The following is a 230,686-nucleotide window of genomic DNA, read 5'->3' as shown; positions in this document are numbered from 1 at the left end:
CCCAGGAGTCGCCGGCGGCGTAATTCTCCTTGACCCAAGCCGCGACGTCGTCGCCCAGCGGGGTCAGCACGCCCTTGGAAGCAAGGTCCTGGATGAGGCCCGGCTGCGGCAGCACGGCGATGTTGGGCGGGCTGCCGGCCTGGGTGTCGATGACGATCTGCTGCTCGTAATTCTCGGACGAGGAATATTTGACCTCCGCGCCGGTGGCTTCGGAGAAATAATCGAGTACCGACCGCACAAGCGTCTCGTCCTCGCCACGCCACGGTCCGAAGATCGACAGAGTCTCGCCCTTGAGGTCGACTTTCTTGAGATCTTCGTAATTCGCCCAGTTGAAGCGCTTGTCCTCGCCCGGCTTGAACTTCAGTTCGGCATGCGCGGGCGCGCTCAGGGCGAATGCGGCAGACGCAACACCCAGCAAAAGCATTTTCTTCATCGGTATTCCTCCCAGTGGGTCACACACTCACCGGACGGAACCTCCATTCCGCCCGCCGACGCCGCAGGACTGTGACTCAGTCGCAAGGGAACCGCAACCTTTCGAAGAGTCTTCCAAAGCGCTTTGGCTTCGCCGATCTCGCCATTGAATCGATCAGGAGTCAAGAGGGCCTGCGGACTAATCGATTTAATTGCCTGCAGCCAGGGCTCGAAAAAGTGCGTCGCAACATACTTTTTTGGCAATGCGACAGCAATTCTTGTTTCAAACCCAGCCCCGGCACGCTTATGGTCTCTGCGATATGGCCGCGTCGCGGACGGTAGTTGGGTCGATTCAATCTAAAAGCGCTTTGAGGCGGGGAGGCCTCTCGTGAACCTCAAGCAACTTGCGCATATGCTGGCGCTTTCGCAGACCACGGTTAGCCGGGCGCTGAACGGCTACCCCGAAGTCAACGAGGAAACCCGCAGGCGCGTCATGGACGCCGCCAAGCGCCACGGCTATCGCCCCAATCCGAGCGCGCGCCGGCTGGCCACGGGCAAGTCCGGAATGATCGGCTATGTCCTGCCGACGGGTGCGGCCGTCGACATCGACCCGCACTTCGTCGAATTTCTGTCCGGCCTGGGCGACTATGCCCGCTCGCACGAACTCGACCTCGTGTTGTCGCCGGCTGATGCCGACGATCAGGAGACGACCTACCGGCGTATCGTCGCCAACCGGCAGGTCGACGCCGTCTACATCTCTTCGCCCAGGCCCGCCGACCGGCGCGTGGCGCTGGTCAACACGCTCGGCATTCCTTTCATCGTCCATGGCCGCAGCGAGGGTTTCGATTTCGACTATCCCTATCTCGACATCGACAATGAAGGCGCTTTCCACGAGGCGGCCCGGCTGCTCGTCCAGCTCGGCCATCGGCGGCTGGCGCTGATCAACGGCGATGACAGGGAAACCTTCGCCATTCACCGCGAGCGCGGCCTGCGCCGGGCGCTGGCCGCGAGCGGCCTGACATTGGGCGATCGCCATGTCTGCTCCGTCGTCATGACCGAGGAGAATGGCTATCGCGCTGCCCGGCGCCTGCTCGAACAGGACGGCGCGCCGACGGCAATCGCCTGCTCCAGCCTGATCATGGCGCTCGGCGTCGTGCGCGCGGTGCGTGATCTCGGGCTCAGCATTCCCGGCGACGTCTCGCTGATTGCCCATGACGACGTCTTTCCCTGGCTGAAGCCGGAGAATTTTTCCGTGCCGCTGTCCACGACGCGCTCGTCGATCCGGCTGGCCGGCGCACGCATTGCCGAGCGGCTGGCGGCACGCATATCGGGGCTGGAGGAGGGCGCCCGCGGCGAGGTCTGGCCGGTCGACCTGGTGGTGCGGGCGTCCGTGGCTGGCGCGCCTGCCTAGCTCGCGGATTTGAGATGATCGATGAAGGCGCGCAGCTTCGGCAGGACCTGGCGCTTGCCGGGATGATAGAGGAAGACACCCGGCGTCGTCGCCGAGAGGCCCTCTAGAACGGGCTTTAGTTTTCCCTGGGCAATCGGACCCTCGGCAATGGGTCGAGGCGTTTGCGCCAATCCAACGCCTTGCATCGCGGCCCCCAGCAACGTCGGATAGTCATGCGCGATCAGCGGGCCCGAGACGATCGCCTCGATCGTTTCGTTGCCGTCGACGAAGGACCAGGGCGCGATGGCGCCGTTCGAGCGGCGCAAGCGCAAGCAGGCGTGGTGGCGGAGATCCTCGACATGCGCGGGATAGCCATGGTGCTCAAAATAGTCCGCGCTGCCGACGACGACGAAGCTGAACGGCGGCGTCAGCCGCACCGCGACCATGTCCGGCGCGACGAATTGGCCGAGGCGGATGCCGGCGTCGAACCCGCCGTTCGCGAGATCGACCATCTCGTCGCTCGCGGCGATCTCCAGCTCGATCTCGGGATAGGCTCGGCAGAACGACGCGATCATCGGCTCCAGGATCAGCGGCACGACGGCCCGGGGCACGGACAGGCGTAGCAGTCCGGTTGGCCGCTGGCCGACATCTCGGGCGGCTTCGCCGGCCGAGACGAGTTCTTCGAAGGCAGGGCCGGCGCGGTCAAGAAACCGCTGACCGGGCTCGGTCAAGCCGACGCTGCGCGTCGTGCGGACGAACAGCGCGGTGCCCAAGCGCGCTTCCAGCGCGCGCACCGCCTGGCTCACGGCGGACGGCGTCACGCCGAGATCCGCGGCGGCGCGGCGGAAGTTGCGGTGCCTGGCGACAGCCAGGAACGCCTCGACGCCCTCCAGCGCACCATGACGGACTGTGTAGTTCTGCTTCATAGGTCGTTGTGATTACAGGGGATAGTCGAATTATGGAAGCGGGCTTAGGTAGTAGGTCGAAGCACGGAGACATCTTGCAATGACCAATGAACTCGATGGGGTGCGCGACCATTATCGCGCGACCGGCCTGACTGAGCGGCTGAAGACCGTACTGGCCGCCCTTGGTCCAGCGGACCAGCTTCTCACGCCACAGCAATTGGGTACCCTCGACCAGTTTCACACGCGTGGGCTTGCTGCCACCGCCGAGCTTGCCCAATTGGCGGGGGTCGCCGCCGATATGTCGGTCCTGGACGTCGGCTCGGGCATCGGCGGGCCGGCGCGCTTTCTGGCTGCGACCTATGGCTGCCGGGTTACTGGCGTGGACCTCAGCGCGCCTTTCGTGGAAGCCGCACGCTATCTGACCGAACGCACGGGACAGAGCGGGCAGCTGTCGTTCCAGGCCGCCAATGCCCTGGAGCTTCCGTTCGACGACGGCCGTTTCGACATCGTGTTGCTGCAGCATGTGGCGATGAACATCTCCAACCGGGCGCGGCTCTATCACGAGACCAGGCGCGTGTTGAAGTCAGGCGGCCGGTTTGCCACGTTCGACGTCGCATTGGGCAAGGGTGAACCGCACTATCCGCTCCCCTGGGCACGAATGCCGGCGACGAGCTTCCTCCTGACAGCCGACGCGACGCGCGCGGCGATCGAAGCGGCCGGCTTCCGCGTGCTCGCATGGCAAGACGACACTGAGGCCGCCAGAGCCTGGTTCGCGCAACTGCGCGCATCGGGGCCGCCGCCTTCGCCAAATCTCGGCGTGGTGATGGGGCCGGACTTCGCCGAGCTTACGACCAACCTGGGTCGAAATCTCATGCAGGGCCGGCTCGGCATCCTGACCGCGGTGTTCGAAGCAGTGTGAACCGGCTGTCGGGAAGACCTCAGATGTCCACGGAAGTCCTATTTCAAACCCATCTCGTTCTGGGCTATGTCGCATGGCTGCTTTGCTTCGGCGCGTATATCTGGCCCTGGCTCCGGCAAATGGACCCGGTCGCAGCACAACGCGCCATCGCCACCCTGCACAGCTTCCGCTTCTTCGAGCTCGTCTTCATCCTCCCGGGCGTCGTGGGTTCCAACTTGCCTGCCGGCTTCGCCGCATTCGCCGCCTACGGCGACTTCGCAACAGGGGTGCTGGCCATGCTGGCATTGCTCACGGTGCGGATACCTCGGCTCTTCTGGCCGTTCGTCGTCGCCTTCAACCTTTTCGGGATGGTCGATCTGCTAGTCGACTATTATCATGCCACGCAGCTCGGCCTTCCCGCACACGCGGAACAATTCGGCGCCACCTATGCGATCCCGATCATCTATGTGCCGCTGCTTATGATCACGCACATCGCCGCGTCTTGGTTCCTGCTCCGGCCCCGGCAACGCGCGGCCTGAGCCGTCACGGGCTACTCCTTCGCCGTCTGTGCGGCCTTGATGTCCAGCAGCCCATAGCCGAAATCATTGTCGCGGCCCTTCGGGCCAAGATCCCTGGCGGTGGCGGCCAGTGCCTTCTCGATGTCGTCGGCCGAGCGCTCGGGGGCGGCGTGGATGAGGTTGGCGATGGCGCCGCTGACGATTGCCGCGGCAAACGAGGTGCCCGTGACGACGTCCGAGCCGGCGCCGCTCGGCGCCACCATCTTGACCCCCGGCGCCGAGATGAAGACATAGGCGCCGCGATTGGCCTGCGGCATCAATCCGTCCTTGGCGTCGGTGGCCGTTACCGCAATGACGCCGTCAAAGGCGGCCGGGTAGCCATAGGGCGCCTTCGGCCCGTTGTTGCCGGCCGCCGCGACCAGCACCATGCCGAGCGCGCGGGCATTGCGGCAGGCAGTACCGAGCAGGTCGTTCTTCGGGCCGACGAAGCTCATATTGATGATGCTGACATTCTGGTCCGCCGCCCAGTCGAGCGCCGACAGGATGACGTCCATGGTCGACTTGCCGCCCTCGAAGGCGCGTGCGTGGTAGATCCTGGCGCCCGGCGCCATGCCTTCCAGCGCGCCGACGCCGGCAATCAGCCCGTCGACCGAGGTGCCGTGATCGCGCTTTTCGATCGGCACGCCGGGCATCGCATCGAACTGCACGGCGATGACGCCGGCCAGAGCCGGATTGGTGTCGTCGATGCCGGTATCGATGACGGCGACACGGACGTTTTCGCCACTGGCCTGTTTGGCGTCGAGCGCGATGCGGTCGAAGGCATAGTTGACGATGCCGGCCGCTTGCTGCAGCGAATAGATATGGTTGGGCTCGCGGCGCTGCGTGCGGCCGTCGGCGGCAAGCTGCGCCAGCACGACGCCGACCGGGCGGCCGTCGGGAATGCCGAAGCGCACCACAATGGTGCCAAGCAGCCGGGACTGGCGCTGCGAGCGCACTTCGAGGCCGAAGGAGGCGGCGATCTGCTGCACCGCGCCGGCATCGCCATCGACGGTCACCAGCACCTCGTCGGGCACGAATTCGCCGGTCACGGCGCGCGGCGGCTGAACGGCGATGAGATCGGTCGGCGAGACGATCGCTCCGCCCGACGGCGGGCCGGCCTGGTTGCCTGCAACTGGTGCCGCGGGCTCCGGCCGTGGTGTCGGCACCGGTGCCGGGGGAGCGGCCGGGTTGGGGAAGAGGTCGACGATCAGGGCGGGCAGAAAAACGGCGCCGGCCTCTGCCGCACCCGACCCGCCCTTGGCGCCGCCGTCCTTGACGCAGTCGGCTGCCGTCGCATTGGCCTCGTCGCTACAATCGATTTTCGCCCGGTCCGGATTGGTGGCGTTGGTCTGCGCCGACGCAGGCACGGTGACGATTGCCATCGCCGCCAAAGCAATTCCAAGAAAAGTGCGTAGCGGTTTTCTCGGGAAAAGCGCAAAGCGCTTTCCCTTGGGAATTGCATCAAAACAAAAAGATAGAGCAGTCCATCGTTTTCGCGAAACGGTGAACCGCTCTCGCATTGCCGCAAATCGAATGACCGCCTTAGCCGCCATCAACGGGCTTCCTTCCCTCGATCACGGTCTCCGCGAAAGGCTGGGCTGCAATAAGGCCGCGCGCCTTCTCGTAGTCGGCGGCGGTCGTCGCCGGAATGGCGAGCCTGAAGACGCCGTCGGCGGTCGGACCACCGATGATCTTGAGCTTGTTGGTGTCGAGGAAGACGGCAATATCGGCCATCCTGGCGTCCGGTTTGAACTTGACCAGGGCGAACGGCATCTTCGCCAGATCGTCTTCAGTGCCGGCGATCTCGAAATTGCCGCCCTTGCCGCCTGGCTGCACCAGCGATTGCACCGCGATCAAGGCCAGCAGGACCGCGGCCGTCGCCCAGGCGACGCCAACCGGCACCGCCATGAAGCGGTCCCAGGCCCGCGCCAGCCAGGACGCGCTTGCCCGCGCCCGAGCCGGCCCTGCCTCCGCGTCCAGCGCCTTGGCGAAGCGGCTGAGCGCATCGGCCGGTGGACGGATCGCCTCGTTGGCCGCCGCCGTGCCGGAGAACTCGGCTTCCGCCTCGCCAAGCGCGGCAAGTGCCGCGGGATCGTTGGCCAGCCATTCTTCGATGGCTTCCAGATCCGAACCTTCGAGCGAACCGTTCAGGTAGAACGGCAGCAACGTTTCCATTTCGTCGCGGCGCGACATCTTTTCAGCGGCGCTCATGGCCACCCCCTGTCGTAACCGGCGGCCTTCAGGGCTTCGCCGAGTTTCTTGCGGGCATAGAACATCCGGGTCTTGACGGTCGCGACCGGGATGTCGAGCACCTGCGCGATCTCGGTCACCGATTGCCCTTGATAATAGGCGAGGTCGATCACCGTGCGGTGCTCCTCGGGCAGGGCGTCGATGAGGCGGCGCAAGGCGGCCGCCTTGTCCTCCTTCATGGTGACGACCTCGGGCGTATCGGCGCTGTCGGGCACCGCGGCGGCGGCCTCGTCGTCGATCCAGTCTTCCTTCTTCTTGCGCAGCAGCGAGAGCGCCTTGAAGCGGGCGATGCCGAGCAGCCATGTCGAGACTTCGGAGCGCCCTTCGAAGCCCGGCGCCTGGCGCCACAGTTCGAGGAACACCTCGTTCGCGATATCGTCAGCCATCATTTCCGATCCCGTCTGGCGCGCCACGAAGCGGTAAATCCGCGCGTGGTGACGCATGAACAGGAGCCGCACGGCAGCCCGGTCGCCCTTCGCGACCCGGTCGACAAGCGCGCGATCGGTCTCCGCCGCCGCCGTCATGGCCGGTTGAGCCGCCTGGCCCCTGTCTGCTCTGTCGCCGATCGGTCCAAAAAGGTTCATCCTCCGCCAAGGAATTTTCGGAGGCTATCCGAAGAAAGTTTGTCTTGCCAGAGCCGCGCATTTTTCCTTCTCCCCTTGTGGGAGAAGGTGTCGCCGAAGGCGACGGATGAGGGGTGTTCCAGCGGAGTGAGGCGTTGGTGTTTCCTGGAACACCCCTCATCCGTCTCGGCGCTCCGCGCCGATCCACCTTCTCCCACAAGGGGAGAAGGGAAGATCGCCGCACTAATCCAAAAACGGCTTGGCCTTCATCGTCTCGGGTATTGCCACGCCCAGCCGCTTCAGCACGGTCGGTGCAAGCTGCAGCTGGTCGAGCAGCGTGTCGGCCTGCGGTCCCTTGCCGGCGCCGAAATAATAGTGCGCGAAATCCTGCATCTCGTCGTCATGGCCGCCATGGTGGCCACGGTCGGTCTGGCCGTGGTCGGCGGTGACCATGACCTCGTAGCCGGCCTCGATCCAGCCCGGCAGGAAGGCCGCCAGCATGCCGTCCATGGCGTAGCAGGCATAGTCCATCTCGTGGCAGTCATGGCCGAAACGGTGGCCCATCGAGTCCAGCGTGCAGGTGTGCAGGATGCCGTAGTCGATGCCATGGCGCCGGGTGAGCATGGTAAGCGTCGCGAACAGGTCGACATCGCTCGGCGTCATCTGGTTCTTGAGATTGTAGCCGGTCATGGTGTGGAAGCGGCCATGCGTGATCGGCCCACCAGGCTCATCATACTCCATGTCCTCGACGAGGTCGAACGGGTAGGAGCGGAAGAATTCGGACCAGTAGGAATGGGTGACCGCACCTGTCTTGCCGCCGGCCTTGCTGACTTCCGAGAAGATGTCGGGCTGCCCGACGCGAAACCGTTTCTCGTTGGACAGGATGCCGTGCACCTGCGGCGACACGCCGGTGTGGATCGAGGCATAGCAGCAGGCCGAGGTCGACGGCAGCACCGAGCGCATCTTCCACACCCGCGCCTCGCCCGACTGCACCCAGCCTTCGAGATTGCCCATCAGCCGGCGCCAGTTCCGGTAGGGAACGCCGTCGAGGATGATCAGCAGAAGCTTGGATCGGATCGCCACGGGCTGCTCCATGCGATTGTTTGTTGAAACGAGTGCGCCGCGTGTCGTCAGGACACGCGGCGCTTTTCACTATGAGAGGGATGTCAGGCGTTCAGCCAGCACTCGGCGAGCGCGTAACCATCCATCATTTCGCCGATCGGGCTCTTGGCGAAGCCGCCGATCTTGTTGGTGGCGGCGGCGTCGATGAACTGGTTGAAGAACGGCACGATCAGGCCGCCTTCGTCGCGCATCAGCACCGCCATGTCGTGGTAGATCGCCTTGCGCTTGTCCTGGTCGAGCTCGCCGCGCGCCGCAAACAGCATCTTGTCGAACTCCGGCCGCTTGAAGCGTGTGTCGTTCCAGTCGGCGGTCGAGACATAGCCGGTGGAGTACATCTGGTCCTGCGTGGCGCGTCCGCCCCAATAGGAGAGCGAGAAGGGCTGCTTGTTCCAGACTTCCGACCAGTAGCCGTCGCCCGGCTCGCGCTTGATCTCAATCTTGATGCCGGCCTTGGCGGCGCTCTGCTGGTAGAGCTGGGCTGCATCGACGGCACCAGGGAAGGCGACATCGGAGGTACGCAGCAGGATCGAACCGCTGTGGCCGGACTTCTTGTAGAGCGCAGCCGCCTTTTCCGGGTCGAACTTGCGCTGTTCGATGGCGGTAAACAGGGGATAGGCCTCATTGATCGGGAAGTCGTTGCCGACCGAACCATAGCCGCGGAGGATCTTCTCCAGCATCTCGTCACGATCCATGGCGAGCTTCAGCGCCATCCGGAGATCGTTGCTGTCGAAGGGCGCCGTGTCACAGAACATGTTGAACGGATAATAGCCCTTGCCGGACGCATTCTCGATGCTGACGCCGGGAATGCGCTTGACCAGGTCGACGACCTTTGGCTCAACGCGGTTGATCATGTGGACCTGGCCGCCCTGCAGCGCGGCCAGACGGGCCGTCGCGTCATTGATGACGACGATCTCGACCTGGTCGGCATGGCCGGCCTTGTCGCCCTGCCAGTAATTGGCGAAGCGCTCGCCGCCATGGCGAACGCCCGGCTGGTTGACGGTCACCTTGTAAGGCCCGGCGCTGATGCCGGCATTCGGGTTGTCCTTGCCGCCATTCGGCTGGATGACGAGGTGGTAGTCGGCCATCAGATATGGGAAGTCGGCATCGGCGTCGCCGAGCGTGAAGATAACTTCCTTGCCGCTCGCCTTGACGCCCTTGATGTTCTTGAGAATGCCGAGCGCGCCCGACTTCGATTTCTCGTCGGCATGGCGCTCGATGGTGGCGGCGACGTCCTCGGCGCCAACCGTCTTGCCGTTATGGAATTCGATGCCGTCGCGAATCTTGATCGTCCATGTCTTGGCATCCTTGGAGGCGCCGATATCCTCGGCGATCAGGTTCACCAGTTTGTTGTCGGGGGTGAGACGGACAAGATACTCGCCCCACTGCTTGCCGAAGCTGAAAGTGACCTGGCTGAGGTTCAGCGCCGGGTCGAGGCTGTTGGTCGATTCACCGCCTTGCAGGCCGGCCTTGAGGATGCCGCCCTTGACCGGGCTCTGCGCGAAGGCTTTCCCGGCCAGCGTCGTTGCCAGCGCGGCGGACACGCCAAGTGCCGCTGTGCGGCCAAGAAAGTCGCGACGCGATATCCGGCCCTGGCCAGCGAGTTCAGCGAGATGGTCGAGTTCAGTCTTCATGTCCTGCCCCTTGTTGAAAATAACGTCACACCAGTGGCGCCCGTCCGGAGGACGTGTGGCGCCCTAGTGCTGCATGCGGATGACGGCCGCCATCTCCCCGGCTGGCGGCAGCTGGCTGATTAGTTCCCCGCGCTGGCCATGCGCCGCCCCTTGATCGCCTTTTCCAACCAGCCGATCTCCATCTCCGGAACAGACGACAACAACAGGTCGGTATAGGCGTCGAAGGGCGGTGTGAGCACCTTGCTCTTGGAGCCGTAGCGCACCACTTCGCCGCGATACATCACCGCGATCGAATCGGCGATCGACTTCACCGTCGCCAGATCGTGGGTGATGAACAGGTAGGCGACCTTTTCGTGCTGCTGCAGGTTGAGCAGCAGCTTGAGGATGCCGTTGGCCACCAACGGGTCGAGAGCCGATGTCACCTCGTCGCAGATGATCAGCTTCGGCTTGGCGGCGAGCGAGCGGGCGATGCAGACGCGCTGCTTCTGGCCCCCCGAAAGCTCGGCCGGATAGCGGTCGACGAAGCCCTTGCCCATCTCGATCTCGTCGAGCAGCTCGGCCACACGCCGGTCGCGTTCCCTGCCGCGGATGCCGAAATAGAATTCGAGCGGCCGGCCGATGATGGTGCCGACGGTCTGGCGCGGGTTCATCGCCACGTCGGCCATCTGGTAGATCATCTGCAACTGGCGCAGATCCTCCTTCGGCCGGTCGGCAAGCCGGTTGGCCAGCGGGCGCCCGTCGAAGGTCACATTGCCCTGCTCGGGCGGCAACAGGCCGGTGATGGCGCGCGCCAGCGTCGATTTACCGGAACCGGATTCGCCAACCACGGCCAGCGTCTGGCCCGGATAGATGTCGACCGAAACGTTCTTGAGCACTTTGACCTGGCCGCCGCCATAGGCGGCGGTGACGTTCTTGACCGACAGGAACGGTGTCGCGCCCGGATTCTGTTCGGCATGCTCTATCTCGTGCACCGAGACCAGCGCGTTGGTGTATTCCTGGCGAGGCTCCTTGATGATCTGGCGGGTGCCTCCCCATTCGACCAGCCGGCCGTGGCGCAGCACCATGATCTCGTCGGAGACCTGGGCGACGACGGCAAGGTCATGGGTGATGTAGAGCGCCGCCACATGGGTGTCGCGGATGGCGTCCTTGATCGCCGACAGCACGTCGATCTGCGTCGTCACGTCGAGCGCTGTGGTCGGCTCGTCGAAGACGATCAGGTCGGGTTCGGAGCACAGCGCCATCGCCGTCATGACGCGCTGCAGCTGGCCGCCCGACACCTGGTGCGGAAAGCGTTCGCCAATGGTTTCCGGATTGGGCAGGCTGAGCTTCTTGAACAGCGCGACGGCCCGCTTCTCGGCGTCCGCGCGCGTTGCCGTGCCATGCAGCAGCGTGGCTTCCACAACCTGGTCCATCAGCCTGTGCGCCGGATTGAAGGCGGCTGCCGCCGATTGCGCGACATAGCAGACCTCGCGGCCGCGCAGCTTGCGGAATTCGTCCTTGCCGCCCTTCAGGATGTCACGGCCGTTGAGAATGACTTCGCCGCCGGTGATGCGCACGCCGCCGCGGCCATAGCCCATCGACGACAGGCCGATCGTCGACTTGCCGGCGCCGGATTCGCCGATCAGGCCCAGCACCTTGCCCTTCTCCAGCGTCAGCGACACGTCGTGGACCAGCGTGATGGTCTTCGGCGCCTCACCAGGCGGATAGACCGTCGCCTCGATGCGCAAATTGCGGATGTCGAGCAGGGGAGTGGACTTTGCCTTGCCGTCAGCCATCAGCCGCGTCCTCCCTTCAGGCTTGTCGTGCGGTTCAGTACCCAGTCGGCCACTAGGTTGACCGAGATCGCCAGGGCCGCGATCGCGGCCGCGGGAATGAGCGCGGCGGCGATGCCGAAGACGATGCCGTCCTTGTTCTCCTTGACCATGCCGCCCCAGTCGGCGTCTGGCGGTTGCACGCCGAGACCGAGAAAGGACAGCGTCGACAGGAACAGCACCGCGTAGATAAAGCGCAGGCCGAGCTCGGAGACCAGCGGCGACAGCGCGTTGGGCAGGATCTCGCGGAAGATGATCCAGGCGCTGCCTTCGCCGCGCAGCTTGGCCGCTTCGACATAGTCCATGACGTTGATGTCGACGGCGACTGCGCGCGCCAGGCGATAGACGCGCGTCGAATCGAGAATGCCCATCACCAGGATCAGCGTCACCAGGTTGGTCGGCAGCACGGAGAGCACGACCAGGGCCATGATCAGTGTCGGGATCGACATCAGGAGATCGACGAGGCGGGACAGGATCGTGTCGAACCAGCCGCCGAACACAGCCGCCGAAAAACCCAGTATGGCGCCGAGCGAGAACGACAGCGCGGTGGCCAGCACGGCGATGAACAGGGTGATCCGGGCGCCGTAGATCATGCGCGACAAGAGATCGCGGCCGAGATTGTCGGTGCCAAGCCAATGCGCCGCCGACATCGGTTCCCAGACGTCGCCGACGATCTCGGCATTGTCGTGGGGCGAAATCCACGGCGCGAGGATCGCCGCGAGCACGAACAGGGCTGTCAGCACCAGGCCGATCAGAGCGGGGATGGGGATGCGTTTTATATCGAGCATGCCCGCCCCCTCACTTTGGATGTCTGAGACGCGGATTGGCGACGATCGCCGAAATGTCCGCGATGATGTTGAGGCTGATGTAGACGGCGGCGAAGATCAGGCCGACCGCCTGCACCACCGGCACGTCGCGCTTGGTGACGTGGTCGACCAGATACTGTCCCATGCCGGGATAGACGAAGATCACCTCGACCACGACAACGCCGACGATGAGATAGGCGAGGTTCAGCATGACGACATTGATGATCGGCGCGATGGCATTCGGGAAGGCGTGCCTGCGGATGACGGAGAAGGCTGAAAGCCCTTTGAGTTCCGCCGTTTCGACATAAGCCGACTGCATGACGTTGAGGATCGCCGCACGCGTCATGCGCATCATGTGCGCGAGCACTACCAGCGTCAGCGCCGTGGCCGGCAGCGCGATGGCCTGCATGCGTTCGCCGAAAGGCATGCCGTCATAGACAGTCGAGATGGCGGGAAAGATCTGCCATTTCACCGCGAGAAAATAGACCAGGAGATAGCCGATGAAGAATTCCGGGAACGAGGTCGAGGCAAGCGCCAGTCCGGAGATCAGCTTGTCGACCCAGCCATTGCGATAGCGCACCGCGATCAGCCCAAGGATGATTGCCAGCGGCACGGCCACGATCGCCGCCCAGAAGGCGAGGAACAGCGTGTTCCACAGCCGGCCCTTGATTGAGGTTGCGATATCCTGCCCGCTCGACATCGCCGTGCCGAGGTCCCCGGTCAAGACGCCGCCGAGCCAATGGAAGTACCTGATATAGGCGGGGTCGTTCAGTCCAAGCTGCTCGCGCAGATTGGCGAGCGACTCCGGTGTCGCCGATTGTCCCAGAATGGCTTGCGCGACGTCGCCGGGCAGGATTTGCGTGCCGGCAAAGATCAGGACCGAAATGGCCAACAAAAGGAGGATGCCCAGCGCGATGCGCTGGGCGATTAGTTTCAGGATGGGTGAAGACATATCCGCAAAGCCGGACTCAGGCCTGCAGCCAGCACTTCGCCAGGGCGTAGCCGTTCATCAGCTCCTGATGCGGGTCGTCCACCCAGCCATCGACCTTGGCGCCGGTGGCGTCGATGAACTGGTTGAACATCGGCAGGATCAGACCGCCTTCGTCGCGCACCATGACCGCCATATCGTGGTACATCTGCTTGCGCTTGGCCTCGTCGAGTTCGGCGCGCGCCGCCAGCACCATCTTGTCGAAATCCGGGCGCTTGAAACGCGTGTCGTTCCAGTCGGCGGTCGACAGGTAGGCGGTCGAGTACATCTGGTCCTGCGTCGAGCGGCCGCCCCAATAGGAAGCGCAGAAGGGCTGCTTGTTCCAGACCTCGTTCCAGTAGCCGTCGCCGGGCTCGCGCTTGAGCTCGATCTTGATGCCGGCCTTGGCCGCGCTCTGCTGGAAGAGCTGGGACGCATCGACAGCGCCCGGGAAGGCGACGTCCGAGGTCCTGAGCAGCACGGCGCCGTCATGACCGGACTTCTTGTAGTGGAATTTGGCCTTGTCGGGATCGTATTTGCGCTGCTCGATCTCGGTGAAAAGCGGATAGGACGCGTTGATCGGGAAGTCGTTGCCGAGCGAGCCATAGCCGCGCAGCACCTTGTTCAGCATCTCCTCGCGGTCGATCGCCAGCTTCAGCGCCATCCTGAGGTCGTTGTTGTCGAACGGCGCCGTGTTGCAATGCATGATGAACACGTAATGGCCCGGACCCGCATGGTTGCGGATGGTTACACCAGGCACGCGCTTGATCAGGTCGACGATCTTCGGCTCGACGCGGTTGATCATGTTGACCTGGCCACCCTGCAGGGCCGCCGTGCGCGCAGTCGCATCGTTGATGACGATGATCTCGATCTGGTCGGCATGACCCATCTTGTCGCTCTGCCAGTAATTGGCGAAGCGCTCGCCGCCATGGCGCACGCCGGGCTCGTTGGTGGTGACCTTATAGGGTCCGGCCGAGATGCCGGCGTCGGCCTTGTCCTTGCCGCCGTTCGGCTGGACGATCAGGTGATAGTCGCTGAGCAGGTAGGGAAGGTCGGCATTGGCCTCCTTCAGCGTCAGCACCACTTCCTTGCCGCTGGCCTTGATGGTATCGATGCCCTTCATGTAGCCGAGCGCGCCGGATTTCGATTTCTCGTCCGAATGGCGCTCGAGCGTCGCGGCGACGTCCTCGGCGGTCACTTTCTTGCCGTTGTGGAATTCGACGCCGTCGCGGATCTTCAGCGTCCAGGTCTTGGCGTCCTTGGACGAGCCGATCTCCTCGGCGATGCGGTTCTCGAGCTTGCCGTCGGGCGACAGCTCGACGATCATTTCGCCCCAGCACTTGCCGAAGGCGAACGGCACCTGGGTCATGAACAGGGCCGGATCGAGACTGTTGGTGGATTCACCGCCGACCAGGCCGGCCTTCAGCGTGCCGCCCTTGACCGGACCGGCCGCCCGCGCCGCGCTTGAAAGCAGCGAGTTGGCGAAGGGTGCGGCGATGCCGAGCGCTGCCGCCCGGCCGAGAAAATCACGACGGCTCAGCTTGCCTGCTGCAACGCGCCGGCTAAGGAATTCGAGTTCATTCGACATTTTGAGTTCCTCACTCTGTTGGTTCGACTCTCTGGTCGATTTTCTTGCTTCTTGTGAGGGGAATAATGACCGCAAGGGAAAGCGGTAAGCAAGACCGAATGCGACATGCCGTGGCGTAAATCGCACGTCGCATTTGGACCAACGGTTTCAGCACTCAGACCAGCGCGCGCGGGACCCTTTCGTCGAAATCGCGCTCGAAGACGAGGTTTTCGCCTTCGTAGGCCTCGATTCTGGCGCTGACGATGAAGTTTTGCGCATCCGACCGCATCTGCGCCCATGTCTCGGTACGGACCGACCATCCATTTCGCGACAGGGTCTGCGTCCAATGTGTTTTCCCGGAGGCTGACAGAGGATCGTCAGGATGGATGGTCCAGGTTTCGCGGGCGATGCTGCCGTTGACAAGGCCGTGGTCGAGATCACGCACCTCGCCGAAATCATCCGCAATGGAAAGCGTGACGATTCCCGTCTTTTCGTCGCGGTCGACATGGCGTTCGGACTTGGCGGGTCGAACCGTCTCGGTCGCCCAGGGCGTGGCGCCTTCCGGTTCGCCGAAGACGACTTCGTCGCCTGTTGCGAGCAGGCGCAGCGGCACTGATAGCGAGGCCGCCGACAAGGTCAGCCGTACCGGCTCCGGCGAGGGCCAGATGGCAGGCCAGTAGGCGGTCGAAACGGCGACGCGCAAACGATGCCCGGCCGGCACGCGGTAGGCACATTGATCGAGCACGACACGCGCCGAAACCGTCTCCCCTGGGACCAGCGCCTCGGGGAATTCATGCGACTTGCGGTGCGTCAGATTGAGCACGCCATAGGAGATAAGTTCCGAGGCGCCGTCGGGATGCACGTCGCAAAGCCGGACCGCGATGTTGGCCTGGGGCCGATCGGAGGCAAACTGGATCTCAAGCTCCGGCGCGCCGACGATCTCGATCGGCTTGGTGAGCTCAGGCTGGTCGAAACACGCCGACAGCCCGTCGTCAGGGCGCTGGTCACCAGGCAATTCCGGGCCGAAGGTGAAGGGAAAGTATTCGCCGCCGGCAAGCCCGCAGGTCTGCGGCGAAGCGACGATGGAAGGTCCTGCATCAGCGGAAACGAGTTCGATCGTTTCAATCGTTATGTTGGACGACGGCCATTCCTGCTCGGCTATCCAGCGGCCGGGCCGCTCCGGATGCCAGCGAGCGGGGCGCACGCTGTCCATCACATAGGCGCGATAGTCGGGATCGGCCTCGACGCCGGTCTCGGCGCCCTTCAGCCAGTGGTCCCACCAGCGCAGCGCTTCCTGCAGGAAGCCGATGGCCGGCTTGGGGCCCGCATAGTGCGGGTATTTGTGTATCCACGGTCCAACGATGCCCTTGACCGGTGCCTCGATGTTGGTGACGAGGTGCGAGATCGTGTTGCGGTAGCCGTCATGCCAGCCGCCGATCGACAGCACTGCGGCTTTGATTGCGGAAAAATCCTCGCAGATCGAACCGCGTTTCCAGTAGGCGTCGCGATGCTGGTGGCTGAGCCAGAGCGGCAAAAGGAAGGACTGGTTCTCCAGCCGTCTCAGCCACAGATCGCGCCAGCGGTTGTCGCCGGCAATCAGCGGATCCGGTGGCCGCGACGAATAGGACAGCATGGTCGAGGCCCAGCCGAAATTCTCGTTCAAAAGGCAGCCGCCCTTGTAGTGGATGTCGTCGGCATAGCGGTCGACGGTCGAGCACAGGCTGATAACCGCCTTGAGCGCCGGCGGCTGTTTGGCCGCCACCTGCAGGCAGTTGAAGCCGCCCCAAGAGATGCCCATCATGCCGACATTGCCGTTGCACCAGGGCTGCGCCGCCGCCCAGGCGATGACATCGCAGGCGTCCTGCAGTTCCTGCTCGGAATATTCGTCGTCCATCAGCCCTTCGGAATCGCCATTGCCGCGCATGTCGACGCGGATCGAGGCGTAGCCGTGGCCGGCGAAATAGGGATGGGTAAGCTGATCACGAAAGATCGTTCCGTCGCGCTTGCGGTAGGGCAGATGCTCAAGGATGACAGGTACCGGATCGTCGCCCGCATCCTCCGGCATCCACACCCGCGCCGACAACCGGCAGCCATCGGGCATGACGATACCCATGTCGGGAAATTCGACGACCTTACGGGGAAATTCGGTGATGGTTTTCATGGCAGGCATAACGCTCCGCGGCACGAAAACTTTCAATCGCCATTCGCGACTGGAGCAGCGAAATATGCGACTTGTCTCATACCATCAACTCAGCGGAATGTCGTTTGCGGCCTTGTTCGCCTGATAGGCGTCGGACAGTTCGTCATAGCGTGCGGAAATCCTGCCGATCCGCGTCTCCAGCCTCGCGCGCTCGGCCTCGGGGAGGGCCCGCACCAGCCGACGGATCGAAAAGCTTTTCCAATAGGCGTTCTCGGCATTGTAGCCGCCAGGGTCGAGAGTGAAGACCTCTTTCAGAATTTTGAGATCATGCGGGATGGCAAAACTGTCGCGCGAGTCCTCGTGGCTGAACAAATAGTAGAAATTGTCGAAACCGGTCCAGGTGATCGCCGACAGGCAGAGCGAGCACGGCTCATGCGTGGCAATGAAGATGGCCTCTTTCGTGTCGACGCGTTCGGCTCTGGGCATCTCGTAAAAACGCTTCAGGCAATGCACCTCGCCATGCCAGAGCGGGTTTTCCATCTCGTTGTTGGTCTCGGCCAGCACCAGCGACCGGTCGTCCTTGCGCAGGATCGCCGCGCCGAACAGCTTGTTGCCATGGGCGACGCCTTCTGCCGTCTTCGGCACGATGTCGTGCTCGATCACGTCGAGCAGGCGGTCGATCAGCGAAATGTCGGTCATGATGAAATCTCGGGCTTTCTGGGAAGGTGGATTTCGTAAGGGTGCGAGAAGTGAAACTCTTCGAGGTTGGAGCCATCGCCGCCGCGATCGACGATGAGGAAATCCTGTTCCTCGCCGATCGGCGTCAGCACACCGTGCCAGAGATTGCGCTTGTAGTTGATGCCCTGTCCGGGCGCGGCGATGAAGCCATGCGGTTCGCCCGGCCCGTCCTTGGTATCGTGGCAGACGACGACCAGAAACGGCCGTGGCGACAGCGGGATGAAAGCCTGGCTGCCGAGCGGATGGCGCTCGACCATGGTCAGCTTCAGCGGCATTTCATAGGGTGTGCCGCGCACCATCGAGATCAGCACGCGCGCATTCGGCCCAGCGGCCTCGGCGGTGGCGAGATCATGATAGCGGATCGCCTTGCCGCCATTGATTGGGTAGCGGTTGTCGCCGCCCATATCGATGACGTCGCCGAAGGGCGCGAAGTTTTCGCGGCTCAGCGGCTGCGCGACGATGCGGCTCACCGCGCGCGGCCCCCGAGATAGCCGCCGAGCTTGGCGTGCCGGTTGACGTCCTTGTAGAGCAGATAGCGGAATTTTCCGGGGCCGCCGGCATAGCAGGCCTGCGGGCAGAAGGCGCGCAGCCACATGAAGTCGCCGGCCTCGACCTCGACCCAGTCCTGGTTCAGCCGGTAGACCGCCTTGCCTTCGAGCACGTAGAGCCCATGTTCCATGACATGGGTTTCGGCGAAGGGAATGACCGCGCCCGCCTCGAGCGTGACGATGGTGACGTGCATGTCGTGGCGCATGTCGTCCGGATCGACGAAACGCGTCGTCGCCCAGCGGCCCTCGGTGCCGGCCATCGGCGTCGGCGCCACCTGCTGGTCGCTGCTGAAGAAGGCTTCCGGCGCGTCCAGGCCGTCGACCACCTCATAGGCCTTGCGGATCCAGTGGAAGCGCACGGCAGCGCTGCTCTCGTTGCGCACCGTCCAGCCGCTTGCCGGCGGCAGGAAGGCAAAGCCACCGGCGGCAAGCACATGCTTTTTGCCGGCGAGCGATACGGTGAGTTCCCCCTCGACCACGAACAGCACGCCTTCGGCGCCGGAGTCAGGTTCCGGCCGGTCGCTGCCGCCGCCCGGCAGAACCTCGACGATGTACTGAGAAAACGTCTCGGCAAAGCCCGACAGCGGCCTTGCGATGATCCAAGCCCTGGTCTTGTCCCAGAACGGCAGCGGGCTGGTCACGATGTCCTGCATCACGCCTTTGGGGATGACCGCATAGGCCTCGGTGAAGACGGCGCGCCCGGTCAAAAGCTCGTTCTGGCCGGGATGGCCCCCCTGTGGGGCATAATAGGTTCGCTCGGGCATCCTGATCGTATCCATGGGTTTAAACCTATTGTGGAAGCATGTCCTTGAGGCGCAGCAGCGCAATGCGCTCGACCTGTTTGCAGGCGGTTTCGAATTCGACGCCGCGGCCGTTGCCGATACGGGCTTCGAATTCGGCGAGGATTTCCTCCTTTGTCTTGCCTTTCACCGCGATGATGAAGGGGAAGCCGAAGGTGGTGACGTAGGCGGCGTTGAGCTTGGAGAACAGTTCGCGTTCCTTGTCGGTCAGCGCGTCGAGGCCGGCGGAAGCCTGTTCCCGGGTGGATTCCGCCGTCAGCCGCCTGGCCTTGGCCAGTTTGCCGGCGAGGTCGGGATGGGCGTTGAGCACGCCGAGCCGTTCGGTTTCGCTGGCGGCGCGGAAGATGCGGCAGAGCGCATTGTGCAGGCCCCCCGCCGTGTCGTGTGCCGGACCGAGCTCCAACTCGTGGGCCCGTTCGGCAATCCAGGGCGAATGTTCGAACACGGCGCCGAAGGTGTGAACGAACGTCTCGAATTCCATCTTCGACGGGCGCAGGGCGGCCGGTTTGTAGGGATGGTTCTCCTGCCAGTGCTTGGCGATGTCGATGCGCCGCGCCAGCCAGACCTTGTCATGCGATTTGACATAATCGACGAAGCGCTTCAGCGCCGCCACCCGGCCCGGCCGCCCGACAAGGCGGCAATGCAGGCCGATATTCATCATGCGCGGCCTGCCTGCCTTGCCTTCGGCATAGAGCGTGTCGAAACTATCCTTGAGATAGGCAAAGAACTGGTCGCCCGAATTGAAGCCTTGCGGCGTGGCGAAGCGCATGTCGTTGGCATCGAGCGTGTAGGGGATGATGAGCTGCGTGCCGCCGCTATGCTCGAACCAGTAGGGCAGTTCGTCGTCATAGGTGTCCGAGACGTAGTCGAAGCCGCCTTCTTCCGCCACCAGGCGCACCGTGTTGACCGATGTGCGGCCGGTATACCAGCCGGTCGGGCGCTGGCCGGTCACCTCGTAATGCAGCTTGATCGCCGCCTCGAGGTCGCGGCGCTCGTCCTCGGCGTCGTGGTCGCGGTAGTCGATCCATCTCAACCCGTGCGAGGCGATTTCCCAGCCGGCTTCCTGCATCGCCGTGACCTGGTCGGGGGAGCGTGCGAGCGCCGTGGCGACGCCATAGCAGGTCACGGGCACTTGCGCCTCGCCGAACAGGCGCAGCAGCCGCCAGAAGCCGGCTCGCGCCCCATACTCGTAGATCGATTCCATGTTCCAGTGGCGCTGGCCCACCCAGGGCGCCGCGCCGACGATTTCCGAGAGGAAGGCTTCCGAAGCCTTGTCGCCGTGGAGCACGCAGTTCTCGCCGCCCTCCTCGTAATTGACGACGAACTGCACGGCGACATGCGCGCCGCCAGGCCATTTCGGATCTGGCGGATTGGCCCCGTAGCCACGCATGTCCCTGGTGTAACGCATCGTCCCTCCGCGCCCGGCATCACCGGAAGTATGATCAGAATATCGAAAGGGTGCTTCTCGCATTCCCCTCAAAATTTTTGAAAGTGTTTTTGTCGCACTCCGCTCGACCGGGACTTATGCATCGCCTTTAATTGGCGCACAATTCATCAGCAGTGCTCGATTATATCGGCCAATTTGTTCGTACTGGAAATGGGAGGCGGCCAATGGCAGAAACGTCGAAAGCCGATGGCGGGCGTCTGACGACCCATGTCCTGGATACCGCGACCGGCAGGCCGGCGGCGGGATTGTCGATCGCGCTCTACCGTCTCGACGGTGCTGCTCGCACGCTTCTGAAGACGGTCGTCACCAATGCAGACGGCCGCTGCGACGCGCCGCTGCTGGCAGGCGCCGACTTCCGCACCGGCGAATACGAACTGGTGTTCGCGGCCGGCGACTATCTGCGCGGTCAGGGAACGAAGCTGCCGGAGCCTGCCTTCCTCGACAGCGTGCCGATCCGCTTCGGCATGGCGGAGGCGGTGCACTATCATGTACCATTGCTGATCTCGCCCTACGGCTATTCCACCTACAGGGGGAGCTGAGGCATGGCCAAGGTCAATATCCGCAACGAAATCCGCTTCATTCTGAATGGCAGGGATGTCGCGCTGTCATCCGTGGCGCCCGACGCGACCTTGCTCGACTGGCTGCGGCTCGATCGTTCGCTGCGCGGCACCAAGGAAGGCTGCGCCGAGGGCGATTGCGGCGCCTGCACCGTGCTGGTCGGCAGGCTATCGGCCGCCGGATTGGTCTATGAAAGCGTCAATTCCTGCATCCGCTTCCTCGGCTCGCTCGACGGCGCCCATGTCGTGACGGTCGAACATCTGCGCGGTGTGTCAGGCCGGTTGCATCCTGTGCAGCAGGCGATGGTCGATTTCCATGGCTCGCAATGCGGCTTCTGCACGCCGGGTTTCGTCATGTCGCTCTACGGCCTGTGGATGAAGTCGCCGGACCCGTCGGACGCGGCCATCGAAAAAGCCTTGCAAGGCAATCTCTGCCGCTGCACCGGCTACGAAGCGATCATGCGCGCCGCGCACGCCATATCGAGCTATGGCAAGGCGGCGAAGGACCCGCTGGCGGCGGAGCGCCGGGACATCACGACACGGCTGCAGTCGTTGCGCGATGGCGCCAGGGTCGAGATTGGCTCCGGCAGGACGCGGCTGGTCGTGCCGGCCGACGCCGACGATTTCGCTTCTGTCTTCGAGAAGGAACCCACCGCGACGGTCGTCGCCGGTTCGACCGATGTTGGCCTGTGGGTGACCAAGCACATGCGCGATATCTCGCCGGCGATCTTCATCGGCAATCTGCCGGGGCTTTGCGCCGTCACGGAAGAAAACGGCGTCATATCGATTGGCGCCGGCGTGACCTACACCGAAGCCTTTTCGACGCTGTCGAAACGCATCCCTGCGTTGGGGCCGTTGTTCGACCGCATCGGCGGCGAACAGGTCCGCAACATGGGCACGATCGGCGGCAATGTCGCCAACGGCTCGCCGATCGGCGACACGCCGCCGCCCTTGATCGTGCTCGGCGCACGGCTGACATTGCGCAAGGGCAAGAAGCGGCGCACGATCCCGTTGCAGGACTTCTTCATTGCCTATGGCAAGCAGGATCGCCAGCCGGGCGAGTTCGTCGAGGCCGTGCACGTGCCCGTGCCGGCAAAGGACGTGAAATTCGCCGTCTACAAGGTCACCAAGCGCCGCGACGAGGACATCACCGCGACCTTGGGTGCCTTCTGTCTGGCTCTGGCCAAGGACGGCACGGTGGCCGATATCCGCATCGCCTATGGCGGCATGGCGGCAACGCCGAAGCGGGCGTCGGCGGTTGAACGGGCTTTGATAGGCAAGATTTGGAGTGAAGCGACGGTGGCGGCAGCGATGGCCGAATACGCCAAGGATTTCACGCCGCTCACGGATATGCGCGCGACCGCCGAATATCGAGCGCTGGCGGCAAAGAACCTCTTGCTGCGTTTTTACGTCGAGACGACCGGAACGAAAGCGCCGTTCCAGGTATCACGCAGCGAGGCGGCCTGATGAACAAGCACGCACCATCAAACCTCAAGGCCGAGAAGATCGTCGGCGGCGTCGCTACCGACCAGCGGCATGATTCCGCCCACAAGCATGTCAGCGGCGGCGCCGTCTATATCGACGACATGCCGGAGCCGGCCGGCACCCTGCATGCCGGCCTTGGCCTGTCCAAGGTGGCGCATGGCGTTCTGAAAAGCGTCGACCTCTCGGCGGTGCGCGCGGCCCCTGGTGTCGTCGACGTGCTGACTTATGCCGACGTGCCGGGTGAGAACGATGTCTCGCCCAGCAACATGCATGACGATCCGGTTCTGGCGGAAGGCAAGGTGCAGTTCTTCGGCCAGCCGATCTTCGCGGTGATTGCCGAGACGCGCGAGGCAGCCCGGCGCGCCGCGCGCCTGGCCAGGATCGAATATGACGAGCTTCCCGCCGTGATCGACATCTGGGACCTTGATCCGGCGAAGGACAAGCAGGTGACCACGCCGCTGATCTTGCGGCGCGGCGATGCGGCTGCGGCAATCAAGGCAGCGCCCCGCCGCATCAAGAACCGGATGTGGCTTGGCGGCCAGGACCATTTCTACCTCGAAGGCCAGGTGTCTCTCGCCATCCCCGGCGAGGACGACGAGGTCACCGTCTATTGTTCGACCCAGGGGCCGAGCGAGACGCAGCATCTGGTCGCCCACACGCTTGGCGTGCCGAGTAACGCGGTGACGGTGGAAGTGCGCCGCATGGGCGGCGGCTTCGGCGGCAAGGAAACGCAGGCCAACCAGTGCGCCGCGATCGCCGCGATCGCCGCCAAGAGGCTGAAGCGGGCGGTCAAGATCCGGCTCGACCGCGACGAGGACATGACCGCCACCGGCAAGCGGCACGATTTCGCCATCGACTACGAGGTCGGCTTCGACGACGAGGGCAATATTCTCGGCGTCGATTTCACTTACGCCTTGCGCTGCGGCTTCTCCGCCGACCTGTCCGGCCCGGTCGGCGACCGTGCGCTGTTCCACTGCGACAACGCCTATTTCTATCCCGCGGTGCTGGCCAAGTCCGCGCCGCTCTACACCAACACCGTCTCCAACACCGCGTTCCGCGGCTTCGGCGGCCCGCAAGGCATGGTCGGCGCCGAGCGTGTCATCGACGAGGTCGCCTTCGCGGTCGGCAAGGATTCGCTCGAAATCCGCAAGCTGAATTTCTACGATCCGATGGAAGCGATCGGCGGCCGCAACGTCACCCCTTATCACCAGAAGGTCGAGGACTGCATCATCCAGCGCATCGTGGCGGAACTGGAAGACAGCGCCAACTATGCGCGCCGCCGTCGCGAGATTTCCGCATTCAACGCCAACAGCCGCTTCGTCAAGCGCGGCCTGGCGCTGACGCCGGTCAAGTTCGGCATCTCCTTCACCAAGACCGAGGCCAACCAGGCCGGCGCGCTGGTGCATGTCTATGCCGATGGTTCGGTGCACATGAACCATGGCGGCACCGAAATGGGGCAGGGCCTGCATCTCAAGGTGGCGCAAGTCGTTGCGGAGGAGTTCCAGATCGACCTCGATCGCGTGAAGATCACCGCCACCACCACCGCCAAGGTGCCCAACACCGCGCCGACGGCTGCGTCCTCGGGCGCCGACCTCAATGGCATGGCGGCGCAGAACGCGGCGCGCCAGATCCGCCGCCGGCTGACCGACTTCGCCGCCGAGAAATATCAGATCCCTGTCGACCAGGTGTTGTTCCTGCCAAACCGGGTGCGCGTCGGCAACCAGGAGGTCAGCTTCAACGATCTGGTCAAGCAGGCCTATATCGCACGTGTGCAGCTCTCGGCCGCCGGCTTCTACAAGACGCCGAAGATCCACTGGGATCGCAGCAAGGGCCAGGGCCACGCCTTCTATTACTACGCCTATGGCGCGGCCTGCGCCGAAGTGTCGGTCGACACGCTGACCGGCGAATATGTCGTCGAGCGCGCCGATATCCTGCACGACTGCGGCCGTTCGCTGAACCGGGCCATCGACCTCGGCCAGGTCGAGGGCGGCTTCATCCAGGGCATGGGCTGGCTGACGACGGAGGAACTGTGGTGGGACGACAAGGGCCGGCTGCGCACGCACGCGCCGTCGACCTACAAGATTCCGCTGGCGTCGGACCGACCGAAGATCTTCAACGTGGCGCTGACCGACTGGTCGCAGGCCTATGAGCCGACCATCCATCGCTCCAAGGCGGTCGGCGAACCGCCGCTGCCGCATGGCATGGCGGTGCTGCACGCGCTGTCGGACGCAGTGGCCAGCGTCGCCGACCACAAGATCTGCCCGCGTCTCGACGCGCCGGCGACACCCGAACGCGTGCTGATGGCGATCGAGCGGCTGAAGCGGGAGGCTTCAGAGCCTTCCTGAGGCCAAAACGTGCAAATCGCGCCGAAAAATACTATATTTCCTGGATGGAAGTGCAGGCGATGAACTCGAAGGTTCAAGAGCTGAAAGTGTTTCTCGACCATGCCGGTCGGGTCGCGCTTGTCGAAGTTGCGGCGGCAAAGGGTTCGACGCCGCGCGAGGCCGGTGCGTTCATGCTTGTCTCGCCATCGGCGATTTTCGGCACCATTGGCGGCGGTCAGCTCGAATATATGGCGATCGATAAGGCGCGGCAGATGCTGGGCTCTTTGCGCTCCGCATCTTTCAGCGAGTTTGCCGATGTCGGCGCCGCCCCTCATCCGCCTGCCGGCACCTTCTCCCCGTATAGTGACGGGGAGAAGGGAAGCGGCCGTAACGCCGGCGACCCCCTCTCCCCGTCCTTACGGGGAGAGGGTAAGGGTGAGGGGCAGCGCGACGCTGACGAAGCTGGCGTCACGCTCGACGTTCCGCTCGGGCCGGAAATCGGCCAGTGCTGCGGGGGTCGGGTCAAGGTGTTGATCCGCTTGGTCGACGGCACAATCGAGGAAAAGCTGATGGCGCACGCTGAATCGGAGGAGGCGCATCTGCCGCATGTCTATATCTTCGGCGGCGGCCATGTCGGCCAAGCGCTCGCGTCGACCATTGCGCTTCTTCCCGTGCATGGCGTCGTCATCGAGACACGCGCCGAGGCATTGGAAGGCATGCCGGAAACCGTCGAGACGCGGCTGACGCCGATGCCCGAGGCAGAGCTGCGCAACGCCCCGGCCGGCACCGCCTTCGCCGTCCTTACGCATGACCACGCGCTCGATTTCCTGATCGTCGCCGAAGCGCTGAAACGCGACGACGCGGCCTATGTCGGCATGATCGGTTCGAAGACCAAGAAAGCGACCTTCAGGCACTGGTTCCTGAAATCGGCCGACGGCACGGAGACCGAATTCGCCCGCCTCGTCTCGCCGATCGGCGGCGACGCCGTCAAGGACAAGCGTCCGCCGGTTATTGCCGCGCTCGCCGCCGCCGAGATCATGACGGCGCTGGTCATCCACAATGCGGCTTCGAACGCAGAGCATCACGCTCCGCATGACAGGGTGACCGCCGGCTAGCTCGGTCGCCTGAGGCCCAGATGCGCGCGCAGCGTGGCGCCTTCATACGCCTTGCGGAACAGGCCGCGCCGCTGCAGTTCCGGCACGACCAGCGTGGCAAAGGCATCGAGTTCGCCGGGAAAATAAGACGGCATGACGTTGAAGCCGTCGGCGGCACCGCCTTCGAACCGCGCCTGCAACTCGTCCGCCACCTGGACCGCGGTTCCCACGATGCGCCAATGGCCGCGCGCGCCGGCGAAATGCCGCGCCAGTTGGCGAATGGAAAGGCCATCGCGGCGCGATTGCTCGACGACCAGGGCCTGCCGGCTTTTCATGCCCTCGCTCTCGGGCAAGTCGGGCAGTGGACCGTCGAGCGGATGGCGCCAGAGGTCGGATATGCTGAGATAGCTGGACAGCAGCGCCACGCCGACGTCGTCGGGGATCAATTCCTGCAATTCCTCGAATTTTTCGCGGGCCTCGGCTTCGGTCTCCGCCACCACGGGCGCGACACCGGGCATGATCTTGATGTCATCGGGTTCACGCCCATACGCCGCCATGCGCCCCTTGAGGTCGTCGTAAAAGGCCTTCGCTTCCTCGAAGGTCTGTGCCGCCGTGAACACCACGTCGGCGGTGCGGGCGGCGAGGTCGCGGCCGACGTCGGAAGCGCCGGCCTGGACCATGACAGGCGCGCCTTGCGGCGAGCGCGGCAGATCGAGCGGATCGCGGACCGAAAAACTCTGTCCGTCATGGCCTGCCTTGCCGCGCCACAACCCTGTCACCGCCTCGGCGAACTCGCGCGCCCGCTCATAGCGGTCGGCATGAGGCTTGAGGCCGGCTGCGCCGAAATTGGCGGCTTCGATCTGACTGGCCGAGGTCACCAGGTTCCAGCCGGCCCGGCCGCCGCTCAGGTGATCGAGCGAGAGGAAGGTCCGCGCCAGGCCGTAAGGTTCGTTGTAGCTGGTCGACGCGGTGGAAACGAGGCCGATGCGGCTGGTCTGGACAGCCAGCGCCGAAAGCAGGCTGATCGGCTCGAAGCCGATCGAGCGCGACGTCTGGCTGGCAATGTCGACATTGGCCTCGCGCAGGCCGGCGGCGTCCTCGCAGAAGATCATGTCGAACTTCGCCGCTTCAGCCGTGCGCGCCAGCGCCATGTAGTGATCGATGTCGATGCCAGCTTTCACATGCGCCTTCGGATGGCGCCAGGCGGCGATGTGATGGCCCGTCGCCCACAGGAAGGCGCCGAGCTTCATTTGCGCGGTCATTGGTCACCTCCGCCGGCAAGGCCGAGATGCGAGCGCAAGGTGGTGCCGGGATGGTTTTCTCGAAGCAGCCCGCACCGCCGCAACTCCGGAAGAACACGATCGATCAAATCGTCGAACACCGAAAGCTGCGCCGGCAAGCGGATGTTGAAGCCGTCGCAGCTCTTAGAGAAGGATTTTTCTTCCAGCCTGTCGGCCAGCCCGCTGACGCCGTCAGCGGTGAGCGAGATATCAGCCAGTATCTTCACCGCATCCGGCTCGCGCCCACAGGCGGAAACCCGGCGCTTCAAATCACCATGACACGCCTTGTCTTCTGCCGCCGCCCGTTCGTCCAGCAGAACGACATCGGCGGTGCGGGCGGCAAAGTCGAGGTCGCCTTCGGTGAGATCGGACAGCACCAGCACCGGCGCGTCCTGCGGCGACCGCGCGACATTCAGCGGCCCGCGCACGGAGAAGAACTCGCCCTTGTGGTCGAGCAGGTGCATTCCTTGCGGATCATGGAAGCGGCCGCCGTCCCTGTCGAACAGCAGCGCGTCCGCGTCCCAGCCCTGCCAGAGCCCTTGAACGATGCCGATATATTCCTCCGAGCGGCGGCGAAAATCATCGGCTGAAAACCCGTCGGGCCGGCTGAAATTGGCGGCCTCTCGCGGTGTCTGCGCCAGCGTCGCGTTCCAGCCCGCGCGGCCATGGCTGATCATGTCGAGCGAGGCAAAGCGGCGCGCGAGATTGTAGGGCTGGTGAGCGATCGTCGAGGCGCTGGCGACGAGACCGATCTTTTCGGTCACGGTCGCCAGCGCGGCGATGAGAGTGGTCGCCTCGAACGGACTGCTCGGCGCGGCGCCATGCGGCGCGGAGTCGTCGAGGATGATCATGTCCAGCCCCGCCGCCTCGGCCTCCCGGGCGAAGCCGGCCAGATCGCTGAAAGTGAGCGCTTGCCCGGTTGCGAGGGCAATGTTGAGCGAAGCGGCCAGATGCGTTGTGGCGCCGTCGGTCATGGATGGTTCCTGGGGGAAGGCATGCGGGAACTATGTTCGCCGCATGCCCCAATGGCAACCGCTGGCGCTGGGCCAACCGCCGGCCATGTGCCGGCCAGCAGTCACGTTTCGGCTGGCTCTCAAACACCTCGAAAATTAGCTGAAACATCCGCCGCGTCGTCATCCACGGGCGGAGCAGCCGCGAAGCGGCGTCGCGCAGACCCGAGGATCCATGCCGCGGCGTCAAGGCGCTGCCACGGTGCAGAATTCTGCTCCGTTGCACTTTACGGCGAAAGTCACGGAATGGGTCCTCGGGTCTGCGCTCCGCTTCGCGTCGCTCCGCCCGTGGATGACGAAGTCGCGGGCCTTCGGCCGATCCCGTAGCAACGCGACCGCCCCTCACTTGCCCGCCAGAATGTCCTTGATCAGCCTTTGGCAACGCTCGGCCATGAAGTCGAGCAATAGCCGCACCTTGGGATCCTGCAGCTTCTTGTGCGGATAGACGGCGGCGAACTGCACCGGCGTTGGCGGGGTGCTGGTCAGGATCACTTTCAGCCGCTGGTCGCGGATGAACGGCTCGACCTCGAAGCGCGGTTTGTTGATGATGCCGCGCCCCGACAGCGCCCAGCCGGTCAGCACGTCGCCATCATCGGTGTCATAGGGCCCATGCACCTCGAATTTCTGCGGGCCGGTGGGCGTTTGCAAGGTCCAGACATATTCGCGCGCGCCGGAATAGCGCAGCATCAGGCAGTCATGCTTCCTGCCGATCAGCTCCTGCGGCTCCGTCGGCTCGCCGCGCGCTTCCAGATATTTGGGTGCGGCGACCAGCACGCGCTCGCATTCCATGATGCCGCGCATCCTGAGGCTGGAATCCTCGATGATCCCTAACCGGAAGGCGACGTCGATGCCTTCCTTCATGATGTCGACATTGTGGTCCGAGAGCCTCAGCCGCACCTCGACGTCAGGGTATTTGTCGTGAAAATCGGGAATGCCCGACGCCACCAGCCGGCGCCCGAGGCCGAGCGGTGCGGTGACGCGGATGGTGCCACGCGGCTGGCCGGACAGCGCCGAGACGGCCGCTTCCGCCTCGGTGATCGCCTCCAGCACCTGCTTGGCGCCGGAATAGAAAACAGTGCCGTGCTCGGTCGGCATCAATTGCCGGGTGGTGCGGTTGAACAGCCGCACGCCGAGATGCTTCTCCAGTTCCTTGATGCGGTTGGAGGCGACCGCCGGCGAAATGCGCATGTCGCGGCCGGCCGCCGACAGATTGCCAAGCTCGACGACGCGGACAAAGACGGCGATGTTGTCGAGATAGGCCATGCGGATCGGCACCCTTCACCGGTTTGCGGTGATCAACCTAGTATTTTCCATTTTTTTTTGAAAGTCATCGTACACCTCGCCTCTTTTCGTTTGCGCCCCACACCGTAAAGTCATCGGATCGGCAGGGACGATTTCAATGATGGATTTCGCGATTTTCTGGGACTGGCTGAGCTTCGCCGTGCGCTGGCTGCACGTCGTTACCGGCATCGCCTGGATCGGCTCGTCCTTCTACTTCGTCGCGCTCGATCTTGGCCTGCGCCAGCGGCCCGGCATGCCGGTCGGCGCCTTCGGCGAGGAATGGCAGGTGCATGGCGGCGGCTTCTACCACATCCAGAAATACCTGGTGGCGCCGGCCGAGATGCCCGAGCACCTGACCTGGTTCAAATGGGAATCCTATGCCACCTGGCTGTCCGGCTTCGCCATGCTGTGCGTGGTCTATTACGCCGGAGCCGATCTGTTCCTGATCGATCCCAATGTGCTGCCGATGTCGGTGCCGGTGGGCATTCTGTTGTCGATGGCCACGATCGGCGTCGGCTGGGTGGTCTATGATCTCCTGTGCCGCTCGCCGCTTGGCAAAAGCGACACCGGCCTGATGCTGGTGCTCTATTGCGTGCTGGTCTTCATCGCCTGGGGGCTGACGCACCTGTTCACCGGCCGCGCCGCCTTCCTGCATCTGGGCGCGATCACCGCGACGATCATGTCGGCCAATGTCTTCATGGTCATCATTCCCAACCAGAAGATCGTCGTCGCCGACCTCATCGCCGGCCGCAAGCCTGATCCGAAATACGGCAAGATCGCCAAGCAGCGCTCGCTCCACAACAATTATTTGACGCTGCCGGTACTGTTCCTGATGCTGTCGAACCACTATCCGCTGGCATTCGGGACTGAGTTCAACTGGGTCATCGCCTCGCTGGTGTTCATCATCGGCGTCCTCATCCGCCACTATTTCAACACCGTGCACAAGCGTGCCGGCAACCCGCACTGGACGTGGCTCGGCGCCCTTGTCCTGTTCATCATCATCATCTGGCTGTCGACCGTGCCGAAGGTGCTGACCGGTGAACCGAAGGTGTCCGCCTCGGCGCAGGTCTATATCGCCTCGGCGCATTTCCCGGCGGTGCGCGACACCGTTCTCGGCCGCTGTTCGATGTGCCATGCGGCCGAGCCGGTCTATGAAGGCATCTATCATGCGCCCAAGGGCGTGATGCTCGACACCGACGCCGGCATCGCCGACCATGCCCGCGAGATCTATCTGCAGGCCGGCCGCAGCCACGCCATGCCGCCGGCTAATGTCAGCCAGATCACCGACAAGGAACGGGCGCTGCTGGTCGCCTGGTTCGAAGGCGCGGGGAAATAAGCATGACCTCGACACTTCTGCGCGGCCGCACCCTGTCCTTCGTGCGCTGGCCGCAAACCATCGACGATCACTCAGCCTGGCGCTACGAGGAGGATGGCGGCCTGCTGATAAGCGATGGCAGGATCGTTGCATCAGGCGCCTATGCCGATGTCGAGAAACAGGCCGGCGAGGGCGTCAAAAAGATCGACCATCGGCCGCATCTGCTGCTGCCGGGTTTTATCGATACGCATGTGCATTTCCCGCAGATGCAGGTCATCGCCTCCTATGGCGCCGAACTGCTCGACTGGCTGAACACCTACACCTTTCCCGAGGAAACCAAATTCGCCAACGCGCAGCATGGCCGCCGCATCGCGCGGCTGTTTCTTGATGAAACGGTGCGCCACGGCACAACGACGGTTGCCGCCTACTGTTCGGTGCACAAGGCCTCGGCGGAAGCCTTCTTCGCCGAGTCGCACGCGCGCGACATGCTCAACATCGCCGGCAAGGTGATGATGGACCGTAATGCGCCCGAAGGCGTGCTCGACACGCCGCAGACCGGCTATGACGACACCAAGGCGCTGATCAAGGAGTGGCACGGCAAGGGGCGGCAGCACTATGCCATAACGCCGCGCTTCGCCATCACCTCCTCGCCGGAGCAGATGGAGATGGCCGGCGCGCTGTGCCGCGAACATCCCGACCTGCACATGCAGACGCATCTGTCGGAAAATCACGGCGAGATCGCCTTCACGCAACAGCTTTATCCCTGGTCGCGCGACTACACCGACGTTTACGAGCACTATGGGCTGCTGGGCAAAAAGAGCCTTTTCGGCCACTGCATCCATCTGTCGGAGCGCGAGGCGGACGCGCTGGCGGACAGCGGTTCGGTGGCCGTGTTCTGTCCAACCTCGAACCTGTTCCTCGGCTCGGGCCTGTTCGACTACCAGCGCTTTCGCCGCCGCGACAAGCCGTTGCGCATCGCGGCCGCCACCGATGTCGGCGGCGGCACCAACTATTCGATGCTTCGCACCATGGACGAGGGCTACAAGGTGATCGCGCTGAACGGCGAGAAGCTCAACCCTTTCCAGTCCTTCTGGCAGATCACGCGCGGCAATGCCGAGGCGCTATCTGTCGTCGAGAAGATCGGCACGCTGGAGGAAGGCACCGATGCCGACATCGTCGTGCTCGATGCGAGGGCAACGCCGGCCATGCGGCTCAGGATGGAAACGGTCGAGACGCTGGCGCGGGAACTGTTCCTGCTGCAGACGCTGGGCGATGATCGAGCCGTGCGCGAGGTCTATGTCGCGGGGCGGGCGGCCAAGAGCGACATCGCAATTTAGCGCTGCGGTGTGTTGCCTGCTTGACCCGGCGGCAGCCATCGGTCAAAGCGTGCGGCGAAGTTGACAGGGGAACGACATATGACCGTTGCTGACGACATCACTCTGATCAAGAAACAGGAAGAGACCCTTGTCTTCACGGCCTTCGACGAGGCCGTCGCCTTCAAGCTCGGTTCGGCGATCCGTGACCGCGCGCTGGCTGAGAACCTGCCCGTCATCGTCGACATCAGGACTTTCGACCGGCCGCTCTTCTATGCCGCCATGCCGGGGTCGAATGCATCCAATCCCGACTGGGCGCGGCGCAAGATCAATGTTGTCAAGCGCTACCTCAAAAGCACCTACCGTCTGGTTCTGGAGCAGCAGCGTCCCGACCGCACCTTCAAGCTCGGCGAGGGGCTGGATATTGCGGACTACGTGCTGGCCGGCGGCGGCTTCCCGGTCGCGGTCAAGGGTGCCGGTGTCATCGGCGTGATCGCGGTGTCCGGCCTGCCGGAGCGCCAGGATCATGGCGTGGTGGTCGATGCGCTGTGCGATCACCTGGGCATAGACAGGCGCAAGCTGGCGTTGTCCGCGGACCCCGAATGACCGTGCCCGATCCCAAGGTTTTTCTTACCTCGATCTTCAATGCCGCCGTCGCCGCCGCCGATCCGGAGCGCACCATCCGCGACCATTTGCCGGCCAGACCCAGGGGCCGCACCATCGTCATCGGCGCCGGCAAAGGCTCGGCACAGATGGCGGCGGCCTTCGAGAAGGTCTGGGACGGCCTGATCGAAGGGCTGGTCGTCACCCGCTACGGCTATGGCGCCAGATGCGAGCGCATCGAGATCATCGAGGCCGCGCATCCGGTGCCGGACGCCGCCGGGCTCGAAGCCTCGCGGCGGCTGCTGGAGAAAGTGCAAGGGCTGACAGCGGACGACCTGGTCGTGGCGCTGATTTCCGGCGGCGGTTCGGCCCTGCTGCCGTCTCCGGCCGCCGGCCTGACGCTGGCCGACGAAATTGCCGTCAACGAGGCGCTGCTTGCTTCCGGCGCGCCGATCGCGGCGATGAACACCATCCGCAAGCATCTCTCCGCCATCAAGGGTGGCCGGCTGGCCGCTGCCGCATGGCCGGCCAAGGTGGTGTCGCTGGTTGTCTCCGACATCCCCGGCGACAATCCGGCCCTGGTGGCGTCCGGCCCGACCGTTCCCGACACTGGCAGCCGTGACGACGCGCTGGCCTCGATATCCGCCTATGGCATGAAACTGCCGGACACGGTCATGGCGCATATCCAGTCGCCGGCGGCCGACGCACCAGATCCCGACGATCAGCGCTTTGTGCGCAACGAGGTGCATCTGATCGCCTCGGCTGGCGTGTCACTGGAAGCGGCGGCGGCTGAAGCGAGGCGGCAAGGCGTCGAAGCCTTCATCCTCTCCGACGCCATCGAAGGCGAAGCACGCGAGGTCGGCGGCGTCCATGCGGCAATCGCCCGCGAAGTGGCGACGCGTAATCGGCCCTTCCAAAAGCCGGTGCTGATCCTTTCGGGTGGTGAGACCACCGTGACTTTGCGGGCAAAGGGCAAAGGTGGCCGCAATTCGGAATTCCTGCTCGCCTTCGCCATCGGCATCAATGGCGTAGAGGGTATTCACGCCTTTGCCGCGGATACCGACGGCATCGATGGCTCCGAAAACAATGCCGGCGCCTTCGCCGACGGTTCGACCGTTTCGCGCATGCGGGCGGCGGGTGTGGATGCCAAGGCGATGCTGGCCGGCAACAATGCCTGGACGGCCTTCAATGCCGTCGGCGATCTCTTCGTGCCCGGCCCGACCGGCACGAACGTCAATGATCTCAGGGCAATTCTCGTCCGTTAAAGGCTGGTGCGTCCCCTCTCCCAAACGCAAGCGCTGCCCCTCATCCGCCTGCCGGCACCTTCTCCCCGTATAGTGACGGGGAGAAGGAAGCTAACTGCGTCTTGGAGCTTTTTCTTGCAACGATGGTGATTGACGAAAGCGCAGGGCACAGCCCCTTTCTCCCCGTCACTACACGGGGAGAAATGTCCGGCAGGACAATGAGGGGCGGCGCCAACCGCTCGATCCTTATCCAGCGCTCGGACCTGATGGATCAAGTCGACATAAGCTTCCTCACCTGCTTCATATCCTGCAAAAACCGCTCGCGTTCGGCTTCTTTATCCGCGTGATCCCGGATGCGCAGGATGAAGGAGGGGTGGATGGTGATGAAGACGCGCAACCCGTCCTCGCGTTCGATCACCTGGCCGCGCATCTTGGTCACCGGGATCGCCTTGCCAAGCAGGGACAGCGCCGCCGTCGCGCCGAGCGCCACCGCAAGCTCCGGCTTGACCAGCTCGAATTCCCTGTCGATCCACCAGCGGCAGGCCTGAACCTCGCCGGCATTCGGCTTGGAATGGATGCGGCGTTTGCCCCGTGGCTCGAATTTGAAGTGCTTGACCGCGTTGGTGACATAGACCTCCAGGCGGTCGACACCGGCATCGTCCAAGATCGCATCGAACACCTTGCCCGCGGGGCCGACAAAAGGTTTGCCGGCGAGATCCTCCTGGTCGCCAGGCTGTTCGCCGACGAAGATCACCTTGGCATTGTCAGGTCCTTCGCCGAATACGGTCTGCGTCGCATCGCGCCAAAGCGGACAGCGGCGGCAGCCCTTCGCGGCTTCGCGCAACTCGGAAATCGTGTGCGCGGCATCGCCGTCAGGCGTTTCGGCTGGCTGATGCTTCGGCCAATGCTTTGCCTGCACCTTGGCGTGGTGCGGCGCGGGCGTTGTCGGCATTCTGGCAATCATATCCTTGGCGGCCTTGTCCGCTCCCGCGATCAAGTCAGGAATGAGCGAGGCCTCGGGAAGGTTCCGCCAATATTTCTTCGGCATCTCCTTCTGCATGGCTTTCACCTTCAGCCGCGCCGGATTGAAGATGTTCGCGAAGTAGGTCCGCCACAGCGCTTCGGTGTCGTCCTGGTCAGGCGCGTCGGTCTTGGCGGCGCCCGGTCCGATCGCTAGCCTTTCGCCATCCCAGTCGGCGGAGGCGTAAGGCGTCAGGATCGTCCAGCGCATGCCGGTAAAACGCCGGACGAAGAAATCCGCATTGCGCTCGACGATGAAATGGTCGGGCTCGAACCAGGCGACATAGCGTTCCTCCTCGCCATCGCCGATCTTCCGGAAGCGGACGAAGGCATGCATCTTGTGGCTATCGCGCCGCACCGCCTTTTCCATCGCCTCGAGCCGCCTGGTATCGGGATCCGATGCGATCGCCAGCAGCTTGGGCTCCGCACGCAGCCGCCACAACAGCCGGTAGAGGAAGGCGAAACGGCCGGGGTCGCAATGGCAGAAGGCGGTTTCAGTGTGATCGATGAAATCGCGCGGCACAACGAGCTGCGCGCCCTCGGGCACGTCAGGCAAATCGCTTTGCGGCCGGTCGGAACCGGCTGCGACATGCCAGCCGATATCCTCGGGTCTGACCTCATTCAGCGCCAGCCGTCGAGCCGCGTCGCGCCAGCCGGCGAAATCGGTCTGGCTTTCAAGCCAAACTGTGTAGCGGGCGAGGTCGAGCTCCGCTGGCAGCATGGTCAAAACAGCGCCAGTTGTTCGCAGGATCGCTCGATCTGGCCGCGCAGGCCGGCCTTGTCGGTGAGCGCACCTGGCGACCAGCCTTCGGCGATGATGAAGGGCCGTAGCTTGGCGATCGAATGGCAAATCCGCCCGACATCTTCCAGCCGCATCCGCCGGTGCCGGCGGGTCTGCAGGATTTTCGTCACCACCTTGGTGCCGAGGCCGGGCACTCGCAACAGCGTCTCACGGTCGGCGCGGTTGATGTCGACGGGAAACTGCCCCCGGTTGCGCAGCGCCCAGGCAAGCTTCGGGTCGATAGCGAGATCGAGCATGCCATCGCTGCTGCCGGCCAGGATTTCCGGTTGAGAAAATCCGTAGAAGCGCATCAGCCAGTCGGCTTGGTAGAGCCGGTGTTCACGCATCAGCGGCGGCTTCTGCAACGGCAGCGAAGACGAGGCATCGGGGATCGGACTGAAGGCCGAATAATAGACGCGCCGCAGGTGGTAACTGCCATAAAGCCGGGCGCTGGTGTGCAGGATGCCGTCGTCGGAGGTCTTGTCGGCACCGACGATCATCTGCGTCGACTGGCCGCCGGGCGCAAAGCGTTCGCGCTTTTTGGTCCGCAGCGTCGGCTCGGCCTTCTCCTCCATCTTCCGGCGCAGGTTGGCCATCGAGAGCCGGATTGTCTCCGGCCTCTTTTCCGGCGCCAGCTTCTTCACGCCCTCGTCGGTGGGCAATTCGATATTGATCGACAAGCGGTCCGCATAGAGCCCGGCCTGCTCCACCAGGTCCGCCGAACTTTCCGGAATGGTCTTCAGATGGATATAACCGGAGAATTTTTCCTCCAGCCGCAGCCGCCGCGCCACCTCGACCATTTCCCCCATGGTTTCATCAGGCGAGCGGATGACGCCCGAGGAGAGGAAAAGGCCTTCGATATAATTGCGCCGGTAGAAATCCATGGTCAGCTTCACCACCTCGTCGATGCCGAAGCGGGCGCGCCGGACATTCGACGACGAGCGGTTGATGCAATAGCTGCAGTCGTAGATGCAGAAATTGGTCAGCAGGATTTTCAGCAGCGAAATGCAGCGGCCGTCCGGCGCGTAGGAATGGCAGATGCCCATGCCTTCGGTGGAGCCGACGCCGCCGGACTTCAGCGAATCCTTTTTTGCGGAGCCCGATGAGGCGCAGGAGGCATCGTACTTGGCGGCGTCGGACAGGATTGCCAGTTTTTCACGGATGGTGAGAACACTCATTTGTTCATGATATGTTCTGATCAATCATCACGCCATCTCATTTGATGGTGACGGCGAAAAAGTGATCGCCGCCGGGTCGCCCAGCCGTCAGACTTCGTGCAGGTAGAGGTGATAGTCCAGTTCACTGACCGTGCGGGCCACGCGCAGGTATTCGGACTGCTTGATCGCAACGAAGGTGCGGTGCAGGTCCTCGCCGAGCGCGCCCTTTAGGAAACTGGACGCCCTGGCCGCTTCGATTGCCGCGCGCCAATCGGCTGGCATCGTCGTACGGGTGACGGCAGCCTCATAGCCATTGCCGGTCGTTTCGGGGCCCGGATCGAGCCCTTCGTCGAGGCCTTTGACGATGCCGGCGAGCACCGTCGCGGCGATCAGATAGGGATTGGCGTCGACGCCGGACGGCCGGTGCTCGATGCGCCGGTTTTTCGCATCGCCCGCCGGCACGCGCAGCGCCACCGAGCGGTTGTTGACGCCCCAGGTCGGCGCCACCGGTGCGTAGGATTGCGAGACGAAGCGGCGCCAGGAATTGGCGTGCGGCGCAAACACCAGCATCGATTCCGCCATGGTCTGGATCAGGCCGCCAAGGCCACGCAGCAGCGGCAGCGACCAGTTCTCGCCGGTGGCTTCCGAAAAGACGTTTCGGCCATCCTTGTCCTGCAGCGACACGTGGAAATGCATGCCGGAGCCGGCATATTTCTCGATCGGCTTGGCCATGAAGCAGGCGGTGACACCGTGACGGCGCGCCTGCGCCCGCACCAGCCGCTTCAGCATGACCAGATCGTCGGCCGCCCGCATCACGTCCTTGCGGTAGTTCAGCGTCAGCTCGTACTGGCCAGGCGCATATTCCGAGATCACCGTCTCGGCCGGAATGCCTTGCGCCTTGGCGGCGGCGTAAATGTCGGAGAACAGCGGCTCCATGCCATGCAGATGGTCGACGGAATAGACTTCGGTCTTGCCCGAGACGCGGCCATCGAGCACCGCGCGCGCCGGCTGCACCTTGCCATCGGCATCACGCTCATTGGCCAGCAGAAAAAACTCGAGTTCGAAGGCGCCGGCCGGATGGAGGCCCTTGGCAGCCAGTATGTCGACCTGCCGGGCGAGCGCCAGCCGCGGGTCCGACGACATTGGCTGGCCGTCGAGATGATACATAGCCATCAGCACCTGGCCGCGCGGCGGATTCGTACCGTAAAGCGGCACCAGCGTGCCGGGAATTGGCCAGGCCCGGAGATCGCCGTCGCCGCTGTCCCAGATCAGCCCGGTTTCGTGCACATCCTCGCCGGTGATGTCGAGGCCGAGGATGGAGATCGGCATATGCCGGCCGCCTTCGAAAATGCTTTTCAGCTCGTGCCGGCGCACGATCTTGCCGCGCCCGACGCCATTGGCGTCGGTCAGCACGATATCGAAGGCCTCGATCTCGGGATGGGCGTCGAGGAAGGCTTGCGCCTCGGTGGGCGTCGAGCCCGAAGGTGAAGTCATGATGGAACTCGGGTTGGCTTGAGGGGCTTGTCTCATGCCGCGAGCTTTGCCGCAACCGCGCCAAAGGCGCTGATCAGCCGGTTGACCTGGGCACCTGACGTCGCCGGCGAGATCAGCATCATGTTGTGGAAGGGTGCGATCAGCACGCCGCGATTGACCAGCGCGACATGGATGGCGGCTTCGAGTTCCGGCGCATGCGCACCCTCCGCCTCGGCGCCATTGCGCAGCGGACCGGGCGCGCAGATGAACTCGACACGGGCCCCGACACGGGCGACATGCCAGGGCAGGCGGTAACGGTCGATCACGCCGGTCAGCCCGGCATCGAGCCGGCGCGCCAGATGATCCATGCGGTCGTAATTCTCCTGCGTCATCACCTCCTCGAGCGTGGCGCGCATGGCGGCGAACTGCAGCGGGTTGGCCGACAGCGTCGTGCCCATGCCGGAATAGCCAGGCTCTTTCGTCCTGTTGTAGTCGGCATAGCGCGAAGCGACTTCATGGCTCATGCCCCAGACGCTCGCCGGCACGCCGCCGGCAATCGGCTTGCCCAGAACGAACAAGTCCGGCTCCAGCCCATATTTCCTGGTGTAACCGCCCGGGCCGGTCGAGATCGTATGCGTCTCGTCGATCAAAAGCAGCGTGCCGGCAGCACGGGTCAACTGTCGCAGCGCCTCGTGGTAGCCGGGATCGGCAAGCACCATGCAGGAATTGGTCAGCACCGGTTCGGCGATGACGCAAGCGACATCCCTGTCGTTGAGCGCGGCTTCCAGTGCGGCGACATCGTTGAACTCGATGACCTTGGCCGTGCGGGTCAGGTCGCGGAATTCGCCCGCCAGTCCTGGCCGGTTGACCTGGATACCGTCGATCAGCCGCACCATCGTCTCGTCCACCGAGCCGTGATAGCAGCCATTGAAGACCAGGATTTTCTCTCGTCCAGTGATGGCGCGGGCGACGCGCAGCGCGAAGCGGTTGGCGTCGGTCGCCGTCGTCGCGATCTGCCAGAACGGCAGGCCGAAGCGCTGCTGCAGCAGCGGTCCGATGGCCAGCGCATCTTCGGATGGCAGCATATAGGTCAGGCCGCGCCCGGCCTGGCGGCGAATGGCGCGTGCCACTGCCGGCGGCGAGTGGCCGAACATCGAGCCGGTGTCGCCGAGGCAGAAATCGTCGAGCCTGTTGCCGTCCACGTCGGTGATCGTGGCGCCCCTGGCGCTGTCCACCAGGATCGGAAACGGCGTCGGCCAGTCATTCATCCAGTGCATTGGTACGCCGCCGAAGAAGCCGGGCAGGCCGTTGCCGACCTTCGCCTGCGATTTCGGCCGCGCCTTGCGGAAGGCAGCCCCTTCCGTCTCACGCAAGTGCGCGATGCGGTCGCGGCTGATGCCGCCGATGGTCTTTGAACTATCGCTGCTGTGCATGAAAACCCCTCTGGCTCATTCCTCTTAGCCAATCCACCTCCGCAACGGCAATTGGCCGTGCGTCTGTTCTGCATTGGCTCAGCCCTTGCCGGCGGCGCTTGACGCTCCGTGCGAAGTCGGCGCCAATGTGGACGGCAATTGGGCAAGGGAAATGCGGACGATCATCTGCGTGACGATACTGTTCCTGTCGGCCGGCACGGCGTTCGCCACCGGCGGCATCTGGTGCTCAGTCGATGATCCACAGGTCAAATTCCAGGTCGATGCCGGCGTCACCACCGGGATGGGCGGCCCGACCTTCAATTTTCGCGGTGATCTCGAAATCAAGGCCAGGCCCGCCGGCGATCAGCTGCGAAAGACCATTTTTGAGAACTCCAACCTCACCCAGTACTGGCTGGATAACAAGGAACTGCGGCTGAACATCTACCATGAGCAGGAGGTGGCCAAGACCTACAGTTCGGTCGAACTGACGATCCTGACCAAGGGCAGCGACGAAGGCGTCTATGATGGAAACTACAAGCTCGCCGTCTATGACAGCACGGCCGACAAGGACAGCGATGGCAAGCCGGTCGATCTGACCGGCAAGGTTTCCTGCGGCGCCGAGTAATCCGCTGGTTCGAGACTTAGGCAGTGATGTCGATGACGCCGCAGTCGCCGGCGGCACTGCCGAAGGCGACGCGCCGTTCTTCCTTGTCCCACATCATCGCGGTGATGGCGCCCTTGCCCGGGCGCCGCAAAAGCACTTCCTTGGCGTCGGAAAAGCGCACGGCCATAACCATGCCGTCATCATAGCCGACGGCGACGACATCCTGGCTCGGGTGGCAAGCAACCGCCGTCACCATGGCGTTGCCGCGCGTGCCGAGTTCCAGCGGCGCCTTGCCCATCGGCCCGTCCTTGGCCGAAAACGGCCAGACGATCGCCGCCGGCGCGCCGGAACTGGCCAGCCACTTGCCTTTGACGCTCCACGACAGGCTTTTGACCTTGCCGGGATAGCCGCTCATGCGCATGTGCTTGCCGTCGGCGAGCTTCCAGCCATGCAGGGCGTTTTCCTGCATGGTGGTGACCAGAAAGGCGCCGTCCGGCGAGAAGGTGATGCCGGTGTGCGCGCCGGCCCATTCGAGTTCCACCGGCTTGCCTTCGGCGGCCGGGAAATGCAGCGTCGCGCCATTGTAGCGGGCGACGCCGAAGCGCATGCCCTTGGGCGAGAAGGCCAGCCCCTCGACGGAGCGCGGATGGGCAAATTCCCGGATCTTGCCATCGGCGAAGCGCACGAAGGCCGTCTTGCCCGTGGCATAGGCGATGGCGCCTTGCGGCCCGGCGGCAACGCTGGTGATCCATTTCTTGCCGGCGCTCGCCACCTCCCGGGTCTCACCGCCGGCTTTCACGGCAAACACCTTGCCGTCCTCGCCGCCGGTGATCAGCCGGTCGTTTGCCGCGTCATGGAAGGCCGCGAGCAGCCCATCATTGGCCTGCACGGTCTTGTGGCCATTGTCGAGCCGGTGGATAACGCCATCGGCCAGCGCGAAATGCGGCACATCGCCAAGGAAGACGGCGGCGACGCAATGGCCTTCGAGATCGAGCGGGGCGACTGTGGGCATGATTATCTTTGTTCAGCTAGATGACAGTACAGAGGCGGCTTACTCGACGTTTGCGGTTCCGGCAACCGGAGGATCAGCGAAGTGCGAGAGGCTGTCATCAAAGCAGCCCCTTCGCCCGCAGATCGGTTGCGAACGCCGCCAATGGCATCACCAGGGTCAGATTCGATCCTTGGAGGCGCTCGGCTCCGTAGCTGGCATACCATCTTGCGGCCCGCTCGCTCTTGGCATCGATCATGAGCAGGATTCCGCCACCTTCGCCGGCCAGTCGCAAGCAGCGCAATGCCGCGGCGGCAAGCAGCTGACTTCCGAGCCCCTGTCCGGCGACTCTGCGGTCGGTCGCCAGCCGGGCAAGTTTGAAGCCGGAAACCTCGTGCCGCGCCAAACCTCTCGTCATCGCCTCGGGCATGGCTTCACGAGCAACGGCTGAAGGTGCGATCGTATAGAAGCCGAGGATCTGCTCCAAAGCCGCATCGTCGATCGCACAGAAGGTCTTGGCGGCATTTTGTTCGTGGCTTTGCCGCGCGTACCGCCGCAGAAAATCGTTCATCTGCGCATCGCCGCAATCGAACGAGGCCCGATCATGGCGTTTCGCGATCGGCTCCTCGTGCCAGGACGGAAGTGTCACAGAGTATCCGGCAAGGCCGCGATCGCCGCTCGGAGCTTGGCATTTGGTTTCGGCGGGTTCTCCAACAGGTCGAGTATACGTGTGAAATCGCGGTCGGATACTTTCGCAACCTCGGCTGCTTCGATTACCGCCTGTGCTTCGGGAACCACCTTGTTGAGAATGAAGTCGGTAACGTCCTGATGAGACAGTGCGGCAGCGCGCGCGATCATCGCCTTCTGCGCAGGCGCGATGCGGATTTGATAGCGCTCAGTTTTATTGTCGGCCGACCTGGGCATCGGAAATCTCCTCAAACTCATGTACACATCCTATGTGTACATGAAGTCGACATCAACCCTTCAAGATCATCAATACGACTTTACGATGCCTGGCAGGCGTCAAAGCTCTTCTTCAGCCGTTCGGCGTCGAGTTCGCGGCCGATGAACACCAGCCGGCTCTCATGCTTTTCGCCGTCTTTCCAGGCGCGCTGGTGGTCGCCCTCGATGATCATGTGCACGCCCTGGATGACATAGCGCTCGTCATCGCCCTTGAGCGCGATGATGCCTTTCAGCCGCAGGATGTTGGGGCCTTCCATCTGAGTGATCTTCTCGATCCACGGGAAGAATTTCTTCGGGTCCATTTCGCCGCCGCGCAGCGACACCGACTGCACCGTCACGTCATGGATATCGGACGGATGCGCGTGATGGTGGTGGTCGTGCCCATCGTGGTCGTGATGATGATGGTCGTGATGATCATGATCGTGGTCATGGTGATCATGGTCGTCATGCGCCTCGAGGAAATGCGGGTCGTTTTCCAGCGCCCTGGACAGGTCGAAGGCACCGCGGTCGAGCACTTCCGACAGCGCCACGCCGGCGCGTGTCGTGCGGTGGATCCTGGCTGCCGGATTGATGGCGCGGATCGTCGCCTCGACCTTGGCGAGTTCTTCGGGGGTGACGAGGTCGGTCTTGTTGAGCACGACGACGTCAGCGAAGGCGATCTGGTCCTCGGCTTCCTTGGAATCCTTGAGCCGCAGCGGCAGGTGCTTGGCGTCGACCAGCGCCACCACGGCATCGAGCTTGGTCTTGGAGCGCACGTCGTCGTCCATGAAGAAGGTCTGCGCCACCGGCACTGGATCGGCGAGCCCGGTGGTTTCCACGACGATGGCGTCGAAGCGGCCGGGCCGCCGCATCAGGCCTTCGACGACGCGGATCAGGTCGCCCCGCACCGTGCAGCAGACGCAGCCATTGTTCATCTCGTAGATTTCCTCATCGGATTCCACGATCAGCTCGTTGTCGATGCCGATCTCGCCGAATTCGTTGACGATGACGGCGTAGCGCTTGCCGTGGTTCTCCGAAAGGATGCGGTTGAGCAGCGTAGTCTTGCCGGCGCCGAGATAGCCGGTGAGAACGGTTACGGGAATCTGCGTCTGTGCGTCGCTCATGGCTTGCCTCGAAATGACTGGGCCCTGAAATCCAGGCCGCGAAAAGGGATTGTCGGTTCCATATAGGATGTGCGCCGGGTTTTTGCACGGGCAAACCATCGGCCAAAAGACCGGCTGGGATTCGCCCTGACATCGTGGCCGCGAAAAGCCGTCGCCGCCCCCGGCGATGGAAGATCAAGGAGACGTCCTGTCCGGGGCCGCCGGTCGTGGGATCGCAGCCGCAGCGAATCCGTTCCCCGCCAAACTCGTTTGTCATCTAACTGAAATAAACATCTGGCATCACCACGGCGGACACCGCAATGCTTGCCGGCAAAGCTGTTTCGAATGCCGGAATCTTTCGATCGTCGATTGCCAACCGGCCGGCTGCGTCTATGCTGTGCGCACCGGTACGGCCGAAGAGGGATGACCATGGCCAAGGCGGACAAGACTGCAACGATGAGCCGGCTGCATTCAGCGGCAAGGCTGGCAAGGACCGCGCTGGCGGCACGGCTCCTGGCACATGGCTTCTACGCCGGCCAGGACCAGATCATGCTGGCGCTGGACCGTGAGGACGGCCAGACACCGGGCAATCTCGCCGGGCGTCTCGGCGTGCGCCCGCCGACCATCACCAAGACCATCAACCGGCTGCAGGCGCAGGGTTTTCTGGAAAAACGCGCGTCGGAATCCGATGCCCGCCAGGCGCATATCTTCCTCACCGATACCGGCCGTGAAACCATCCGCGCCATCGAGAAGTCGGTGAAGAAGACCGAAAAGCAAGCGTTGAAAGGCCTCGACAAGAAGGACCAGAAGGCGCTGTTCAAGCTGCTCGCCCGCATCGAGGCCAACCTCTCCAACGAGGAACTGGTGCTGATCGACGACGACGCCGAGTCGGACGACTGATCTCTTCGGCAATCAGGCTGCCGCGGCAGCTCCATGGATCAAGGACGACCAGCGTCCCGGTGTCATGCCGAACGCTTTCTTGAATTGCCTGTTGAAGTGGCTCTGGTCGCTGAAGCCGGCTTCGATCGCGATCTGCGCCAAGGGCTCGCCGGCGGCGATCATCCTGCGTGCGCGCTGAAGCCGGCGCATCACCAGGAAACGATGCGGACTGGTCGAGAAGGCCGCGCGGAAATGTCTCGACAGGGCATAGCGGTCGAGACCCGTGACGGCTTCCAACTCGTCAGAGCGCACGGGCCGGTCGAGGTTTTCCGTCAGATACTCACGCGCCAGCGCCGCCGCCCGTCGCGCCGTCCCGGCTATCGGCTTTGCCGGCTGGCCGGCATGCCGGGCCAGGCTTTGCATCAGCTGGGCCAGGAAGTCGTCGACGAACAGCTCGTCGAGTTCCTGCTCCAACGGCCCGAGCGCCGAAAGGAGCGTCGCGCAGAAGGCATCGTCCGTCACCACCCCGTCCCCGACGAACGGCAGCGCCGTGCCGCCGAGACAGTCGAGCATCAGTGACGGCTCGAGATAGAGCATCCTGTAGCGCAGGCCTTCCTCGGTGCCCGCGCCGCCATCGTGCAATTCGTCGGGATGCAGCACGATGACCTGGCCAGGCAGGCTCAGCCGTGCCGCGCCGCGATAGCGGAAGGTCTGCACGCCGCGCAGCGTCACCCCGATCGCATAGGTGTCGTGGCGATGCGGGTCGAAGGCGCTGCCGTGAAACCGGGCCTCGATACGCTCCATCCCGGCGGGATCGGGAGCCGAGATAATGCAGTTTTCGGCGGCATCGGCGCACAAACGTCCAAGACCCTCGAAGGCCTGGCGGTCTAGTTCGAACGACATCGTCTCCTTCTCAGCCTCGCTATCGGGGCCTAACCTCGAATGGCCATTTTGTCATGTTCGATACGAAATTTGCAATCGTACTGCGAGAAGACTTGCCCGTCTGGCAGAAACTCAACGTCACCGCCTTCCTGACCAGCGGCATCGTCGCGCAATTCCCCGACATCATCGGCGAGCCCTATCGCGACCGCGCCGGCAATCTCTACAATCCGCTGTCGATCCAGCCGGTTATCGTGCTCTCGGTCGACCAGGCGACGCTCGGTGCGATCCACCGGCGTGTGCTGGAACGCGGCGTGACGACCTCGCTCTATGTCGAGGAGATGTTTTCCACCGGCTTCGACGCCGCCAACCGCGCCGTGTTTGCCGAATTCGCGCCCGAAGACGCCAAGGTGGTCGGCATCGCGCTGCGCGCCGAGAAGAAGGTTGTCGACAAGATCACCAAGGGCGCCCGCATGCACACATAGCGCCCGCGGACTAAGCCTGGCGGCGGCTGTTGTTGTACCAGCGACCCCAGGCGCGGCAGCGGGCGACAATTGGCTTGCCGGCAAGCGACAATTCCCGCAAAGGTGGGCTCCAGCCCAGCTTTTCCCCGGCCTGCACGTGAATCCTTCCCAAAGACAGTCAGAAAGCGCGACGCCGCCGGTGGCGATCCTGTGCATGCTGACCACCTATGTCTTCTTCACCTTCCTCGACACCTCAAGCAAATATCTCGTCCTGGCCGGCGTCTCCGTCCTGATCGTCGCCTGGGTGCGCTTCGCCGTGCATGTCGTGCTGGTTGGGGCGCTGCTGCGGGGCTGGCGCGAGCCGGCGCGGTTTCGCCCGGTCAACCTGCCGGCGCATGTGATGCGCGGCGCCTTCCTGTTCGGCTCGACCATGTTCAACGTCCTGGCGCTGCGGTCCCTGCAGCTGGCCGAGACGACGTCGATCTATTTCTTCGGGCCGATGGTGATCACCGCTCTTGCCGGCCCGCTGCTCGGCGAATGGGCCGGCTGGCGGCGCTGGCTGGCGATCCTGGCTGCTTTCGCCGGGGTCCTGATCATCACGAGGCCAGGTGTCGGCGTTTTCGGCATCGGACATCTTTTCGCGCTCGGCTCGATGCTGTCGAACTGCTTCTATGTCATCATGACGCGACGCATGTCGGCCACCGAGACCTCGGAAAGCCTGATCCTGTTCTCGGCGCTGGCGCCGGCGGTGCTGCTGTTGCCCATGCTGCCGTTTTCCTTCTCTCTGCCGCACGATGGCTGGCACTGGTTCGTCTTGCTCATGCTCGGCGTGTTCGGCGGCGTCGGCCACTGGCTGCTGGTCCAGGCCTATCGGCGGGCAACGACCACGGCGCTCGCCCCCTATCCCTATTCGCAGATGGTGTGGATGATCCTTTCCGGCTGGCTTGTCTTCAAGCAGTTCCCCGACCGCTGGACGCTGGTCGGCGCCGCCATCATCGTCGCCAGCGGCCTCTACATCGTCCATCGCGAACACCGGCTTCGGCTGCGCAGCCGCGCCGCCTCGGATGTCGAGGCCGAGGCGCTGGCAAAAAAACTTTGATTTGGCCCCGATCGATGGCATAAGGCCGCCCTTAAACAGTTTAAAAAACGACGGGGAGCGAAAGCCTGGCACAGAAGATCAAGCTGTCGACGATCGCGGATGCGCTTGGCGTGTCCACGGCCACCGTGTCGCTGGCACTGCGCGACAGCCCGCTGGTTGCCGGCTCGACGCGCGACCGCATCAAGGAACATGCGCGCGCCATCGGCTATATCTACAACCGCCGCGCCGCCAGCCTGCGCACCTCGCGCTCGGGCATTGTCGGTGTCGTCGTGCACGACATCATGAACCCGTTCTTCGCCGAGATCCTGCGCTCGATCGAGAGCGAGCTCGACCGCAGCCGGCAGACCTTCATCCTGTCCAATCACTATGATCAGCTCGAAAAGCAGCGCACCTTCATCGATACGCTGCTGCAGCTCGGCGCCGACGGCGTCATCATGTCACCGGCCATCGGCACGCCCGCGTCCGACATCGTCATGGCTGAGGAGAACGGCCTGCCGGCGGTGCTGATCGCACGCACCGTCGAGGGCGCCGACGTGCCGGTGTTTCGCGGCGACGACTCTTATGGAACAGGCCTCGCCACCAACCATCTGATCTCGCTCGGCCACAAGCGCATCGCCATGATCGGCGGCACCGACCAGACCTCGACCGGCCGCGATCGCTACCAGGGCTATGTCAACGCCATGGAGGCGGCGGGGCTCGAAGTCAGATCGTCCTGGCGCATCGCCGGTCCGCGCACCAAGCAGGCGGGTTTCGAGGCCGCGGGGCAATTCCTGGCGCTGAAGGACAGGCCGACCGCCGCCTGCTGCTGGAACGACCTCGTCGCCATCGGCCTGATGAACGGCATTGCGCGCGCCGGCCTGGTGCCGGGCATCGACATCTCCGTCACCGGCTATGACGATCTCGAGGAGGCGGCGATCGCCACGCCGGCGCTGACCACCGTCTGGAACGGCCAGCGCGAGGTTGGCCGCCGCGCCGCCAGCGCGCTGCTCGACAAGCTCAACGGCCAGACGGTGCGGCCCTCGCAGGAATTGATCAAGCCGGAACTGCATGTGCGCCAGTCGACCGGCAAGCCGGTGGAGCGTGCATGACCAGGGCCGAAGATCTGCAAGCCGTTGCCATTCTGGTGCCGGCGGATTTCAGCGGCCATGCCGCCGATCGCATCGACCGGACATTCAGGCGCGTCGGGATCGAGCGTACCGATCCGGCGCTGGTCACCGAGGAGATGCGCCGCACCGTACGTGGCATCGCTTCCTTTGCCGGCATCAGCGCGGCGATGATGGATGCGTTGCCAAATCTCGAACTCATCGCTTCTTTCGGCGTCGGCTACGATTCCGTCGATGTCGGCCATGCGGCGGCGAAGAACATCATGGTCACCAACACGCCCGACGTGCTGACCGAGGAGGTCGCCGACACCGCGATCGGGCTGCTGATCAACACGGTGCGCGACCTGCCGCGCGCCGAGACCTGGCTGCGTGACGGCAGTTGGATGCGCAAGGGCAACTATCCCCTGAGCCGGCTCACCTTGCGCGCGCGCCGCGTCGGCATTTTCGGCATGGGCCGCATCGGGCAGGCCATTGCCCGGCGGCTGGAGGCCTTCGGCCTGCCGGTCGCTTACCACAACCGGCGTCGTGTCGAAGGCCTTGCCTACCAGTACCATCCGACGTTGAAGGGCTTGGCCGAGGCGGTCGATACGCTGATTTCGGTGGCGCCCGGCGGAGCTTCGACGCAGAAAGCGGTCAATGCCGAGATCCTGTCGGCACTCGGCGCGAATGGCGTCTTCGTCAACATCGGCCGCGGCAGCACGGTCGACGAAGCGGCCCTCGCGGCCGCCCTTGCCGACGGCACCATTGCCGCCGCCGGGCTCGATGTCTTCGCCGACGAGCCGAATGTTCCCAAGGCGTTGCTCGACTTGCCAAACACCTCTCTGCTGCCGCATGTCGGCTCGGCTTCGGAGCACACACGCCGCGCCATGGCGGATCTCTGCGTCGACAATCTGGTGTCCTGGTTCACCGAGCGCCGCCCGCTGACGCCGGTGCCGGAGACGGTCAATGTGAAGGCCAGGATCTAGCAAGATAGGCCGCAATAGGCGGCGAAACGTGGCCGATCTGCAACGGCAGGCTGGAAATCGGCGCCTGACGGGCACAGAGTATCTTGATCTACAGCTGAAGCCGAGTACTTTGCCGGCATCAACGAGCGGGGCGCTACGTGAAAACTCTTCTTCTTGCATCAACACTACTTGTCGCTGTTTCGGGCAGTGCGTTCGCTGCCGATGCGCTTGTCTCGGAACCTGTTGCTTATGACTGGACCGGCGCCTATGTCGGTGCTCAGATTGGCTATGGCTGGGGAGATGTAGACAGCCACGATTCCGAGATAGGCAGTGGCTTTTCCGACTGGTCTGACTCCTGGAATTCCAACGGAGTGCTTGGCGGTATTCACCTCGGCTATAATCAGGCTTTCAATTCGTACGTTCTCGGCGTCGAAGGCGATATCGAGGCCTCCGGAATGAGCGGTTCGGTGGATTCGGATTTTGCAGGTGCCATCAAAACCAAAATCGATGTTCAGGGCTCGCTGCGCGCGCGTCTTGGTTATGCAATGGGTCCGGCTCTTCTTTACGCCACGGGTGGTCTGGCCGTAGCCCACTTCCGTACCAATTACGACGACGGAGGGACGACTGACAGCACATCCAATACCAAAGCCGGGTGGACTGTGGGCGCCGGCGTCGAATATGCCTTCTCGCAAAAATGGACGACCCGCGTTGAGTACCGCTACACTGATTTCGGCACGTTCACCGACAATCCGGCAACTGACAGCGGCTACAATTATCCGACTGACGTGAAGACCCAGGCTGTCCGAGTCGGTATCAGCTACAAGTTTTGAAATAAAGCAATTGCTGGTTGGGGCCCTATCTCTGCCCTACATCTGAGCGCATGCTGCCGTTTTCGGTGCCGAAAGCGGGTCGCCATATTTATTAACGTCTGCTTAACCCTTTGAAATCATTCTTCATCCTGTCTGTATGTATGGGTGAAGATCAGTATGAAGGCGCTTTCCGCATTGATCGCCGCCGCCGCCTTGTTTGGCGGCATTCAGCTGTTTCATGGCGGCAGCGGTGAAAGCGTCGCCGAGGAGGCTACGCCGTCAAACATCTACAGGCTGGTCGCCAACGGTGACGAGGGGGCCTGCGCGGTCACGCGCGGCGCCTCGGTCTCGGATGGTCTGTCGCTGTTGACCGTGGCGCCGAATTGCCGACGGCTTCTGCCAGGCATCGAGCAGGTGAAATTCTGGCGCCAGCAAAACGACGGAACGGTCGCCTTCAGTGCCGACGGCGTCGATCCGATCGTCACCTTTGCCGTGGCTGACGGCGATGGCTACGAATCCTATGCCCCGGCGCTTCCGTTGTTGTCGCTCGCGGCGGATGGTGACTTGAAGCCGCGAGACTGAACTACTCCGCCGCGGCCCGCGCGCCGGCTTTCGCAGCGGCGTGCAAACGCACCGCATCGCCGAAGGCGCGAAAAATCTTGGCGGAATTGCTGTCCGACTTGACCCAGTATTCGGGATGCCACTGGACGCCGACTGCGAAGGCGCGGGCTCCCTTGACCGAAACCGCCTCGACCGTGCCGTCGGTGGCGACAGCCTCGATCTCGAGCTTCGACCCCAGCCGCTCGATCGCCTGGCGATGCAAGGAATTGACCTTGATGTCGCCGGCACCGAACACGCCGGCCAGGCAACTGCCTGGCTTGATCGAAATGGTCTGGTGAATGGCGAAGCGCTCGTCCTGTTTGTCGCTCACCGCCGCACGGTGGTCCAGCGATCCCTCGCGCTCCTGGATCTCGGTGCCCAGCGTACCGCCAAGCGCCACGTTCAGCTCCTGAATGCCGCGGCAGATGGCGAGCAGCGGCACGCCGCGCTCGATCGCCTTGCGGATCAGCGGCAGCGTCGTGGAGTCGCGCGCGGTGTCATAGGGGCCATTGGCTTCGCTGGCATCGCCGCCATAGAGCGAAGGGTCGACGTTGGATTTCGAGCCGGTGAGCATGACGCCGTCGACCGACGACAGGAGTTCGTCGAAGTCCAGCCGGTCGCCGAACGAGGGCACGAGCAGGGGGAAAACACCGGCACCCGCGATCGCCGCTTCCAGATATTGTTGCGGCGCGGCATGCCAGGTGTAGTTGTCGAATTGACGGACGTCGGTCGATATGGCGACGAGCGGCTGCTGCATTTTGGGTCTGTTTTCCATCTGGCAAGGAATGTCCTGCCCTCAAAATAGGCGATGTCAGGGCATTTTTCCATGCCAAGTTTCAGCGTGTCGCATAGGCCACGAAATCCCCTGTTAGACTATAGTTGCAGGCCCCCATGGCCCCGTCGCCAAATACGGTGGCCGTGCTGGACTCGACCCCCTGCCTGTGTATTGTTTCGCCAGCCGATGCGGGTACGGAGGATGTCTCCGGCGTCGGTCTGTTGATCCAAAAGGGAGGAACTGCATGGATCGTCGTTCATTCATCCGCAAGGCCGGCGTGACCGGCGTCGGTGCAGCCGCAGCGGCGGCCACGCTCGCCGCACCGGCCATAGCCCAGTCCAACCCCAAGGTGACATGGCGGCTGGCGTCGTCCTTCCCGAAGTCGCTCGACACCATCTATGGCGGCGCCGAAGTGTTCTCCAAGATGCTGTCTGAAGCCACTGACGGCAATTTCCAGATCCAGGTCTTTGCCGCCGGCGAGCTCGTCCCTGGCCTGCAGGCCGCCGACGCCACCACGGCCGGCACGGTCGAGGCCTGCCACACGGTGGCATATTATTACTGGGGCAAGGATCCGACATGGGCGCTGGGTGCCGCCGTGCCCTTTTCGCTCAATGCGCGCGGCATGAATGCCTGGCATTATCATGGCGGCGGCATAGACCTGTTCAACGAGTTCCTCGCCACGCAAGGTCTGTTCGGCCTACCGGGCGGCAACACCGGCGTGCAGATGGGTGGCTGGTTCCGCAAGGAGATCAAAACCGTCGCCGACCTCTCCGGCCTCAAGATGCGTATCGGCGGCTTTGCCGGCAAAGTGGTGCAGAAGCTCGGCGTCGTGCCGCAGCAGATCGCCGGCGGCGACATCTATCCGGCGCTGGAAAAGGGCACCATCGACGCCGCTGAGTGGGTCGGCCCCTATGACGACGAGAAGCTCGGCTTCTACAAGGTCGCGCCCTATTACTACTATCCCGGCTGGTGGGAAGGCGGCCCGACCGTCCACCTGATGTTCAACAAGGCGAAATACGAAGAGCTTTCGCCGACCTACAAGTCGCTGCTGCGTACATGCGCCCAGGCCGCCGATGCCAACATGCTGCAGAAATACGACTACGTGAACCCTCCGGCGGTGAAGCGGCTGGTGGCCGGCGGCGCCAAACTGCGCCCGTTCAGCCAGGAGATCATGACCGCGTGCTTCGAGAAGGCAAACGAGGTCTATGCCGAAATGGAAGCCTCGAACGCGCCCTTCAAGAAGATCTGGGAATCGATCAAGGGCTTCCGCAAGGAGCACTATCTCTGGGCGCAGGTTGCCGAATACAATTACGATACGTTCATGATGGTCCAGCAGCGCAACGGCAAGCTGTAGGGTTGAGCCTTGTCCCTTCTCCCCGTCACTATACGGGGAGAAGGTCCCGGCAGGGGGATGAGGGGCAGCGCCGGCTTCGGCGATTGAACGCCCTCGGCGCAAGCCCAACCGCGCATCTTATCAATTCAGCATTGGCGCCGCCCCTCACCTGCCTGCCGGCATCCTCTCCCGTATAGGGACGGGGAGAGGGAAGCTGTCATCGACGGTTTCGCCAATCGCCAACGTTGCAAGATGAAGGACCGCACTTCAGCCCAGGCCTGGCACCACCAGCACCTTGACCTCGCCCGGCGCGGGCGGATTGGCGATCACACCAGGCGCCTCTTCCAGCGACACCTGCCTGGAGATCAGCCGGTCGATCTCGATCGCGCCCGACGCGATGAGCTCGGCGGCGCGGCGATGCGTATAGGGATTGAGGAACGAGCCCAGTACCTTCAGTTCCCGGAACAGGAGGTCGAAGGGCTCGAATTCCGCCTTCATGCCTTGCGGCGTCACGCCGACGATGACGACGGTGCCGCCGGCCCTTGCCAGCCGCATCGACTGCTCGACGGTGTCGCGCACGCCGGCGCATTCGAACACCACGTCGGCGCCGCCGGGCATCAGTCCCGCCCGTCCGGCGATGGCATCGATCACATCGGCGGCTGTGGGATCGACCGTCGCCGTCGCGCCGAGTTCCCTCGCAAGCGCGCGGCGCGAGGCTTGCCTTGTCGACAGGATGATGGTGGTGGCCCCGGCGAGCCGAGCCAGCTGCACCGTGAGCAGGCCGATCACGCCGCCGCCGAGCACGACAACCGAGCCGCCCGGCTTGATCTCGGCAAGGTCGACACCGTGCAGGCAGCAGCCGAGCGGCTCGCAGAATGCGCCATGCGTCGGTTTCAGATCTGCGGGAAGGACAAAGGCCTGTTTTTGCGGCATCACCACATAATCGGCAAAGCCGCCGTCGCGATGGATGCCGATGGCGTTGAGATTGCGGCACAGATTGACCCGGCCGGCATGGCAATGCGGGCACCGTCCGCAGGCGATGTTGGGATCGCCAGTGACCCGGTCGCCGACGGCAAAGCCGGAGACCGCATTACCGATGGCCTCGATGATGCCGGCGAACTCGTGCCCGGGCGTCACAGGCGGCCTGCAAGGGAATTCGCCGTGGAAAAGATGCCGGTCGGTGCCGCAGACACCGCAGGCCTCGATCCGCACCAGAAGCTCGTCCGGACCGGGAACCGGCTTGGCGACCTCGCGCAGCGCGATGCCGCCCACTCTCTCCAACCGCACGGCTTTCATGGCGTCTTCCCCTCCGAGCTCAGTTGAAATTCGGCGGCTGCGACAGGTCCGGCGTCGGTGTCGCCGGCTTGGCCGGCGGCGCATCGCCGAAATTCGGCGGCTGCGACAGGTCCGGCGTCGGTGTCGCCGGCTTGGCCGGCGGCGCATCGCCGAAATTCGGCGGTTGCGACAGCTCGGGCGTGCCGGGCGCGGCCGGTGCGTTGCCGCCACTGGCGGGCGCGCTACCATCCTGCGGGGCGCCGAGCGGCGACAGGCCCGGCACTTCCGGCACCTTGTAGTCGATCGTGCCGGAATCGACGGCCGTGCCCTTGTAGCGCATCACCATTTGCGGGAAGGCGATGGTCAGGCCGATCATGATGACCTGGATGCAGACGAACGGCACCGCGCCCCAATAGATCTGGCCCGTCGTCACCGGCGCGATCTGCTTGCCGGTCAGGCGGTCGAGATAGGGCACACGGGCGGCGACCGAGCGCAGGTAGAACAGCGCGAAGCCGAAGGGCGGGTGCATGAAACTGGTCTGCATGTTGACGCCCAGCAGCACGCCGAACCAGATCAGGTCGATGCCGAGCTTGTCGGCGGCCGGCGCCAGAAGCGGCACGATGATGAAGGCCAGTTCGAAGAAGTCGAGGAAGAAGGCGAGGAAGAAGACAAGGATGTTGACGCCGATCAGGAAGCCGACTTCGCCGCCCGGCAGCGAGGTCAGGAGATGCTCGACCCAGATCTGGCCGTTGACCCCATAGAAGGTCAGCGAGAACACCCGCGCGCCGATCAGGATGAACAGCACGAAGGACGACAGCCGCGTCGTCGAGGCCAGCGCCTGCTTGATCACGTCCATCGACAGCCGGCCCTTCATCGCCGCCATGCCCAGCGCGCCGACCGCACCCATGGCGCCGCCCTCGGTTGGGGTGGCGATGCCGAGGAAGATGGTGCCGAGCACCAGGAAGATCAGCGCCAGCGGCGGGATCAGCACGATCACGACCTGCTGCGCCAGCCGCGACATCATGTTGATGTTTAGGCTGCGGTCGAGAATCGCGACGACGTAGATGAAGATGACGCCGACGGCCGCGCCGAGAATGTCGGCATTGTCGCCATGAGCGGGCACCAGGTAACGGTAGGCGGCATAGGCGATCGCCACGGCCACCACCAACGCGATCAGCAGGGACACCACGCCATGGCCGAGTGTGCGGGCCTCGAGCGGCAGGGCCGGCATCGACTTTGGCCGGACGATCGACATGATCACGATGTAGAGCGTGTATAGGCCCGTCAGCACCAGGCCGGGGATCAGGGCGCCGGCATACATGTCGCCCACCGAGCGGCCGAGCTGGTCGGCGAGAACGATCAGCACCAGCGACGGCGGAATGATCTGCGCAAGCGTGCCCGACGCCGCGATGACGCCGGACGCCACCCGGCGGTCATAACCATAGCGCAGCATGATCGGCAGCGAGATCAGCCCCATGGCGATGACCGAGGCCGCCACCACGCCGGTTGTCGCCGCCAACAGCGCGCCGACGAAGATCACCGCGTAGGCAAGGCCGCCGCGGATCGGTCCGAACAGCTGGCCGATAGTGTCGAGCAGGTCCTCGGCCATGCCGGATCGCTCGAGCACGATGCCCATGAAGGTGAAGAACGGAATGGCCAGCAGCGTGTCGTTCGACATTACCCGGCTGCCGTAGAAATTGTCCGGCAGCGCATAGAGCAGCGGCCATGCGAGATTGATCGCGCCGCCCGAATAGGGCGTCAAAAGCACGCCGATGAAGAAGAACATCAGGCCGTTGGCGGCAAGCGAAAAGGCGACGGGATAGCCGATCAGCATGAACAGGATCAGCGAGGCGAACATGATCGGCGCCATGTTCTGGGCGATGAACTCCATCACGAGCGCACCTCTTCGGCGAGCGCCTTGGCTTCGAGTTCGGCCTGTTCGTGCACGGAAATGAACGGGTTGGGATCATCCATGACGCCGCGCATGATGGCGATCTTCTTGACGATCTCGGAAATGCCCTGCAGCGCGAGCAGGAAAAAGCCGACCAGCAGGATGGCCTTGGCCGGCCACACGATCAGGCCGCCCGCATTGGTCGACATTTCACCGCTGTGGAAGGACAGCCGCACGTAGGGCACGAAATAGAACACCATCAGCGTCACGAACGGCATCAGGAACAGGATGTGGCCGAGAAGGTCGATCCAGTGCTGCACGCGGCGCGAGAACAGGCCGTAGACGATGTCGATGCGGATATGCTCGTTCTGCTTCAGCGTATAGGCGGCAGCCAGCATGAACGCCGCGCCGAACAGGTACCATTGCAGCTCCAGCCATGCATTCGACGAAATGTCGAAGACCTTGCGGATGACGGCGTTGGCCGCGCTCACCAGGATCGCCAGCAGGATCAGCCAGGATACCGATTTGCCGATGAATTCGTTGGCGCGGTCAATGACCCTGGATAGAGCGAGCAGCCCTGCCATGCATTCCTCCCTGATGCGGTGACGCGCGATCCCCCTTTTTCGTCGCGTCGCGTGGCCCAACGGTATGCAGTGCGTGGTCCGGTTGGTCAACACGAGGAGGAAGGATGCAGGCAATCGGCCCTTGCGGCGCGGTGGAAAACCGCAGCCTGACGAAACGTCATGCAACCAAAGTCTGATGGGCTCAGACGATCTTTCCGGTGTCGCGGCCGGCGCCGATCAGGATCAGCATGGCCACCAGGAACAGATACATCCACGCATCGCGCCATTCGACCGGGAAATAGCCGGCCCACAGTGATTCGGCCATGCCGAAAGCGGCCGCGCCCAGCGCGGCCCTTGGCGGCGAGAGATAGCCGCCGACAGCGGTCACGAACAGGATCTTCAGGCCGTAGACAAGGCCGGAACCGAAGCTGACATTGCCGTAATAGAGGCTGGCCATGACCCCGGCCAGCGCGGCGCAGAAGCCGCCGAACAGCACGGCACGCCGGAACACGCCGCGCACGTCGACGCCGCACAGGGCGGCGGCCCTGGGGTCGTCGGAGACGGCACGCCAGCACCGGCCGAAGTTTGAGCGGGCAAACGCCCATGTAGCGAGTGCGACCGCCGCCAGGACCACGGCGCAGTCGAGCACCTGGATCAGCGTCAGCGTCGCCATGAAGCCGGAGCTTTCGGCGAAAACGATGGGCTCGGCCAACATTGGCGGCAGCCACAGATCGTGCGTGTCGGCGGCGATGCGGCTCGCTTCCGAAAGCACGAGCAGGATGCCGAGCGTCGTCACCACGATCGCGTTGGGCGAGCGGTCGGCCAACGGTTCAAAGACGCTGCGCGACAGGACATGGCTGATGAGCGCGGCATAGAGGAACGCCGCGACGACGCCGAACAGCACCGAGGCCAACAGCGTCAGCCACAGCACCTGGTAGGCGAAGGCGACGCTCAGGATCATTGCCTGGCCGCAGAAGGCAAACAGCGCGCCATAGGCAAGGTTGGTGCGGTGCAGGATGCCGTTGGTCAGCACATAGCCGAAGGCGAGCAGGGCATAGAGCGCGCCCGAATGCAGCCCGTTCAGCACCTGCTGGAAGAAATAGAGCATGCTCGACAACACCAGAAGCATCTCGCCCGGAGCATCTCGCCAAGAGCGGATCGGGCAAAGGCGACGATACCGTGCGCATGTGAGGTTTGCATCGGCGAATCTAACTTGTCAAACGCGATTTATCGGTTAGATTTCCAGGAATGACAGTTGCCTGGACCCCACATCGGTTTACCGGCGGCCTGCTCGCGCTCGACACCGCGAATACCGTCGTGCTGCGCGGCGATCCGGAGCGCACGTTCGACCGCTTCGACGATCCGGGGGAAATCGGTCGCTTCGCCGACGCGGCCAGCGGCTTTCGCGCCGCCGAGCTTGGCGACAGGCGCTTGGCGGTGTCCTCGCCGGTGGCAATCGCGCCCATCGTGCTGTCGATCCGCGAGACGACCGACCGGCTGTTTCGAGGCGCGGTGTCGAAGGGCGCGGTTTCCACCGCCGACCTGCCCGAGTTCCTGCGGGCCTGTGCAGACGGCCTGGCTGCCGGCCGGACCGAGATCGGGGCGCCGGGACGGCCGTTCGGCGATCCGGCGACGCCGATCGCCTTCGAGGCGGCGCTGGCGGTTTCAGCCCTTTCTCTGTTGCGCGATGACACGGTCGCAAGGCTCAGGATCTGCCCCAACTGCACCTGGCTGTTTGTCGACAGAAGCCGCAATTCCAGCCGCCTTTGGTGCGACATGGCGGTGTGCGGCAACAGGCAGAAGGCGAGCCGTCACTATCGCCGCCGCATGGCGGCCAATGAGGTCAGGAATGCCTAGAGGATTTTCACGTTCGCTCGCTGCCGGCGCCATGCTGCTTGCCGCCGCGGCCCTCGGCGCCTGTCGCGATACCGGCGGCGAAGGCAAGCTGTTCGAGGTTTCCGGCAAGATATTCGTCTTCAACTACCGTCTCGCCCGGGCGACCTATGTCGTGACGCTGCGGCCCTTGCAGCCGATGGGCGAGGGCCAGGTGGCGGTTGCCAGCTTCCAGAACCCCGCCGGAGGTGAACCATTCGTGGTCGAGCAGAAGGTCTGGCCGAAGCTCGACAAGGTGAGCCTGGAGAGCCCGGCGCTGACCTGCGTCGTCAAGAACAAACCCTATGCCATCGCCATCAGTATCAAGGGCGCCGATGGTGCGGTCCTGCAGACCATCGACACCACGCTGATGTCGACGGAAGATCAGTCGATCCTGCCCGACCGGCCGCTGGTCATCGACCAGCTCTATACGGCCAATCCCGATCTCGTCGGCCATCCCGACGGCAAGCTGCCCGGCGAGCCGAAGCCGGACTGCTCGAAAGCCGGCTGACACCTTCCGACGGCATCGATTTCGTCTGGAATTTTCGTGCGCCGTCGCGCTGTCGGCGCACGCTTTCATGCGCGGTCCACCATCCGCCGGACTGTTTGTTGCGCGTTGGCTGGTCCTTTCGATTTTGTTTGACCTGCCTTGCAAGGGAAGAAAGGATACGTCATCCGATCCCGACGTTGGCCGCTGCCCCGCGCGGCCTTCGCAGAGGAAATGCCTGATGACGCTGCATGATGTCGCGCTCGACGACAAGTTCGATCTCGGGAAGGAGCGCATCTTCCTGTCCGGCGCGCAGGCGGTCATCCGCATGCTCCTGATGCAGCGCGAGCGCGACCGCCGCGCTGGCTTGAACACGGGAGGGTTCGTCTCCGGCTATCGCGGCTCGCCGCTCGGCGGCCTCGACATGCAGCTGTGGAAGGCGAAAAAGCAGCTCGCCGGGGCCGACATCGTCTTCCAGCCCGGCCTCAACGAAGAGCTGGCCGCCACCGCCTGCTGGGGCTCGCAGCAGACGGAGCTGCTGGGCGAGGGCACCCATGATGGGGTCTTTTCGGTCTGGTACGGCAAGGGGCCGGGCGTCGACCGTTCGGGCGACGTGTTCCGCCACGCCAATCTCGCCGGCTCGTCGAAACATGGCGGCGTCCTTGCGCTCATGGGCGATGACCACATGGCCGAATCCTCGACCAATGCGCACGCCACCGAATTCCTCTTCGTCGATACCATGGTGCCGATCCTCAACCCGGCCGGTGTCCAGGAGATCATCGACTACGGCCTCTATGGCTTTGCCATGTCGCGCTTTGCCGGCACCTGGGCGGCGATAAAATGCGTCAAGGACAACATCGAATCGACGGCTTCGGTCGATGCCTCGCTCGAACGGTTGAAGATCGTCGTCCCGGATTTCGACATGCCGCCGGGCGGCCTCAACATCCGCCACGAGATCGACATGCTCGGCCAGGAGGAGCGGCTGCATGAGCACAAGCGTGCCGCGGCTTCCGCCTTCATCCATGCCAATGGGCTGAACAGGATCGTCTATTCGGGCGGCCGCAATCCGAAGCTAGGCATCATCACGCTGGGCAAGAGCTATCTCGACGTCCGCCAGGCGCTGGAGGATATCGGCATCGACGAGGCGGGAGCCAACCGCATCGGCGTGCGGCTGTTCAAGGTCGGCTGCCCCTGGCCGCTAGACCTGCAGCACATTTCCGAGTTCGCCCGCGGTCTCGACACCATCGTCGTCGTCGAGGAGAAGCGCTCGCTGATCGAGGTGCAGCTGCGCGAGAGCCTTTATGGCACGGCCTCGCCGCCGGTCATTGTCGGCAAGAAGGACGAGCGCGGCGACTGGCTGTTCCCGGCCAAGGGCGCGCTGGACCCCAACGAGATCGCCATAGCGCTCGGCGAGAGGATCGTGAAGACCATCGGCCCGTCCGAGGAGATTTCGGCAAGGGTCGCCAAGCTGCGCCAATTCCAGGCGATGCTGGCGGACGCCACCGACATCGGCTCGCGCACGCCCTTCTTCTGTTCGGGTTGTCCGCACAATTCCTCGACCAAGGTACCTGATGGCTCGATCGCCGCCGCCGGTATCGGCTGCCACTTCATGGCGCTGTGGATGGACCGCAACACGCTCGGCTTCACCGCCATGGGCGGCGAGGGCGCGCAATGGGTCGGCCAGGCGCCGTTCTCCAGGCGCGACCACATCTTCCAGAATCTCGGCGACGGCACCTACAACCATTCCGGCACGCTGGCGATCCGCTTCGCCCTGTCGAGCGAAGCCAACATCACCTACAAGATTCTCTACAACGACGCCGTCGCCATGACCGGCGGCCAGCCGCATGAGGGCGGGCTGACCGTGGACATGATCGCCAGGCAGGTGCGGGCAGAGGGCGTCGACCGCATCGCTGTCGTCACCGACGAACCCGACAAATATGCGGGCAAGGCCGAGTTTCCGGCCGGCGCCACCATTCATCATCGCGACGACCTCGACCTCGTCCAGCGCGAGTTGCGCGACGTCAAGGGTGTGTCGATCCTGCTCTACGACCAGACCTGCGCCGCCGAAAAGCGCCGCCGCCGCAAGCGCGGCACCTTTCCCGACCCCGACAAGCGCGTTTTCATCAACGAACTGGTCTGCGAAGGCTGCGGCGATTGCGGCGTGCAGTCGAACTGCGTCTCGATCCAGCCGGTGGAGACCGAATTCGGCCGCAAGCGCAAGATCGACCAGTCGAGCTGCAACAAGGACTTCTCCTGCGTCAACGGCTTCTGCCCGTCCTTCGTCACCGTGCACGGTGCCAAGATCCGCAAGGCCGAAGGCCTGGCCGGCGGGACCGACCCACTTGAAGGCGTGCCGACACCAGCCGAATTCCCGCTCGGCGTCGAGGGCTGGGCGGCGATCATCGATGGCGTCGGCGGCACCGGCGTCGTCACCATCGGCGCCGTGCTTGGCATGGCGGCGCATCTGGAGGACAAGGGCTGCGGCATGATCGACATGGCCGGCCTCGCCCAGAAGGGCGGTTCGGTGTTCACTCATGTCCGCATCGCCCGCACGCCGGAAGACATCAATGCCATCCGCGTTTCGGCTGGGAAGGCCGACCTCGTACTTGGCTGCGATCTCGTCGTGTCGGGCGCCAAGAAGGTGCTGACCGCGGTGCGCGAGGGGCATACGATCTTCCTGGCCAACACCGCCGAGATCATGCCGGGCGAATTTGCCCGATCGGCCGATTTCTCGCTGCCGGTCGAGCGCCTGAAGAAGGCGATCCGGTCCGCCGCCGGTGACGACAAGGCGCATTTCTTCGACGCCACCCGCACCGCCACCGCACTGTTCGGCAATTCGCTCGGCGCCAATATGTTCATGCTCGGCTTTGCCTTCCAGCACGGCGGTCTGCCCCTCTCGGCCGAAGCTGTTGAAAAGGCTATCGAATTGAACGGCGAAGCGGTGGCGATGAATATCGCCGCCTTCCGCTGGGGCCGCCGCGCGGCGCATCAGCCGGATTTCGTGCGCGGCCTCGTCGCCCAGCCGGGCTTCGCCGACAAGGCCGGACAGGCCGCTTCGGTCGCTGAGACGCTCGACGAGATCATCGCCCGCCGTGTCGCCTTCCTCGCCGCCTATCAGAGTGCTGCTTACGGCAAGCGCTACGCCGACAGGATTTCGACGCTGCGAGCGGCAGAAACGAAGGCCATGCCGGGTTCGACCGATGTGACCGAGGCCGCGGCCAAAAGCCTGTTCAAGCTGATGGCGATCAAGGACGAATACGAGGTGGCGCGGCTTTACACCGACGGCTCCTTCGCCGCCGAGCTTGGCAAGCAGTTCCAGAGCTACGAGAAGCTCGAATTTCATCTCGCGCCGCCGATCATGGGGCGTCGCGGCAATGACGGCAAACCGAGGAAATCGAGCTTCGGCCCCTGGATGATGAAGGGTTTACGCGTGCTCGCGGCGATGAAGGGTCTGCGCGGCACTGCTTTCGATCTGTTCGGCTACACCGCCGAACGGCGCATGGAGCGGCAGTTGCTGGCACAGTACGAAGCCGATCTGCAGCTCGTGGCCAACTCGCTGGCGCCGGGCAAGATCGAGGCCGCGACAGCCCTGGTCTCGGTCCCGGCGCTGATCCGCGGCTACGGCCATGTCCGGCGGGCAAGCGCCGAAAAGGCGGCGGGCGAGCGCCGCAGGTTGCTCCAGCGGCTGACCCAAACGATGCCGATACCGGTTCTCAGTGCCGCTGAGTGATTCCTCCACCAATGTTCAAAGCCTTTTTCGGGCTGTAAGCCCCTCTCGCCTTGGCAGGCGGACCGAAGCCGTTGCTTAACCCCCTGTTCTAAGCCTTTCTTAAGGCGGTTGTGGCATGACAAGGCCTAGCGTTGGGCCGACCATATGGGCAAAACAAAGACCGAAAGCATCCCCGCGGATGTTTATATCCAATTTGTGCGGTCGTTGTTCGACAACGCGCACATGTTGGTGATCGGTGGCGCGTGCTACTGGATCCTCGGATTCATGATTTATCAGCGCACGCAAAATCTGTTGTTTCTGGCCTTTTCTTTTATTCTACTGCCGATCAGCCTTCTCCGTTACTTCGGTATTCGCAGCTTCCTGAAGACCGGCGGCATGATTGCCGATGTCGAACACGCACACCGATTGGAGCGCAGCTACATCTTCAAAGGCTGCTTGCAGGGCCTCGGTTTGGGTGCGCTGTGCTTCGTGTCGATCTATGTGTATCCCGACCCATTCGCCGAACTGGCGGCGATGTCGCTGACGTTGGCAACCCTGGTCACGGTTGTCGCCCGCAACTACGGTTCTCCGCGCATGGTGCGGATTTTTTCCGTAACCTTCATCGGTCCGATGGCAGTTGCGCTCCTGCTGCGTCAGGATGCCCCGTCTGTCGTCCTCGGTCTGATGATCTTCCCGATGACGTTCATTACCATCAACAGCGCCGACCATGTTCGCAATGTGCTTTTTTCCGCGGTCATCGGCCACCAGCAGGCGAAAAGCATAACGCGCAGGTTCGACCGCGCGCTCAACACCATGTCGCACGGCCTAGTCATGCTCGGCCCTGACGGGCGTGTCGCGGTCGCCAATGCCGAGGCCGCTCATCTGATGTCGCTGAAATCGGCCGACGCGCTGCTCGGGCGCTCCATCCACGGCCTTCTGATGCGCGGCGTCGCCGGCGGTATGCTGGCGCCGAAGGACTGCCGCTACGTCGAGGCGCAGCTGACTCGCGCCCTGCGCGAGGGCAGGGACCGCAAGGTGCTTGTTTCGCTCGCCAACGGCCAGCATTACGAATTCTCCGCGCGCGAAGGCAGCCAGGAACTCGGCGTGATCACCTTCGAGGATGTTACGGCGCGCGTCGAAGCGGAGGAAAAGATCCGGTTCATGGCGCGCTACGACAATCTCACCGGCCTTCCCAACCGTGCCTATTTCCACGAACTGGTCGGCGAACTGATGGCCTCCGGCGACCGCGACCGCCTGTGCGGCCTCGCCGTGATCGACCTCGACGATTTCAAGAGCGTCAACGACACGCTCGGACATCCTGTCGGCGACGGGCTGATTTACGCCGTCGCCGATCGCCTGGCGGCCATCGCCGGGCAAGGCCTTACCGTCAGCCGCTTCGGTGGCGATGAGTTCATGCTGTTCTTCGACCGCATCGATGATGAGAGCCACCTGGAGAGCCTGCTCGACCGGATTTTCGCCGAGCTGCAGGGAGAGGTCGACGTCGCGGGCCACGGGTTGCGGATCCAGGCCAGCGCCGGCGCGGTGCTGTCCAAGGTCGGCGGGACCGATGTCGACGCCATGATCGTCAAGGCGGACCTGGCGCTCTACAAGGCCAAGGAGCTCGGCAAGAACGGTTGGCGGCTGTTCGAGGCGGCGATGGACGCCGCGTTCCGCAACCGCCAGCTGATGAAGGCGGATCTGCGCAGTGCCGTGGAAAGCAGGGACCTGCGGGTCGTCTACCAGCCGATCGTGGCGATGAACACCATGCGCATCGCCAGCTGCGAGGCGCTCTGCCGCTGGGACCATCCCGATCTCGGACCGATTTCGCCCAGCATATTCATTCCGCTGGCCGAGGAGATGGGCATCATTTCCGAAATCAGCACCTTCGTGCTGCATGCGGCTTGCACCGAATGCGCCAAATGGCCTGACCAGACCAGCGTCTCGGTCAATCTCTCGGCCAGGGATTTCCGCAGCCGCGACGTCATCCAGAAGGTGCGCGATGCGTTGGCGAACTCCGGCCTCGCCGCCGGCCGCCTAGAAATCGAAGTCACGGAAACCGCGCTGCTCGACGACAAGTCCTTGACCCGCCAATATATCGAGGAACTGAAGCAGCTCGGCGTCCGCATCGCCCTCGACGATTTCGGCACCGGCTATTCAAGCCTGAGCTATCTCCATAAGCTTCCACTCGACAAGATCAAGATCGACCGGTCGTTCGTGATGGACATCACCCACAATCCGCGCTCACTCGAGCTGTTGAAGGGCGTCGTCGATCTGACCCGTATCCTGGGGCTTACCGTCACCATCGAAGGCGTGGAGACATTCGAGCAGCTTAAGGTCTTGATGCATTCGGTGAAGCCGGATCTTGTCCAGGGCTTCCTGTTCGGCGCAGCGCTCAGCGCGTCGGGTATCGAGACGATGTCGAACGTCACCTGGCCATTTGCCGCGGATCTGCGTCTCGCCGCCAAGCGCACAGCCGGCTAGCTTTCGCCGCAAATTCCCGCCCATCGAAGTCAATAATGTGCGTTGCTTGGATCGTGTGGCGGGCTCGTACGAACCAGCATATTTGGCAGTGACTTGGAACAATTCCAAGCAAAGCGCTCAGTAGTTTTCACGCGAACTTGGATCTGGACGCCAAAACTGCTCCTTTAGCCAACACCACTCTGCCGCCAGAATCTCGGGTCGTTAAGGTTAACAAGTGGTAAATTGGTAGGGTCGAATTTTCGGCTTGTGTCTCATTTCAACTCGAATAGCCTGTTCAGAGGCGGATACGAGGACTTGAGAATGGATGCTGCAAGAAACGATGCGCGGGCTGGCGCCGGCGCAAATGCTGGGTCGGCGCTAAACCATTCGATCATGCAATTGCTGGAGCATGTCGACTATCGTCTCATCACTGGAGGCGAGGATCTGGAGGCGATCTACCGCCTTCGCTATCATTCCTACCTGCAATCGGGCATGTGCGGCCCGATCGCCAGCGGGATGTTCGAGGATCGCTGGGACAATCTGCCGAATTCCTATCGGTTCGGCGTCTACTTCGATGGACACCTGGTCAGCACACTACGGCTCCACTACATTTCCCGAGAGCACCCTCATTCGCCGTCCGTCGACGCCTATCCGGAAATATTAACCGAGCGGCTTGCCCGCGGAGAGACATTCATCGACGGGACTCGCTTCGCAACCGATGCCGACAGTGCGCCCGCGCCCGGAGTCCTGCCTTTTCTGACGCTCAGGCTTGGCATGGTGGCCGCCAGTTACTTCAACCTTACGGCAGTGCTTACGCCGATCAAGATCGAGCATTCCGCTTACTATGCTCGCATCTTCCATGCCATTCAGAGGACAGAGGGCAAGGTGTTCCCGGGTGTTCTTGCGCCGATCGCTCTGTTCGAAATCCCCTGCGGCGAAAACTTGCGCCAGACACTCGAACGGTTCCCGTTCTTTAAGTCGACGGCGGTGGAGCAGCGGATGATGTTCGCTAATCCGGCCATCAACCGGCTGACGCCGCTGTCCATCGTACCGACGGCGAAATACTATCGCGACGCTGCCTGAACGGGCGCCTTCCTGGCATCATGAACCTTTCCCGCGGATCTGCCGTTATGAGTAGCGGCATCGCCATCGAGTATCGCCGCAATTCTGCCCAACGGGCGTTCGCCCCGGGCGTGACGCATTGTTCGTGGGAAGGAATACGGTCATGACCATCCACTCGCTGGCCCTCACGCCGCTCATTTCGCTGATTGCCGGCGTGCTGATCCTCATCATGCCACGGCTGCTGAACTACATCGTCGCGCTCTATCTGATTGTCGTTGGACTGCTGGGCCTGTTTCCGCATCTGGCCGGCTGAGACAGCGGGTCAAGCGTGCCGCAAAGCCGCCGATTGCCCGGCATCGGCGGCCAGTTTCAATTTTCCCTTGAGGCAGTTGTCGGCTGCGATGCGGCAATAGCGCCATTGCTCTGCGCCCAGCTTTTCGGTATGTGCCTGAAAGATGTCTTCGAAGGGGTATTCCTATGGCTGAGCACACGCCGACCGGTCCTGTAGAACTGGGCGCGAAGATGGACTATGCCGAGCATGACCGTACCTATGCGGGCTTTCTGGCGCTGGCCAAATATGGCTCGCTCTTCTGCGGCGCTCTGCTTCTGGCGATGGCTTTCGGCTTCTTCGCGGGCGGCTTTTTTTCGGCGACCATCCTGTTCGTGCTGATCATGGCCGTCGGCGCCTTCATTCTGCGATAGACCTTCCAAAACCCTCTTGCGGTTGACGTAGCCGGATATCCCGGTCGACACGTCGCGCAGACAGGTTCCAGCCGAAAGGATCATGCGGTGGGACAGACGGTTTTCATCCCTCGTGAGCTCGATGCGAACGAGCCGCGCGTCGCGGCATCGCCCGATACGGTGAAGCGGCTGGCGGGCCTGGGTTTCGACGTCATCGTCGAAGCCGGCGCCGGCACGAGATCGCGTATCCCCGACGAAGAATTCGCCAAGACAGGTGCCGTCATAGGCAAGGCCTCGGATGTCGCCAAGGCCGATGTCGTGCTGAAGGTTCGCCGGCCAACGGATGCCGAGCTGAAGAGTTACAAAGCTGGCGCCGCGGTGATCGCCATCATGGATCCCTACGGCAACGATGCGGCCGTCGCGGCCTTGGCCAGGGCCGGCGTCACCGCCTTCTCGATGGAATTCATGCCACGCATCACCCGCGCCCAATCGATGGACGTCCTGTCCAGCCAGGCCAATCTTGCCGGCTACCAGGCGGTGATCGACGGTGCGTCGGAATATGACCGGGCGCTGCCGATGATGATGACGGCGGCGGGCACCGTGCCTGCAGCGAAAGTGTTCATCATGGGCGTCGGCGTCGCCGGGCTGCAGGCGATCGCCACCGCGCGCCGTCTCGGTGCCGTCGTCACCGCCACCGATGTGCGCCCCGCCGCCAAGGAACAGGTCGCCTCGCTCGGCGCAAAATTCCTGGCGGTCGAGGACGAGGAGTTCAAGGCCGCCGAGACCGCCGGCGGCTACGCCAAGGAAATGTCCAGGGAATACCAGGCCAAGCAGGCGGCACTCACCGCCGAGCACATCGCCAAGCAGGACATCGTCATCACCACGGCGCTGATCCCGGGACGGCCGGCGCCGAAGCTCGTCTCCGCCGCCATGGTCGCCTCGATGAAGCCGGGCTCGGTGCTCGTCGATCTCGCTGTCGAGCGCGGCGGCAATGTCGAGGGTGCCGAGCCAGGCAAGATCGTCACCACCGCCAACAATGTGAAGATCGTCGGCCACCTCAATGTGCCCGGCCGTGTCGCCGCATCCGCCTCGCTGCTCTACGCGAAGAACCTGTTCGCCTTCCTCGAGACGCTGGTCGACAAGACGACCAAGACGCTTGCCATCAACCGCGACGACGACCTGGTCAAGGCGACGATGCTGACCGATGGCGGCAAGGTCGTTCACCCGGCCTTCGCCAAGGCGGACCAGCAGCCCTATGTCGAGCCGGCGGTGATCCCGGCCACGACCTTGGTCGCCGATGCGTCCACGCCTGCGCCGAAAAAGGCGGCAGCGAAGAAACCTGCCGCACCCAAATCGCCCGCGTCTAAGCCGAAAGGGACCGCGTGATGGATCAGACCTTGCAGAAAGCCCTGGATCAACTCGACCAGGCAAGTGCTGCCGTCAGGCTCGCGGTGCAGAACCTGGCCAATGCCCCGGGCGGCACCGAGGCCGCCGGTAATGCCGCGCACGCGCTGTCGGGCGGCGCCATCGATCCCTTCGTCTTCCGCTTCGCCATTTTCGTGCTGGCGATCTTCGTCGGCTACTATGTCGTTTGGTCGGTGACGCCCGCCTTGCACACGCCGCTGATGGCCGTCACCAACGCCATCTCGTCCGTCATCGTCGTCGGTGCGTTGCTCGCCGTCGGTATCGCGGCTTCGGGCGTTGCCGCAGGCTTCGGCTTCGTCGCGCTGATGCTGGTCTCGGTCAACATCTTCGGCGGCTTCCTCGTCACCCAGCGCATGCTGGCCATGTACAAGAAGAAGGACAAGTAGAGCGCCATGAACGCCAACTTCGCGTCCTTCCTCTACCTGGTTTCCGGCGTCCTGTTCATCATGGCGCTGCGCGGCCTGTCGCATCCGACAACCAGCCGCCAGGGCAATCTCTACGGCATGATCGGCATGGGCATCGCCATTGCCACCACGCTGGCGCTGGCAACCCCGTCCGCTGGCCGCTTCGGCCTGATCGTGCTTGGCCTCGCCATTGGCGGCGGCGTGGGCGCCGTCACCGCGCGCCGCATCGCCATGACCTCGATGCCGCAGCTGGTCGCAGCCTTTCACTCGCTGGTCGGCCTTGCCGCCGTCATGGTGGCGGCAGCAGCCATCTACGCACCGGAGAGCTTCGGCATCGGCACCGCTGGCGACATCCATGCCCAGGCCCTGATCGAGATGAGCCTCGGCGTCGCCATCGGCGCCATCACCTTCACCGGCTCGGTCATTGCCTTCCTCAAGCTCGATGGCCGCATGTCCGGCAAGCCGATTATGATCGGCGGCCGTCACTTGATCAACGCCGCACTTGCCATCGCCCTGGTCGTCCTGATCGTGCTCCTGGTCGGTACGGAATCGAAGCTGGTGTTCTGGCTGATCGTCGCCGCCTCGCTGGTGCTCGGCATCCTCCTGATCATCCCGATCGGCGGCGCCGACATGCCGGTCGTTGTCTCGATGCTGAATTCGTATTCGGGCTGGGCAGCGGCGGCTCTCGGCTTTACGCTCGGCAATCTGGCGCTGATCATCACCGGTGCGCTGGTCGGCTCATCGGGCGCGATCCTGTCCTACATCATGTGCAAGGGCATGAACCGAAGCTTCATCTCGGTCATTCTCGGCGGCTTCGGCGGCGAGGCGGCCGCCGCGGCTGACGACGGCATCGAGCGCACCGTCAAGCAGGGTTCGGCCGACGACGCCGCCTACCTGATGATGAACGCGCAGAAGGTCATCATCGTGCCGGGTTACGGCATGGCGGTTGCGCAGGCGCAGCACGCGCTGCGCGAAATGGCCGACAAGCTCAAGGCCAACGGCGTCGATGTCAAATACGCCATTCACCCGGTCGCAGGCCGCATGCCTGGCCACATGAACGTGCTGCTGGCGGAGGCCAACGTGCCTTACGACGAAGTGTTCGAGCTCGAGGACATCAACTCCGAATTCGCGCAGGCCGACGTCGCCTATGTCATCGGCGCCAACGACGTCACCAACCCGTCCGCGCGTGATGACAAGAGCAGCCCGATCTACGGCATGCCGATCCTCGACGTCGACAAGGCCCGCACCTGCCTGTTCGTCAAGCGCTCGCTCGGTTCTGGCTATGCCGGCATCGACAACACGCTGTTCTACAAGGACGGCACCATGATGCTGCTCGGCGACGCCAAGAAGATGACCGAAGAGATCGTCAAGGCGATGGATCACTGATCCGGCCGATCTTGACTGTCGAATAAAGAAAGAGCCCGGTCGATGCCGGGCTCTTTGGTGCTGTCCTGATGCTTTGCCTTCATCCGTTGGTCAGGAAAACGGCTTCCTCTTCGTCGCGCTGCCTGCCGCCGAGAGCCGCGGCCGCACTGGCGATGAAGGCGCCGATGACCAGCGACAGGGCACCGAGAAGCGCAAAGGTGGCGCTTGCCTTTCTTGCCGTGTCGGCCGCCTGCTTCGCCTTGACCTTCGCGTCCTGCGCCTTCGCCAGCACCGCGTCGACACGTGTCTTGGCGTCAGCCTCGGAAAGGCCGGTGCGCGCGGCGACCAATTGCGCAAGATAGGTCTTGTCTTCCGCGGAGACCTCGCCCGCGACGGCGCCGGCGATCAGGATACGTGAGGCCTGCCCGGCTGCCGCGGCTTCATCGCCTGGATTGGCGGCCGCGAGCTTGGCCGGATCGGCCGGCCGGAACAGCGAATCCACCAGATAGGAGGTCGCATTGTCGGCCGATGCGCCGCTGGCATTGGCCGAGGCGCCGGCCGACGCACCCATGGCGGCTCCCGAGGCCACGGTGGACGCGGCCTGTACACCTGATCCAATCGCGGCGGAAAGCGCCGAGCCAAGTACGCCTACAACGAGAAGCGTGGCCAACGCCCAGGCGAGAAAGCCGTGGGCGGTGTCCCGGAAATAGACCTCGTCGGTGTGGATGCCGACCCATTTGGTACGCAACCGTCCTGCCAAATAGCCCCCGACAGCGGAGGAAAGCCATTGCACGATGACCAGCCAGACGGCGGTGGACACCGCGAAGGTGGTGATCGATGCGCTGGAGCCCGACCATGGCGAAACCATAGTGAGCCCGAGGCCCGAGCCGAGCAGCATGAGGATGAATGTCAGCGTCGAGGCCGCGAAGGCGCCGGCAATGATCGGTCCCCAGCTGACCGCGGTGGAGGACGATTCCGTCGAAGCGGATACGTTGACAGCCGATAGGGCGGACTGCATTTCAGGCCCCCTACCGTACGAACAGCATGATGAGGATGATGATCGGAATCGGAATGCCGAGCAACCAGAGCAAGATGCCGCGTCCCATGGATGTCTCCTTGTGAGAAATTGTGATCGATACTGTCACAATGTCTCTCGGGAGCTTCCGTTCCGATGGGCTATGAAATGATTTTGTTTGCCGGCGATGGAACAAACTGGCGCGGCGTAGAACGGTTCATTGTCTCACGAAAACGCGGAACCGCTCTATTCGTTGTCTTGACGAAGTCCCCCAGGGGAAAGCGCTATCGCTTTTCCCCGGAAAACCGTTCCGCACTTTCTGGAATTGCCTGGCGCGCCGATGGGCGGTCGGTCAAATATCCAGGTTGGCGACCGACAGGGCGTTGTCCTGGATGAATTCGCGCCGTGGTTCCACCTCGTCGCCCATCAGCCGCGAGAACAGGCTGTCGGCGTCGGTCGCGTCGTTGACCTTGACCTGCAGCAGCGAGCGCACATTCGGGTCGAGCGTGGTCTCCCACAACTGCTCGGCATTCATCTCGCCGAGCCCCTTGTAGCGTTGCATGGTCAGTCCTTTGCGGCCGGTCGCGAAGACCGCGTTGAGCAGCGCCAGCGGCCCCGAGACAGTTTCGGACACATCCTTGCGGCGCAGCACCGGCGGCATCTCGTAGATCTCGCTGAGGCGCTGCGCGTAGCGGTCGAGCTGGCGTGCATCGGCGGAATTGATCAGCGCCATGTCGAGATGGGCGTATTCCTTCACGCTGCGCACGGTGCGTTCGAAGACATAGCCGCCGATACCCTCGTTCGACGTCGACATGCGGCCGGTCCAGCCGCGCTCGGTGTCCTCGGCAATGATGTCGAGGCGTTGCGCGATCCGCTCCGCCATCGCGTTGGCACGGCCAAGATCGGCGAAGACATCGGGATTGAGCCCGCCGGCGATCGCCGCCTGCTCGACGACGTTGCGGTTGTAGCGCGTGTGCAAGCCGTTGATGAGCTGGCGCACGGCCAGCGCGTCGGCAACGGCGCCGTGCAGATCCTGTCCGGTCCGCACTTCCCCCGAGCCAAGTGTAAGCGAAGCCTCCTCCAACCCTGAATCGATCAGGAATTCCTCGAAGGCGCTCTCATTCTTGATGTATTGCGAGCTCTTGCCGCGCGTCACTTTGTAGAGCGGCGGCTGGGCGATGTAGAGATGGCCGCGCTCGATCAGCTCCGGCATCTGCCGGAAGAAGAAGGTGAGCAGCAGGGTCCTGATATGGGCGCCGTCGACGTCGGCGTCGGTCATCAGGATGATCTTGTGGTAACGCAGCTTGTCGGCGTTGAATTCGTCCTTGCCGATCGAGGTGCCGAGCGCGGTGATCAGTGTGCCGATCATGTCGGACGAGAGCATGCGGTCGAAGCGGGCCCGCTCGACATTGAGGATCTTGCCGCGCAAGGGAAGGATCGCCTGGTTCTGCCGCGAACGGCCGCCCTTGGCGGAGCCGCCTGCCGAGTCACCCTCGACGATGAAGATTTCGGACTTCGCCGGGTCGCGTTCCTGGCAATCGGCCAGCTTGCCGGGCAGCGAGGTGACCCCAAGCGAGGTCTTGCGGGTGATGTCGCGCGCCTTGCGCGCGGCTTCGCGCGCCGCCGCGGCCTGGATCACCTTGTCGACGACCACCTTGCCCTCGGTCGGATGCTCTTCGAGCCACGTGCCGAGTGCTTCGTTGACCAGCCCTTCGACCACGGGACGGACTTCCGACGAGACCAGCTTGTCCTTGGTCTGCGACGAGAATTTCGGATCGGGAACCTTGACCGACAGCACCGCCGTCAGGCCTTCGCGGCAATCGTCGCCGATCAGCGACACCTTTTCCTTCTTGGTCAGGCCCGAGGATTCGCCATAGCCGGTGATCTGGCGGGTCAGCGCACCGCGAAAACCGGCCAGATGCGTGCCGCCGTCGCGCTGCGGAATGTTGTTGGTGAAGGCCAGCACATTCTCGTGGTAGCTGTCGTTCCACCACATCGCCACTTCGACGGTGATGCCGTCGCGCTCGGCCCTGATGGCGATTGGCTTCTCGATCAGCGGTTTCTTGACGCGGTCGAGATATTTGACGAACTCTTCGAGGCCCCCGTCATAGTGCAGTTCATGCCTCACGACGTCCGCATGACGGGCGTCTGTCAGCACGATGCGCACACCGGAGTTCAGGAAGGCGAGTTCGCGCAGCCGGTGCTCCAGCGTGCCGAAGTCGAACTCGACCATGGTGAAGGTCTCGGCGGACGGAAAGAAGGTGATCTCGCTGCCGCTGCGGCCCTCATTGGTGCCCGGGCGCTTGTCCTGCTCGTAGCTGCCGGTCGCCTTCAGCGGCGCGTCGGCATCGCCATGGGTGAAACTCATTTCGAAGATCTGGCCGTTGCGGCGGATCTTGAGCTTCAGCCAGGCCGACAGCGCGTTGACGACCGAGACGCCGACGCCATGCAGGCCGCCAGAAACCTTGTAGGAGTTCTGGTCGAACTTTCCGCCGGCATGCAGCTGCGTCATGATCACTTCGGCCGCCGAAATGCCCTCGCTGGGGTGAATGTCGGTCGGAATGCCACGGCCATTGTCGATAACCGTCACCGAGCCATCGGGATTAAGCGTCACCGAAACCAGGTCGGCATGGCCGGCCAGCGCCTCGTCGATGGCGTTGTCGACCACCTCGTAGACCATGTGATGCAGGCCCGAGCCGTCATCGGTGTCGCCGATATACATGCCCGGCCGCTTGCGGACAGCATCCAACCCCTTCAAAACCTTGATGGAATCGGCGCCGTATTCGGCTTCAGCGCCGTTGGTGTTCTCGGTCTGGTCGCTCATGAAAACCTGTTGTCTAGATGCCGCTTGTACAGCGCGAAAAATCGGCCCCGAATCGCGCTTCTGATATCGACTAGATATAGGCGCTAAAGGCGGTTTTTCCAAGGTTTGCAGGCATTTCCGGCTCAAATGCCGAGCCGCCAGCCGGCTATTTTTTTCGAGCGTTGAATTTAGCGAGAAGGCGGTGCAAATATTTGATCGTGGATTTGTCCCTTGGCGCCAGCCGGCCCGTGCGGTCTAGCTCCAGCGTCAGGTTCAGCGCCTTGGTCAGCACCGCCTTCGGATCCTTGGCCACATACGCATAGTTGATGTAGGCCTGAACCAGATCAAATTGCCAAAGCGCATTGTTCGGATCGGATTGAGCCAGTTTCTGGCGGATGCCGAGGCTGGCTTCGAAGGCCTTCCTGGAACCCTCGAAATGCCGCTGCTTGGTCTCCAGCATGCCGATTTCCGAGAATGTGATCGACAGGTCGCGTTGCCAGTCGGAATTGCCCGGGTCGAGCTTGGCCAGCCGGTCGGCAATGGCAAGACTGTCCTGGTAGTTTCGCAGTGCGTCGCTGACATTGCCCTGGACATCAAGCACACCGGCAACCTTTTCCAGACAGACCGAAAGGTCGCGCTGCCAGTCGGTGTTGCCTGGGTCGCTCGCGGCAAGTTCACGCGCTACGGCCAGCGCTTGTTGATAGGAAGCCAGCGCTGCCGGCCAGCTCTCCTGGTCGTTGAGCGCGTTGCCGATCTTGGCGTAGCTGATCGACAGGTCGCGCTTCAAGTCGGTATCGTTAGGGTCGCGGCGCACCAGGTCTTCGGCGATCGCCTGGCTCTTGTTATAGGCCACGAGCGCATCGGCGGCGGCGCCACGCTCGCGCAGCACGTCACCGATCCTCTCGTGGCTTACGGAGACCGCGCGCTGGCGCTCAAGGTCGTCGGGTTTGTTCTCGGCCAGCGCCTGCCGGATTCTCAGGCTCTCTTCAAAGGCCGTCTGGGCGCTGTCCAACTGGCCGGCGGTACGGGCAAGGTCGCCGATTTCGTCATAGGTTATGGTCAGGTCGCGCAGCAGATAGGCGCTGTTCGGCTCGGCGTCGGCCAATTTCTGCTTGATCGACAGGCTTTGTTGATAGGCCTGGGCGGCCGCGGCCACATCGCCTTGTGTCGCCAGGACGTTGCCGATCTTGTCATTGGCCATGGCAAGATCACCGAGCCAGTCTTTCTTGTCCGGCACGCTTGCGGTCAACTCCTGCAGCATGCCCCTGGCCGCCTCATAGTTTTCGAGCGAGCTCGGCAGGTTGCCTTGCGCCACCTCAGTGTTGGCGAGCTTGATATGGCTGATGGCGAGATCGCGCTTGACGCTGGGATCGGTTTCCTGACGCGACCGCTGCTCGAGATTGGCCAACAGCGCGGCGAAGGCCCGGCCGGCCGCGTCGACATTGCCCACCGTCGTATAAAGAATACCGAGTTCCTCCAGCGTGCGGCTCTGACGGTCGGCCTGTTCCAGGCTGAGCGAGGTCTGCCCGGCCTCGCCATACAGCGACAGCACGGTTTCATAGCCCTTGATGGCCGCCGCATAGTTGAGGTCGGCGCGCGCCGCGCCCGCCGACAGGAACAGCGTCGCCGCCTGCGACAGCGTCCGGTCGGCGAAATTCGCCTTCAGCGCCTTGCGCGACACCTCGTCGATATCGACCGCCTCGGCCAGCTTCGCCTGTGCCGCGCCGAAGGCGCCCAGGGCCAACTGCTCCTCGGCCTGACGGCGCAGTTCCGTCACACGCGGATCGTCGGCGCCCAGCGTCTTCATCTCGGCGCGTACCTTGACGAAGGCGTCGGCCGCCTCGCGCAGCCTTGCATTCAGGCTCTCGGCCGACAAATGGCTGGTGTCGGCGCTGATCAACGCCCCATAGAGCGGCGCCAGCGGTATGTCGGCGTCGCTGGCGATCCGCTCGACCTCGCCGCGCATGTCCGGCGTCACGTCGGCCATGGCCAGCAGCAGCCGTTCGCGCTCCGGCAACTGCTCCTTGGCCGCGGCGGCGAAGAACAGTTTCGGCAGGCCGCTCTCGACATAGGGCAGTTGCCTGCCGCGCGACAGGTCGTAGACCTCCTGTTGCACCAGCGTCAGCACCGATCGGATTTCGAGCCCGTCCGTGCCGAGATATTTGGCCAGCGCCGTGGTGAAGGGTGAGTTCTGGCCGGTGCCATCGGCGGCCGTCTCGCCGGGTGCGGCCGAAAAAGCGAACAGGATGTTTTCCGCCCGCCCGACGCGGCCAAGACCCGGCGTGACCTTGTCGGCGACATCCTTGGCCAGCGAGGTCGCGCCGCGCCCGTCGCCGCCGCTCCCCGAGAACGGATCGCTGCGGCAGGCGTCGAGCACGATCAGCCCGACTTTCGCGGTGGCCGCGACCGCGTCGCGGCCACCTCTTCCAGCGGCAGGCTGGTCTTGTCCAGCGCATCGAGCGAGGACGGATCGGCATCGACCGGCAGCAGCCGGTTGTCGCCCGATATTTCGACGCCATGGCCTGAGAAATACACCAGCGCAACGTCCGCGCCCTTGGCGTCTTGGCGGAAATCGTCGAGCGCGCGGCGCATGCGCCTGAGATCGCGGTTGGTTTCGAGCACCACGTCGAAACCAAGTTTCTTCAGCGCCGCCTCCATCGCTTCGCCGTCATGGATGGGGTTGGCCAGCGGCCGGACCAGCCGGTAGTCGTCATCGGCCATGACCAATGCCACGCGCCGCTCCGCCACCGCGATGGCGGTGGTCGCAAGCACCAGCAGCAAGGCAAACAGCAACCGCAAGTCGAACCGCCCCCCGGCTCAGTCATTTGGCGACCATTCCATCTCTTTATGGCACGAGCAAGCCGGGTTGAGAGCGGCTCTTTCAGGCTGCGCGCATTGGTTTCAACGCCTCGCTCCAGCGCGACAGTTCGTCCAGCATGGTCTTGCTCCCGCCCCGCACCTGCTCGCTGGCATCGAAGGCGCCGTTCTCGTCGAGCAGTTTCTGGTACAGCGGCAGCGCGACGCCTTCCGGGATCGGCATGATCCCGACAGCGGTCAGCAGCGGCTTCAGCGCCTGCGCCGCGCGCAGGCCGCCGGAGACACCGCCATAGCTGAAGATGGCGGCGGGCTTGTATTTCCATTCGCGGGCGAGATAGTCGATCGCGTTGACGATCGCGGGTGCCGCGAAATAGTTGTATTCCGGCGCCACGAAGACAAAGGCGTCGGCGGCGTCGATCGCCTTCGACCAGGCCTTGGTGTGGTCGTTCTGATAGTTGCCGAGCCTTGGATGATGCGGTTCGTCCAGCACCGGCAGGTTGAAGGCGGCGATGTCGGTCAGCACTGGCTCGAATTTTCCGTGCTCGCGCACGAACGTCTCCAGCCACTCGGCAAAAACCGGACCGGCGCGGCCGGGCCGCGTGCTGCCGATGATGATGTTCAACTGGTGCTTCAAGGCAGGCTCCTTTGTCGGGCGGTATCCGTTGGTGACCGTCACTACGGCAGAGCGTTCCAGCGGACAAGATGGAACCCTGGCGGAACGGTCACGATCGGATGAACAGACCGTCCGCCCTGGTGTTCCTTCCGCCACGGTCCGGTCTGCCGTTCGGTCACATGGACGCCTGGTGTGCCAGCCACTACATTGATGGGAGCAGCGGAGCACTTCATGGATACTCAGCCCGCCCCCTTCGTTCCTCCCGCCCCGAAGCCGCGCACATCGCCGCCTTCGACGCTGGAGATGATCCGCATCGTCTATCGCAATCCGCTCGAACTCTGGGGCGAGCCGACCTACAACGAACCCTGGATTTCGGCCAAGGGCGCCGGTGGGCCGCTGGTCATCGCCAATGATCCCGGACTGATCCGCCATGTGCTGGTGGACAACGCCAAGAACTACAAGATGGCGACGGTGCGCCAGAAGATCCTGAGGCCAATCCTGCGCGACGGCTTGCTGACCGCCGAGGGCGAGGTGTGGAAGCGGTCGCGCAAGGCAATGGCGCCGGTGTTCACGCCGCGCCACATTTTCGGCTTCGCACAGCCGATGCTGAAACGCACGCTGGAGTTCGTCACCCGTTACGAGGCGGGCGGCACGTCCGATATCGCCCAAGACATGACGCTGCTCACCTACGACATCCTGGCCGAGACGCTGTTTTCCGGTGAGATCGCGGGCGAGCCGGGCAGTTTCGAAAACGAGATCGATCGCCTGTTCGAAACCATGGGCCGCGTCGATCCGCTCGACCTGTTGCGCGCCCCCGACTGGCTGCCGCGGCTGACCCGCATCCGCGGCCGCAAGACGATGGCCTATTTCCGCAAGATCGTGACCGACACGGTCAGGATGCGCGAAGAAAAGTTCAGGCGCGATCCCGATGCCGTGCCCAAGGATTTCCTGACGCTGCTGCTCAAGGCCGAAGGCCCCGACGGACTGACGCGCTCGGAAGTCGAGGACAACATCATCACCTTCATCGGCGCCGGCCACGAGACGACGGCGCGCGCGCTCGGCTGGACGCTGTATTGCCTGGCCGAATCGCCCTGGGAGCGTGACCGGATCGAACGGGAGATCGACCAGGTGCTGGCGCGCGAGCCCGATCCGACGAAGTGGCTCGACGCCATGCCGCTGACCCGCGCCGCCTTCGACGAGGCGCTGCGGCTCTATCCGCCGGCGCCGTCGATCAATCGCGAGCCAATCGAGCCCGAAATGTGGAAGGATCTCTACATCCCCAAGTACGCCGCCGTGCTGGTGATGCCGTGGGTCGTCCACCGCCACAGGAAGCTGTGGGACAGGCCTGACGCCTTCCTGCCCGAACGCTTCCACCCGGGGAACCGTGAAAAGATCGACCGTTTCCAGTATCTGCCCTTCGGCGCGGGTCCGCGCGTCTGCATCGGCGCCAGCTTCGCCATGCAGGAGGCGATCATCGCGCTCGCCGTACTTTTGTCCCGCTTCCGCTTCGACACGACGGCCGACACAAAACCCTGGCCGGTGCAGAAATTGACCACGCAGCCGCAAGGCGGTCTGCCGATGCAGGTCACGCCTCGCTAGGTGTGCCGATATTCAAGTGATGCCCGCCTGCGTTCTCGACTCGGCCTGACCTGAATCCCAACACGCCTTTGGCCTACTGCACTCACTTATACGGCTGGTTTGCGCTGCTGGAACTGGCCGGCGGCGCGGAAGCGCCAGAGGTAGCTGGGCAGGATCGTCGCGATCGATTGCGGCTGAATGCCGAGCCCCGCCAGTGTCCGGTTCGCCTTGGCGGCTTCGTCCGAAACGATGTTGTGCTCGCGCAACTGCATCACTTGGTCCTTGGTCAGCAGCGGATTGGGTAGGAGCCCGAGGATCGAGGCCTGGATGTTTGCCACCCACCACGGCACCGGCACCAGCATGCGCTTGCGCTCGATCACGGTGAGCAGTTCCTGCATGCACTCCTTGAAAGTGAGCACGTTGGGGCCCCCAAGCTCGTAGACTTGGCCGCCATCGATCTTGCCGTCGACCGAGCGCGCCACCGCCTCGGCGACGTCGCCGACATAGACCGGCTGGAACTTGGTGTGGCCGCCGCCGATCAGCGGCAGCACCGGAGAATAACGCGCCATATTGGCGAAACGGTTGAAGAAGCTGTCTTCCGGCCCGAAATTGATCGACGGCCGGAAGATCACGGTGTCAGTGATCGTCTCCAGCACCGCCTTCTCGCCCAGCGCCTTGGTGCGCGCATAATCCGATTCGGAGTCCAGATCGGCGCCGAGCGCCGAAATATGGGTGAGCCCGGCGCCGACGGAGCGCGCCGCCTCGGCGATCGCGCGAGCACCGAAATCATGCACGGCGGAGAATTTCTGCCGGCCGCTCTGATGCAGGATGGCGACGAGATTGACGACATGGTCGGCGCCTTGCACGGCGCGGTCGACCGACCAGCGCACGCGCACATTGGCCTGCACCGGCTGGATCTGGCCGACATTGCCGAGCGGCTGCAGATGGCCGGCAAGATCGGGCCTCCGGCAGGCGACCCGGATGCGATAGCCGCGCTTGGCCAGCGCCCGCACGACATGGCGGCCGACAAAGCCTGACCCGCCAAAGACGACGACAAGCTTTGGGGTCTGCAGGATTTCGGTCATGACGGGCTCCGGCGCGCGTTCCAGATGGCTTGGCTGAGCCGTTTCATAGTCCGTTTTGCGCCAAAGGCAAAGGGTGACGCGTCGTCGCTGCCGCCCTTCTTTCGGGTGTGTCAGAATGCCTTGCCGAGGCGGGCATCGACCGAGTGCCGGTTGCCGCCGCGAATGACGAAGAACAGCAGGATCGCGGCCCACAGGAGCGATTTTTCAGCGCCCGAGAAGCCCTGGCCCATGGTGACCCAGTGGAACCAGACGGTCACCAGCAGCACGAACAGGCCGGCAAAGGCGGCGGGCCGCGTCAGAAGACCGATGGCGATCAGGATGCCGCCGAAGAATTCGGCACAGGCCAAAAGCAACGACCAGAAGGCGCCGGGATAGAAGCCCAGGCCTTCGACCATTTCGGCGGCGCCGAAAGGGTTGGCGATCTTCTGCGAGCCGTGGATGGTGAGGAACGCGCCGGCGATGACGCGCAGCACGGTTTCGCCTGCATCATGCAGCGACGAATACAGCCGGCCAAGCGTCGGAATGATCAGCTTGCCGTGGGAGGGGTCGGTGGTCGCGGACATCGGAGCTCCTGTTTTGTGACAATGCCTTTCGCAAACGCCGGAGGGTTGCAACCAAGTCAAGTTAACAAAAGTTAACTTTTGAAATCATGTTTTGGCGTCACGAACGAGAAATGCAGAAAACCCCGCCGAGGCGGGGTTTTCCGGGTGACATCCATGAGGTGTCAGGGGCCGACGAGCGGCCTGACCTGAGACGGTATCAGGAGGGCGTGAAGCAAGTACGCCCACCCCAGCCCTGAACATCCGACATGGTGCCACCAACCTTCTTGCAGGCGGCGATGAAATCAGCGCTGCAGTTGGCGAATTTGGCGTGGCCGTTCTTGCAGTAGTGGTCCTCGGTGGCGCCGCCGCTCGGCGCGGTGATGACGCCCGGATTGGCCGGCTTGACCGGTGCGGCCTTCAAATCGGCCGCCTGCGTGGCGCCCATGAAGGAACCGAGCAGGAGGACGGCGGTCAGGATGGTGGTCTTGGTATTGGTCATGATGATCTTCCTTGATTCGAGGTTGTGTTTCCGGGACGCGAAGGGCGATGCCTTTCGCGCGGAGCAGACTTTCGATTGGATTTTGCTGTTCCCCGGTCTGGATCGGGCAAGCACGCCTTGCCCTGCACAAACGTTGGTCGCCCGAGCGTCGGAAAAGGTTCAGGGCAAACGCAAAAAAGCGCGCACAACCGCGCCTCGGGCGGGGAGGGTCATGTAACTATCTGAAAATAACAGAAATTATTCAGGCCGAATAGCGCTCGGCGAATTCGGAGATACGCTGGATCACTGCTTTGGGCGCGGTGATGCCGCGCGCCTGCGCCTTCTCGGCCGCTTCGGCCCGGGCACGGCCGGGCACATGCACGCCATAGCGCCGGCGCAGTCGGTCGAGCTGGTCTTTCATGCGCTGCTCGAAATCGGGATCGAGCAGCTTGGGCTCGACCGCAAGCACGAACAGGCCGGTTCCCGGACTGTCGGGGCCGCCACTGAACCACGGCGCGTCGAGCGACCAGTTGGCGCCCGACAGGCCCGCCGCCAGCACCTCGACCATCAGAGCGATGTTGGCGCCGCGCTGGCCGCCAAAGGCAAGCATGGCACCCTTCATGGCGGCGGCTGGATCGGTCGTCGAATTGCCGCTGGCGTCCAGCGCCCAGCCTTCGGGGATCTTCTTGCCGTCTTCCGCGGCCTTGCGGATGTTGACGAAAGCGGTCGCGCTCGACGACTGGTCGATGACCAGCGGCGCGCCGTCGGCGGCGGGCGCGGCGAACGACATCGGATTGGTGCAGTAGACCGGCTTGACCGAGCCCGAGCCGGCCAGGACGGCCGGTCCATTGGTGGCGGCAAAGGACACCAGCCCCTGCGCCGCCAGCCGGCCGGTGAAGTAGCCGAGCGCCCCGCACGTATAGGCGTTCTTCTGCGAGAAGATGGCGACGCCGAACAGTCTTGCCGCCTTGGCGAGGTCGTCGATGGTACGGTCGAAGCCGGTATGCGCCAGCCCGCCGCGTGCGTCCGAGAGATAGACGGCCAGTGCCGGCCGGGTGATCACCGGATCGGCATTGCCGTCGATGCGCCCGGCCTCGAGCGCTTCGAGGTAATCGATGAAATGCGACAGCCCGACGGCTGCAAGTCCTTCGGCCTCGGCGGCGATGATCGAGGCGGTGAGCGATTGCGCCGCCTCCTCATTGGCGCCGGCCCCAAGTGCCGCCATCCGGCACAGTCCTTTTGCCTGGTCGAGACTGAGTTGCATCATGACGGTCCTAAGGAAATAGGGAATAGGGAATTGTGCGCGGTGAATAGCGAACGGGGATGGAAATGTGAATGCGGAAGTGGCTGGCTACTCCCCTACTCCCCTACTCCCCTACTCCCCTACTCCCCTACTCCCCTACTCCCCTACTCCCCTAACCTATCTTGACCGGGATCCGCGCCTCGATCCGGCTGAAGGCGAAGACCAGAATGCCGGTGATCGCCATATAGATCAACGCCAAGAGCAGCAGGGGCTCGTAGGTGAGGTAGGTGTCCTGCCGCACCTTGGACGAGACCGCGAAGATATCGATCACGCTGATCGTCGCCACCAGCGGCGTTGATTTCAGCTGCAGCACGGTCTCGCCGGTCAGCGTTGGCAGCGCCCGGTAGAAGGCTTGTGGCAGCCAGATGCGCCGGAAAATCTTCCAGCGGCTCATGCCGAAGGCGCGAGCCGCTTCCAACTGCCCCTTGGGCACGCCGGCAAAGGCGCCGCGCATCACTTCGCCCTCATAGCCGGCGAAGGACAAAGTCAACGCCAGCACGCCGTATGGCCATGCCTGCCTGAGATAGGGCCACATCCAGGATTCGCGGATCCATGGATATTGCGGGAACAGCGAGCCCAGCCCGTAATAAAGCAGCCATAGCTGGAGAAGCAGCGGCGTGCCGCGAATGATGGTGCAGAAGACTTTCGCCGGAGCCGCGACCCAGATCGAGCCTGCCGCCTGCGCTAGCCCGACCGGCACGGCGATCATGAAGCCGAGCGCGCAGGTGACGGCTAGGATCCACAGGGCACGCCAGATGCCCATCAGGCCCATTTCCCAATATTGCGGCAGCCAGTCCCAGCGCATGAAGAAGGCAGCCGACGCCACCAGCCCCACCGCGATGAGAATCAGCACGATGCGATGCGGCTGCAGCCAGAGCGAAGCGCGCGCCGCCGTATCGATGATGACTGTTTCACCGGTCATCAGCGGGCATCCTTGATCGAAGGCATGCCACGCCGCGCCCATTTTTCGGCGCGGCCAAGCAGGAAGTTCGAAACCAGCGTCACGCAGAGATAGAGCACGCCGGCGGCGAGGAAGAAAATCAGATAGGCCTTGGTGACGCCCGCCGCCTGTCGTGTCGCCAGCGTCAGTTCGAAGAAGCCGACGACGGCCAGCAGAGCGGTGTCCTTGGTGGCGATCAGCCACAGATTGGCGAGGCCCGGAATGGCGAAAGGCAACATCGCCGGCAGCGTGATGCGCCGCAACAGAAGGCCGGGAGACATGCCGAAGGCGCGGGCGGCTTCGATCTGGCCCTGCGGAATGGCGAGGATCGCGCCGCGGATGACTTCCGTCGAATAGGCGCCTTGGACGAAGCCGAGCACGGCGATGCCGGCCACCAGCCCGCTTATGTCGACACGCTGGTAGCCCATGGCGGCCAGCACCTGGTTTATCAGGTCGGTGCCGGCATAGTAGAGCAGCAGGATCAGCACCAGTTCCGGCACGGCCCGCACCACGGTGGTGTAGACCGCGAACAGGTCGCGCACCACGGGTCCGCCGTAAAGCTTGCCATAGGCACCCCAGGTTCCAATAAGCAGGCCGACGATGGTGGCGCCGACGGCGATCTCCAGCGAATGCAGGAGCCCGACCAGGAGCGTCCCGCCCCAGCCGACGGGCGCGGGCGAGAGAAGTTCGACGATGCCGGCCGCCGAGGCCGGAAGAAAGGATTCGATCAGCGTCGCCCCCGGATTGCTGGCTCGATCCGCCGGCACCTGCGGCCGGCGGCAAGCATGCGTGGACAGGCCGGCCGGAGGATGAGGCGTCAACGCCCTGTCCTCCGGCCATGCGAGGGTCGTCAGTTCGACTGCGTGGCGCCGCCGTAAATGTCGAAATCGAAGTACTTCTTCGAGATTTCGTCATATTTGCCGTTGGCGCGGATCGCCTTGATGCCGGCGTTGATCTTCTCTTTCAGATCGGTGTCTTCCTTGCGCACGCCGGCGCCGACGCCCGGTCCGAGCACCTCGTCGTCAGGGGCCACCATGCCCTTGAGATCGCAGCACGCCTTGCCCTGGTCGGTCTTGAGGAACTCCTTCAGCGCGATGGAATCGGCCTGCACCGCGTCGAGGCGGCCGGCGGCAAGGTCGTTGTTGGCTTCGTCCTGCGTCTGGTATTCCTTGATCTCGGATGCCGTCGGGCCGAAGTGCTTCTTGGCGTAGACGGCATGCACCGTCGACACCTGGACGCCGAGGACCTTGCCCTTGAGATCGTCGGGCGTGGCGCCGAATTTCTGGTCCTTGGGGCCGATGATCGCGGTCGGCGTGTTGTAGTACTTGTCGGAGAAGTCGATGGTCTTCTTGCGTTCGTCGGTGATCGACATCGACGAGACGATAAGGTCGATCTTCTTGGTGGTCAGCGCCGGGATGATGCCGTCCCAGGCGACAGGGGTGATGACGCAGTCGAGCTTTTCCTCGGCGCATACGGCGTCGATGAAGTCGATTTCCCAGCCGACCCATTTGCCCGAAGCATCGGGCGAGGTGAAGGGCGCGTAGGGTTCGGCGGCGACGCCGATCTTGACCGGATCGGCCTTGGCCACGCCCATGGCGGCGACGCCGAGCAGCAGTGCCGCGGCGAATGTATTCAGAACAGTCTTCATTTTCAGAACTCCCAGTTTGTTGTTGGTTCCCGGTTTTCTTCCGTCCCGGCCTGTCCCTAGCCGATGTTGCGGATGAACTGCTTGAGCCTTTCGGATTTGGGCGCGCCAAAGATCTGCTCCGGCGGGCCTTCCTCCTCGACCAGCCCGTTGTAGAGGTAGACGACGTGGGTCGCGACCTCGCGGGCGAATTTCATTTCGTGGGTGACCAGCACCATGGTGCGGCCTTCGCGCGCCAGATCGCCGATCACCTTCAGCACTTCGCCGACCAGTTCGGGGTCGAGGGCCGAGGTCGGTTCGTCGAACAGCATGACGCGCGGATTGATGGCCAAGGCGCGAGCAATCGCGGCGCGCTGCTGCTGACCACCGGAGAGATAGGCCGGATAGACATCGCGTTTCTCGGCGAGCCCGACGCGCGCCAACAGCTTTTCGGCCTGGGCGATTGCCTGGTCGCGCTTGACGCCCAGCACGTGCACGGGAACCTCGATGACGTTTTCGATCAGCGTCATATGGCTCCACAGGTTGAAGTTCTGGAACACCATGCCGAGCTTGGAGCGGATGCGTTCGATCTGCCTGCGGTCGGCCGGGATGGTGTGGCCGTGGCTGTCCGCCTTGAGCTTGATCTCCTCGCCATTGACCCGGATGATGCCGCTGGTCGGATTTTCCAGGCAGTTGATGCAGCGCAGCAGCGTCGATTTGCCCGAGCCCGAGCCGCCGATGATGGCGATGACCTCGCCGTCGCGCGCCGACAGCGATACGCCCTTCAGCACATGCAGTTGACCGAATTTCTTGTGCAGGTTCTCGACATGGATGGCTTCTGCGGCGCTGTCCTGCACCTCGCCTGATGGGACTTTGGCAGCTGCCACAGCGCTCACCAAAAGACCTCCATATGGCCGCCGGCGGTTCGTCGAACGTCTATCCGGCTAATCAACATACGCTGTACTGCCCCGCTCCAGACTTCAAGCATGGACCCAACAGAGCGAGCCCGTCAATCCCGCTCATTACGGCACTTGCGGCCTTGTTGTGCAAGTGTATAAATAACCTCTCATGAAATTTTCCCGATTTTTTTCAGCTTAAAAAGGGCATCGATGAGCGCTTTCGGATCACAGTCCATGGCGGCGCCGCTGCGGCGCGTGCTGATGCGGTCGGCGGCCAACGCCATGCGTGACGCCGACAGGGCCGCCTGGCACTATGGTCCGGGATTCAACCCGGCGAAAGCAGCCTCGCAGCACGCGGTCCTTGCTGACCTGGTGGCGGCTTCCGGCGCCGAGATCGAATGGATCGAGGACAAGGCGGACGGACTTTCGGATTCGGTATTCACGCACGACCCGTCGCTGATGACCGACCGCGGCGCGCTGATCCTGTCCATGGGTAAGCCGTTGCGCGCCAGCGAGCCCTCGCTGCATGAGGAAACCTACAAAAGACTAGGCATCCCGATCCTTGGCCGCGTCGAGGCTCCAGGCCAGGTCGAAGGTGGCGACTGTGTGTGGGTGGATGCCCGCACGCTGGCGATCGGGCGCGGTGTCCGCTCCAATCAGGAAGGTATCCAGCAGGTTTCCAACCTGCTGACGCCGCTGGGCATTTCCGTCTACGGCTTTGATCTGCCGCTGTGGCAGGGCGAAGAAGCTTGCCTGCATTTGATGTCGGTGATTAGCCCGCTGGCTGACGACCTCGCTTTGGTCTATTCGCCGCTTTTGCCGGCCCCGTTCTACCAGACGCTGAAGGCGCGCGGCATCCGGCTGGTCGAAGGCGACGCCGAAGAATTCGCCGCTTCCAACGGCCTCAGCCTGAACGTCCTGCCGACCAGCCCGCTGAAGGTCATTGCCGTCGCGGGCTTTCCCAGGACCAAGGCGGCGATGGAAGCCGCCGGTTGCACGGTTGAAATCTTTGAGGCGGATGCGCTCTGCATCGCCTGCGAAGGCGGGCCGACATGCCTGACGCGACCGATCCTGCGCCAATGAATGCGCGCCGTAAGTTCCGTCGCGAGGGCGAGGGGCGGCGGCGGCAGGATCTGATCGAAGCGACTTTGGACAGCGTGGCGGAATATGGCCTGCAGGGTGCCACCTTGCGCACCATCGCATTGCGTGCCGGCGTCACCGCCGGGCTGATCCGGCATTATTTCCCAGGCAAGGAAGAATTGCTGCAGGAAGCCTATACGGCGCTGGTCGGCCGCATGACCGAGCAGGCGAAAGCGGCATTGGTCATGGATGATGCCTCGCCGCGCCAACGCCTCGCGGCCTTCGTCACCGCCAACCTCAATGCGCCGATCATCGACGCGCGGGTGTTTTCGCTCTGGGCAACCTTCCTCGGCCGCGCCGGTGCCGATCCTGCCTTGGCCCGCGCCCACCGCGACGGCTACCTTGGCTTTCGCAACGAGGTGGAAGCGGTCGTGGCCGAAGTGCTCGCCGCCGAACAGCACAAGCCGGACGCAGGCGAGCTGCGCCACCATGCCATCGCGATCAATGCGATCATCGACGGGCTCTGGATCGAAGGCTGCCTGGCCGGCGAGATGTTCTCGCCCGGCGAATTGGCGGCGATTGGCATCAAGGCTGTCGAGGCCGAGCTCGGCCTCGCGCCGCTCAAGCAATTCCAGGAAAAATGAGAACGGGTTTTCCCAGGAAAAGCGCGTAGCGCTTTCGCTTGGGAATTGCGTAAGAACTAAGAACAAAGAGACAGGGGAGTAAAGCAATGACCACCATCGGCGAAGCGCTCATTTCGCTACTCGAGGCCCATGGTGTCGACACCGTCTTCGGCATCCCCGGCGTCCACACGGTCGAGCTCTATCGCGGCCTGGCGAGGTCTAGGATCCGCCATGTCACGCCGCGCCACGAACAGGGCGCCGGCTTCATGGCCGACGGCTACGCCCGCGCCAGCGGCAGGCCGGGCGTCGCCTTCGTCATCACCGGGCCGGGGTTGACCAACACCATCACCGCCATGGGCCAGGCGCGCGCCGATTCGGTGCCGATGCTGGTGATCTCTGGCGTCAACGCCACCGACACGCTCGGCAAGGGGTTCGGCTTCCTGCATGAATTGCCCGACCAGCGCGGCATGATGGAGAAGGTAGCGCTGTTCTCGGAGCGCATCACCGAGGCCGCAGAACTGCCGGGCGCGCTCGCCCGTGCCTTCGCGTTGTTTTCGTCCGCGCGTCCAGGACCGGTGCACATCGAAATTCCGACCGACGTCATGGTGAAGCCCGCCGACGGTCTTGCGGCTGCGTTGAGCAATGCCGCCCCGCCCGCTCCGGACGCCGGGGCAATTGCCGAGGCGGCGAAGCTAATCAACGTAGCGCGCCGTCCGATGATCCTTGCCGGCGGCGGCGCCAGGAAGGCGGAAGCTCCACTGCGGCGGCTTGCCGAAAGACTGGGCGCGCCGGTTGTCGAGACCACCAACGCACGCGGCCTGATGCATGGTCATCCGCTTTGCGTGCCGGCAAGCCCAAGCCTGAAAGCGGTTCGCGCGCTGATGGCCGAGGCAGATCTGGTGATCGCCGCCGGCACCGAATTCGGTCCGACCGACTATGACGGCTATGGCGACGGCGGCTTCGTGCTGCCTTCGAACCTGATCCGTATCGACATCGGCGCCGACCAGCTTGCGCGGCGCCCGGCGACGATCGCCATCCAGGCCGATTGCGCCGTGGCGATCGAGGCCCTGCTTGCGGCGATCGATCCCGCCCACAGCGCCGGCGAAGACGGCCATGGCCGCGCCGCGGCGGGGCGAAAGGCCGCCTTTGCCGAGTTGAGCCCGGCCTATGCGGCGCAGGTGCATGCCGTGGAAATGATCCGCGATGCCTTGCCCGGAGCCATCATCGTCGGCGACTCCACCCAGCCGATTTACGCCGCCAACCTCTACTACGACCACGACCGGCCCGGCGGCTGGTTCAATGCCGCGACCGGCTTCGGCGCGCTGGGCTATGGCCCTCCGGCGGCGATCGGCGCGGCACTCGCCATGCCCGATGCCCCGGTTGTCTGCCTGACCGGCGACGGCGGCTTCCAGTTCACCTTGCCGGAGATAGCCGTAGCACTCGATTCCGAAGCACCTGTCATCTTCGTCGTCTGGAACAACAGAGGCTATCGCGAGATCGAGACCTCGATGCTCGATGTCGGCGTGGAACCTGTCGGCGTGTCGCCGGCGCCGCCCGATTTCTGCAAGCTTGCCGAAGCCTATGGCATATCAGCCGAAAGGCTGGCCGACATCGACGCCTTGCCACAGGCGCTGAAGCACGCCCGGGCAACGGGACTGCCACGTGTCATCGAAATCACGGTCGTTTGAACCATCCATGCCGGCCTTGGTCCCCGTCCGGAAGCGGACCATTTGCCGGCTTAGTCTTGGAAGGCATGAGCCGCGTCCGGGCGGCTTCGCTATTCGACGGTGCGCTGACGCATGCAAAGACGTGACGGCTGCCATGTCGAGATATCGGTTGAGTGATTGACTGAAAGGCGCGACGCTTCGCGTCGGCGCGGCTAACCAACGACAAAAGTCATAAAAATGACAGGAGCGGTCCAGGATGACGGAAACACTTGAAGGCAGGCATATCGTTGTGACCGGTGGAACCGGCGCGCTCGGTGGGGCGGTGGTCGGCAGGCTGCTGGAGCAGGGCGCGATCTGTCATGTGCCGAACGCGCACGCTGCGGCACCTCAGCACTTCCCCTTCACCGCGCACGACAATGTGAAGCTGGCGCACAATGTCGACCTGTCGGACTCCGCCAAGGTCGAAGCCTTCTATTCTCAGGTCCCTGCCTTGTGGGGATCGATCCATCTGGCGGGCGGCTTTGCCATGGCACCGGTGGAAAAGATCGAATCGGCATCCTTCGCCGAGATGATGGACACCAACGCCCGCACCACCTTCCTGTGCAGCCGTGCGGCTATCCGCTCGATGCTGGCGTCGGGCTCTGCCGGCCGCATCGTCAATGTCACCGCGCGCGCCGGGCTCGACCCCAGGCGCGGCGCCGGGATGGTCGCCTACACCGCCAGCAAGGCGGCGGTCGCTGCCATGACCGTGGCCATGGCGGAAGAGCTCAAGGCCAATGGCATCCTGGTCAATGCCGTGGCCCCCTCGACGCTCGACACGCCGGCGAACCGCGCCGACATGCCGGATGCCGATTTCACCAAATGGGTCAGCCTCGAAGCTGCGGCCGAATCAATCGCCTATCTCGTCTCGCCCACCAACCGGGCAATGAGCGGAACGCTGGTGCCGCTCTACGGCAGGGCCTGAACTTCAAGAGCATTTCGCCGAGAGCAATTCCAGGAAAAGTGCGTAACGGTTTTCCCGGGAAGAACGCGTAGCGGTTTCCCTTGGGAATTGCGTGAAAACAAAGAGTTGGAGCGGGTCGGCGAATCTATCAAGCGCTGAACCGCTCCAAAGAAAAACCCCGCCGGAGCGATCCGGCGGGGTTTTGTTTTTGGGCTCTGGAAGAGCTTCGCGTTGCGAAGGACTTAGTTGCCCTGCTTCTTCAGCGCGGCGCCCAGGATGTCGCCCAGCGAAGCGCCGGAGTCGGTCGAGCCGTACTGTGCGACCGCTTCCTTCTCTTCGGCGATTTCCAGCGCCTTGATCGAGACCTGCAGCTTGCGGGTCTTCTTGTCGAAGGCGATGACGCGGGCGTCGACCTTCTGGCCGACGGTGAAGCGCTCGGGGCGCTGCTCGTCGCGATCACGGCTGAGGTCGGAGCGCTTGATGAAGGTCTCGATGCCGCTGTCGACCAGCCGCACTTCCAGACCGCCATCCTTGACGCCGATGACTTCGCAGGTGACGACCGCGTTCTTGCGCAGTTCGCCTGACGTCGCGGCTTCGCCGACCGAGTCCTTGGCCAGCTGCTTGATGCCGAGCGAGATGCGCTCCTTGTCGATGTCGACGTCGAGCACCTGCGCCTTGACCATGTCGCCGCGATTGTACTCTTCGATGACCTGCTCGCCCGGACGGGTCCAGTCGAGGTCGGAGAGGTGGACCATGCCGTCCACGTCGCCTTCGAGGCCGATGAACAGGCCGAACTCGGTCTTGTTCTTGACCTCGCCCTCGACCTGGCTGCCGACCGGATGGCTCGAGGCGAAAGCCTGCCACGGATTCTCCAGCGTCTGCTTGAGGCCGAGCGAGATGCGGCGCTTGGCCGGATCGACCTCGAGCACCACCACGTCGACTTCCTGCGTCGTCGACAGGATCTTGCCGGGGTGCACGTTCTTCTTCGTCCACGACATTTCCGAAACGTGGATGAGACCCTCGATGCCCGGCTCCAGCTCGACGAACGCGCCGTAGTCGGTGATGTTGGTGACGGTGCCCTTGATCTTCTTGCCGATCGGGAACTTGGTGCCGATCTCGGACCACGGATCGCTCTCGAGCTGCTTCATGCCGAGCGAGATGCGGTGGGTTTCCTGGTTGATGCGGATGATCTGCACCTTGACTGTCTGACCGATGTTGAGGATTTCGGTCGGATGGTTGACGCGGCGCCATGCCATGTCGGTGACGTGCAGCAGGCCGTCGATGCCGCCGAGGTCGACGAACGCACCGTAGTCGGTGATGTTCTTGACGACGCCTTCGACCACCTGGCCTTCTTCAAGGTTCTGCACGATTTCCGAACGCTGTTCGGCGCGGCTCTCCTCGAGCACGGTGCGGCGCGAAACCACGATGTTGCCGCGGCGGCGATCCATCTTGAGGATCTCGAAGGGCTGCGGGTTGTGCATCAGCGGGGAAACGTCGCGGATCGGGCGGATATCGACCTGGCTGCGCGGCAGGAAGGCCACGGCGCCGTCGAGGTCGACGGTGAAGCCGCCCTTGACCTGGTTGAAGATGACGCCTTCGACGCGCTCACCCTTGGTGAACTTCTCTTCGAGGCGGACCCAGCTCTCTTCGCGGCGGGCCTTCTCACGGGAAAGCATGGCTTCGCCAAGCGCGTTCTCGATGCGCTCGACATAGACTTCGACGGTGTCACCGACCTTGAGGGTGGTGTCCTTGCCCTTGACGCCGAATTCCTTCAGCGGCACGCGGCCTTCGACCTTCAGGCCGACGTCGATGATGGCCATGTCCTTTTCGATCGCCGTGATCGTACCCTTGACGACCTGACCTTCGCCGGAATGGCCGGTGGTGAATGATTCTTCGAGCAGGCTCGCGAAATCATCGCGAGTGGGATTTGCAGCTGACATTGTTTCTCCTGGAGTGCCCCGCATCTCGAGCGGGACGGGCGCCGTGGGTTAGCGTTGCGTTGGCCTGCCGGCGTTCCGGGCTAAAAAGCCCTGGGCCGCTTTTCGAGCGGCAATTCCGGCGCATGAAGAATGCTGGCAGGCTGGTTCGTGCTCGATATGGGTATTTTCTTCGCCTCCGGCAACGGAAACGCGGGAGAAAACCCGGATCAGGCCTTGTTTCTCTTGGCCAGCACGTCGTCGATAACAGACATGGCCGCGAGAAACGCGGCTTCTATAGCCATTTCGCTGGTATCAAGCAAGTGCGCGTCGGCGGCCGGCTTCAGCGGCGAGTCGGCCCGGCCCATGTCGCGCTCGTCGCGGCGTTGGATATCGGCAAGGATTTCGGCGAAATCGGCGGTGCCGCCGATGCTTTCGATCTCGGCCAGCCGGCGGCGTGCCCGCACTTCGGCACTCGCCGTCACATAGAGTTTGATGTCGGCGTCGGGACACACGACGGTGCCGATATCGCGCCCGTCAAGCACCGCGCCCGGCGGCGTCCTGGCGAAATCGCGCTGCTTTTCGACCAGGATGCGGCGCACGGTCGGGAAAACCGCGACCTTCGAAGCCGCTTCGCCAACCGCATGCGCCGACAGCACCGCGCGGTCGAGCTTTGCCAGGTCGACCTGGCGCGCCGCGGTCTCTGCCGCTGAGACATTGTCGAGCGGCAGCGCGTGCTGGATCAGCGCATAGGCCACCGCCCGGTAGGTGAGGCCGGTGTCGAGCAGGTTCAGCCGGTAGTGGTCGGCCAGACGGCGGGCGAGGGTGCCCTTGCCGGCACCGGCAGGGCCGTCGATGGCGATGGTGAAGGGGTGGGTCATTCGCGGGCCGTCGATCCCAACGCGTTCGTCATCCTAGGGCGGAGCAGGAGCGAAGCTCCGTCGCGGAGACCCTGGGATCCATGCCGTGTCCTCAACCGAAGGATGCCGCGGAGCAGAATATTGCACCGTTGTGGAGCGTTGAAGTCACGGCATGGATCCTGGGGTCTGCGCCGCGTCGCTCCGCTCCTTGCTTCGCCCCAGGATGACGAAGGGAGGGATGTCGGCATCCAATCTCCGAGGTTTGCAATTGCCATCGACAATCACCCGATCTCCGCGCCCAGCCCCTTCATCAATCCCATGAACTCCGGAAAACTCGTCGCGATCATCGCCTGGTCGTCGATGGTGACCGGCTTTTCCGTCGCCAACCCCATCACCAGAAAGCTCATGGCGATGCGGTGGTCGAGATGCGTCTGCACGGTCGTATCCAGCCCGTTGGGGTGGCCGCCGAGTCCCTTGCCACCGGGCTTGCCGCGCACCGCAAGCGAGGCTTCACCCTCGGTGCAGTCGACGCCATTGATCTTCAGGCCGTTGGCCACCGCCGACAGCCGGTCGGATTCCTTCACCCGCAGTTCCTCCAGCCCCTGCATCAGCGTTTCGCCTTCGGCGAAGCTCGCGGCAACGGCGAGCACCGGATATTCGTCGATCATCGACGGCGCCCGCTCCGGCGGCACGGTGACGCCTTTCAGCTCGGAATAACGCACGCGCAGATCGGCGACATCCTCGCCGCCGGCATTGCGCCGGTTCAAAATGTCGATCTGGCCGCCCATTTCCTGCAGCGTCAGAAGCAGGCCGGTGCGGGTCGGGTTCATCAGCACGTTCTCGATCGTGATATCCGAGCCCGGCACGATCAGCGCCGCCACCAGCGGGAAACCGGCCGAGGAAGGGTCGCCCGGCACCGCGATGGTCTGGCCGGTGAGCTTGCCCTGGCCTTCGATAAAAATGTGGCGCACGCCGCGCTCGTCGGTCTCGACCGACAGATTGGCGCCAAAGCCTTTCAGCATCTTTTCGGTGTGGTCGCGCGTCATCACCGGCTCGATCACGGTGGTGATGCCCGGCGTGTTGAGGCCGGCCAGCAGCACCGCCGACTTCACCTGTGCCGAGGCCATCGGCACGCGGTAGGTGATCGGGGCTGCGTGCTTTGGGCCATGCAGTGTGATCGGCATGCGGTCGCCGGGCGTCGCCTTCAGCACCTGCACGCCCATCTGGCGCAGGGGTTCCAGCACGCGGCCCATCGGCCGGCCGGACAGCGAGGCATCGCCGATGAAGGTCGTTTCCATGTCATAGGTGCCGACAAGCCCCATGGTCAGCCGCGAGCCGGTGCCGGCGTTACCGAAGTCGAGCGGGCCTTCCGGCTGCAGCAGCGCGCCGTTGCCGGTGCCGCGGATCACCCATTCGGCGCCGTGCTTCTCTATATGCGCGCCCATCGCCTTCATGGCCGCGCCCGTGCGCATCACGTCCTCGCCCTCGAGCAGGCCGGTGATGCGGGTTTCGCCGGAGGCGAGCCCCCCGAACATGAAGGAGCGGTGCGAGATCGATTTGTCGCCCGGCACACGGGCCGTGCCGGAAAGGGCGGATGATTTGCGGGCGGTGGCCGGCTTGGCAGCGGCGGCGTGAGACATGGAATTTCCCTGGACGGAATGCCGGCTGACCGGCGCTTTTCATTTGTTGCGGCGGTCTCCTATCACGGCGAGGCGAAATGGTCATCCCCATGGTCGTCACTTGGCGCGAGGCCTTTCAATGCTTGGTTTTGTGACGCCGGCTTTTCGCTTTGACAGCGCTGCAAACAGTGGTTAAGGGGACCACTCTTTTATTGACGAGGCTTGCCGTGGCAAAAACCGAACTTGGCACAAAACGCATCGACCCTGAAACGGGCCGGAAATTTTACGACCTGAACAAAGACCCGATCGTCTCGCCCTATACCGGCAAGAGCTATCCGCGTTCCTATTTCGACGAAGGCAAGATCGCCGCCGTCGAGGAGGAGGAGGAAGTGGCCGAGAAGGAAGTGGACGCCGAGGACGAAGAGGGCGCCGAAGTCGTTTCGCTGGAAGAGGCCGATGACGAGGCCAAGGGCGGCGACGATCTTCCCGATCTCGGCGACGACGAGGATGATGTCGATCTCGGCGACGACGAGGATGACACCTTCCTTGCCGACGAAGAGGAAGAAGACGACGATGTTGCCGACATGATCGGCGTCGGCGACGACGACGACGAGGTCTGACAAGGTCTCGAACGCAAGCGTTTGCCGGCTTTCACGGCCTGTGAAGAAAAAGCCGCCGATGAAGGCTTGATATCTGGGAAAGGCGGGGTTAGAAGCCGCCTGCACTAACGGCGCGGTCTTCCAACCCTCGCCGATCTCTCGCCGGAAACGGCGCCGGCAGACTGCCGGGAGTGGGGCCATAGCTCAGTTGGGAGAGCGCTTGAATGGCATTCAAGAGGTCGTCGGTTCGATCCCGATTGGCTCCACCAAGTTCTCTAGAGTTTCAGCTTTTTGTCAGCGCGCATGCTAACTGGTCCGTCTCCGTTTCAGCGGGGTGGGATAGGTCAATGCGGAACGGCAGTCTGATTACACTCGCTCTTGCTGGGTTGGCGCTGGCACTTACCGCATGCGACCCTCCGCCGGGCATCGTCAGGATGCGCCGCGATAGCGACAACAAACAGGCTCTATGCTTCATCGGGGCGGATAACTCTGGACGCAACTCGCTTGGGAACAACGCATCGATTTCCGTCGTTCGATGCGTTGCCGCTTGTGAGAAGCTGGGTTTCGTTATCGAAAAGAGTTTCCCGTCTGATCTCATCGTGAACACGGACGGCGTTGGTGACGTGCCAGAAGACCGTTGCTCGATAATGCTGAGAAAAATGTGGTAGCTTGGCTGCTCACCACTCGGCGAAGGAGCCGTCCTTGTGGCGCCAGATCGGGTTGCGCCAGCGGTGGCCTTCCTTGGCCCGCTCCTTGACATAGTCCTCGTCGATCTCGACGCCGAGCCCCGGGCCGTCGGGGATGGCGACATAGCCATCCTCGTAGCGGAAGACGTCCTTGTTGGCGGCGTAGTCGAGCAGGTCGTTGGCGGCGTTGTAGTGGATGCCCAGGCTCTGCTCCTGGATGAAACAGTTGTAGCTCACGGCATCGAGCTGCAGGCAGGCGGCGAGCGCGATCGGTCCGAGCGGGCAGTGCGGCGCCACCGCCACGTCATACGCCTCCGCCATAGCCGCGATCTTGCGGCACTCGGTGATGCCGCCGGCATGCGACAGATCGGGCTGGATGATGTCGACGACGCCTTCCTCGAACACGGATTTGAAGTCCCAGCGGCTGTAGAGCCGCTCGCCGAGCGCGATCGGCGTCGAGCCAAGGGCGGCGATCTCCTTCAGCGCCTCGCGGTTTTCGCTGAGCACCGGCTCCTCGATGAACATCAGGCGGTAGGGCTCCAATTCCTTGACGAGGATGCGGGCCATCGGCCGGTGGACGCGGCCATGGAAATCGACGGCGATGCCGATATTGGGCCCGACCGCCTCGCGCACCATGGCGACGCGTTCGATGGCGGCATCTATTCTGTCGTGGCTGTCGACGATCTGCAGTTCCTCCGTGCCGTTCATCTTGAGCGCCAGGAAGCCGCGGGCCACGACTTCCTTGGCGCCAGCCGCCACTTCCGCCGGCCGGTCGCCGCCGATCCAGGAATAGACCTTGATGGTGTCGCGCAGTCTGCCGCCGAGCAGTTCATGCACGGGCACGCCGAGCGCCTTGCCCTTGATGTCCCACAGCGCCTGGTCGATGCCTGCAATGGCGCTCATCAGGATCGGCCCGCCGCGGTAGAAGCCGCCGCGATGCATCACCGTCCAATGATCCTCGATCAGGCGAGGATCCTTGCCGATCAGATAATCGCCAAGCTCCTTGACCGCCGCTTCGACGGTCAACGCGCGGCCTTCGACCACCGGCTCGCCCCAGCCGGTGACGCCGGCATCTGTCTCGATCTTCAGGAACAGCCAGCGTGGCGGAACGATGTAGGTGGTGAGCGAGATGATTTTCATGCGCGGTCTCAGTTGTTCTTGAGTTTCTTGGCGCTGACGAGGTCGCGCGCCGCAAGGTCGAGAATCCGGTTGGCGGCACCACGCGCTGCCTCGGCGTCGCGCATGCGCAGCGCCTCCACCACTTCGCGGTGCGCCGCCACGGCTTCCATGCGGCGGTCGAGCGAGATGGTTGCCGTCGCTTCCAGCGAGAATTTCAGCCCGGTGTCGATCAGGTTGCCGATCTGGCGGAAGATCGGGTTGTGGCTGGCGGCATAGACGATCTGGTGGAAAGCAATGTCGCTGCGCGAGAAGGCGGCGAGGTCCTCGCCGGCATCAGCCATGCCGCGCCACGCGGCCTCCAGATCGGCGATCTCCTGCAGCGTCGCACGCGTGGCGGCCAACTCGGCGACCAGCGGCTCGATGGCCCGGCGTGTCTCCAGGATGGCATCGAACAGCTTGTCGTCAAGCGCATGCGGCGCGTGCCAGGCCAGCACTTGCGGGTCGATGATGTTCCAGTCGTCCTCGTTGCACACGATGGTGCCGACGCGCGGCCGCGATAGCACCAGCCCCTTGGCGGCCAGCACCTTCAGGGCTTCGCGGATGACGGTGCGGCTGACGCCATACTCGACGCCGAGTTCGTTTTCGGTGGGCAGGGAAGAGCCGGCCGGATAGCGCCCGGAAAAGATGTCGGAGGCGATCGCCTTCGTCACATCGGGCATGACGCGCGGGCGGCGCGTGGCCGTGTCGGCTGAAGCCTTCTTAGACGTTTCGGTCACCTCAGCCCTCCTCCAAGGCGGCGAACCCACTGGTTTCGCACAACCGGCCCGGCCTTACCGGATGCGGATGATTTGCGCCAGCGATCCCTGGTCAGAGCATGTATCTTAATTATCATACCAGATCAATTGACGAGTATGATAAAAACAATTAGAGACTCCTGCATCCGGGCTGAGCGCCCGGCCATCGCTGGGAGGTAATCATGCGACTTCTGAAGACCGCGCTCGTCGCGGGCGCGCTTGCCGTGCTGTCCGTCACGACCATCGCTGCATATGCTCAGGACACCAAGATCGGCTTCATCGTCAAACAGCCCGAGGAGCCGTGGTTCCAGGACGAATGGAAGTTCGCCGACCAGGCCGCCAAGGAAAAGGGTTTTACCCTCGTCAAGATCGGCGCCGAGGACGGTGAGAAGCTGATGTCGGCGATCGACAATCTCGGCGCGCAAGGCGCCCAGGGCTTCATCGTCTGCACGCCGGACGTAAAGCTTGGCCCCGGCATCGTCGCCAAGGCCACCGCCAACAATCTCAAGCTGATGACCGTCGACGACCGTCTGGTCGGCGCCGACGGCAAGGCGCTCGAAGACGTGCCGCATATGGGCATCTCGGCCACCAAGATCGGTGAGGCCGTCGGCCAGGCGATCGTCGATGAGATGAAGGCGCGCGGCTGGAAGGCCGACGAAGTCGGTGCGATCCGCGTTTCCTATGACCAGTTGCCGACCGCCGTCGACCGTGTCGAAGGCGCCATCTCGGTGCTGAAGGCCAACGGCTTCAAGGCCGAGAACATTTTCGACGCTCCCCAGGCCAAGACCGACACCGAAGCAGCCCTCAATGCCGCGACGGTGGTGCTCAACGCCCATGCCGACATCAAGAAGTGGGTCTCTTTCGGCCTCAACGACGAAGCGGTGCTCGGTGCAGTGCGCGCATCCGAAAGCGTCGGCATTGCTGCTGACGGCATGATCGGCGTCGGCATCGGCGGCGCGGATTCGGCGATCAACGAATTCAAGAAGCCGACCGCCACTGGCTTTGTCGGCACCGTGATCATCTCGCCGAAGCGCCATGGCTACGAGACGGCGCTCAACATGTATGACTGGGTCGCCAACAACAAGGAACCGGAGAAGCTGATCCTGACCTCCGGCGCGCTGGCCAAACGCGACGACTACCAGAAGGTCCGCCAGGGCCTCGGCATCGAATAATCCTCCCTGTACAAACAGGCGGCGGCTCATGCCGCCGCCTGTTTGCCGTGGCACAAGAAGGATCGACGCCCGTGTCCTTTCTCGACTTCTCGCACATCACCAAGACCTATCCGGGTGTCAAGGCGCTGTCGGACGTCTCGTTCGGCGTCGACAGGGGCGCAGTGCATGGCCTGATGGGCGAAAACGGCGCCGGTAAATCGACCCTGATCAAGATCCTGTCGGGCGACCAGCATGCGGACGAAGGCGAGATCCGCATCGACGGCAAGGTCCAGGCCTATGCCTCGACAAGGGATGCCTTCGACAATGGGGTCATCGTCATTCATCAGGAATTGCAGCTCGTGCCGGAACTCACCGTCGCCGAGAACCTCAGCCTCGGCCGCTTTCCCGCCAGCGCCGGCGTCATCGCGCGCGGCAAGATGCTGGAGGACGTCGGCGCCAAGCTGAAATCGGCCGGCATCGACATCGATATCAGCCGCAAGGTCAAGACGCTGTCGATCGGCGAGCGCCAGATGATCGAGATCGCCAAGGCAATCATGCTCGACGCGCGCGTCATCGCGCTGGACGAGCCGACCTCGTCGCTGTCGTCGCGCGAGAGCGAAATCCTGTTTGCCCTGATCGACCGCCTGCGCGGCGAGGGCAAGGTCATCATCTATGTCTCGCACCGGCTCGACGAGGTGTTCCGCCTCTGCGACAGCCTGACCGTGCTGCGCGACGGCAAGCTCGCGGCGCACCACGCATCGCTGAAAGGCGTCACCCGCGACCAGGTTGTCGCCGAAATGGTCGGCCGCGAAATCTCCGACATCTGGGGGTTTCGGCCACGCAAGGCCGGCGACATCAGGCTAGAGGTCGAAGCCATCTCCGGAGCAAAACTGAAGACACCGGCCAGTTTCGAGGCAAGGGCCGGCGAGATCGTCGGCTTCTTCGGCCTCATCGGTGCAGGCCGCTCGGAACTGATGCGGCTGGTCTTCGGCGCCGACCCGCGCTCGGGCGGCACCATCACGGTGGATGGCAAGGCGATCCATGCCGCCGACCCGCATGGCGCGATCCGGGCCGGCATCGTGCTGTGTTCGGAAGACCGCAAGCATGACGGCATCATCCAGGGCCGCTCGATCGAGGAGAACATCAACATCTCGTCGCGGCGCCATCACGCGCGCTTCGGCATCCTGAACCGCGCCAGCGAGATCGCCACGGCCGAAACCTTCATCAAGAAGCTCAAGGTGCGCACGCCATCGCGCAAGCAGGACATCATCAACCTCTCCGGCGGCAACCAGCAGAAGGTCATTCTTGGCCGCTGGCTGTCGGAGCAGGGCGTACGCGTCCTCATCGTCGACGAGCCGACACGCGGCATCGATGTCGGCGCCAAGTCGGAAATCTACGAACTGCTCTACCAGCTTGCCGAGGATGGCATGGCGATCGTCGTCGTCTCGTCCGACCTGCCGGAGGTGATGGGCATTTGCGACCGTATCCTGGTGATGTGCGGCGGGCGCATCAATGCCGAGCTTGCACGCAACCAGTTCGCCGAGAAGGCGATCCTGGCCGCGGCACTTCCCGACACCAAAACCCCCGACGCCATCGCATCCTGAGGACCTGACATGACCGATCAGCTGAAGAAGATTGTGCTCGGCGAACAGGGCCTCGTCGTCATCTTCGTCGTTGCCTTCGCGCTGGTCTCGCTGCTGGTTCCCAATTTCCTCACCGACCGCAATATGCTTGGCCTGCTGCAGTCGGTGGTTACCGTCGGCATCGTTGCCTGCACCATGATGTTCTGTCTCGCGGCGCGCGACTTCGACCTGTCGGTTGGCTCCATCGTTGCCTTCGCTGGCATGGTCGCGGTGATGGCGTCGAACTACTCAGGCTCGATCCTGCTCGGGCTGCTGGCGGCGATCGCCTGCGGTGCCTTTGTCGGCTTCATCAACGGTGTCGTCATCGCCAAATTCCGCATCAACGCGCTGATCACGACGCTGGCGACCATGCAGATCGTGCGCGGCCTTGCACTCATCGCATCCGACGGGCGCGCCGTCGGCATCAACAGCCCGGATTTCTATCAGCTCGCGCTGTCGAAATTCCTAGGCATACCGACGCCCGTCTGGGTGCTGGCGGTTCTGTTCGGCATTTTTGGCTTCGTGCTCAACCGCACCGTCTTCGGCAAGAACACGCTGGCCATTGGCGGCAATCCTGAAGCGTCACGGCTGGCCGGCGTCAATGTCGACCGCACGCGCATCTGGATTTTCGCCCTGCAAGGCGTCGTCTGCGGCATCGCCGGCATCCTGCTGGCGTCACGCATCACCTCCGGACAGCCCAACGCGGCGGTCGGGCTTGAACTCTCGGTCATCTCGGCCTGCGTGCTCGGCGGCGTGTCGCTTGCCGGCGGCCGCGCCACAATGTCGGGCGTCATCGTCGGCGTGCTGATCATGGGCATCGCCGAGAACGCCATGAACCTGCTCAACATCCCGGCCTTCTACCAATACATCGTGCGCGGCGTGATCCTGCTGCTCGCCGTGCTGCTCGACAATCTGCGTTCGTCGGCCTTGGGCAGGCGTTGACCATGTTCGACTGGAGTGACACTCATGGCTGAGCGCCTGTCCGGCAAACGCATCTTCCTGACAGGCGCCGCGCAAGGCATCGGGCTGGCCATCGCCGAGGCCTGTCTTGCCGAGGGTGCGAAATTGTTCCTCGTCGACCAGGACGGCGCGTTGCTGGAGAAGACCGTCGCGGGCCTCGTGGCGCCCAAGGGGCATGTCGGGCATTCGACAGCCGACATCAGCGACGGGCCCGCGATAAAAGCAGCCATTGCCCGCGCGAACGCCGAGATAGGTCTGGTCAATGCATTGATCAACAATGCGGGAATGAACGTTTTCTCGACGCCGCTGGAGGCCACCGAAGAGGAGTGGACCCGCAATTTCGACGTCAACGTCAAGGGCGCCTGGAACTGCAGCAAGGCGGTGCTGCCGGGCATGCTGGCGAATGGCGGCGGGGCGATCCTCAACATCGCCTCGACCCACGGCTTCACCATCATCCCGCACACTTTTCCCTATCCTGTCGCCAAGCACGCCCTGCTTGGGCTGACCAAATCGCTGGCGCTCGAATATGCCGGGCAGGGCGTGCGCGTGAACGCGCTGGCGCCGGGCTATGTCGAGACGCAGAAGGCCATCGACTACTGGAACAGTTTTCCTGATCCGGCGGCGGCGCGCGCCAACACCATGGCGCTGCATCCCGGCGGCCGCATTGCCTCGGCGCGCGAGATCGCCCTTGCCGCCGTGTTCATGATTTCCGACGAGTGCCCGTTCATGAACGCGGCGACCCTCGTCGTCGATGGCGGGCTGAGCCAGCTTCAGCATCCCGCCTGAGCACCGGGAGAAGGCCATTGACCAGGAGACGATCGCAGCATTGGTTCGGCGGCCAAGGCAAGGATGCCTTCATCCATCGCAGCTGGATGAAGAACAACGGCCTGCCCGACGATGCTTTCGATGGCCGCCCGGTGATCGGCATCTGCAATACCTTCTCCGAATTCACCCCGTGTCATGTGCATTTTCGCGGTCTGGTCGAGCACATCAAGGCCGGTGTGCTGGAGGCCGGCGGCCTGCCTCTGGAATTCCCCGTGTTCTCCTGCGGCGAATCCAATCTGCGGCCGACGGCGATGCTGTTCCGCAACCTCGCCTCGATGGATGTCGAGGAGGCGATCCGCGGCAATCCGATGGATGGCGTCGTGCTTATGGCCGGATGCGACAAGACCACGCCGTCGCTGGTCATGGGGGCCGCCTCCTGCGACCTGCCGTCGATCGTCATTTCCGGTGGGCCGATGCTCAATGGCCGCTTCCAGGGTCGTCAGATCGGCTCCGGCACCGATGTGTGGAAATTCTCCGAGGATGTGCGAGCCGGCATCATGAGCGAGCACGATTTCGCCAATGCCGAGAGCGCCATGTCGCGCTCGCCAGGGCACTGCATGACCATGGGTACGGCCTCGACCATGGCCTCGATGGTCGAAGCGCTCGGGCTGGCATTGCCCGGCAACGCCGCCTATCCCGCCGTCGACGCGCGACGCAACCGCATCGCCCGCATGACCGGGCGGCGTATCGTCGAGATGGTCAATGACGATCTGCGCCCGTCGGCCGTTCTTACCAAGCAGGCTTTCGCCAACGCCATCCGCGTCAACGGCGCCATCGGCGGCTCGACCAATGCGGTCGTGCATCTGCTGGCGATTGCAGGCCGCGTCGGCACCGAACTCAGCCTCGATGACTGGGATGCCTTCGGTCGCGACGTGCCGACCATCCTCGACCTGATGCCATCAGGCCGTTTCCTGATGGAGGATTTCTGCTACGCCGGCGGCATTCCGGCGGTCATGAAAGAGATCGCCGACATGCTCGATCTCGACGCGCTGACGGTCACCGGCAAGCGCGTACGCGACAACATCGCCGACGCCCGGAATGACAATCCCGAGGTCATCCGTCCGCGCAACAGGGCGCTGACGCCGCATGGCGGTATCGCGGTGCTGCGTGGCAATCTGGCACCCGATGGCGCCATCATCAAACCGTCGGCCGCTTCACCATCCCTGATGAAGCATCGCGGCCGCGCCGTCGTCTTCGAGGACATAGACGACTACAAGGCGCGCATCGACGATCCCGCACTCGACATCGACGAGACCTCGATCATGGTGCTCAGGAATTGCGGCCCCAAGGGCTATCCGGGCATGGCCGAGGTCGGCAACATGGCGCTGCCGCAAAAGCTCCTGAAAAAGGGCGTCCGCGACATGATCCGCATTTCCGACGCCCGCATGTCCGGCACCGCCTTCGGCACGGTCGTGCTGCATGCCGCACCCGAAGCCGCCGTCGGTGGTCCGCTGGCGCTGGTCAGGAGCGGCGACATGATCGAACTCGATGTCGAGGCGCGGAAGCTGCATCTCGACGTGTCGGAACAGGAGCTGGCGCGGCGGCGTCAATCCTGGCAGCCGCCCGAGCCGGCGATGCGCGGCGGCTATCAGGGCCTCTATGTCGACCATGTCCTGCAGGCCGACCGTGGCGCCGATCTCGACTTTCTGGTCGGCAACCGTGGCCACGCCATTCCGCGCGAAAGCCATTGAGGGCGCGTGGGATGCCAAAATTCCAGCCCGATGATTTCCACGGCATTCACGCCATCCTCTACGCCCTGTTCGACGCCCAGGAAAAACTCGACCGCGCGGCGATGCGCAGGCAGGTCGAGATCTGCCTGGCGAGCGGCGTGCATGGGATGGCGGCGCTTGGCCTCGCGACAGAAGTCGCCAAGCTGACCGAGGCGGAGCGCCGCACGATCATGGAGTGGACGGCGCAGGACACCGCCGGCAAGGTACCGCTCGCCTTCACCATCTTCGGGTCTTCCGTTGCCGAGCAGATATCCCAGGTCCGGCATGCGGAAAGCCTCGGCGCAGATTGGGTCATCCTGCAGCCGCCGCCAGTTGGATCCTATGGAGCGCCCGAATACATCCGCTTTTTTGGCCGCGTCGCCGAGGCAACCGACCTGCCGGTGGCGATCCAGAACGCGCCGGCCTTTTTCGGCCGTGGCCTGACATCGGACGAGATTCGCGAGCTCGTCACGCTCCACCCCAACATCAGGCTGATCAAGGGCGAAGGCCCGGTCACCGACATTGCCGGCCTGATCGAGCGCACCGAAGGCCGCATCCCCGTCTTCAACGGGCGGGGCGGGCTGGAATTGACCGACAATTTCCGCATCGGTTGCCGTGGCATGATCCTGGCGCCTGATGGCATCGACCACGCCGTGCGCGCCTATCAGGCGTTCCGCGCCGAAGACGAAGCAGCGGCCGAGGCGGCGTACGAAAGAATGCTGCCGGCGGCGGTCTTCGTCATGCAAGGCATCGAGAACCTGATCTGCTACGGCAAGCGGCTGTTCGGCGCCCGCGCCGGTATCCAGATTCACGACCGTGCGCCAGCGATGCGGCCAAACGAGACCGGGCTTGCGATGGTGCAGCGCTTCGCCGCCAGCCTTGGTCGGCTGTCTGCCTGAACAGCGTCTTTCCGTCAGTAGGTCGTTCGCCCGCCCGACAGGTCGAAGGTGGAAGCGGTTGTAAAGCTGTTTTCCTTGGAGACGAGCCAGGCGACCATGGCGGCGGCCTCGTCGACCTCCAGCAGGCGGCCGCGCGGGATGCGCGAGCGCATGTATTCGATGTGCTCGGCCGTCAGCTGTTCGAGGATGCGCGTCTGCGCAGTGGCCGGCGAGATGCAGTTGACGGCGATGTCGTACTGCGCCAGCTCCTTGCCGAGCGACTTGGTCATGCCGATGACGGCGGCCTTCGAGGCCGAATAGGCGGCGGCGTTGGGGTTGCCCTCCTTGCCTGCGACCGAGGCGATGTTGACGATGCGCCCGTAATTGCGCTCCTTCATCCCCGGCACCACGGCGCGGTTGACGTAGAAGGTGCCGTTGACGTTGACGTCGATGATTTTCTTCCACACATCGACGTCGTAGGTGTCGAGCGGGGCGGCGGGGCCGGCAATGCCCGCCGAATTGACGAGGATGGAGATCTTGTTCGCGATCTCCTCCGTCCTGGCACGCGCGGCGTCCACCGAACCCCAGTCGGCTATGTCCACGACCAGCGTCGTGGCTGCCTTGCCGAGTTCCCGCTTGGCCGTATCGAGGCGCGCCTCGTCGAGGTCCCACAAGGTGACCGTCGCGCCCGAGGCGACAAAACGCTTTGCCATCGCGAAGCCGAGGCCTTGCGCGCCTCCGGTAACCACGGCGTGTTGGCCGTCAAGGTCTATCCTGTTCATGCCGAGCGGTTCTTTCCGTCTGAGATACTGGGGGGTACGTGTTGAAAGTGAGCGGTACTGCTACATCGTCGCGCCGAGGCTCCAGGGCACGAACTCATTGTCGCCATAGCCGAGCGCTTCCGACTTGGTGCGCCCGCCCGATGCCACGCGCAGGATCTCGGCGAAGATCTCCTCGCCCTTGTCCGCCAGCGTCACGCCGTCGAGGATGTCGCCGCAATTGATGTCCATGTCGTCGGGCATCTGCTCGAAGATGAAGGAGTTGGAGGCGAGCTTGATCGACGGCGTCGGCTTGCAGCCGAAGGCCGAACCGCGCCCGGTGGTGAAGCACAATATGTTGGCGCCGCCCGCCACCTGACCGGTCGCCGAGACCGGGTCGTAGCCTGGCGTGTCCATGAAGACGAGGCCGCGCTCGTTGATAGGCTCGGCATATTCCAGCACCGCGCGCAGATTGGTCGTGCCGCCCTTGGCGGAGGCGCCCAGCGACTTCTCCAGGATGGTGGTCAGCCCGCCGAGCTTGTTGCCGGGAGACGGATTGTTGTTCATCTCCATGTCGTGCCTGGCGGTATAGTCCTCCCACCAGCGGATACGCTCGACCAGCTTTTCGCCGACGGCCCGGCTTTCGGCTCGGCGCGTCAAGAGATGCTCCGCGCCGTAGATTTCGGGTGTTTCAGAAAGGATGGCGGTCCCTCCCTGGGCGACCAGCAGATCCACTGCCGCGCCCAGCGCCGGATTGGCGCTGATACCGGAATAGCCGTCCGAGCCGCCGCATTGCAGCGCCAGCACCAGCTCAGAAGCCGGCTGTGGCGTCCGCTCCGCGGCATTGACGATCGGCAGCATCTCGACGATGGCCTTCACCCCGGCATCGACGGTCTTGCGGGTGCCGCCGGTTTCCTGGATCGTCATTGTGCGGAACGTGGTGCTTTCCTCGATGTTATAAGATTGCATCCAACGCGGGATCTGGAAAGCTTCGCAGCCAAGTCCGACCATCAGCACGCCGCCGACATTGGGATTGGTGGCAAAACCCCACTGCGTGCGCTTCAGCAGATCGTAGGCCGGGCCCTTGGTGTCGATGCCGCATCCGGTGCCGTGCACGAGCGCAATGGCGCCGTCGACATTGGGATAGTCGCGCAGCATGCCTGAGCGGTTGACCTCTTCCACGATGAAGCGGGCGACGCTGGCCGAGCAGTTTACCGAGGTCAGGACGGCGATGAAATTGCGCGTGCCGACTTTGCCGTTGGACCTGCGGTAGCCCATGAAAGTCGCCCGTTCGCCATCTGGAAGGAACGGCGTTTCCCTGACGTCGGTGCCATGCTCGTAGTCGCGCTCGAAATCGCGCAGGTAGACATTGTGCTCGTGCACCCAATCTCCGGCCGCGATCGGCCCACGCGCGAAGCCGATGGTTTGGCCATACTTTACGATCGGTTCATCCGCCCCGATGTCGAGCATGGCCATCTTGTGGCCGCGCGGGATGCGAGCCCTCGCAGCCACGTCGCCGGCCTTCTCGCCGGCCGCCAATGGATCGACCGCCAGTAGGATGTTGTCGGCGTGCGATAGCTTAATGAAGCGCGTCATTACCCAAACTCTGAAAAGGCCACCCCGAACAAAGCCGGGGGGCGAAAGGCGTAAGGAATACTAATATAATAGAATGTTAGTGGTCAAGCGTCGCCTGGATAAGCTGCGTTCGCCGGGCGTTAAGGAAGACAGTTGGTGGCGGAACGGATGACGGCCAGCACCTCCGGCCAGACCGCGGCGTGCGCGCTGGTATTCCGCGATCGCCTATGCCTTCAGGCCGATACAAAGTCCCATTCTTCGCATGTGCCAATCATGTCCCGGTTGCGGTGCCGTCCGGCTTCAGCCGAGAAGCTCGGCGGCGACTTCGAGCGTGTTGCGGAAGGACGTTTCGAGGTGGTGCTCCATCGCCCGCGCGGCGCCTTCGGCATCGTGACGCTTCAGCGCGTCGAGGATGGCTTCGTGCTGCTCGATCGTCTGTTCGCCGTAGCCGGGCTTTGGAATGGCGAGGTAGCGGCCGCGATCCATCTGCGCCTTGGAAATATCGACGGCGCGCCAAATCATCGGCAGGCCGCAAATCTCGGCAATGGTGCGATGAAAGACGTCGTCGAGCTGGATCGCGGTGGCGTATCGGCCGCGCGATATGGCAAGCCGATGTGCCGCCATATTGTCCTCCAGCAGTTCCGCCGACGCCGGTGTGAGCTTGACGGCCGCGCGCCGTGCGCTCTCCATCTCCAGTGCCCGCCGGATGACATAGGCTTCTTCCAGATCGGCACGACTGATCGGCGCGACATAGGTGCCGGTCTGCGCCAGGATCTTCACCAGGCCTTCGTCGCTGATGCGCTTGACGGCTTCCCGCACCGGCGTGCGCGAGACGCCGAGCGCTTCGGCGATCGCCACCTCGTTGATCACTTCCCCCGGCTTCATCTGCCCGACGACGATCAGGTTGCGGATCTTGTGATAGATCTGATCGCGGAGCGGCAGAGCCCGATTGAGGGTCGAAGGGTCAAGGTCCATGGCAAATCCGTAGCTTCGTTCACCGGAAATGATCAGATTATATTAGAATGTAAATCGGAATGCACCCGATGCGAGGGGGTGGTCTCTATCGACGATGGGATGGTCGCGCAGGTCATCGGAATCCAGCTTGCCAGAACTGTTATATTAGTGCAATAGATCCTCGATAGTGATGAATTTCACCGCGAAGTGAAGGCCTGAACCAAGCTGCACGCCGAGAGGCATGCCTTCTGGCCGCATTGGTTCGCGCTCTAAAATGGAAATTATACTAAAATAACACAACAGCTCGATGCCAGGGACAACGGGCCGGCCTGCCGGGAGGAACCTAGCCAGACATGACTGTCGCCGCCGACTGCGCCTTGGACATGAGAGGCATAAGCAAGACGTTTCCGGGCGTGAAGGCTCTGTCAAACGTCAATTTTGCCGTCAGGTTCGGCACCGTGCATGCGGTCGTGGGCGAGAACGGCGCCGGCAAATCGACGCTGATGAAAGTGCTCAACGGCTCCTACGCGCCGACCAGCGGCACCATCAAGGTCGGTGGCGCCGAGGTGCGCATGCGCCGTCCCGCCGACGCCCAGGCTCTCGGCATCCGCATGGTGCACCAGGAAATCAATCTGGTGCCGGACCTGACTGTCGCGGAAAACGTTTATCTCGGCCGCATGCCCGGCAAATGGACCTTTCTGCGCAAGGGCGAGATGGTCAGGAAGGCCGGCGCCGTCCTTGCAGAACTCGGAGCGGCCATCAATCCGCGCGAGCGGTTGGGCAATCTGTCGATCAGCCAGCAGCAGCTCGTCGAGATCGCCAAGGCCTATGCCGCGCAACCCCGGATCATCGTGCTGGATGAGCCGACATCGAGCCTCAGCGAGCATGAAACAACAGCGCTGTTCAGGATCCTGCGCAAGATGCGCGATGACGGCATCGCCATCATCTACATCAGTCATCGCTTGAAGGACGTGCTCGAGATCGCCGACGAGGTGACCGTGCTGCGCGACGGCTCCATGATCGAGACGCGCCCGATCGAAGGCATCACCGCCGCGCAGATGATCAGGCTGATGGTCGGCCGCGAGGTCAGCAACGTCTTTCCCAAAAGCCAGGCCGAGATCGGCAAGTCGGTGCTGCGCGTCGAGCGCATCAGCGACGGCACGCGCTTCCGCAATGTCAGCTTCGAGGTGCGAGCCGGCGAGATACTGGGCCTGACCGGCCTGGTCGGTGCCGGCCGCACCGAGGTGGCGCGCGCAATCTTCGGCCTGTCGCGCCTCGTCGAGGGCACGGTCAGCGTCAACGGCCGCGAGGTCTCGATCAATTCCCCATCGCAGGCCGTTAAGGCCGGGATTGCGTACGTTCCGGAGGACCGCAAGGGCGATGGCATCGTGCCTGGCATGTCGATCCGGGAGAACATCAGCCTGCCCATCCTGCGGCGCCTGAGCCGTTTCGGGCGCATCAGGCGAAGTGCCGACCGGGCATTGGCGGCGGACTACGTGAAGCAGTTTTCGATTTCGCCGCCCGATGGCGAACGGCGCATCAATCTCCTTTCCGGCGGCAATCAGCAGAAGGCGGTCATCGCCAAATGGCTTGCCGCCAGGCCGTCGGCGCTGATCCTCGACGAGCCGACGCGCGGCGTCGACGTCGGCGCCAAGGCCGAGATCCACAACATCATCGGCCAGCTCGTCGCAAGCGGCATGGCGGTGGTGATGATCTCGTCCGAACTGCCCGAGATCCTGGGCGTCTGCGACCGTGTCGTGGTCATGCGCGACGGACATGCCTGCGAGCCGCTGGAGCGCGCCGAACTCAGCGAAGAGCGCATCATGGCCCTGGCGACCGGGGAGGAAATGGCGTGACCGACGCGGCCGTGGAGATCGTCACCCCCGACCGCTTTACGCGCGGCAGCAAGCTTGTCGATGCCCTGTCTAAGGCGGGCCTCGCTTTCGCCATCCTGGCCGTCATGCTCTATGGCTCACTTGTCAGCCCTGCTTTCTTCACATCCGGCAACCTCCTCAATGTGCTGACCTCGATGTCCATCGTCGGCATCGTCGTCGTCGGCATGACCTTCGTGCTGGTGGTCGGTGGCCTGGCTGACCTGTCGGTGCCGGCCACGATCGCCTGCGGCGCCATCCTGTCGCTCGGGCTGCAGCCGATGATCGGGCCTCTGCCCGCCTTTGTCCTTGCGGTCGGCCTCGCCGGTCTGATCGGCCTGCTCAACGGCGTGCTGGTCGGTTATGTCGGCATCAATCCCATCATCGCCACGCTCGGCATCGGCACCATCGGGCTGGGCATCGTCCAGGCTGCCGTTGGCGGCGTCATCGTCTATGGCAGCAATCCCGCCTCGGCCGAATTCGCCAAGGGCCGCCTGTTCGGCATTCCGGTCGTGGTGCTGATCTTCCTGGTCATTGCCCTCATCGGCCATTTCGTCCTGTCGCGCTCCTTCTGGGGCCGATGGACGCTCGCCACCGGCGGCAATTACAGCGCCGCCGAGGCAAGTGCCGTCCCCGTGCAGGCCGTGAAGGCCGGCGCCTTTGTGATCACGGCACTCGCCTCCGGCATTTCAGGCGGGCTGCTCGGCCTGACCTTGCAAAGCGCACGACCGCTCATCGGCGCCGGCTATGAATTCAGCGCCATCACCGCGGTGGTGGTCGGTGGCGTCTCGATCATCGGCGGCTTCGGCTCCGTGCCGCGGGCGATCGCCGGGCTGATCTTCGTGCAGCTTCTGACCAACGTCATGGTGCTCGACGGCGTGCGCACGCCGATCCAGGGTTTCGTGCTCGGCATCCTGATTGTCGGGGCTGTCGGCATGGATGCCGCGTTGCGCAAGCGGGGAGTGGCGTGATGCGTCTTCTCGTCCTCGCCTCGCGATACCGGGTCGTGATCATCCTCGGCCTTACCCTGGTCGCTTCCGCGCTGCTCGTTCCGGGTTATCTGTCGGCTTCGACGCTCAGCCTCGGCCTCGACAGGGCGGCCACGATCGGCCTGATTGCCATTGGGCTTACCGTGCTTCTGATATCGGGCCAGATCGACCTATCCGGTGGCGCGGTGTTCGCGCTGGCCGGGATCGTATCCGTCATCCTGCAACGAGAGATCGGCATCCTGCCCGCCGCAATCGTCGCCATCCTTGCCGGCACGCTGGCGGGCGCCATCAACGGCGCCCTGGTCGTCGGGCTGAAGGTGAATTCGCTCGTCCTGACACTGGCCACGATGCTGATCTTCCGCTCGCTGGCGCACTGGATCACCAACAGCCAGCCGGTGTCGGGCACTGACATCATGCTTTCGCTGGCTCTGGCCAAGATCTACCTCGATGTCTTCACCATTCGCAGCGCACTGTTCATCATCCTGATCGTACTGCTGCATTTCTGGCTGACGCGCACCATTCCGGGCCGCAATGTCTTTGCCGTCGGATCCAATCCGGCGGCCGCCAAGGAGAGCGGCATCGCTTCGGACCGCATCGTCTTTCTCGGCTTTGTCTTTGCCGGCACGCTTGCTGGCTTCGCCGGGGTTCTCCAGAGCCTCGTCACCAACACCGGTTCGCCCGTCTTCGGCTCGGAGCTGACGGTTGCCGTCATCGCCGCGGTCGTTGTCGGCGGAACCCGCCTCGAAGGCGGCAGAGGATCCGCGCTCGGCACGCTTGGCGGCGTGCTGACGATCGGCTCGCTGACCATCGCGATGGAGTTCCAGTCCGTTCCCGCATACGTCCAGCAGGTCGTATCGGGGCTCATCCTGATCCTGCTCGTCATGCTCGATCGGGCCGTTACCACCAAGGGGAGGGCTCAGGGCACGCGCCCCGCGCTCGTTCGCGACGATCCAATCACTCAAGGAGGAAAAGCATGGTTGGGAGGAAAAGCATGGTTGGGAGGAAAAGCATGATTGGGAGGAAAGATATGATTGGCAAGAGAAGCATGCTCCAGATCGCCGCCGTGGCGTTGCTGGCGTCGACAGGCTGGGCCAATGCCAAGACGGTCTGCTATGTGACGGCGGCGGATTCGCACGCCTATGCGACGCCGGCCAACAAGGCGCTCGAGGCCCGTGCCAAGGAACTCGGCGTCGAGATTCTCAGCCTGAGTCAGGACTTCGACGTCCAGAAGGGCACCGAGCAGCTCAACACCTGCGTGGCGCGCAAGGTTGACGGCATCATCCTGTGGCCGCTCGACCCGCAGGCCTACATCCCTGGCCTGGCCCGCGCGCAGCAGGCCAACATCCCGGCGATCCTCATCAATTCGCCGATGAGCGACGACGCCAAGCCGTTCATCAAGTCCTTCACCGGACCTGACGTCTACGAGGAAGGCAAGCTGGCGGCGGATTCGCTGAGCAAGGCGCTCGGCGGCAAGGGCTCTGTCGTGATCATCGCCGGCCAGGCCGGCAACGGCACGACGATCGGCCGTGTCAGCGGCTTCACCGACCGCCTCAAGGAAACCAGCGCCGACATCAAGGTGCTCGACACCGTCAATGCCGACTTCGACCAGCAGAAGGCGCTTGTCGTGAGCCGCGACCTCATCACTCGCTTCGGTGACCAGATCAGCGGCGTCTATGCCAATGACGACACCATGGCACGCGGCTTCATCGACGCCTGGAAGGAGGCCAATCCCTCCAAGGCGGCGCCGCCGATCGTCGGCATCAACGGCCAGAAGGACGCGTTCGAATCGATCCGCACCAACGAAATGTATTCGACCATCGTGCAGTCGCCGGTCGAGGACGGCCGCCTGGCGATCGACACCATGGCCGAGATCATCGACGGCAAGGAGGTCAAGGACCGGCTGCCGATCCCGCTGACCGTCGTCACCAAGGACAATGTCAACGCGGTGGAACCGGCGTTCTGACAAGGCCAAGGCCGGCCCTGCATAGTGGGCCGGCCTCTCCGCTCGTTGCGGACGGCGCAGCATGAGGAAGAATTTCTAATTGCGGCGGAGGATTTGGAATAAACTAACTCTACAGAATTTATAGAATAAGCAATCTGCATCGGCGATCTGTTTCCCGGACAGGACCACGCCATGCCCGACCTTTTGCGCCTGCCTTCAACCGCCCCAGACCTAGGCCGTCACCGCCGCCATCCAGCGGGAGGCAGGTCATGAGCCGCGATGTCGCCGACCGCATCAAGGTGCTCTGGTTCCTGCCGACACATGGCGACAGCCGCTATCTCGGCACGACCGAAGGCGGCAGGGCTGTTGACCTGCCCTATCTGACGCAGGTGGCGAAAGCGGCCGACACGCTGGGCTATTACGGCGTGCTGTTGCCGACCGGCCGGGCCTGCGAGGATTCCTGGGTGATTGCCTCGGCGTTGGCGCCGCTGACCGAGCAGCTGCGTTTCCTCGTAGCCGTGCGGCCCGGCCTGCAGTCCCCAACGCTTGCCGCGCGCATGACCGCCACGCTCGACCGCATCTCCAACGGCCGCCTGCTGATCAACGTCGTCACCGGCGGCGATCCGCTGGAGAACAAGGGCGACGGCATTTTTCTCTCGCATGCCGAGCGCTACGAGGTGACGCAGGAATTCCTCCACATCTACAAGCGCGTGCTGAGCGGCGAGACGGTCGAGCACCAGGGCAAGCATTTCCGCATCGAGGACGGTCGCCTGCTGTTCCCGCCAGTGCAGACGCCGTATCCGCCGCTCTATTTCGGTGGCTCGTCGGACGCCGGATCGCAAGTGGCGGCGCAGGAAATCGATAAATATCTGACCTGGGGGGAACCCCCGGCCGATGTCGAACGCAAGCTCGACGCCGTGCGCGAGTTGGCCGAAAAGGCCGGCCGCAAACTTTCCTTTGGCATTCGCCTGCATGTCATCGCCCGCGAGACGACCGAACAGGCCTGGGCCGCCGCCGACCGCCTGATCAGCCGGCTCGACGACGCGACCATCGCCTCGGCGCAGAAGGTTTTTGCCCGCATGGATTCGGTCGGCCAGGCGCGCATGAGCGCGCTGCATGGCGGCCGCCGCGACAAGCTCGAGATCGCGCCCAATCTGTGGGCCGGCGTCGGCTTGGTGCGCGGCGGCGCCGGAACCGCACTGGTCGGCGACCCGGACACGGTCGCCGAGCGCATCGACGAATACCGGCGCCTCGGCATCGACACCTTCATCCTGTCCGGCTACCCGCATCTGGAGGAAGCCTACCGTTTTGGCGAACTGGTGCTGCCGAGACTGCCGACCGATCATCCGGTCAAGGCCGCCAGCTCTTCGGTCAACACCGGACCGTTCGGCGAGACCATCGCCGGCGACCATCGGCCGAAGTCGCTCGCCAGCGCCTCGTGAACGCGCTGCCTCCGGCCCGCCGATTGCGCATCGCCATCATCGGCGGCGGTTTTTCCGGTGCCGCCGTGGCCTGGCACCTTGCGCGGACAAATCGGCCGGAGCGCCTGTCGATCTCGGTGATCGAGCCGCGTTCCGCGCTTGGCGGCGGCCTTGCCTATTCCAGCGAAGAACCATCCCACCGCGTCAACGTCCCGGCCATCCGCATGAGCATGGCTCCTGAAGACCCGCAGCATTTTGCGCGCTGGTTGGCCGGCAGTGGCGAAATCGAACGGGACCCGGATGCCTTGTGGAAGAACGGCGATGTGTTTCCGCGCCGGCGTGTGTTCGGCCGCTATGTCGCCGAGCACCTTGCACCCTGGCTCGACTCCGGTGCTATCCGCCATGTCGAAGCTCAGGCTACGCAGGTAATACGAGAAGCCAATGGCGCGGCCTGGACCGTGCAGACCTCCGCCGGACCTGTCGCGGCGGACATCGTCGTGCTTGCCGCGACGCATCCTCTGCCGGCGATCCCAACTCCACTTGCCTCCTTGGCTGAAGCACCTGGCTTCATCGCCGATCCCTATGCACCGTCGGCACTTGCCGGGATCGGCCCGGAGGCGTGGGTCCTGATCGTCGGCTCCGGGCTGACCTCGGCCGACATGGTGGCCGAACTTGATCGCCGCGGCCATCGCGGCCGCATCCTGGCACTGTCGCGCCGCGGCCTGCGCTCGCGCGGCCACCCGGATATCAGACATGAGCCTTTCGGCGACTTTGCGTCGGCACCGGCCACATCGGCGCTCGGCCTGCTGAAGAACATTCGCGGCACACTGGCGGCGGCGCAGGCCGCCAGGGTCAACTGGCAGTCGGTCTTCGACCAGCTGCGCCTGCAGGGGCCGGCGCTGTGGGCGGCCCTTTCTCCGCCGGAGCGTGCAAGGCTGGTCCGCCAGCTGCGCGTGTTCTGGGACGTGCATCGCTTCAGGATCGCCCCCCAGGTCGCTGCCGTGCTCGACCGCCGCCAGACGGACGGCGCGTTCGACACCATCGCCGCCAGGCTTGTCGCGTCGAACGACGAGGGCGAGAGCCTCGCGGTCAGCTTCCAACGGCGCGGACAGACGCGGATCGAGACGGCACGCTTCGATGCCGTCATCAACACGACAGGGCCGGCTCATGGCCAGGCGCTCCAGTCAAACCCGGCGCTGCTTTCGCTGACTGAGGCCGGGCTGATCAGGGCCGACACATACGGGCTCGGTATCGAGACCAGCCTCGATAGCCTTGCGATCGGCAGCGATGCCAAGCCGGTTGCCGGGCTTTTCGTCGCCGGTCCGTTGGCGCGGGGCACGTTTGGCGAACTCATGGGCCTGCCGGAGGTCGCTCGTCATGCACAAAGGGTCGCGGCCGAAATCACTGGGTTGTTCGACACGCTCCCCTCAGCCGAGCCGGTTGGCGCCAATGCCGGGAGCGTTGCGGTCGCGCGCTGACAAGCGCAAGCCGGCCCGGCCGGCGAAAATTGGTATTTCCGTCCCGCAAGGGCTCCAAAAACGGAAAATCCTTCTTTGTATATAAATTCCATAAACATAATAAATATTGAAGAAACCCGGCTACGCGCCGGACCGATCAACGACACGGCCTGGAATGGGAGACAGTTCATGGCACATGCAGGAACCGACGCGGTCAAATTCGCCTATTGGGTGCCCAATGTTTCGGGCGGCCTGGTGATTTCCAACATCGAGCAGCGCACCAACCATTCGGCCGAGTACAACCGCAAGCTGGCCCAGATCGCCGAAAAGGCGGGCTTCGACTACGCGCTGAGCCAGATCCGTTTCACCGCCGGCTACGGTGCCGACGAGCAGCATGAATCGGTCGCGTTCAGCCATGATCTGCTGGCGGCCACCACCACGCTGAAAGTCATCGCCGCGATCCTGCCTGGCCCCTGGAACCCGGCGCTGGCGGCCAAGCAGCTTGCCACCATCAGCTATCTGACCAATGGCCGTGTCGCCATCAACCTCGTCTCCGGCTGGTTCCGTGGCGAATTCCACGCCATCGGCGAACACTGGCTCGACCATGACGAGCGCTATCGCCGCTCGGAGGAATTCATCCGCGCGCTGCGCGGAATATGGACGCAGGACAGCTTCACCTTCCGGGGTGATTTCTACCGCTTCAACGAATACTCCCTGAAGCCGAAGCCGCCGCAGCCCCTGCCCGAAATCTTCCAGGGCGGTTCCTCGCGCGCCGCCCGCGACATGGCATCGCGTGTTTCGGACTGGTACTTCACCAACGGCAACTCGCCGGCCGAAATCGCCAAGCAGGTCGATGATCTCAAGACCAAGGCACAGGCCAGCAATCATTCCGTCAAGGTCGGCGTCAACGCCTTCGCCATCGTCCGCGAGACCGAGGACGAGGCCAAGGCGGTGCTCGCCGAAATTATCGCCAAGGCTAACCCCGAGGCTGTCAACGCCTTCGGCCACGAGGTCAAGAATGCCGGCAAGGCCTCGCCGGAAGGCGAGGGCAACTGGGCAAAATCCTCCTTCGACGATCTGGTCCAGTACAATGACGGTTTTCGTTCGAACCTGATCGGCACGCCGAGGCAGGTCGCCGAGCGCATCGTCGACCTGAAGCGCGCCGGCGCCGATCTCATCCTGCTCGGCTTCCTGCACTTCCAGGAGGAGGTCGAGTATTTCGGCAAGCACGTCATTCCGCTCGTTCGCGAGCTGGAAAACGCCGAGCAGGCAGCGTCGCTGGCAGCGGAATAGTCATCTCCCCCAAAAGCTGGCCGGGCAGCCCGGCCAGCACAGGTTTTCAAGCGCGCTCGATCTTTCGGGCGGCATCGAGAATTCGTGCGCCTGCGGGCGAAATCGAGGACGATTGGAATGCCGTTGCCCAGCTATGCCTTAGGAGCGATGGAAGCCTCGGTCTACGCGCCGGAAGTCTTTGCGCGCGGCCTGCCCTCCGTGCTCCAGCCTGCACAGTTGTCCGAAGGCGACGCTGGGGCGGCCGGATCTACTGCCAATGCAACTGCTCCGCTGCTGTCGCTTCAGGGCATCGCCCTGTCGTTCGGCGGTGTCGTCGCGCTGGCCGATATCGACCTATCGGTTCGATCAGGTGAAATCCGCGCCATCATCGGCCCGAACGGCGCCGGCAAGAGCTCGCTGATCAACGTCATTAGCGGCGTCTACCGCCCAGATCGTGGCCAGGTCCGGCTCGCCGGCGTCGGCTATACCCAGGTGCCGACGCAGCGGCTGGCGCATCTCGGCGTCGCCAGGACCTTCCAGAACCTCGCTCTGTTCAAAGGGCTCAGCGTCCTCGACAATGTTGCCTCCGGCCTCGCCTACAAGGTCCGTTCCAACTTCGCCGGCCAGGTGCTCGGCATCGGCCGCTCGCGCGGCGAGCGGCGCGACGCCTTGAGCCGCTCCGCCCAGATCCTGGAATTTCTCGACCTCGCCGCCGTTCGCGATCGTCTTGCCGGCACGCTGCCCTATGGATTGCAGAAACGGGTCGAACTCGCCCGGGCGCTGGTGGCGGAACCGCGCCTGCTGCTGCTCGACGAACCGATGGCCGGCATGACAGCGAGTGAGAAAAGCGAAATGGCTGATTTCGTCCGCGCCGCGCGCGACCGCTTTGCCACCACGGTCGTCCTGATCGAGCATGATGTCGGCGTCGTCATGGGCCTGTCCGACCGTATCGCCGTTCTGGACTATGGCCGCAAGATCGCTGACGGCACCCCCGAAGAGGTCCGCAACGACCAGCGCGTCATCGATGCCTATCTCGGCATCGCCTCCGACAATGAGGCCCTCTCCTGTGATGAAGGAAGGGCGGGCATATGATCGCCGATTTCGACTACCAGTTTTTCATCGAAGTGCTCGTCGGCGGCCTGCTGTCGGGCGTCATGTATTCGCTGGTCGCGATCGGCTTCGTGCTGATCTACAAGACCTCGGGCGTGCTCAACTTCGCCCAAGGCGCGATGCTGCTGTTCGCCGCACTGACTTTCGTCAGTCTTGTCGAACGCGGTGTTCCGTTTGCACTGGCATTGGTGGCAACCTTCGCCATCATGGTGGTGATCAGCATCGCCATCGAGCGCACGGTGCTCAGGCCGCTCACCAACAAGCCGCCGATTACCCTGTTCATGGCGACGCTTGGCCTGTCCTACATCATCGAGGGCGCTGCCCAATTGATCTGGGGTACGCAGGTCCACGGTCTCGACCTCGGCATCGAGGACGTGCCGCTGGAAATCGGCGGCGTGCTGATCAGCCAGTTCGACATCTTCGCGGCGGTGGTCGCGGCCGGCATGGTTGTCGTGTTGTCGCTGTTCTTCCGCTACACCCGCATCGGCCTCGCCTTCCGCGCCGTCGCCGACGACCAGTTCGCCGCACTCGCGGTCGGCCTCAGGCTGCCGCTGATCTGGGCGACCGTCTGGGCGGCGGCCGGCCTCGTCGCGCTGGTCGCCGGGCTGCTCTGGGGTGCCCGCCTCGGCGTGCAGTTCTCGCTGTCGCTGGTGGTGCTCAAGGCGCTGCCGGTGCTGGTGCTGGGCGGCTTCGATTCCATCCTTGGCGCCATTGCCGGCGGGCTCCTGATCGGCGCCAGTGAGAAGCTCGCCGAGGTCTATATCGGCGACTATTTCGGCGGCGGCATCGAGAGCTGGTTCGCCTATGTCGTCGCGCTGGTCTTCCTCTTGATCCGTCCCTCCGGCCTGTTCGGCCAGAAGCTCGTGGAAAGGGTCTGACCATGGCCGCTATTGCAGCCGACTTCTCCGCGCCGGTGCTGCCGAAATGGATCGCGCCCGTCCTGTTGCTTGCCTTCGCCTATGGCGTCGTGCCGCTGATCGGATCGAGCTATTTGTTCGAGGCCATACTGCTGCCGTTCCTGGCGCTCGGTCTCGCCGGTGTGGGGTTGAACATCCTCACAGGCTATGCCGGCCAGGTCTCGCTGGGCAGCGCCGCCTTCATGGCGGCCGGCGCCTTCGCCGCCTATAATTTCAACTTGCGCGTCGAGGGCCTGCCGCTGATCGGCAGTATCGTTCTCGCCGGCATCGTCGCCGCTTCGATCGGCATCGTCTTCGGCCTGCCGAGCCTGCGGTTGAAGGGCTTTTATCTCGCCGTCTCGACGCTTGCCGCACAGTTCTTCGTGCAATGGGCGCTGACCAAGTTCAGCTGGTTCTCGAACAACTCCGCCTCCGGCGTCATAGACGCGCCGAGGCTTTCGATAGGAGGCTTCGCGCTCGACGGCGCCGTCGGCCGCTATCTCTTCGCGTTGACCATCGTCAGCATCCTCACCTTCCTTGCCTATCGGCTGGTCAGTTCGCAGACGGGACGAAACTTCATCGCCATCCGCGACAATGAAACCGCCGCCCGCATCATCGGCATACCGGTGCTGAAGACCAAGCTGCTGGCATTCGCCATCTCCTCCTTCATCATCGGCGTCGCCGGCGTCATCTGGGCCTTCGCTTATCTCAGGACAGTCGAGCCTGATGGCTTCGACCTCGACCGCTCGTTCCAGATCCTGTTCATCATCATCATCGGCGGCCTGGCCTCGATCGGTGGCGCCTTTTTCGGTGCCGCCCTCATCGTCGTGTTCCCGCTCGCCCTGTCGCGCCTTGGCGGCTTCCTGCTTGGAGACGTCTTTGACTCGGGCGTGCTCGACATGAGCCAGCGCATCGTGCTCGGCGCCCTCATCATCCTGTTTCTGATCCTGGAACCCGATGGGCTGGTGGCCCTGTGGGACAGGGTCCGAAGACGGCTCCTGTTCGCCTGGCAGTCGACCTGAGCCCCGCATTCACGCCTGAAAATGAACCAGAGGCCGAACCCAAGACGGCCCATACCGGGAGTACCCCAACCATGACCTTCCTCAGCACACTCAAGGCGGCGGCTTTGTCCGCGGCGATGATCGTGTCGGTGGCCTTGCCATCAGCCCATGCCGACGAACAATATTTCCCGCTGCAGAGCTACCGCGTCGGGCCTTATGCGGCCGGCGGCACCGGCTTCTTCGGCGGCTTCATCGACTATCTCAACCTCATCAACATCCGCGACGGCGGCGTCAACGGCGTCAAGCTGACCTGGGACGAATGCGAGACCCAGTATGAGGTCGAGCGCGGCGTCGAATGCTATGAGCGCCAGAAGAGCCATGCCGGCGCGGCCGCCTGGAACCCGCTCTCGGTCGGCATCGCCTACGCCATGATCGACCGCATCGCCGCCGACAAGGTGCCGCTGATAACGGTCAACCACGGCCGCACCGATTCCACCGATGGGCGTGTTTTCCCCTACGTCTTCCCGCTGCTGCTCAACCCCTACAGCGAGACGTCGGGCATCGTGAACTACATCGCCTCGAAGGAGGGCGGCATCGACAAGCTCAAGGGCAAGAAGATCGTCGTGCTCTATCACGGCTCGCCCTATGGCAAGGAGACCATACCGATCTACGAACTGCTGGCGCAGAAATACGGCTTCGCCGTGCAGCAGATCGAAGTGCCGCATCCCGGCAACGAGCAGCAGTCGCAGTGGCTGACCATCCGCCGCGCCAAGCCTGATTTCGTCGTCCTGCGCGGCTGGGGCGTCATGAACCCGGTGGCGCTGAAGACCGCCGTTAAGGTCGGCTACCCCGTCGATCACATCGTCGGCAATGTCTGGTCGAACTCGGAAGAGGACGTCATTCCCGCCGGCGACGCCGCCAAGGGCTACACCGCCATCACCACCCAGGCTTCGGGCAATTCCTATCCCGTGGTGAAGGAAATCGTGAAGACCGTCTACGGCGCAGGCAAGGGCAACCTCGAGGACAAGTCCCGTATCGGCTCGGTCTACCACAATCTCGGCATCGTCAACGGCATTCTCAACGTCGAGGCGATCCGCGTCGCCCAGGAGAAGTTCGGCCACCGCACGCTGACCGGCGACGAGGTCCGCTGGGGTTTCGAGCATCTCAAGCTCGATCCGGCCAAGGTCGAGGCGCTCGGCGCCAAGGACCTGTTCCACTCGATCAATGTCAGCTGGGACAACCATGAGGGCGAGGGCTACGTCACCTTCCAGCAGTGGGACGGCAAGAAGTGGAACGTCGTCTCCGACTGGATCGCCCCGGACTGGGCGCTGCTGCGGCCGATTATCGAAAAGTCCGCCGAAGCCTATGCCGCCGAGAAGGGCATCAAGCTACGCACCGCCGACGATGCCAACGCAGTGACCACCAACTGATCAACAGGCCGGGTGCCGCGGATGCCTTCCGCGGCGCCGGGCCGGTTCGGTTCCGACAAGTACGGAAGACAGTCATGCCCGACACCGAAATCATCCTTGCTGTCGACGCGGTCCACGCCACCTACAACCACGCCATCACGGCGCTGCACGGCGTCAGCTTCGAGATCAGGCGCGGTGAGATCCTGGCGCTGCTCGGCGCCAATGGCGCGGGCAAGACCACCACGCTGAAGGCCGTCTCCAACCTGCTGCCGGCCGAACGGGGCCAGGTCAACGCCGGCACCATCCGCTATGAGGGCTCGGATGTCGCGCGCCGCAAGCCCGGCGATCTGGTGCGTGCCGGCCTGGTGCCGGTACTGGAAGGCCGCCACTGCTTCAAGAGCCTCACCGTCGAGGACAATCTGGTCGCCGGCGGCATCGGCCGCAGCGGCCGCCGCGCCGAGATCAGCGCCGACCTCGAACGGATCTATGCCTTTTTCCCACGTCTGAAGGAAAAGCGCCGGACTTTGTCGGGCCTGACCTCTGGCGGCGAACAGCAGATGACGGCAATAGGCCGGGCGCTGATGTCGCGGCCGCGCCTGCTCGTGCTGGACGAACCGTCGATGGGGCTCGCCCCGCTCATCGTGCAGGATATTTTCCAGACGTTGAGGAAACTCAACAGCGAGACCGGCCTGTCGATCCTGGTCGCCGAGCAGAACTCGGCGGTAGCACTTCGCTATGCCGACCACGCCACCGTGCTCGAAAACGGCGTCTCCGTGCTCTCCGGCACAGCCGCCGATCTCCGCCAGCGCGAGGATATCAGGGCGCTCTATCTCGGCCAGCAGCCGACGCCCGCCGCCAAGTCCTCCCATCTCCATGCCGTTGCCTGAACCGAAATTCGAAGGAGCAATGAAATGACCGTCTCGACCGTCAAGACCGACCAGGCTTCCGCCGCCGTCCTGCCTGTCGCAAGGCCCTCGGCGCCGGCACACATCATCAGGGATGATGCCGAGGCGATCGGCGTCGCCCACGCGCTGGCCGCCGAATTCGTCAAGGATTCGTCGAAGCGCGACCGCGAGCGGATTTGGCCGGTCGCCGAACTCGATGCCTTTTCGCAAAGCGGCCTCTGGTCGATCAACGTGCCCAGGGCGTTCGGCGGCCCCGAAGTCTCCTATGCAACGCTGGCCAAGGTGATCGAGATCATCTCGGCGGCCGATTCTTCGATCGGCCAGGTCGCGCAGAACCATCTCGGCGTCGTCGCCGCCATCCGCACCGTCTCAGATATCGAGCAGCAGAAGCTGCTGTTCGCCGAGGCGCTGAAGGGCACGCGGTTCGGGAACGCCTTTTCCGAGTTCGGCTCCAAACGCGCCGCCGACTTCGAGACCCGCTTCACCGATGCCGGCGACCATGTCGTCGTCAATGGCCGCAAATTCTATTCCTCAGGCGCGCTGCTTGCCCATCTGGTGCCGATCGTGGCGCTCGATGACGAGGGCCGCGCCTGGTATGCTATCGCCGATCGCGGCGCGCCGGGCCTGACGGTCATCGACGACTGGTCGAGCTTCGGCCAGCGCACGACGCTGTCGGGCACCGTCATCATCGACAATGTCAAGGTGCCGAAGACGCATCTGGTGCCCGGCTACAAGGGCTACGACAAGCCGACCGCCGACGGCGCCATCTTCCAAATCATCCAGGTGGCGGTGGATACCGGTATCGCCCAGGCGGCGATCGACGAGACGGTCCACTTCGTCAGGACCAGGAGCCGCGCCTGGATCGACAGCGGTGTCGACAATGCCTGGGACGATCCCTACACGATCCAGGCGATCGGCGACCTGACGCTGCGCCTGCACGCGGCGCAGGCGCTGCTCGAAAAGGCTGGCCACGCGATCGACAAGGCGGTGGCCGAGCCGACCGCCGAGACGGTGGCGCACGCCCAGATCGTCACCGCGGAAGCAAAAATCCTGTCGACCGAGATCGCCATTGCGGCGACGAACAAGCTGTTCGAACTGGCCGGCACGCGCTCGACATTGGCCGAGCACAATCTCGACCGCCATTGGCGCAACGCCCGGACGCACACGCTGCACGATCCGGTGCGCTGGAAATATTCGATCCTCGGCAAATATTTCCTCAATGGCGAGAATCCGCCGCTGCACGCCTGGAGCTGATTTCCCACCGGCGGCCGGACGCGCGCCATCGTCGAGACGGTCATCGCCAAGTGATTTCGCCCTGCCGGTTACCCCCTTCGGGGTGCCGGTGGCGGGGAAAGCTTACGCGCAATTTACGACCATCGGCTACACCGGTTCCTGTCTGATTCGCCCGGGACAGGAACATCATGAGCAAAGCCTTCACATCCTTCGCACTGGTCGCGGTGCTGACCGCCTTGCTCATGGCGCTGAGCCTGGCGGTGGCAAGGCACGGCTATCCCTATGGCGCCATCGGTGTGAGACGGCTTGACGGCATCGCCGATGCCGGCACGTTCATTCCACTTGCCGCGGTCTATTTCTTCAGCGCCCTGCTGATGATGCTCCTGCCGATCAGGGCAGCCAGCATTGTGCTGACCAACGCCGCGGACGCGATCTTCTGGACCGTCATCGTGCTGTTCGCGGCTATCCTTGGCTGCCTCGTCGCCAGATGGGCTTTCGGTCAGCGGGATGTCTTGTGGGCGGTGCTGAACTGGCGTTTCCTGTTTGCGGCCGCGATCATCGGCTGCCACTTCGTCATGAACGAGCTGCGTCGCAATGTGCTGCTGCGCAGCCTGTTCTTCGTGATCTTTGCCGCCGCGACGCTGGCCTGCCTGTTCTGGTCTTTCACGCTCTGAGCGTGAACGTCGCCGCCTAACTAACTCGGGGATTCGGCGGCGATGTTGGCGGCAGCCGTCTCCATCCACGTCCAGAGATAGGCGGCGAGACCGCGATCGACATGGATGCGCAGCTTGCTGTCATGGCGATAGACGATGGCGCCGATGCCGGCGAAGGAAAGCGCCGCGCTGGCACTTGGCTGCGCGGGATCGAGCGTCGCTCCACGCGCGATGAAGGCATCGAGTGCCGGGCCGTCGGCCTCGAACACCTGCAGCCCGGCGTCGATCGCCGTCACCGCGAAGCCCTCCGCGTGCCAACCGGCGTCGGTGGCAAGCGGTGTGTCCGATACGACGAGCAGCCGGTCGCGTGCCAGCCGCGCGGCATAGCGGGCTCCCTGAGCCGTGCCGAGGGCGCCCACGCCATCCGCCTGCAAGCCGGATACACGCGCCCAGGCGCCGAGGTCGCCGCTGACCAGAAGTTGGCTAAGGCCAGGCACAGCGCGCACCGCCAGGCCGGGGGCACTGATGGCCGCCGCCGGCCAGTCCGGCGTTACGGACCATTTTTCCGCGAGATCACGCATTGAGCCGGTCTCCCGACGGGTCGTAGGCGCAAGGGGCGGCGATCGTCGCCGTCCTGAGCTTGCCGAGATGTTGGATTTCGATCGTTTCGCCGTGCCGCGCCGCACCCCGTTCGATCAGGCCAAGCGCAATCGGCTGGCCGAGGGTGGGGCTCTGATAACTGGAGGTGACAAAACCGATGCTGCGCGGCTTGCTGCCGCGCCGCTCGATACCGTGCCCGCCGGTGGCAAGTGCTGGTTCGTCCCGCGGCACCGTCAGCCCGACCAATTGCATGCGGTCGGGCCGAGAAGCCTCCTCGGTGAACAGCGAGCGGCGGCCGACGAACTCGTTCTGGCGCTTCGCCCGCGGACCCGCCACACCAAGATCGTGCGGCAGCGTGGTGCCGTCAGTGTCCTTGCCGATGACGATGAAGCCCTTCTCGGCACGCAGGATCATCAGTGCTTCGAGCCCGATGAGAACAGCATCGAACGCCTGGCCGGCCTGGCGCAGATGCGCCCACAAAGGTTCGGCGCGGTCGGCGCGGATAGAGACTTCATAGCTCCTGTCGCCGGTGAAACTGACGCGGGCAATCCGAACCGCGTCTTCGGCATAGCTGCCATGGCCGATCGCCATGTGCGGGAGGTCGGCGTCGGCGAGTGAAAGGCCGAGCCCCACCGTTTCGAGCAGCTTGCGGGCGTTCGGCCCGGAGACGGTCAGCGTCGCCATCTCCGAAGTCGCGTTGTGGATGTAGACGGCGCCGCGCCCGAACCGGTCCTGGCGCCATTCCTCCAGCCTGGCATGCACGGCGGCGACATGCGAGGACGAGCACGACACGACGAAACGGTGCTCGTCCAGCCGCACCAGCACGCCGTCATCGAAGACCACCCCGTTCTCCGACAGCATGAAGCCGTAGCGGCAACGGCCCGGCTTCAGCGTCGACATGGTGTTGTAGTAGAGGAAATCGACGAATTCGGCCGCCCGGGGTCCGATCACCTCGATCTTGCCGAGCGTCGAACCGTCGAACAGCGCGACCGACTGGCGCGCGCGAAACGCCTCGTCCTGGATGGCGCGTTCCGCGTCCGCATTGCGACCGCCATAGTGCGCCGGGCGCAGCCAGCCGCCATATTCCTGGAAGACGGCGCCGCTGGCGCGGTGGACGTTTTCCAGCGGCAGCCGGCGCACCGGCGCCATCAACTCGCCAGCGCGGGCGCCGGCGAAGCTCGCCAACGGCACCGGCGTGAAGGGTGGGCGATAGGTGGTGGTGCCGACTTCCGGCACCGTTCGGCCGGTGATCCCGGCCATCAGCGCCAGTCCGGGCAGGTTGGAGGTCTTGCCCTGATCGGTCGCCATGCCGAGCGTGGTGTAGCGCTTCAGATGTTCGACCGAGACGAAGTTTTCGCGGGCCGCCAGTTCCACGTCCTTCACCGTGACGTCGTTCTGGTAGTCGATCCAGATTCGTCCTTTCGAGCCGGGCACCGGCCAGGCGGCTACAATCCCGGCTGTCGCTTCCGGACCGGTGCTGCGCGGGGTTACCGCCTTCGTCTGGCCGAGCGATGCGACGGCTTTCTCCGCGCCGGCGAACACGTCCGACAAGGAAACCGCGCCGGCGGCGGCGCCAGCCACGGAAATGCCGTCGACCGAATTGCCAGGCAGGAAGGCGGCGCGGGCCTCGCTCCAGGCGAGCTTGCCCCTGGCCTGGCCGAAGAGATGAATGGTCGGCGTCCAGCCGCCCGAGACCAGCACGCAATCGGCGTCGAGCCTGGTGCCGTCGTCCAGCGTGACGCCTTCAACACGCAGCCTGCCCGCCGCGGAGGCAAGCGTCCGCCCCTTGAACAGCCGTATCCTGGCCGGCGCGGCGGGCATCCCGTCACGCCTGATGTCGACAAGCGTCACTTCGGCGCCGGCCTCGGCGATCGCCTCCGCGACCTCATAGGCGCTGTCATTGTTGGTGGCGACCACGACGCGCCTGCCAACCAGCACCGCGTGGCGTCTGAGATAGGCGAGCGCGGCATCGGCCGACAGGATTCCCGGCAGATCATTGTTGGCGAAAGGCAGCGGCCGCTCGATGGCGCCGGTAGCCAGCACGATCCGGCGCGGCCGGACCCGCCATAGCGTGTCGGGTCGGCCATCGAAATGGCGCTGGTTCAGGCCGACCAGATTGTGGTCGTAGATGCCGAAGGCCGTGGTCGAAGGCAGGATCAGATGTCCCCCGCCGGCAAGCGACGCCAGCGTCTCCTCGAGCCACCCGGCAGCCGGCCTACCGTCGATCTCGCTGGCGCGGTGGCCGAGCGACCCGCCCGGCTTCTGCTGGTCGTCGACCAGCGTCACGGAGAGGCCCATGCCGGCCGCGAGCTTGGCCGCCGCCAGTCCGGCCGGCCCAGCGCCCACCACCAGCACGTCGCAATGATGATTGATCTGGTCGGCCGGGCCTGATGAGATCCAGTCCGTGTCGACCTTGCCCAGTCCGGCCATGGCGCGGATGCGTGGCTCGAACATGTGCCAGTCCGGCCACATGAAGGTCTTGTAGTAGAACGCCGCCGGAATGAAGCGCGAGAAGCGGTCGAGGAAGGCGTTGCGGTCGCTCAATGCATTGGGCGTCGCATTGACGCTTTTGGCCCCCAGCCCATCGTGTGCCGGCTCGGTCGTGGCACGTGTGTTCGGCCTCGCGTGTGGGCCACCAATATCGACCAGCGCGTTGGGTTCCTCGACGCCGGCACCCCAGATGCCGCGCGGCCGGTGGTATTTGAAGCTGCGGCCGACGACCGCGACGTCGTTGGCGAGCAACGCGGAGGCAATGGTGTCGCCGGCAAAGCCGTCCACGCTTGTGCCGTCGAAGCTGAAGCGGAGCGGGCGCGAGCGGTCGATGGCGCTGCCGCCGGTGGCAAGACGCGAGGCGGTCATGCCGCGTGCTCCTTGCCCAGCGCGGACGAGGACAGCACCTCGTGCGTGAGCGTGTCGCGCACCATGACGAAGAACTCGCCGCAGTTCATATGCACCCAGATTTCGCGCGCCGCGCCTTTCGGATTGGAGCGCAGGTAGAGATAGTTGGCCCAGCGATCGATCGGCACATCGCCGCCATCCGGCCTGGTATTGCCGGCATCGCCGCCATAGTGGAATTCGGTTTCGTCGCGCGGGCCGCAGAACGGGCAAGGAAAGAGCTGCATGACGCCTAGTCCTGGTCTTTGTGCATGTCAGTGCGCGATGCCGGAGCCGGCCGCTTCGTCGATCAGCCGCCCGCTGGCGAAGCGGTCGAGATCGAAGGGCCGGCTGATGTCGTTGTGCTTGCCGCTCGCCAGCAGGTTCGCCAGCAACGTGCCTCCGGCGGGGATCGCCTTGAAACCGCCGGTGCCCCAGCCGCAATTGAGGAACAGGTTGGGCAGCGGCGATTCCCCGATGATCGGCGAGGAATCCGGCACGACGTCGACAATGCCCGCCCATTGCCGCATCAGCTTCAGCTGGCCGAAGATCGGGAACATCTCCAGCACCCCCGCGATCACCGTCTCCAGCGTCGGCAAATTGCCGCGCTGTGCATAGGAAGGGATGCGGTCGAGCCCCCCGCCAATGACGATCTCGCCCTTGTCCGACTGGCTGACGTAGACGCCGGTGCCGGGCGATAGGACCACCGTGTCGAGGATCGGCTTGACCGGTTCGGAAACGCAGGCTTGCAGCGCGTAGGAGTTGATCGGCAGCCGGAAGCCGGCTTTTTCAGCCAGGACCGAGGAGTGCCCGGCCACCGCCATGCCGATGCGCTCGGCACGGATCGTGCCGCGCGTCGTCTGGACGCCGCGGCAGCGGCCGCCCTCGATGATGAAATCGGTGATCTCGCAATTCTGGATGATGTCGACGCCGAGCCGGTTCGCCGCGCGTGCATAACCCCAGGCGACCGCGTCATGGCGCGCCGTGCCGGCCCTGCCTTGCCAGATGCCGCCGAACACCGGAAACCGCGCACCGGCTGAGAAATTATAGATCGGCGCGACGCGCCGGACATCCTCGGGCGAAAACAGCTCCGCATCGATACCGCTGATCTGCATGGCGTTGACGGTGCGCGCGCCGACTTCCATTTCGGCGGTCGAGTGGCACAGATTGACCATGCCGCGCTGCGACAGCATGACGTTGTAGTTCAGGTCCTTGGACAGGCCCTCATAGAGCCGGTGCGCCAGCCCGTAGAGCTCGACGCTCTGGGGATAATAATAGTTTGAGCGCACCACGGTGGTGTTGCGGCCTGTATTGCCGCCGCCGATCAGCCTTTTTCCAGCACGGCCACTCGGGTGATGCCGTGATTCTTGGCCAGGTAATAGGCCGTCGCCAGCCCATGGCCGCCGCCGCCGATGACGATCGCGTCGTAGGACGGCTTCGGCTCGGGCGAGCGCCAGGCCTGTTTCCAGCCGGTCTGGCCGGCCAGGCCTTCCTTGAACAGCGAGAGAGCGGAATAGATGCGGGTCATTGTGTGGGCGACAAGCCTGGTTGATCAGGGCAAACCTAGGGGTAATGGACACGTATGTCTAGTTGCCGGTCATCCCGGCTTGCGTCAGCCAACGCTAGCGGTTCCGCGAGATGGTCTCCTCCACGTAACGTGAAAAATCCTCGACATCGCCCGCCGAAGGCTCCTGTCCGGTGAAGCTGCGCAGATACGCGGCAACATGCGGCAGGCGGCTGCTCATCGGCTCGTCGAGTTCGAGCGAATAGTAGCCGATCTGCATGAAATAGAGCACGCGGGCCCGCACGAACGCGTCTTCCTCCTCGTAGCCATGACGCATGAACATGCCGCGGATGGCATTGACCCGTTCTTCGTCGGCCTCGTCCAGCGCGCGCCTTGTCGCGGGGGAGCGGCGAGCCCATGCCCGGATCGCGAAATCCAGCCGGGGGTCGAACAGCTTTTCGTCGACCCAGCATTCGAAAATGCTCATCACCCCGCGAATGACAGTCGCGGAAGGGCGTTCGGCGCGCTCGACGATGAATCGCGTATTGGTCTGCCGCCAGTGGTCCAGTAACTGGTCGAGCAGATCCTGGCGGCTCTTGAAATACCAGTAGAAGCTCGAGCGCGAGACGTCGAGCTGTTGGCCAAGCGTCAGCACGCGGACGCGTTCGACGCCGTCCGAGATCAGGGTTTCAAGCGCGAGCTTCAGCCAGTCTTCGCGAGTGGCCTTGATGTTGCCGGTGGCGCCGGCACGTTGGATCGTCGTCTCGAGTGCTGCCATCGCCACGACGCATGACACGCTGGATCAGCCAAATCAAGGTCGTGGACATATGTGTACAGGGCAATTCGACCTTGACCCGGAGAGCTATTCACCGTTGTCGAGGCGGCACGGCCGCCGCTGCACCGAAGGCATGAGCGCGGGCCCGGGGACTTTTGTCGCGGCCTTCGAGCCCAGTGCGTGCTTTCCCGCAAGGCAATTGTCTGGCAAATACCACTTCAGACAGATGCCGCCGCGCGGCCAACAGCCAGGGAAGGCAAGGACATGACAGCGTTTCGAAAGAACCTCATCGATGGCGAATGGGTCGGCGATGCCGGATCCCGTAACATCAACCCCTCGGATACCGGCGACGTCGTCGGCGAATATGCCTCTGCGGGGGTCGAGCAGGCGGGCCAGGCGATCGCGGCGGCCAAGGCGGCGTTTCCGGCATGGTCCCGCTCCGGCCCGCTGGCGCGCCATGCGGTCCTGAAGAAGGCGGCCGACGAGATCATGGCGCGCAAGGACGAACTTGGCCGCAACCTGGCGCGCGAGGAAGGCAAGACGCTGGCCGAGGGCATTGGCGAGACCATCCGCGCCGCCCAGATATTCGACTTCTTTGCCGGCGAAACATTGCGCCTGTCGGGAGAGGTGGTGCCAAGCGTGCGGCCGGGCGTCGGCGTCGAGATCACGCGCGAAGCGGTTGGCGTTGTCGGCATCATCACGCCATGGAATTTCCCCATCGCCATCCCCGCCTGGAAGATCGCTCCCGCGCTGGCTCACGGCAACACCGTCGTCTTCAAGCCGGCCGAACTCGTTCCCGAAAGCGCCTGGTCCATCGTCGACATCCTGCACCGCGCCGGCCTGCCCAAGGGCGTGCTGAACCTCGTCATGGGCAAGGGCTCGGTGGTCGGCCAAGCAATGCTCGACAGCCCCGACGTCAACGCCATCTCCTTCACCGGCTCGGTGGGAACCGGCAAACGCGTCGCCGCGGCAAGTGTCGAGCACATGCGCAAGTTCCAGCTCGAAATGGGCGGCAAGAACCCGCTGGTCGTGCTTGACGACGCCGATCTCGCGGTCGCTGTCGATTGCGCGCTGAACGGCGCCTTCTTCTCGACCGGCCAGCGCTGCACGGCCTCGTCGCGTTTGATCGTCACCAACGGCATCCACGACCGTTTCGTCGACGCGCTCAAGGAGCGCATGGAAAAGCTGGTGATCGGCGACGCGCTCGACGCGCAAACGCAGATCGGCCCGGTGGTCGACGCGACCCAGCTCAAGCAGGACGAGGACTATATCGCCATCGGTGTCCGGGAAGGCGCCACGCTCGCCTTCGGCGGTGAACGGCTCGACCGCAAGACGCCGGGTTTCTATCTCAAGCCGGCGCTGCTCACCGAGGCCACCAACGCCATGCGCAGTTCACGCGAGGAGATTTTCGGCCCCGTCGCCAGTGTCATCCGCGTCCAGGACTATGACGAAGCGCTTGCCGTCGCCAATGACACGCCGTTCGGCCTGACCTCGGGCATCTGCACCACGAGCCTCAAGCACGCCACGCATTTCAAGCGCAACTCCGAAGCCGGCATGGTCATGGTCAACCTGCCGACGGCGGGCGTCGACTTCCACGTCCCCTTTGGCGGGCGCAAGGGTTCGAGCTTCGGCCCGCGCGAACAGGGCCGCTATGCCATGGAATTCTACACCACGGTAAAGACCGCTTATACGTTCGCGGGATGATCCGGCGCCGGCTTGCCGGTCGGCGTGCCGCCACTTCCTCGAGAAACGGACCGGCGCGATGACACTGCAGGACCTGACCTGGCTCAACCCGCCGCCGCACCATGCCGTCGACGGTGATGCCGTGCGCGTGCGCACCGGCAAGGAGACCGATTTCTGGCGCGAGACCTTCTATGGTTTCTGGCGCGACAACGGCCACTTCCTCTACCGGCAGGTCGAGGGCGACTTCACCGCCGAGGTCACCGTCAAGGGCGACTACAAGGTGCTTTACGACCAGGCCGGGCTGATGGTCCGGCTGAGCGAAACGCACTGGATCAAGGCCGGCATCGAATACACCGACGGCCTCGCCTATTTATCCGTCGTCGTCACCAACGACATGTCGGACTGGTCGCTGGTGGCCATTGCCGCCGGCCCGGACGGCGTCAGGATCCGCCTGACCCGTCATGGCGAGGCGATCCGCGTCCAGTATCTCGACGCTTCCGACGGTCATTGGAAGCCGGTGCGGCTCGCCTATTTCCCGATCTCGAAGCTGGTCGATGTCGGTATGATGTGCTGTTCGCCGCAGCGTGAGGGTTTCGAGGTCACGTTCTCCGGATTTTCGGTCGGCCCGCCGATTGCGCGGGACCTGCACGACTGACGCCACGAGCCCGCCTTGGCCTGTGTGAGCAAGCAGGCCGGACGTTGCGGCCATAACGGCGTCTGGGCTAAGGGTTGCCCATGGGCATGTCGCGTTGGCGGGCAAAACTCAAGAAACCCGTTCGTTCCGGGGCGCTGAGGTTTTTCAGCGTTCCTTCCGTGCTTTGGTCGCAAGGGATCGGGCGTTTCTGCGACTTCGCCGGACCCGATTGGTATCGCTGGGCGCCGACCGAATCGACGCAAAGCGAGGCTTTTTTCCGCGACCATTATAGCGGCGCGCATGGCATCGTCTGGGTGCGGCTGAGCACCCTGGCCAGGCTTGCGCGAAATTGTGATCTCGACACTTTCGCCAGGATAGCCCTGCCCACCATCAAGGCTCCCTTCATCCTGCTGACGACCGACGGTGATTCCTCGGTGCCTTCGGATCTGGCCAAGGACACTGTCGAGCGGCTTCTCGCCAACCCCTATCTGGTTTCCTGGTACAGCCAGAACTGCGATGGCGGTCATCTCAGGATCAAGCCGTTTCCGATCGGGCTGGATCTCCACACCCCACGTTCCCTGGCGACCCCTGGCGGACTGGTGAGGCAACTGAAAACCCTGCGCGGGCAGGGGAGCGCGGATCGTCGTCCGGCCAGGATATTCTGCGATTTCAGCGTCAGCAGAGAGTCCGGCGAGCGTCGGGAATTGCTTGATGCTCTGGACGGATGCCCGCATGTCGATTTTCTAGGGCAACGCGTATCGCAGCGCTCGATATGGCAGCTCTATTCGCAATATCCGCTCGTGCTGTCGACCGCCGGAAACGGCCTGGACTGTCACCGGACATGGGAACTGCTTTATCTCGGCTGCATCGTGGTGACCAAGACTTCACCGCTCGATCCGCTTTACGAAGGCCTGCCCGTCATCACCGTCGACAATTGGCGCGAGGTGCGGGACCCCGATGCCCCGGGGCGCTGGATCAGGCAGGCCGCGCATTTGACGGACCGGGACTATGTGTGGGGGCGTCTGCGCCCGCAAGCCTATCTGCAGCCTCTGCGCGAAGAGCTTCGGCGGGCCGTCGTCTCACCACGGGACGTGTAGGATTTCCAGCTTGGGCAGGCCGACCGGCCGGATGCCGAGGTCGTTGGCAAGGAGGCCAAAAGCTTCGGTTTCGATCAGATCGCGGTATGGAATTTCGGGAAAGCGAAGGCCACCGCGATGCAGGGCGGCATCGACCAGGAGCATGGTTCCGCCGACCGCATCGAGGCCGATGATGTCGAGATGCCTGACATCGCTGAGATGATACCGGCTTGGCGTTTGCACGGGAGGCTGATGAAGGCCGCCGCGTATCTCGCGGTAATAGCGATAGTCCTTGGTCTGCCGTCTGATGACAAAGCTGTTGAGGTCGAAACTGGCGCCACCGGCGATTTTCACGCAGTTGGGCACCGCGATGCGATGTCCCGTGGCGATCAGGCGGTTCAGCACATCGCCGGGAAAGCGCCAGACGTCGATGTCGATCCACAGCGCCCAGTCATCGTCCTCGCTGAGCCCGTGATCGATCAGATAATTTCGCACCTTGGCGATCGCGCCGCGCCTGATGCGTTGCATCCTGGGCTTCGCCCGTTTTGCCCTGTCGAGGCGGGTGCCGACCTGTCTTTGCAACAGGACGATGTCACGATATTTGCCGGCCAATCCAGCGGTTGCGGCCTGTAGTCGCTCCCAGCTTCCGTCCTGGCTGTCGCCTTCGCAGAAGACCAGCTTGATCCGGTCCTTGGGATAGTCGAGCCCATCCAGCGCATCGAGAAAGGGCTGGATAAGGTCGGCGGAGTCGCGAAGCGGCACCAGGACAGCGATGTTTCGGCCCGATGGCGGCGGCGCCGACAGGACCGCTCTGTCGACGCCTGCTTTCGCCTGCGCCTCATCCAGATACGCGCCGCGCGTCAGGTGATACCGGAGCCCATAGGCCCGATTGCGAAACTTGGTCCACCAGTTCGGCGGCGGTTCCGGGGTCCACCATGTGCCGGCCCAGTGATGGATCGAGAGCGACGCCGTGCCGTCGCCAGCGTCGCGCTCCGTACTCCCGGCCGACGTCACCGGCACGAACAGGCCGGAAGGATGAATGGCGAAGGCCGTCTGATCGCCATAACAGCGTTGCGCCGAGGTGAGCAGGCAAGGGCCGGTCGCGTCGAGCACGTCCTTGGCGCCGGCGAGCCCGGGCATCATCGACAGGAGATGCACCCAGAATGGATGACCGGGCGGGCTCGCTATCGTCCCGTTGAACAGAAGGTAGGGCAGGCCCCGGAAATCCGCCTGGACGGCCGCATGCGAAGCCGGCTCCTTGCACAGCACGACCCGTGTCTCGTTCATGATCGCATCGAAGGGCGCGACGCATTCGCAGTCGATGTCGGCATAGACCCCACCGAAGTGATGCAGAAGCATGTAGCGGGCCGCGTCCGACCGCTGAACGCCGTTGGTGTAGCCACAGAATATCGGCAGATAATCCGGGTAGTGCTCGGCCACGAATTCGAGCAGCATCCGGTCGCTCCAGAGCATGACCGTCCAGTCTGGATTGTGCCGCTTCCAGCTGTCGGCATAGGCCTGGAAGCGGGCGGGAACGCTGTCGGTCTTCCAGGTCTGGTGCAGGATCGGCGGAATCATCGACGGCTCATGGGGTGATGGGGTGGCCTGGTGTCACTTGCCGTCATTGTCCAGTGCAAGCCCGGCGCGGACGGCATCGCGGATCGCTTGCGGGCCAAACCTTGCCCATACGGCCTGATGCGCGCGCTTGCGCTGCCGCGCCCGGCGTTCGGCGTCGAGAGAGAGTTCGATGGCCATGTCGGCCAGTCCTTCGTCGCTGGTCGACAGCATCACCTGGTCATTCTCGACCATGTCCAGCCCCTCGGCAGCGAGCGGTGTCGCGATCACCGGCACCCCCCAAGTCATCGCCTCCAGGATCTTGATGCGCGTGCCCCCGCCGGCCCTGAGCGGGATGATGCTGAGATGCGCGCCGGACAGGAGTGGCGCCACGCTTTCGGGGTCTTCGACAAGCTCCACACCAGGCAATCTGGTCAGCGCCCGTACGGCCGCCTTTGGGCTTCGTCCGGCAAGAGTAAGTCTTGCACCCGGCAAGACCTGCCGAATGCGGGGCAATATGGTGCCCGCCAGGCGCTCGGCCGCATCGACGTTCGGCGGATAGCCGAGATGCCCGATAAACACGATCGTCGGATAACCGCTGTCGGTCGCGGCTTCGGCGGGCAGCACCTGTGGAATGTCCTCGACGTTGGGGATTCCATTGGGAACGACATCGATCGGCACCTTGTGCCGGGATGCGGCCATCAACCTTTCGCGATCCTGGTTCGAGCAGACCCACACCCTGTCGACGAGGGATTGCGCTTTTCTCTCCAGCCGCCGGATGCCAAGCACCGCCGGGGATCGCGCTGGACTGATACGCCGCAGCTGTGCCGCCAGGTCGGATTCGACATTGTGCATGTCGAGGATGAGCTGCCTGGTCAGCGGCCGCAAAGGTCGCAGCAGCTTGAACAGGCCGGTCCCCTCGACGATCACCGTATCGGGTTTGAAGGTTTGCACCAGTTTCCGCAGCCGCACCAGTGCCGTGCGCGGGATACGGTTCTCCCCCGCGATCCTCCACCAACCGAGAGAGGCCGAACGCGGTGCTCCATCGATCACCAGGCCAACCGCGTCGATGCGCGCGTCGGACGGTTGTCGCGGGTCGCCCAGCGGTCTGATCGAGGCAAGCCGGACCGGGCCGAACTCGGCCGCAAGGCTGGCATTGTTGAAATTTCTCAGGTCCGCACCGGAAACCGGCGGAAATGCCGGGTCGAAGGACACGATCAGCGTACGTCTTTCCGTGACCGCGCCAGCGCTGGACGAGTGGTCAGGCCGTTCCATCATGGCTCCGATGCGAATTCGTATGCGATATTGCGACGCCTTCCAGCTCGGCCCCAGGCTTTTGTGGGCGCGAACGGCACGCATCATGCTCATCGCATAGCTGTATCGGTTGTGTTTGATAAGCTGCCTTGAGATCCGCAAGGCTATCCAGGCCTTCCTCCACTGCAGAACGTCCCTGGCGATCGCCGAACCGGCAAGCTTGTCCAGCTCCAGTGCTATCGCGAGAAACGTGGCCCGCGGGGTTTCGACAAATCGCCGCGCCATTCTCTCTTCGTCATGGTGGTAGAGAAGCACCGGAGAAGAGATCGTTGTCACGTCGGCTTGGGCGAGCACGGCCGCCCAATAGCACGTGTCCTCATCCAGGCTGGTAGTTTCCGGAAAGCGGACGGTGGCCGTTGCCGAGGCTGCGACCAACGCGCTGCCCATGGCGATCGGCCATGTCTCGTTAAGAAGGTAGCGGCGGGCGTTCAATGCCCGGTCGCTCGTGTACCCATGCGGAACCTTGAGCTTGTCCGGCCTCCCCCTGGTGCGGCGAATGCTGGCTCCTATCGACAGGCCGGCCTCGGGATTGCGCAGGAGCGCGTCATGCAGCAGTCCCAACCCTCCCGCCATCACCTCATCGTCGGCATCGAGGAAAAGTATGAACTTGCCTTTGGCTCGCGCAATTCCGGCGTTGCGGGCAGCGCCCGCGCTGCCCAGCCGCACGGCGAGGATCTCCAGCGGCAATCCGTACTTGCGGGCGCTTTGCATCGATATCGCCGTGGTCTGGTCGATGGAGCCATCGTCGACGAGAAGAATCTCGCTGATCAGGCCCCTCTGCGGCAGAAGGCTTCGCAGCGTGGCGTCGATCGTCGCGGCGGCATTTCTTGCCGGGATGACGATGCTGATGTCGGGTTGCTCACGCCCCGAAATGCTCATTGCGGCACGAAAAAACCGCGCTTCAGAACGCGGTCATAGCAATGTTTGAACGGCGAGACCGCGCGAAGTGAAAGACTGGCCAGGCTTTCGACTGGCTGCGGCTCGACGTCGAATGGCGACTGGTCCTTCAACCAGCTGTAGCAGCAGCCATCCTTGAGTACGGAAGGACTTCCAACGACGTAACCGCCAAGCGCCTTCAGGTGGCCGATCCGCCGCATGCCAAGATACAGGCTGGATGATACCGCCGGTTCGCGCGTCCTGAGATAGATGTGGAATCCATTCGGTGATTTCGCGACCGGCGTGCAACTTGAAAGGTGCGCGTGCTTGCCAGACCAGGCGCGATAGTCTGCTGAATCGTCGAAATCCAAGATGAGAAGGTTGCCGTATCCTCCGATGATGCCGACATTTCCAGCAAAGTCCCGAAACCAGCGCCGGATTTCCTCCGGTGTTGGTGGCTTCTGCGACAACTGAAAGGCAATCGACCGGAACGCCAATTCTTTCAGATCCTTTCGACGGGCCTTCAAATGCAGCGGATGATATTCCATCGTCTCAAGATCGAGATGCTTGCCACCTTCGCGCAGAGGCACACAGATGTAACCCTTGGACAAGAGCTCGATTGCGTATTCCGTTTCGACTAAAGGCTGCATCCACGAATGTTCCGCGGCCGAAGGCGTCGTCTCGATTTCATTAGCCTCGCAGGGATCCGTCAAGCGCCGCCGCGCACTTGGTTGCGTATTTGTGAGCATTTCGGCATATGTGATGGCTCTGGGCTTATCGTCTGGACCACGCCAGCCAGTGCGCCGCCAGGCGCCTGCGCAACGAGGTGAGGCGTGTCCGCCTATAGGCGTCGCCCGCCATCTTGATGCCTTGCGCCTGTGTCGGGAAGGGATGGATGACGTCGGCCAACGCATGCAGCCCCATGCCGGATCGGATGGCGAGGGTCACCGCGTTGATCATCTCGCCCGCATGGCTGGCGACGACCGTCGCGCCCAGGATGCGGTCGGACCCCTCCCTGACATGGATCTTGACGAATCCTTCCTCCTCGCCGTCCATCACGGCGCGGGCGACATCGTGCATCAGTATCGTATAGGTTTTGACCGGAATGCCGTTGCGGCGCGCCTCCAGGGGATAGAGGCCGACATGGGCGATCTCCGGATCGGTATAGGTGCACCAGGGAACGACTAGGTCGCTGAGCCTTTCGCGGCCGCGAAACAAGGCATTGCGCACGACAATGCGCGCCGTTGCCTCGGCGGTATGGGTGAACTTGTATTCGAGGCAGACGTCGCCCGCCGCATAGATGTGCGGGTTGCTGGTTCGCAGATAATCATCCACCTTGATGCCGTCGGCGTCATGGGCCACGTCCGCCTCTTCGAGGCCGAGACCATCGACATTGGGTGAACGGCCGACGCCGGTGATGATCTCGTCGACGGAGATCGTCGTCGTGTCACCATCCCGCATCAGGTCGGCGAACTTGGCGGCACCTTCCCTGCGCACCGCCACAACTTCGGTGTTCAGGCGCACCTCCACCCCCTCGCGCGCCAAGGCGTCTGAAAGAATCTGCGCGGCGTCGCGCTCCTCGCCGGGCAGGAACATCGGATCGCTCTGCGCCAGGATGACCTTGGCGCCGAGCATGCAGAAAGCCTGCGCCGTCTCGCAGCCAAGCGGCCCGCCGCCGATGACGAGGAGCCGCGGCGGGCATTGCGTCAGGTCGAACATCGTCTCATTGCTGAGATAACCGGCTTCGACCAGCCCCGGAATAGCAGGGAAGGCCGGGTGTGCGCCCGTTGCAATCAGCGCCTTCTTGAAATGCAGCGTGCTTTCCTCGACCGTGACCGTATCGGGGCCGGCAAATCGCGCCGCACCGAAATAGAGGTCGATGCCTTCCGAAACCAGGCTCGCGGCGGAATCGGCACGGCTGATCCGCTGCCGGATCTGCCGCATCCGTGTCATCGCCCGTTGAAAATCGACACGAAGATGATCTGGCGGGTCGCCGCCGAAGCTCTCGGCATCGCGCATGTCGGCATAGAGCCTGGCTGTGCGAATGATCGACTTCGACGGAATGCTGCCGACATTGATGCACGCACCGCCAATCAGCCCACGCTCGATCAGGGCGACTTTCGCGCCAAGGCTCGCCGCGTCACGCGCGGCGGTCAACCCGGCCGGCCCGGCGCCGATGACGACGAGATTGTAGGGGCCGTTCGGGGTCGGGTTCTTCCAGTGCGGGGGATGCGCGCCCCTGATCAGCTCGGCGTCGTTGTGGTCGACGGGGAAGGCGGCGGTTCTCGTCGGTTCACGTGACATCGCGCCCCCCGGATGCCGGGCTTGCCGGCCGCGACAGCCATCCGCCGGTAAAGCCGGCCTTGTCCAGCCCACGACGGATATGGGGATTGCAACGCATGAGCTCCCAGATCATGCCGGAACGGTGGTTTTCGATCATCATTACCGCAATGCCCTGGTCCAGCCCGTAATGGCCTTCCGACACCCAGCCGTTGCGGCCGAAATTTCGCCGGTTGGCCAATGTCGGGTTGAAACCGCTCGGCAGCCGGAAATTGTCGATCACCTCCGGGTAACGATCGGCGAGATGGCGCATCGCCGCCAGGCAAATATCAGGCGCGAAAGGCAGCGACGCCGGATAGGACCATGGCGCGATCGTGCCGTCATCAGGACCGAAAGGCGCGCCGCGCGCCGCGTAACCGGAAAACCGGTGGCGCCGTCGCTCCACGCTGGCGCGGAAGCCGCCTGGTCCGTCCCCTGCCGAAAGACCCCACAGGTTCTCGCCATAGCCGACAAAGCCGTAGGGGTTGTGCCGGGCGTAGTCGCGGTGAAGGTATGTCGAGCGGCGGCTGTTTTCGAAATAGTCCGAATTCTTCTCGCGCATGAAAGCGTCGCGGATGCCTGCGAAATCGATCCAGGCATGCGAGAATTGGTGCATGAACAGCGGCCCGCCATAGAGCACGTCGTGGCCGTAGATGTTTTCCCACTGGTAGGTCGCCGTCCAGGCCTCGTAGCTGTCGTCGGAGGTCGGCCGGTCCGGTGAGGCCATGGACAGCACATAGAGGATCGTCGCCTCGTTGTAGCCTTCCCAGCCATAGTGCAGAAAGCCGGTCCTGGCCTTCCAGCCTTGGCGGAGCGTCGGGCTGCTGCCTTGTGCCCATCGCCAGTCGACGCGCCTGTAGAGCGCCTCGGCCAGTTGGCGGATTTCGGCCTCGTCATCATTGTCGCCGGAAAAATAAGCGCCCGCCACCAGCATGCCGGCGATCAGCAAGGCGGTATCGACCATCGACAACTCGCAGCGCCAGACGCGCAAACCAGTGCGCATGTCGAGGAAGTGGTAGTAAAAACCCTTGTGGCCGGTAACGTCGGGGCCGCTGCCTTGCGTGCTGGTCTGGAAAAAGCGCAGCGCCGCAAGGGTCAGCCTGGCAGCCGCGTCGCGCGCCATCCATCCACGTTCGACGCCGATCGGATAGCAGGACAGGGCGAAACCGACCACAGCGATGCTGCACGGTGAATTCGGCCGCGACGTGTCTGCGACCAGCCCGTTGTCGGGGTTCACATTCTCCAGGAAATAGCCGAAGGCGGCGCGTTGATAGCGGTCCAGAAGCTCGTCGTCGGCCAGCGCGGCTGGATCTGCTCTAAGCAAACGAAGCAAACTCCGGCCTGGTGATCGCGGCTTCCGTCGATCGCATGCCATCGGCACAATGGCCGGGGGGCATCGCACCTGCCGGGCTCTCTCGTCGTGTCATGGCTCTCCCCTGTTATGGCACCCCTGTTATGGCACCCTCATTCAGACGTCAGCTACCATAAGCCTGTCCAGCTCCAATCGTTGCTTCGTCACGCGGAATTGTAGTTGGCTCGGGCCAAACTCGGAACCGTCTCGATGTGGCTCAATACGTGGCGCGGCCGCCCGAAACGTCGAACACGGCGGCCGTGGTGAACGAGCATTCCTCGGAGGCGATCCATGAGATCAGCGCCGCCACCTCCTCGACCTCGCCGAAGCGCGCCATCGGTATCTTCGACAGCATGAAATCGATGTGCTCCTGGCTCATCTGCCTGAAGATCGCTGTGCGTACAGCTGCCGGCGTCACGCAATTGACCGTCACCTTGGTCTTGGCGAGTTCCTTGCCGAGCGACTTGGTCAGGCCGATCACCGCCGCCTTGGAGGTGCTGTAGGCGGAAGCGTTGGGATTGCCTTCCTTGCCGGCGATCGAGGCGATGTTGACGATGCGGCCATAGTCGCGCTCCAGCATGTGCGGCACCAGCGCCTTGTTGCAGTAGAAGACGCCGTTGATGTTGATGTCGATGACCCTTTGCCAATCCTCGGCCGAATAGGACCAGGTCGTCATGTTCGGCCCGGTGATGGCGGCGCTGGTGACCAGTATGTCGACGCCGCCGAGGGCTTCGATCGTCGATTGTGCGGCGGCCTCCACACTTGCCGCATCCGCAACGTCCATCATCACCCCATGCAGGCTGGGAATGACGGCTTTCGCCTGTTCGATCTGTGCGGGGTCGCGATCCCAGAGGCTGACGCGCCCGCCTTCGTGGACGATCCTGTGTGCGACCGCCAGGCCGATGCCCGAGGCGCCGCCGGTAATCACCGCCGACCGGCCGGCGAATCGTCCCGCGAAATTCATCGGCGTGTCACTCCTCCTGTCCATCCCGGTCCATGTGATGGCTCGTCGGGACTGTGAGGTGACCGCCGATCGAGTTCAAGCCGGCATGTGGCCGGATCGTCTGGGCCAACACCGGCCGGATTATGGGGTTGCGATCTCTCGGCGATCGCTTCGCTGTAAGACAAGGTGACCGGATTTGCCATTGAGCATGGGGTGCGATAAGTTATATTGCACTGCACAATGGAGACGCCGTTTCTTGTACGCCCCTGTTTGCGGATATGCCGGCTGGTTTGCGGCCCGGCGGTTCGGGGTCGTGTCGACGGGACCCTTTAGATGAAAATTCCCAAATCCCTGCTCGTCGATCCCGAAAAGAACTCGGTCTATGGCAGTTTTGCCGTTGCCGTCTCGATCTGGGCGTTCTCCTATTCCGTCATTTTCGGCCAGGTGCTGATCCTGGCCTACTATGCCGTCTGGCTTCCGCTCATCATGGTCGACTACCGGCGGTTCCTGCGGCAATTGTCCAGTGCCTGGCTGCCGCTGCTGTTCGCCGCCTATGTCTGCTTCTCCGTGTTCTGGTCGCAGGCGCCCGGCACGACCGCCAGAACGGCGGTCCAGTACCTTTCCCATATCGCCTGTGCCTATGTCGCGGCACGCACCGTCAGCGTGCGCACCCTGACGATAGGCGCTCTGGTCGGCATATTCTTCGTCCTGATCTATTCGCTGAAGGTCGGCGCCTATTCCGAGGACGTCCTCGACGGCACGTATAATTTCGTCGGCGCCTTCGCCTCCAAGAACCAGATCGGCTTCGTCGGCTCGCTCGGCATCTATTTCTCCGTCGTTTTCCTTGCTTTCCTTCGGCGAGGTCGCCTGAGCTTCATGCTGACCGTGCCGGTCGTGCTGTTGTCGGCCTATGTGCTGATCGTCTCGCATTCCGCCACCTCGATGGCCTCGATACCGGCGGTTCTGGCGCTGGTGGCGCTGCTTGCGATGAGCAAGCTTCTGTCGCGGCGCTATCGCCGGGTGATCTTCCTGATCGGCGCCGGCATGATCGTCGTGGTGGCCATCGTCGCCCTCAATCTCGGGCTCATGGACTTCGTGCTTGGCATCTTCGGCAAGGATTCGACGCTCACCGGGCGGACCTATCTGTGGGAGCAGGGCTGGAACGCCGCGATGCGATCGCCGATCCTCGGCGTCGGCTATGCCGCCTATTGGGTGCAGGGCTTTGCCGAGGCCGAGCGGCTGTGGAACGAATTCTACATCACCACCCGCACCGGCTTCCATTTCCACAACACCTATGTCGAGGCCCTTGTCGAACTCGGCTTCACCGGGGCGGTGCTGATATCGCTGATCATGCTGCGCACGCTCTTCGGCCATATCGCGGCGGTGGTCTTCAAGACATGGCAGGCCGAATCGGTGGTTCTCATCGGCGTGATGGTGCTGCTGCTCATCCGCTCCTTCGTCGAGGTCGAGATTCTCAACCCCTACATCATGGGCTCCTTCCTGATGTATTTCAGCTTCTTCAAGCTGGCGCGGCTGCCGGTCACCCGCACGCGGTGGTCGCCAGCCTTCGAGCCGGCGGATGCGAAGGGCGGGGAGCCAGCCTGGCCGCACCGTCCGGCGGCGGCCGAGTAGCGATGAGGGGCCGCCTGAGCAATTCCAGGAAAAGTGGGTAGCGGTTTTCCCGGGAGAAGCGCGTAGCGCTTCCCCTTGGGAATTGCGTCAACAAGCCCTTCTGGTTTCCGGCTCGGGAAACCCTGTCCAGCAAAAACCTCCGCCAGGCAGCCAGGCGGAGGTTCAAAGTCTTTGCGTTAGAGCAATTCCCGGAAAAGCGCGTAGCGCTTTCCCTTGGGAGTTGCGTGAAAACAAGAGTTGGAGCCGGTCGGCGATTCTATCAAACGCTGAGCCGCCCTGGGGATCGAAGCGGCGGGTCGTGCGAACTTCCGCGTCCCTACTGGCTCGCCAGCGGCGCCAGCTTGATCTTGATCACATCGCCGGGCAGCACCGGCGTGTCTTCCTTGGCGGCGATTTCGCTGGTCTTGCCGTCGACATTGCGCACCAGCGAATAGAGCAAGGTAGGCTGCTGGTCGTTGGTGATGGCGGCCGTCGTCGCCGGATCAGTGGCCTGAGCGATCAGGCCTTTCTGCATATTCACCTTCAGCGCGGCCTCGTTCAGGTCGGCTTCGGTCTGTTGCCGAGCGGCGGCGAGGCTCGAGCTCAAGGTGTTCTGGGCGTCGATGGCGTCCTGCGTCGCCTTGCTGATCGCCTGCTTGGCGGTGAGGATGGCCGTCTCATAGTCCAGGATCTTGCCTTGCAGGTCGGTGACGGACTGCTGCGAATCCAGAAGTCTCGCATTGGCGACCAGACCCTTCTGCGCCAGCGGACCGATGCTGGCCAGCTGTTGCTGCGCAAGATCGACCTGCTTCTGCTGGTTGACGATCTTCTTCTCCAGCGATTCGATTTCGGCCTGCAGCACACCCTTGAGATCGTCGAGTGACTCGAGCTTCAGCTTCAGCGCCTTCTGGTCGGCGGTCAGGATCGTCATCTCGTCGTTGACGATGGTCGGCAGCCGAGGATCGCCCTCGACCTCCTTCGGCGCTTCGAAGCTCGTCTTGCCGGCCATATCGGCGTCGATGCGGGCGCGCTTGACGATCAGCCGCACACGCAGGTCGTCGGAGATATCGAAATTACCCTTGGCGGTGACCAGGTCCTTGCCGAGCTGGGGACCGTAGTCGGCGCTGCGCCTGATGCCGCCGGCGACGCTGATCGCCTTCAGCACCGTAAGATCGGGCACGTAGGGAAACTGGCCGGGATTCTGCACTTCGCCCGAAATGTAGAACGGCCGGAATTGCGCCATTTCGACCGAGGCTTCGGGCTTGTCCGACAAAGCGAGCTTGTGCTGCAGCGCCTCGCCGATCGCCGCGGCGACCTCCGCCGTGGTCTTGCCGGCCGCCGGCAGTTCGCCGACGAAAGGCACCGACAGCGTGCCGGCCGGACCGACCGTGTATTGGCCATTGACCGACGACCAGTCGCGGAACGTGCTTTCGACGGTCTGCCATTCGGCGATGCGGATGGTGAGTTTGTCCTGGGAGCCCAGACGGTAGTCGTCGGCGGCGGCCAGCTGGGGAAAAGCGAGCGACATCGCAAGGCACGTCGCCACGAGCCGCGAGCGGCCGGAAAACGGGCCGCCGCCAAAGGCTTCGAACATGTCTGTTTTCAACTGAACGTTCCGATCCGTTTTAGCCCCATCGCCCGATGAGCTTGCCGCCGGATGGCTGGGTCAGCCCGGCCGATCAATAAGAACCGCGTGACATCCAGACGGCCGGCACGGTCCTGATGATGATGCGAACGTCCTCGAACAGCGACCAGTTCTCGACATAGTGGCGATCGAACGCGACGCGGCTGTCATAAGAGACATCGTTGCGGCCGCTGACCTGCCACAGGCCGGTCAGGCCGGGCCGGGACTTCAGATAATAGACAGCCGCGCTGCCGTAGATTTCCAGTTCGTCGCGGACCACCGGGCGAGGCCCGACAAGGCTCATGTCGCCCTGGAGGATGTTGATGATCTGCGGCAACTCATCGAGGCTGAGCTTGCGCAGGACCGCTCCGACGCGAGTGACGCGGGGATCGTTCTTCAGCTTGCGGGTCGCTATCCATTCCGCATTGGCGTCTGGATTGGTCGCAAGATAGGCGGCCAGCACCTTGTCCCCGTCGGGAACCATGGTGCGGAATTTGAGACAGGAGAACAACCGTCCGCCGCGCCCGATTCGGCGGTGACCGTAAAAAATCGATCCGCCGTCGGAGAACTTGACCAGCAATGCTATCATGATGAACAGCGGGCTGAGCGCGATCAGCCCAGCCAGCGAACCGGCGACATCAAAACTCCGCTTGATGAGACCGCCGATCGGCGGCGGAAAGTCGGTGTCAGCCTGCGAAAAGCCCGCCGTGGCCGACTTGGCAATATCCCTCATACGGAAACTCCATGCGGTGAACGAATGGTTGACCGCACGATATCAAAAAAATGCTGCAGCGCAACACACAATTTCCCATCCCATTGAAATAGTCGCGTCATGAATTGACTAAATAGTAAGCTCGCTCTGCACAAATTTCGAAATTTTTAGCACATTTGTGACAATAAATGGGCAAGGATAAAAAAATCCGGACATTTTTGAGGCGATTCCTAGGCGACGCGTTCTCGGCGTCGAGGGGCGGAACATATAAGTGCTTTAGGAAGGTGCCATATTTGAAACTATTCACATAAAATACTGCTTAATATTATGGATTGTACTCGCACCTTATAACGGCTGCAGGTTGAGTGAAATGCGGCCGTGTGCGTTGCAGCATGGCAGAGTCGAGCGCGTAAGCTGATTCAAAAATATGTGCGGTTGCCCTTGCCGCCTTCTGCTCGCCTTAATAGAATTGCAAATTATACCTGTCATGGTGGCGACAGGTTGAAAGGCCGGAAGCAACCGGTCGGCAGCGGGTGACTTAACAAGCCCGCATGACAAGGGACGGCGCTCGGGTGGGGCTATCGTTGGATATAACCCGAGCCGGTTTATGGGCTGTTGGGTATGTCGCTTCCAAAATTCATCCTTGGGATGCTTTTCGCGCTCTCGATCGTCGTTGCCTGGTCGTGGCTGGGTGGGGCTTCGCTCGGCACGACACTGCTGCGTGTCATCATCTGCGCGGTGGTCATCCAGGCCGGCTATTTCGCGGTCGTCTACGCCATGATCGCCAGGAGCGAGCCGACGCCGGCCGACAGGCTGCGCGAAGCCGAGAGAAAGAAGAAATCCACCGAAGTGCCCGAGGGCGAGAAACTTGGCAGCGCCCGGCGGAGCCTGCATTAGGCGCAAGGCGCACGCCGGGTCAGGCCACGTCCGCTGGTTCGGTCTCCGACTGTTCTCCCGACAGCATCCTGGACAGTCGGCTCCCCGGCTTCGCCTTCAGGCGCCGATATTGCCCAACTTCCACGACACGGCCGTCCTCCATTGCCACCACCCAGTCGGCGAAGGCGATCATCGACGGCCGGTGAGCGATTGTCAGGATCGTCATTGAGCCGCGCAGGCCGTCGATCGACTTGGCGATAAGTGACTGGTTCTGCCAGTCGAGCGCGCTTGTTGCCTCATCCAGGATGAGCAGTGAAGGCTTGCGCAGCAGCGCGCGCGCCAGCGCGATGCGCTGACGCTCGCCGCCCGACATGCGCACGCCGCGGTCGCCGACCACCGTCTCCAGTCTGAGGTCAAGCCGTTCCACGAATTCGCCGGCATGCGCGGCGCGCAGTGCCGTCCACAATTCGTCGTTGCTGGCCTGCGGTGCGGCAAGCCGCAGGTTCGCCGCGATCGTGTCATGCAGCAGGAATACGTCCTGCGGCACATAGGCCACCTGATCGCGCCAGCGGCGGCGGTTGGCGGCATCGACCTCGACGCCATCGACGAGGATCTTGCCCGCGGTCGGCTCGAGCAGCCCGAGCAGCATGTCGGCGATCGTACTCTTGCCTGATCCGGACGGGCCAATCAGGGCGGTGACCTTGCCGGCCGGAAGGCCGAAGGTGACGTCGCTCACCACCGCCTTGCCGGCGCCGCCGTCATAGGCAAAGGAGACGTCGCGAATGTTCAGCCCCGTATCGAGGGCCAGCTTGCGGGCATCCCCGGATTCGATATGGCCCGGCTCGCGCTCGGCGTCGAAACGTGCCTGCAGGCTGCGCATTGCCGTATAGGCGGGCAGGTTGATCAGCACCTGCTGGGCCTGCGTCTGCATGTCCATGAAGCGCGGCGCGATGCGCATGAAGACCAGGAGCAGCACGACGATCTCGGCCAGCGACAGGTTGAAGCGGACCAGCGCCACATAGATGAAGACGCTCAAGCCCACGACGCTCGCCACCTGGAACACGGCGGTGCCGATCGAGCTGTTCCGCACATAAGCGATGTTATCGGCCTTCATCTTTTCGAGCGTGGCCTGCAGCTGCGCGAAATAGCTGCCCTCGACATTCAGGCTCTTGGCCACCTTGATGCCGCCGAGAAATTCCGAAACCGTACGGTACTGGTCCTGGCGATTGCTCGTCAGGATGCGGCCGAAGGCCGTGGCCCGCGAGCGAAACGGCTGCAGCGCTATGAACATCACGATGCCGATGACGACGGCAAACGCCGTCATAACCGGGGAGATGAACATGGAAATCACGAGATAGCCCGCCAGCAGCACGGCGATCTGCACCAACATCAGCAGGGAAAAGGCGGCCCCCTGGACGCGGTCGATGTCACCGGTCAGGGCATGGTCGAGATCGGAGCCGCGCATGCGCGTGAACACGCCCCACCGCGCCTTGCCGATGCTCTCGAACAGGTTCATGCGCAGGCGGTTGATGAAATCGAAGAGCAGCCTTGCCATGTAGACCGACTTGAAGCGGTTGAAGGCTGCCTGCACGGCAACAAGCCCGACCAGCGCGCAAAGCACCGTCGTCAGTTGCAGCGTTCCGCCGGGCACCAGCCAGCGGACGAAATCGATATTCGGCAGCCTGACCGCGAAATCCTGGTCGGCGCGCCCAACCAGGTGCAGCAGCGGAATCAGCAGCAGGATCGAGATGCCTTCGGTCAGGCTGCCGAGGATCAGGAACAACAGCGCCGTCCAGGTCCGCCGCCCGCCGATCTGGGCAATGACGGCGCCAAATGCCGCGACATCGCGAAACAGCGACAGGCTGAAGACCGATGACCTAGGCATCTCCGGCCAATTCCTTTTCGATCAGCGCCACAGCCTCGCCGATCCTGTCGATGCCCGTTGGAACGTCCAGCCGGCACACGCCGACATGGTTAGCGATTGCTGAACAGTGACGAAGGTGCATCGCGGCGAAATCGCCGGAGAGCGCCGCGCGGCCGAAACGCGTCACGTAGGAGAATTTGATGATGGCCGGCAAGGCGGCAATGGAAGGCAAGGGGGTGATCCCAGCCCTTTCGCCACGCTCGAGTATGTAGATCCTGGCCGCCGGCACCCTGTTGCCGGAGAAGGCGCCGTGCAGGCGATGCTGCATCTTCTCGATCGCGGGATGCACTTGCGGCCGCACTTGCGCCTGCCCAAGCGAGATTGCCGCTGCGGCATCGGCGGCAAGCTTGATCTGCGGAAACCCCGGAACGATCATCGGCTGGTTCGGGTTTGCCAGGTCGAGCGCGACGACATCGTCGGTAAGCAGATCGTGTCCGGCCCGGATCAGCGCGCTTGCCGTCGTCGATTTGCCGGCGCCCTTGTCGCCCATGAAGATGGCGCCCCTGCCGGTTACCGCAATGGCGCTGGCATGAAGAACCAGCAGGCCGCGCTGGTGCAGAAGCAGCGCCAGCACCGGCCCCAGCAACGGAAAGGCAAGCAAGGCGTCGTCGACGCCGGGCGCCGGCTGGACATCGATGCGGCGGGCGTCGCTGATCAGGAATGCGCCGACGGCCTCCCAGGCCAAATACTGCCGGCCGGGCTCGAAGCGGAAGACGGTCGCGGCCTCCGCCGAAGGCTTGGGCATATCGATCGGGCCGATGGCGATCTCGATGTCGGCCGACGCCGGGTCCGCCGGCTCCAGTTCGGGCAGGGACACGCCGGATGCGATGATCAGGCCGTAGGCGCGGTAGTAACGTCGTTCTCCCGCGATCCCGCCGCGCCGGGGAAGATGGTCGAGATCGCCGGCGAACGGCTCTTGGCGGGACATCATGCCGGGCTCCCGCCATGCTGGACCTGCCGCAGCCACAGCGACAATGACGCCGAGCGCCAGACATACTGGACATCGAGCGGCGCCACCTGGTCCGGCTGGCGCAACAGCCGCGCATAGGCAGCGGTTACTTCCGGCAGGTTGACATAGGGCGCGATGCGACCCGCGTCGCCAACCAGCAACTGGTCCAGCAGGTCGCGATGGTTGCGCACAATGCCGTTGACGAGATTGGCGGTGAAATCGATCTTGTCGCGCCGCCACTGGACCGCCGCCGGCAGGATGCCCTCCATGGCCCGGCGCAACACGTAGCGGCCAAAGCCGTGACTGAGCTTCTGCTCGCCCGGCAGCCCCAGGCAGAATTCGACCAGCGGCTTGTCCCAGAACGGATAACGCGGCTCGACGCCGAAATTGGCGGCGGCCTTGTCCAGAACCTCGAAAGAGTGCGGGACATAACCGTTGGACAGGATCCAGCGGTGACTGAGAGCATCGCTGGCCTGGACGCCGGGTGGCATATAGCCGGCTCGGTGGAACCGGTCGATGAGCTCGGTTCGCCTGGCAAGGTCCGGATTGATCAGGTCGCGCCAGCTCCGGCCACGCCGCGATTGGGCAGGTTTGCGTATTTTGTTCAGGGCTCGGTTCCCCAACTGCCGCAGCCTGGCGATGCGCCAGGCCGGCCCGTAAATAGTGAGGAACTGAAAATAGAGGCCGAGCGTGCTGTCGCCATAGGTGTTGGAGGCGCTGCGGACCTCGCGCCAGAGGTCCAGCCATCTGCCGCCATTGGCAAGCTCGTGCAGATGGCCATGTCCCTGCGAAACGACCTCGTCGCCGCCATGGCCATCGAGCAGCACCTTGATGCCCTTGGCGCCCGCCGTCCGGTAGATACCGCGTGTCAGCGTCAGGCCCGGCGCCAGGAAGGTGCCTTCCTGTTCCTCCAGCACCCGTTCGAATTCGGCGAAAGGCGCATAATTGCCGACAGGGATCAACGTCGGGTCGGTCTTCTGCTGATCCAGCACGGCATCGATGAAGGAGCGCTCGTCCATCGACGAACCCTTCTCGAAAACTAGGGAGAAGGTCGGCAGCTTCGGTTTGCGCCCGGCCGCATTTTGCAGCCCGGCCACGCAGGCGATCGAGGAGGAATCGAGGCCGCCGCTCAGCATCGCGCCGACCGATGGACTTCCCCGCATGCGATTGCGGACCGATTGCGAGAAAAGATGGGCGAATTCCTCCGCGGCATCCGACCGTGGCACTCGCTGTGATGGCTCGATCTGCCAATACCGGCGCAGCACCAGGCGTTGCGCGGTGACGGTAAGGCTGTGACGCGCCGGCAGGGCGAAGATGTCGCGGTAGGGCGTGGACTGCGGGTCGTCGGGCAACCCGGCCAGGAAGCCCGAAATCCGGTGCTCGCTGAGGTGCGCACCAACCCCGTCGAGGCCGAGCATTGGTCCGATCTCGGAGGCAAAGGCAAAGCGTCGTTCCGCCGCGTGGTAATAGAATGGCTTGACCCCGAAATGGTCTCGCGCGCAGAACAGAAGCTGCCGCTCGGCATCCCAGACGGCAAAGGCAAAATCGCCTTGCAGATGCACGGGGCAGGCTTCACCCCAACGCAGATAGGCCCGCATCAGCAATGCAGCATCGGCGACTGAGCTGTCCCTGATGCCGAGCCTGGCGAGCAGCTCGTCGCGGTTGTCGAGCCGGCAGTCGGCGGTGATGGCGAGCTTGCCGCCGGCCATGGTCAGCGGGCCGGGGCCGGCTTCGTCGGTCGTGTTCAGCCAGGCGTGGCCAAGCGCGATGCCGCTGTCCAGCCACCATGAGCTTCCGTCGGGACCACGATGTCGCATGCGCGCCAGCATCTGCTGGATGCCGCTCGCCGCTTCAGCCGGCGCGGGGCCTCGGACCGCTACGGCGTGGCCCTGCCGCAACAGGATTCCGGCCACGCCGCTCATCGGCTGCCGTGGTCGACCAGATGTGCGAAACCATCGATGGATCCGCCGAGCACGATGTGGTTGTCGCTGACCAGCCAGGCATGCGCCTTCAATTGCTCGCCCGTGCCGCGCTCGATGCCGATGCGGATATTCGACGCATTGCCCTTGCGCGCGAGAAGATATTGGCCCGAAAGCGCCTGGGTCAGGCATGTGGCGCCCGGCACGAACCGCGCGGCCGCTGCAACCCCCCAGGCGACAAGCCGCAACTCGCCCATGCTCGCACATTGGCGCGCGTTGAGCCGTGTCACCATCCCGCGGACGCGGTTGTAGGAGAACACTGTCAGCCCGAGCCGCACGGTCGCGACCACCAGCAGGCAATGGGCCAGGAAAAACGCTTCCGAACCGCTCAAGGCCAAAATCCTGGCCAGGCTCCGCCTGCCAGGCCGCTTCATCGGCGCGGGGGGTCTCTGCGTCACAGGTCTTTGCCGCGCAACCATGGCCTTCTGCGACACCTGCCTAGACGACGGCCTCATGCTCAAGCCTCGCAAGCCCGTTTTCCGCCAGGCCTTTCAGCAATGCGTCGACGTCGCCCTTGCAGCGCTCGGCGTCGACATTGTAGCGAGCGAGGACGGCGCTGCGGATATCGGCGACCGGCTTGGGCTCCTGGATCAGGTCCCAGATGAAAGCGCCGACACCGTTGAGGCTGTAATAGATATTGGATTTCAGGTTGAGAAGCGCGAGGCCTTCGCCGAATTCGCAGGCCACGGCATCCTTGGTCGCGCTTACGCAATCGCGGTCGGATGGGTTCCAGTTCATCCTAAAACCTCTTTCGCAACACGTTGCCCCGCATCGACAGGCTGGAGGAGTCGGGGATTTTCACCCCCGGCTCCTTCTTATGATTTTTGGATACTGGAGGTTCCAACGTCATCCTCCGGGATCAGGATAGTCTCAAGAGAACGTGAGGTCGCCAATTGGCGTATGTGCGGGGAACGACGCATCGATCGCCGTGCTGCCGCCGCCGCCCTGGGTGATGGTCTCGATCGAACCATGCACGGTCAGGTTTGGCGTTTCGTACTCTTGCTTTTCAACATTCTGTTCCATTGTACTCTCCTATCAAGGACTGGAAACGGCCTGTCGATTACCGTCAGCACTTTCATGCTGCGGCGCAATAGCTGCATAGCAGCATTTATGAGTCAAGTCTCATTTACCCGCCGTTAATCAATTATGGGTTGCGAACGTCACTCCCCATGTGAGAAATCCGCCATTTAGGAAGGGAAGCTGCTTCACTTCGGCGTCTGCTAGTGACAAAACTTTAAATCATTGATTTGGTCATTTTTAAGGGGAATTCCTGAAGGGAAATTCACGCAAGCGATTGATTTTAGATAGCGCTAAACTATATCCCTCTTTCATCTGGCCACCGCCGATAGCACCGCGACGGGGTGTTCCGTCCATCACCTCGTCACCTTCGGAGGAAGCCGGCAAACGCTATGGTTGCAAAATCTTGCACCGCGAAAGGAAAGGCTTTACGGCGCCGCGGTTTTTAAGGATGCTTTGTTTCGCACTTGCAGCATACGCGACGCGCAAACCGTTTTTTGGAGACTGTGCGCTCAATGGCCTTGCCGGAAAGCTCTTATGAACGACTGCGCGCAACCGACTGCGCCGACGAGATCGCCTATGTGCGGGCCTGCTTACGTTTGTATTTCGCGGCGCCCGCCGCCCCGGCCGCCGAGGCGTTGCCCTCGGGCCTTTCGGTCGAGGCCGTCACCGATATCGCCAGGCTGAACAAGGTCGGTGTCTTCGTTCTGAAGGCGCTGGCGCGTGCGCCGGCGCATGAGAGGCCGGGCGAGCTCTTCCAGTGGCTCGAAACCTATCGCAGAAGGACGGTTTCGATGAACGCCGCCTGCCTGATGGATTCGATGGCCATCAACGAGGCGCTGTCCGACCGGCGGATCAATTTCGTCTTCCTGAAGGGGCCGTTCCAGCAGCATCTGCTTTACGACGATCACTTCATGAAGCCTGCGGGCGATGTCGACATCCTGGTCGCGCCGGCCGGGTTCCTGAAGACGCGCGAAGCGTTGCGCTTGATTGGCTACGAGGTGTCGGGCCAGTCGCGTTCGGTCTGGTGGATCCGCTTCCTCGGCGAACAGCACATGGTTCGCGGCAGCGGGCCGAGATCATCCACGGTCGATCTTCATTACCGGCTCCAGCAGCCCGGCTCGCCCAGCCCGCGCGATGCCGACGGGTTCCTGCGGCGGAAACGGTTGGTCGAGATCACCGGCGTCGAGGTCCCTTTCACTTCGGCCGCCGACACACTGATGCTGTCGTGCATCAGCGTCGCCAAGGCCCTGTTCAACCGCGAGCCCTGCGCCGGCTATGTCTGCGATATCAGGGCCAGCGCCGCTCGCCTCGGCGAGGCCGATCAGCAGCGTGTGCTCGATGCCGCGATAGGCCAGGGACTGGACGACACCTTGCTGCTCGGCCTGCGCGCCGCCGACGTGCTGCTGGGCGGCACCGGCACGCTTCTATCGGAGCGGGCCAAGCCGATCCTGTCGCGCATCGGCAATGAGGACCTGCTCAACATGGTCATCGCGCCATGGCTGTCGTCGCTGCGCTGGCCGCAGCGGCGGACTGTGTTGTGGGAATTGTGCGGCCGGGCTCCCGTCCGCTACCTGGCCGAGGCTGGCTGGGCCGCGTCGGCGGACATCAGCCGCCGCATCTTCGAACGGCCGGCCAGTCCATGAGGGCAATGGATATCGAACGTGTACAGGGCGAGGGCAGAACGAAACCTGTGCAAGAGGCAAATTCCATGTCGATGACGAAATCCGAGGTTTGCGTGATCATCGCGGCCAAAAACGCGGCGCGCACGATCGCGGTTGCCATCGCATCCGCGCTGCGCGAACCGGAAGTGGCGGAGGTCGTCGTCGTCGACGATGGCTCTACCGACAATACCGCCGAGGTCGCCCGCTCGGCCGACGACGGCAGCGGCCGGCTCTCGGTGATGCGCCTCGACGTCAATCGCGGTCCATCCTTTGCCCGCAACGCCGCGATCACCCGCTCACGAGCGCCGTTCGTCAGCATTCTGGACGCCGACGATTTCTTCCTCAATGGCCGGTTTCGCAACCTGTTTGCCAGCGCCGATTGGGATTTCGCCGCCGACAACATCATGCTCATCAGGGATGACGCGACCGGCGACGCGACCAAGATCGTCGCCCCGGATTTTGCCGCCGATCCCGAATTCCTCAATCTCGAACGGTTCGTGGAAGGCAACATCTCCAGGCGCCGCGTGCAAAGAGGCGAACTCGGTTTCTTGAAGCCCGTGATCAGCCGTGCCTTCCTCGACCGCCACGGATTGCGCTACGACGAAAGCCTGCGACTGGGTGAGGACTATGAGCTTTACGCGCGGGCGGTCGCCCACGGGGCCCGGTTCAAGGTCATCCGTTCCTGTGGCTACGGCGCTATCGTGCGAGCCGATTCGCTCAGCGGCCGCCACAAGACGCAGGATCTGAAGCGACTGGCCGATGCCGATCTGGCGCTGCTGGCCATCGACAGCCTGCCGGAAGGGTCCAAGGCGGTATTGCGGCGGCACGAGAGGCATGTGCGCGACAAATATCGGCTGCGCAATTTCCTCGACGTGAAGGCCGAGCGGGGCCTGGCTTCGGCCGCGGCCTATGCGTTCGCAAGCCAATCCAACTTCTTTCCCATCGTCCAGGGCGTGGCATCCGACAAACTCGAGGCGCTGTTTCGCAGCGTTGGCCTCGTGTCCAGGAACAAACACGTGCCGCCGCTGCGTTTCCTGATGGCCGGAACCAGCACGGGCAAGGCACGGTAAGGTGCGGGAGCGTTGGCTCTTGCCGGCCCGCCGCCCGCCCACCACGCAACCATTTCGATCGGATTTATGAGTTTACGAATTGGGTGGTTGCCTCGCGGCTCCGGGGATGGCAGTCTATGTTGCGGTGCAGCAAACTGAACGACCAGCCGAACTGGCCCCCGATCGGACTGGTCCGAAGTCTCTCTTCGGCGGAGGAGTGGACGACGCGGTACGAGTTTTCAGCCCCGGTTGCGGGGATTGGCCAGTGGCCCGGCCAGAAAGCCGGCCCAAAAAGCCAGCGATGACGGGAATTTAAGTTCATGGCCTCGATATTCGGCTTCAGATCAAGGGATCCGGCCCGCGACAGGCAGACCGATGTTGCGCGTCTCGACCGGCTGGCGAAGCTGTTCGAGCAGATCGCGGCCGAAATCGATGCCGAGAAAACCGGCCTGGAGAGCCGCTATCAGAAGGAGGCGACCAACGCGGCTTTCCTCGTTGAAGCCATGGAAAATGGTTCCGCCTCCGACCGCCGCTCGTCCGAGGTCAGCGCGTTGACGCAGTCGATCTTGAACAGCGAGCGCCGCATCGCGGCATTGGCGCGCCAGGGCGGCATGATGCGCGAGCTCCGTCATTCGCTGGATGCGGTCTTCGACGAGAATGCGGACGCCGATTCGCCGGCTGCGGTCGAATCGGCCAGGCAGACGGGAGTCGGCCGAGGGTGAAGGTGGCGGCGCGGGACCGTTACGACGGAGGTGATGCAAGTTTGGCAGTCGGGAGGGTGATTGAAGAGGTCAAGGTTGGCCCGTTTGGAAGCGGTTCAAACGTCGACTTTGGGTTGGGGACACAGCGCAAAGGTGAGTTTGTCATGAGTTCGGAACCAAAAACCATGTCCACGACAGCAATCGACGCCCTTTCAACCCGGCATTTCGGCCGCCGGTCCGGCCTTGCGGCCGCTTTGCTGCTCGCCGCTCTTGGCAGCCTGCCGGCAACCCCGTCTCATGCGCAGGATATCCAGTCCGCGCCCTCTTTCGTCGACGATTTCAAAAGTTTCGACCGTGAGCGCTGGTACGTTTCAGACGGCTGGACAAACGGCAGCCATCAAAATTGCACCTGGTCGAAAGGCTTGGTCGAGCTTTCCGACGGCGTTCTTTCGCTCGGTTTCGCGAAGCAGAAGACCAAGGATCGCGAGTTCGCTTGCGGCGAGATCCAGACCAAGCAGCGCTTCGGCTATGGTACCTATGAGGCACGGATGAAAACCGATACGGGCCCCGGCCTCAACGCGGCTTTCTTCTCCTATATCGGCCCGTCCGACAAGCAGCCTTGGGATGAGATCGATTTCGAGATCCTGACCAAGGACACGTCCAAGGTGCAGGTCAACGCCTACATCAACGGCAAAGGCAAGAACGAGAAACTGGTCGACGTGGCCGGCGGCACCGACAGTGCCTTCAACGACTATGCCTTCGTATGGGAGAAGGATAGTCTGCGCTGGTACCTCAACGGTCAGTTGGTGAACACCATCACCGATCCCGCCAAGCTGCCCAGCCATGCGCAGAAGATTTTCTTCAGCCTTTGGGGCAGCGAGACGATGAAGGGCTGGATGGGAGCGTTCGCCGATCCGGGCCGCAAGCTTTCGCTGCAGGTAGAGCGCGTTGCCTTCACCGCGCTCGGCCAGCCCTGCCAGTTTCCGGAATCGCTGGTCTGCAGCCTAAAAGAGTTGGGAAAGACGAATTGAACCGGCCGGACCGAAAACGGCTCCAGGCCCTGGATGGGAATGAAACCGAATGAACTTGACGGTGTTTGGAATTGGCTATGTCGGCCTCGTACAGGCGGCGGTGCTTGCCGAGGTTGGTCACCAGGTTGTCTGCGTCGACATTGACGCTAGCAAGGTGGAGCGGCTCAACCAGGGCTTCGTCCCGATCTTCGAGCCAGGCCTTGAAAGCATCGTCAGGGAGAACCATGCCGCTGGCCGCATCAAGTTCACCACCGATGCGGCGGCTGCCGTCAGGCACGGCGAAATCCAGATGATCGCGGTCGGTACGCCGCCCGGCGAGGACGGTTCGGCCGACCTCAAATATGTGCTGGCGGTCGCCGAGACCATCGGCCGCGAGATGGATGCCGCCAAGATCGTCGTCGGCAAGTCGACCGTACCGGTCGGTACCTGTGAAAAGGTGAAGGCCAGGATCGCCGAGACGCTGAAGAAAAGAGGCCGCGACGATCTGCGCTTCGACGTCGCCTCGAATCCTGAATTCCTCAAGGAGGGCTCTGCCGTCGCCGACTGCATGAGGCCGGATCGCATTATCGTCGGCACCGACAGCGAGGAAACCGAGGCGGTGATGCGCGAACTCTACGCGCCCTTCAACCGCAACCACGAGAAGATGATCGTGATGGACGTGCGCAGCGCCGAATTCACGAAGTACGCCGCCAACTGCATGCTGGCGACCAAGATCAGCTTCATGAACGAGATGGCGAACCTCGCCGAACAGCTCGGCGCCGACATCGAGGAGGTGCGCAAGGGCATCGGCAGCGATCCGCGCATCGGCTATCACTTCATCTATCCGGGTCTCGGCTATGGCGGCTCGTGTTTCCCCAAGGACGTACGCGCCCTGATCAAGACCGCCGAGGGCGTCAAGTTCGACGCCAAGCTGCTGCGCGCCGTCGAGGAGCGCAACAACGACCAGAAATCCATCCTGTTCGACAAGGTGCATCGCTATTTCAAGGGTAGCCTCAAGGGCAAGACCTTCGCGCTGTGGGGCCTGGCCTTCAAGCCCAACACCGATGACATGCGCGAGGCGCCAGCGCGTGTGCTGATGGAAGCGCTCTGGAAGGCCGGCGCGAACGTGCAGGCCTATGACCCCGAGGCCATGCAGGAATGCCAGGCCATCTACGGGCTGCGCGACGACCTGATGCTGTGCGGTACCAAGGAAGCGGCCCTGCGCGGCGCCGATGCGCTGTTGATCGCCACCGAATGGAAGAGTTTTCGCGCACCGTCCTTCGATGCGCTGAAGGATGCACTGACCACGCCGGTCATCTTCGACGGCCGCAACCTCTACGATCCCAAGGTCGTGGCGCGCCACGGCATCGAATATCACTCGATCGGCAGAATGGCGGCATGAGACCGCTCGACCCTACGGCTGCGCCCGGCGCGGAAAGGAGTTGCGACTGATGGTGCTGGACGTCAAGCCCGAGCAAGTCACCAAGGATCATTTCGATGTTGTCGCGATCGGTTCCGGCTTCGGTTCGGCTTTCTTCCTGCATGAATTCGCCAGGCGGCGTAAGGCGCGCATACTCGTCCTCGAATGGGGCCGTCACAACACGCATCAATGGCAGCTCGACCAGAACGTCAACACCGACATCGACGACGAGACGACCTACAAGACCAATTCCGACAAGCCGTGGAATTACACGATCGGGCTGGGCGGCGGGACCAATTGCTGGTTCGCGCAGACGCCACGCTTCCATCCCAACGACTTCAGGCTGAAAAGCACCTACGGCATCGGCAATGACTGGCCGATCAGCTACGACGATGTCGAGCCGTTCTATTGCGACGCCGAAGACATCATGTCGATCTCGGGCGATCCGGACATGGCGGCGATGCTGCCGCGCTCAAGGCCGTTTCCGCAGCCGCCGCATCGCATGTCGACGCCGGACAGGATGATGAAGGCGGCCCAGCCCGACCAGCATTTCGTCATGCCGACCGCGCGGGCCCGCGTGCCGACCGCGCAACGCAGCTCCTGCTGCGCCAACCTGCGTTGCTGGCTGTGCCCGGCCGATGCCAAGTTCACCGCCAATAATGGCCTGATGCATGTCTTCGAGCATCCCGACGTATCGGTCTGCCTCGGCTCCGAGGTGCGGCGGCTCGACCATGTCGGCGGCACGGTGCGTTCGGTCGCCTTCGTCCATGAGGGCAAGGAATATCAGGCCAGCGGCGACCTCTTCGTTCTCGGCGCCAATGCCATCCAGAGCGCGGCGATCATGCTGCGCTCCGGCCTCGGAGATGAATTCGTCGGGCGCGGCCTGCATGAATCCTATGGCTGGAATTTCGAGGTCTATCTCGACGGCGTCGACAATTTCGACGGCAGCACCATCACCACCGGCCTGAATTTCAGCCTCTATGACGGTCCGCACCGGTCCGAGCATGCGGCGGCCCTGGTCTATTTCGAGAACCGCTGGCAGCACGGGATGCGCGCCGAGAAGGGGCGGCTGCGCCAGGCGCTGCCGCTGGTCGTGGTCACCGAAAACCTGCTCGACCACGAGAATTTCGTCACTCTCGACGAGGACGACAATGCTTTCGTCAGCTTCAAGGCACCGTCGGACTACGCGGTCAAAGGCATGGCCCGGGCGCTTGAGAAATTGCCTGGACTGCTTGCCCCGCTACCGGTGGAGCGGTTGTTCGACCGCGGGATCCGGCCAACGGAATCGCATGTCCAGGGCACGTTGCGGATGGGCACCGGCCCGGCCGATTCGGTGATCGACAGCAACATGATCCATCACCGGTTGAGAAACCTGGTTGTCGTCGGCACCAGTACCTATCCCAGCTGTTCTTGCGCCAATCCGAGCCTGACCGCGGCAGCTCTGTCCTTGCGGGCAGCGAGCCGGATGGCGTGAGGGGAGGTATGCGATGATCGAAATCACGCGGCGTTCGGCACTGGCCATCATGGCAGGCGGAGTTGCATCGACGGGCGTGGCCTACGCGGCCGTGTCCTCGTTCTCGGACGAGGACCTGGTTCGCGTCACGCTCGAAAGATACCTCGGCAGGCTGAACATGCGCATCGAGCACCTGCAGCAGTTCGTGCTCGAGTTCCGCAACCGCAATCCGGGAATGTTTCCCAGCGAAAAACTGAGCGATGCCGTCACCTTGCTCGAGAAGGCGAAGCTCGGTCAGGCACGCCAGTTGTTGCCAAAACAGAAGCAGCGCGACCTCGGGCATTTCGACCGCTGGGTTGTTGCCGAATTCCACATGCTGACGGACTACGCCTGGCGCGGTTCGCCCAATGATCCCATCCGGTTCACCGGATGGCAGTCATGCACAAATCCGTTCGCGACGCTTGATCCGCCAAAGACTGCCTGAAGCGGCCTTGGACGCGGGCCTTCATCGGGCCGAGGCATTGAAATGGATAGACGAGGAGCCGGGATCATGAAAGTTCTCTTTGCAGGCGGCAATGGCTACCCACCGGAGTTCAGCGGCGGCGTCCAGTCGAGCACTCACCATCTGGCAGAGCAGTTGATCGAGCATGGGCATGAGGCCGCGGTGCTCGCCGCCCTGTTTGGCGATGGTGTCTTCGGCTTCAAGGCGCGTGCAAAGATGAAGCTGTTGCGCCAGCCCGCGGTCGTCGACAGTTTTCCCGGCTACCCGGTGATCCGGGCATGGTTCCCCTGGGAGGCGGCGGCCTTCGCCGTCAACAGGGTGAAGCCGGATGTCGCGGTGGTCCAGTGTCACAAATCGGTTCCGCTCGGCAAGGCGTTGCAGGCCAAGGGCGTGCCGCTGGTCGTCTATCTCCGCAATGTCGAGTTTCACGAACTGGGAGGCGACCTGCGCGAATTGGGCTCGGCGCTCTATATCGCCAATTCCGAGTTCACCGCGCGCACCTACGCCAGGGAGTTCGGCATCGAGACAACCGTAATCCCGCCGACCATCAATCCGACGCACTACAGCACGCCGACGTCGGGCCAGTTCGTCACCCTGATCAACCCATATGAGGAAAAGGGCTTCGAGCTTGCGGTGCGCATCGCCGGCGCGTGCCCCGAAATCCCTTTCCTGTTCGTCGAAAGCTGGAAACTGGCGGACGATCACCGGGCACGCATCGAGCAGACGATCGCGCCGCTCGGCAATGTCACGCTGGAAGGCCGCACCAGCGACATGAAGACGGTCTATGGCCGCACCCGGATCCTGCTGGCGCCCAGCAAATGGGAAGAGGCCTGGGGGCGGGTGGCCTCGGAGGCCCATTGCAGCGGCATTCCCGTCGTTGGCTCCCGCCGCGGCGGCCTGCCCGAAGCGATCGGCCCTGGCGGCGCGGTGCTCGACTATGATGCTCCGCTCGCCGACTGGGTCGCCGCCGTCAGGCTTTTGTGGAATGACAACAAGGAATATGAGCGGGTCTCGGCCCTCGCGCGCAGCTTCGCCGGGCGGCCGGAGCTCGACCCCGACCGTCAGTTCGTCACCTTCTTCTCGATATTGGACAGGGCGGCACAGCAGAGCGCGCGCCAGGCCGCTTAGTCAAACAGCGACCCGATCGCGCCGCGTCAGGCTGGGCGCTTGACCCGGTTCTTCAGCGTTTCATAGCCGCGCGCGCCAAGCAGGGCGCGGGCGATGGTCTTGGCGGCGCTCTTGCGGCCCTCTTGCGAGTTGACCTGGCGCAGCCTTGCCGGCAGGTTCCGCGCGGCTTGGCCCAGGGCCGGAAGCGACAGCGCATCGGGAAAACTGACCATGTGCGTTTCGACACACAGGACCGGTTTGCCCGACAGTTCCGTGATCCTCAGCGCCTGGGCATGCTCGCTTTCGATGAACAGGATGGCATCGGATTTGCGATAGAAATCGGCCTTGAAACTGCCATGCGCGCCAAGCCGCTGGCGCTCCGCCTTGCTCGGCAGATCGAGCATGATGAGCTTGTCGTACTGGATCTCGTGCTTGGCCAACCACGCCTCGGTCAACGCACGGTATTTCTCGAGCCGGCTGGTGACCAACCAGCCGATCTTTTGGGTCACGGCATGAAGCGGCCGCGCCTCGCTCAGGAATTTTTCATAGGCCGGCCCGTCGTCGTTCTCGGCCTCGGTCGGATCGAGACACAGCACCCCGTCTATGTCGACGCAGCATTGCGCCAGGAATTTGTGATGCATGAAGTTCCACTGGAACATGCGCGGATGCGGAACGACCTCGAACACCAGATCGGTCTCCTGATGCTCGGGCTCCAGACCGAAGACGGCGGCAAAGGTGTAGTCGGCCTCGATGCCGGCGCCCTTGATGCGGGCACGGGCGTCGCGCATGGCATTGCCGCCGGAAACGCTGTCGTCGATCACCAGCACCTTGCGCATTTCCGAGACTTTGCGGTCGAGTGCGGCCCTGCGCTTGGTGATGCCTGACGTGTAGACCCGGCCTTCCAGGAAGCTATCCAGGTCGGTCATCGGAATGTTCGCCGCAAGGCTGACCAGCGTCGCGGCCAGCACGCCGCTTCTGGGGACGCCGACCACCAGGTCGATGTCGCGCGGCAGCCGGTGAAGGTTACTCACAATCGCGTCGTTCATGTCGGAGATCGATCGGTAGTGCATGGATCAGGCCTGATGCTCGGGTGGGATAGGGTTAGACGACAAAGGCGCCGAAATTATTGCGCCTCACGCGGCGTCGCCGCCGGCGTTCTTGCAGGCAGCATCTTCAAGGCCTCCCGCAAGGCTTCGCGTCCGGCCGCGAATGCCAGCGCGACGACGATGGTGATCGCGTAGGCCAGGATGGCGCCGCTGGCCAGGGCAACGACATGCTGCTGCGGCAGCATCGGCTTGACCAGCCAGACCGCGCCCAGCGCCAGATGCGCGCCAAGCACGAACGGCGTTGCCGCGCGCAGCACATGGCCGGCTTGCAGCGGTCCGCTCCTGCCGACATAGAGCCACAGGAAGGGCGTGCGCAGATACTCGCTAACCGCATAGGCGACCGCCACGCCGAGCGCGCCGTAGGGTAGGCCGAGCGCGAAGGCAAGCACCGAGGTCACCGCCGTGATGATGCCCCAGCGCATGAAGTCTCCGGAGCGGCCCTGGCTGACGAAAAGCCAGCCCGCCGGATTGTTGAGCGGCTGCAGCAGGCCGGCAAAGCCGAGCGCCAGGAAGATCGAGGCGCTGGCGCGCCACTGCTCGCCGAGCACGAAGGGAATCAGCACATCGGACATGGCGGTGGCGAAAGCGACGCCGGGCAGCGCTACCAAAAGGATCAGCGGCATGACGCGCAGATAGGCGCTGCGATAGCGGTCCGGCTCGTCCTTCAGCCGCGACAGCGCCGGCACCATCACCTTCGACAGCGGATTGGTGATCTGGCTGAGCGGGAACAGGAGCAGCTTGTAGGCACGGTCGTAAAGGCCGAGCTGGGCCTCGCCCCAGTATTTGCCGATCAGCACGTTGTCGAGATTGCGGGCAAAGAAATTGGCGAAATTGAAACCGGTGATGCCGGCGCCGAAATTGATCAGCTCGCTGATGCCCGCGACCTTGCGCGGCATGCCCGGGCGCCAGCGCGAGCTTGCCCAGTAACAGAGCGTCGGAAGCACCGCCCCGGTCAGCGTGCCGGCAAACAGCGCCCAGTAGGAGCGGTCGATGAAGGTCCAGGCAATCGATACCGCCAGACCCGCCACGGCCCCGGCGACGTCGATGATCGCCAGGCGGCCGAACTGCATGCGGCGCGTCAGCAGCGCCAGATGCTGTGCGCCCAGGCCGTAAGCCAGGATCTGCAGCCCCAATGCCGCCACCAGGCCAGCGACACGCGGCTCGCCGTAGAAGGCAGCGACCAGGGGTGCCGCGCCCGCGAGCACGCAGGCCAGGATGGCGCTGACGGCGACGTTGATCCAGAAGAGGTAGTTCACCTCCTCGTGCCGGATGCCTGTCTTCTGGATCGTCGCCTGGGTCAGGCCGAAATCCTGGAACAGGGCGATGAAGGCGAGCACCGGCGCACACATGGCCACGACACCGAAATCCTGCGGCGACAAGAGCCGCGACAGCACGATGACGGATATGATCTGCGTGGCGACCCGCACCGACTGCGCCATGGCGGTCACGACGGCGCCGCGGCCGACCGATTTGCGCAGAGAGCCTTCCGGCGGATCGAATGGATTGGCTTCCAAATTCAGGATTCCTGATCTTTGCGCGGATTCCGGGGCCCGAAATCCACAACCGCCGCCGACCACAAACTACGGCAATAATTTTGCAGTGCAACAGAAAACGTGGATCGCCGTGCCAAAAATGTTGCGATGCAGCAAGAGCTGTACTAGGCTTTCCCTGGGTGGGTCAAACAGCGGTCGAGTTTTCATGCTGCATGTCTTGTACCTGGTGCACGATATTTCCGACCCGGCGGTTCGCCGACGGATCACGATGCTCCGGACAGGTGGCGCCCGGGTCACCCTGGCGGGCTTCCGCCGTACCGCCGCCCCTGTCGCCGATATCGAAGGATTGCGGCCCATCGACCTTGGCGCGACGCGTGATGGCCGATTCGCGCAGCGCCTGACGGCGGTGGCGAAAGCAGCGGTATCGATAGGTTCGAAGCTCAAGCGCATGCCGAAGCCGGATCTCATCATCGCGCGCAATCTGGAAATGCTGGCGCTGGCGCGCCGGGCAAGGTCGGCTTTCGGCGCCGCGGTCCCGATCGTCTATGAATGCCTCGACATTCACCGCCTGGTGCTCCGCGATGATGCTCTGGGCAAGGCGCTGCGCGCCACCGAGCGCCATCTGGCGCGCGACGTGAAGCTGCTGGTGACCAGTTCGCCCGCCTTCATCGCCAATTATTTCAGGCCCTTCCGCCAGGTCGCGGCACCGGTGGAACTGGTCGAGAACAAATATTTCGAGGCAGCGGCTGTTCTGCCTGGCGAGCCTGAGGCGGTCGAAGGACCCGTAGCCCCGCCATGGCGGATCGGCTGGTTCGGGGCGCTGCGCTGCCGCCGCTCGCTCGAACTGCTTGCCGGGTTCACGCGCCGCATGGAGGGCCGGTTCGAGATCGTGCTGCGCGGCCGTCCGGCACTTTCCGAATTCCCGGATTTCCATGCCTTCGTTGAGGCCGAACCTTACCTGTCGTTTGGCGGGCCGTATCGCAATCCGGAGGACATGGCGGCGATCTATCAGGACGTCCATTTCTCCTGGGCGATCGATTTCTTCGAGGAGGGACAGAACTCCGAATGGCTGCTGCCCAACCGCCTTTATGAAGGCTGCCGCTTCGGCGCGGTGCCGATCTCGATGGACAACACCGAGACCGGACGGTTCCTGCGGCAGCGCGATATCGGCGTTTTGTTGCCGCAGGCCACGCCCGAGGCGTTGGAAACCGCGCTTGGCGGGATGGAGCAGCACCGTTTCGGCAGGCTGAAGATGCGCGTGCTGGCCCACAATCCGAGGATGTGGAGCTACGATCGCGGCGACTGCAGCGCCCTGGTCGAAAAACTGCGCCGCCTGACCACCATGCGCGAGCCCCTCGCAGCCGAAGCCTTGGCATAGGATGGACATCGCCCGATGACGCAAGCGCTTGCCCCCAGCCTGATCGTGATCCCATGTCTCAACGAGGCAACACATATCGGTGCGCTGCTCGACCAGCTCTGCCCGGCGGCGGAACGGCTTGGCGCGCGGATCGTCGTTGCCGATGGCGGCAGCACCGACGGCACGCTCGCCATTGTCGGCGAGCGCCAGAAGAACGATCCGCGCATCGTGCTGCTTCACAATGAAAAGCGCATCCAGAGCGCCGCGATCAACCTGGCGGTGGCCAGATTTGGCGAGGGCGCGCACTATCTGATCCGCATCGATGCCCATGGCGGCTATCCGGAAGACTATTGCGACCGGCTGGTCGAGGAGGCGCAGGCCACCGGTGCCGATTCGGTCGTGGTTTCGATGCTGACCAGCGGCAGCGGCACCGTGCAGAAAGCGGCGGCGGCGGCGCAGAATTCCAAGCTCGGCACCGGTGGCTCGAAGCACCGCCACCTCTCCGCCGGAGAATGGGTCGACCACGGCCATCACGCGCTGATGCGGATATCGGCCTTCCAGGCCGTCGGTGGCTATGACGAGACGTTCAGCCACAACGAGGATGCGGAACTCGACTATCGGCTGAGGCAGGCCGGCTACAGGATCTGGATGAGCGGCAGGACGCAGATGGTCTATTATCCGCGCACCTCGCTGCGCGGCCTCTATTTCCAGTATCTCGGCTATGGCCGCGGTCGGGCCAAGAACGTGCTGAAACATCGGGTGATCCCGAAGGTCAGGCAGATGGTGCCGCTGGCGGTCTTCCCGGTGGTCCTTCTCGCGGCCTTCTCGTTCGTGCACTGGATTGCGGCGCTGCCGCTGCTGCTGTGGGTGGCGGTGTGCCTGGGCTACGGCCTGGTGACGGCCATCGGCCAGCGCAATGCCGATATCGCGCTTGCCGGCGTCTCGGCGATGGTCATGCATTTCGGCTGGTCCGTCGGCTTCTGGCTGCAGCTTCTCGGCCTCGGCGCACGGCGGAGGGCGGTGTGATGGCGGTTGAGACCAGGAACCGCCGCATCGACATCGGCGTGTGCACGTTCCGGCGGCCGGAACTGGCCGAGACGCTGCGCTCGCTTGCGGCGCTTGCCATGCCTGACGGCTTCGAGGTCGGCGTCATCGTCGCCGACAATGACGACACGCCAAGCGCCAGGGAGTTGGTGGCGACGCTGTCACGGGACTTGAAGCTGACGGTCCGCTACCGGCATTGCCCGGCGCGCAACATCTCGATTGCCCGCAACGCTTGCCTCGATGCCAGCGAAGCGGATTTCCTGGCCTTCATCGACGACGACGAAACCGCCACCGCCCGCTGGCTGGCCGAGCTGGTCGCGACAGCTGAGGAAAGCGGTGCAACAGCCGTGCTCGGCCCGGTGCGCGCGCTTTACCGTCCGGATGCGCCGGACTGGATGCGCCGCGGCGATTTCCATTCCACCTTGCCGGTACGAGTGCGCGGCGAAATCCGCACCGGCTACACCTGCAACGTCCTGCTGCGCATGGGGTCGGACAGCCTGCGCGGCCGCCGCTTCAGCCTGGCGCGCGGCCAGACCGGCGGCGAGGACACCGAATTCTTCGACCAGATGCACAAGGCAGGCGGCCGGATCGCGTTTGCGCCGGAGGCATGGGTGGATGAGGCCGTGCCACGGGCCAGGGCGGCATTCGACTGGCTCAGCCGCCGCCGTTTCCGGGTCGGCCAGACGCACGGCCATCTCCTGGGCCGCGACGCCGGCGGCATTGCACGGGTGAAGCAGGCCGCCCTTGCCGCGGCAAAGGCCGCTTATTGCTTTGCCGCCGCCCTTCCGGTTGTCGCCAGCCCGATACGCAGGAACCGCAGCGTGCTGCGCGGCATCATGCATGTCGGCGTCGTCAGCGGCCTTGTCGGTGTCCGCGAACTGCGCCTCTACGGCCAGCCTTCACCAGGGGAAGGAGGCAAGCGTGCCGCCTGACGTTTCCTCCGTTCCCGATGTTTCTTTTGTGATTGCCGCCTACAACGCCGAGGCAACCCTCGATCGGGCGATCGCCAGCGCCATCGCCCAGAAGGGTGTCAGCCTCGAGATCATCGTCGTCGACGACAAGTCGCGTGACGGCACGCTCGATGCGGCGCGGGCCTATCCCGAGCACATCGTGCGCGTCCTGGCGCTGGACAAGAACAGGGGCCCCGGCGGGGCCAGGAATGCCGGGCTCGACGCCGCCCGGGGCAGGTGGATCGCGGTTCTCGATTCCGACGACGCCGTCTTTCCCGGCCGTATCGCCGCCATGATCGGCCGCGCCGAAAGGGCGAACGCCGAGATCGCCGTCGACAATCTCGAGGTCGTCCGTGAGGACGGCGTGGTCGAGGACGCGATGTTCCCGCGCCAGTATCTGGAAGGCCTGGGCGAGATTTCGTTGGCCACCTACATCGCCGGCAATGTCGTCTTCGAATCGAAATTCAATCTCGGCTACCTCAAGCCGATCTTCCTGCGCAGTTTCCTCGACGAAAACCGGCTGCGTTATGACGAGGAACTGAGGATCGGCGAAGACTACATCCTTTTTGCCGAAGCCCTGGCCATGGGCGGCAGATGCGTGGTCGAGCCTGATATCGGCTATGCCTATCATATCCGCAGTGGTTCGATCTCGCGCGTGCTCGAGCCTCATCATGTCGAGGCGATGCGCAAGGCGGATGCCGAATTCGCGCAAACCCATCGGATGGACGAGGAGGCCCAGGCAGCCTTCGCCCGGCGCGGCCGCAGCTTGCGCAAGGCGGCCTCGTTCCTGGCGATGGTCCAGCACATCAAGGCGCGGTCCCCGCTCAAGGCGATCCGGACGGCGCTCAGCGACCCGGCGGCGGTCAGGCACATGGGCATGCCGATCGCCGTGCGGTTGCGACGAGTAGCGGCACAGTTTGCCGTGGGGGTGGGGAGGTGAAGATGCAGGCACATGGAGGGATTTTTCGTGGCCTGTGAATGGACTGAAGTCGATCTCCTCAGAAGGAATTTGCGATGAAGAAAATCAGGAAGGCCGTGATACCGGTGGCGGGGCTTGGAACAAGGTTTCTGCCGGCGACCAAGTCGATGCCGAAGGAAATGCTTCCGGTGGTCGACAGGCCCGTCGTGCAATATGCGGTGGACGAGGCCTTCGAGGCCGGGATCGAGCACATCGTCTTCGTCACCGGCCGCAACAAGGCGGTCATCGAGGATTATTTCGACCTTCATCCGGAACTGATCGGAACCCTGGAGCAGACCGGCAAGAAGACACAGCTGGAAGCGCTCGAAAGCATGCTGCCGGTGGCCGGCGCCACCTCTTTCATCCGGCAGCAATCGCCGCAAGGCCTCGGCCATGCCGTCTGGTGCGCGCGCGAGGTCATCGGCAACGAGCCCTTCGCCCTGCTTTTGCCTGACATGGTCTCCTTCGGCGGTCGCGGATGCCTGGCCGAGATCACCGACCTCTATGCCGAGACCGGCGGCAACGTCATCGCCGTCGAGCGCTGCGATCCCACCGAGACCAACAAATATGGCATCGTCGGCCGTGGCGCCGACATTGGCGGCGGCTTCGAGGTGACGGCCATGGTCGAAAAGCCCGCGCCGGCCAACGCGCCGTCGAACTTCTACATCAACGGCCGCTACATCCTGCAGCCCGAGATTTTCCAGCTTCTGGGCAACCAGCAACGCGGCGCCGGCAATGAAATCCAGCTGACCGACGCCATGGTCCGCCTGTCGCAGGAGCAGCCATTCTTTGCCCAGCCTTTCAAGGGCCGCATGTTCGACTGCGGTTCCAAGGAAGGGTTCATCCAGGCCAATATCGCCTTCGCGCTGGCGCGCGACGACATGAAGGGCCCGGTTTTCGAGATGCTCCGGGAGTTCGTCCGGACGCATGAACGCCAGGAAGAAGCCGCATAATGCCCATCTTTCGGGAGTATTGTCGGGTGGCTGACGGCGGAAGGGCCGGCCGGCTCCGCGCTGTCCGGCACCAAGCGTGTGTCGCGTCCGCCAATGCTCCCGATCTTTCTGGGGCCTGCGAGCGAGACAAGCCAGAATTGGACCGAAGATGAATTATGCCAACTTTCCTCTCGACAAGAGGATGCCATTGCCGAATTCGGACGCAGGAGACGGCGACGACTTCATCGATATCGAGCGGCTGCTTGGCATGGCCGCACGGCAGGCCAAGGTGGTTGGCGTGTGCGCCGTCATCGGCCTTTTCCTGGGCATGCTCTATCTGCAGACCACGCCGCCAAAATTCGTGTCGGTCTCCAGCGTGCTGATCGATGAGGGGCTGAACAAGATCGTCGACGACATTTCGGCGGCGTCGACGACCATGCAGACCGATTCGGCGATTCTCAGCCAGATCGAGATCCTGACCTCGACGCGGCTCGCCGCCGTGGTCGTCGACAAGCTCAAGCTCGATCAGAACGAAGCGTTCATGAACCCGCCGCAATCGGCGCTTGCCCAGGGCATCGGCTTGATCCGCGGACTGATCCAATATGTCCGGCCAAGCCCGGTCATGCCGGGCGTCGGCGATATCAGCAAGCTCGACCCCGCCGCGCGCGACGCGTTGATTGCCGCATCCGGCCGTGACTACGCCATCCTCAAGCTGCAGAACGAGATCCAGGCGGATCGCGTCGGACGAAGCTACGTCATCGCGCTTGGCTACCAGGCGACGGATCCGGCGCTGGCGAAGGCCATCACGAAGGCCTATGCCGACGCCTATCTCGCCGACCAGCTCGATGCCAGCTTCGACGCCACCGAGCGCGCGGCGGTCTGGCTGCAGGGCCGGCTGACCGAACTGCGCGAAAGCTCGCAGCAGGCATCGCTGGCGGTCGAGAAATTCAGGGCCGAACATGGCCTGTCCGCCAGCAGCGACGGCCAGCTGATGAGCGCCAAGCAACTCGCCGACCTGAATGCCCAGCTCATCGTGGCGCAGGCCGACACCGCGCGTGCCAGCGCCCGTTACCAGCAATACAAGTCGATCGTCGACAGCGGTTCGGAGAACGCTTTCAAGGACGCCGCAATATCCAGCGACCAGCCAAGCAGCTCCGTCATCGCGGCGCTGAAGACACGCTACCTCACCGTCGCCAAACGGCAGCAGGATGTCGAGGCGAATTTCGGCCCGCAGCATCCGCAAGCGGTGGCGCTCGCCAAGGAGAAGGCCGACATATCGGCGCAGATCTTCGGCGAACTGAAGCAGCTGACCGAAAGCTACCGCAACGAGTATGAGGTGGCGCTGGCGCGCGAAACCGCGCTCAGGGCCAATGTCGCCGCCGCGCAGGGCAAGAGCTCCATCGACAACCAGTCGCAGGTCCAGTTGCGTGATCTCGACCAGAAGGCGACGGCGCTGACCACGCTCTACCAGACGTTCCTCGGCCGCTACGAGGAAGCCGCCCAGCAGCAGTCCTTCCCGGTCGGCAAGATCCGCATCATCTCGGATGCGTCGACCCCGCTTGCCGCCTCGAGCCCGCGCACCATCATCGTGCTCGGTCTTTCGCTGGTGCTCGGCGTTCTCATGGGCGCGGGCTTCGGCGGCCTCAACGAGTTCAACGAACGGTTCTTCAGGACCGGCGAGGAGGTGCGCGACCGCGTCGGCCTCAAATTCCTCGGTTACCTGCCCACCATCGGTAGCAAACCGACGAAGGAAGACAAGCCGGCCGAGCCCGATCTCAAGGTCGCCAGATCGCCGGCCGCCATCGAAAGGCGGGCGCGAATGCGGGTGAGTATCGACGCTCCGGCATCGATGTTCTCCGAAACGCTGCGCAGTGCCAAGATCGCCTTCGATGTCGTCATGGAAGGGCAAGGCAGCCGCGTCATCGGCGTGATCTCGGTCCTGCCCGGCGAAGGCAAGTCGACGGTCGCGGCCAATCTCGCCGGGTTGCTCGCCGCCAATGGCGCCAGGACGCTGCTCATCGACGGCGACCTGCGCAATCCGGGCCTCAGCCGCAGCCTCGGCATGGAAGCCGAGCAAGGGTTGATGGAAGCGGTGGTGAGCGGCCAGACATGGCAGTCCGTTGGCAAGATCGACAGGCAGACCAAGCTGGCCATCATCCCGGCCGTGTCGCGTGGGCATTTCTCGCACACCAGCGAGCTTCTCTCCTCGGCCGGCATGCGGCGCTTCATCGAGAACGCCAAGGAGACGTTCGAATACATCGTCGTCGATCTGCCGCCGCTCGGGCCGGTGGTCGACGCGAAGGCCTTCGCGCCGCTCGTCGACGGCTTCGTGCTGGTCACCGAATGGGGCCGCACGCCGCGCGCCATGGTGCGCTCGATGCTGGAATCCGAACCCTATGTCGCCAACAAGATCGTCGGCGCGGTGCTGAACAAGGTCGACCTGAAGAAGCTGGCCAAATACGGATCGTTCGGCGCATCGGAGAAATTCTTCGACAAGTACTCGAGCTACTATCTCGACAAGTCGGAAGTGCGGTCGAAGACAGCGGTCTGAGATAGGCCGTTGCCTACCATCTCCTGAGAGCGCGCTGCGCTTCTTGTTTCGAGACTACGCAAAGTTCCGTCTGTCGCCGCCTTTATGCGGCTGGACAAGAAGCGCGGCGGCGAAGCTGGACGGCTACGCTGCCTTAAGCCGGTAGCGGAAAACCGTGTGGTCGAGCAGTAGCCGGATGCGCGGCTCGGCTTCGGTCGCCACCAGCCAGCTCGCCGCGATCATGGTCGCGGCGACCATCGCCATCGAGAAGAGATATGGCAGCCCGGCGCGGACCATGGCGCCGAGCATCGCCGCGCCGATGACGTCGTGGATCAGATAGAGCGGATAGGTCATCAGGCCTATCCGGCGCCAGCCGCTCCAGCTGAGGTCGAGCCTGAGGGACCATGCCATCAGCGCGATGGCCACGAGGAAGATCAGGATTGGCGGTGCGTAGGGCATCATGGCTCCGACCTTGATGCTGTGGACGTCGACGGAACTGGCGATCTGCAGCACGCCGCCGCCGAGGAACAGCAGGCAGAAGCCAAGGCGCGAAGGCGTCACCGCCTTGAACCGCATCAGCCAGATGAGCACGCCGACCGCGAAGAAACAGCCATGATGCACCAGGATGAGCTGCAGCCAGCGCGTCTCGGCGAAGTCCGACCAGCCGAGCGGATAGTACAGGCACCAGAACAGCGTGCTGACCAGGCCGATGACGATGGCAACCGCTTCCATCAGATGGAAGCGGCCGAGCCGCAACAGCACCCAGACGACGGCGTAGAAGGCGATCTCGATGCCGAGCGTCCAGTAGACGCTGTCCACCCACGGACCATAGGGCGCGAACAGGGCCGTCCGGGCGAGCCTTACCACCGCGTCGGTCGGCCAGCTCAAGCCGATGAGCAACAGCAGCGCCGCGGTGATCGGCGCACAGATCCACACCGCCGGCGCCAGCCTTTTGACCCTTGCCTCGAAGAACCGCAGCGGCGTCGAATTCTCGGCGCTGAAGGCAATGACGAAACCACTGATGACGAAGAAGATCTCGACGCCGACCCAGCCGGATTCGACCCAGGCGCCGATACCAGGTTGCGCCGGAACGCCGCCGGTCGCTTGCGCCGAGATGCCGTCGGGATAGGCCCACACCCAGAAGCCGTAGTGGTAGACCATGACCAGCACGGCGGCGAGAAACCGCAGGATGTCGATGCCGCCGAACGTTGTTTTCTGCTGAGCCATGCGATCCCATCGAATGGCCCCCCACGCGAACTGTAAGTCGGAATGTTGCATCGCACAATCAACGATTGTGCGATGCGTCCATCACAAAGTTCGCCGCGCCGCAACATCGCGGAACTGAATCTCCACTCATCTGCCGGCAGTGCTCCTCAGACGCCGATACCGCGCGCCTTCAGAGCCGCCGTGATTTCCTCGAGGATGGCGGGGTCGTCGATGGTCGCCGGCATCGTCCACGCTTCCTTGTCGGCGATCTTCTGAATGGTGCCGCGCAGGATCTTGCCCGACCGTGTCTTGGGCAGCCGCTTGATCGTTATCACCGTCTTGAAGGCGGCGACCGGGCCGATGCGCTCGCGCACCAGCGCGACGACCTCCTTCTCGATGGCGCCGCCGTCGCGCGCGACACCGGCGTTCAGCACCACCAAGCCGAGCGGAATTTGCCCCTTCATCGCGTCGGCGATGCCGACGACGGCACATTCGGCGACGTCGGGATGGGCGGCCAGCACCTCTTCCATCGCGCCGGTCGACAGCCGGTGGCCGGCGACGTTGATGATGTCGTCGGTGCGGGCCATCACGTAGAGATAGCCGTCCTCGTCGACCATGCCGGCATCGGCCGTCTTGTAGAAGCCGGGGAACTCATCGAGATAGGCTTGGCGGAAGCGGTCGTCGGCATTCCATAGCCTTGGCAGGCAGCCGGCCGGCAGCGGCAGCTTGACCACGACATTGCCCAGCGTCCCGCGGGGCACTTCATGGCCGGCATCGTCGAGCACGCGGATGTCGTAGCCCGGCATCGGCACCCCGGGCGAGCCGTATTTTACCGGCAAGAGGCCGAGCCCGGCGGGGTTGATCGTCATCGGCGAGCCGGTCTCGGTCTGCCACCAATGGTCGACCACCGGCACGTTGAGCTTTTGCTCCGCCCATTTGATGGTTTCGGGGTCGGCGCGTTCGCCGGCGAGGAACAGCGTGCGGAATTTCGACAGATCGTATTTCGGCACGAACTCGCCCTTGGGGTCCTGTCCCTTGATGGCGCGGAAGGCGGTCGGCGCGGTGAACAGCGCGACCACGCCGTGCTCCGAGATCACCCGCCAGTAGGTGCCGGCATCTGGCGTGCCGATCGGCTTGCCTTCGAAGAGCACGCTGGTGCAGCCATGCAGCAGCGGTCCGTAGACGATGTAGGAATGCCCGACCACCCAGCCGACATCGGACGCTGCCCAGAATACTTCTCCCGGCTTGACGCCGAACTCGTTGTCCATCGTCCATTTCAGCGCGACCATGTGGCCGCCATTGTCGCGCACGATGCCCTTGGGCTGGCCGGTCGTGCCCGAGGTGTAGATGATGTAGAGCGGGTCGGTGGCCAGCACCGGCACGCAGTCGACATTGGCGCCGGCCGCCCGTTCGCGGGCGACCGCGTCGGCATAGTCGATGTCGAAATGGTCCTTCAAATCGCAGCGCAACTGGTCGCGCTGCAGGATCAGGCAGGCGTCCGGCTTATGGCGGGACATCTCGATCGCCTTGTCGAGCAGCGGCTTGTAGGCGACGACCCGGCCCGGCTCCAGGCCGCAGGAGGCCGAGATTATCAGTTTCGGCTTCGCGTCGTCGATGCGGGTGGCAAGCTCATGTGAGGCAAAGCCACCGAACACGACCGAATGCACGGCGCCGATGCGGGCGCAGGCGAGCATGGCGATGGCCGCCTCCGCCACCATCGGCATGTAGATGATGACGCGGTCGCCCTTGCCGATACCGCGGTTCTTCAGCACCGAGGTCAGCGCCACCACTTCGCGTTTGAGTTCGGCATAGGTGAACTTCTTCACCGTTCCGGTGATGGCGCTGTCATGGATCAGTGCGATCTGATCGGCCCGCCCGCCGGCGACATGCCTGTCTAGGGCGTTGTAGCAGGTGTTGCAGGTCGCGCCGGTGAACCAGCGGCCATAGACGCCGGCTGCTGCATCGAACACCTTGTCCCAGGGCGAATACCAGTCGATGGCCTCGGCCGCGTCGGCCCAGAATTTTTCCGGGTCGCGTTTCCAGCCGTCATAGACCTCGTGATAGCGTGAAGCCATCCATATCCTCCCCAGGAACCATCTGCCGTCCTCGCCAGTAGCCTATGTTGTTTCTTCGGGCGTTGTCTCCCTGCATTTTCGTCTCAGTTGGCCGCGTCTTGAGCTGATAGGCGCGGTGTCGTGAAGCGCGCCATCGAGGGGTGAACGAATGCACCATCGGTGGCGTATCGCGGCAGGGCCCGCGATTGTGCTGGTTCAAGACCCTGCATGAGGACAAGGCCGTGCCGGGCTACAGCCTGTCGGAATCCTATGAAAAACAGACCGGCCGGCAAGCCGGCGGTGATCGTTGTGCTGGTGCAGCGCTTCAGCCAGGGCTTTGAGGGGCGCGATCGCCGCTTCATCGCGGTGACCGGACAACCCCGCTGAGCAACCCGTCGATAGCCGTCTAAAGAACCGTATTTGCTGGACAAAAGTCGATCACGCTAGATCGGCAAGGCCACCAGCATGAGGCCGACGCCGCCGAAGATCAAAATGGCTGTCGCAAGCGCTTTTCGATGACGTTCGAAAGTCGTCGGAGCCCGCTCCCAATTGTAACGCATACCCTATCTCCCCAAGATACGGGGAGTTCTTACCTTACCTAAGGGAAGAAAAGCAACGGTCCTGCCGGTCCACGCGCTTGCCTAGCGTGTCATTCCGGCGGCTGGGAGGATTTCAGCTGTGGATGGATGTTGCGACTGACAAGGATCTGTCGCTCACACAGAGCTGCGCGGGCCATCCCCCCAGCCGGTCGATAGACAGAGCCCCACCACCGCGCTATCTCATTCCGGGGTTTCGCATGGCTTTTGGGGTTCGTGATGGAAATTGCCTCTGGAACGGTTCTGAGATTGGCGGAAGATGCCTCGGTCCAGCATGTCGGCGACGGCGCGGTCGTGCTTTTGGCCCGGAGCGGCCAGCTCTATACCTGCAACGGCACGACCGAAGCCTTTCTCGACAAGGTGGATGGCGCGCGCAGCCTCGGCCAGATCGTCGGCCTGCTTTGCGAGGAGTTCGAAGTCGACAAGGGCACGCTTGACGAGGACATGGCGGCACTGGCCGCCGATCTGGTCTCGGAAGGCATTCTGGCCGCTCCGGGACTTGATAGCTGAAGGTACTGTTTGATGGCGGACAGTCCTCTCCTGCGCGCCTTGTTCCGCTGCCATCTCTGGGCAAGCGCGCGGCTGATGCCGGTCCTTATTGCCAACCGCAGCTTCGAGGAGGTGCTGGAATGGGCGCCGCTTGCCTCGCCGACGCCCTATCGTGGCTTGCCAGCCGCCTACATTGTCGCTCGCGTCAACCGCATTGTCCGCCATCCCTGGCTGATGCGTGACCGCAGATGCCTGCGGGAAGGGCTGCTCGGCCACCGTTTCCTGCGCCTTGCCGGCTTCGATCCGGAGTTGCGTTTCGGCGTCGATCCGAAGTCGCTGCAAGCGTCCCGGCTGTCGGCGCATTGCTGGGTCTGCCTCGACGGCAGGCCGGTGGTCAGCCACAGCCTTCCCGGCATGGTCGAAATCTATCGCCACCATGACCGCGCCACGAAGGTGCGCCCCGCTTGACCAGACCTTGCGTCTTCTATGATCTCAACGGCCAGGTGCTCGGCATTTCGGCCGAACGGGCCGAACTATGGCTAGACTTCGACAGGATGCTCGCCGGCCTGCGCGTCGAAGGTTCGACCGAAGCGGATTTTCGTTTCGACATCGCCGACGCGGAAGCATTGGACGAGACACCCGCCGGATCCCTGGTTTTCGAGGGCGAGATACCGGACGACGGCTACTGCCGGATGATCACCCACGGCGCCAGCGTCCATCTGGTCTTGCCAGGACGCCAGACCGTCGAGATCAGCGAGAAGGGCTGGGCTCGGCTTTGCATCGTGCCCGACAGCAAGGCCGCCTGGACGCCGTCGATGCTGATGCTGGACGCCGCGCTCGATGCCGGCGGCCAGCATATGCTGCATACCGCGGGCCTGACGCTGCCGGGCCGGGATGCCGTCGTGCTGATCCATGCCCCGAGCGGTACCGGCAAGACCACGACCTCGCTGGCCCTGGCAACGCATGGTTTCGGCCTGTGCTCCGACGACGCCATGATCCTGAATGTCGCTGGCGCCACGCCGGTTGCCTGGGGTTTGCCACGCCACGTCAAGATCCATGAGAAGACCGCGCGAATGATCCCGCAGGTGGCGCCATGCCTCGGGCCATCCTGGGACCGCAATGGCGAACAGGCTGTTTCGCTGGAAAAGCTGGGCGGGATCGTGAAAATCGAAACCCCGACCGCCCGTCCGGTGGCCGCGCTCCTGCACCTCGCGCGATCCGCCGACGAAGAGACCCGGCTCGTGCCGATGGCCAGGACCGACGCCATGGTGGCGCTGGCGATGGACAACGTCCGAACCGGCGCGACCGGCCTGCTGCCGCTGCAGAAGCGCCGGCTGGCGACGATCGGCAGACTGGTCTCGTCGGTGCCGACCTTCACGCTGGAAGTAGGCGCGCGCCCGGCCGATGCGGCGGCGCTGATAAGCGCCACGTTGACATCACGGGACTGACGGCCACTTCAAGCGGCGTATGGCCTGGCCTTGGCCAGGCGCTGGATCCAGCGAAAGGCATCGCGGCGCAGGCGCGAGCCGATCTTCTCCCTGGAATTGACTCTGAGCAGCGTGTTCGTCGTGATCAGCTTCTTGGCCAACCGTATCGACAGGTCGGGTTTGATCCGCCCGGCAAGTTCGAGCGCATGCGGTTCGCCGAACAGGCGGCCGGTCACGTTGAGCACGATCGCCAGTTCGAGTTCGATGCCGGTCATGCGGGCGGCGTCGAGCAGGCGGGCTTCCGATTCGGGTGATCGCAGCGCGCGTACGCCTTGCAGCACGTCGACACAAAGCTGCAGCCGGTGGAATTTATGCCCGCCGGCGGCATGCACGATGGCGATCGTCAAAAGGGCTGCCGGCGTGTCCATAGCCTCGCCGTCGATGATGCCCAGCTCGCGAAACCCCAGCGACAGGCGGCGACGCATGCCGGTGTCGTGCACAAGGTCGCCATGCAGCTCGACCAGCAGGCTGGAATTCTCCTTTTCCAGCCATTTGAATTCCTGCAGCTGGTAGGATTCCGCCTCGTTGCTGCCAAGCTCGAAGCCTGACGCCGCGATCACCTGGTTTGCCCGTGCAAGGTTGGCGGGCTCGACGAGGATGTCGATGTCGGTGAACGGCCGGTCGGATGCGTTACGGTAGAGTTTTCGCGCGAACACCGGCCCCTTGACGATCCGCGCTGGAATGCCTTCCGCCGCCATCCCCTTCATGATGCGGTCGCCATGATACTGCAGCAGCATCGACTGGCCGGTAGCGATCGTCGCCTTCTGGCGCAGATCGTCGAGTTTGTCCTGCAAGCCAGCGTTCGACGGAAGGTGCGCGTCGCCGCGCTCCCTGAGCTTGCGCAGCATGATCGGCAGGACGCCGTGGAATTCGGCATTGTCGAGCAGAGCCGACAGCGCCTTTGCCGACAAATTGTCCTCGACCGCCGCGGCCTCCGGGTCGGCGAAGCGCAGCAGCAACTTTTCCTCGGCGGGCGTAAGGGATGGCAGCATCAATCCGGACAGGTGTTACCGATAGCGGGATCGCCCGGATGGTCGCAGAAAAGCCAAGGGGAAGCCAGCGTTACATGCCCCAGCGCAGCGCCGCCGTGTGGACAGGTGCGTCCCACCAGCCCGTCAATTCGTCGTCAAGCAGGGTCAGCGTGACCGAGCAGCCGGCCATGTCGAGCGAGGTGACATAGGTGCCAACCAGCGAGCGGGCAATCGTCACGCCATGCTGCTCGAAAATCCGGCGGGCGCTGTTGTACATCAAATAGAGCTCCATCAGCGGCGTGCCGCCGAAGCCGTTGACGAACAGCAGCGCCGGGCCGTTCGCCCTGTCGCCGAGATCGCCCAGGATCGCGGCGCAGATCTCGTGCGCGATCGCATCGGCGCTCCTCAAGGTGTCGCGGCGGCGGCCGGGCTCGCCATGGATGCCGACGCCGAATTCCATCTCGCCATCGCCGATGTCGAAGGTCGGTTTGCCGGCCGCCGGCACGGTGCCGCTGGTCAGTGCCACGCCCATCGAGCGGGTCGCCTCGTTGACGCGGTCGCCCAGCGCCTTCAACGCCGGCAACGCCAGGCCGTGCTCGGCGGCAGCGCCGACGATCTTTTCCACCACCAATGTGCCGGCGACGCCGCGCCGTCCGGTCGTATAGGACGAATTCTCGACGGCGACGTCGTCATTGGTCACCACCTGCAGGACGCCTTCCGACATCTCCGCCGCCATGTCGAAATTCATCACGTCGCCCTCATAGTTCTTGACGATGAACAGGCAGCCGGCGCCGGTGTCGACAGCTTGCGCGGCTGCCAGCATCTGGTCCGGCGTCGGCGAGGTGAACACCTGGCCGGGACAGGCGGCGTCCAGCATGCCATGGCCGACAAAGCCGCCATGCAGCGGCTCGTGGCCGGAGCCGCCGCCGGAGATCAGCGCCACCTTGCCCGGCTCGAGGGCCTTGCGGCGGATGAATTTGTGCTCCTCGCCAAGCACGAGGATGTCGGCATGGGCGGCCACGAAACCGTCGAGGCTCTCGGTCAGCACCGTGTCCACCGAGTTCATGAATTTCTTCACGGCCGTCTCCTCCCGAAATAGCCTGGCATCAAGGGTCGATCAGCCACTCTTGCCGGTGATGCTGGTGACCTTCTGGATGAATTCGTTGATCGCGCGGTCGAGCGCTGCATTCTGCTTGTCATCGCCGAAATCCGGCACGATGAGCGAAACGTGCCTTGTCTTGCGTGCGCCCGCGGCGACCGAGATCTTCCCGGGATGTGCCTGGTGATAGGCGGCGAGAAACTGGTCGCGCTCGGCTGGGCTGAAATGGCAGACGGAAAAGATGGCGGGCAGATGCTTTGACGGGATCGGGATCGAATAGGCGGGGCTCGAAATCTGCGTGACGAAGCTGCGGTGCTTGCCGAGCGCGTCGGCGAGGCGCTGGCGCATGCCCGACGGGCGCTGGTCGATGACCTGCGACAGGATCGTCTTGTAGGCGCGGATCGCCTCCTCGGAGCCGGGTTGGTATGCGTTGTCGATCATGCCAGCCGCCTAGACCGGGACGTCCGCGATGGCCGCCTTGGCCATGGCGAGTTGCGCCGGCGCGACCGAGAGATCGCGCAGGCCGGCCTCGAGCAGCGACGGGATCGAAGCGGGGTCGCCGCCGGCGTCGCCGCACAGGCTGACGGGGATACCGTTTTCCTGTCCGAAGGCCGCGACCGCACCGATCAACCGCAGGACGGCCGGATGGCGCACGGAGTTGAGATGCGCGACCGCGGCATTGTCGCGGGCAGCCGCCATCACATATTGCGTGAGGTCGTTGGAGCCGATCGAGAAGAAGGCGACGCCGGCGAACGCCTCCGGCGCGATGGCCACCGAGGGCACCTCGACCATGATGCCGAGCGGCGGCATTTTGTGCGCGACGCCGCGCGCGGCGAGCGCCGCCCGCTCCTCGGCGAACAGGGCGGCGGCGCGTTCATACTCTTCTGATGTGGCGATCATCGGAAACATGACTTTGAGATTGCCGTGTGGTGCGGCGCGCAGCAATGCCCTGATTTGAACACGGAATATATCCAGCCTGGCCAGCGACAGCCTGATGCCGCGCAGGCCGAGGAACGGATTTCCTTCCTCGACGGTGAAGCCCGGCACCGGCTTGTCGCCTCCGGCATCGACGGTGCGGATCGTCACCGGTTTTTCGCCGGCCCATTCCAGCACCTTGCGATAGGCGCGATACTGCGTCTCTTCATCCGGCAGCGTCTTGCCGAACAGGAATTCCGTACGCATCAGGCCGACACCATCGCAGGTCGCGATGTCGATGGCATCGACATCGCGGGGGTCGGCGATGTTGACCTGCACGCGCACCGCGGTGCCGCGCTTCGTCGCTGCCGGCCGCGCCAGAAATGTCTGTGCCTTGCCCTGTCGAGCCGCGAAGGAAGACGACGCCTGTCGGAACGAGCCGATCTCCGTGGGCGAGGGCGTCAGAACGATAGTCCCGTGCTCGGCGTCGAGCAGCGCCATGACGGCACCAGCGGTGAGCGGCTCGCGCAGACCCACGACCATCGGCACGCCACGCGAGCGCGCCAGCATGGCGACGTGGCTGGCAGTGCTGCCTGCCTTCAGCGCGATGCCGCCGCCATGGCTCCAGTCGGTTTCGAGAAACCGCGTCGGCGCGATATCCTCGCCGCAGAGAATGGCGCCGGCCGGTGCCGTGCTGTCACCGTCCTCGGTGAGCGCGCGCAGCACCTGGTCCCTGATATCGCGCAGGTCCGCGGCGCGGGCGCGGAAATAATCCTGGTCCGAGGCGTCGTAACCGGCGATCTCGGCATCGAGTGCCTGCCGCCAGGCCGCGTCGGCGGTTTTTCCGGAAGCGATCGATGCGAAGGCCGGCCTGCTCAGCGCATCGTCTTCCAGCATGGCGATGTGGAATTCGAGTATGCCGGCGGCATCGCTGTCGGCGGTCCCGACCATGGCCACGAGCCGGCTCACCGCCTTGCCGATCGCGGCTTCCAGCGACAACGTCTCCTCGGCGGAGCTTGCCTTGCTTGCATAGACGCCGGCAGGCCGGTCCAGTTCGAACAGGGGCCCCTCGGCATAGCCGGCCGAGGCCGGAACACCTTCAATGCGCATGGCCCGCATTCCCTGCGGGCCGGCCAAGGCATGCAACGGCCTCAAGCCGAGCGGACATGGCCGGCGTCCTCGTCGAAATCGCGCTGCACCAGTTCGATCAGCGCGCGGATCGCATCATCGGCGCCATCGCCTTTGGCCCTGATATGCAGCACCGTGCCCTTCGGCGCCTTGGCTGCCATCACCTTGACGATGCTTTTTGCGTCGAACCACGGGCCGTTGGCGGCGAGTGCAATTTCCACATCGGCGGCAAAGCTCTTGGCCAGCTTGGTGAACTTCACCGAAGGACGCGCATGCAGGCCCACATCGTGGGTGATCAGGACGGTCGCTTCTGCGGTTGCGGACATGTCTTCAAAAACCCCGTTCACTCACGACGGCGACAATTCGTGCGCCGTCGCCACCACTTCCCGGAGCGAGGCGCCGCCGGAGGCCTCGGTCGCCGCCATTACCGCGCCCTCGACGATCGGCGCGTTGCAGACGATGATCTTCTGCGCGCGCGGTTCGCCGATCATCTCCACCGCCATCTCCGAATTGGTCTCGGCGCCGCCGAGATCGACAAGGATGGCGACACCGGCTTCCGACCAGGCCTTGTCGATGGCGCCCATGATCGCCTCGACACTGGTGCCGAGCCCGCCATGGCCGTTTCCGCCGCACCATGCAAGCGGCACTTCGTCGCCCACCATCTGGCGTACCATGTCGGCTGTGCCCTCCGCGACCAGCGGCGAATGCGAGACGATCACGATCCCGACATTGCTCATGCGCTTTCCCCGATCGCCTGTCCCACCGTGCGCACCAGCAGCGCGGTCGAGCGCGCGCCGGCATCCATATGGCCGATCGAGCGGTCGCCGAGGAACGAGGCACGCCCACGCAGCGCCTTCATCGGCACGGTCGCTTCGGCGGCGGCGTCGGCGATGTCGACTATTTCAGCTACCGTCTTTCCCCCGGCTAACGCGTCATGCACCGGTTGCAGCACATCGAGCATGGTTTTCTGGCCAACCTGTGACTTGCCGCGCGCGGCCACCGCTTCGATCGCCTTGCCGAAGGCAGTCGTCAGGTTGGCGCGATCAGGTTCCGCCGAAATCTCCTTGCCGAGCGCCATGAACAACGTGCCGAAGAGTGGGCCGGACGCACCGCCCACCGTCATCACCAGCTTGGTGCCGATCGCCTTCAGTGTGTCTGGCAGCGGCTTTGCCGCGAACACATCCGCCTCGGCGCGCACGGCCTCGAAGCCGCGCTTCATGTTCAGTCCATGGTCGCCGTCGCCGATCGCCTGGTCGAGCGCCGTCAATTCCTCGGCGTGCTCGGCAATCGTATCCGCGGCGGCCGTGATCAGCTTCGAAAGATTCAGCGCCGTCATGTCGCCCGAATTCCCGGTTTGCACCTTGCCGGCAGTAGCGAAAGAACGGTCGTTCGGCAACTGGAGCATGCGTCAGGCCGTGGCATGCTGCGCGGCGGCGGCCGCGAACACTTCGGCCACGGCATGAGCACCGGGGTCGACCACACCTTGCAATTTGGTGCCGACATAAGCCGACCGGCCGGCCTTCGCCCTCTCCATCGCGGCCGTGGCTTCGGCGCCGCGCGCGGCCACTATCGCGGCTTCCTCCAGGCCCTTGGCGTCGAGCGCCCTCAGGGCCGGCTCCAGCGCGTCGACCATAGTGCGATCGCCGGGTTTTGCGCCGCCGTAGAAGGTCATTCGTTCAAGCCCGGCAAGCAGGGCCTTGGGCACATCAGTGCCGCCATCGAGGGCCCGCGACGCCGCTGTGAAGAAGATCGACAACAACACCCCACTGGAGCCGCCCATCGAGGCGCTCAGAAGGTCGCCGACGGCGCCAAGCGTCGCTGCGGGGTCGGCAAGCGGCAGCGTATCGAGCCGTTCGAGGATGCTGCGTGCGCCGGTCGCTGCCGTCGAGCCGGTGTCACCGTCGCCTGCCTTGGCGTCCAGGCCGTTCAATGTCGCTTCAAGCGAAATCAGCTTTTCACAGACCGTCACGATCAAGCGCCTTGTGCCTGCGTCGTGGCTGGCCTTGCGTGCCGCGCCTTCGTGCGCTGGTTTGACCAGCGGCACGACATAAGGCTCCACGACCGGCTTTGCCGGCATCCAGGCGTGCGGGCCGACCGGCGCCAGCAGGGCCGCTTGGCGCGCCGCATCGAGCCGGATCAGCGACAGCGAGAACCCGTTCATGTTGAGCGCCGTCATCAGCGGGCCGGGACCGATCGTCAACTTGACGGCCCTGGCGAGCGGCGAGGCAAGTACCGCATTGGCGACCAAGGACATTTCGAGCGGTGGCACCGAACCGAGATTGTTGATCAGCAAGGCATAGGTGGCCTTCGGGTCGAGCCGCACTGCCAAGCGCTCCGCCATGATCGCCACCAGCCGGTCGACGCTCTGCACCGCGATGCGCTCGACGCCAGGCTCGCCATGGATGCCAAGGCCGAGTTCGCCATCATCGGCTCCAAACCTGTCTTCATGCGGCTGGCCCGGGATCGAACAGGACGACAGCGATATGCCGAGCGAAATGATATCCTTCGCCGCCGTCCGCGCCGCGGCCGCGATCTCGGCCAGATCCCGGCCGGCTTCCGACAGATGGCCTGCAATCTTGTGCACGAACAGGGTGCCCGCGACACCGCGCGGCTGGGCGATGTCAGGCAGCGCGATGTCGTCGGCGACGATCACCATCTCGACTCGAAAGCCTTCGGCGCGCGCCTTTTCCGCAGCGAGGCCGAAATTGAGCCGGTCACCGGTGTAGTTCTTGACGATCAGCAGGCAGCCGGCCGGTCCGGTGACCGCGCGAATGGCCGCCAGCACCGCTTCGACGCTCGGCGAGGCAAAGATCTCGCCCGAGACGGCAGCTGTCAGCATGCCCTTGCCGACGAAGCCGGCATGCGACGGCTCGTGCCCGGCGCCGCCGCCGGAGACGACGCTGACCTTGGACTTGTCCCAATCGGCGCGCAGCACGACCTTGATCTCGGGATAGCCGTCGAGGCGCGCGAGGTTGCCTGAGCCAATGGTGCGCAACAATCCGTCCAGCGCCTCGGTGACGATCGTTGCCCTGCGGTTGAAAAAGTGCTTCATCGAATTGGTCCCGTATTTCGTCAATCAGAAGCCGGCATCACCTTGGCGAGGGACGCCGAAAAACCATTCACGTCAGTCGTTGTCCGTCAGCGCCGAAATAGAGCGGCGAGCGATAGCGGATCACCACTTTGTCGCCTTGCCCCAGATCCGTGTCGGGATCGGTCAGCGTCACCAGTTTCTTCGGCCCCACCGTCACATGCAGATGGTTCTGGTCGCCGAGATGCTCGACCCAGTCGACGACGCCGTCGGCATGGCCATTCACGGCTTTCTCGATCGCCAGGTGCTCGGTCCGCGCGCCGATCGTCTTGGTGCCGGCCGGCGCGCTGCCATCCGGCAGCAGCCCCGTCGGTAGAAGATTGATGGCGGGCTGGCCGAGCCGTGCCGCGACGTGCAGATTTGCCGGCTCGGAGTAGATGGTTCGCGGCGTGCCGATCTGCACCAGCACGCCATCGGCCAGGATGCCGATGCGATCGGCCATGGTCATGGCCTCGATCTGGTCGTGGGTGACGTAGAGCATGGTGGCGCCGAGTTCGGACTGGATGCGTTTCAGCTCGAGCCTGAGATCCGCGCGCAGCTTGGCGTCCAGCGACGACAGCGGTTCGTCCATCAGGTAGATGGACGGCTTGCGCACCAGCGCGCGGCCGATGGCGACGCGCTGCATTTCGCCGCCCGACAATTTGGTCGAACGGTTGGCGAGCTTGTGATGGATGCGCACCATCTTCGCCACCTCCTCGACCCGGCGGCGAATCTGGTCTTCCGGTATTTTTCGTGCCGGCGAGCGCAGGGGAAAGGCGAGATTGTCGAACACCGACAGATGCGGATAGAGCGAATATTGCTGGAAAACGAAAGCGGTGTCGCGCTCGGCCGGTGACAGGCTGGTGGCATTGTGGCCGCCGATCTCGATCGTACCGGTATCCGGCCGCTCCAGTCCGGCGATCAGGCGCAATGTCGTCGTCTTGCCGGCGCCGGTCGGCCCGAGCAGCACGACGAATTCGCCGTCTGATATATGCAGGTCGAGACCGTTGACGGCGACATGCTCGCCGAAACTCTTGGTCACGCCTTTGATGCGCACATCAGCCATGCTGCACTCTCCCCTGAGAGGCGGTATCGTGGATCGCCGTCTTCACCGCGCGCCCTGAGCCTTTTTCGAACAGCGACAGCCGCGCGCTGTTCAGCGTCAGGCCGACATGGTCGCCGGCGTTGAGCCGGATTTCGGCCGGCACACGCGCCTTGATGATGCCGTCCGATGTCTCCACCGCGACGATCTGCGTGGTGCCGAGATATTCGGTGCCGTAGATTGCGCCGCGCAGTTTCGATGCGTCGTCGAAGCGGATGTGTTCGGGGCGGATGCCGAGCGCCATGTCGGCCGGCGCCACATCCTCGCGCACCTCCGGCACCGTGACTTTGGCGCCCTGCACGACGATCTCCTTCGCGCCCTTGGCGAGCCCGCCGCCGAAGCCCAGAAAGTTCATCGGCGGCGAGCCGATGAAGTCGGCGACGAACATGGACGCCGGGCGGTCGTAGATCTCGCGTGGCGTGCCGAACTGCTCGATGACGCCATGGTTCATGACGGCGATCTTGTCGGCCATCGACATCGCTTCCATCTGGTCATGCGTGACATAGACCGTGGTGGCGTGGATGCGGTTGTGCAGTTCGCGCAATTCATGGACCATCAAATCGCGGAATTCGGTGTCGAGCGTCCCCAGCGGTTCGTCCATCAGGAAGCATTTTGGCCGCCGCACGATGGCGCGGCCGAGCGCGACGCGCTGGCGGTCGCCACCGGCGAGGCCGGAGACGGATTTGTCGAGCAGATGGTCGATGCGCAGAAGCTTCGCGGTTTCCTCGACGCGGCTGCGGATTTCGGCGGAGGACATGCCTTGCGCCAGCAGCGGGAAGCCGATGTTCTTGCGTACATTCATGTGCGGGTAGAGCGCGAACAGCTGGAAGACGAAGGCGATGTCGCGCTCGCGCGCCCTGAGCATGGTAACGTCGTCGCCGCCGAGCAGGATCTGGCCGCCGGTCGGCAGCTCCAGCCCGGCGATCATGCGCAAGGTGGTGGTCTTGCCGCAACCGGACGGTCCGAGCATGACGAAGAACTCGCCATCCTCGACGACGAAGTTGGAGTCTTGCACGGCGACGAAATCGCCGAAGGCCTTTCTCAGATGCTGGACGCGGATTTCGGCCATGATTATTCCGGGAACTTGGAGACGATGATGAACATCACCGTGCCGGCAAGCATGGTGATGAAGGAATAGGTGTAGAGCGACAGCGCGAAAGGCTGGAACAGCATCAGGAAGCCGATGGCGATCAGTGCCGTCGCTATGTTTTCCATCAGCCCGCGCCTTGCCCAGCGTGGCCAAGATGGGCGCTTGGAGATAACCGAGCGGCTCATGCGTTCCTCCCCTCCTTCTCCCCGTTCACAGGGAGAGATGGTTGCCAGGTGGTTCCCCTACTCCGTCGCTGCTTTACAGCGCCACCTCTCCCCCCTCCGGAGGGAGAGGAAGGGAGCCTGGCTGAATGAAGTTCGCGCCCTTCCTCTACCCCGTCGATCGGGGGGTCCGAAGGACGGGCGAGACCCGCGGCTCGCCCCGGCAAGGTGTCGAGCGAAGCTCGACGGAGTGGGGGGCGACTTTGTGCCAAGGCCATCATTTGCGCACCGCGCCGAAGGTGATGCCGCGCAGCAATTGCTTGCGGAGCAGGATGGTGAAGACAAGGATCGGCACCAGGAAGATCGTCGTGCCGGCTGCCACCGCCGGCCAGTCCTGGCCGCCTTCGCCGATGATGGTCGGGATGAAGGGCGGCGCGGTCTGTGCCGTGCCCGAGGTCAGCAGCGCGGCGAACGCATACTCGTTCCAGGCGAAGATCAGGCAGAAGATGGCGGTCGCGGCGATGCCGGTCGTGGCCTGCGGCAGCACGGTGCGCCAGAATGCCTGCAGCCGCGTATAGCCGTCGATCATCGCCGCTTCCTCGTATTCTCGCGGGATCTCGTCGATGAAGCCTTTGAGCAGCCATACCGCCAGCGACACATTGACCGCCGTGTAGAGCAGGATCATGCCGAGCGCGGTGTCGGACAGGCCGAGTTCGCGGTACATCAGGTAGATGGGAATAGCGACCGCGATAGGCGGCATGAAGCGTGTCGACAGGATGAAGAACAGAAGGTCGTCGGCGAGCGGCACCTTGAAGCGCGAGAAGCCATAGGCCGACAGCGTGCCGAGAAAGACGGCGCAGAAGGTCGAGCCGAAGGCGATGACCAGCGAATTGATGAAGCGCGGCAGGAAGTTGGATGGTCCGGCGATCACCATGTTGCGCTTGCGCACGGTCTCGTCGCAGAAGCCAGTCGCCGGCCCCAGCGAATTGATGTATTCCGGCGTCTGCCTCGTGCGCGTGGTGAACAGGTTGCAGTAGCCCTCGATGCTCGGCTGGAACACGATCTTGGGCGGATAGGCGATCGAATCCGGCGGCGTCTTGAAGCTGGTGGCGAAGATCCACAAGAGCGGCACGATCGAGATCAGCGCATAGGCGATGATGATCGCGCCGGCGATGCGCTTCGAACTTGCCGAGGGGGCGACGACCGAATGGGCTGTGGTCAGGCTCATCTCTGCTTCACCTTGTTGAGCGCCTTGACGTAGATGTTGGCGAGACCGAACACCGCGACGAACAGGATGATGGCGAAGGCCGAGGAATAGCCGGTGCGCCAGCTTTCGAAGGCTTGCCGTTTCAGCGTGATCGAGGCCACCTCGGTGGTCGAGCCCGGCCCGCCGCCGGTCAGCAGATTGACCATGTCGAACATCTTGAAGTTCTCGATGCCGCGAAACAGCACCGCCAGCATGATGAAGGGCAGCGCCATCGGCAGTGTGATCGACCAGAACTGCCGCCAGTTGGAGGCGCGGTCGACCTCGGCCGCCTCATAGATATATTCGGGGATCGAACGCAGGCCCGCGAGGCAGATCAGCATCACGTAGGGCGTCCACATCCAGGTGTCGACGATGATGATCGACCACGGTGCCAGCGAGACGTTGGAAAGCATCTGGATGCTTGTCGGCGGGATGCCCGACACGAACGAGATGACATAGGAAAACAGGCCGATCTGGGGTTCGTAGAGGAAGCGCCAGAAATTGCCGACCACTGCGGGCGACAGCATCATCGGCACCAGGATCAGCGTCGTCCAGAAAGCGTGGCCGCGGAACTTCCTGTCGATCAGCCAGGCCAGCGTGAAGCCGATCAGCGTCTGCAACAGGATGGTCCAGAACACGAAATGCGCTGTCGTTTGCATGGCGATCCAAATGTCCTGGTCGCCGAGGATGCGCTGGTAGTTGGCGAAACCGAGGTTCTTCACCACCTCGTTCGGGCGGTTGGCGCGAAAATTGGTGAACGACAGATAGATCGCCCAGAACAGCGGGAAGATATTGATGGCGAGCAGCAACAGGATCGTCGGCGAGATGAACAGCCAGGCGAGGCCCTTGTCGCTGATGCCCCGGACCTTGCGCGCCAACGGTTCCGGGGTCGCCCGGGCAACGTTCTCCGCGGTCCGATTGAGCATGGTAAGTCCTGCTTCGGTCACTTGGGTCGTCTCTATCATGGAATTTATCTGAACTGCGTCCCGTGCCAAGGGCGGCACGGGACGCTTGGGCCTGGCTCGGGAGGAGCCGGTTACATCTTGCCCCAGTTACATCTTGCCATCGTCCTGGAACACTTGCGTCCAGTCCTTGACCAGCCCGTCGAGCGCATCCTTGGCCGAACCCTGGCCGGCGACGACATAGTCGTGGAAGCGCTTCTGCGAGGCCTGCAGCAGCGGCGCGTAGCTCGGCTCGGCCCAGAAGTCCTTCACGATGGCCATCGAGTCGAGGAAGGTCTGAGCATAGGGCTGGCTTGCGGGGAATTTCGGATCCTTCACCACCGCGTTCAGGCAGGAATAGCCGCCGAGCGACCACCACTTGGCCTGCACGTCCTTGTTGGCGAACCACTTGATGTATTTCAGCGCCGCTTCCTGCTTGTCGGAATAGGACACCACCGAAATGCCCTGGCCGCCGAGCTGGGCGAACTGGTCGCCGTCAGGACCCTTCGGGTTGACGAAATAGCCGATCTTGTCGCCGCCGACATTCTCGTCCTTCTGCAGGCCCGGCCATGTGAAGGCGAAGTTCATGTGCATCGCCACCTGGCCGGATTTGAAGGCATCGACGCCTTCACCCATGTAGCTGTTCGAGGCGCCGGGTGGGGTGCAGCAGTCATAGAGAGCCTTGTAGAATTCCAGCCCCTTGACCGATTTCTCGGAGTTGACGAAGCCTTCCATCTCGTAGGGCTTCTTCGGGTTTTCGTACTGGAAGCCATAGCTGTAGAGCACGTCCATCGCGCCCATGGTGATGCCTTCGGAACCGCGCTCGGTGTAGATCGAGGCGCCGTAGACCGTCTTGCCGTCGATCTGCCGCTTCTGGAAGAATTCGGCGATCTGCTTCAACTGGTCGAAGGTGGCAGGCGGGCCGAGATCCCAGCCATACTTCTCCTTGAACTCCTTCTGCAGTTCGGGCTTGGAGAACCAGTCCTTGCGATAGGTCCAGCCGACGACGTCGCCCATGGCCGGTAGCGCCCAGTAATTCGGCGTGTTCTTCGGCCATTCGGAATAGCCCACCACGGTCGCCGGTACGAAGTCGTCCATGCTGATCTTCTCCTTGTCGAAGAAGTCGTTCAGCTTGACGTAGTGGCCGTTCTCGGCCGCGCCGCCGATCCACTGGCTGTCGCCGATGATCAGGTCGCAGAGCTTGCCGTGCGAGTTCAGCTCATTGAGGAAACGGTCTGCATAGTTGGTCCACGGCACGAATTCGAATTTCATGCCGATGCCGGTTTCCTTGGTGAAATCCTTCGACAGTTCGACAAGCGCGTTGGCCGGGTCCCAGGCGGCCCAGCACAGCGTCAGGTCTTCAGCGTGCGCGGCGTTCGAGACGGCTGTCGACGCTGCAATCGCAGAGGTCAGTCCCAAAGCCAGTTTAAAGCTCGATTTCATGCCTTCCTCCCATTTGTGAAACACGTCCGGATGACGGTTTCAAGAACTCTCAACCTCTCTCCTCAGAGGCCCAAACATGGCGGCATCGTCGCGCCGCAGATGTTTAGTAATTTGTTTAGTGATGCTCTTTTTACTAAACAACGCAAGCGAATTCGTTGCTGCGCCGCAGCATGTTTGCGCCGGTATCTGAAAACGTTGGGAAAAGCGCCGAGCGCCGGTCGGATGATCGCGGAGTGTGGACGTGCTCCGAGGGGTCAGTCGACCCGCCTGGTGCTCATCATCACCGTCCGGATCGGGGGCGCCGGCGGCAGCAGCGCGCGGATATCCCCGAAGGGAAACATCGGTTCGAAGCGAAAGGCTTCAGCCTGCGACCCCGGTGCGCCATTGCATTGGCCTGAGCGAAAAAGGTTTTGCGTCCGGGCGATATCTACGAAGCGATCCGGGTCCTGCGACTGGTGCATGCGGATTGCCCTGGCCTTGATCTCGGCATGGGCGGAAACATCGACATAGTGCGTCGGCGAGAATCCGGTGCCGCCCATCGTGTCGGCATGCAGCACGGGGACGCCGAACGACGCCGCGATGCGCACCCCGTCCGACAATGCGCGGTGGTCGGCGTGGTAGTCGTTGGGCGCGTGCGTGATCACGAGGTCCGGCCCGATTTCGCTGATCAGCGTTTTCAGCGCATCGATCAGGGCGGCATCCGCCACTAGGCCGCCATCGGGAAAGTCGAGAAAGCGCGGCGCGGCCCCGAGCAGCGCGGCCGAGGCCATCGCTTCCTCGCGGCGGACACGAGCCAGAACGGAGGGATCGCTCTTGCCGCCCCTGGCACCATGGGTGGCCACGGCAAAAGTGAGTGCTGCGCCTTGCGCGGCATAGGCGGCCATCGTACCGAACATGAAGATCTCGATGTCGTCCGGATGCGCACCGAGCGCCAGTATTTTCAACTATTCTCTCCCGGAAATGAAAAAACGTGCCGAACGGAATCCTGCTCGCCCTCATCGCCTATGCAAGCTATTCGTGCAGCGATGCCGTTATCAAGAGCCTGGGCGGCCAATTCACGGTGTTCGAGATCGGCTTCTTCTCGACATTGTTCGCCGGCTGCTTCCTTTTCTTCAGCCGGCCGGCCAGCGAGCGCTGGCGTGATTTCTGGCGCACCAAACGTCCCTGGGCGGTGCAGGCGCGGGCCTGGGCCGGCATCGCATCAGGCGTGCTCAGCGTCTATGCCTTCACCACCATTCCGCTGGCCGAGGCCTATGCGCTTATCTTTCTGGCGCCGCTCTGCGTCACCATTCTTTCCACCGTGATCCTCAAGGAGAAGGTTGGCCCCTGGCGCTGGCTGGCGGTGGTCGCCGGCTTCGCCGGCGTCATGCTGGTGGTCAGGCCAGGCTTTCGCGAGTTGCACCTAGGCCACCTTGCCGCTTTCATCATCGCTTTCCTCGCCGCCACCAACGTCATCCTGATGCGTTCGCTGGCGCAGCGGGAAAAACGCACAACCATTCTCGGCGTACTGATCGGGTACGGACTGCTGTTCAACGGCATCGGTGCCGCCGCGACCTCCTTCACCGTTCCGGATGGAAAGCAGCTGGTCTGGCTGGTGATGGCGGGCGCCTTCACCGCAGGCGGACAATTGCTGCAATTGCTGGCCGCCAAATACGCCCCCGCCAACCGGATCGCGCCGACGCATTATTCGCAGATCGTCTGGGCGGTGATCCTCGGCGCGCTGTTCTTCCACGAATACCCGGACTGGCTGTCGCTTGTCGGCCTCGCGGTCGTCGGCGGCTCCGGCCTGCTGACCATGGTGCGCGAAGAAGTGCGGCTGGGTACGGTGCGCTGGAACCCGTTTTCGCGCGCCCGGCTTTGAGTTGCCGCGGTCCGATAAGTTGCACCGCCCCCGTGACGGCTGATATGCGGGCCCAATGACGACCAAATCCTTGCCGGAGCTTCCAGTATCCGCCGTGCTGCCCGCGCTGAGCGAGGCGCTCGGCTCCGGCAACAGCGCCGTGCTGGTGGCGCCACCCGGTGCCGGCAAGACCACGCTGGTGCCGTTGGCGCTGCTCGACGCGCCCTGGCTGGGCACGGGCAAGATCGTGTTGCTCGAACCGCGCCGGCTGGCCGCCCGCGCCGCCGCGCGGCGCATGGCCGAATTGCTGGGCGAGGAACCGGGCGCCACGGTGGGCTACGCCATGCGGATGGAAAACCGCACCTCGGCACGGACCAAAATTCTGGTCGTCACCGAAGGCGTTCTGTCGCGGATGGTTCTTGACGACCCTGAACTGCCCGGCGTTTCGGCAATCATTTTCGACGAATTCCACGAGCGCTCGCTCGACGGCGATTTCGGTCTCTCTCTCGCCCTCGACGTGCAGGGCGCACTACGGCCGGATTTGCGTCTGCTGGTGATGTCGGCGACGCTGGACGGCGCACGGGTCGCGAAACTCCTGTCGGGCGCGCCGGTGATCGAAAGCCAGGGCCGCGCCTTCCCCGTCGATGTCAGCTATGATGAACGGCCGGCTGGCATCGCCATCGAGGATGCCATGGCCAGAGCGATCCGAGCGGCGCTTGCCGAGGAGAGCGGCAGCGTGCTTGCCTTCCTGCCCGGCCAGCGCGAGATCGAGCGCACCGCCGAGCGGCTGTCCGGCCAGGTCGGCGCCGACACCGATATCGTCCCGCTCTATGGTCAACTCGACGGCAAGGCGCAGGACGCGGCGATTAAGCCGGCACCGGCGGGCCGCCGCAAGGTGGTGCTGGCGACCTCGATCGCCGAGACCTCGATCACCATCGACGGCGTGCGCGTCGTCATCGATTCCGGCCTGTCGCGGCTGCCGCGCTATGAACCGGCCAGCGGCCTGACACGTCTGGAGACAGTTCGCGTCAGCAAGGCTTCCGCCGACCAGCGCGCCGGCCGCGCCGGGCGCACACAGGCCGGCGTCGCCATCCGGCTGTGGCGGGCCGAGCAGACGGCGGCACTGCCCGCCTTCACGCCGCCGGAAATCCTCGAGGCGGACCTTTCCGGCCTGCTGCTCGACTGCGCCGCCTTCGGCGTCGCCGATCCAACCAGACTTGCCTTCCTCGATCCGCCGCCGGCGCCGGCGCTCAATGAAGCAAGGGCGCTGCTGCGCGCGCTCGATGCCATCGACGAGGCCGGGCGCTTGACGGAAGCGGGCGCTTCGATCCGCAAGCTCGCCTTGCCGGTGCGGCTGGCGCATATGGTCGCCGAGGCGGCCGGCAGCGGTCATGCCGGCGAGGCGGCCATGCTTGCGGTGTTGCTCACCGAACGCGGCCTTGGCGGCGACGGTGCCGATCTCGAACGGAGGCTGATGCGCTTTCGCGGCGAGAAATCGCCACGTGCCACGTCGGCGCGCCAGCTTGCCGAGCGCCTGGCCAGGCAGGTCGGCGATGCGAAGACCAGCGGAGCTGTTCACGCCGGGACCCTGCTCATCCATGCCTGGCCGGACCGCGTCGCCAAGGCGCGCGGCGAGCGCGGCCGTTTCGTGCTGGCCAATGGCTCCGGCGCCATGCTCGACGCCGCCGATCCGTTGGCGGGCGAACCCTTTCTGGTCGTCGCCGACCTCCAGGGCAAGGCGCAGAATGCCCGCATCACGGCGGCGGCGGCAATCAGCGAGGAGGATATCCGGTCAGCCCTTGGCGGCAAGATCGAAACGCGCAGGCAGACGAGTTTCGATCGCGAGCGCCGCGCCGTGCGGGTGCGCGAAACCGTGCGCCTCGGCGCCATCACACTCGCCGAACGTATGCTGCCGGCGCCGGTCGGCGCCGATGCCGACCGCGCTATTCTTGAGGCGTTGCGCGAGCATGGGCTTTCCCTTTTGACCTGGAGCAAGGAGGCCCAGACGCTGCGCCAGCGGCTGTCCTGGCTTCACAAGGGCTTAGGCGCGCCCTGGCCAGACATGTCGGATGAAACGCTCATCGAGCGCCTCGATGACTGGCTGCTGCCGTTTCTGTCCGGTGCGGCGTCCCTGGCTGCCATCGATGCTGGTGTGATCCCGGCCGGGCTGTCGTCGCTCGTGCCGCATGACCTGCAGCGCAAGGTCGATGCGCTGGCGCCGACCCATTTCGACGTCCCGTCGGGCAGTCACGTGCCGATCCGCTATGACGGCGAATGGCCGGTTCTGGCGGTCCGCGTCCAGGAACTGTTCGGCCTCGACCGCCATCCTTCGATCGCCAACGGCACCGTGCCGTTGACACTCGAACTGTTGTCCCCCGCGCACCGGCCGATCCAGACGACGCGCGACCTGCCCGGCTTCTGGCGCGGCTCCTGGGCCGATGTGCGCGCCGACATGCGCGGCCGCTATCCCAAGCATGTCTGGCCGGAGAATCCGCTGCTCGCCGCCGCGACCGCCCGCGCCAAACCGCGCGGGACCTAGCCATGGGCGCTTTGGCGGGCCGCTTGGGTCAGCGGGACTTCCCTCGAAAATTTCGCGAAAGCATCAATCACTTCGTCATCCACGGGCGAAGCAAGGAGCGTAGCGACGCGGCGCAGACCCGAGGATCTATGCCGCGACTTCAAGGTGGCTACGTCGGCGCGGAATCCTGCCCAGTCGCACCAGGTCGAAGGTCACGGAATGGATCCCAGGGTCTCCGCGACGGAGCTACGCTCCTGCTCCGCCCTGGGATGACGAAGTTTTGAGGCCTCGGCCAATCCCGAATGTCCCTTTGCGCCGCTACTAGCGCTGTCCATCCCGCGGCTGTAATCCATGGCCATGATCAACATCCTGAACACGCCCGATTTCCAGCAGAGCCAGCGGCTGCGCCTCAACACGCTGATCCGGCTGCGCTGGCTTGCCATTGTCGGCCAGAGCCTGACGGTTCTTGTCGTCGCCTACGGCCTGAAATTCCCGCTGCCGGTCAGCCTGTGTTTTGCGCTGGTCGCCTGTTCGGCCTGGATGAACCTGTTTCTGGCCTTCCGGTTTCCGGCCGCGCATAGACTCACCCCGTTCGCCGCCTTCGGCATCCTGATCTTCGACAGCCTGCAGCTTGCCGGCCTGCTCTACATGACCGGTGGCCTGACCAACCCGTTCTCGCTGCTGATGACCGTGCCGGTCGTCATTTCGGCGACGTCGCTTCCCCTTCGGCTCACCGCCATCCTTGGTGGGCTGGTGATGATAGCGGCGACCTTGCTGGTCTTCCGCCATCTGCCGCTGCCCTGGCATGAGGACGCGCCGCTGGCCATGCCCTTCGTGTATGTTGCAGGCATGTGGATGGCGGTGCTGTCGTCCATCGCCTTCACCGCCATGTACGCCTTTCGGGTGGCCGCCGAGGCCCGGCTTCTGGCCAACGCCCTGGCCGCCACCGAACTGGTGCTGCAGCGCGAGCAGCATCTTTCCGCGCTCGACGGGTTGGCTGCCGCCGCCGCGCACGAACTCGGCACGCCGCTCGCCACCATCACGCTGGTCGCCAAGGAAATGGAGAAGGCGCTCGGCACCGATCCGAAATACGGGGAAGACGTGAAGCTGCTGCGCTCGCAGAGCGAGCGCTGCCGCGAAATCCTGAAACGCCTGACCAGCCTGTCGTCGGAGGGCGAGGCGCATCTGTCGCGCCTGCCGCTGACCTCGCTGGTCGAGGAGGTCACCGCGCCGCATCGCGACTTCGGCATTTCGATCAAGCTCCGCCCCGGCGACCGGACCGGGCCGGAGCCTGTCGGGCGGCGCAATCCGGGTGTCATCTACGGCCTCGGCAACCTGGTCGAGAATGCCGTCGATTTCGCCCGCAACAGCGTCACCGTGCGCTGGAGCTGGGACGAGGCGATGGTCTCCTTCTCGATCACCGATGACGGCCCGGGTTTTCCGCCCGAGATCATCGACCGCATTGGCGAGCCCTATATGTCGACACGCCAGGGTACGGAAGCTGGCGGCGGCCTCGGGCTCGGCCTGTTCATCGCCAAGACTTTGCTCGAACGGTCTGGCGCCACGCTCGATTTTCGCAATTCGAGCGGCCTCGGCGAAGGGGCGGTGGTGCGGATTTCGTGGCCGAGAAATGTCTTCCTGAACCCGCAATCGTCCCCGGCGACCATGTTTGACACTGCGTAAATTGGACAATAGCCCCGCAAAACTATATCTGCGTAAAAATAAGGCAGCAGGAATTTTTTAAGACGATGACAGGCGATGAAAACAGTGGGCCTATGGTTGAAGGCGAGGACACCTCGCTTCTGATCGTCGACGACGACAAGCCGTTCCTGACCCGTCTGGCCCGTGCCATGGAAACCAGGGGCTTCGTGGTCGAGACGGCGGAGAGCGTCGAGGAGGCCGTGGGCAAAGCCCGCGCCAATCCGCCCGCCTATGCCGTGGTCGACATGCGGCTGGGCGACGGTAACGGCCTCGACGTGGTCGCCGCCATCCGCGAGAAGCGCGAGGATTCCCGCACCATCATCCTGACCGGCTACGGCAACATCGCCACCGCGGTGACGGCGGTGAAACTCGGCGCCGTCGACTATCTTTCGAAGCCCGCCGATGCCGACGATGTCTTTGCCGCACTGACCCGCACCACCGGCGAGCGCGCCGCCCCGCCGGAAAACCCGATGTCGGCCGACCGTGTCCGCTGGGAACATATCCAGCGCGTCTACGAAATGTGCGAACGCAACGTCTCCGAGACCGCGCGCCGGCTCAACATGCATCGCCGCACGCTGCAGCGGATCCTGGCCAAGCGCGCGCCGCGCTGAGGCGCGTCAACCACGCGGAGCATCAGACCAATACCAGTTTACAACGCGCAGCGGAGACCGCCTATTAGACAGGTCAGTGCCGCCCCTCATTGCTCTGCCTGGCGTTTCTCCCCGTACGGGGAGAAAGCGGCCCACCGCAACGCGGCGCCATGTTGCGACATCGGCGGTTGGCGAAATCGGCGATAACAGCGCCCCTCTCCCCGTCACTATACGGGGAGAGGATGCCGGCAGGCAGGTGAGGGGCAGCGCGACGCTTGGACAATGAAATCCGCCGAGCAGGCGGCATGACGGAGGCGACATGCAGGATCAGAAGCAAAGGCCGGTTTCCGTCTTCCGCGAATTCCTCGACAGCGAGGCGGCCGGCGGCATCATCCTGATGGTGGCGGCCGCCCTTGCCCTGATCGTCGCCAATTCGCCGCTCGGCGAAACCTATTTCGCCGTTCTCCACGCCTATCTCGGCCCGCTCAGCGTCTCGCACTGGGTTAATGACGGGCTGATGGCGGTGTTCTTCCTGCTCGTCGGGCTGGAGATCAAGCGCGAGATGCTGGATGGCCAGCTCTCGACCTGGCCGCGCAGGGTGCTGCCCGGCATCGCCGCGGCAGGCGGCATGGTGGTGCCGGCGCTGGTCTATGTCGCCGTCAACAGCAACAATCCGGCCGCACTGTCCGGCTGGGCGATCCCGACCGCCACCGATATCGCCTTCGCGCTTGGCGTGCTGTCGCTGCTCGGCAGCCGCGTGCCGGCTTCACTGAAGGTCTTCCTGACCGCGCTTGCCATCATCGACGACCTCGGCGCGGTCATCATCATCGCCATATTCTACACCAGCGGCCTGTCGCTGGCCTATCTCGGCGCGGCCTTCGCCGTCATCGCCGTGCTTGTCGTGCTCAACCGCATGCGGATGATGAGCCTGGTGCCCTATCTCGTGCTTGGCGCCATCCTGTGGGTGCTGGTGCTGAAGTCGGGCGTCCATGCCACACTCGCCGGCGTTGCGTTGGCGCTCACCATTCCGCTCGAACGCTCCGCCGGGATCGGCCACGATCTCGACCATTCGCCGCTGCACCGGCTCGAGCATGGCCTGCACAAGCTGGTGGCGTTCATCGTCATCCCGATCTTCGGCTTTGCCAATGCCGGCGTTTCGCTCGCCGGCCTGAGTTTCGGTGCCCTGATCGAGCCGTTGACGCTGGGCGTCGCGGCCGGTCTCGTCGTCGGCAAGCTGGTCGGCGTGTTCGGCTCCTCCGCGCTCGCCATCCGCTTCGGTCTTGCAGACCTGCCGGCCCATGCAGGCTGGATGCACATGCTCGGCATCTCGCTGCTGTGCGGCATCGGCTTCACCATGAGCCTGTTCATCGGCCTGCTCGCCTTCGCCAGCGACATGGCGCTGCAGGACGCGGTCAAGGTTGGCATTCTCGCGGGTTCATTCGTTGCCGCGCTGCTTGGCGCCGCCCTATTGCTGATGGCGCCGGCGGCGGGTGGGGATGAAGTGGGGGAGTAGAGCGGGTTTTGCAGGCCTTGGTTCTGCGAAGCTGCCGTTGACACTTGGCGCAATTGCCAGCCGCTACTCGCTTTCCCCCTCGAGCACCGGCACCGCGACACCCGCAAGCTCCGCCGCGAGCAGCCGCGAAGCACCGGCACGCGCGATGCGCAGCATCAGCGCCTTGCGCGTCGCAGCCGCCATGCGGTGTTCGGGTGCGTCACGCAGGATTTCAGCGCCATAGCCGTCGGAGAGGATGAACCCGCACTCTTCCGGAAAAATCTCCGCCGGCACACCGGGATGGGTGGCGAAGAAAAAACGGTCGGAATGTAGCCGGTAATCAGGCCATTTGCGGTCGACGCGAAAATCCTCGATCGAGGATTTGATCTCGATGATCCAGATGTCGCCCTGCCGGGTCAGCGCCACGAGGTCGGCTCGGCGGCCGGTGGCCAGCGACAGCTCAGGCAGTACATGCGCGCCCATTTGCATCAGCAACCGCTGCACGCCGCGCCGCACCAGCATGGCGCGCTCGGACTGGCGGCCGTCGATCAGAGGATTCAGGGGAATCGGGGAGATGATTGGCATGGCAGGCACCATGCCAGATTTTGTTCACGGTTTGAACCCGGCGATTGGATATTTGACAACCCACCCCTTGGCGCGAAGAACCACTACCGCTGCCAGAAGCCACGGTGCACCGAGACCAGTTCGTCCGCAATTTCGGGGAAGGGGCCGTGAACCTCGATCTTCTTCTGTCCAGAGCCGAGCACAATGCGCGAGGACAGGCTCATCGTCGGGTTTTCGGGATGGTCGCCAGTCAGCGCGAGGAGTTCGGTTTCCTCGAAGCCGTAGACCAGCCGGCCGATATTTGCCCAGTAGAGCGTTCCGGTGCACATCGCACAGGGCTCGCCGGTCGAGACCAGCGTGCATGTCCAGAGAAACTCCGGCGAATAGGCTGCCGCCGCGCGCCGGGCAAGTTCGGTCTCGGCATGATGCACGGTGTCGATATTGCCTTGGCGCATGAGGATCGCGTCATCGGGGCCGACTAGAACAGCACCGAACGGATGGTGGCCGTGCGCGGCAGCCTCGCGAGCGACCGCATCGGCGGCGCGAAGGTGGGCGAGCATCTGGTCGCGGGTCATGCGGTCTCTCCGATCACCGGGGTCACCGGTCAGTGGGACAGCTGCAGTGCTTATATCCTACGCTCATATTAGAGCGTGCAATATACCACACGAACCAATGCTGACAGCAAGGTCGCTCGCACCGCCAACAACCACGGCGGAATCCAGCCAATCGGTCATGAGGCGGGACCAGGCTTTGAGGATCTCGGCCTATCCGGCTTGTCGCCCGTCGCACCCTGGCGTTGACCACCGTCTTCAATACGCTGTCCATCGATCCTGCGCTGGGGTTTGTCGCTGACTAACGCCCCCGCCATATCATCCAGGATCGGGCAGTCCGGCCGCTCGTCGCCATGGCAGGCGTGGACGAGCTTCTGCAGTGTCGAGCGCATCGATTGCAATTCGCGCACTTTCTCCTCGATGGCCGTGACATGGGCGGCGGCGATCGCGCGCACGTCGTGGCTGGCGCGGCCGCGATCCTTGTAGAGCGCCATCAACTGGCGGCAATCGTCTATGGAAAAGCCGAGATTGCGCGCGCGGCGCAGGAAGGCCAGCCGGTGGATGTCGTCGCCCGAATAATCGCGGTAGCCATTGGCGGCGCGCGCGGGCGCGATCAGGCCGATCTCCTCGTAGTAACGGATGGTCTTGGCCGGCAGGCCTGAGCGGTGGGCGGCGTCGCCGACATTCATGGCGGGTCCTCGATTTTGCGGGGCCTGTGATTCAGGCCTCATTGAATTTCCTTCACAATCCGGTGAAGTATGTTGCCGAAATGCCATAGTGATACGCATACCAGCACGTAAGTCCCCGCATATAGGCATCGTGTGCTTGGCAAGCAAAGCAAATGCCAGCATGAATGATGGCGAGAAAGCGGCCGACTCGTGCCGCTCCAGTTTGGGCAGGGCACCGGATCACCACATGCGCATGAAGTCGCTTGCAATACTTGGCGCATTGGCGCTGTCCACCGCTATTGCCGGTTGCAGCACCATCGGCGGGCAGATCTTTTCCAACGACTATGGCGCGGTGACCGATGCCGGTTACCAGCTGCCGCGCATCCCGATCGAGAAGGTGCCCTCGAAGTACCATCGCCAGGAAGTCAGCTACGACACCAAGGAAAAGCCGGGCACCATCATCGTCGATACGCAGAACAAGTTCCTGTACTTCGTCGAGGGTGACGGCCGGGCCATCCGCTACGGCATCGGCGTCGGCCGCGAGGGCTTCGAATGGCACGGCACCGCCCATATCGCCATCAAGCGCGAATGGCCGACCTGGACGCCGCCCTCGCAGATGATCAAGCGCCAGCCCGAACTCGCCAAGTTCGCCGGCGGCATGGATCCAGGCCTGAAGAACCCGCTCGGCGCGCGCGCCATGTACCTGTTCAACAAGGGCGGCGACATGGGCTACCGCCTGCACGGCAGCCCGGAATGGAACTCGATCGGCAAGGCCATGTCGTCGGGTTGCATCCGCCTGATGAACCAGGATGTCATCGACCTCTATGATCGCGCCGAGGTCGGCGCCAAGGTCATCGTTCTTTAGGCCATGGTGCCGGAAAGCCTGTCCGCTTTTTCGGCATATCGTGGTTAAATTGGAAGTCACCTTTCATACGCGGACCGTCTAGGCAACAACGGACGTCCCAAACAGAAAACCGGGCAATTCGGCCCGGTTTTTTGTTGTTCGCGGATAGGATGTTTCAGGCCGCGCTCGCAGATCGACTGGCGGCGCGGAAGAAGAATCAGGAAACCTGTTCGACCTGCTGTACTTCCGGCACGAAATGGCGAAGCAGGTTCTGGATGCCGTGCTTCAACGTCGCCGTCGAGGACGGGCAACCGGCACAGGCACCTTTCATGTGCAGGAACACGGTGCCGTTCTCGAAGCCACGGAAGGTGATGTCGCCGCCGTCCTGGGCGACCGCCGGGCGCACGCGCGTGTCGAGCAACTCCTTGATGGTGATGACGAGCTCCTCGTCGGCCTTGTCGTAGAATTCGCCCGTCTGGCTGGTCTCGGCGGCGGGGCCGGCCTTGGCCATGACAGGCGCGCCGGACATGAAATGCTCCATGATGGCGCCGAGGATCGCCGGCTTCAGGTGCTGCCAGTCCGGACCGTCCTTCGACACGGTGATGAAATCATAGCCGAAGAACACGCCGGTGACGCCAGGGATTTCGAACAGCCGCCCAGCCAGCGGCGAGGCCGTCGCCGCACTGTCAGCATCGCGGAAATCGGCGGTGCCTTCGAGCAGCACTTCCTTGCCAGGCAGGAACTTCAACGTCGCCGGATTGGGCGTCGACTCGGTCTGGATGAACATGGCCGTCTCCATGCCCGTTTTGGGCAACTAGTTTGGAATAGTTCTAAATAGGCTCTATCGGCGGGACATTCAAGCGAAACGCATCGCCGGAACGGCCGGCCGGCGGAATGTTTTTGCTGGCTGGGGGGCTGAATCCCGGGCGGGCCTCAGGCGAGGCTGTCGATTTCCTCATCCGACAGATTCTGCGGTACAACGGTGACCGGAATGGGGAAAGCGGCACCCTTGCCGGCCACGGCACCGACCAGCGGGCCCGGCCCTTCCTTGCCGGCGCCGGCCGCCAGCACGAGAATGGCGATGTCCTGGTCTTCCTCGATCAGCTTGTGGATCTCTTCGGTCGGCTTGCCTTCGCGCACGACCATCTCCGGTTCGATGCCGAGCTTCTGGCGCACCTTGTTGGCGTAGCCGTCCAGCGCCGCGCGCGCCGTGGCGTTCGCCTCCTCGCGCATGATCTTCTCGACGCCCAGCCAGTGCTGGAAGTCGTCCGGCACGATGACATAGAGCAGCACCAGCGTGCCGCTGGTGCTCTGCGCCCGCTTCGAAGCGTAGGCGACGGCGCGTTCGCATTCCGGCGTGTCATCGATGATCGTCAGGAATTTCCTGCGATGACCGGCTTCGCGGCTGAGGCGTTTGGAGACCATGTCTATCTACTCGGTATCTTTTCGGCCGCAATCTGCCACCGCGGCAGGCCGGCGGCAAGCCGCCGGCCATAGGCCAGTATGTCTTGGGCCGGTACGAGGCGGCGCATTGACGATCGGGCTCAGCCCTGCAGCAGCCCGATAATGTCGCGCACCGTCTTCATAGTCGTCTCGGCGAGCACGCCGGCGCGTTCGCCGCCATCCCGGAGCACCGCGTCGACATAGGCGCGGTCGCCCTGGATGCGGCGCATCTCGCTGGCGATCGGCGCCAGTTTCTCCACCGCGAGATCGGCCAGCGCCGGCTTGAACACGGAGAATTGCTGGCCGCCGAATTGCTTCAGCACATCGGCCTTCGACATTTCCGCGAGGCCCGCATAGATGCCGACCAGGTTCTCCGCCTCGGGCCGGCTTTCCAGTCCGTCGACCTCGCTCGGCAAGGCCTCCGGGTCGGTCTTGGCCTTGCGGATCTTCTTCGAGATGGTGTCAGCATCGTCGGTCAGGTTGATGCGCGACAGATCCGATGGGTCCGACTTCGACATTTTCTTCGACCCGTCGCGCAGGCTCATGATGCGCGCCGCCGGGCCGCCGATGACCGGTTCGGTGATCGGGAAGAAGCCGTTCACCGTCTCCTCGCCAACCTGCATCTCGACGCCGACACCAAGACCGGCGATGCGGTTGGAGAAATCGTTATTGAATTTCTGGGCGATGTCGCGGGTCAATTCCAGGTGCTGCTTCTGGTCCTCGCCCACCGGCACATGGGTGGCGCGATAAAGCAGGATGTCGGCCGCCATCAGCGAGGGATAGGCGAGCAGGCCCAGCGAGGCGTTCTCGCGGTCCTTGCCGGCCTTGTCCTTGAACTGCGTCATCTTGTTCATCCAGCCGATGCGCGCGACGCAATTGAAGATCCAGGCAAGCTCTGCATGCTGCATCACCCGCGACTGGTTGAAGACGATGTGCTTCTTCGGGTCGATGCCGGAAGCGAGGAACGCCGCGGTGATCGACCGCGTCTGGTCGGCAAGGTCGTCATGGACGAGCTGGGCGGTCAGCGAATGCAGGTCGACGACGCAGTAGATGCAGTCGGACGTATCCTGCAGGGCGACGAATTTCTTGATGGCGCCGAGATAGTTGCCGAGATGCAGATTGCCGGTCGGCTGGACGCCGGAGAAGACGAGTGGCTTGAAGGCGGACATGGATTTCCTCGTGGCTTGTGGAGGGCCGTTTCGCACGCGGCGAAAGTCTTTCGACGGCGCGCTTATGAACGAAGGGGCGGACGGGATCAAGAGGCGGAAGTTGGGCCGCTGGGCGGATGACTTCGTCCTGACAGGTTCGCGCCGCCCCTCATTGTCCTGCCGGACATTTCTCCCCGTATAGTGACGGGGAGAAAAAGCGCCGTAGCCCGCTCAGCCTCTTTCTCCCCGTTCTACGGGGAGAAATGCCCGGCAGGGCAATGAGGGGCGGCGCAGACACTATAAATCCTGGGACGGGTCCTTGACCGCCGCCTTGCCTGAGCCACGTTTCACATTCCTGCGGATCATGCCGAAATCGGCGCCGCCCGTGGCGAACGCCGTGACGAAATAGAGCGTCGCCCCGCCCGCCACCAGCGCCAGCACGGTCGTTGCCTTGATCACCAGCGGCGAGCCCGGTCCGAGCCTGACGGCGAAATAATGCTCGGCGAAATAGAGGGCGACCCCCATTACCACCGCTGACAGCACGAGGCGCGGAATGCGTTTCAAGAGCGGAACGTCGCGACCCCAATGGCCGCGCCGGATCAGCACGGCAAGCAGCATCAGCGCGTTGACCCAGCCGGCGACGGCCGACGCCACGGCGATTCCGGGCGCGCCCATCCTCGGGAACAGCGTCAGCGCGGTGGCGACGTTCACCGCCACGGAGATTGCGGCGAAGATCATCGGCGTGCGCGTGTCCTCGCGGGCGAAATAGCCTGGGGTGAAGGCCTTGATCAGGACGAAGGCCGGCAGGCCGAGACCGAAGATCGCAAGGATCGCCGCCACGACAGGGGTCGAATGGTTGGCGGCGAAGGCGCCGCGCTCGTAGACCAGCCGCACGATCGGCTCCGACATCACCCACAGCGCCGCCGCCGCAGGCAAGGTCATGAAAAGGGTGAATTCGACGGAGCGGTTCTGCAGATTGGCAGCCTCGATCAGGTTGCCCGACTTCAGCGCCCGCGACAGCTCGGGCAGCAGGACGATCGCCACCGCGACGCCGACGACACCGAGCGGCAGCTGGTAGACGCGGTCGGCATAGGCCAGCGAGGAGACGGCACTGTCCTGCGCCGAGGCGATGGCCGTGCCGATCAGCTGGTTGATCTGGGTGATGCCGCCGGTGATCGCCGCCGGCAGCGCCAGGATCAGGAGCCGTTTCACGTTCGGCGTCATCTTCGGCCGGCGGAAGCCGATCGAGATGCCGGCATTGCGCACCGCCACCCAGACGATGGCGAGTTGCACCATGCCCGCCGCCAGTACGCCCCAGGACAGGGCGAAGCCGACAGCATGTGCATCAAGCCCATGGTACCACGCGTAGCCAAGCACGCTGATCAGGATGATGTTGAGGAAAGCCGGCGCGATCGCCGCCGCGAAATAGCGGCGCAGCGAGTTCAGCATGCCCGCCATCATGGCGGCGAGCGACATGCAGATGAGATAGGGGAACATGATCGTCGCAAGCGTGACGGTCGTCTCGAACTTGCCCGGCGTGTCGGCGAAGCCCGGCGCCACCAGGTAGCGCACGATCAGCGGCATCGCCAGTTCCATGGCGATGGTCAGCACCAAGAGCGCCGAGAACAGGACCCCGAACACTTCTTCCGAGAAACGCTTGGCGCCGTCGGTGCCGTGCGTCTCGATTTCCTTGGCGAACAGCGGCACGAAGGCGGCGTTGAAGGCGCCCTCGGCGAACAGCCGGCGAAACGTGTTGGGGAACTGGAAGGCGGCGTTGAAGGCGTCCGCGACCGGTCCGGTGCCCAGAGCGGCTGCCATCAGCATCTCGCGGCCGAAACCGAGCGCACGGCTCATCAACGTGCCGGAAGCGACGGTAGCGAATTTCTTGACGAGACTCATGCGTTCGCAGACTGCCTGTGGGAATGGAAGAAGGAGATGATGGCCGTCACTCGGCGGCTGCCCTGGCCTTGCCGCCGCGTTCGAGTGCCGCGCCTTCGAGCGTCGCTATCAATCTGTTGCGAATGGTGGCGATGCGGGCCGGGCTGTCGATCTTCTGGCCGGTGAGGTCGGTGACATAGAAGGTGTCGATGACCTTCTCGCCGAAAGTGGTGATGTGCGCCGAGGCGATGTCGAGCGACAGGTCGGACAGCGTCCCGGTGATTTCCGACAGCAGGCCGGGCCGGTCGAGCCCCTCGACCTCGATGACCGAAAACCGGTTCGACAACGCGTTGCGGATTTCGGCGCGCGGCGGGATCTTGAACACCTTGGATCCGCGCCTTGGCTTGGTCCGTTTCTCGATCATTTCCGGCAGCCAGCTCTTGCCCGACAGCACGTCCTCGATCAGCTTGCCGACGCGCTCGGCGCGCCGGCGCTCGTCCTCGTCGCGGTCGAACTCCCTCGATATCAGGATCGTGTCCAGCGCGCGGCCGTCCGACGTGGTGAAGATCTGCGCGTCGACGATGTTGCCGCCGGCGCCGGCGCATGCCCCGGCAATGACCGAGAGAAGACGGGGATGGTCCTGCGCCAGCACGGTGATTTCGGTCACCGCCTCGAACTGGTGGGTCTTGACCATGGTGGCGAGCTTGTTGCCCGCCGCGTCCGCCTCGCGGATGAATTCGGCGTGGCGAAGCTGGTCCGGCAGGTCCACGGTCAGCAGGTAGTTTTCATAATGCAGTCCGACATAGCGCTTGCGCGCCTTGTCGGGCCAGTCGGCGAGCGCCTCCGCCAGGCGTTCGCGTGCCGCCGCCGTGCGCTGGGCGCGCGAGACTTCCGAAAAGCCGCCGGTCAGCAGCAGTTCGGTCTCGTAGTAGAGCGTACGCAGCAACTGGCCCTTCCAGCCGTTCCACACGCCCGGTCCGACGCCCCGGATGTCGCAGACGGTTAGGATCAACAGCATCTTCAGCCGCTCGACCGACTGCACGATCGAGGCGAAGTCCTCGATCGTCTTGCGATCGTTGAGGTCGCGGGTCTGCGCCGTCATCGACATGACGAGGTGGTTCTCGACCAGCCAGGCGACGGTTTCCGTATCGGCCGGCGAAAGCCCCATATGCGGGCAGATCCGCCTTGCGATCCTGGCGCCGGCCTCGGAATGGTCTTCAGGCCTGCCCTTGGCGATGTCGTGCAGCAGCACGGCGACATAAAGCGCCTCGCGGCTCTTCTTCAGGCCCGGCATCAGCGAATGCGACAGCGGATGCACCTTCTCGCCATCGCCGCGCTCGATCTCGGCCAGCACGCCGATGCAGCGGATCAGGTGCTCGTCGACCGTGTAGTGGTGGTACATCGAGAACTGCATCATGGCGACGATCTTGCCGAAATCCGGGATCAGCCGGCCCAGCAGCCCCGCCTCGTTCATGCGCCGCAGGTTGAGTTCGGCGTTGCGGTCCGAGGTCAATATGTCGAGAAACAGCCGGTTGGCTTCCTCGTCGCGCCTGAGCGACTTGTTGACCAGGCCGAGCGAACGGGTGAGCAGTTTCAGCGCATCGGGATGGAATTCCAGCCCGTGCTTGTCGGCGAACCAGAACAGCCTGAGAAGATTGACCGGATCGCGCTCGAACACCTGGTCGTCGGCGATGTTGATGCGATGGTTGTCGACGATGAAGTCTGACGTCCCGGCCAGCTTGCGCTTGCGGCGCTGGAAGGTCAGGAAGATGCGGTTGAAGCCGGGAACGTGCTTGGCCTGCTCCTCTTCCAGCGCGGCGCAGAAGATGCGGGTCAGGTCGCCGACATCCTTGGCAACGAGGAAATAGTGCTTCATGAAGCGTTCGACCGCCGACAGGCCGGGATGGGTCGTATAGCCGAGCCGTTCGGCGATCTCGCGCTGGATGTCGAAATGCAGCCGCTCCTCGGCCTTCCCGGTGAGGAAATGCATGTGGCACCGCACCGCCCACAGGAAATCCTCGGCCTTCTGGAACTCGCGATACTCGGCCTCGGTGAAGACGCCTTTCTCGACCAGTTCCTCGCCGGTGCGCACGCGGTAAAAATACTTGCCGATCCAGAACAGCGTCTGCAGATCGCGCAACCCACCCTTGCCGTCCTTGACGTTGGGCTCGACCAGATAGCGGCTTTCGCCGGCCTTGGCATGGCGCTCGTCGCGTTCGGCGAGCTTGGCCTGCACATATTCCGGGCCGGTCGTGCGCACCACCTCGTGGTCGAAGCGCAGCATCAGCTCATCATAGAGCTTGCGTTCGCCCCACAGGAATCGCGCCTCCAGGATCGAGGTGCGGATGGTGATGTCGGTGCGCGACAGCCTGAGGCACTCATCGATGTTGCGGGTGGCATGGCCGACCTTCAGCCCCATGTCCCACAGCATGTAGAGCATGTACTCGACCGTTTGTTCGCCCCACGGCGTCTGCTTGTAGGGCAGCAGGAACAACAGGTCGATGTCGGATCCCGGCGCCAGCGTGCCGCGGCCATAGCCGCCGACGGCAACGACCGCCATGCGTTCGGCCGAGGACCGGTTCTTCACCCGGTAGACATGCGTCGCGGCAAAATCGTAGAGCGCCCGGATCAGTTCGTCCATCAGGTGCGACAGCCGTTCGGCGCAGGCGTTGCCGCCGCCATCTTGCATCAGCATGGCCTCGGCTGTCTTGCGGCCCTCGGCGAGGCGCCCCTTGAGAAGCTGAAGAACGGCGGCACGGATGGCCTGGCTGGAACCGTCGCCGGCGCTGGCCGCGGTCAGCGCCGTCATCTCGCGGCGCAAAGCGTCGCCGTCGATCAGTTCATCGAGCTTCAGGGAGATTTTCGCCATGGATACCGGTCGGCCTTGCCTTTTGGGCGGCGTCTATAGCGTGTTTTCTCGGCGCTGGGTATGGCCTGCTGTCAATCCGGCAAACGCTCTAGTCGTTTGCCTCGACTGGAGCGAGCGGGACGACAATCCGCCGCCGCAGCTTAAAGAAATCGGTGATCCGCCGCGCTGCCCGCCCGGCTTCCCTGCTGATTCTCGCGGTTGTCGGCTTCCTGTGCTTTGTCATAAGTCCACTCGCGGTCCGCGCGGCGTCCCGTTCCGGGGCAAGCAGGCTTGGCAGCCCGTCGCCAATGAACTGGTCCTGCGCGCAGAGCGCTGGAACGAGTTGGTAGACAGTCTTGCCGGCTGAGATAGTGGGGTCGAAGATGAGATCATCGACAGCTATGTTGACCTGCGCCGTTGCTTCCAGGAAGTCGCATGCGGTTTGCCGCGAGAGGAGATAACCCCCGGCCCCGGGATGGCCCTTGCGGAGCCGGACCATGGAAAAACCGTTCCTGGCGGAAGTCCTTCTCCTTTGAATGACGGTTCTGGAAAAGAACGTCTCGAGCTTCACGACGTCCGCGTCTGCTGGCACCCAACTCGTATCGCCAAGCAATGCACCGGCTTTGCCAGAGAAGACCATGTCGTCCTCGAACACAACACCGTACGGGGCGTCGCCCTTGGCAATGATCGTCCAGCAGGCGCGATGGCTGTGCAGGCAGGCGATCTCGCTGCCGGAAAGAGGCCGGATGGCGTGTATCGCGTGCTGCGGCTGCAGCACCAGGTCGGGATGTTGCCTGGCATCGATCCCGGCGACTCGCTCAAACCCGATGCCGATGCGGGCAAATTCGGCGGTCATATGGGCAAGCCGCTCGGGAGAACGATCGAGATTGATGACAAGGCACTTCATATCGCACGCAGGCTTTACCTTCAGCGGATCGCCAGAGCCGTCTAGCACGTGAAGGTCTAGGGATTGCTGATCATTTCTGGGGCTAATTTGCGGTGCGACGAAATGAGCGCGGCTAAAACAGGGCGTGAGCCTTCATTCGAAGCAGCGTCAGAGATCAATCCTGGCGAGCTTCAGCAGGAATTTCGACACGGGCACCGAAAGGCCTGCCTCCTGCTTTCGCGGCGTGGGCACGGGCACGCCGGCGGTAGCGGCAAGAGATCTAACGTCCGGCTTCGGGCGGATCGAGCGGGATAACCGCGTGTCGCCGCAACTGGCAGTAGTCGAGGATCCACTCGGCGACCCGCCTGGTCTCCACCGCTACCTTTTTCGACAATGGCCTTCGGCGTTTTTCGGCCTGCCCGCTCGCGGTCCACTCGGCTTGCCGTTCCTGATGGAGCAGGCTTGGCAATCTGTTGCGCAGGAACTGGTCCTGCGCGCAGAGCGCGGGAACAAGCTGGTAGATCGTCTTGCCTGCTGCCGTTGCGAATGCGGGGTCGAAGATGAGGCTGTCCACCGCCACGTTGACCTCCGCGCTTGCCCGCAGAAGGGCGCGGGCCGCTTGCCTGGAAAGCAGGTAGCCTCCGGATCCTATGTGGTTCTTGCGCAGCCTGGACACGGAAAATCCCGGGCCGACGGAGATGCCGGCCCGATGGATGACCGTTCTGTGGAAGAATGTCTCCAGCTTGACGATATCGGCGTCGGCCGGAACCCAGCCCGTATCGGCAAGCAGCACACCGGCTTTCGCGGAAAACACAATGTCGTCCTCGAACACGGCGCCGTAGGGCGCGTCGTCCCGCGCAATGATGGTCCAGCAGGCGCGGTGACTGTGCAGGCAAGCGATCTCGCTGCCGAATAGGCGTCGCTCGGCGTACCGGGCATGCTGGGGCTGCAGCACCAGGTCGGGATGTTGTCTTGCATCGACCGCCGCGACGCGCTCGAACGCGATGCCGATGCGGGCAAACTCGGCGGTGATATGGGCAAGTCGATCCGGGGATCGATCGAGATTGATGACCAGGTACTTCATTTTCGGATAAAATCTATACTTCCAGGAGACTGTCGCCGCCCTCTAGCACAGATGGTGCCCGGTCGCATGATTATTTCGTCAGGAATCCCGAAGGAGCAATGCAACGAGCAGCGACGAAGCGGCTCTTGAGCTTCCGGTTACTAGATCGATGACCCGTTTCTGGACGCAGGACAGGGTTTCTATTTCGTGACATCGGACGCGAAACGGAATTCGATTCGGTTGCTCGACAGCATCTTGGCGAGCTGGGTGGAGCTGCCCTGTGGCGGCATTTACGCCCGGTTTCGGCGGCGCTGTGAGTGGGTCCCGGAGAAGCCTGGTTAATCCCTTGGCCCCGGCGAAGCGAGAGGGATGACGGTCCGTCGCCGCAACTTGCAGAAATCGACGATCCATTCCACGACCCGCCCGATCTCGATCCTGATCTTCTCGGTCATCGGCCGCCGGCGTTTTGTCATCAAGCCGCTGGCGAGCCATTTGCATTCGCGTCCGTGGTCGAGCAGGCTTGGCATCCCCAGCGCCCTGTCGCCGAGGACTTGATCCTGTGCGCACAGTGCCGGGACAAGTTGGTAGATCGCGTTGCTCGACCATGTCGCGAACGCCGGGTTGAAGATCAGGTCATCGGCGGTCAGGTTGATCCTTTCGGTCGCCTCGAGAAGATCGCGCGCGGCCTGCCTGGAGATGATGTAGCCCCCGGTTCCCGGATGGAACTTGCAGAGCCTTGACACGGAAAAACCATGACCGGCGGAAATGCTCATCCGCTGGATTATGGTCTTGCTGAAGTACGTCTCCAGCTTGACGATGTCGGCGTCGGCCGGGATCCAGCCGCAGTCGGCAAGCAAACAACTGGCATTCGCGGAAAAGACCACGTCGTCCTCGAAGATGGCGCCGTAGCGCGCCTCGCCCCGCGCCAGGATCGACCAGCAGGCACGATGGCTGTGCAGGCAGGCGATTTCGCTGCTCGATAGTTGCCGGGGTCCATACATTGGATGCTGAGGTTGCTGTTCGAGTTCGGGATGGCTGTGTCCGTCGACCGCCACGACGCGCTCGAACGCGACGCCGATACGGCCGAATTCTGCTCTCATATGGGCAAGTCGGTCCGAGGACCGATCGAGGTTTATGACCAGGCACTTCATTGTCGACCGAAATCTAGCGAGATGAACGTGATGCGGCGAGTAATATTAGCAAGCAAAGTTTTAGCACGAGATGTACCTTTGCGCAGGGGGTGTTCGATCGATTTCACGGCGCCCGAATCGGAAAATCAAAACAGCCCTTGACCTTCCAGTTACTGGAAGCACTACCTCGACCTCGAAGCAGTGACATCAAGGCATTTTCGAAATGACGCATTCAGATCACCATCATCACACGCATGGCTCGCATGGCGGCTGTTGCGCGCCCAAAGGCGCCGCGAATGCGGTGCCGCGCGACCCGGTCTGCGGCATGACCGTGGATCCGGCCGCCGGCAAGCCGACATCAGAGCATGGCGGCCGCCTCTATCATTTCTGCAGCGAGCACTGCCGTTCGAAGTTCCAGTCCGAGCCGGAAAGCTACCTGACGGCCACCGACCCTGTCTGCGGCATGAGCGTCGACCGCTCGACGGCGAAACATTTCGTCCGCCATGAAGGCCAAGGTTTCTACTTCTGTTCCGCCGGCTGCAAGGCGAAATTCGAGGCGGCGCCACAGACCTATCTCGGCGACAGGCCGGCACCGGCGCCGATGCCCAAGGGCACGCAATACACCTGTCCCATGCATCCCGAGATCATCCGTGACAAGCCCGGCTCCTGCCCGATCTGCGGCATGGCGCTCGAGCCCATGGGCGTGCCGACAGGCGATGAAGGGCCAAATCCCGAACTGGTCGATTTCACGAGAAGGCTCTGGGTGAGCGCGGTGCTGTCGGTCCCGCTGCTGGTCGTCGCCATGGCGCCGATGGTCGGCCTGTCGCTGGAGGGCCTGGTCGAGGATCGCGCAAAGGTCTGGATCGAACTGGTCCTGGCGAGCCCTGTGGTGCTCTGGGCTGCCTTCCCGTTCTTCCATCGCGGCTGGGACTCGATCCTCAACCGCAGCCCCAACATGTGGACGCTGATCTCGCTCGGCGTCGGCGCCGCCTATGTCTACAGCGTCGTCGCCACGTTTTTTCCAGACATCTTTCCGCACCAGTTCCGCGGCCATGGCGGTACGGTGCCGGTCTATTTCGAGGCAGCCGCCGTCATCGTCGCGCTGGTCTTCCTCGGCCAGGTGCTGGAACTGCGCGCCCGCGAAAAGACCGGATCGGCGATCCGCGCCCTGCTTGATCTCGCGCCGAAGACCGCGCGGCGGATCGCCGAGGACGGCGCCGAGACCGATGTAGCGCTGGACGACGTCAAGGCCGGCGATCGCCTGCGCATCCGTCCCGGCGATGCTGTCCCGGTCGACGGCACGGTGCTGGAAGGCCGCTCCTCCATCGACGAATCGATGATCACGGGCGAACCCTTGCCGGTCGAGAAGGCCGAAGGCGACGCCTTGACCGGCGGCACGCTCAACAAGAACGGCTCGCTGATCATGCGCGCCGAGCGGATCGGCGCCGAGACGACGCTGTCGCGCATCGTCGAACTCGTCGCCAAGGCACAGCGCTCGCGCGCCCCGATCCAAGGCCTGGCCGACCGCGTTTCCTTCTACTTTGTGCCGGCCGTCGTCCTGGTCGCCGTCGCCGCGTTCATCGCCTGGGCGATCTTCGGCCCCGAGCCCAGTCTGATCTTTGCCATCGTCTCGGCGGTTTCGGTGCTGATCATCGCTTGTCCCTGTGCGCTGGGCCTCGCCACGCCGATGTCGATAATGACCGCCACCGGGCGCGGCGCGCATGCCGGCGTGCTGATCAAGGAAGCGGCCGCGCTCGAACGCTTCGCCGCCGTCGACACGTTGATCGTCGACAAGACCGGCACGCTGACCGAGGGCCGGCCGAAACTGACCGACGTCGTCGCGGCCGCGGGCTTTTCCGAGGACGAATTGCTGGTGTACGCCGCGACCCTGGAAAAGGGGTCGGAGCATCCGCTGGCCGAGGCCATCGTCGATGGGGCGGGCCAGCGCGGCGTGAAGATCGCCGAGGCCAGCAGCTTCGAGGCGGTTACCGGCAAGGGCGTTTCCGGCACGGTGTCGGGCAAGAAGGTCGCGCTCGGCAATGCCGCGATGATGGCCGATCTCGCCATCGACGTTTCCGCAATCCTGGGCCGCGTGGAAGCATTGCAGGGCGATGGCAAGACGGCGATGTTCGTCGCTGTCGACGGCAAGCTGGCCGGCATCGTCGCCGTCGCCGATCCGGTCAAGGCGACCACGGCGGAGGCGATCAGGGCGCTGCATGACAGTGGGCTGAGGATCATCATGGCGACCGGCGACAATGAGCGCACGGCCAAGGCGATCGCCGGACGTCTCGGCATCGACGAGGTTCGGGCAGGTCTATTGCCGGAACAGAAGGCAGCGCTCGTCGACGAACTGCGCGGCAGGGGTGCCGGCGTCGCCATGGCCGGCGACGGCGTCAACGATGCGCCGGCGCTTGCCGCCGCCGATGTCGGCATCGCCATGGGAACCGGCGCCGATGTCGCCGTCGAAAGCGCCGGCATCACCTTGGTCAAGGGCGACCTAAACGGCATCGTCCGCGCCCGCACCCTGGCCCGGGCGACCATCGGCAACATCCGGCAGAACCTGTTCTTCGCCTTCCTTTACAATGTGCTTGGCGTGCCGGTCGCGGCCGGCGTGCTCTATCCGCTTACCGGCACGCTTCTGTCGCCGATGCTGGCGGCGGCGGCGATGAGCCTGTCCTCCGTCTCGGTGATCGCGAACGCATTGCGGCTCAGAACGTTGAAACTCTGAGATTAACCCCCAGATACGAAATCCAACCAACAGGAGACCATGAATGACCTTGGCTAAAAAACTCGTGCTGCTGCTGATGGCGGCCGGAATGCTGCTTGCCGTCTTCCTCGAAAGCGTGCCGGCGCAGAGCGAGGAGATGAAGCACGACATGGGCGCCATGGCCATGGGGGCGGAAAGCCCTTCGACGGCGGGCTACAAGGCGGCGATGGACAAGATGCATACCGACATGATGGCCTCGCAATATACCGGCAACGCCGACGTCGATTTTGTCCGCGGCATGATTCCGCATCATCAAGGCGCGATCGAAATGGCCAAGGTCGAGCTGGCCAACGGCAAGGATCCGGAAATCCGCAAACTCGCCGAAGGCGTCATCGCCGCGCAGGAAGCCGAAATCAAGCAGATGCAGGACTGGCTCGCCGCCCATCCGGTGAAGTAAGCTTCCCGGCATCGCTAAGTAGGGTCCGGCGAGAACTCCTTGCGGAGTCTCGTCGAGGCCTCGATGCGATCGAGTACCGACGGAGCCATGCCATGGAATCGAGCGTCAGAACCACCACGCTACCTGCGGCGAGGCCATACCCGTTCTCGGCCAGGGCACGTGGAAAATGGGCGAGGATTCGCGGCGCCGCTCCGACGAGGTAAATGCCCTCAAGCTCGGCCTCGACCTCGGCGTCACGCTGATCGACACCGCCGAAATGTATGCCGGCGGCGGTGCGGAAGAAGTGGTGGCCAAAGCCATCGCCGGCCGCCGCGCCGAGGTCTTCCTGGTCTCGAAGGTCTTGCCTTCCAACGCTTCAAGGGCCGGCGTGCAGCGCGCCTGCGAGAACAGCCTGAAGCGCCTCGCCACCGACCGCATCGATCTCTATCTGCTGCATTGGCCGGGCAGCGTGCCCCTATCGGAAACGGTGGAAGCCTTCGAGGCGCTGAAAAAAGCCGGCAAGATACGGCATTGGGGCGTCAGCAATTTCGACACCGAGGAGATGGAGGAACTGGCTGGCCTGCGCGACGGCGGCAATGTCCAGACCAACCAGGTGCTCTACAATCTGGTTCGCCGCGGCCCGGAATTCGATCTGGCGCCCTGGAGCCGAACACGCGGCATCCCGCTGATGGCCTATTCGCCGGTCGAGCAAGGCGCGCTGGCGCGCAATGCCAGGCTTGACGCCGTCGCCGCCCGGCACGGCGCGACACCGGCGCAAATCGCCCTGGCCTGGGTGATGCGGCAGGACGGCGTCATCGCCATTCCCAAGGCCGGCAGCCAGGAGCACGTCCGCCAGAATGTCGCTGCGTTGGACATAAAGCTTACGCCGCAGGACATCGCCGATCTCGACCGTGCATTCCCGCCACCGAAGCGCAAGCGCGGGCTGGAGATGATCTGAGGCGGCGGTGCTGCCAATTTCCCCCTCCGCCGCCCAGATTGCAAAATTACTTCCCCGCCAGCCCTTTCAGCCGGTAGAGCGCCTCCAGTGCTTCCTTCGGCGTCATCTCGTCGGGGTTGATCTCGCCGAGCGCTGTGCCCAGCGCGTCGCTCTTCACCGGCTTTGGCGCTTCCCGTTTCACCGCCACCGAAAACAGCGGCAGGTCGTCGACCAGCCGGTTGGCCTTGCCCGAAACCTCGCCTTCCTCCAGCTGGTGCAGCACCGCCTTGGCCCGCTCGACCACCGCATCCGGCAGGCCGGCGAGCCGTGCCACCTGCACGCCGTAGGACCGGTCAGCGGCACCCTTGCCGACCTCGTGCAGGAAAACGACGTCGCCCTCCCATTCCTTGACGCGCATGGTGACGTTGGAAAGCCGCGCCAGCTTGCCGGCGAGCGACGTCATTTCGTGGAAATGGGTGGCGAAAATCGCCCGGCAGCGGTTCTTCTCGTGCAGATATTCGACCGCCGCCCAGGCGATCGACAGGCCGTCGAACGTCGCGGTGCCACGGCCGATCTCGTCGAGGATCACGAGCGCGCGTTCGCCGGCCTGGTTGAGGATCGCCGCCGTCTCGACCATTTCGACCATGAAGGTCGAACGGCCGCGCGCCAGATCGTCCGAAGCGCCGACGCGCGAGAACAGCCGGTCGACGACGCCGATATGGGCAGACGCCGCCGGTACGAAGGAGCCGGTCTGGGCCAGGATCGCGATCAGCGCGTTTTGCCGCAAGAACGTCGACTTACCACCCATGTTCGGGCCGGTCAGCAGCCAGATCGCGCCGTTCCTGGCAGTCCCCTCGGGCGAGAGGTCGCAATCATTGGCGACGAACGGCCCTTCGCCCGAACGGCGCAGCGCCTGTTCGACCACCGGATGCCGGCCGCCTGAAATCTCGAAGGCAAGGCTGGAATCCACCACCGGCCGGCACCAGGCCTCGCTTTCCGACAACAGTGCGAGGGCCGCCGACACATCGAGCACGGCGAGCGCATCGGCCCCGGCGCGGATCGCCTCTGCCTCGCCGACCGCCTCCGCCGTCAGCGCATCGAAGGCTGCCAGTTCGATGCTCAGTGCCCGGTCGGCGGCATTGGCGATCTTGGTCTCGAGTTCGGCGAGCTCGGTCGTGGTGAAGCGCATGGCGTTGGCCATGGTCTGGCGGTGGATGAAGCGCGCCTTGGCGCCATCGCTGCCGGTCATGATTGCATGATGGTTGGCCGTCACCTCGATGTAGTAGCCAAGCACGTTGTTGTGCCGGATCTTCAGCGAACGGATGCCGGTTTCCTCGATCAGCGAGCGCTCCAGCCCGGCGATCACTTTGCGCGACTCGTCGCGCAGCGCCCGCATCTCGTCGAGTTCGGCATGATAGCCGCCGCGAACGAAACCGCCGTCGCGTTTGAGCAGCGGCAGTTCCTCGCCGAGCGCCTGGGTGAGATGCTGGGCGAGTGCCTTGGGCAGCGCTTGAATCGCGGCCATCGCGCCGGCCAATTCCTGGGGCAGGGCGGTCGCGGCAAAGGTCTCGGCGATGGCGCCAGCCGCCTCGAAGCCGGCGCGCAGTGCGCCGAGGTCGCGCGGGCCGCCGCGATTGAGCGCCAGTCTGGACAGCGCACGCGGCATGTCGGCCACGCTCTTCAGGCTCATCCGCACTGCCTGGCAAAGCCGCACTTCGGAACGGAAGAACGACACCGAATCCAGCCGTGCGACAATGGCCGCCGGGTCGGTCAGCGGCGCCATCAGCCGGTCGGCGAGCAGCCTTGCGCCGCCGCCGGTCACCGTGCGGTCGATCGCCTTGAACAGCGAGCCCTCGCGGCTGCCGGACAGCGTGCGCAACAGTTCGAGATTGCCGCGCGTCGCCGGATCGATGAACAGGGTCGAGCCCTGCTCCTCGCGCTCGGGGCGCGACAGCGGTGGCCGCTCGGCCTTCTGCGTCTTCTCGACATAGGCGATGGCGCCCGAGATCGCCGACAGTTCGGCACGCGAAAACGTGCCGAAACTGTCTGGTGTCGCCACCTCGAAGAACCGCGCGATCCGCCCCGTGGCCGAGGCCGAATCGAACAGCGAAGGCGGCTGCGGGCTGGCAATGCGGCCGAGCACGTCGAACACCGGCTTCAGCTCGGGATCATGGAAGACCGGCTCGGCCATGATAAGCTCGCGCGGGTCGACACGGAAGACGTCGGCCATCAGCCGGTCGGCGGAGGTCTCGGCGACGCGGAAGGCCCCGGTCGAGATGTCGATCCAGGCAATTGCAAAGCTGTGGTCCGCTCCGCCCTTCACCCTGCCCAGCGCCATCAGGAAACTCGATTCCGACGGCGCCAGCAATTTGTCCTCGGTGATGGTGCCCGGGGTCACCAGCCGCACCACATCGCGGCGCACCACCGATTTGGAACCGCGTTTCTTGGCCTCGGCCGGATCCTCGATCTGCTCGCAGACGGCGACGCGGAACCCCTGGCCAATCAGCTTCTGCAGATAGTCGTCGGCCGCATGCACCGGCACGCCGCACATCGGAATGTCGTGGCCTTGGTGCTTGCCGCGTTTGGTGAGCACGATGCCCAGCGCCCGGCTCGCCTTCTCGGCATCGTCGAAGAACAGCTCGTAGAAATCGCCCATGCGGTAGAACAGCAGCGAATCCGGGTTAGCCGCCTTGATCTCGATGAATTGCTCCATCATCGGCGTGACGGCGGCGCCTGGCTGTGGCGCCGCCGTCAACTCGGGAGCGGCGTCGGGCTCGTTCGGGCTGTGCATGTTCATGGCGCGGCACGCTAGCAGATGTGGTGGCGGGGTTTAATGCCGGGCCATCGAAAAGCAGGGGAAGATCGCAAGCCATCGTCCATGGCCCGCTATTCAGTGGCATTGCCCGATGCCGTGATCGCGAATATCTGTCGTCTTGGGGGTATAATGGTCATGGACAGGGATGGGCACGAAACGTTCGAGGAGATGGTAGGGCCGATCGACTCGGCCCTCGAACGGCTCTGGCTCATGACGGTTCGGCATGCCAGTCAAAGGTTGGGCGGGCTTAAGTTTTCGGCGGCCAAGCGCCTCCCTTTCGCGCTGCCGCTCAGCGGTCCGTTGTCCCATCTGGACGGCGGCATTCGGCTCGCGGTTTACGTTCTCAGCCACGATCCGCTGTTGATCTACACGCCGATCGGCGGCGCCCGTCCCCTCAACTCGATCGTCGCAATCGGCCGTCGCCTGGCCTCGCGGCGCGCCGTGTTCCTGCTGATGCCGAGTTGGACGCTCGAGCGGCCGCACGTCGTCGCAAAGCTGGGCCGGGATCTCGCCTGGTACCGTGAAAACTTTCCGCTTCACGAACTGATTTTTCTTTGCAACACGCCGGAGGAGCGTCGTCTGGTCACCGCTGTCGGAGGAACCGCGATCGTCTCCAACCACAATCTGATGGTCTCAGAGGACATCTTTCGGCCATTGCCGGATGTCCCCGTCGAATTCGACGCCGTCTATAACGGCCGCATCTCGTACACCAAGCGTCATTACCTCGCCTTCGACGTCGAAAGGCTCGCCCACATCACCTTTTCGATCGGCGAGCTGCCCCGGGCCGGCGACCGTGCCTTCATCCGTCGCCTGCAGGCGCAATCGCCGCTGCATCGTATCGCCAACCCGATCATCGATGGCCTGGCCGGCTGGCTGGCGCCGCAGGAGGTCAATCGCGTCTACAACCAGGCCGCGGTTGGGCTCTGTCTGTCGGCGGCGGAAGGGGCGATGTGTTCCAGCATGGAATATCTGATGGCCGGGTTGCCGGTGGTCAGCACGCCCAGTCTTGGCGGCCGGGATGTCTTCTTCGATCCGGACTATTGCATCATCGCCGAGCCCGATCCGGCGGCGATCCGGCGGGCTGTCGAGACGCTGCGCGACCGCGCCATACCGCGCGAGGAGATCCGTAACCACACGATGGCCAGGGTAGAGCCGCAACGGCGACAACTCATGGAATTCCTGTCGGAGCTGTTCGAGCGGATGGGAAGCCGGCGGCCGCCCCTGTCGCAATGGCCGTTCCCCGGAACCAGGACGCTGCGGCGATGGGCAACGGCCCGCCAGCATGCGCATGAAATCACCGCATTCAAGCCAGCGCCGCGCAGTCCCTGAGCGAGCGCGTCCGCTTTGAAGCAGCTTTGCAGAGCTTCGTGGTTTACACGCGGCGGCCCGTGGTCTTAATTCGCAAGCACCAGGCACCCGCTTCAAGGAGGTGCCGCACCGGCGAGGAAATCAAAAGCATCATGGCCAGGAAAACCGAGAACAACGGTCCGTCCGTCAGCGCACAGGAAGCGCTCGAATTCCATGCCATGGGCCGGCCGGGCAAGCTGGAGATCGTCGCCACCAAACCGATGACGACGCAGCGCGATCTCAGCCTCGCTTATTCGCCTGGTGTCGCCGTGCCCGTGCGCGCCATCGCCGAGGACCCATCGAGAGCCTTCGACTATACGACGCGCGGCAACATGGTCGCCGTCATCTCCAACGGCACCGCCATCCTCGGCCTCGGCAATCTCGGCGCGCTGGCCTCGAAGCCGGTCATGGAAGGCAAGGCGGTGCTGTTCAAGCGCTTCGCCGATGTCGATTCCATCGACCTCGAGGTCGACACCGAGGATGCCGACGAGTTCATCAACTGCGTGCGCTTCCTCGGTCCCTCCTTCGGCGGCATCAACCTGGAAGACATCAAGGCGCCGGAATGCTTCATCATCGAGCAGCGCCTGCGCGAACTGATGGACATCCCGGTCTTCCATGACGACCAGCATGGCACGGCCATCATCTCGGCCGCCGGCCTGATCAATGCGCTGGAGGTAACCGGCCGCGACATGAAGACCACGAAGCTGGTCTGCAATGGCGCGGGTGCCGCCGGCATCGCCTGCATCGAGCTGATGAAGGCGATGGGATTTTCCCCTGAAAACATCACCTTGTGCGACACCAAGGGCGTGGTCTTCCAGGGCCGAACCGAGGGCATGAACCAGTGGAAATCGGCGCACGCGGTCAAGACCGACGCGCGTTCTCTGGCCGAAGCGCTCGACGGCGCCGACGTCTTCCTCGGCCTTTCCGCCAAGGGGGCGCTGACCACCGCCATGGTGCAGTCGATGGCCAAGAACCCGATCATCTTCGCCATGGCCAATCCCGATCCGGAGATCACCCCGGAGGAAGTGGCCGAGATCCGCACCGACGCCATCATGGCCACCGGGCGCTCGGACTACGCCAATCAGGTCAACAACGTGCTCGGCTTCCCCTACATCTTCCGCGGCGCGCTGGATGTCAGGGCCACCACCATCAACGACGACATGAAGATCGCCGCCGCCCGCGCTCTCGCCGAACTGGCCCGCCAGGACGTGCCCGACGACGTCGCCGCCGCCTATCAGGGCAACCGGCCGAAATTCGGCCCCAACTACATCATCCCGGTGCCTTTCGACCCGCGCCTGATCTCGGCCATCCCGATTGCCGTGGCCAAGGCAGCAATGGATTCGGGCGTCGCCCGCAAGCCGATCCTCGATCTCGACCGCTACGCGCAGGAGCTTTCCGCCCGCCGCGACCCGATCGCCTCGACCCTTCAGCGCATCTACGATCGCGTGCGCCGCCAGCCCAAGCGCATCGTCTTCGCCGAGGGCGAGGAGGAGCAGGTGATGCGCGCCGCCGTCTCCTATGTGAACCAGCGGCTCGGCACGGCCATCCTGCTCGGCCGCGACGATGTCATCAAGGAGAACGCCAGGCACGCCGGCATCGACTTGAACAAGCAAGGCATCGAGATCATCAATGCGCGCCTGTCGCGCCGCAATTCGATCTACACCGACTATCTCTACGAACGCATGCAGCGCAAAGGCTTCCTGTTCCGCGACTGCCAGCGGCTGATCAACAACGACCGCAACCATTTCGCCGCCTGCATGGTGGCGCTGGGTGATGCCGACGGCATCGTCACCGGCGTCACCCGCAACTATTCCACCGCGCTCGACGATATCAGGCGCGTCATCGACGCCAAGCCCGGCCACCGCGTCATCGGCGCCTCGATCGTGCTGGCACGCGGCCGCACGGTGATCGTCGCCGACACCGCCGTCCACGACATGCCCAACGCCGAGCAGATCGCCGACATCGCCGAGGAGGCGGCAGGCTTTGCCCGCCGCATGGGCTATGAGCCGAGGCTCGCCATGCTCGCTTATTCCACCTTTGGCCATCCGCAGGGCGAGCGTTCCGAGCGCATCCAGGAAGCCGTGCGCATCCTCGACAAGCGCCGCGTCGATTTCGAATATGACGGCGAGATGGCCGCCGACGTGGCGCTCAACGCCCGCGCCATGGCGCAATACCCGTTCATGCGCCTGACCGGCCCGGCCAATGTGCTGATCATGCCGGCGTTCCACTCGGCCTCGATCTCGACCAAGATGCTGCAGGAACTCGGCGGCTCGACCGTCATCGGCCCGCTGCTGGTCGGCCTGAACAAGCCGGTGCAGATCGTCTCGCTGAACGCCAAGGACAGCGATATCGTGAACATGGCGGCGATCGCGGCTTACACGGCGGGGACTTGAGGAAACTGGCGGTTGCGATCCGTCCGTTAATTGAGTTCGAAATCTACAAATTGCAAATCTCTCATGTCGTAAAGGCTATATCGACGTCCACTGCCCGCACATCGTAAGAAGTCGCTCGTATCGAAGGTAACAATCGGCAAATGAGGCCGCAATTCTAGACGCTTTGTTATAGCGTCGGCTATTTCCATCAAATAGGAATCGACGTAGTCGACCACATGTCTCCTCATCCAATCAGAATGCAACCATAGGCTCTGCTCGGGAGATAACGAGGGGTGCGACGAAGGAAGTATCCAGACATTCCCTGGGGAAAGCAGCCATTGAAGTAATTGTATGACGACTAGATGGTCACGTCGCCTGCCGAGTAATCCGCATGCTTCAACGATAACCGGAAGTGTAACAACCCAGATGTAGTCGGGCAGTTCGTCGACAACTAAGACCGCTTGTTCATGATAGTTATCCCTATCATCCATGTATGCCACTAAGACATTCGTATCCAGCAGGGCAATGTTTCGAGGTAAGTCGATCTCCTGTCTTTCAAAGGTAAGTATTGGCATTAATTTGCGCTCACGCCGATCCCTCGCTCTTGAACGGCGCTGCGGATAAGGTCGTCTATGCGCCCCTCCAGGTCTCGCCTCGCGTCGCTCAGTTCCTCCGTTTCTACAACTGTCTCTGCTAAGAACCCCAGCTCTTCAGATAAACCTGTATCTTGCAGGAGGCGATCGAGGATCGGTATCCCTTGAATATGCTGAGGCTCGAATTTTTGAAAATCTCCACGAAATTGAGGGGGGGTCTGTTTGACCAGTGAGTTTACTACCGAGCTATTTAAATAGGCCATCAGTGGAAAGAGCAATTCCGAGTCCTCAGGCACCACAGCGGTTCCCCCAACAAGAAAAACTCGCCCGGCAGGGTCAATCGCGAAGGCAGTAGTTGGTGCGAGATCTCGTATTAGTAGCTTTGGTCGTCGAAGCCATGTCTCATCTCTGGGCCAGACAAGTTCGTAGAAGCGCCCATTGCTTTTTTTAAGACTCGCTCTTGCTCCCAGTATGTTTCTATTCCTACTAAAATAATCCCAAGCGCGCGGAAATTTCTGAAGAAGCTCCGATTCTGACATGGGGATGTTATTACGATACGGATATAGGAGCCGCGCCGATGTCACGATGTTTTCGTAGCGTTTAACCTGAGACCCGTAAACGGTCGGCTCCAGTATCTCTGACTCTATGATAAAGCTCTCACCTAACCCATTGGTCGCTTTGCAAAGCGAATTTCCGTCCGCCGATTCGAGGGATACGATAAAGAGGTCATTGCCGCCGGTTCTAATGCCTTGAGGGATTGCGGCAATTGTATCAAGGCGGATGGAAACTTCCTCGATCATTATCCGGGAGAGTTGTTCAGTCTCGGACAGGAGCATCCACGGTCCGTCTCCTGTAGGATGCCGAGCCGAGAACGTGCGAACTAAGTTGGAGTTTCGGCTTTCGAGGTCGTCGTTTGCCGAAAGTAACAGTGAGGCAATGAAATCAGCCTCAAGGGATTTTACTTCTATGACGTGAACTCTTAGGGGATGGTCGGAGCCCGAGGGCCGCTTCTTCGCAACAATGCAGCCTATATACGCATCAGCATCAAATGGCTTGGTCGATCCAAAATCTACGATATTTATCAGAGACGTTTGTTCTGAAATTAATCTTCGAACGGGCCCACCACTCCGATTTCGAAATAGGCGATTTGGAATGACAAGTCCGAGGTGCCCCCCGGGGGCCAAGATCCGTATGCCTTGCTCGACAAACAACGACGAGAAGTCATAACGACCTCGTGCCGTAGAGAATCGCGCCTCAAGTTTCTCGCGTGAATTTACGAGCCCAGTTGCAAGAAATGGTGGATTACCCAAAACAATATCGTACTGCCTATTAAGCGCCCCCCAACTTTCACTATCTAGGCCGTCGGCGACCAAAACGACGCTTGAGAGATTGGGGAGAGGCAGTGCATCGGGCTCCTCAATAAGGCGTTGCCAAAGGTGGAGCCTTGCGGCCGTTACTGCCTTTGGGTCAACGTCTACACCGGCGATGAACCCTCCCTCAATCAATTCGCGAGCCCACGGCCGATTTGGTTCTTTTTCCTTCAAGTGCTTAAGCATTTTGTCGATTGCTGCAACCAAAAAAGAACCAGATCCGCAAGCAAAATCTATTACTGCAGGGGGGGTTGTCCTTCCGGAATCGTTAAAATACTCGTCAACGCAGCGGGTGGACAGGAATTCTGTAATGTATTTTGGTGTATAATAAGCGCCAGTACTCTTTCGAACACTGTAACGTTCAACGCTTCGTTCCGGCGGTAAGAAGAGATCGACTTGAGCAGGTAGAGACGTTGGCTGCAGAACCGATGCGAGGTATTTTTCGTAGGCCAGGCCGAGAACGTCGGCATCAATCCAGGCAAAGTTGTATCTTGGACGCGGCCCCGGTACCTTGTAAGGGTTGTAAAGTTCCAAAATCACACCCGCGAGCACGTGCTCAGGTATGTTCGCTGTCACATCTGCATTGAAGAGGTCGCTTCCAATCCGCTCTCGTGCTTGGTGCAAAAGGATTTCCCATCGCGCCCTATCAAACTTATCCGACTCCACTACCGCAGACGAGGCATGCTCCAAATGAGAGTCAAGCCCTCGATCCTCAACCGTCCTTAACACAAACAGCTGGGCGTAAAATGTCTGCAAAAGCTCGTCTACTTTGTCGGCATCGCGAGCGTAACGCAGTGCCTGCTCTCGCCACCTATCAAGCCTCTCTACGAGCGAATCGTCTACCGGCTTCAGAAAGTCACTTGGCTCTTTTTGTTTAGTTGCAATCCTGGATGCTTGTCGATCGAGCAATCCTTGGGGGGTAAAGGCCTCAAAGATGTCGCGGTGATGCTTGACTTCACTCCATCCGATACGAGGAAGTTGGAACCAATTGGAATCCGCAACCCATTGTGAGTTGAAAATTGTCAAGCCAAGACCGTCCGCAACCATCCCCCATTGGGTGCCGGCATGGTAGGCATACAACGCAGTGCTATCGATTGGATCGTATCCGTTCCGCGCGACTACGGTACCAAATATGGCCGCAGGCTCGCCACTTATCCTTCCCTTGTGGACGTCCACTCGCGTGTCTCCACGGCGCACTTCCAGAGATTGAAGCTGTTGGTCATGCCAACCGAAGAGATGCGCAAGATGCGCGCTCGAGCGAGTATTTTCAAAAGTCGGAAGTTGGTCCATGAATCATCTATACGAATGATTTGCCTCGAGCCAGAGCCATGGAGTTATGTACGTGCTGCGGAGCAAAGCCAAACTAGCTTCGCGCGGTCCTTAGCTGCCTAGTAAACGCGCGCGCTGGCTTCAGCCAGGCGCGAACGCACGCGCCGCTTCGACCACGTCCCCGACCTGATCCGCGCGCAGCAGATCGATCGGAACGCGGCCATCGAGCTGTGCCGCTGGGCGGGTCAACCATAGCCATGCGAGCCTCGGGTTGCCGATGAGGTCCAGCACGTCGCTTATGCCCGCCACCGGCCTGCCGTCGACGAATTGCGCCAGCGGGAAGACGTGCTTGCGGCCGCCCTTGCGCAGCGCGATGACGTCGCCGCGCCGCTGCCAGCGGTGCAAGGTGGAGCGGGCGATGCGCAGGTTCTCTTCCAGATAGGTCGAGCCGGCGACGCGGCCGGCCCAGTCCTCGATCAGCATCGATTCGAGGTCGTCGGACTGGGGGAGCGGGGGCAACGTTTCGGCCTCTGCAGGCAGCGTTGTCGTGCCGGTGGTGCCGGCTTCGCCTCGGCGCGCCGCTTCGGCCGCCAGCGCGCGCACGAATTTCGAGGCCAGCCCCGGAAGGTCGGCGTGGATCGTGTCGATGGCGCGCTGGTGCTTGGGCGACAGCAAGGTGACCGCGGAGGCGATGCTGCCGGCGATTTTGGCGACCGAGACCATGGTGGACTGGTTGATCGCCTCGTCATAATGGGCGAGCGCGCGCTCGACCTTGTCGGCGACCAACTCCGCGAAGTCGTCCTGGTTTATGCCGGTCGCCTGGATTGGAAATCTGTTCATGCATCTGTCTTCTGGCCGCGCTCCTCCCCGACTGCGGCCGTTTGTCAACGGCTAAGGGAAGAGCGGGACTCCGAACGGCAACAGATGCAGCGAACCCGACAGGTTGCTGTCTTGCATTTACGACACCCCAACTGACTGCGAGCATCCCGAAATGCCAGTCACGGGACGCTCGCAATTTCCTGTAGGAGCGGTGTGTGACAACCGCGCGACGGTCTTTTCCTTCTCCCCTTTTGGGGCCCGAAGGGCGGCGAGACCGTTGGCTCGCCCCGGGGTGGCCTCGCGAAGCGAGGTCGGATGAGGGGTGTTCCAGCTTGGCAAAAACGGCGATCCGTCACCCACCCCTCAACCGTCTCGGCGCTGCGCGCCGATCCACCTTCTCCCACAGCGGGAGAAGGGAAAAGCCCCCCTACAACAACCCCGCTTGCTCGGCTTCCTTGCGCAGATTCTGCCGTGGCCTCGGGCCGATCTGCTGGATCACCAATCCGGCTGCCAGTGAGCCAAGGTCGCCGCAGGTCTGGAGGTCGCGTCCCTGTGTATAACCATGCAGGAAGCCGGCGGCGTAGAGGTCGCCGGCGCCCGTGGTGTCGACCAGTTCCTTGATCGCGGTCGCCTTTATGACCACGGTCTCGTCGCCGCGCACGATGACCGAGCCCTTTTCGGAGCGGGTCACCGCTGCGATCTTGCAATCCTTGCGGATCTGCGCCAGCGCCTCGTCGAACGACGAAGTCTGGTAAAGCGACTTGATCTCGTGGCTGTTGGCAAAGACGATATCGACCGTGCCCGAGCGCATCAGGTCGAGGAACTCGTCACGGTAGCGGTCGACGCAGAACGAGTCCGACAATGTCATCGACACTTCACGGCCCGCCGCATGCGCCAGCTTCGCCGTCTGGCGGATGGCTTCCTTGGCCCGCGGCGGGTCCCACAGATAGCCTTCGAAATAGGTCACCTTGGCGCCCGACGCCTTGTCGGCCTCGACATCTTCCGGCCCGAGTTCGACGCAGGCGCCGAGATAGGTGTTCATCGAGCGCTCGCCATCGGGGGTGACGAAGATCATCGAGCGCGCCGTCGGCGGCTCGCCCTCGAGCGGCTTGGTGTCAAAGGCGACACCTTGCGCGTGGATATCGTGCGCGTAGATTTCGCCCAGCGCATCGTTGGAAACCTTGCCGAAGAAGGCGGCGCGTCCGCCGAAGGAGGCGACCCCGGCCGCCGTGTTGCCGGCGCTGCCGCCGGAGGCCTCGATTGCCGGACCCATGCGGCTGTAGAGCAATTCGGCGCGATGGGTGTCGATGAGATTCATCGCGCCCTTGATGATGCCGTTGGTCTGGAGGAAGTCCTCTTCGCACTGGGCGATGATGTCGACAATCGCATTGCCGATGCAAAGCACGTCATAATCCGGCATCAATGTCTCCGCCAAAACCCGAGCCGGCTTCTTGCCATGCCCGCGCGGGTCTACAGCATGACGCTGAAAACAGGCAACCGATTTTCTGTCCTTGCCGCGCCAGCCAGGCGCTACGACAATTCGACCGTGGCCGAAACATTTCGTCGCGATGTCGCCTACATCTGCGCTCCTGAGATCACGGTCCGAAGGCGCGAGCCCATGCCTGCCAAAAACGACACGGCTACCGACCTGGCGCTGCTTGGCGTACTGGCTGTCCTGTGGGGCGCCTCCTACACCTTCATCAAGATCGGCGTCGAGACCATCCCGCCCATCACCTTCATCGCCGCCCGCACCCTGATCGCCGGCGCCATCCTGTTCGCCATCATCCGCTGGCGTGGGCTTGCCTTGCCGGGAGACGCGGCTAGCTGGCGCCGCTTCGCCTTCCAGGCCTGCCTCAACAGCGTCATCCCGTTCACGCTGATCGCCGCGGCCGAGCGCTCGGTCGACGCCGGCCTTGCCACCATCCTCAATTCGACCTCGCCGATCTTCACCTTCCTGCTAACGGCACTCATCACCCGCCATGAGCCGGTGACGGCGCGCAAGCTGGTCGGCGTCGGCGCCGGTATTGCCGGCATCTGCCTCATCGTCGGCACGCAGGCGCTTGGCGGCATCGGCGACCAGCTCTGGGCACAGATCGCCATCGTCGCGGCAACCGTGTGCTATGCGGGCGCTGCCATCTTCGGCCGTGGCTTCAAGGGCCTCGATCCGATGCTTCCCGCCGCCGGCTCGATGCTGTGCGGCGCCGTCATGCTGGTGCCGCTCAGCCTGGTGGTCGACCGGCCATGGACGCTGGCCCCCTCGGCGGCTTCCATCCTCGCTTTGCTCGGCCTGTCCGTGTTTTCGACGGCACTGGCGTTCGTCATCTATTTTCGCCTCATCCACACGCTGGGTTCGGTCGGCACGACGTCGCAGGCCTATCTGCGGGTGCCGATCGGTGTCGGCATCGGCGCCATCTTCCTCGGCGAAAGCCTGGGTCCGACGGCATGGCTCGGCATGGGCTTTGTCGTTGCCGGCGTGGCGGCCATGACCATACCGGTCCGCAAACCGGCCTTCGCCCGGTAGTCAGATTTCGGCAGCGTCCAAAGACAAGCAAAGGCCCGCGCTTGTGCTCGCGGGCCGCACTGCCTATCTCGGAGACGTCCTGCCTTGAGCGGTTCAGTGTTTGATGGAATCTCTGACCCGCTGTAACTTCTCGTTTTTACGCAATCCCGGGCGGAAAACCGCTACGCACTTTTCCTGGAATTGCTCTGTGGTTGTGTCCGTTGACCTGGGGTTGAAGCACGGTGATTTTCGACGCTGCCCGCACCGCGGCCCTGGAGCTGCTCTCGCCTCCGTTCCGCGCCGTGTTCATCAAGACGCTCGGCCTAACCCTGCTGGCGCTGGTCGCCCTGTGGTTCGGCCTGACCAGCCTTGTCGAATGGCTGGCCCTGCCGTGGCTCCAGACCGTGTTGCCCGGCATACCGTCCTGGGCCGGCTGGCTGGGCAGCATTGTCGCGGCCATCGCGCTGGCCTTCGGCATGGCGCTGCTTGTTGCGCCGGTCACGGCCGTCATCGCCGGCCTGTTCCTCGACGATGTCGCCGAAGTGGTCGAGCGCACCGATTACCCAAGCCACCCGGCCGGACGGGCCATGCCGGCATTGCGCTCGATGGTGCTGGCGATAAAGTTTTTCGGCGTCGTCATCCTGGGCAACATCGTGGCGCTCATGCTTCTGCTGGTGCCGGGCATCAACATCGCAGCCTTCTTCATTGTCAACGGCTACCTGCTGGGGCGCGAATTCTTCGAATTCGCCGCCATGCGCTTTCGCCCCGAGGAAGATGCGAGGGTCCTGCGCCGGCGCTATGCCGGTACGGTGTTTCTGTCCGGGCTGGTGATCGCGGCATTCCTTGCCGTGCCGCTGCTCAACCTGCTGACGCCGCTCTTCGCCGCCGCCATGATGGTGCATCTGCACAAGGCGGTCTCGGCGCGGGAAGCGGTCCGTTCCGCAAACGGTTGAGCCTTCAGCGCAAGAGGAAACCACGCCCCAGCTCGTCGTCCGGTTCGACAATGAATTCGGCTCGTCCGGAATAATAGGCGCGGCCGCCGACGCGGGCGACGATCGCTTCGTGCGGGCCGGCCTGTGCCGTTCGCACGACCGCCCCGGAAAAGCGCGAGCCGGCGATGCTCTCGAAACTGCGCGTCTGCCCGATGGCGATCTCACCCTTGGCATGCATGGCCGCCAGCCGGGCGGTCACGCCGGAACCGGTCGGCGATCGGTCGACTTCCGCCTCGGCGAAGACGCAGACATTTCTGGTGACTTCCCCGGAAAAGGCGTCCTTTCCGTCGGTCAGGATGGTGCCGTAGAGGAAGGCGAGGTCGTCATGATCGGGATGCGACAGCGCAAACTCGGCCTTGAGCCGGTTCGTCAGCGCCGTTGCCGCATCGACGAAATCGCGCACGCGGTCGCGGCCGAATTCCAGCCCGAACTGATGGCAGTCGGCCAGCGCGTAGAAAGCCCCGCCATAGGCGATATCGAAACCGATCTTGCCATACTCTGTCAGCTCGATCTGTTGGTCGCGGGCGAACAGGAAGGCAGGCACGCTCTCGAACGACACCGCACCGGCCTTGCCGTCGCTGACCTCGACCGAGGCGACGACCAGGCCACAAGGCGCCTCGATGTTGACGGTGGTGAACGGCTCCTGTTTCGCCACCAGGCCTTCATCGATGGCATAACGGCCGAGCGCGACGATGGCGTGGCCGCACATGGTGGAATAGCCCTCATTGTGCATGAACAGCACGGCAAGGTCGGCGCCGGGCAAATCGGGCTCGACCAGCAAGGCGCCATACATGTCGTAATGGCCGCGCGGCTCGAAGATCAGCAGTTTGCGCAAATGGTCGAGATGGTCCCGCACATAGGCGCGCTTTTCAAGGATGGTGCCCCTGGGGATAGCGGGATAACCCCCGGTGACGATCCGCAGCGGCTCGCCGCCCGTATGCATGTCGACGACAGTAAGGTTCATGCGGCGTCTAACCCTGGGATTTGCCGTAGAGCGCCTGCAACTTGCCGAACGGCATGGCAGCGCGGGTGAAGCCGAACGTTCCGTCCTGCTGGATCTCGCGCGCCGCCGTCTCCAGCATGCCGTAG

Annotated in this window: 200 protein-coding genes, 1 tRNA gene and 2 pseudogenes (2 of these 203 cut by a window edge); 94 read left to right on the top strand and 109 right to left on the bottom strand. The window is 63.7% G+C overall.

Translation table 11 applies throughout. From position 1 onward, the window contains the following. Nucleotides 1–433, bottom strand: the beginning of a protein-coding gene (locus tag EN861_RS03980; protein WP_127275672.1) for an ABC transporter substrate-binding protein. The gene continues 923 nt to the left of window position 1, outside the view; the window shows 433 of its 1,356 coding nt (coding positions 1–433); the start codon lies at nt 431–433; the stop codon falls past the left edge of the window. Nucleotides 434–799: 366 nt separating this feature from the next. On the opposite strand from EN861_RS03980, the gene EN861_RS03975 reads away from it, so the two are divergent. Continuing rightward, nucleotides 800–1,822: a substrate-binding domain-containing protein gene (locus EN861_RS03975; RefSeq protein ID WP_135862485.1), complete on the top strand. Its 1,023-nt coding sequence runs from the start codon at nt 800–802 to the stop codon at nt 1,820–1,822. Here the strand turns inward: EN861_RS03975 and EN861_RS03970 are convergent. Further along, nucleotides 1,819–2,727, bottom strand: a complete 909-nt coding sequence (locus EN861_RS03970) for a LysR family transcriptional regulator (protein WP_135862483.1) — start codon at nt 2,725–2,727, stop codon at nt 1,819–1,821. The two genes, EN861_RS03975 and EN861_RS03970, sit on opposite strands and share 4 nt — an antisense overlap. Before the next feature lie 79 nt (nt 2,728–2,806). Here EN861_RS03970 and EN861_RS03965 point away from each other — a divergent pair, with 79 nt between their 5' ends. Together EN861_RS03965 and EN861_RS03960 are read left to right on the top strand one after the other, a co-directional pair. Beyond that, on the top strand, nt 2,807–3,625 hold the full coding sequence (locus EN861_RS03965) for a class I SAM-dependent methyltransferase (RefSeq protein WP_127275721.1): 819 nt from the start codon (nt 2,807–2,809) through the stop codon (nt 3,623–3,625). A 23-nt stretch (nt 3,626–3,648) separates the two neighbouring features. Beyond that, nucleotides 3,649–4,143 carry a hypothetical protein gene (locus EN861_RS03960; protein WP_135862482.1) on the top strand — a complete coding sequence of 165 codons (495 nt, stop codon included), beginning with the start codon at nt 3,649–3,651 and terminating at the stop codon, nt 4,141–4,143. Between the two features lie 11 nt (nt 4,144–4,154). Here the strand turns inward: EN861_RS03960 and EN861_RS03955 are convergent, their stop codons facing one another. From EN861_RS03955 to puuE, 14 genes are all read right to left on the bottom strand, one after another. After that, the gene (locus tag EN861_RS03955; RefSeq protein WP_135862480.1) at nt 4,155–5,543 is read right to left on the bottom strand and encodes a S8 family serine peptidase; all 1,389 of its coding nucleotides are present in this window, start codon (nt 5,541–5,543) and stop codon (nt 4,155–4,157) included. Nucleotides 5,544–5,703: 160 nt separating this feature from the next. Continuing rightward, on the bottom strand, nt 5,704–6,372 hold the full coding sequence (locus EN861_RS03950) for an anti-sigma factor (RefSeq protein ID WP_127873357.1): 669 nt from the start codon (nt 6,370–6,372) through the stop codon (nt 5,704–5,706). After that, nucleotides 6,369–6,935, bottom strand: a complete 567-nt coding sequence (locus EN861_RS03945; protein WP_127275725.1) for a sigma-70 family RNA polymerase sigma factor — start codon at nt 6,933–6,935, stop codon at nt 6,369–6,371. The genes EN861_RS03950 and EN861_RS03945 overlap by 4 nt, the downstream gene beginning before the upstream one ends. A gap of 282 nt (nt 6,936–7,217) precedes the next feature. Then, nucleotides 7,218–8,057, bottom strand: coding sequence for an alkaline phosphatase family protein (locus EN861_RS03940; RefSeq protein WP_135862478.1), 840 nt, complete (start codon nt 8,055–8,057; stop codon nt 7,218–7,220). An 83-nt stretch (nt 8,058–8,140) separates the two neighbouring features. After that, on the bottom strand, nt 8,141–9,727 hold the full coding sequence (locus EN861_RS03935; protein WP_135862476.1) for an ABC transporter substrate-binding protein: 1,587 nt from the start codon (nt 9,725–9,727) through the stop codon (nt 8,141–8,143). 119 nt (nt 9,728–9,846) lie between these two features. Further along, nucleotides 9,847–11,502: an ABC transporter ATP-binding protein gene (locus EN861_RS03930; RefSeq protein ID WP_135862473.1), complete on the bottom strand. Its 1,656-nt coding sequence runs from the start codon at nt 11,500–11,502 to the stop codon at nt 9,847–9,849. Beyond that, nucleotides 11,502–12,326, bottom strand: a complete 825-nt coding sequence (locus EN861_RS03925) for an ABC transporter permease (protein WP_127275728.1) — start codon at nt 12,324–12,326, stop codon at nt 11,502–11,504. The genes EN861_RS03930 and EN861_RS03925 overlap by 1 nt, the downstream gene beginning before the upstream one ends. A gap of 10 nt (nt 12,327–12,336) precedes the next feature. Next, nucleotides 12,337–13,296: an ABC transporter permease gene (locus EN861_RS03920; protein WP_135862471.1), complete on the bottom strand. Its 960-nt coding sequence runs from the start codon at nt 13,294–13,296 to the stop codon at nt 12,337–12,339. A 16-nt stretch (nt 13,297–13,312) separates the two neighbouring features. Then, complete coding sequence (locus EN861_RS03915) at nt 13,313–14,899, bottom strand: ABC transporter substrate-binding protein (protein WP_127275730.1); 1,587 nt, start codon at nt 14,897–14,899, stop codon at nt 13,313–13,315. Nucleotides 14,900–15,053: 154 nt separating this feature from the next. Continuing rightward, nucleotides 15,054–17,039 carry a CocE/NonD family hydrolase gene (locus EN861_RS03910; RefSeq protein WP_135862469.1) on the bottom strand — a complete coding sequence of 662 codons (1,986 nt, stop codon included), beginning with the start codon at nt 17,037–17,039 and terminating at the stop codon, nt 15,054–15,056. 84 nt (nt 17,040–17,123) lie between these two features. Then, nucleotides 17,124–17,717, bottom strand: coding sequence for a nucleoside deaminase (locus tag EN861_RS03905; protein ID WP_135862467.1), 594 nt, complete (start codon nt 17,715–17,717; stop codon nt 17,124–17,126). Beyond that, nucleotides 17,714–18,226, bottom strand: coding sequence for an ureidoglycolate lyase (locus EN861_RS03900; protein ID WP_135862465.1), 513 nt, complete (start codon nt 18,224–18,226; stop codon nt 17,714–17,716). Before EN861_RS03900 ends, EN861_RS03905 begins: the two co-directional genes overlap by 4 nt. Then, entirely contained in the window at nt 18,223–19,083 is an 861-nt protein-coding gene (locus tag EN861_RS03895; protein WP_135862463.1) for a bifunctional allantoicase/(S)-ureidoglycine aminohydrolase, read from the bottom strand. Before EN861_RS03895 ends, EN861_RS03900 begins: the two co-directional genes overlap by 4 nt. Nucleotides 19,084–19,093: 10 nt before the next feature. Next, nucleotides 19,094–20,512: an allantoinase PuuE gene (gene puuE, locus EN861_RS03890; RefSeq protein WP_127872921.1), complete on the bottom strand. Its 1,419-nt coding sequence runs from the start codon at nt 20,510–20,512 to the stop codon at nt 19,094–19,096. 203 nt (nt 20,513–20,715) lie between these two features. On the opposite strand from puuE, the gene uraH reads away from it, so the two are divergent. The 4 genes from uraH to xdhC are packed head-to-tail and all read left to right on the top strand — an operon-like array spanning nt 20,716 to nt 26,032. Next, on the top strand, nt 20,716–21,090 hold the full coding sequence (gene uraH, locus EN861_RS03885) for a hydroxyisourate hydrolase (RefSeq protein WP_127275736.1): 375 nt from the start codon (nt 20,716–20,718) through the stop codon (nt 21,088–21,090). 3 nt (nt 21,091–21,093) lie between these two features. After that, entirely contained in the window at nt 21,094–22,575 is a 1,482-nt protein-coding gene (gene xdhA, locus EN861_RS03880) for a xanthine dehydrogenase small subunit (RefSeq protein ID WP_135862461.1), read from the top strand. Beyond that, nucleotides 22,575–24,938 carry a xanthine dehydrogenase molybdopterin binding subunit gene (gene xdhB, locus EN861_RS03875; protein ID WP_135862457.1) on the top strand — a complete coding sequence of 788 codons (2,364 nt, stop codon included), beginning with the start codon at nt 22,575–22,577 and terminating at the stop codon, nt 24,936–24,938. Before xdhA ends, xdhB begins: the two co-directional genes overlap by 1 nt. A 59-nt stretch (nt 24,939–24,997) precedes the next feature. After that, nucleotides 24,998–26,032 (top strand): xanthine dehydrogenase accessory protein XdhC, encoded by a 1,035-nt coding sequence (xdhC, locus tag EN861_RS03870; protein WP_127872925.1) that lies wholly within the window; start codon nt 24,998–25,000, stop codon nt 26,030–26,032. Here xdhC and EN861_RS03865 read toward each other — a convergent pair. The 3 genes from EN861_RS03865 to EN861_RS03855 form a co-directional block, all read right to left on the bottom strand. After that, entirely contained in the window at nt 26,029–27,273 is a 1,245-nt protein-coding gene (locus EN861_RS03865) for an LLM class flavin-dependent oxidoreductase (protein WP_127872926.1), read from the bottom strand. The two genes, xdhC and EN861_RS03865, sit on opposite strands and share 4 nt — an antisense overlap. Next, nucleotides 27,270–28,265 carry an LLM class flavin-dependent oxidoreductase gene (locus EN861_RS03860; RefSeq protein WP_127279468.1) on the bottom strand — a complete coding sequence of 332 codons (996 nt, stop codon included), beginning with the start codon at nt 28,263–28,265 and terminating at the stop codon, nt 27,270–27,272. The genes EN861_RS03865 and EN861_RS03860 overlap by 4 nt, the downstream gene beginning before the upstream one ends. Nucleotides 28,266–28,643: 378 nt before the next feature. After that, nucleotides 28,644–29,564: a LysR family transcriptional regulator gene (locus EN861_RS03855; protein WP_127872927.1), complete on the bottom strand. Its 921-nt coding sequence runs from the start codon at nt 29,562–29,564 to the stop codon at nt 28,644–28,646. A gap of 136 nt (nt 29,565–29,700) precedes the next feature. Here EN861_RS03855 and EN861_RS03850 point away from each other — a divergent pair, with 136 nt between their 5' ends. The 4 genes from EN861_RS03850 (at nt 29,701) to EN861_RS03835 (ending at nt 34,078) form a co-directional block, all read left to right on the top strand. Further along, a complete protein-coding gene (locus EN861_RS03850) occupies nt 29,701–30,918 on the top strand; it encodes a urate hydroxylase PuuD (protein ID WP_127279466.1) in 1,218 nt (405 codons plus the stop codon). Nucleotides 30,919–30,920: 2 nt separating this feature from the next. After that, the gene (gene guaD / locus EN861_RS03845) at nt 30,921–32,234 is read left to right on the top strand and encodes a guanine deaminase (protein WP_127872928.1); all 1,314 of its coding nucleotides are present in this window, start codon (nt 30,921–30,923) and stop codon (nt 32,232–32,234) included. A 78-nt stretch (nt 32,235–32,312) separates the two neighbouring features. After that, nucleotides 32,313–32,816: a heme-degrading domain-containing protein gene (locus EN861_RS03840; protein WP_127279464.1), complete on the top strand. Its 504-nt coding sequence runs from the start codon at nt 32,313–32,315 to the stop codon at nt 32,814–32,816. Further along, on the top strand, nt 32,813–34,078 hold the full coding sequence (locus EN861_RS03835; RefSeq protein ID WP_135862455.1) for a glycerate kinase: 1,266 nt from the start codon (nt 32,813–32,815) through the stop codon (nt 34,076–34,078). Before EN861_RS03840 ends, EN861_RS03835 begins: the two co-directional genes overlap by 4 nt. Before the next feature lie 250 nt (nt 34,079–34,328). Here the strand turns inward: EN861_RS03835 and EN861_RS03830 are convergent, their stop codons facing one another. The 4 genes from EN861_RS03830 to EN861_RS03815 form a co-directional block, all read right to left on the bottom strand. After that, the gene (locus EN861_RS03830) at nt 34,329–35,798 is read right to left on the bottom strand and encodes a UdgX family uracil-DNA binding protein (protein WP_135862453.1); all 1,470 of its coding nucleotides are present in this window, start codon (nt 35,796–35,798) and stop codon (nt 34,329–34,331) included. A 2-nt stretch (nt 35,799–35,800) separates the two neighbouring features. Beyond that, on the bottom strand, nt 35,801–37,036 hold the full coding sequence (locus EN861_RS03825; protein ID WP_127280646.1) for a putative DNA modification/repair radical SAM protein: 1,236 nt from the start codon (nt 37,034–37,036) through the stop codon (nt 35,801–35,803). An 87-nt stretch (nt 37,037–37,123) separates the two neighbouring features. Further along, a complete protein-coding gene (locus EN861_RS03820) occupies nt 37,124–38,509 on the bottom strand; it encodes a glutamine synthetase family protein (RefSeq protein WP_127278010.1) in 1,386 nt (461 codons plus the stop codon). 32 nt (nt 38,510–38,541) lie between these two features. Then, nucleotides 38,542–39,921, bottom strand: a complete 1,380-nt coding sequence (locus tag EN861_RS03815) for an aspartate aminotransferase family protein (protein ID WP_135862451.1) — start codon at nt 39,919–39,921, stop codon at nt 38,542–38,544. A gap of 151 nt (nt 39,922–40,072) precedes the next feature. Between EN861_RS03815 and EN861_RS03810 the strand changes: the two genes are divergently transcribed. Next, nucleotides 40,073–40,525 (top strand): hypothetical protein, encoded by a 453-nt coding sequence (locus EN861_RS03810; RefSeq protein WP_135862449.1) that lies wholly within the window; start codon nt 40,073–40,075, stop codon nt 40,523–40,525. Between the two features lie 16 nt (nt 40,526–40,541). On the opposite strand, the gene EN861_RS03805 is transcribed toward EN861_RS03810, so the two are convergent. The 4 genes from EN861_RS03805 to EN861_RS03790 form a co-directional block, all read right to left on the bottom strand. Next, entirely contained in the window at nt 40,542–41,516 is a 975-nt protein-coding gene (locus EN861_RS03805) for a WD40 repeat domain-containing protein (protein ID WP_135862448.1), read from the bottom strand. 97 nt (nt 41,517–41,613) lie between these two features. Next, nucleotides 41,614–42,141: a GNAT family N-acetyltransferase gene (locus tag EN861_RS03800; RefSeq protein ID WP_135862447.1), complete on the bottom strand. Its 528-nt coding sequence runs from the start codon at nt 42,139–42,141 to the stop codon at nt 41,614–41,616. After that, a complete protein-coding gene (locus EN861_RS03795) occupies nt 42,138–42,416 on the bottom strand; it encodes a DUF1778 domain-containing protein (RefSeq protein WP_027142795.1) in 279 nt (92 codons plus the stop codon). The genes EN861_RS03800 and EN861_RS03795 overlap by 4 nt, the downstream gene beginning before the upstream one ends. A gap of 80 nt (nt 42,417–42,496) precedes the next feature. After that, a complete protein-coding gene (locus EN861_RS03790; protein ID WP_135862446.1) occupies nt 42,497–43,558 on the bottom strand; it encodes a GTP-binding protein in 1,062 nt (353 codons plus the stop codon). A 408-nt stretch (nt 43,559–43,966) separates the two neighbouring features. Between EN861_RS03790 and EN861_RS03785 the strand changes: the two genes are divergently transcribed. Continuing rightward, a complete protein-coding gene (locus EN861_RS03785; protein WP_127278016.1) occupies nt 43,967–44,437 on the top strand; it encodes a MarR family winged helix-turn-helix transcriptional regulator in 471 nt (156 codons plus the stop codon). Between the two features lie 12 nt (nt 44,438–44,449). On the opposite strand, the gene EN861_RS03780 is transcribed toward EN861_RS03785, so the two are convergent. Next, nucleotides 44,450–45,319: an AraC family transcriptional regulator gene (locus tag EN861_RS03780; RefSeq protein ID WP_135862442.1), complete on the bottom strand. Its 870-nt coding sequence runs from the start codon at nt 45,317–45,319 to the stop codon at nt 44,450–44,452. 53 nt (nt 45,320–45,372) lie between these two features. On the opposite strand from EN861_RS03780, the gene EN861_RS03775 reads away from it, so the two are divergent. The 6 genes from EN861_RS03775 to EN861_RS03750 all read left to right on the top strand — a co-directional run bounded on the left by EN861_RS03775 (nt 45,373) and on the right by EN861_RS03750 (nt 50,296). Beyond that, nucleotides 45,373–45,780 carry a DUF2000 family protein gene (locus EN861_RS03775; RefSeq protein WP_135862440.1) on the top strand — a complete coding sequence of 136 codons (408 nt, stop codon included), beginning with the start codon at nt 45,373–45,375 and terminating at the stop codon, nt 45,778–45,780. A gap of 193 nt (nt 45,781–45,973) precedes the next feature. Beyond that, complete coding sequence (locus EN861_RS03770; protein ID WP_189343547.1) at nt 45,974–46,858, top strand: DMT family transporter; 885 nt, start codon at nt 45,974–45,976, stop codon at nt 46,856–46,858. 65 nt (nt 46,859–46,923) lie between these two features. Continuing rightward, the gene (locus tag EN861_RS03765) at nt 46,924–47,946 is read left to right on the top strand and encodes a LacI family DNA-binding transcriptional regulator (RefSeq protein ID WP_127278020.1); all 1,023 of its coding nucleotides are present in this window, start codon (nt 46,924–46,926) and stop codon (nt 47,944–47,946) included. Next, nucleotides 47,943–48,926: a 2-hydroxyacid dehydrogenase gene (locus tag EN861_RS03760; protein ID WP_135862435.1), complete on the top strand. Its 984-nt coding sequence runs from the start codon at nt 47,943–47,945 to the stop codon at nt 48,924–48,926. Before EN861_RS03765 ends, EN861_RS03760 begins: the two co-directional genes overlap by 4 nt. A gap of 137 nt (nt 48,927–49,063) precedes the next feature. Beyond that, nucleotides 49,064–49,735, top strand: coding sequence for an outer membrane protein (locus tag EN861_RS03755; RefSeq protein ID WP_135862433.1), 672 nt, complete (start codon nt 49,064–49,066; stop codon nt 49,733–49,735). A 156-nt stretch (nt 49,736–49,891) separates the two neighbouring features. After that, a complete protein-coding gene (locus EN861_RS03750) occupies nt 49,892–50,296 on the top strand; it encodes a hypothetical protein (protein WP_127872932.1) in 405 nt (134 codons plus the stop codon). Between the two features lies 1 nt (nt 50,297). Here the strand turns inward: EN861_RS03750 and EN861_RS03745 are convergent, their stop codons facing one another. After that, nucleotides 50,298–51,071: a gamma-glutamyl-gamma-aminobutyrate hydrolase family protein gene (locus EN861_RS03745; RefSeq protein WP_135862431.1), complete on the bottom strand. Its 774-nt coding sequence runs from the start codon at nt 51,069–51,071 to the stop codon at nt 50,298–50,300. A gap of 262 nt (nt 51,072–51,333) precedes the next feature. Here EN861_RS03745 and EN861_RS03740 point away from each other — a divergent pair, with 262 nt between their 5' ends. Beyond that, nucleotides 51,334–52,443 (top strand): TRAP transporter substrate-binding protein, encoded by a 1,110-nt coding sequence (locus EN861_RS03740; RefSeq protein WP_127278183.1) that lies wholly within the window; start codon nt 51,334–51,336, stop codon nt 52,441–52,443. Nucleotides 52,444–52,689: 246 nt separating this feature from the next. On the opposite strand, the gene EN861_RS03735 is transcribed toward EN861_RS03740, so the two are convergent. The 4 genes from EN861_RS03735 to EN861_RS03720 form a co-directional block, all read right to left on the bottom strand. Next, complete coding sequence (locus tag EN861_RS03735) at nt 52,690–53,718, bottom strand: zinc-dependent alcohol dehydrogenase family protein (protein WP_135862429.1); 1,029 nt, start codon at nt 53,716–53,718, stop codon at nt 52,690–52,692. A 19-nt stretch (nt 53,719–53,737) separates the two neighbouring features. Beyond that, nucleotides 53,738–55,591: a TRAP transporter large permease subunit gene (locus EN861_RS03730; RefSeq protein WP_135862427.1), complete on the bottom strand. Its 1,854-nt coding sequence runs from the start codon at nt 55,589–55,591 to the stop codon at nt 53,738–53,740. Then, nucleotides 55,588–56,172 (bottom strand): TRAP transporter small permease subunit, encoded by a 585-nt coding sequence (locus tag EN861_RS03725; protein WP_127872935.1) that lies wholly within the window; start codon nt 56,170–56,172, stop codon nt 55,588–55,590. The genes EN861_RS03730 and EN861_RS03725 overlap by 4 nt, the downstream gene beginning before the upstream one ends. Nucleotides 56,173–56,353: 181 nt before the next feature. Next, nucleotides 56,354–57,259, bottom strand: coding sequence for a branched-chain amino acid ABC transporter permease (locus EN861_RS03720; protein WP_127873036.1), 906 nt, complete (start codon nt 57,257–57,259; stop codon nt 56,354–56,356). Nucleotides 57,260–57,399: 140 nt separating this feature from the next. Here EN861_RS03720 and EN861_RS03715 point away from each other — a divergent pair, with 140 nt between their 5' ends. From EN861_RS03715 to EN861_RS03670, 10 genes are all read left to right on the top strand, one after another. After that, on the top strand, nt 57,400–58,008 hold the full coding sequence (locus tag EN861_RS03715; RefSeq protein ID WP_127872936.1) for a CGNR zinc finger domain-containing protein: 609 nt from the start codon (nt 57,400–57,402) through the stop codon (nt 58,006–58,008). Continuing rightward, nucleotides 58,001–58,534: a hypothetical protein gene (locus EN861_RS03710; protein WP_135862425.1), complete on the top strand. Its 534-nt coding sequence runs from the start codon at nt 58,001–58,003 to the stop codon at nt 58,532–58,534. Before EN861_RS03715 ends, EN861_RS03710 begins: the two co-directional genes overlap by 8 nt. Nucleotides 58,535–58,751: 217 nt before the next feature. Then, nucleotides 58,752–62,240: an indolepyruvate ferredoxin oxidoreductase family protein gene (locus tag EN861_RS03705; RefSeq protein ID WP_135862423.1), complete on the top strand. Its 3,489-nt coding sequence runs from the start codon at nt 58,752–58,754 to the stop codon at nt 62,238–62,240. Between the two features lie 144 nt (nt 62,241–62,384). Next, nucleotides 62,385–64,700: an EAL domain-containing protein gene (locus EN861_RS03700; protein ID WP_127277792.1), complete on the top strand. Its 2,316-nt coding sequence runs from the start codon at nt 62,385–62,387 to the stop codon at nt 64,698–64,700. Nucleotides 64,701–65,000: 300 nt separating this feature from the next. After that, entirely contained in the window at nt 65,001–65,762 is a 762-nt protein-coding gene (locus EN861_RS03695; RefSeq protein WP_127277800.1) for an acyl-homoserine-lactone synthase, read from the top strand. A gap of 142 nt (nt 65,763–65,904) precedes the next feature. Continuing rightward, nucleotides 65,905–66,054: a DUF3096 domain-containing protein gene (locus EN861_RS03690; RefSeq protein ID WP_015314280.1), complete on the top strand. Its 150-nt coding sequence runs from the start codon at nt 65,905–65,907 to the stop codon at nt 66,052–66,054. Between the two features lie 164 nt (nt 66,055–66,218). After that, a complete protein-coding gene (locus tag EN861_RS03685; RefSeq protein WP_127277793.1) occupies nt 66,219–66,443 on the top strand; it encodes an aa3-type cytochrome c oxidase subunit IV in 225 nt (74 codons plus the stop codon). Nucleotides 66,444–66,530: 87 nt separating this feature from the next. Continuing rightward, on the top strand, nt 66,531–67,808 hold the full coding sequence (locus EN861_RS03680) for a Re/Si-specific NAD(P)(+) transhydrogenase subunit alpha (RefSeq protein WP_127872940.1): 1,278 nt from the start codon (nt 66,531–66,533) through the stop codon (nt 67,806–67,808). Then, nucleotides 67,805–68,233 (top strand): NAD(P) transhydrogenase subunit alpha, encoded by a 429-nt coding sequence (locus tag EN861_RS03675; RefSeq protein ID WP_189343545.1) that lies wholly within the window; start codon nt 67,805–67,807, stop codon nt 68,231–68,233. The genes EN861_RS03680 and EN861_RS03675 overlap by 4 nt, the downstream gene beginning before the upstream one ends. Nucleotides 68,234–68,239: 6 nt before the next feature. After that, on the top strand, nt 68,240–69,637 hold the full coding sequence (locus tag EN861_RS03670; RefSeq protein WP_135862421.1) for an NAD(P)(+) transhydrogenase (Re/Si-specific) subunit beta: 1,398 nt from the start codon (nt 68,240–68,242) through the stop codon (nt 69,635–69,637). A 79-nt stretch (nt 69,638–69,716) separates the two neighbouring features. Here the strand turns inward: EN861_RS03670 and EN861_RS03665 are convergent, their stop codons facing one another. The 5 genes from EN861_RS03665 to EN861_RS03650 form a co-directional block, all read right to left on the bottom strand. Beyond that, complete coding sequence (locus EN861_RS03665; protein WP_135862419.1) at nt 69,717–70,634, bottom strand: hypothetical protein; 918 nt, start codon at nt 70,632–70,634, stop codon at nt 69,717–69,719. A gap of 349 nt (nt 70,635–70,983) precedes the next feature. Next, entirely contained in the window at nt 70,984–73,455 is a 2,472-nt protein-coding gene (gyrB, locus tag EN861_RS03660; RefSeq protein WP_135862417.1) for a DNA topoisomerase (ATP-hydrolyzing) subunit B, read from the bottom strand. Between the two features lie 145 nt (nt 73,456–73,600). Then, a complete protein-coding gene (locus EN861_RS03655) occupies nt 73,601–75,811 on the bottom strand; it encodes a tetratricopeptide repeat protein (protein ID WP_281041205.1) in 2,211 nt (736 codons plus the stop codon). A gap of 2 nt (nt 75,812–75,813) precedes the next feature. Next, nucleotides 75,814–76,233, bottom strand: a complete 420-nt coding sequence (locus EN861_RS36605; protein ID WP_281041204.1) for a caspase family protein — start codon at nt 76,231–76,233, stop codon at nt 75,814–75,816. 82 nt (nt 76,234–76,315) lie between these two features. Continuing rightward, on the bottom strand, nt 76,316–76,885 hold the full coding sequence (locus EN861_RS03650; protein ID WP_135862415.1) for an NADPH-dependent FMN reductase: 570 nt from the start codon (nt 76,883–76,885) through the stop codon (nt 76,316–76,318). 210 nt (nt 76,886–77,095) lie between these two features. Between EN861_RS03650 and EN861_RS03645 the strand changes: the two genes are divergently transcribed. Beyond that, nucleotides 77,096–78,463, top strand: coding sequence for a cytochrome P450 (locus EN861_RS03645; RefSeq protein ID WP_135862413.1), 1,368 nt, complete (start codon nt 77,096–77,098; stop codon nt 78,461–78,463). 86 nt (nt 78,464–78,549) lie between these two features. On the opposite strand, the gene EN861_RS03640 is transcribed toward EN861_RS03645, so the two are convergent. The 8 genes from EN861_RS03640 to EN861_RS03605 all read right to left on the bottom strand — a co-directional run bounded on the left by EN861_RS03640 (nt 78,550) and on the right by EN861_RS03605 (nt 85,310). Further along, nucleotides 78,550–79,527, bottom strand: coding sequence for a complex I NDUFA9 subunit family protein (locus EN861_RS03640; RefSeq protein ID WP_135862411.1), 978 nt, complete (start codon nt 79,525–79,527; stop codon nt 78,550–78,552). Between the two features lie 110 nt (nt 79,528–79,637). Further along, complete coding sequence (locus tag EN861_RS03635) at nt 79,638–80,090, bottom strand: DoxX family protein (RefSeq protein WP_135862410.1); 453 nt, start codon at nt 80,088–80,090, stop codon at nt 79,638–79,640. Nucleotides 80,091–80,286: 196 nt separating this feature from the next. Further along, nucleotides 80,287–80,568 carry a hypothetical protein gene (locus tag EN861_RS03630; protein ID WP_127275826.1) on the bottom strand — a complete coding sequence of 94 codons (282 nt, stop codon included), beginning with the start codon at nt 80,566–80,568 and terminating at the stop codon, nt 80,287–80,289. A gap of 241 nt (nt 80,569–80,809) precedes the next feature. Continuing rightward, nucleotides 80,810–81,811: an Ldh family oxidoreductase gene (locus EN861_RS03625; RefSeq protein ID WP_189343572.1), complete on the bottom strand. Its 1,002-nt coding sequence runs from the start codon at nt 81,809–81,811 to the stop codon at nt 80,810–80,812. A gap of 151 nt (nt 81,812–81,962) precedes the next feature. After that, the gene (locus tag EN861_RS03620; RefSeq protein WP_127275824.1) at nt 81,963–82,772 is read right to left on the bottom strand and encodes an ABC transporter permease; all 810 of its coding nucleotides are present in this window, start codon (nt 82,770–82,772) and stop codon (nt 81,963–81,965) included. Further along, nucleotides 82,772–83,437: an ABC transporter permease gene (locus tag EN861_RS03615; protein ID WP_135862970.1), complete on the bottom strand. Its 666-nt coding sequence runs from the start codon at nt 83,435–83,437 to the stop codon at nt 82,772–82,774. Before EN861_RS03615 ends, EN861_RS03620 begins: the two co-directional genes overlap by 1 nt. Before the next feature lie 203 nt (nt 83,438–83,640). Further along, nucleotides 83,641–84,438 (bottom strand): transporter substrate-binding domain-containing protein, encoded by a 798-nt coding sequence (locus tag EN861_RS03610; protein WP_135862405.1) that lies wholly within the window; start codon nt 84,436–84,438, stop codon nt 83,641–83,643. Nucleotides 84,439–84,494: 56 nt separating this feature from the next. After that, nucleotides 84,495–85,310: an ABC transporter ATP-binding protein gene (locus tag EN861_RS03605; RefSeq protein WP_135862403.1), complete on the bottom strand. Its 816-nt coding sequence runs from the start codon at nt 85,308–85,310 to the stop codon at nt 84,495–84,497. Between the two features lie 213 nt (nt 85,311–85,523). Between EN861_RS03605 and EN861_RS03600 the strand changes: the two genes are divergently transcribed. The 4 genes from EN861_RS03600 (at nt 85,524) to EN861_RS03580 (ending at nt 89,647) form a co-directional block, all read left to right on the top strand. Next, on the top strand, nt 85,524–86,396 hold the full coding sequence (locus tag EN861_RS03600; RefSeq protein ID WP_135862401.1) for a dimethylarginine dimethylaminohydrolase family protein: 873 nt from the start codon (nt 85,524–85,526) through the stop codon (nt 86,394–86,396). After that, the gene (locus tag EN861_RS03595; protein ID WP_135862399.1) at nt 86,366–87,037 is read left to right on the top strand and encodes a TetR family transcriptional regulator C-terminal domain-containing protein; all 672 of its coding nucleotides are present in this window, start codon (nt 86,366–86,368) and stop codon (nt 87,035–87,037) included. Before EN861_RS03600 ends, EN861_RS03595 begins: the two co-directional genes overlap by 31 nt. Nucleotides 87,038–87,123: 86 nt before the next feature. After that, nucleotides 87,124–88,704 (top strand): 5-guanidino-2-oxopentanoate decarboxylase, encoded by a 1,581-nt coding sequence (locus EN861_RS03585; protein ID WP_135862397.1) that lies wholly within the window; start codon nt 87,124–87,126, stop codon nt 88,702–88,704. A 235-nt stretch (nt 88,705–88,939) separates the two neighbouring features. After that, nucleotides 88,940–89,647, top strand: coding sequence for an SDR family NAD(P)-dependent oxidoreductase (locus tag EN861_RS03580; protein ID WP_127275818.1), 708 nt, complete (start codon nt 88,940–88,942; stop codon nt 89,645–89,647). Between the two features lie 221 nt (nt 89,648–89,868). On the opposite strand, the gene rpsA is transcribed toward EN861_RS03580, so the two are convergent. The 3 genes from rpsA to aroA all read right to left on the bottom strand — a co-directional run bounded on the left by rpsA (nt 89,869) and on the right by aroA (nt 94,042). Beyond that, nucleotides 89,869–91,566, bottom strand: a complete 1,698-nt coding sequence (rpsA, locus tag EN861_RS03575; RefSeq protein WP_135862394.1) for a 30S ribosomal protein S1 — start codon at nt 91,564–91,566, stop codon at nt 89,869–89,871. A gap of 206 nt (nt 91,567–91,772) precedes the next feature. Next, nucleotides 91,773–92,423, bottom strand: a complete 651-nt coding sequence (gene cmk, locus EN861_RS03570) for a (d)CMP kinase (protein WP_135862391.1) — start codon at nt 92,421–92,423, stop codon at nt 91,773–91,775. Nucleotides 92,424–92,683: 260 nt separating this feature from the next. Continuing rightward, the gene (gene aroA / locus EN861_RS03565) at nt 92,684–94,042 is read right to left on the bottom strand and encodes a 3-phosphoshikimate 1-carboxyvinyltransferase (protein ID WP_135862389.1); all 1,359 of its coding nucleotides are present in this window, start codon (nt 94,040–94,042) and stop codon (nt 92,684–92,686) included. Nucleotides 94,043–94,248: 206 nt separating this feature from the next. On the opposite strand from aroA, the gene EN861_RS03560 reads away from it, so the two are divergent. The 3 genes from EN861_RS03560 (at nt 94,249) to EN861_RS03550 (ending at nt 95,288) form a co-directional block, all read left to right on the top strand. After that, nucleotides 94,249–94,641: a TIGR02300 family protein gene (locus EN861_RS03560; protein ID WP_127275813.1), complete on the top strand. Its 393-nt coding sequence runs from the start codon at nt 94,249–94,251 to the stop codon at nt 94,639–94,641. 172 nt (nt 94,642–94,813) lie between these two features. Further along, nucleotides 94,814–94,889 (top strand) — tRNA-Ala (locus tag EN861_RS03555). 78 nt (nt 94,890–94,967) lie between these two features. After that, a complete protein-coding gene (locus EN861_RS03550) occupies nt 94,968–95,288 on the top strand; it encodes a hypothetical protein (protein ID WP_135862386.1) in 321 nt (106 codons plus the stop codon). Between the two features lie 9 nt (nt 95,289–95,297). Here EN861_RS03550 and dgoD read toward each other — a convergent pair whose 3' ends face one another. Further along, nucleotides 95,298–96,446 (bottom strand): galactonate dehydratase, encoded by a 1,149-nt coding sequence (dgoD, locus tag EN861_RS03545; protein WP_135862384.1) that lies wholly within the window; start codon nt 96,444–96,446, stop codon nt 95,298–95,300. Between the two features lie 8 nt (nt 96,447–96,454). After that, nucleotides 96,455–97,144 (bottom strand): FadR/GntR family transcriptional regulator, encoded by a 690-nt coding sequence (locus tag EN861_RS03540; RefSeq protein ID WP_245464247.1) that lies wholly within the window; start codon nt 97,142–97,144, stop codon nt 96,455–96,457. 257 nt (nt 97,145–97,401) lie between these two features. On the opposite strand from EN861_RS03540, the gene EN861_RS03535 reads away from it, so the two are divergent. The 6 genes from EN861_RS03535 (at nt 97,402) to EN861_RS03510 (ending at nt 104,385) form a co-directional block, all read left to right on the top strand. Next, complete coding sequence (locus EN861_RS03535; protein ID WP_127275810.1) at nt 97,402–98,391, top strand: arabinose ABC transporter substrate-binding protein; 990 nt, start codon at nt 97,402–97,404, stop codon at nt 98,389–98,391. Nucleotides 98,392–98,462: 71 nt separating this feature from the next. Next, nucleotides 98,463–99,974 (top strand): L-arabinose ABC transporter ATP-binding protein AraG, encoded by a 1,512-nt coding sequence (gene araG, locus EN861_RS03530; protein WP_135862382.1) that lies wholly within the window; start codon nt 98,463–98,465, stop codon nt 99,972–99,974. 9 nt (nt 99,975–99,983) lie between these two features. Continuing rightward, the gene (araH, locus tag EN861_RS03525) at nt 99,984–100,934 is read left to right on the top strand and encodes an L-arabinose ABC transporter permease AraH (protein ID WP_135862381.1); all 951 of its coding nucleotides are present in this window, start codon (nt 99,984–99,986) and stop codon (nt 100,932–100,934) included. Nucleotides 100,935–100,958: 24 nt separating this feature from the next. Next, entirely contained in the window at nt 100,959–101,738 is a 780-nt protein-coding gene (locus EN861_RS03520) for an SDR family oxidoreductase (RefSeq protein WP_135862379.1), read from the top strand. A 17-nt stretch (nt 101,739–101,755) separates the two neighbouring features. After that, nucleotides 101,756–103,468, top strand: a complete 1,713-nt coding sequence (gene araD / locus EN861_RS03515) for an L-arabinonate dehydratase (protein WP_135862377.1) — start codon at nt 101,756–101,758, stop codon at nt 103,466–103,468. A gap of 11 nt (nt 103,469–103,479) precedes the next feature. Beyond that, nucleotides 103,480–104,385 (top strand): dihydrodipicolinate synthase family protein, encoded by a 906-nt coding sequence (locus tag EN861_RS03510; protein ID WP_135862375.1) that lies wholly within the window; start codon nt 103,480–103,482, stop codon nt 104,383–104,385. 14 nt (nt 104,386–104,399) lie between these two features. Here EN861_RS03510 and EN861_RS03505 read toward each other — a convergent pair whose 3' ends face one another. The 3 genes from EN861_RS03505 to EN861_RS03490 form a co-directional block, all read right to left on the bottom strand. Then, nucleotides 104,400–105,146: an SDR family NAD(P)-dependent oxidoreductase gene (locus EN861_RS03505; RefSeq protein WP_127278175.1), complete on the bottom strand. Its 747-nt coding sequence runs from the start codon at nt 105,144–105,146 to the stop codon at nt 104,400–104,402. A gap of 60 nt (nt 105,147–105,206) precedes the next feature. Beyond that, nucleotides 105,207–106,718, bottom strand: a complete 1,512-nt coding sequence (locus EN861_RS03500; RefSeq protein ID WP_135862373.1) for an altronate dehydratase family protein — start codon at nt 106,716–106,718, stop codon at nt 105,207–105,209. 279 nt (nt 106,719–106,997) lie between these two features. Further along, a complete protein-coding gene (locus tag EN861_RS03490; RefSeq protein WP_127278177.1) occupies nt 106,998–107,672 on the bottom strand; it encodes a GntR family transcriptional regulator in 675 nt (224 codons plus the stop codon). Nucleotides 107,673–108,004: 332 nt separating this feature from the next. On the opposite strand from EN861_RS03490, the gene EN861_RS03485 reads away from it, so the two are divergent. From EN861_RS03485 to EN861_RS03420, 14 genes are all read left to right on the top strand, one after another. Continuing rightward, nucleotides 108,005–109,507 carry a sugar ABC transporter ATP-binding protein gene (locus tag EN861_RS03485; RefSeq protein WP_135862371.1) on the top strand — a complete coding sequence of 501 codons (1,503 nt, stop codon included), beginning with the start codon at nt 108,005–108,007 and terminating at the stop codon, nt 109,505–109,507. Continuing rightward, nucleotides 109,504–110,493 (top strand): ABC transporter permease, encoded by a 990-nt coding sequence (locus tag EN861_RS03480; RefSeq protein ID WP_189343544.1) that lies wholly within the window; start codon nt 109,504–109,506, stop codon nt 110,491–110,493. Before EN861_RS03485 ends, EN861_RS03480 begins: the two co-directional genes overlap by 4 nt. Further along, nucleotides 110,493–111,524, top strand: a complete 1,032-nt coding sequence (locus EN861_RS03475; RefSeq protein WP_135862369.1) for an ABC transporter permease — start codon at nt 110,493–110,495, stop codon at nt 111,522–111,524. The genes EN861_RS03480 and EN861_RS03475 overlap by 1 nt, the downstream gene beginning before the upstream one ends. 14 nt (nt 111,525–111,538) lie before the next feature. Beyond that, on the top strand, nt 111,539–112,474 hold the full coding sequence (locus tag EN861_RS03470; protein WP_135862367.1) for a sugar ABC transporter substrate-binding protein: 936 nt from the start codon (nt 111,539–111,541) through the stop codon (nt 112,472–112,474). Nucleotides 112,475–112,722: 248 nt separating this feature from the next. Next, the gene (gene ssuD / locus EN861_RS03465) at nt 112,723–113,895 is read left to right on the top strand and encodes an FMNH2-dependent alkanesulfonate monooxygenase (protein ID WP_135862364.1); all 1,173 of its coding nucleotides are present in this window, start codon (nt 112,723–112,725) and stop codon (nt 113,893–113,895) included. Next, nucleotides 113,892–115,352: an FAD/NAD(P)-binding protein gene (locus EN861_RS03460; protein WP_135862362.1), complete on the top strand. Its 1,461-nt coding sequence runs from the start codon at nt 113,892–113,894 to the stop codon at nt 115,350–115,352. Before ssuD ends, EN861_RS03460 begins: the two co-directional genes overlap by 4 nt. A 168-nt stretch (nt 115,353–115,520) precedes the next feature. After that, nucleotides 115,521–116,624: a dimethylsulfone monooxygenase SfnG gene (gene sfnG / locus EN861_RS03455; protein ID WP_127280761.1), complete on the top strand. Its 1,104-nt coding sequence runs from the start codon at nt 115,521–115,523 to the stop codon at nt 116,622–116,624. A gap of 117 nt (nt 116,625–116,741) precedes the next feature. Next, nucleotides 116,742–117,695: an ABC transporter ATP-binding protein gene (locus tag EN861_RS03450; protein WP_127872964.1), complete on the top strand. Its 954-nt coding sequence runs from the start codon at nt 116,742–116,744 to the stop codon at nt 117,693–117,695. Then, nucleotides 117,692–118,591, top strand: a complete 900-nt coding sequence (locus EN861_RS03445) for a branched-chain amino acid ABC transporter permease (protein WP_127279155.1) — start codon at nt 117,692–117,694, stop codon at nt 118,589–118,591. The genes EN861_RS03450 and EN861_RS03445 overlap by 4 nt, the downstream gene beginning before the upstream one ends. Before the next feature lie 2 nt (nt 118,592–118,593). Then, the gene (locus tag EN861_RS03440; RefSeq protein WP_135862360.1) at nt 118,594–119,631 is read left to right on the top strand and encodes a branched-chain amino acid ABC transporter permease; all 1,038 of its coding nucleotides are present in this window, start codon (nt 118,594–118,596) and stop codon (nt 119,629–119,631) included. A gap of 71 nt (nt 119,632–119,702) precedes the next feature. Continuing rightward, nucleotides 119,703–121,040 (top strand): ABC transporter substrate-binding protein, encoded by a 1,338-nt coding sequence (locus EN861_RS03435; protein WP_135862359.1) that lies wholly within the window; start codon nt 119,703–119,705, stop codon nt 121,038–121,040. Nucleotides 121,041–121,114: 74 nt separating this feature from the next. Further along, a complete protein-coding gene (locus EN861_RS03430) occupies nt 121,115–121,906 on the top strand; it encodes an ABC transporter ATP-binding protein (protein WP_135862357.1) in 792 nt (263 codons plus the stop codon). Nucleotides 121,907–121,930: 24 nt separating this feature from the next. Continuing rightward, nucleotides 121,931–123,178: an SfnB family sulfur acquisition oxidoreductase gene (locus tag EN861_RS03425; RefSeq protein WP_135862355.1), complete on the top strand. Its 1,248-nt coding sequence runs from the start codon at nt 121,931–121,933 to the stop codon at nt 123,176–123,178. A 167-nt stretch (nt 123,179–123,345) separates the two neighbouring features. Further along, nucleotides 123,346–123,831 carry a hypothetical protein gene (locus tag EN861_RS03420; protein WP_135862352.1) on the top strand — a complete coding sequence of 162 codons (486 nt, stop codon included), beginning with the start codon at nt 123,346–123,348 and terminating at the stop codon, nt 123,829–123,831. A gap of 20 nt (nt 123,832–123,851) precedes the next feature. On the opposite strand, the gene EN861_RS03415 is transcribed toward EN861_RS03420, so the two are convergent. From EN861_RS03415 to EN861_RS03395, 5 genes and pseudogenes are all read right to left on the bottom strand, one after another. Then, entirely contained in the window at nt 123,852–124,391 is a 540-nt protein-coding gene (locus EN861_RS03415; protein WP_135862350.1) for a hypothetical protein, read from the bottom strand. Beyond that, nucleotides 124,384–127,269, bottom strand: a complete 2,886-nt coding sequence (locus EN861_RS03410; protein WP_135862348.1) for a sarcosine oxidase subunit alpha family protein — start codon at nt 127,267–127,269, stop codon at nt 124,384–124,386. The genes EN861_RS03415 and EN861_RS03410 overlap by 8 nt, the downstream gene beginning before the upstream one ends. Then, entirely contained in the window at nt 127,266–127,532 is a 267-nt protein-coding gene (locus EN861_RS03405) for a sarcosine oxidase subunit delta (protein WP_135862346.1), read from the bottom strand. Before EN861_RS03405 ends, EN861_RS03410 begins: the two co-directional genes overlap by 4 nt. A 27-nt stretch (nt 127,533–127,559) precedes the next feature. Further along, nucleotides 127,560–128,812: pseudogene (locus tag EN861_RS03400) on the bottom strand (sarcosine oxidase subunit beta family protein). Between the two features lie 94 nt (nt 128,813–128,906). Beyond that, nucleotides 128,907–129,566 (bottom strand): TetR/AcrR family transcriptional regulator, encoded by a 660-nt coding sequence (locus tag EN861_RS03395; protein WP_189343543.1) that lies wholly within the window; start codon nt 129,564–129,566, stop codon nt 128,907–128,909. Nucleotides 129,567–129,827: 261 nt separating this feature from the next. Here EN861_RS03395 and EN861_RS03390 point away from each other — a divergent pair, with 261 nt between their 5' ends. The 3 genes from EN861_RS03390 to EN861_RS03380 all read left to right on the top strand — a co-directional run bounded on the left by EN861_RS03390 (nt 129,828) and on the right by EN861_RS03380 (nt 132,977). Then, entirely contained in the window at nt 129,828–131,267 is a 1,440-nt protein-coding gene (locus EN861_RS03390; RefSeq protein ID WP_127276000.1) for an aldehyde dehydrogenase family protein, read from the top strand. 58 nt (nt 131,268–131,325) lie between these two features. Then, nucleotides 131,326–131,901, top strand: a complete 576-nt coding sequence (locus EN861_RS03385) for a DUF1349 domain-containing protein (protein ID WP_135862342.1) — start codon at nt 131,326–131,328, stop codon at nt 131,899–131,901. An 80-nt stretch (nt 131,902–131,981) separates the two neighbouring features. Next, on the top strand, nt 131,982–132,977 hold the full coding sequence (locus EN861_RS03380; RefSeq protein ID WP_189343542.1) for a hypothetical protein: 996 nt from the start codon (nt 131,982–131,984) through the stop codon (nt 132,975–132,977). Here the strand turns inward: EN861_RS03380 and EN861_RS03375 are convergent. The 6 genes from EN861_RS03375 to EN861_RS03350 form a co-directional block, all read right to left on the bottom strand. Further along, nucleotides 132,960–134,534, bottom strand: a complete 1,575-nt coding sequence (locus EN861_RS03375) for a glycosyltransferase (protein WP_135862340.1) — start codon at nt 134,532–134,534, stop codon at nt 132,960–132,962. The two genes, EN861_RS03380 and EN861_RS03375, sit on opposite strands and share 18 nt — an antisense overlap. A gap of 33 nt (nt 134,535–134,567) precedes the next feature. Beyond that, entirely contained in the window at nt 134,568–136,703 is a 2,136-nt protein-coding gene (locus EN861_RS03370) for a glycosyltransferase (protein ID WP_135862338.1), read from the bottom strand. Beyond that, nucleotides 136,700–137,350, bottom strand: coding sequence for a bifunctional DNA primase/polymerase (locus EN861_RS03365; RefSeq protein ID WP_245511984.1), 651 nt, complete (start codon nt 137,348–137,350; stop codon nt 136,700–136,702). The genes EN861_RS03370 and EN861_RS03365 overlap by 4 nt, the downstream gene beginning before the upstream one ends. Before the next feature lie 124 nt (nt 137,351–137,474). After that, nucleotides 137,475–139,004: a mercuric reductase gene (locus tag EN861_RS03360; protein ID WP_135862334.1), complete on the bottom strand. Its 1,530-nt coding sequence runs from the start codon at nt 139,002–139,004 to the stop codon at nt 137,475–137,477. Beyond that, nucleotides 138,994–140,343, bottom strand: a complete 1,350-nt coding sequence (locus EN861_RS03355) for a glucoamylase family protein (RefSeq protein ID WP_135862332.1) — start codon at nt 140,341–140,343, stop codon at nt 138,994–138,996. Before EN861_RS03355 ends, EN861_RS03360 begins: the two co-directional genes overlap by 11 nt. A 244-nt stretch (nt 140,344–140,587) precedes the next feature. After that, a complete protein-coding gene (locus EN861_RS03350) occupies nt 140,588–141,334 on the bottom strand; it encodes an SDR family NAD(P)-dependent oxidoreductase (protein WP_189343570.1) in 747 nt (248 codons plus the stop codon). Nucleotides 141,335–141,646: 312 nt separating this feature from the next. On the opposite strand from EN861_RS03350, the gene EN861_RS03345 reads away from it, so the two are divergent. After that, nucleotides 141,647–142,945 carry an O-antigen ligase gene (locus EN861_RS03345; protein WP_135862328.1) on the top strand — a complete coding sequence of 433 codons (1,299 nt, stop codon included), beginning with the start codon at nt 141,647–141,649 and terminating at the stop codon, nt 142,943–142,945. Nucleotides 142,946–143,261: 316 nt separating this feature from the next. On the opposite strand, the gene EN861_RS03340 is transcribed toward EN861_RS03345, so the two are convergent. Both EN861_RS03340 and EN861_RS03335 read right to left on the bottom strand, forming a co-directional pair. Next, nucleotides 143,262–144,518, bottom strand: coding sequence for a polysaccharide biosynthesis/export family protein (locus tag EN861_RS03340; RefSeq protein ID WP_189343541.1), 1,257 nt, complete (start codon nt 144,516–144,518; stop codon nt 143,262–143,264). A gap of 85 nt (nt 144,519–144,603) precedes the next feature. Further along, nucleotides 144,604–145,281: a sugar transferase gene (locus tag EN861_RS03335; protein ID WP_127275990.1), complete on the bottom strand. Its 678-nt coding sequence runs from the start codon at nt 145,279–145,281 to the stop codon at nt 144,604–144,606. A gap of 600 nt (nt 145,282–145,881) precedes the next feature. Between EN861_RS03335 and EN861_RS03330 the strand changes: the two genes are divergently transcribed. Next, the gene (locus EN861_RS03330; RefSeq protein ID WP_135862324.1) at nt 145,882–146,157 is read left to right on the top strand and encodes an exopolysaccharide production repressor exox; all 276 of its coding nucleotides are present in this window, start codon (nt 145,882–145,884) and stop codon (nt 146,155–146,157) included. A gap of 19 nt (nt 146,158–146,176) precedes the next feature. Here the strand turns inward: EN861_RS03330 and EN861_RS03325 are convergent, their stop codons facing one another. The 6 genes from EN861_RS03325 to EN861_RS03300 all read right to left on the bottom strand — a co-directional run bounded on the left by EN861_RS03325 (nt 146,177) and on the right by EN861_RS03300 (nt 152,011). Further along, nucleotides 146,177–148,021 carry an ABC transporter ATP-binding protein gene (locus EN861_RS03325; RefSeq protein WP_135862322.1) on the bottom strand — a complete coding sequence of 615 codons (1,845 nt, stop codon included), beginning with the start codon at nt 148,019–148,021 and terminating at the stop codon, nt 146,177–146,179. Then, nucleotides 148,014–148,991, bottom strand: coding sequence for a serine kinase (locus EN861_RS03320; RefSeq protein WP_127279244.1), 978 nt, complete (start codon nt 148,989–148,991; stop codon nt 148,014–148,016). Before EN861_RS03320 ends, EN861_RS03325 begins: the two co-directional genes overlap by 8 nt. Next, complete coding sequence (locus EN861_RS03315) at nt 148,988–150,931, bottom strand: lasso peptide isopeptide bond-forming cyclase (RefSeq protein WP_135862320.1); 1,944 nt, start codon at nt 150,929–150,931, stop codon at nt 148,988–148,990. Before EN861_RS03315 ends, EN861_RS03320 begins: the two co-directional genes overlap by 4 nt. After that, nucleotides 150,928–151,320: a lasso peptide biosynthesis B2 protein gene (locus EN861_RS03310; RefSeq protein WP_245464424.1), complete on the bottom strand. Its 393-nt coding sequence runs from the start codon at nt 151,318–151,320 to the stop codon at nt 150,928–150,930. Before EN861_RS03310 ends, EN861_RS03315 begins: the two co-directional genes overlap by 4 nt. A gap of 106 nt (nt 151,321–151,426) precedes the next feature. After that, nucleotides 151,427–151,726 carry a PqqD family protein gene (locus EN861_RS03305; RefSeq protein ID WP_127279241.1) on the bottom strand — a complete coding sequence of 100 codons (300 nt, stop codon included), beginning with the start codon at nt 151,724–151,726 and terminating at the stop codon, nt 151,427–151,429. 132 nt (nt 151,727–151,858) lie between these two features. Continuing rightward, the gene (locus EN861_RS03300; RefSeq protein WP_127279240.1) at nt 151,859–152,011 is read right to left on the bottom strand and encodes a lasso peptide; all 153 of its coding nucleotides are present in this window, start codon (nt 152,009–152,011) and stop codon (nt 151,859–151,861) included. Nucleotides 152,012–152,520: 509 nt separating this feature from the next. Between EN861_RS03300 and EN861_RS03295 the strand changes: the two genes are divergently transcribed. From EN861_RS03295 to EN861_RS03260, 8 genes are all read left to right on the top strand, one after another. Beyond that, the gene (locus EN861_RS03295) at nt 152,521–153,651 is read left to right on the top strand and encodes a nucleotidyltransferase family protein (RefSeq protein WP_127279239.1); all 1,131 of its coding nucleotides are present in this window, start codon (nt 152,521–152,523) and stop codon (nt 153,649–153,651) included. A gap of 65 nt (nt 153,652–153,716) precedes the next feature. Then, nucleotides 153,717–154,739 carry a glycosyltransferase family 2 protein gene (locus EN861_RS03290; RefSeq protein ID WP_135862318.1) on the top strand — a complete coding sequence of 341 codons (1,023 nt, stop codon included), beginning with the start codon at nt 153,717–153,719 and terminating at the stop codon, nt 154,737–154,739. A 299-nt stretch (nt 154,740–155,038) separates the two neighbouring features. Then, entirely contained in the window at nt 155,039–155,440 is a 402-nt protein-coding gene (locus tag EN861_RS03285; RefSeq protein ID WP_135862315.1) for a hypothetical protein, read from the top strand. Nucleotides 155,441–155,583: 143 nt separating this feature from the next. After that, entirely contained in the window at nt 155,584–156,450 is an 867-nt protein-coding gene (locus tag EN861_RS03280) for a family 16 glycosylhydrolase (protein ID WP_127280012.1), read from the top strand. Nucleotides 156,451–156,499: 49 nt separating this feature from the next. Continuing rightward, nucleotides 156,500–157,831: a UDP-glucose/GDP-mannose dehydrogenase family protein gene (locus EN861_RS03275; protein WP_127280009.1), complete on the top strand. Its 1,332-nt coding sequence runs from the start codon at nt 156,500–156,502 to the stop codon at nt 157,829–157,831. Nucleotides 157,832–157,880: 49 nt separating this feature from the next. Further along, the gene (locus EN861_RS03270) at nt 157,881–159,323 is read left to right on the top strand and encodes a GMC family oxidoreductase (RefSeq protein WP_135862312.1); all 1,443 of its coding nucleotides are present in this window, start codon (nt 157,881–157,883) and stop codon (nt 159,321–159,323) included. A 13-nt stretch (nt 159,324–159,336) separates the two neighbouring features. Further along, a complete protein-coding gene (locus EN861_RS03265) occupies nt 159,337–159,786 on the top strand; it encodes a hypothetical protein (protein ID WP_127279649.1) in 450 nt (149 codons plus the stop codon). A 66-nt stretch (nt 159,787–159,852) separates the two neighbouring features. Further along, on the top strand, nt 159,853–160,932 hold the full coding sequence (locus EN861_RS03260; RefSeq protein WP_127279645.1) for a glycosyltransferase: 1,080 nt from the start codon (nt 159,853–159,855) through the stop codon (nt 160,930–160,932). A gap of 26 nt (nt 160,933–160,958) precedes the next feature. Here the strand turns inward: EN861_RS03260 and EN861_RS03255 are convergent, their stop codons facing one another. Continuing rightward, nucleotides 160,959–161,981: a phosphoribosyltransferase family protein gene (locus tag EN861_RS03255; protein WP_127279646.1), complete on the bottom strand. Its 1,023-nt coding sequence runs from the start codon at nt 161,979–161,981 to the stop codon at nt 160,959–160,961. A 53-nt stretch (nt 161,982–162,034) separates the two neighbouring features. Continuing rightward, nucleotides 162,035–163,531, bottom strand: a complete 1,497-nt coding sequence (locus EN861_RS03250) for a lipopolysaccharide biosynthesis protein (RefSeq protein WP_135862310.1) — start codon at nt 163,529–163,531, stop codon at nt 162,035–162,037. 184 nt (nt 163,532–163,715) lie between these two features. Between EN861_RS03250 and EN861_RS03245 the strand changes: the two genes are divergently transcribed. The 6 genes from EN861_RS03245 to EN861_RS03220 all read left to right on the top strand — a co-directional run bounded on the left by EN861_RS03245 (nt 163,716) and on the right by EN861_RS03220 (nt 171,302). Beyond that, complete coding sequence (locus tag EN861_RS03245) at nt 163,716–164,888, top strand: glycosyl transferase family 1 (protein WP_127279648.1); 1,173 nt, start codon at nt 163,716–163,718, stop codon at nt 164,886–164,888. A gap of 15 nt (nt 164,889–164,903) precedes the next feature. Further along, nucleotides 164,904–165,893 carry a glycosyltransferase family 2 protein gene (locus EN861_RS03240; protein WP_127872992.1) on the top strand — a complete coding sequence of 330 codons (990 nt, stop codon included), beginning with the start codon at nt 164,904–164,906 and terminating at the stop codon, nt 165,891–165,893. Further along, complete coding sequence (locus EN861_RS03235) at nt 165,893–166,843, top strand: glycosyltransferase family 2 protein (protein ID WP_127281152.1); 951 nt, start codon at nt 165,893–165,895, stop codon at nt 166,841–166,843. Before EN861_RS03240 ends, EN861_RS03235 begins: the two co-directional genes overlap by 1 nt. After that, complete coding sequence (locus EN861_RS03230; RefSeq protein WP_135862307.1) at nt 166,833–167,801, top strand: glycosyltransferase family 2 protein; 969 nt, start codon at nt 166,833–166,835, stop codon at nt 167,799–167,801. The genes EN861_RS03235 and EN861_RS03230 overlap by 11 nt, the downstream gene beginning before the upstream one ends. Before the next feature lie 74 nt (nt 167,802–167,875). Further along, nucleotides 167,876–168,772, top strand: a complete 897-nt coding sequence (locus EN861_RS03225) for a UTP--glucose-1-phosphate uridylyltransferase (RefSeq protein WP_127279770.1) — start codon at nt 167,876–167,878, stop codon at nt 168,770–168,772. Between the two features lie 148 nt (nt 168,773–168,920). Then, the gene (locus EN861_RS03220; RefSeq protein WP_127279769.1) at nt 168,921–171,302 is read left to right on the top strand and encodes a polysaccharide biosynthesis tyrosine autokinase; all 2,382 of its coding nucleotides are present in this window, start codon (nt 168,921–168,923) and stop codon (nt 171,300–171,302) included. 123 nt (nt 171,303–171,425) lie between these two features. On the opposite strand, the gene EN861_RS03215 is transcribed toward EN861_RS03220, so the two are convergent. Together EN861_RS03215 and EN861_RS03210 are read right to left on the bottom strand one after the other, a co-directional pair. Further along, a complete protein-coding gene (locus EN861_RS03215) occupies nt 171,426–172,508 on the bottom strand; it encodes an acyltransferase (protein ID WP_127279768.1) in 1,083 nt (360 codons plus the stop codon). 146 nt (nt 172,509–172,654) lie between these two features. Next, nucleotides 172,655–174,562 carry a propionyl-CoA synthetase gene (locus tag EN861_RS03210; protein WP_135862304.1) on the bottom strand — a complete coding sequence of 636 codons (1,908 nt, stop codon included), beginning with the start codon at nt 174,560–174,562 and terminating at the stop codon, nt 172,655–172,657. Nucleotides 174,563–174,811: 249 nt separating this feature from the next. Here EN861_RS03210 and EN861_RS36040 point away from each other — a divergent pair, with 249 nt between their 5' ends. The 4 genes from EN861_RS36040 to EN861_RS03195 all read left to right on the top strand — a co-directional run bounded on the left by EN861_RS36040 (nt 174,812) and on the right by EN861_RS03195 (nt 177,074). After that, nucleotides 174,812–174,928 carry a DUF2259 domain-containing protein gene (locus tag EN861_RS36040; RefSeq protein ID WP_245464503.1) on the top strand — a complete coding sequence of 39 codons (117 nt, stop codon included), beginning with the start codon at nt 174,812–174,814 and terminating at the stop codon, nt 174,926–174,928. Nucleotides 174,929–175,356: 428 nt separating this feature from the next. After that, nucleotides 175,357–175,647, top strand: coding sequence for a PqqD family protein (locus EN861_RS03205; protein WP_127280436.1), 291 nt, complete (start codon nt 175,357–175,359; stop codon nt 175,645–175,647). 12 nt (nt 175,648–175,659) lie between these two features. Continuing rightward, the gene (locus EN861_RS03200) at nt 175,660–176,094 is read left to right on the top strand and encodes a lasso peptide biosynthesis B2 protein (protein ID WP_127280435.1); all 435 of its coding nucleotides are present in this window, start codon (nt 175,660–175,662) and stop codon (nt 176,092–176,094) included. Next, nucleotides 176,091–177,074: a serine kinase gene (locus tag EN861_RS03195; RefSeq protein ID WP_127280434.1), complete on the top strand. Its 984-nt coding sequence runs from the start codon at nt 176,091–176,093 to the stop codon at nt 177,072–177,074. Before EN861_RS03200 ends, EN861_RS03195 begins: the two co-directional genes overlap by 4 nt. An 8-nt stretch (nt 177,075–177,082) precedes the next feature. Here the strand turns inward: EN861_RS03195 and EN861_RS03190 are convergent, their stop codons facing one another. The 15 genes from EN861_RS03190 to EN861_RS03120 form a co-directional block, all read right to left on the bottom strand. Further along, nucleotides 177,083–178,105 (bottom strand): nucleotidyltransferase family protein, encoded by a 1,023-nt coding sequence (locus EN861_RS03190; RefSeq protein WP_127872998.1) that lies wholly within the window; start codon nt 178,103–178,105, stop codon nt 177,083–177,085. Between the two features lie 70 nt (nt 178,106–178,175). Then, nucleotides 178,176–179,162, bottom strand: coding sequence for a dihydroxyacetone kinase subunit DhaK (dhaK, locus tag EN861_RS03185; RefSeq protein ID WP_127278064.1), 987 nt, complete (start codon nt 179,160–179,162; stop codon nt 178,176–178,178). A gap of 39 nt (nt 179,163–179,201) precedes the next feature. Continuing rightward, nucleotides 179,202–179,624: a hypothetical protein gene (locus EN861_RS03180; RefSeq protein WP_127278065.1), complete on the bottom strand. Its 423-nt coding sequence runs from the start codon at nt 179,622–179,624 to the stop codon at nt 179,202–179,204. Nucleotides 179,625–179,633: 9 nt separating this feature from the next. Next, nucleotides 179,634–181,208 carry a phosphoenolpyruvate--protein phosphotransferase gene (gene ptsP / locus EN861_RS03175; protein WP_189343540.1) on the bottom strand — a complete coding sequence of 525 codons (1,575 nt, stop codon included), beginning with the start codon at nt 181,206–181,208 and terminating at the stop codon, nt 179,634–179,636. 41 nt (nt 181,209–181,249) lie between these two features. Further along, a complete protein-coding gene (locus tag EN861_RS03170) occupies nt 181,250–181,552 on the bottom strand; it encodes an HPr family phosphocarrier protein (protein WP_127278067.1) in 303 nt (100 codons plus the stop codon). Nucleotides 181,553–181,573: 21 nt separating this feature from the next. Beyond that, nucleotides 181,574–181,963, bottom strand: coding sequence for a dihydroxyacetone kinase phosphoryl donor subunit DhaM (dhaM, locus tag EN861_RS03165; RefSeq protein ID WP_127278068.1), 390 nt, complete (start codon nt 181,961–181,963; stop codon nt 181,574–181,576). After that, on the bottom strand, nt 181,960–182,562 hold the full coding sequence (gene dhaL / locus EN861_RS03160; protein WP_127278075.1) for a dihydroxyacetone kinase subunit DhaL: 603 nt from the start codon (nt 182,560–182,562) through the stop codon (nt 181,960–181,962). Before dhaL ends, dhaM begins: the two co-directional genes overlap by 4 nt. Before the next feature lie 72 nt (nt 182,563–182,634). Further along, entirely contained in the window at nt 182,635–184,278 is a 1,644-nt protein-coding gene (locus EN861_RS03155; RefSeq protein ID WP_127278069.1) for a dihydroxyacetone kinase subunit DhaK, read from the bottom strand. Nucleotides 184,279–184,345: 67 nt separating this feature from the next. Further along, nucleotides 184,346–185,359 (bottom strand): ABC transporter ATP-binding protein, encoded by a 1,014-nt coding sequence (locus EN861_RS03150; RefSeq protein WP_127278070.1) that lies wholly within the window; start codon nt 185,357–185,359, stop codon nt 184,346–184,348. Further along, nucleotides 185,352–186,464 carry an ABC transporter ATP-binding protein gene (locus tag EN861_RS03145; protein ID WP_127278071.1) on the bottom strand — a complete coding sequence of 371 codons (1,113 nt, stop codon included), beginning with the start codon at nt 186,462–186,464 and terminating at the stop codon, nt 185,352–185,354. The genes EN861_RS03150 and EN861_RS03145 overlap by 8 nt, the downstream gene beginning before the upstream one ends. Before the next feature lie 2 nt (nt 186,465–186,466). Then, complete coding sequence (locus tag EN861_RS03140) at nt 186,467–186,670, bottom strand: hypothetical protein (protein WP_127278072.1); 204 nt, start codon at nt 186,668–186,670, stop codon at nt 186,467–186,469. Nucleotides 186,671–186,923: 253 nt separating this feature from the next. Next, entirely contained in the window at nt 186,924–187,874 is a 951-nt protein-coding gene (locus EN861_RS03135; RefSeq protein ID WP_127278073.1) for a carbohydrate ABC transporter permease, read from the bottom strand. Beyond that, nucleotides 187,871–188,818, bottom strand: coding sequence for a sugar ABC transporter permease (locus tag EN861_RS03130; protein ID WP_095771946.1), 948 nt, complete (start codon nt 188,816–188,818; stop codon nt 187,871–187,873). The genes EN861_RS03135 and EN861_RS03130 overlap by 4 nt, the downstream gene beginning before the upstream one ends. A gap of 126 nt (nt 188,819–188,944) precedes the next feature. Continuing rightward, complete coding sequence (locus EN861_RS03125; protein WP_127873006.1) at nt 188,945–190,276, bottom strand: ABC transporter substrate-binding protein; 1,332 nt, start codon at nt 190,274–190,276, stop codon at nt 188,945–188,947. 254 nt (nt 190,277–190,530) lie between these two features. Further along, the gene (locus tag EN861_RS03120) at nt 190,531–191,220 is read right to left on the bottom strand and encodes a PIG-L deacetylase family protein (RefSeq protein ID WP_127281014.1); all 690 of its coding nucleotides are present in this window, start codon (nt 191,218–191,220) and stop codon (nt 190,531–190,533) included. A gap of 26 nt (nt 191,221–191,246) precedes the next feature. On the opposite strand from EN861_RS03120, the gene EN861_RS03115 reads away from it, so the two are divergent. From EN861_RS03115 to nhaA, 5 genes are all read left to right on the top strand, one after another. After that, on the top strand, nt 191,247–192,137 hold the full coding sequence (locus EN861_RS03115) for a DMT family transporter (RefSeq protein WP_135862302.1): 891 nt from the start codon (nt 191,247–191,249) through the stop codon (nt 192,135–192,137). A 55-nt stretch (nt 192,138–192,192) separates the two neighbouring features. Beyond that, nucleotides 192,193–194,655, top strand: coding sequence for an ATP-dependent helicase HrpB (gene hrpB / locus EN861_RS03110; RefSeq protein ID WP_135862299.1), 2,463 nt, complete (start codon nt 192,193–192,195; stop codon nt 194,653–194,655). Between the two features lie 330 nt (nt 194,656–194,985). After that, the gene (locus EN861_RS03100) at nt 194,986–196,317 is read left to right on the top strand and encodes an ActS/PrrB/RegB family redox-sensitive histidine kinase (protein ID WP_135862295.1); all 1,332 of its coding nucleotides are present in this window, start codon (nt 194,986–194,988) and stop codon (nt 196,315–196,317) included. Nucleotides 196,318–196,382: 65 nt separating this feature from the next. Next, nucleotides 196,383–196,946: an ActR/PrrA/RegA family redox response regulator transcription factor gene (locus EN861_RS03095; protein ID WP_015314185.1), complete on the top strand. Its 564-nt coding sequence runs from the start codon at nt 196,383–196,385 to the stop codon at nt 196,944–196,946. A gap of 298 nt (nt 196,947–197,244) precedes the next feature. Beyond that, nucleotides 197,245–198,438 (top strand): Na+/H+ antiporter NhaA, encoded by a 1,194-nt coding sequence (gene nhaA / locus EN861_RS03085; protein ID WP_135862292.1) that lies wholly within the window; start codon nt 197,245–197,247, stop codon nt 198,436–198,438. A gap of 63 nt (nt 198,439–198,501) precedes the next feature. On the opposite strand, the gene EN861_RS03080 is transcribed toward nhaA, so the two are convergent. The 3 genes from EN861_RS03080 to cueR form a co-directional block, all read right to left on the bottom strand. Beyond that, complete coding sequence (locus tag EN861_RS03080; protein ID WP_167531471.1) at nt 198,502–199,002, bottom strand: MmcB family DNA repair protein; 501 nt, start codon at nt 199,000–199,002, stop codon at nt 198,502–198,504. Between the two features lie 83 nt (nt 199,003–199,085). Then, a complete protein-coding gene (locus EN861_RS03075; RefSeq protein WP_127873015.1) occupies nt 199,086–199,556 on the bottom strand; it encodes a nucleoside deaminase in 471 nt (156 codons plus the stop codon). A 155-nt stretch (nt 199,557–199,711) separates the two neighbouring features. After that, nucleotides 199,712–200,221 (bottom strand): Cu(I)-responsive transcriptional regulator, encoded by a 510-nt coding sequence (cueR, locus tag EN861_RS03070; protein WP_127873016.1) that lies wholly within the window; start codon nt 200,219–200,221, stop codon nt 199,712–199,714. Nucleotides 200,222–200,447: 226 nt separating this feature from the next. Here cueR and EN861_RS03065 point away from each other — a divergent pair, with 226 nt between their 5' ends. Further along, nucleotides 200,448–201,065, top strand: coding sequence for a L,D-transpeptidase (locus EN861_RS03065; RefSeq protein WP_135862290.1), 618 nt, complete (start codon nt 200,448–200,450; stop codon nt 201,063–201,065). A gap of 196 nt (nt 201,066–201,261) precedes the next feature. Here EN861_RS03065 and EN861_RS03060 read toward each other — a convergent pair whose 3' ends face one another. The 8 genes from EN861_RS03060 to EN861_RS03020 all read right to left on the bottom strand — a co-directional run bounded on the left by EN861_RS03060 (nt 201,262) and on the right by EN861_RS03020 (nt 211,461). Further along, entirely contained in the window at nt 201,262–201,831 is a 570-nt protein-coding gene (locus tag EN861_RS03060; protein ID WP_027142904.1) for a NifU family protein, read from the bottom strand. Nucleotides 201,832–201,977: 146 nt separating this feature from the next. After that, a complete protein-coding gene (locus tag EN861_RS03055; RefSeq protein WP_010913128.1) occupies nt 201,978–202,469 on the bottom strand; it encodes a universal stress protein in 492 nt (163 codons plus the stop codon). A gap of 119 nt (nt 202,470–202,588) precedes the next feature. After that, nucleotides 202,589–203,656: a tryptophan--tRNA ligase gene (gene trpS / locus EN861_RS03050; RefSeq protein WP_127277841.1), complete on the bottom strand. Its 1,068-nt coding sequence runs from the start codon at nt 203,654–203,656 to the stop codon at nt 202,589–202,591. A gap of 276 nt (nt 203,657–203,932) precedes the next feature. Beyond that, entirely contained in the window at nt 203,933–205,534 is a 1,602-nt protein-coding gene (gene murJ / locus EN861_RS03040) for a murein biosynthesis integral membrane protein MurJ (protein ID WP_127873018.1), read from the bottom strand. Between the two features lie 46 nt (nt 205,535–205,580). Next, on the bottom strand, nt 205,581–208,382 hold the full coding sequence (locus tag EN861_RS03035) for a [protein-PII] uridylyltransferase (RefSeq protein WP_127277843.1): 2,802 nt from the start codon (nt 208,380–208,382) through the stop codon (nt 205,581–205,583). An 88-nt stretch (nt 208,383–208,470) separates the two neighbouring features. Beyond that, a complete protein-coding gene (locus EN861_RS03030) occupies nt 208,471–209,268 on the bottom strand; it encodes a glycosyltransferase family 25 protein (protein ID WP_135862964.1) in 798 nt (265 codons plus the stop codon). Between the two features lie 259 nt (nt 209,269–209,527). Continuing rightward, on the bottom strand, nt 209,528–210,331 hold the full coding sequence (locus EN861_RS03025; RefSeq protein ID WP_127277845.1) for a glycosyltransferase family 25 protein: 804 nt from the start codon (nt 210,329–210,331) through the stop codon (nt 209,528–209,530). A 317-nt stretch (nt 210,332–210,648) separates the two neighbouring features. Continuing rightward, a complete protein-coding gene (locus EN861_RS03020; protein WP_135862286.1) occupies nt 210,649–211,461 on the bottom strand; it encodes a glycosyltransferase family 25 protein in 813 nt (270 codons plus the stop codon). A gap of 202 nt (nt 211,462–211,663) precedes the next feature. On the opposite strand from EN861_RS03020, the gene EN861_RS03015 reads away from it, so the two are divergent. From EN861_RS03015 to EN861_RS03005, 3 genes and pseudogenes are all read left to right on the top strand, one after another. Beyond that, nucleotides 211,664–214,168 (top strand): heavy metal translocating P-type ATPase, encoded by a 2,505-nt coding sequence (locus EN861_RS03015; RefSeq protein ID WP_135862284.1) that lies wholly within the window; start codon nt 211,664–211,666, stop codon nt 214,166–214,168. 43 nt (nt 214,169–214,211) lie between these two features. Then, entirely contained in the window at nt 214,212–214,604 is a 393-nt protein-coding gene (locus EN861_RS03010) for a DUF305 domain-containing protein (RefSeq protein ID WP_135862282.1), read from the top strand. A 92-nt stretch (nt 214,605–214,696) separates the two neighbouring features. Beyond that, a pseudogene (locus EN861_RS03005) lies at nt 214,697–215,541 on the top strand (aldo/keto reductase). 46 nt (nt 215,542–215,587) lie between these two features. Here EN861_RS03005 and mutS read toward each other — a convergent pair. After that, nucleotides 215,588–218,317 carry a DNA mismatch repair protein MutS gene (gene mutS / locus EN861_RS03000; protein ID WP_135862280.1) on the bottom strand — a complete coding sequence of 910 codons (2,730 nt, stop codon included), beginning with the start codon at nt 218,315–218,317 and terminating at the stop codon, nt 215,588–215,590. A 153-nt stretch (nt 218,318–218,470) separates the two neighbouring features. Here mutS and EN861_RS02995 point away from each other — a divergent pair, with 153 nt between their 5' ends. Next, complete coding sequence (locus tag EN861_RS02995; protein WP_135862279.1) at nt 218,471–219,664, top strand: glycosyltransferase; 1,194 nt, start codon at nt 218,471–218,473, stop codon at nt 219,662–219,664. Between the two features lie 131 nt (nt 219,665–219,795). Continuing rightward, complete coding sequence (locus EN861_RS02990; protein ID WP_135862276.1) at nt 219,796–222,075, top strand: NADP-dependent malic enzyme; 2,280 nt, start codon at nt 219,796–219,798, stop codon at nt 222,073–222,075. A gap of 553 nt (nt 222,076–222,628) precedes the next feature. On the opposite strand, the gene EN861_RS02985 is transcribed toward EN861_RS02990, so the two are convergent. The 3 genes from EN861_RS02985 to EN861_RS02975 form a co-directional block, all read right to left on the bottom strand. Further along, nucleotides 222,629–225,307 carry an N-6 DNA methylase gene (locus EN861_RS02985; RefSeq protein WP_135862274.1) on the bottom strand — a complete coding sequence of 893 codons (2,679 nt, stop codon included), beginning with the start codon at nt 225,305–225,307 and terminating at the stop codon, nt 222,629–222,631. A 120-nt stretch (nt 225,308–225,427) separates the two neighbouring features. Then, on the bottom strand, nt 225,428–226,126 hold the full coding sequence (locus EN861_RS02980; protein WP_135862272.1) for an antitoxin Xre/MbcA/ParS toxin-binding domain-containing protein: 699 nt from the start codon (nt 226,124–226,126) through the stop codon (nt 225,428–225,430). 406 nt (nt 226,127–226,532) lie between these two features. Continuing rightward, nucleotides 226,533–227,525: an adenosine kinase gene (locus tag EN861_RS02975; protein ID WP_135862270.1), complete on the bottom strand. Its 993-nt coding sequence runs from the start codon at nt 227,523–227,525 to the stop codon at nt 226,533–226,535. 198 nt (nt 227,526–227,723) lie between these two features. Here EN861_RS02975 and EN861_RS02970 point away from each other — a divergent pair, with 198 nt between their 5' ends. Both EN861_RS02970 and EN861_RS02965 read left to right on the top strand, forming a co-directional pair. Continuing rightward, nucleotides 227,724–228,626 carry an EamA family transporter gene (locus tag EN861_RS02970; protein ID WP_135862962.1) on the top strand — a complete coding sequence of 301 codons (903 nt, stop codon included), beginning with the start codon at nt 227,724–227,726 and terminating at the stop codon, nt 228,624–228,626. 221 nt (nt 228,627–228,847) lie between these two features. Further along, entirely contained in the window at nt 228,848–229,558 is a 711-nt protein-coding gene (locus EN861_RS02965) for a sulfate transporter family protein (protein WP_135862268.1), read from the top strand. 4 nt (nt 229,559–229,562) lie between these two features. Here EN861_RS02965 and EN861_RS02960 read toward each other — a convergent pair whose 3' ends face one another. Further along, nucleotides 229,563–230,561 (bottom strand): proline racemase family protein, encoded by a 999-nt coding sequence (locus tag EN861_RS02960; RefSeq protein WP_135862266.1) that lies wholly within the window; start codon nt 230,559–230,561, stop codon nt 229,563–229,565. Nucleotides 230,562–230,568: 7 nt separating this feature from the next. After that, nucleotides 230,569–230,686: the end of an oxaloacetate decarboxylase gene (locus EN861_RS02955; protein WP_127278803.1), read on the bottom strand. 686 nt of this gene lie beyond the right edge of the window; the window shows 118 of its 804 coding nt (coding positions 687–804); the start codon falls outside the window, past its right edge; the stop codon is at nt 230,569–230,571.

The sequence above is a fragment of the Mesorhizobium sp. M8A.F.Ca.ET.218.01.1.1 genome (genome assembly GCF_004791165.1).
In the GTDB taxonomy this organism is placed as follows: Bacteria; Pseudomonadota; Alphaproteobacteria; order Rhizobiales; family Rhizobiaceae; genus Mesorhizobium.
Note: the sequence above shows the minus strand (reverse complement) of the source record. Positions and strands in the feature narration are given on the sequence as shown.

Coding starts and splice junctions, on each gene's coding strand:
- EN861_RS03325 (WP_135862322.1), bottom strand. CDS start 148,021: ATGCCTAGGTCATCGGTCTTCAGCCTGTCGCTGTTTCGCGATGTCGCG.
- EN861_RS03610 (WP_135862405.1), bottom strand. CDS start 84,438: ATGAAGACTGTTCTGAATACATTCGCCGCGGCACTGCTGCTCGGCGTC.
- EN861_RS03130 (WP_095771946.1), bottom strand. CDS start 188,818: ATGCTCAATCGGACCGCGGAGAACGTTGCCCGGGCGACCCCGGAACCG.
- EN861_RS03255 (WP_127279646.1), bottom strand. CDS start 161,981: ATGCACTACCGATCGATCTCCGACATGAACGACGCGATTGTGAGTAAC.
- EN861_RS03950 (WP_127873357.1), bottom strand. CDS start 6,372: ATGAGCGCCGCTGAAAAGATGTCGCGCCGCGACGAAATGGAAACGTTG.
- EN861_RS03430 (WP_135862357.1), top strand. CDS start 121,115: ATGCCCGACACCGAAATCATCCTTGCTGTCGACGCGGTCCACGCCACC.
- EN861_RS03270 (WP_135862312.1), top strand. CDS start 157,881: ATGGTGCTGGACGTCAAGCCCGAGCAAGTCACCAAGGATCATTTCGAT.
- EN861_RS03335 (WP_127275990.1), bottom strand. CDS start 145,281: ATGAGGGATATTGCCAAGTCGGCCACGGCGGGCTTTTCGCAGGCTGAC.
- EN861_RS03020 (WP_135862286.1), bottom strand. CDS start 211,461: ATGAAGTGCCTGGTCATAAACCTCGATCGGTCCTCGGACCGACTTGCC.
- EN861_RS03420 (WP_135862352.1), top strand. CDS start 123,346: ATGAGCAAAGCCTTCACATCCTTCGCACTGGTCGCGGTGCTGACCGCC.
- EN861_RS03320 (WP_127279244.1), bottom strand. CDS start 148,991: ATGATGTCCCGCCAAGAGCCGTTCGCCGGCGATCTCGACCATCTTCCC.
- EN861_RS03935 (WP_135862476.1), bottom strand. CDS start 9,727: ATGAAGACTGAACTCGACCATCTCGCTGAACTCGCTGGCCAGGGCCGG.
- EN861_RS03865 (WP_127872926.1), bottom strand. CDS start 27,273: ATGACCGCGCAAATGAAGCTCGGCGCCTTCCTGTGGGCGACGGGCCAT.
- EN861_RS03220 (WP_127279769.1), top strand. CDS start 168,921: ATGAATTATGCCAACTTTCCTCTCGACAAGAGGATGCCATTGCCGAAT.
- EN861_RS03760 (WP_135862435.1), top strand. CDS start 47,943: ATGACCAGGGCCGAAGATCTGCAAGCCGTTGCCATTCTGGTGCCGGCG.
- EN861_RS03580 (WP_127275818.1), top strand. CDS start 88,940: ATGACGGAAACACTTGAAGGCAGGCATATCGTTGTGACCGGTGGAACC.
- EN861_RS03850 (WP_127279466.1), top strand. CDS start 29,701: ATGATGGATTTCGCGATTTTCTGGGACTGGCTGAGCTTCGCCGTGCGC.
- nhaA (WP_135862292.1), top strand. CDS start 197,245: ATGCAGGATCAGAAGCAAAGGCCGGTTTCCGTCTTCCGCGAATTCCTC.
- EN861_RS03510 (WP_135862375.1), top strand. CDS start 103,480: ATGCCAAAATTCCAGCCCGATGATTTCCACGGCATTCACGCCATCCTC.
- EN861_RS03955 (WP_135862480.1), bottom strand. CDS start 5,543: ATGGCAATCGTCACCGTGCCTGCGTCGGCGCAGACCAACGCCACCAAT.
- EN861_RS03965 (WP_127275721.1), top strand. CDS start 2,807: ATGACCAATGAACTCGATGGGGTGCGCGACCATTATCGCGCGACCGGC.
- EN861_RS03635 (WP_135862410.1), bottom strand. CDS start 80,090: ATGTCCGCGACCACCGACCCCTCCCACGGCAAGCTGATCATTCCGACG.
- EN861_RS03695 (WP_127277800.1), top strand. CDS start 65,001: ATGGATGCTGCAAGAAACGATGCGCGGGCTGGCGCCGGCGCAAATGCT.
- EN861_RS03825 (WP_127280646.1), bottom strand. CDS start 37,036: ATGAGTGTTCTCACCATCCGTGAAAAACTGGCAATCCTGTCCGACGCC.
- EN861_RS03035 (WP_127277843.1), bottom strand. CDS start 208,382: ATGGCGAAAATCTCCCTGAAGCTCGATGAACTGATCGACGGCGACGCT.
- EN861_RS03290 (WP_135862318.1), top strand. CDS start 153,717: ATGTCGATGACGAAATCCGAGGTTTGCGTGATCATCGCGGCCAAAAAC.
- EN861_RS03785 (WP_127278016.1), top strand. CDS start 43,967: ATGGCCAAGGCGGACAAGACTGCAACGATGAGCCGGCTGCATTCAGCG.
- EN861_RS02975 (WP_135862270.1), bottom strand. CDS start 227,525: ATGCCGGATTATGACGTGCTTTGCATCGGCAATGCGATTGTCGACATC.
- EN861_RS03500 (WP_135862373.1), bottom strand. CDS start 106,718: ATGACGCGCTTCATTAAGCTATCGCACGCCGACAACATCCTACTGGCG.
- ssuD (WP_135862364.1), top strand. CDS start 112,723: ATGAGCCGCGATGTCGCCGACCGCATCAAGGTGCTCTGGTTCCTGCCG.
- EN861_RS03860 (WP_127279468.1), bottom strand. CDS start 28,265: ATGACCGACGGCGCCACAACGCATCTGGCCGCTTCGCTCAACATTGCC.
- EN861_RS03630 (WP_127275826.1), bottom strand. CDS start 80,568: ATGACCAATACCAAGACCACCATCCTGACCGCCGTCCTCCTGCTCGGT.
- EN861_RS03030 (WP_135862964.1), bottom strand. CDS start 209,268: ATGAAGTGCCTTGTCATCAATCTCGATCGTTCTCCCGAGCGGCTTGCC.
- EN861_RS03600 (WP_135862401.1), top strand. CDS start 85,524: ATGAGCGCTTTCGGATCACAGTCCATGGCGGCGCCGCTGCGGCGCGTG.
- cueR (WP_127873016.1), bottom strand. CDS start 200,221: ATGAATGTCGGCGACGCCGCCCACCGCTCAGGCCTGCCGGCCAAGACC.
- EN861_RS03100 (WP_135862295.1), top strand. CDS start 194,986: ATGGCCATGATCAACATCCTGAACACGCCCGATTTCCAGCAGAGCCAG.
- EN861_RS36040 (WP_245464503.1), top strand. CDS start 174,812: ATGAAAAACAGACCGGCCGGCAAGCCGGCGGTGATCGTTGTGCTGGTG.
- EN861_RS03065 (WP_135862290.1), top strand. CDS start 200,448: ATGCGCATGAAGTCGCTTGCAATACTTGGCGCATTGGCGCTGTCCACC.
- EN861_RS03840 (WP_127279464.1), top strand. CDS start 32,313: ATGACCGTTGCTGACGACATCACTCTGATCAAGAAACAGGAAGAGACC.
- EN861_RS03585 (WP_135862397.1), top strand. CDS start 87,124: ATGACCACCATCGGCGAAGCGCTCATTTCGCTACTCGAGGCCCATGGT.
- EN861_RS03345 (WP_135862328.1), top strand. CDS start 141,647: ATGAAAATTCCCAAATCCCTGCTCGTCGATCCCGAAAAGAACTCGGTC.
- EN861_RS03895 (WP_135862463.1), bottom strand. CDS start 19,083: ATGGATACGATCAGGATGCCCGAGCGAACCTATTATGCCCCACAGGGG.
- EN861_RS03275 (WP_127280009.1), top strand. CDS start 156,500: ATGAACTTGACGGTGTTTGGAATTGGCTATGTCGGCCTCGTACAGGCG.
- EN861_RS03830 (WP_135862453.1), bottom strand. CDS start 35,798: ATGCTGCCAGCGGAGCTCGACCTCGCCCGCTACACAGTTTGGCTTGAA.
- EN861_RS03540 (WP_245464247.1), bottom strand. CDS start 97,144: ATGCCCGATGTGACGAAGGCGATCGCCTCCGACATCTTTTCCGGGCGC.
- EN861_RS03445 (WP_127279155.1), top strand. CDS start 117,692: ATGATCGCCGATTTCGACTACCAGTTTTTCATCGAAGTGCTCGTCGGC.
- araH (WP_135862381.1), top strand. CDS start 99,984: ATGACCGATCAGCTGAAGAAGATTGTGCTCGGCGAACAGGGCCTCGTC.
- EN861_RS03360 (WP_135862334.1), bottom strand. CDS start 139,004: ATGTCACGTGAACCGACGAGAACCGCCGCCTTCCCCGTCGACCACAAC.
- dhaL (WP_127278075.1), bottom strand. CDS start 182,562: ATGACGGCGCTGAATCTTTCGAAGCTGATCACGGCCGCCGCGGATACG.
- EN861_RS03280 (WP_127280012.1), top strand. CDS start 155,584: ATGAGTTCGGAACCAAAAACCATGTCCACGACAGCAATCGACGCCCTT.
- EN861_RS03780 (WP_135862442.1), bottom strand. CDS start 45,319: ATGTCGTTCGAACTAGACCGCCAGGCCTTCGAGGGTCTTGGACGTTTG.
- EN861_RS03080 (WP_167531471.1), bottom strand. CDS start 199,002: ATGCCAATCATCTCCCCGATTCCCCTGAATCCTCTGATCGACGGCCGC.
- EN861_RS03625 (WP_189343572.1), bottom strand. CDS start 81,811: ATGCAACTCAGTCTCGACCAGGCAAAAGGACTGTGCCGGATGGCGGCA.
- EN861_RS03260 (WP_127279645.1), top strand. CDS start 159,853: ATGAAAGTTCTCTTTGCAGGCGGCAATGGCTACCCACCGGAGTTCAGC.
- EN861_RS03425 (WP_135862355.1), top strand. CDS start 121,931: ATGACCGTCTCGACCGTCAAGACCGACCAGGCTTCCGCCGCCGTCCTG.
- EN861_RS03095 (WP_015314185.1), top strand. CDS start 196,383: ATGACAGGCGATGAAAACAGTGGGCCTATGGTTGAAGGCGAGGACACC.
- EN861_RS03330 (WP_135862324.1), top strand. CDS start 145,882: ATGTCGCTTCCAAAATTCATCCTTGGGATGCTTTTCGCGCTCTCGATC.
- EN861_RS03770 (WP_189343547.1), top strand. CDS start 45,974: ATGCTGACCACCTATGTCTTCTTCACCTTCCTCGACACCTCAAGCAAA.
- EN861_RS03340 (WP_189343541.1), bottom strand. CDS start 144,518: ATGTTCGAAGCCTTTGGCGGCGGCCCGTTTTCCGGCCGCTCGCGGCTC.
- EN861_RS03125 (WP_127873006.1), bottom strand. CDS start 190,276: ATGAAATCGAGCTTTAAACTGGCTTTGGGACTGACCTCTGCGATTGCA.
- EN861_RS03690 (WP_015314280.1), top strand. CDS start 65,905: ATGACCATCCACTCGCTGGCCCTCACGCCGCTCATTTCGCTGATTGCC.
- EN861_RS03915 (WP_127275730.1), bottom strand. CDS start 14,899: ATGTCGAATGAACTCGAATTCCTTAGCCGGCGCGTTGCAGCAGGCAAG.
- mutS (WP_135862280.1), bottom strand. CDS start 218,317: ATGAACATGCACAGCCCGAACGAGCCCGACGCCGCTCCCGAGTTGACG.
- EN861_RS03405 (WP_135862346.1), bottom strand. CDS start 127,532: ATGCAGCTCTTTCCTTGCCCGTTCTGCGGCCCGCGCGACGAAACCGAA.
- EN861_RS03245 (WP_127279648.1), top strand. CDS start 163,716: ATGCTGCATGTCTTGTACCTGGTGCACGATATTTCCGACCCGGCGGTT.
- EN861_RS03745 (WP_135862431.1), bottom strand. CDS start 51,071: ATGCAGCAGCCGCTCGTCGCCATATCGACCGACGTCCGTCAATTCGAC.
- EN861_RS03015 (WP_135862284.1), top strand. CDS start 211,664: ATGACGCATTCAGATCACCATCATCACACGCATGGCTCGCATGGCGGC.
- EN861_RS03550 (WP_135862386.1), top strand. CDS start 94,968: ATGCGGAACGGCAGTCTGATTACACTCGCTCTTGCTGGGTTGGCGCTG.
- EN861_RS02995 (WP_135862279.1), top strand. CDS start 218,471: ATGGACAGGGATGGGCACGAAACGTTCGAGGAGATGGTAGGGCCGATC.
- EN861_RS03190 (WP_127872998.1), bottom strand. CDS start 178,105: ATGCTGCCATCCCTTACGCCCGCCGAGGAAAAGTTGCTGCTGCGCTTC.
- EN861_RS03140 (WP_127278072.1), bottom strand. CDS start 186,670: ATGAGCCGCTCGGTTATCTCCAAGCGCCCATCTTGGCCACGCTGGGCA.
- EN861_RS03315 (WP_135862320.1), bottom strand. CDS start 150,931: ATGAGCGGCGTGGCCGGAATCCTGTTGCGGCAGGGCCACGCCGTAGCG.
- EN861_RS03820 (WP_127278010.1), bottom strand. CDS start 38,509: ATGACTTCACCTTCGGGCTCGACGCCCACCGAGGCGCAAGCCTTCCTC.
- EN861_RS03805 (WP_135862448.1), bottom strand. CDS start 41,516: ATGCCCACAGTCGCCCCGCTCGATCTCGAAGGCCATTGCGTCGCCGCC.
- rpsA (WP_135862394.1), bottom strand. CDS start 91,566: ATGTCAGCTGCAAATCCCACTCGCGATGATTTCGCGAGCCTGCTCGAA.
- EN861_RS03265 (WP_127279649.1), top strand. CDS start 159,337: ATGATCGAAATCACGCGGCGTTCGGCACTGGCCATCATGGCAGGCGGA.
- EN861_RS03135 (WP_127278073.1), bottom strand. CDS start 187,874: ATGAGCCTGACCACAGCCCATTCGGTCGTCGCCCCCTCGGCAAGTTCG.
- EN861_RS03235 (WP_127281152.1), top strand. CDS start 165,893: ATGGCGGTTGAGACCAGGAACCGCCGCATCGACATCGGCGTGTGCACG.
- EN861_RS03240 (WP_127872992.1), top strand. CDS start 164,904: ATGACGCAAGCGCTTGCCCCCAGCCTGATCGTGATCCCATGTCTCAAC.
- EN861_RS03075 (WP_127873015.1), bottom strand. CDS start 199,556: ATGACCCGCGACCAGATGCTCGCCCACCTTCGCGCCGCCGATGCGGTC.
- EN861_RS03225 (WP_127279770.1), top strand. CDS start 167,876: ATGAAGAAAATCAGGAAGGCCGTGATACCGGTGGCGGGGCTTGGAACA.
- EN861_RS03490 (WP_127278177.1), bottom strand. CDS start 107,672: ATGGACCTTGACCCTTCGACCCTCAATCGGGCTCTGCCGCTCCGCGAT.
- EN861_RS02985 (WP_135862274.1), bottom strand. CDS start 225,307: ATGGACCAACTTCCGACTTTTGAAAATACTCGCTCGAGCGCGCATCTT.
- EN861_RS03060 (WP_027142904.1), bottom strand. CDS start 201,831: ATGTTCATCCAGACCGAGTCGACGCCCAATCCGGCGACGTTGAAGTTC.
- EN861_RS03700 (WP_127277792.1), top strand. CDS start 62,385: ATGGGCAAAACAAAGACCGAAAGCATCCCCGCGGATGTTTATATCCAA.
- EN861_RS03475 (WP_135862369.1), top strand. CDS start 110,493: ATGCGTCTTCTCGTCCTCGCCTCGCGATACCGGGTCGTGATCATCCTC.
- EN861_RS03415 (WP_135862350.1), bottom strand. CDS start 124,391: ATGCGTGATCTCGCGGAAAAATGGTCCGTAACGCCGGACTGGCCGGCG.
- EN861_RS03750 (WP_127872932.1), top strand. CDS start 49,892: ATGAAGGCGCTTTCCGCATTGATCGCCGCCGCCGCCTTGTTTGGCGGC.
- cmk (WP_135862391.1), bottom strand. CDS start 92,423: ATGACCCACCCCTTCACCATCGCCATCGACGGCCCTGCCGGTGCCGGC.
- gyrB (WP_135862417.1), bottom strand. CDS start 73,455: ATGAGCGACCAGACCGAGAACACCAACGGCGCTGAAGCCGAATACGGC.
- EN861_RS03435 (WP_135862359.1), top strand. CDS start 119,703: ATGACCTTCCTCAGCACACTCAAGGCGGCGGCTTTGTCCGCGGCGATG.
- murJ (WP_127873018.1), bottom strand. CDS start 205,534: ATGAGTCTCGTCAAGAAATTCGCTACCGTCGCTTCCGGCACGTTGATG.
- EN861_RS03905 (WP_135862467.1), bottom strand. CDS start 17,717: ATGACCGACATTTCGCTGATCGACCGCCTGCTCGACGTGATCGAGCAC.
- EN861_RS03410 (WP_135862348.1), bottom strand. CDS start 127,269: ATGACCGCCTCGCGTCTTGCCACCGGCGGCAGCGCCATCGACCGCTCG.
- EN861_RS03670 (WP_135862421.1), top strand. CDS start 68,240: ATGAACGCCAACTTCGCGTCCTTCCTCTACCTGGTTTCCGGCGTCCTG.
- EN861_RS03685 (WP_127277793.1), top strand. CDS start 66,219: ATGGCTGAGCACACGCCGACCGGTCCTGTAGAACTGGGCGCGAAGATG.
- EN861_RS03485 (WP_135862371.1), top strand. CDS start 108,005: ATGACTGTCGCCGCCGACTGCGCCTTGGACATGAGAGGCATAAGCAAG.
- EN861_RS03180 (WP_127278065.1), bottom strand. CDS start 179,624: ATGATCGACAACGCATACCAACCCGGCTCCGAGGAGGCGATCCGCGCC.
- EN861_RS03930 (WP_135862473.1), bottom strand. CDS start 11,502: ATGGCTGACGGCAAGGCAAAGTCCACTCCCCTGCTCGACATCCGCAAT.
- EN861_RS03395 (WP_189343543.1), bottom strand. CDS start 129,566: ATGGCAGCACTCGAGACGACGATCCAACGTGCCGGCGCCACCGGCAAC.
- xdhC (WP_127872925.1), top strand. CDS start 24,998: ATGAACTCGAAGGTTCAAGAGCTGAAAGTGTTTCTCGACCATGCCGGT.
- EN861_RS03300 (WP_127279240.1), bottom strand. CDS start 152,011: ATGGAACAGAATGTTGAAAAGCAAGAGTACGAAACGCCAAACCTGACC.
- EN861_RS03380 (WP_189343542.1), top strand. CDS start 131,982: ATGGGCATGTCGCGTTGGCGGGCAAAACTCAAGAAACCCGTTCGTTCC.
- EN861_RS03285 (WP_135862315.1), top strand. CDS start 155,039: ATGGCCTCGATATTCGGCTTCAGATCAAGGGATCCGGCCCGCGACAGG.
- EN861_RS03440 (WP_135862360.1), top strand. CDS start 118,594: ATGGCCGCTATTGCAGCCGACTTCTCCGCGCCGGTGCTGCCGAAATGG.
- EN861_RS03535 (WP_127275810.1), top strand. CDS start 97,402: ATGCGACTTCTGAAGACCGCGCTCGTCGCGGGCGCGCTTGCCGTGCTG.
- EN861_RS02990 (WP_135862276.1), top strand. CDS start 219,796: ATGGCCAGGAAAACCGAGAACAACGGTCCGTCCGTCAGCGCACAGGAA.
- EN861_RS03390 (WP_127276000.1), top strand. CDS start 129,828: ATGACAGCGTTTCGAAAGAACCTCATCGATGGCGAATGGGTCGGCGAT.
- aroA (WP_135862389.1), bottom strand. CDS start 94,042: ATGTCTCACGCCGCCGCTGCCAAGCCGGCCACCGCCCGCAAATCATCC.
- EN861_RS03925 (WP_127275728.1), bottom strand. CDS start 12,326: ATGCTCGATATAAAACGCATCCCCATCCCCGCTCTGATCGGCCTGGTG.
- xdhA (WP_135862461.1), top strand. CDS start 21,094: ATGGCCAAGGTCAATATCCGCAACGAAATCCGCTTCATTCTGAATGGC.
- EN861_RS03855 (WP_127872927.1), bottom strand. CDS start 29,564: ATGGCCTATCTCGACAACATCGCCGTCTTTGTCCGCGTCGTCGAGCTT.
- EN861_RS02980 (WP_135862272.1), bottom strand. CDS start 226,126: ATGAACAGATTTCCAATCCAGGCGACCGGCATAAACCAGGACGACTTC.
- EN861_RS03945 (WP_127275725.1), bottom strand. CDS start 6,935: ATGACGGCGGCGGCGGAGACCGATCGCGCGCTTGTCGACCGGGTCGCG.
- EN861_RS03645 (WP_135862413.1), top strand. CDS start 77,096: ATGGATACTCAGCCCGCCCCCTTCGTTCCTCCCGCCCCGAAGCCGCGC.
- EN861_RS03720 (WP_127873036.1), bottom strand. CDS start 57,259: ATGCTCTATTTCTTCCAGCAGGTGCTGAACGGGCTGCATTCGGGCGCG.
- EN861_RS03815 (WP_135862451.1), bottom strand. CDS start 39,921: ATGCACAGCAGCGATAGTTCAAAGACCATCGGCGGCATCAGCCGCGAC.
- EN861_RS03305 (WP_127279241.1), bottom strand. CDS start 151,726: ATGAACTGGAACCCATCCGACCGCGATTGCGTAAGCGCGACCAAGGAT.
- EN861_RS03715 (WP_127872936.1), top strand. CDS start 57,400: ATGACAGTTGCCTGGACCCCACATCGGTTTACCGGCGGCCTGCTCGCG.
- EN861_RS03365 (WP_245511984.1), bottom strand. CDS start 137,350: ATGCAGCCTTTAGTCGAAACGGAATACGCAATCGAGCTCTTGTCCAAG.
- EN861_RS03725 (WP_127872935.1), bottom strand. CDS start 56,172: ATGGCAGGGCTGCTCGCTCTATCCAGGGTCATTGACCGCGCCAACGAA.
- EN861_RS03150 (WP_127278070.1), bottom strand. CDS start 185,359: ATGGCTGATGTGCGCATCAAAGGCGTGACCAAGAGTTTCGGCGAGCAT.
- EN861_RS03200 (WP_127280435.1), top strand. CDS start 175,660: ATGGCGGACAGTCCTCTCCTGCGCGCCTTGTTCCGCTGCCATCTCTGG.
- EN861_RS03170 (WP_127278067.1), bottom strand. CDS start 181,552: ATGTCCGCAACCGCAGAAGCGACCGTCCTGATCACCCACGATGTGGGC.
- EN861_RS03595 (WP_135862399.1), top strand. CDS start 86,366: ATGCCTGACGCGACCGATCCTGCGCCAATGAATGCGCGCCGTAAGTTC.
- sfnG (WP_127280761.1), top strand. CDS start 115,521: ATGGCACATGCAGGAACCGACGCGGTCAAATTCGCCTATTGGGTGCCC.
- EN861_RS03775 (WP_135862440.1), top strand. CDS start 45,373: ATGTTCGATACGAAATTTGCAATCGTACTGCGAGAAGACTTGCCCGTC.
- EN861_RS03740 (WP_127278183.1), top strand. CDS start 51,334: ATGGATCGTCGTTCATTCATCCGCAAGGCCGGCGTGACCGGCGTCGGT.
- EN861_RS03735 (WP_135862429.1), bottom strand. CDS start 53,718: ATGAAAGCCGTGCGGTTGGAGAGAGTGGGCGGCATCGCGCTGCGCGAG.
- EN861_RS02970 (WP_135862962.1), top strand. CDS start 227,724: ATGCCTGCCAAAAACGACACGGCTACCGACCTGGCGCTGCTTGGCGTA.
- EN861_RS03665 (WP_135862419.1), bottom strand. CDS start 70,634: ATGCAGTCCGCCCTATCGGCTGTCAACGTATCCGCTTCGACGGAATCG.
- guaD (WP_127872928.1), top strand. CDS start 30,921: ATGACCTCGACACTTCTGCGCGGCCGCACCCTGTCCTTCGTGCGCTGG.
- EN861_RS03520 (WP_135862379.1), top strand. CDS start 100,959: ATGGCTGAGCGCCTGTCCGGCAAACGCATCTTCCTGACAGGCGCCGCG.
- EN861_RS03470 (WP_135862367.1), top strand. CDS start 111,539: ATGATTGGCAAGAGAAGCATGCTCCAGATCGCCGCCGTGGCGTTGCTG.
- EN861_RS03155 (WP_127278069.1), bottom strand. CDS start 184,278: ATGAAGCACTTTTTCAACCGCAGGGCAACGATCGTCACCGAGGCGCTG.
- puuE (WP_127872921.1), bottom strand. CDS start 20,512: ATGCGTTACACCAGGGACATGCGTGGCTACGGGGCCAATCCGCCAGAT.
- ptsP (WP_189343540.1), bottom strand. CDS start 181,208: ATGCGCATTGAAGGTGTTCCGGCCTCGGCCGGCTATGCCGAGGGGCCC.
- EN861_RS03910 (WP_135862469.1), bottom strand. CDS start 17,039: ATGAAAACCATCACCGAATTTCCCCGTAAGGTCGTCGAATTTCCCGAC.
- EN861_RS03025 (WP_127277845.1), bottom strand. CDS start 210,331: ATGAAGTACCTGGTCATCAATCTCGATCGATCCCCGGATCGACTTGCC.
- xdhB (WP_135862457.1), top strand. CDS start 22,575: ATGAACAAGCACGCACCATCAAACCTCAAGGCCGAGAAGATCGTCGGC.
- EN861_RS03920 (WP_135862471.1), bottom strand. CDS start 13,296: ATGTCTTCACCCATCCTGAAACTAATCGCCCAGCGCATCGCGCTGGGC.
- EN861_RS03810 (WP_135862449.1), top strand. CDS start 40,073: ATGCGGACGATCATCTGCGTGACGATACTGTTCCTGTCGGCCGGCACG.
- EN861_RS03215 (WP_127279768.1), bottom strand. CDS start 172,508: ATGGCTCAGCAGAAAACAACGTTCGGCGGCATCGACATCCTGCGGTTT.
- EN861_RS03385 (WP_135862342.1), top strand. CDS start 131,326: ATGACACTGCAGGACCTGACCTGGCTCAACCCGCCGCCGCACCATGCC.
- EN861_RS03970 (WP_135862483.1), bottom strand. CDS start 2,727: ATGAAGCAGAACTACACAGTCCGTCATGGTGCGCTGGAGGGCGTCGAG.
- EN861_RS03835 (WP_135862455.1), top strand. CDS start 32,813: ATGACCGTGCCCGATCCCAAGGTTTTTCTTACCTCGATCTTCAATGCC.
- EN861_RS03010 (WP_135862282.1), top strand. CDS start 214,212: ATGACCTTGGCTAAAAAACTCGTGCTGCTGCTGATGGCGGCCGGAATG.
- EN861_RS02960 (WP_135862266.1), bottom strand. CDS start 230,561: ATGAACCTTACTGTCGTCGACATGCATACGGGCGGCGAGCCGCTGCGG.
- EN861_RS03205 (WP_127280436.1), top strand. CDS start 175,357: ATGGAAATTGCCTCTGGAACGGTTCTGAGATTGGCGGAAGATGCCTCG.
- EN861_RS03795 (WP_027142795.1), bottom strand. CDS start 42,416: ATGCCCAGGTCGGCCGACAATAAAACTGAGCGCTATCAAATCCGCATC.
- EN861_RS03505 (WP_127278175.1), bottom strand. CDS start 105,146: ATGAACAGGATAGACCTTGACGGCCAACACGCCGTGGTTACCGGAGGC.
- EN861_RS03210 (WP_135862304.1), bottom strand. CDS start 174,562: ATGGCTTCACGCTATCACGAGGTCTATGACGGCTGGAAACGCGACCCG.
- EN861_RS03450 (WP_127872964.1), top strand. CDS start 116,742: ATGCCGTTGCCCAGCTATGCCTTAGGAGCGATGGAAGCCTCGGTCTAC.
- EN861_RS03350 (WP_189343570.1), bottom strand. CDS start 141,334: ATGAATTTCGCGGGACGATTCGCCGGCCGGTCGGCGGTGATTACCGGC.
- hrpB (WP_135862299.1), top strand. CDS start 192,193: ATGACGACCAAATCCTTGCCGGAGCTTCCAGTATCCGCCGTGCTGCCC.
- EN861_RS03790 (WP_135862446.1), bottom strand. CDS start 43,558: ATGAGCGACGCACAGACGCAGATTCCCGTAACCGTTCTCACCGGCTAT.
- EN861_RS03145 (WP_127278071.1), bottom strand. CDS start 186,464: ATGGCCGAAATCCGCGTCCAGCATCTGAGAAAGGCCTTCGGCGATTTC.
- EN861_RS03295 (WP_127279239.1), top strand. CDS start 152,521: ATGGCCTTGCCGGAAAGCTCTTATGAACGACTGCGCGCAACCGACTGC.
- EN861_RS03370 (WP_135862338.1), bottom strand. CDS start 136,703: ATGAGCATTTCGGGGCGTGAGCAACCCGACATCAGCATCGTCATCCCG.
- EN861_RS03640 (WP_135862411.1), bottom strand. CDS start 79,527: ATGACCGAAATCCTGCAGACCCCAAAGCTTGTCGTCGTCTTTGGCGGG.
- dgoD (WP_135862384.1), bottom strand. CDS start 96,446: ATGAAAATCATCTCGCTCACCACCTACATCGTTCCGCCACGCTGGCTG.
- EN861_RS03960 (WP_135862482.1), top strand. CDS start 3,649: ATGTCCACGGAAGTCCTATTTCAAACCCATCTCGTTCTGGGCTATGTC.
- dhaM (WP_127278068.1), bottom strand. CDS start 181,963: ATGAGCAATGTCGGGATCGTGATCGTCTCGCATTCGCCGCTGGTCGCG.
- EN861_RS03375 (WP_135862340.1), bottom strand. CDS start 134,534: ATGATTCCGCCGATCCTGCACCAGACCTGGAAGACCGACAGCGTTCCC.
- EN861_RS03710 (WP_135862425.1), top strand. CDS start 58,001: ATGCCTAGAGGATTTTCACGTTCGCTCGCTGCCGGCGCCATGCTGCTT.
- EN861_RS03705 (WP_135862423.1), top strand. CDS start 58,752: ATGACGCTGCATGATGTCGCGCTCGACGACAAGTTCGATCTCGGGAAG.
- uraH (WP_127275736.1), top strand. CDS start 20,716: ATGGCAGAAACGTCGAAAGCCGATGGCGGGCGTCTGACGACCCATGTC.
- trpS (WP_127277841.1), bottom strand. CDS start 203,656: ATGTCCGCCTTCAAGCCACTCGTCTTCTCCGGCGTCCAGCCGACCGGC.
- EN861_RS03055 (WP_010913128.1), bottom strand. CDS start 202,469: ATGGTCTCCAAACGCCTCAGCCGCGAAGCCGGTCATCGCAGGAAATTC.
- EN861_RS03620 (WP_127275824.1), bottom strand. CDS start 82,772: ATGACCGGTGAAACAGTCATCATCGATACGGCGGCGCGCGCTTCGCTC.